212 protein-coding genes, 1 pseudogene and 1 riboswitch (2 of these 214 only partly in view) are annotated in these 225073 nt (G+C 70.5%); of the genes and pseudogenes, 124 read left to right on the top strand and 89 right to left on the bottom strand.

Features of this window, described 5'->3' with window-relative positions:
• Nucleotides 1–47: the 5' end (the start) of an endonuclease/exonuclease/phosphatase family protein gene (locus ACFY0U_RS16770; RefSeq protein ID WP_388635856.1), read on the bottom strand. 853 nt of this gene lie to the left of the window's left edge; the window shows 47 of its 900 coding nt (coding positions 1–47); it begins with the start codon at nt 45–47; its stop codon lies beyond the left edge, outside the window.
• Nucleotides 48–172: 125 nt separating this feature from the next.
• Between ACFY0U_RS16770 and ACFY0U_RS16765 the strand changes: the two genes are divergently transcribed.
• The 3 genes from ACFY0U_RS16765 (at nt 173) to ACFY0U_RS16755 (ending at nt 2649) form a co-directional block, all read left to right on the top strand.
• Nucleotides 173–1543 (top strand): amidohydrolase, encoded by a 1371-nt coding sequence (locus ACFY0U_RS16765; RefSeq protein ID WP_388635854.1) that lies wholly within the window; start codon nt 173–175, stop codon nt 1541–1543.
• A gap of 78 nt (nt 1544–1621) precedes the next feature.
• Nucleotides 1622–2311, top strand: a complete 690-nt coding sequence (locus ACFY0U_RS16760; RefSeq protein WP_388635852.1) for a DUF899 domain-containing protein — start codon at nt 1622–1624, stop codon at nt 2309–2311.
• Between the two features lie 155 nt (nt 2312–2466).
• Nucleotides 2467–2649: a hypothetical protein gene (locus ACFY0U_RS16755; RefSeq protein ID WP_388635850.1), complete on the top strand. Its 183-nt coding sequence runs from the start codon at nt 2467–2469 to the stop codon at nt 2647–2649.
• 3 nt (nt 2650–2652) lie between these two features.
• Here ACFY0U_RS16755 and ACFY0U_RS16750 read toward each other — a convergent pair whose 3' ends face one another.
• The 3 genes from ACFY0U_RS16750 to ACFY0U_RS16740 all read right to left on the bottom strand — a co-directional run bounded on the left by ACFY0U_RS16750 (nt 2653) and on the right by ACFY0U_RS16740 (nt 6087).
• Nucleotides 2653–4584, bottom strand: coding sequence for an ABC transporter ATP-binding protein (locus ACFY0U_RS16750; protein WP_388635848.1), 1932 nt, complete (start codon nt 4582–4584; stop codon nt 2653–2655).
• Nucleotides 4585–4897: 313 nt separating this feature from the next.
• Nucleotides 4898–5341 carry a hypothetical protein gene (locus ACFY0U_RS16745; protein WP_388635846.1) on the bottom strand — a complete coding sequence of 148 codons (444 nt, stop codon included), beginning with the start codon at nt 5339–5341 and terminating at the stop codon, nt 4898–4900.
• The gene (locus tag ACFY0U_RS16740; RefSeq protein ID WP_388635844.1) at nt 5332–6087 is read right to left on the bottom strand and encodes an ATP-binding protein; all 756 of its coding nucleotides are present in this window, start codon (nt 6085–6087) and stop codon (nt 5332–5334) included. The genes ACFY0U_RS16745 and ACFY0U_RS16740 overlap by 10 nt, the downstream gene beginning before the upstream one ends.
• A 240-nt stretch (nt 6088–6327) precedes the next feature.
• Between ACFY0U_RS16740 and ACFY0U_RS16735 the strand changes: the two genes are divergently transcribed.
• From ACFY0U_RS16735 to ACFY0U_RS16725, 3 genes are read left to right on the top strand one after another with little or no spacing between them, the layout of a single operon-like run.
• A complete protein-coding gene (locus ACFY0U_RS16735; protein ID WP_266828601.1) occupies nt 6328–7188 on the top strand; it encodes a helix-turn-helix transcriptional regulator in 861 nt (286 codons plus the stop codon).
• Nucleotides 7189–7443, top strand: a complete 255-nt coding sequence (locus ACFY0U_RS16730) for a DUF397 domain-containing protein (RefSeq protein WP_266828603.1) — start codon at nt 7189–7191, stop codon at nt 7441–7443.
• 31 nt (nt 7444–7474) lie between these two features.
• Nucleotides 7475–8263 carry an SAM-dependent methyltransferase gene (locus ACFY0U_RS16725; RefSeq protein ID WP_388635841.1) on the top strand — a complete coding sequence of 263 codons (789 nt, stop codon included), beginning with the start codon at nt 7475–7477 and terminating at the stop codon, nt 8261–8263.
• Nucleotides 8264–8290: 27 nt separating this feature from the next.
• On the opposite strand, the gene ACFY0U_RS16720 is transcribed toward ACFY0U_RS16725, so the two are convergent.
• The 4 genes from ACFY0U_RS16720 to ACFY0U_RS16705 form a co-directional block, all read right to left on the bottom strand.
• Nucleotides 8291–8995 (bottom strand): tyrosine-protein phosphatase, encoded by a 705-nt coding sequence (locus ACFY0U_RS16720; protein ID WP_388635839.1) that lies wholly within the window; start codon nt 8993–8995, stop codon nt 8291–8293.
• 105 nt (nt 8996–9100) lie between these two features.
• Nucleotides 9101–10012, bottom strand: coding sequence for a hypothetical protein (locus ACFY0U_RS16715; protein WP_388635837.1), 912 nt, complete (start codon nt 10010–10012; stop codon nt 9101–9103).
• Entirely contained in the window at nt 10009–12189 is a 2181-nt protein-coding gene (locus ACFY0U_RS16710) for a PEP/pyruvate-binding domain-containing protein (protein ID WP_388635835.1), read from the bottom strand. Before ACFY0U_RS16710 ends, ACFY0U_RS16715 begins: the two co-directional genes overlap by 4 nt.
• A 278-nt stretch (nt 12190–12467) precedes the next feature.
• The gene (locus ACFY0U_RS16705) at nt 12468–13931 is read right to left on the bottom strand and encodes a PLP-dependent aminotransferase family protein (RefSeq protein ID WP_388635833.1); all 1464 of its coding nucleotides are present in this window, start codon (nt 13929–13931) and stop codon (nt 12468–12470) included.
• A gap of 47 nt (nt 13932–13978) precedes the next feature.
• Between ACFY0U_RS16705 and ACFY0U_RS16700 the strand changes: the two genes are divergently transcribed.
• Nucleotides 13979–14455 carry a carboxymuconolactone decarboxylase family protein gene (locus ACFY0U_RS16700; RefSeq protein WP_388635831.1) on the top strand — a complete coding sequence of 159 codons (477 nt, stop codon included), beginning with the start codon at nt 13979–13981 and terminating at the stop codon, nt 14453–14455.
• A gap of 95 nt (nt 14456–14550) precedes the next feature.
• Here ACFY0U_RS16700 and ACFY0U_RS16695 read toward each other — a convergent pair whose 3' ends face one another.
• The 4 genes from ACFY0U_RS16695 to ACFY0U_RS16680 all read right to left on the bottom strand — a co-directional run bounded on the left by ACFY0U_RS16695 (nt 14551) and on the right by ACFY0U_RS16680 (nt 18373).
• The gene (locus ACFY0U_RS16695; RefSeq protein ID WP_388635829.1) at nt 14551–16038 is read right to left on the bottom strand and encodes a glutamate synthase subunit beta; all 1488 of its coding nucleotides are present in this window, start codon (nt 16036–16038) and stop codon (nt 14551–14553) included.
• 157 nt (nt 16039–16195) lie between these two features.
• On the bottom strand, nt 16196–16675 hold the full coding sequence (locus ACFY0U_RS16690) for a DUF1772 domain-containing protein (protein ID WP_388635827.1): 480 nt from the start codon (nt 16673–16675) through the stop codon (nt 16196–16198).
• 274 nt (nt 16676–16949) lie between these two features.
• Nucleotides 16950–17651 carry a DUF2293 domain-containing protein gene (locus ACFY0U_RS16685; protein WP_388635825.1) on the bottom strand — a complete coding sequence of 234 codons (702 nt, stop codon included), beginning with the start codon at nt 17649–17651 and terminating at the stop codon, nt 16950–16952.
• Between the two features lie 44 nt (nt 17652–17695).
• The gene (locus ACFY0U_RS16680) at nt 17696–18373 is read right to left on the bottom strand and encodes an NAD(P)-dependent oxidoreductase (protein ID WP_388635823.1); all 678 of its coding nucleotides are present in this window, start codon (nt 18371–18373) and stop codon (nt 17696–17698) included.
• A 99-nt stretch (nt 18374–18472) separates the two neighbouring features.
• Between ACFY0U_RS16680 and ACFY0U_RS16675 the strand changes: the two genes are divergently transcribed.
• The 4 genes from ACFY0U_RS16675 to ACFY0U_RS16660 all read left to right on the top strand — a co-directional run bounded on the left by ACFY0U_RS16675 (nt 18473) and on the right by ACFY0U_RS16660 (nt 20561).
• Nucleotides 18473–18868, top strand: coding sequence for a winged helix-turn-helix transcriptional regulator (locus ACFY0U_RS16675; protein WP_388635821.1), 396 nt, complete (start codon nt 18473–18475; stop codon nt 18866–18868).
• Between the two features lie 17 nt (nt 18869–18885).
• Nucleotides 18886–19527, top strand: a complete 642-nt coding sequence (locus ACFY0U_RS16670) for a uridine kinase (protein WP_388635819.1) — start codon at nt 18886–18888, stop codon at nt 19525–19527.
• A gap of 79 nt (nt 19528–19606) precedes the next feature.
• Nucleotides 19607–20020, top strand: a complete 414-nt coding sequence (locus ACFY0U_RS16665; protein ID WP_388635817.1) for a PPOX class F420-dependent oxidoreductase — start codon at nt 19607–19609, stop codon at nt 20018–20020.
• 112 nt (nt 20021–20132) lie between these two features.
• A complete protein-coding gene (locus tag ACFY0U_RS16660) occupies nt 20133–20561 on the top strand; it encodes a CBS domain-containing protein (protein ID WP_388635815.1) in 429 nt (142 codons plus the stop codon).
• Nucleotides 20562–20666: 105 nt separating this feature from the next.
• Here the strand turns inward: ACFY0U_RS16660 and corA are convergent, their stop codons facing one another.
• Nucleotides 20667–21794 (bottom strand): magnesium/cobalt transporter CorA, encoded by a 1128-nt coding sequence (gene corA / locus ACFY0U_RS16655; RefSeq protein ID WP_388635813.1) that lies wholly within the window; start codon nt 21792–21794, stop codon nt 20667–20669.
• Between the two features lie 256 nt (nt 21795–22050).
• Between corA and ACFY0U_RS16650 the strand changes: the two genes are divergently transcribed.
• Entirely contained in the window at nt 22051–22845 is a 795-nt protein-coding gene (locus tag ACFY0U_RS16650) for a methyltransferase (protein WP_388635811.1), read from the top strand.
• A 239-nt stretch (nt 22846–23084) separates the two neighbouring features.
• On the opposite strand, the gene ACFY0U_RS16645 is transcribed toward ACFY0U_RS16650, so the two are convergent.
• Together ACFY0U_RS16645 and ACFY0U_RS16640 are read right to left on the bottom strand one after the other, a co-directional pair.
• Nucleotides 23085–24032: a carbohydrate kinase family protein gene (locus tag ACFY0U_RS16645; RefSeq protein ID WP_388635809.1), complete on the bottom strand. Its 948-nt coding sequence runs from the start codon at nt 24030–24032 to the stop codon at nt 23085–23087.
• Nucleotides 24029–24937 (bottom strand): pseudouridine-5'-phosphate glycosidase, encoded by a 909-nt coding sequence (locus ACFY0U_RS16640; RefSeq protein ID WP_388635807.1) that lies wholly within the window; start codon nt 24935–24937, stop codon nt 24029–24031. Before ACFY0U_RS16640 ends, ACFY0U_RS16645 begins: the two co-directional genes overlap by 4 nt.
• Before the next feature lie 98 nt (nt 24938–25035).
• On the opposite strand from ACFY0U_RS16640, the gene ACFY0U_RS16635 reads away from it, so the two are divergent.
• Nucleotides 25036–25464, top strand: coding sequence for a VOC family protein (locus ACFY0U_RS16635; protein WP_388635805.1), 429 nt, complete (start codon nt 25036–25038; stop codon nt 25462–25464).
• Between the two features lie 45 nt (nt 25465–25509).
• On the opposite strand, the gene fdhA is transcribed toward ACFY0U_RS16635, so the two are convergent.
• From fdhA to ACFY0U_RS16620, 3 genes are all read right to left on the bottom strand, one after another.
• Complete coding sequence (fdhA, locus tag ACFY0U_RS16630) at nt 25510–26742, bottom strand: formaldehyde dehydrogenase, glutathione-independent (protein WP_388635803.1); 1233 nt, start codon at nt 26740–26742, stop codon at nt 25510–25512.
• Between the two features lie 140 nt (nt 26743–26882).
• On the bottom strand, nt 26883–27437 hold the full coding sequence (locus ACFY0U_RS16625) for a methylated-DNA--[protein]-cysteine S-methyltransferase (protein WP_388635801.1): 555 nt from the start codon (nt 27435–27437) through the stop codon (nt 26883–26885).
• A 77-nt stretch (nt 27438–27514) separates the two neighbouring features.
• Nucleotides 27515–28387 carry a glycerophosphodiester phosphodiesterase gene (locus ACFY0U_RS16620; RefSeq protein WP_388635799.1) on the bottom strand — a complete coding sequence of 291 codons (873 nt, stop codon included), beginning with the start codon at nt 28385–28387 and terminating at the stop codon, nt 27515–27517.
• A 280-nt stretch (nt 28388–28667) separates the two neighbouring features.
• Here ACFY0U_RS16620 and ACFY0U_RS16615 point away from each other — a divergent pair, with 280 nt between their 5' ends.
• From ACFY0U_RS16615 to ACFY0U_RS16585, 7 genes are all read left to right on the top strand, one after another.
• A complete protein-coding gene (locus ACFY0U_RS16615; RefSeq protein WP_388635797.1) occupies nt 28668–29537 on the top strand; it encodes an MHYT domain-containing protein in 870 nt (289 codons plus the stop codon).
• Between the two features lie 40 nt (nt 29538–29577).
• Nucleotides 29578–31707, top strand: coding sequence for an excinuclease ABC subunit UvrB (uvrB, locus tag ACFY0U_RS16610; RefSeq protein WP_388635795.1), 2130 nt, complete (start codon nt 29578–29580; stop codon nt 31705–31707).
• A 152-nt stretch (nt 31708–31859) separates the two neighbouring features.
• Nucleotides 31860–32438, top strand: a complete 579-nt coding sequence (locus ACFY0U_RS16605; RefSeq protein WP_046263565.1) for a TerD family protein — start codon at nt 31860–31862, stop codon at nt 32436–32438.
• Between the two features lie 49 nt (nt 32439–32487).
• Complete coding sequence (locus tag ACFY0U_RS16600; protein ID WP_388635792.1) at nt 32488–34506, top strand: TerD family protein; 2019 nt, start codon at nt 32488–32490, stop codon at nt 34504–34506.
• Between the two features lie 228 nt (nt 34507–34734).
• The gene (locus ACFY0U_RS16595; RefSeq protein WP_388635790.1) at nt 34735–35736 is read left to right on the top strand and encodes a TerC/Alx family metal homeostasis membrane protein; all 1002 of its coding nucleotides are present in this window, start codon (nt 34735–34737) and stop codon (nt 35734–35736) included.
• A 130-nt stretch (nt 35737–35866) separates the two neighbouring features.
• Nucleotides 35867–36169, top strand: coding sequence for a hypothetical protein (locus ACFY0U_RS16590; RefSeq protein ID WP_388635788.1), 303 nt, complete (start codon nt 35867–35869; stop codon nt 36167–36169).
• Between the two features lie 45 nt (nt 36170–36214).
• A complete protein-coding gene (locus ACFY0U_RS16585) occupies nt 36215–37315 on the top strand; it encodes a calcium:proton antiporter (protein ID WP_388635786.1) in 1101 nt (366 codons plus the stop codon).
• Nucleotides 37316–37387: 72 nt separating this feature from the next.
• Here the strand turns inward: ACFY0U_RS16585 and ACFY0U_RS16580 are convergent, their stop codons facing one another.
• Nucleotides 37388–38695, bottom strand: coding sequence for an MFS transporter (locus ACFY0U_RS16580; protein ID WP_388635784.1), 1308 nt, complete (start codon nt 38693–38695; stop codon nt 37388–37390).
• 51 nt (nt 38696–38746) lie between these two features.
• Nucleotides 38747–39793, bottom strand: a complete 1047-nt coding sequence (locus tag ACFY0U_RS16575) for a S66 peptidase family protein (RefSeq protein ID WP_388635782.1) — start codon at nt 39791–39793, stop codon at nt 38747–38749.
• Between the two features lie 104 nt (nt 39794–39897).
• Between ACFY0U_RS16575 and aroQ the strand changes: the two genes are divergently transcribed.
• A complete protein-coding gene (gene aroQ, locus ACFY0U_RS16570) occupies nt 39898–40371 on the top strand; it encodes a type II 3-dehydroquinate dehydratase (protein ID WP_388635780.1) in 474 nt (157 codons plus the stop codon).
• A 55-nt stretch (nt 40372–40426) separates the two neighbouring features.
• Here aroQ and ACFY0U_RS16565 read toward each other — a convergent pair whose 3' ends face one another.
• The 5 genes from ACFY0U_RS16565 to ACFY0U_RS16545 form a co-directional block, all read right to left on the bottom strand.
• Entirely contained in the window at nt 40427–41179 is a 753-nt protein-coding gene (locus tag ACFY0U_RS16565; protein ID WP_388635778.1) for an amino acid ABC transporter ATP-binding protein, read from the bottom strand.
• Complete coding sequence (locus tag ACFY0U_RS16560) at nt 41176–42072, bottom strand: amino acid ABC transporter permease (protein ID WP_388635776.1); 897 nt, start codon at nt 42070–42072, stop codon at nt 41176–41178. The genes ACFY0U_RS16565 and ACFY0U_RS16560 overlap by 4 nt, the downstream gene beginning before the upstream one ends.
• Nucleotides 42069–42956, bottom strand: a complete 888-nt coding sequence (locus tag ACFY0U_RS16555) for an ABC transporter substrate-binding protein (RefSeq protein WP_388635774.1) — start codon at nt 42954–42956, stop codon at nt 42069–42071. Before ACFY0U_RS16555 ends, ACFY0U_RS16560 begins: the two co-directional genes overlap by 4 nt.
• A gap of 422 nt (nt 42957–43378) precedes the next feature.
• Complete coding sequence (locus ACFY0U_RS16550) at nt 43379–44035, bottom strand: MBL fold metallo-hydrolase (RefSeq protein ID WP_388635772.1); 657 nt, start codon at nt 44033–44035, stop codon at nt 43379–43381.
• Between the two features lie 21 nt (nt 44036–44056).
• Nucleotides 44057–44743 carry a maleylpyruvate isomerase family mycothiol-dependent enzyme gene (locus ACFY0U_RS16545; protein ID WP_388635770.1) on the bottom strand — a complete coding sequence of 229 codons (687 nt, stop codon included), beginning with the start codon at nt 44741–44743 and terminating at the stop codon, nt 44057–44059.
• Nucleotides 44744–44967: 224 nt separating this feature from the next.
• Here ACFY0U_RS16545 and uvrA point away from each other — a divergent pair, with 224 nt between their 5' ends.
• Nucleotides 44968–48003, top strand: coding sequence for an excinuclease ABC subunit UvrA (uvrA, locus tag ACFY0U_RS16540; RefSeq protein WP_388635769.1), 3036 nt, complete (start codon nt 44968–44970; stop codon nt 48001–48003).
• Between the two features lie 159 nt (nt 48004–48162).
• Here the strand turns inward: uvrA and ACFY0U_RS16535 are convergent, their stop codons facing one another.
• The 4 genes from ACFY0U_RS16535 to ACFY0U_RS16520 form a co-directional block, all read right to left on the bottom strand.
• Nucleotides 48163–49074 (bottom strand): carbohydrate kinase, encoded by a 912-nt coding sequence (locus tag ACFY0U_RS16535; protein ID WP_388635767.1) that lies wholly within the window; start codon nt 49072–49074, stop codon nt 48163–48165.
• Nucleotides 49075–49291: 217 nt separating this feature from the next.
• On the bottom strand, nt 49292–50314 hold the full coding sequence (locus tag ACFY0U_RS16530; protein WP_388635765.1) for a LacI family DNA-binding transcriptional regulator: 1023 nt from the start codon (nt 50312–50314) through the stop codon (nt 49292–49294).
• Between the two features lie 130 nt (nt 50315–50444).
• On the bottom strand, nt 50445–51401 hold the full coding sequence (locus tag ACFY0U_RS16525; RefSeq protein ID WP_388635763.1) for a hypothetical protein: 957 nt from the start codon (nt 51399–51401) through the stop codon (nt 50445–50447).
• A 197-nt stretch (nt 51402–51598) separates the two neighbouring features.
• The gene (locus ACFY0U_RS16520; RefSeq protein ID WP_388635761.1) at nt 51599–51973 is read right to left on the bottom strand and encodes a response regulator transcription factor; all 375 of its coding nucleotides are present in this window, start codon (nt 51971–51973) and stop codon (nt 51599–51601) included.
• Nucleotides 51974–52193: 220 nt separating this feature from the next.
• Here ACFY0U_RS16520 and ACFY0U_RS16515 point away from each other — a divergent pair, with 220 nt between their 5' ends.
• Together ACFY0U_RS16515 and ACFY0U_RS16510 are read left to right on the top strand one after the other, a co-directional pair.
• Nucleotides 52194–53570 carry an ABC transporter substrate-binding protein gene (locus tag ACFY0U_RS16515; RefSeq protein WP_388635759.1) on the top strand — a complete coding sequence of 459 codons (1377 nt, stop codon included), beginning with the start codon at nt 52194–52196 and terminating at the stop codon, nt 53568–53570.
• A gap of 81 nt (nt 53571–53651) precedes the next feature.
• A complete protein-coding gene (locus tag ACFY0U_RS16510) occupies nt 53652–56309 on the top strand; it encodes a PAS domain S-box protein (protein WP_388636263.1) in 2658 nt (885 codons plus the stop codon).
• Nucleotides 56310–56416: 107 nt separating this feature from the next.
• Here ACFY0U_RS16510 and ACFY0U_RS16505 read toward each other — a convergent pair whose 3' ends face one another.
• A complete protein-coding gene (locus ACFY0U_RS16505) occupies nt 56417–56578 on the bottom strand; it encodes a hypothetical protein (RefSeq protein WP_388635757.1) in 162 nt (53 codons plus the stop codon).
• 206 nt (nt 56579–56784) lie between these two features.
• Here ACFY0U_RS16505 and ACFY0U_RS16500 point away from each other — a divergent pair, with 206 nt between their 5' ends.
• The 15 genes from ACFY0U_RS16500 (at nt 56785) to ACFY0U_RS16430 (ending at nt 74831) form a co-directional block, all read left to right on the top strand.
• Nucleotides 56785–57459, top strand: a complete 675-nt coding sequence (locus ACFY0U_RS16500; protein WP_388635755.1) for a response regulator — start codon at nt 56785–56787, stop codon at nt 57457–57459.
• 64 nt (nt 57460–57523) lie between these two features.
• Nucleotides 57524–59554: an excinuclease ABC subunit UvrC gene (uvrC, locus tag ACFY0U_RS16495; protein WP_388635753.1), complete on the top strand. Its 2031-nt coding sequence runs from the start codon at nt 57524–57526 to the stop codon at nt 59552–59554.
• Nucleotides 59551–60510 (top strand): RNase adapter RapZ, encoded by a 960-nt coding sequence (gene rapZ, locus ACFY0U_RS16490; protein WP_388635751.1) that lies wholly within the window; start codon nt 59551–59553, stop codon nt 60508–60510. The genes uvrC and rapZ overlap by 4 nt, the downstream gene beginning before the upstream one ends.
• A complete protein-coding gene (yvcK, locus tag ACFY0U_RS16485) occupies nt 60507–61574 on the top strand; it encodes a uridine diphosphate-N-acetylglucosamine-binding protein YvcK (RefSeq protein WP_388635749.1) in 1068 nt (355 codons plus the stop codon). The genes rapZ and yvcK overlap by 4 nt, the downstream gene beginning before the upstream one ends.
• A complete protein-coding gene (whiA, locus tag ACFY0U_RS16480; RefSeq protein WP_388635747.1) occupies nt 61565–62554 on the top strand; it encodes a DNA-binding protein WhiA in 990 nt (329 codons plus the stop codon). Before yvcK ends, whiA begins: the two co-directional genes overlap by 10 nt.
• A gap of 146 nt (nt 62555–62700) precedes the next feature.
• Nucleotides 62701–65652, top strand: coding sequence for a M14 family zinc carboxypeptidase (locus ACFY0U_RS16475; protein ID WP_388635745.1), 2952 nt, complete (start codon nt 62701–62703; stop codon nt 65650–65652).
• Nucleotides 65653–65880: 228 nt separating this feature from the next.
• The gene (gene gap / locus ACFY0U_RS16470; RefSeq protein WP_361488049.1) at nt 65881–66891 is read left to right on the top strand and encodes a type I glyceraldehyde-3-phosphate dehydrogenase; all 1011 of its coding nucleotides are present in this window, start codon (nt 65881–65883) and stop codon (nt 66889–66891) included.
• A 133-nt stretch (nt 66892–67024) separates the two neighbouring features.
• Nucleotides 67025–68236: a phosphoglycerate kinase gene (locus ACFY0U_RS16465; RefSeq protein WP_388635742.1), complete on the top strand. Its 1212-nt coding sequence runs from the start codon at nt 67025–67027 to the stop codon at nt 68234–68236.
• 6 nt (nt 68237–68242) lie between these two features.
• Nucleotides 68243–69019, top strand: a complete 777-nt coding sequence (tpiA, locus tag ACFY0U_RS16460; protein ID WP_388635740.1) for a triose-phosphate isomerase — start codon at nt 68243–68245, stop codon at nt 69017–69019.
• 102 nt (nt 69020–69121) lie between these two features.
• A complete protein-coding gene (secG, locus tag ACFY0U_RS16455) occupies nt 69122–69352 on the top strand; it encodes a preprotein translocase subunit SecG (RefSeq protein ID WP_046261782.1) in 231 nt (76 codons plus the stop codon).
• 200 nt (nt 69353–69552) lie between these two features.
• Nucleotides 69553–69888: an RNA polymerase-binding protein RbpA gene (locus ACFY0U_RS16450; protein ID WP_003976875.1), complete on the top strand. Its 336-nt coding sequence runs from the start codon at nt 69553–69555 to the stop codon at nt 69886–69888.
• Between the two features lie 138 nt (nt 69889–70026).
• Nucleotides 70027–71295 carry an MFS transporter gene (locus tag ACFY0U_RS16445; RefSeq protein WP_388635738.1) on the top strand — a complete coding sequence of 423 codons (1269 nt, stop codon included), beginning with the start codon at nt 70027–70029 and terminating at the stop codon, nt 71293–71295.
• 52 nt (nt 71296–71347) lie between these two features.
• A complete protein-coding gene (pgi, locus tag ACFY0U_RS16440; RefSeq protein ID WP_388635736.1) occupies nt 71348–73000 on the top strand; it encodes a glucose-6-phosphate isomerase in 1653 nt (550 codons plus the stop codon).
• A 91-nt stretch (nt 73001–73091) separates the two neighbouring features.
• Nucleotides 73092–73991, top strand: a complete 900-nt coding sequence (locus tag ACFY0U_RS16435) for a hypothetical protein (protein ID WP_388635734.1) — start codon at nt 73092–73094, stop codon at nt 73989–73991.
• A gap of 72 nt (nt 73992–74063) precedes the next feature.
• The gene (locus tag ACFY0U_RS16430; protein ID WP_388635732.1) at nt 74064–74831 is read left to right on the top strand and encodes a DsbA family protein; all 768 of its coding nucleotides are present in this window, start codon (nt 74064–74066) and stop codon (nt 74829–74831) included.
• A 55-nt stretch (nt 74832–74886) separates the two neighbouring features.
• Here the strand turns inward: ACFY0U_RS16430 and pgl are convergent, their stop codons facing one another.
• Genes pgl through tkt form a run of 5 tightly spaced genes read right to left on the bottom strand, consistent with a single transcriptional unit; the run spans nt 74887 to nt 81503 of the window.
• Nucleotides 74887–75669, bottom strand: a complete 783-nt coding sequence (gene pgl / locus ACFY0U_RS16425; protein ID WP_388635730.1) for a 6-phosphogluconolactonase — start codon at nt 75667–75669, stop codon at nt 74887–74889.
• On the bottom strand, nt 75666–76739 hold the full coding sequence (gene opcA / locus ACFY0U_RS16420) for a glucose-6-phosphate dehydrogenase assembly protein OpcA (RefSeq protein WP_388635728.1): 1074 nt from the start codon (nt 76737–76739) through the stop codon (nt 75666–75668). The genes pgl and opcA overlap by 4 nt, the downstream gene beginning before the upstream one ends.
• Nucleotides 76736–78259: a glucose-6-phosphate dehydrogenase gene (zwf, locus tag ACFY0U_RS16415; RefSeq protein ID WP_388635726.1), complete on the bottom strand. Its 1524-nt coding sequence runs from the start codon at nt 78257–78259 to the stop codon at nt 76736–76738. The genes opcA and zwf overlap by 4 nt, the downstream gene beginning before the upstream one ends.
• Before the next feature lie 4 nt (nt 78260–78263).
• The gene (tal, locus tag ACFY0U_RS16410; RefSeq protein ID WP_388635724.1) at nt 78264–79382 is read right to left on the bottom strand and encodes a transaldolase; all 1119 of its coding nucleotides are present in this window, start codon (nt 79380–79382) and stop codon (nt 78264–78266) included.
• A 33-nt stretch (nt 79383–79415) separates the two neighbouring features.
• Nucleotides 79416–81503 (bottom strand): transketolase, encoded by a 2088-nt coding sequence (gene tkt, locus ACFY0U_RS16405; RefSeq protein ID WP_388635722.1) that lies wholly within the window; start codon nt 81501–81503, stop codon nt 79416–79418.
• Between the two features lie 377 nt (nt 81504–81880).
• Between tkt and ACFY0U_RS16400 the strand changes: the two genes are divergently transcribed.
• The 4 genes from ACFY0U_RS16400 (at nt 81881) to ACFY0U_RS16385 (ending at nt 85398) form a co-directional block, all read left to right on the top strand.
• Complete coding sequence (locus ACFY0U_RS16400) at nt 81881–82834, top strand: heme o synthase (RefSeq protein WP_388635720.1); 954 nt, start codon at nt 81881–81883, stop codon at nt 82832–82834.
• A 69-nt stretch (nt 82835–82903) separates the two neighbouring features.
• Nucleotides 82904–83236: a hypothetical protein gene (locus ACFY0U_RS16395; RefSeq protein WP_388635718.1), complete on the top strand. Its 333-nt coding sequence runs from the start codon at nt 82904–82906 to the stop codon at nt 83234–83236.
• A gap of 100 nt (nt 83237–83336) precedes the next feature.
• A complete protein-coding gene (locus ACFY0U_RS16390) occupies nt 83337–84443 on the top strand; it encodes an amidohydrolase family protein (RefSeq protein ID WP_388635716.1) in 1107 nt (368 codons plus the stop codon).
• Between the two features lie 217 nt (nt 84444–84660).
• Nucleotides 84661–85398: a nucleotidyltransferase domain-containing protein gene (locus tag ACFY0U_RS16385; protein WP_388635714.1), complete on the top strand. Its 738-nt coding sequence runs from the start codon at nt 84661–84663 to the stop codon at nt 85396–85398.
• Nucleotides 85399–85402: 4 nt separating this feature from the next.
• Here ACFY0U_RS16385 and ACFY0U_RS16380 read toward each other — a convergent pair whose 3' ends face one another.
• Nucleotides 85403–86881 carry a hypothetical protein gene (locus tag ACFY0U_RS16380; RefSeq protein ID WP_388635712.1) on the bottom strand — a complete coding sequence of 493 codons (1479 nt, stop codon included), beginning with the start codon at nt 86879–86881 and terminating at the stop codon, nt 85403–85405.
• A gap of 283 nt (nt 86882–87164) precedes the next feature.
• Here ACFY0U_RS16380 and ACFY0U_RS16375 point away from each other — a divergent pair, with 283 nt between their 5' ends.
• Together ACFY0U_RS16375 and ACFY0U_RS16370 are read left to right on the top strand one after the other, a co-directional pair.
• Nucleotides 87165–88673, top strand: a complete 1509-nt coding sequence (locus ACFY0U_RS16375) for an ROK family protein (protein WP_388635710.1) — start codon at nt 87165–87167, stop codon at nt 88671–88673.
• 54 nt (nt 88674–88727) lie between these two features.
• Nucleotides 88728–89294, top strand: a complete 567-nt coding sequence (locus ACFY0U_RS16370; protein ID WP_388635708.1) for a hypothetical protein — start codon at nt 88728–88730, stop codon at nt 89292–89294.
• Here the strand turns inward: ACFY0U_RS16370 and ACFY0U_RS16365 are convergent.
• From ACFY0U_RS16365 to ACFY0U_RS16350, 4 genes are read right to left on the bottom strand one after another with little or no spacing between them, the layout of a single operon-like run.
• Nucleotides 89271–90284 carry a heme A synthase gene (locus tag ACFY0U_RS16365; RefSeq protein WP_388635706.1) on the bottom strand — a complete coding sequence of 338 codons (1014 nt, stop codon included), beginning with the start codon at nt 90282–90284 and terminating at the stop codon, nt 89271–89273. The two genes, ACFY0U_RS16370 and ACFY0U_RS16365, sit on opposite strands and share 24 nt — an antisense overlap.
• A gap of 46 nt (nt 90285–90330) precedes the next feature.
• The gene (locus tag ACFY0U_RS16360; protein WP_388636261.1) at nt 90331–91047 is read right to left on the bottom strand and encodes an ABC transporter permease; all 717 of its coding nucleotides are present in this window, start codon (nt 91045–91047) and stop codon (nt 90331–90333) included.
• 47 nt (nt 91048–91094) lie between these two features.
• Nucleotides 91095–92018, bottom strand: a complete 924-nt coding sequence (locus tag ACFY0U_RS16355; protein WP_388635704.1) for an ABC transporter ATP-binding protein — start codon at nt 92016–92018, stop codon at nt 91095–91097.
• Nucleotides 92019–92049: 31 nt separating this feature from the next.
• Nucleotides 92050–92862: an aminoglycoside N(3)-acetyltransferase gene (locus ACFY0U_RS16350; RefSeq protein ID WP_388635702.1), complete on the bottom strand. Its 813-nt coding sequence runs from the start codon at nt 92860–92862 to the stop codon at nt 92050–92052.
• Between the two features lie 161 nt (nt 92863–93023).
• On the opposite strand from ACFY0U_RS16350, the gene ACFY0U_RS16345 reads away from it, so the two are divergent.
• From ACFY0U_RS16345 to ACFY0U_RS16310, 8 genes are all read left to right on the top strand, one after another.
• Complete coding sequence (locus tag ACFY0U_RS16345; protein ID WP_388635700.1) at nt 93024–93767, top strand: helix-turn-helix transcriptional regulator; 744 nt, start codon at nt 93024–93026, stop codon at nt 93765–93767.
• Complete coding sequence (sufB, locus tag ACFY0U_RS16340) at nt 93764–95188, top strand: Fe-S cluster assembly protein SufB (RefSeq protein ID WP_388635698.1); 1425 nt, start codon at nt 93764–93766, stop codon at nt 95186–95188. Before ACFY0U_RS16345 ends, sufB begins: the two co-directional genes overlap by 4 nt.
• Before the next feature lie 62 nt (nt 95189–95250).
• A complete protein-coding gene (gene sufD, locus ACFY0U_RS16335) occupies nt 95251–96432 on the top strand; it encodes a Fe-S cluster assembly protein SufD (protein WP_388635696.1) in 1182 nt (393 codons plus the stop codon).
• Nucleotides 96432–96749 (top strand): bifunctional 3-phenylpropionate/cinnamic acid dioxygenase ferredoxin subunit, encoded by a 318-nt coding sequence (locus ACFY0U_RS16330; protein ID WP_046261801.1) that lies wholly within the window; start codon nt 96432–96434, stop codon nt 96747–96749. The genes sufD and ACFY0U_RS16330 overlap by 1 nt, the downstream gene beginning before the upstream one ends.
• A 7-nt stretch (nt 96750–96756) precedes the next feature.
• Nucleotides 96757–97521 (top strand): Fe-S cluster assembly ATPase SufC, encoded by a 765-nt coding sequence (gene sufC / locus ACFY0U_RS16325; protein ID WP_388635693.1) that lies wholly within the window; start codon nt 96757–96759, stop codon nt 97519–97521.
• Complete coding sequence (locus tag ACFY0U_RS16320; protein WP_171140726.1) at nt 97518–98774, top strand: cysteine desulfurase; 1257 nt, start codon at nt 97518–97520, stop codon at nt 98772–98774. The genes sufC and ACFY0U_RS16320 overlap by 4 nt, the downstream gene beginning before the upstream one ends.
• Before the next feature lie 101 nt (nt 98775–98875).
• Nucleotides 98876–99343: a Fe-S cluster assembly sulfur transfer protein SufU gene (gene sufU / locus ACFY0U_RS16315; protein WP_046261804.1), complete on the top strand. Its 468-nt coding sequence runs from the start codon at nt 98876–98878 to the stop codon at nt 99341–99343.
• Complete coding sequence (locus ACFY0U_RS16310; protein ID WP_055636909.1) at nt 99340–99672, top strand: metal-sulfur cluster assembly factor; 333 nt, start codon at nt 99340–99342, stop codon at nt 99670–99672. Before sufU ends, ACFY0U_RS16310 begins: the two co-directional genes overlap by 4 nt.
• Before the next feature lie 63 nt (nt 99673–99735).
• On the opposite strand, the gene ACFY0U_RS16305 is transcribed toward ACFY0U_RS16310, so the two are convergent.
• A complete protein-coding gene (locus ACFY0U_RS16305; RefSeq protein ID WP_388635690.1) occupies nt 99736–100557 on the bottom strand; it encodes an AbfB domain-containing protein in 822 nt (273 codons plus the stop codon).
• Nucleotides 100558–100783: 226 nt separating this feature from the next.
• Here ACFY0U_RS16305 and ACFY0U_RS16300 point away from each other — a divergent pair, with 226 nt between their 5' ends.
• Both ACFY0U_RS16300 and ACFY0U_RS16295 read left to right on the top strand, forming a co-directional pair.
• A complete protein-coding gene (locus ACFY0U_RS16300; RefSeq protein WP_388635688.1) occupies nt 100784–101104 on the top strand; it encodes a DMT family transporter in 321 nt (106 codons plus the stop codon).
• Nucleotides 101104–101652 (top strand): TetR/AcrR family transcriptional regulator, encoded by a 549-nt coding sequence (locus tag ACFY0U_RS16295; protein WP_388635686.1) that lies wholly within the window; start codon nt 101104–101106, stop codon nt 101650–101652. The genes ACFY0U_RS16300 and ACFY0U_RS16295 overlap by 1 nt, the downstream gene beginning before the upstream one ends.
• On the opposite strand, the gene ACFY0U_RS16290 is transcribed toward ACFY0U_RS16295, so the two are convergent.
• The gene (locus ACFY0U_RS16290; protein ID WP_388635684.1) at nt 101630–102520 is read right to left on the bottom strand and encodes a winged helix-turn-helix transcriptional regulator; all 891 of its coding nucleotides are present in this window, start codon (nt 102518–102520) and stop codon (nt 101630–101632) included. The two genes, ACFY0U_RS16295 and ACFY0U_RS16290, sit on opposite strands and share 23 nt — an antisense overlap.
• 190 nt (nt 102521–102710) lie before the next feature.
• Between ACFY0U_RS16290 and dapD the strand changes: the two genes are divergently transcribed.
• The gene (gene dapD, locus ACFY0U_RS16285) at nt 102711–103700 is read left to right on the top strand and encodes a 2,3,4,5-tetrahydropyridine-2,6-dicarboxylate N-succinyltransferase (protein WP_388635682.1); all 990 of its coding nucleotides are present in this window, start codon (nt 102711–102713) and stop codon (nt 103698–103700) included.
• 51 nt (nt 103701–103751) lie between these two features.
• Here the strand turns inward: dapD and ACFY0U_RS16280 are convergent, their stop codons facing one another.
• On the bottom strand, nt 103752–104267 hold the full coding sequence (locus ACFY0U_RS16280; protein ID WP_388635680.1) for a hypothetical protein: 516 nt from the start codon (nt 104265–104267) through the stop codon (nt 103752–103754).
• A 140-nt stretch (nt 104268–104407) separates the two neighbouring features.
• Between ACFY0U_RS16280 and ACFY0U_RS16275 the strand changes: the two genes are divergently transcribed.
• Nucleotides 104408–104968: a SigE family RNA polymerase sigma factor gene (locus ACFY0U_RS16275; protein ID WP_388635678.1), complete on the top strand. Its 561-nt coding sequence runs from the start codon at nt 104408–104410 to the stop codon at nt 104966–104968.
• Nucleotides 104965–106188, top strand: a complete 1224-nt coding sequence (locus ACFY0U_RS16270; RefSeq protein ID WP_388635676.1) for a WD40 repeat domain-containing protein — start codon at nt 104965–104967, stop codon at nt 106186–106188. Before ACFY0U_RS16275 ends, ACFY0U_RS16270 begins: the two co-directional genes overlap by 4 nt.
• Here the strand turns inward: ACFY0U_RS16270 and dapA are convergent, their stop codons facing one another.
• Entirely contained in the window at nt 106189–107091 is a 903-nt protein-coding gene (dapA, locus tag ACFY0U_RS16265; protein WP_388635674.1) for a 4-hydroxy-tetrahydrodipicolinate synthase, read from the bottom strand.
• A gap of 175 nt (nt 107092–107266) precedes the next feature.
• Here dapA and ACFY0U_RS16260 point away from each other — a divergent pair, with 175 nt between their 5' ends.
• From ACFY0U_RS16260 to ACFY0U_RS16240, 5 genes and pseudogenes are all read left to right on the top strand, one after another.
• A complete protein-coding gene (locus tag ACFY0U_RS16260; protein WP_388635672.1) occupies nt 107267–107401 on the top strand; it encodes a hypothetical protein in 135 nt (44 codons plus the stop codon).
• A complete protein-coding gene (locus ACFY0U_RS16255) occupies nt 107398–108084 on the top strand; it encodes a hypothetical protein (RefSeq protein WP_388635670.1) in 687 nt (228 codons plus the stop codon). The genes ACFY0U_RS16260 and ACFY0U_RS16255 overlap by 4 nt, the downstream gene beginning before the upstream one ends.
• Nucleotides 108085–108205: 121 nt before the next feature.
• A complete protein-coding gene (locus ACFY0U_RS16250) occupies nt 108206–108616 on the top strand; it encodes a phage holin family protein (RefSeq protein ID WP_388635668.1) in 411 nt (136 codons plus the stop codon).
• Nucleotides 108613–109074, top strand: a complete 462-nt coding sequence (locus ACFY0U_RS16245; protein WP_388635666.1) for a DUF3618 domain-containing protein — start codon at nt 108613–108615, stop codon at nt 109072–109074. The genes ACFY0U_RS16250 and ACFY0U_RS16245 overlap by 4 nt, the downstream gene beginning before the upstream one ends.
• Before the next feature lie 30 nt (nt 109075–109104).
• Nucleotides 109105–109285, top strand: a pseudogene (locus tag ACFY0U_RS16240) (cobyrinic acid a,c-diamide synthase); the annotation flags it as partial.
• A 104-nt stretch (nt 109286–109389) separates the two neighbouring features.
• Here ACFY0U_RS16240 and ACFY0U_RS16235 read toward each other — a convergent pair.
• On the bottom strand, nt 109390–110340 hold the full coding sequence (locus ACFY0U_RS16235) for a YihY/virulence factor BrkB family protein (protein WP_388635664.1): 951 nt from the start codon (nt 110338–110340) through the stop codon (nt 109390–109392).
• Nucleotides 110341–110457: 117 nt separating this feature from the next.
• Between ACFY0U_RS16235 and ACFY0U_RS16230 the strand changes: the two genes are divergently transcribed.
• From ACFY0U_RS16230 to ACFY0U_RS16220, 3 genes are all read left to right on the top strand, one after another.
• Complete coding sequence (locus ACFY0U_RS16230; RefSeq protein WP_388635662.1) at nt 110458–111159, top strand: antibiotic biosynthesis monooxygenase; 702 nt, start codon at nt 110458–110460, stop codon at nt 111157–111159.
• Nucleotides 111160–111268: 109 nt separating this feature from the next.
• A complete protein-coding gene (locus ACFY0U_RS16225) occupies nt 111269–111865 on the top strand; it encodes an ArsR/SmtB family transcription factor (RefSeq protein ID WP_388635660.1) in 597 nt (198 codons plus the stop codon).
• A 3-nt stretch (nt 111866–111868) separates the two neighbouring features.
• Nucleotides 111869–112603, top strand: coding sequence for an SRPBCC domain-containing protein (locus tag ACFY0U_RS16220; protein WP_388635658.1), 735 nt, complete (start codon nt 111869–111871; stop codon nt 112601–112603).
• An 11-nt stretch (nt 112604–112614) separates the two neighbouring features.
• Here ACFY0U_RS16220 and ACFY0U_RS16215 read toward each other — a convergent pair whose 3' ends face one another.
• The gene (locus ACFY0U_RS16215; RefSeq protein WP_388635656.1) at nt 112615–114444 is read right to left on the bottom strand and encodes an endonuclease/exonuclease/phosphatase family protein; all 1830 of its coding nucleotides are present in this window, start codon (nt 114442–114444) and stop codon (nt 112615–112617) included.
• 270 nt (nt 114445–114714) lie between these two features.
• Here ACFY0U_RS16215 and ACFY0U_RS16210 point away from each other — a divergent pair, with 270 nt between their 5' ends.
• The 5 genes from ACFY0U_RS16210 to ACFY0U_RS16190 all read left to right on the top strand — a co-directional run bounded on the left by ACFY0U_RS16210 (nt 114715) and on the right by ACFY0U_RS16190 (nt 121642).
• A complete protein-coding gene (locus ACFY0U_RS16210) occupies nt 114715–116142 on the top strand; it encodes a hypothetical protein (protein WP_388635654.1) in 1428 nt (475 codons plus the stop codon).
• A 210-nt stretch (nt 116143–116352) separates the two neighbouring features.
• Entirely contained in the window at nt 116353–117807 is a 1455-nt protein-coding gene (locus ACFY0U_RS16205; RefSeq protein WP_388635652.1) for an alkaline phosphatase PhoX, read from the top strand.
• A 494-nt stretch (nt 117808–118301) separates the two neighbouring features.
• Nucleotides 118302–119882, top strand: a complete 1581-nt coding sequence (locus ACFY0U_RS16200; protein ID WP_388635650.1) for a TROVE domain-containing protein — start codon at nt 118302–118304, stop codon at nt 119880–119882.
• Between the two features lie 94 nt (nt 119883–119976).
• Nucleotides 119977–120606: a GntR family transcriptional regulator gene (locus tag ACFY0U_RS16195; RefSeq protein ID WP_388636259.1), complete on the top strand. Its 630-nt coding sequence runs from the start codon at nt 119977–119979 to the stop codon at nt 120604–120606.
• Between the two features lie 19 nt (nt 120607–120625).
• The gene (locus ACFY0U_RS16190; protein WP_388635648.1) at nt 120626–121642 is read left to right on the top strand and encodes a 1-aminocyclopropane-1-carboxylate deaminase; all 1017 of its coding nucleotides are present in this window, start codon (nt 120626–120628) and stop codon (nt 121640–121642) included.
• 71 nt (nt 121643–121713) lie between these two features.
• Here the strand turns inward: ACFY0U_RS16190 and ACFY0U_RS16185 are convergent, their stop codons facing one another.
• The 8 genes from ACFY0U_RS16185 to ACFY0U_RS16150 form a co-directional block, all read right to left on the bottom strand.
• Nucleotides 121714–122925 (bottom strand): TerD family protein, encoded by a 1212-nt coding sequence (locus tag ACFY0U_RS16185; RefSeq protein ID WP_388636257.1) that lies wholly within the window; start codon nt 122923–122925, stop codon nt 121714–121716.
• Between the two features lie 63 nt (nt 122926–122988).
• Nucleotides 122989–123213 carry a hypothetical protein gene (locus ACFY0U_RS16180; RefSeq protein ID WP_388635646.1) on the bottom strand — a complete coding sequence of 75 codons (225 nt, stop codon included), beginning with the start codon at nt 123211–123213 and terminating at the stop codon, nt 122989–122991.
• Nucleotides 123214–123588: 375 nt separating this feature from the next.
• Complete coding sequence (locus ACFY0U_RS16175; RefSeq protein WP_388635644.1) at nt 123589–124578, bottom strand: zinc-dependent alcohol dehydrogenase family protein; 990 nt, start codon at nt 124576–124578, stop codon at nt 123589–123591.
• Complete coding sequence (locus ACFY0U_RS16170; RefSeq protein WP_388636255.1) at nt 124575–125402, bottom strand: carbohydrate ABC transporter permease; 828 nt, start codon at nt 125400–125402, stop codon at nt 124575–124577. The genes ACFY0U_RS16175 and ACFY0U_RS16170 overlap by 4 nt, the downstream gene beginning before the upstream one ends.
• A gap of 5 nt (nt 125403–125407) precedes the next feature.
• Nucleotides 125408–126346 (bottom strand): carbohydrate ABC transporter permease, encoded by a 939-nt coding sequence (locus ACFY0U_RS16165; RefSeq protein ID WP_388635642.1) that lies wholly within the window; start codon nt 126344–126346, stop codon nt 125408–125410.
• Entirely contained in the window at nt 126343–127713 is a 1371-nt protein-coding gene (locus ACFY0U_RS16160) for an ABC transporter substrate-binding protein (protein WP_388635640.1), read from the bottom strand. Before ACFY0U_RS16160 ends, ACFY0U_RS16165 begins: the two co-directional genes overlap by 4 nt.
• Before the next feature lie 108 nt (nt 127714–127821).
• Entirely contained in the window at nt 127822–128589 is a 768-nt protein-coding gene (locus ACFY0U_RS16155; RefSeq protein ID WP_388635638.1) for a DeoR/GlpR family DNA-binding transcription regulator, read from the bottom strand.
• A gap of 308 nt (nt 128590–128897) precedes the next feature.
• The gene (locus tag ACFY0U_RS16150; RefSeq protein WP_388635636.1) at nt 128898–129707 is read right to left on the bottom strand and encodes an NAD-dependent epimerase/dehydratase family protein; all 810 of its coding nucleotides are present in this window, start codon (nt 129705–129707) and stop codon (nt 128898–128900) included.
• A gap of 167 nt (nt 129708–129874) precedes the next feature.
• On the opposite strand from ACFY0U_RS16150, the gene ACFY0U_RS16145 reads away from it, so the two are divergent.
• Complete coding sequence (locus ACFY0U_RS16145; protein WP_388635634.1) at nt 129875–130819, top strand: 5-dehydro-4-deoxyglucarate dehydratase; 945 nt, start codon at nt 129875–129877, stop codon at nt 130817–130819.
• Nucleotides 130816–131979 carry a hypothetical protein gene (locus ACFY0U_RS16140; protein ID WP_388635632.1) on the top strand — a complete coding sequence of 388 codons (1164 nt, stop codon included), beginning with the start codon at nt 130816–130818 and terminating at the stop codon, nt 131977–131979. The genes ACFY0U_RS16145 and ACFY0U_RS16140 overlap by 4 nt, the downstream gene beginning before the upstream one ends.
• Nucleotides 131980–132002: 23 nt before the next feature.
• Here the strand turns inward: ACFY0U_RS16140 and ACFY0U_RS16135 are convergent, their stop codons facing one another.
• Entirely contained in the window at nt 132003–132131 is a 129-nt protein-coding gene (locus ACFY0U_RS16135; RefSeq protein WP_388635630.1) for a hypothetical protein, read from the bottom strand.
• A 97-nt stretch (nt 132132–132228) separates the two neighbouring features.
• Between ACFY0U_RS16135 and ACFY0U_RS16130 the strand changes: the two genes are divergently transcribed.
• The 20 genes from ACFY0U_RS16130 to ACFY0U_RS16035 all read left to right on the top strand — a co-directional run bounded on the left by ACFY0U_RS16130 (nt 132229) and on the right by ACFY0U_RS16035 (nt 155148).
• Nucleotides 132229–132819 carry a TIGR03086 family metal-binding protein gene (locus ACFY0U_RS16130; RefSeq protein WP_388635628.1) on the top strand — a complete coding sequence of 197 codons (591 nt, stop codon included), beginning with the start codon at nt 132229–132231 and terminating at the stop codon, nt 132817–132819.
• Nucleotides 132820–132999: 180 nt separating this feature from the next.
• Nucleotides 133000–133752, top strand: a complete 753-nt coding sequence (locus tag ACFY0U_RS16125; RefSeq protein ID WP_388635626.1) for an MBL fold metallo-hydrolase — start codon at nt 133000–133002, stop codon at nt 133750–133752.
• A gap of 144 nt (nt 133753–133896) precedes the next feature.
• On the top strand, nt 133897–134565 hold the full coding sequence (locus tag ACFY0U_RS16120) for a GntR family transcriptional regulator (protein WP_388635625.1): 669 nt from the start codon (nt 133897–133899) through the stop codon (nt 134563–134565).
• Nucleotides 134562–135473 (top strand): dihydrodipicolinate synthase family protein, encoded by a 912-nt coding sequence (locus ACFY0U_RS16115; protein WP_388635623.1) that lies wholly within the window; start codon nt 134562–134564, stop codon nt 135471–135473. The genes ACFY0U_RS16120 and ACFY0U_RS16115 overlap by 4 nt, the downstream gene beginning before the upstream one ends.
• On the top strand, nt 135470–137206 hold the full coding sequence (araD, locus tag ACFY0U_RS16110) for an L-arabinonate dehydratase (RefSeq protein ID WP_388635621.1): 1737 nt from the start codon (nt 135470–135472) through the stop codon (nt 137204–137206). The genes ACFY0U_RS16115 and araD overlap by 4 nt, the downstream gene beginning before the upstream one ends.
• An 87-nt stretch (nt 137207–137293) precedes the next feature.
• Entirely contained in the window at nt 137294–138229 is a 936-nt protein-coding gene (locus ACFY0U_RS16105; protein WP_388635619.1) for a carbohydrate ABC transporter permease, read from the top strand.
• Nucleotides 138226–139122, top strand: a complete 897-nt coding sequence (locus ACFY0U_RS16100) for a carbohydrate ABC transporter permease (RefSeq protein WP_388635617.1) — start codon at nt 138226–138228, stop codon at nt 139120–139122. Before ACFY0U_RS16105 ends, ACFY0U_RS16100 begins: the two co-directional genes overlap by 4 nt.
• Entirely contained in the window at nt 139122–140411 is a 1290-nt protein-coding gene (locus ACFY0U_RS16095) for a polysaccharide lyase family 1 protein (protein WP_388635615.1), read from the top strand. The genes ACFY0U_RS16100 and ACFY0U_RS16095 overlap by 1 nt, the downstream gene beginning before the upstream one ends.
• Nucleotides 140408–141562 (top strand): Gfo/Idh/MocA family protein, encoded by a 1155-nt coding sequence (locus ACFY0U_RS16090; protein WP_388635613.1) that lies wholly within the window; start codon nt 140408–140410, stop codon nt 141560–141562. Before ACFY0U_RS16095 ends, ACFY0U_RS16090 begins: the two co-directional genes overlap by 4 nt.
• Complete coding sequence (locus ACFY0U_RS16085; RefSeq protein WP_388636253.1) at nt 141562–142407, top strand: PmoA family protein; 846 nt, start codon at nt 141562–141564, stop codon at nt 142405–142407. The genes ACFY0U_RS16090 and ACFY0U_RS16085 overlap by 1 nt, the downstream gene beginning before the upstream one ends.
• Nucleotides 142404–143915 carry a family 43 glycosylhydrolase gene (locus ACFY0U_RS16080; protein ID WP_388635611.1) on the top strand — a complete coding sequence of 504 codons (1512 nt, stop codon included), beginning with the start codon at nt 142404–142406 and terminating at the stop codon, nt 143913–143915. Before ACFY0U_RS16085 ends, ACFY0U_RS16080 begins: the two co-directional genes overlap by 4 nt.
• Before the next feature lie 33 nt (nt 143916–143948).
• Nucleotides 143949–145931 (top strand): pectinesterase family protein, encoded by a 1983-nt coding sequence (locus ACFY0U_RS16075; RefSeq protein ID WP_388635609.1) that lies wholly within the window; start codon nt 143949–143951, stop codon nt 145929–145931.
• 48 nt (nt 145932–145979) lie between these two features.
• A complete protein-coding gene (locus ACFY0U_RS16070) occupies nt 145980–147320 on the top strand; it encodes an ABC transporter substrate-binding protein (RefSeq protein ID WP_388635607.1) in 1341 nt (446 codons plus the stop codon).
• A gap of 102 nt (nt 147321–147422) precedes the next feature.
• Nucleotides 147423–148217, top strand: coding sequence for a rhamnogalacturonan acetylesterase (locus ACFY0U_RS16065; protein ID WP_388635605.1), 795 nt, complete (start codon nt 147423–147425; stop codon nt 148215–148217).
• Between the two features lie 33 nt (nt 148218–148250).
• Nucleotides 148251–149564: a polysaccharide lyase family 1 protein gene (locus ACFY0U_RS16060; protein WP_388635603.1), complete on the top strand. Its 1314-nt coding sequence runs from the start codon at nt 148251–148253 to the stop codon at nt 149562–149564.
• Between the two features lie 163 nt (nt 149565–149727).
• Entirely contained in the window at nt 149728–150858 is a 1131-nt protein-coding gene (locus ACFY0U_RS16055) for a pectinesterase family protein (protein ID WP_388635601.1), read from the top strand.
• Between the two features lies 1 nt (nt 150859).
• Nucleotides 150860–151888, top strand: coding sequence for a pectinesterase family protein (locus ACFY0U_RS16050; RefSeq protein WP_388635599.1), 1029 nt, complete (start codon nt 150860–150862; stop codon nt 151886–151888).
• Nucleotides 151889–151962: 74 nt separating this feature from the next.
• Entirely contained in the window at nt 151963–153120 is a 1158-nt protein-coding gene (locus ACFY0U_RS16045) for a dienelactone hydrolase family protein (protein WP_388635597.1), read from the top strand.
• 41 nt (nt 153121–153161) lie between these two features.
• A complete protein-coding gene (locus ACFY0U_RS16040; RefSeq protein WP_388635595.1) occupies nt 153162–154274 on the top strand; it encodes a pectate lyase in 1113 nt (370 codons plus the stop codon).
• Between the two features lie 76 nt (nt 154275–154350).
• Nucleotides 154351–155148 (top strand): HAD family acid phosphatase, encoded by a 798-nt coding sequence (locus tag ACFY0U_RS16035; protein ID WP_388635593.1) that lies wholly within the window; start codon nt 154351–154353, stop codon nt 155146–155148.
• On the opposite strand, the gene ACFY0U_RS16030 is transcribed toward ACFY0U_RS16035, so the two are convergent.
• Entirely contained in the window at nt 155145–157367 is a 2223-nt protein-coding gene (locus tag ACFY0U_RS16030; RefSeq protein WP_388635591.1) for a family 43 glycosylhydrolase, read from the bottom strand. The genes ACFY0U_RS16035 and ACFY0U_RS16030 overlap by 4 nt on opposite strands.
• 224 nt (nt 157368–157591) lie before the next feature.
• Between ACFY0U_RS16030 and ACFY0U_RS16025 the strand changes: the two genes are divergently transcribed.
• Nucleotides 157592–158746: a right-handed parallel beta-helix repeat-containing protein gene (locus ACFY0U_RS16025; protein ID WP_388635589.1), complete on the top strand. Its 1155-nt coding sequence runs from the start codon at nt 157592–157594 to the stop codon at nt 158744–158746.
• 152 nt (nt 158747–158898) lie between these two features.
• Here the strand turns inward: ACFY0U_RS16025 and ACFY0U_RS16020 are convergent, their stop codons facing one another.
• The 4 genes from ACFY0U_RS16020 to ACFY0U_RS16005 form a co-directional block, all read right to left on the bottom strand.
• A complete protein-coding gene (locus ACFY0U_RS16020; protein WP_388635587.1) occupies nt 158899–160581 on the bottom strand; it encodes a rhamnogalacturonan lyase B N-terminal domain-containing protein in 1683 nt (560 codons plus the stop codon).
• Nucleotides 160582–160612: 31 nt separating this feature from the next.
• On the bottom strand, nt 160613–161443 hold the full coding sequence (locus ACFY0U_RS16015) for a pectate lyase (RefSeq protein WP_388635585.1): 831 nt from the start codon (nt 161441–161443) through the stop codon (nt 160613–160615).
• An 83-nt stretch (nt 161444–161526) separates the two neighbouring features.
• Nucleotides 161527–162387, bottom strand: coding sequence for a hypothetical protein (locus ACFY0U_RS16010; RefSeq protein ID WP_388635583.1), 861 nt, complete (start codon nt 162385–162387; stop codon nt 161527–161529).
• The gene (locus tag ACFY0U_RS16005) at nt 162384–162950 is read right to left on the bottom strand and encodes a SigE family RNA polymerase sigma factor (RefSeq protein ID WP_388635581.1); all 567 of its coding nucleotides are present in this window, start codon (nt 162948–162950) and stop codon (nt 162384–162386) included. Before ACFY0U_RS16005 ends, ACFY0U_RS16010 begins: the two co-directional genes overlap by 4 nt.
• A gap of 235 nt (nt 162951–163185) precedes the next feature.
• On the opposite strand from ACFY0U_RS16005, the gene ACFY0U_RS16000 reads away from it, so the two are divergent.
• Nucleotides 163186–164643 (top strand): NCS2 family permease, encoded by a 1458-nt coding sequence (locus tag ACFY0U_RS16000; RefSeq protein WP_388635579.1) that lies wholly within the window; start codon nt 163186–163188, stop codon nt 164641–164643.
• A gap of 40 nt (nt 164644–164683) precedes the next feature.
• Here the strand turns inward: ACFY0U_RS16000 and ACFY0U_RS15995 are convergent, their stop codons facing one another.
• The 3 genes from ACFY0U_RS15995 to ACFY0U_RS15985 all read right to left on the bottom strand — a co-directional run bounded on the left by ACFY0U_RS15995 (nt 164684) and on the right by ACFY0U_RS15985 (nt 167464).
• Nucleotides 164684–166135 carry a peptidoglycan D,D-transpeptidase FtsI family protein gene (locus ACFY0U_RS15995; RefSeq protein ID WP_388635577.1) on the bottom strand — a complete coding sequence of 484 codons (1452 nt, stop codon included), beginning with the start codon at nt 166133–166135 and terminating at the stop codon, nt 164684–164686.
• An 81-nt stretch (nt 166136–166216) separates the two neighbouring features.
• A complete protein-coding gene (locus tag ACFY0U_RS15990; RefSeq protein ID WP_388635575.1) occupies nt 166217–166687 on the bottom strand; it encodes a GNAT family N-acetyltransferase in 471 nt (156 codons plus the stop codon).
• A 3-nt stretch (nt 166688–166690) separates the two neighbouring features.
• The gene (locus ACFY0U_RS15985) at nt 166691–167464 is read right to left on the bottom strand and encodes an IclR family transcriptional regulator (protein ID WP_190161842.1); all 774 of its coding nucleotides are present in this window, start codon (nt 167462–167464) and stop codon (nt 166691–166693) included.
• A 122-nt stretch (nt 167465–167586) separates the two neighbouring features.
• Here ACFY0U_RS15985 and ACFY0U_RS15980 point away from each other — a divergent pair, with 122 nt between their 5' ends.
• Together ACFY0U_RS15980 and ACFY0U_RS15975 are read left to right on the top strand one after the other, a co-directional pair.
• Nucleotides 167587–169116 (top strand): aldehyde dehydrogenase (NADP(+)), encoded by a 1530-nt coding sequence (locus ACFY0U_RS15980; RefSeq protein ID WP_388635572.1) that lies wholly within the window; start codon nt 167587–167589, stop codon nt 169114–169116.
• 104 nt (nt 169117–169220) lie between these two features.
• Nucleotides 169221–169829, top strand: a complete 609-nt coding sequence (locus ACFY0U_RS15975; protein ID WP_388635570.1) for a DUF1349 domain-containing protein — start codon at nt 169221–169223, stop codon at nt 169827–169829.
• A gap of 10 nt (nt 169830–169839) precedes the next feature.
• Here the strand turns inward: ACFY0U_RS15975 and ACFY0U_RS15970 are convergent, their stop codons facing one another.
• Both ACFY0U_RS15970 and ACFY0U_RS15965 read right to left on the bottom strand, forming a co-directional pair.
• The gene (locus ACFY0U_RS15970; protein WP_388635568.1) at nt 169840–170916 is read right to left on the bottom strand and encodes a toll/interleukin-1 receptor domain-containing protein; all 1077 of its coding nucleotides are present in this window, start codon (nt 170914–170916) and stop codon (nt 169840–169842) included.
• Nucleotides 170897–172231 (bottom strand): MFS transporter, encoded by a 1335-nt coding sequence (locus tag ACFY0U_RS15965; RefSeq protein ID WP_388635566.1) that lies wholly within the window; start codon nt 172229–172231, stop codon nt 170897–170899. The genes ACFY0U_RS15970 and ACFY0U_RS15965 overlap by 20 nt, the downstream gene beginning before the upstream one ends.
• Nucleotides 172232–172364: 133 nt before the next feature.
• On the opposite strand from ACFY0U_RS15965, the gene ACFY0U_RS15960 reads away from it, so the two are divergent.
• The 6 genes from ACFY0U_RS15960 (at nt 172365) to ACFY0U_RS15935 (ending at nt 177533) form a co-directional block, all read left to right on the top strand.
• Nucleotides 172365–173354, top strand: a complete 990-nt coding sequence (locus tag ACFY0U_RS15960) for a GlxA family transcriptional regulator (protein ID WP_388635564.1) — start codon at nt 172365–172367, stop codon at nt 173352–173354.
• Nucleotides 173351–173845 carry a GNAT family N-acetyltransferase gene (locus ACFY0U_RS15955; RefSeq protein WP_388635562.1) on the top strand — a complete coding sequence of 165 codons (495 nt, stop codon included), beginning with the start codon at nt 173351–173353 and terminating at the stop codon, nt 173843–173845. Before ACFY0U_RS15960 ends, ACFY0U_RS15955 begins: the two co-directional genes overlap by 4 nt.
• A gap of 75 nt (nt 173846–173920) precedes the next feature.
• Entirely contained in the window at nt 173921–174637 is a 717-nt protein-coding gene (locus tag ACFY0U_RS15950) for a DsbA family oxidoreductase (RefSeq protein ID WP_388635560.1), read from the top strand.
• A 97-nt stretch (nt 174638–174734) separates the two neighbouring features.
• The gene (locus tag ACFY0U_RS15945) at nt 174735–175787 is read left to right on the top strand and encodes an aminotransferase class V-fold PLP-dependent enzyme (RefSeq protein WP_388635558.1); all 1053 of its coding nucleotides are present in this window, start codon (nt 174735–174737) and stop codon (nt 175785–175787) included.
• 86 nt (nt 175788–175873) lie between these two features.
• Nucleotides 175874–176491, top strand: coding sequence for an RNA polymerase sigma factor (locus ACFY0U_RS15940; protein ID WP_388635556.1), 618 nt, complete (start codon nt 175874–175876; stop codon nt 176489–176491).
• 37 nt (nt 176492–176528) lie between these two features.
• The gene (locus tag ACFY0U_RS15935) at nt 176529–177533 is read left to right on the top strand and encodes a maleylpyruvate isomerase family mycothiol-dependent enzyme (RefSeq protein ID WP_388635554.1); all 1005 of its coding nucleotides are present in this window, start codon (nt 176529–176531) and stop codon (nt 177531–177533) included.
• Between the two features lie 3 nt (nt 177534–177536).
• On the opposite strand, the gene thpD is transcribed toward ACFY0U_RS15935, so the two are convergent.
• The 5 genes from thpD to ACFY0U_RS15910 form a co-directional block, all read right to left on the bottom strand.
• On the bottom strand, nt 177537–178424 hold the full coding sequence (gene thpD, locus ACFY0U_RS15930) for an ectoine hydroxylase (protein WP_388635552.1): 888 nt from the start codon (nt 178422–178424) through the stop codon (nt 177537–177539).
• A 4-nt stretch (nt 178425–178428) separates the two neighbouring features.
• Nucleotides 178429–178833, bottom strand: coding sequence for an ectoine synthase (locus tag ACFY0U_RS15925; RefSeq protein WP_361487811.1), 405 nt, complete (start codon nt 178831–178833; stop codon nt 178429–178431).
• Nucleotides 178834–178882: 49 nt separating this feature from the next.
• Complete coding sequence (gene ectB / locus ACFY0U_RS15920; protein WP_388635549.1) at nt 178883–180154, bottom strand: diaminobutyrate--2-oxoglutarate transaminase; 1272 nt, start codon at nt 180152–180154, stop codon at nt 178883–178885.
• 73 nt (nt 180155–180227) lie between these two features.
• On the bottom strand, nt 180228–180746 hold the full coding sequence (gene ectA / locus ACFY0U_RS15915; RefSeq protein WP_388635547.1) for a diaminobutyrate acetyltransferase: 519 nt from the start codon (nt 180744–180746) through the stop codon (nt 180228–180230).
• A 375-nt stretch (nt 180747–181121) separates the two neighbouring features.
• Entirely contained in the window at nt 181122–182222 is a 1101-nt protein-coding gene (locus ACFY0U_RS15910; protein WP_388635545.1) for a pyridoxal-phosphate-dependent aminotransferase family protein, read from the bottom strand.
• A gap of 189 nt (nt 182223–182411) precedes the next feature.
• Here ACFY0U_RS15910 and ACFY0U_RS15905 point away from each other — a divergent pair, with 189 nt between their 5' ends.
• The 10 genes from ACFY0U_RS15905 to ACFY0U_RS15860 all read left to right on the top strand — a co-directional run bounded on the left by ACFY0U_RS15905 (nt 182412) and on the right by ACFY0U_RS15860 (nt 193846).
• Nucleotides 182412–183269 carry a transporter substrate-binding domain-containing protein gene (locus tag ACFY0U_RS15905; protein ID WP_388635543.1) on the top strand — a complete coding sequence of 286 codons (858 nt, stop codon included), beginning with the start codon at nt 182412–182414 and terminating at the stop codon, nt 183267–183269.
• A complete protein-coding gene (locus ACFY0U_RS15900; RefSeq protein WP_388635541.1) occupies nt 183266–184099 on the top strand; it encodes an amino acid ABC transporter permease in 834 nt (277 codons plus the stop codon). The genes ACFY0U_RS15905 and ACFY0U_RS15900 overlap by 4 nt, the downstream gene beginning before the upstream one ends.
• Nucleotides 184096–184875 carry an amino acid ABC transporter ATP-binding protein gene (locus ACFY0U_RS15895; RefSeq protein WP_388635539.1) on the top strand — a complete coding sequence of 260 codons (780 nt, stop codon included), beginning with the start codon at nt 184096–184098 and terminating at the stop codon, nt 184873–184875. Before ACFY0U_RS15900 ends, ACFY0U_RS15895 begins: the two co-directional genes overlap by 4 nt.
• 63 nt (nt 184876–184938) lie before the next feature.
• Nucleotides 184939–186036 (top strand): amidohydrolase family protein, encoded by a 1098-nt coding sequence (locus ACFY0U_RS15890; protein ID WP_388635537.1) that lies wholly within the window; start codon nt 184939–184941, stop codon nt 186034–186036.
• 234 nt (nt 186037–186270) lie between these two features.
• On the top strand, nt 186271–187167 hold the full coding sequence (locus tag ACFY0U_RS15885) for an SCO1860 family LAETG-anchored protein (RefSeq protein ID WP_388635535.1): 897 nt from the start codon (nt 186271–186273) through the stop codon (nt 187165–187167).
• A gap of 152 nt (nt 187168–187319) precedes the next feature.
• Entirely contained in the window at nt 187320–188174 is an 855-nt protein-coding gene (locus ACFY0U_RS15880; RefSeq protein ID WP_388636251.1) for an ABC transporter permease, read from the top strand.
• Nucleotides 188171–189070: a carbohydrate ABC transporter permease gene (locus tag ACFY0U_RS15875; RefSeq protein ID WP_388635533.1), complete on the top strand. Its 900-nt coding sequence runs from the start codon at nt 188171–188173 to the stop codon at nt 189068–189070. The genes ACFY0U_RS15880 and ACFY0U_RS15875 overlap by 4 nt, the downstream gene beginning before the upstream one ends.
• 38 nt (nt 189071–189108) lie before the next feature.
• Entirely contained in the window at nt 189109–190749 is a 1641-nt protein-coding gene (locus tag ACFY0U_RS15870; RefSeq protein WP_388635531.1) for a sugar ABC transporter substrate-binding protein, read from the top strand.
• A gap of 48 nt (nt 190750–190797) precedes the next feature.
• Nucleotides 190798–191847 (top strand): LacI family DNA-binding transcriptional regulator, encoded by a 1050-nt coding sequence (locus ACFY0U_RS15865; RefSeq protein ID WP_388635529.1) that lies wholly within the window; start codon nt 190798–190800, stop codon nt 191845–191847.
• A gap of 121 nt (nt 191848–191968) precedes the next feature.
• On the top strand, nt 191969–193846 hold the full coding sequence (locus tag ACFY0U_RS15860) for a DUF2264 domain-containing protein (RefSeq protein ID WP_388635527.1): 1878 nt from the start codon (nt 191969–191971) through the stop codon (nt 193844–193846).
• On the opposite strand, the gene cobC is transcribed toward ACFY0U_RS15860, so the two are convergent.
• The 6 genes from cobC to cobM are packed head-to-tail and all read right to left on the bottom strand — an operon-like array spanning nt 193794 to nt 200108.
• Complete coding sequence (gene cobC, locus ACFY0U_RS15855) at nt 193794–194870, bottom strand: Rv2231c family pyridoxal phosphate-dependent protein CobC (protein ID WP_388635525.1); 1077 nt, start codon at nt 194868–194870, stop codon at nt 193794–193796. The two genes, ACFY0U_RS15860 and cobC, sit on opposite strands and share 53 nt — an antisense overlap.
• Entirely contained in the window at nt 194860–195786 is a 927-nt protein-coding gene (locus ACFY0U_RS15850) for a sirohydrochlorin chelatase (RefSeq protein ID WP_388635523.1), read from the bottom strand. The genes cobC and ACFY0U_RS15850 overlap by 11 nt, the downstream gene beginning before the upstream one ends.
• Nucleotides 195783–196373 carry a precorrin-8X methylmutase gene (locus ACFY0U_RS15845; RefSeq protein WP_384162509.1) on the bottom strand — a complete coding sequence of 197 codons (591 nt, stop codon included), beginning with the start codon at nt 196371–196373 and terminating at the stop codon, nt 195783–195785. The genes ACFY0U_RS15850 and ACFY0U_RS15845 overlap by 4 nt, the downstream gene beginning before the upstream one ends.
• Nucleotides 196370–198064 (bottom strand): precorrin-3B C(17)-methyltransferase, encoded by a 1695-nt coding sequence (cobJ, locus tag ACFY0U_RS15840; protein ID WP_388635521.1) that lies wholly within the window; start codon nt 198062–198064, stop codon nt 196370–196372. Before cobJ ends, ACFY0U_RS15845 begins: the two co-directional genes overlap by 4 nt.
• Complete coding sequence (gene cbiE / locus ACFY0U_RS15835; RefSeq protein WP_388635519.1) at nt 198061–199293, bottom strand: precorrin-6y C5,15-methyltransferase (decarboxylating) subunit CbiE; 1233 nt, start codon at nt 199291–199293, stop codon at nt 198061–198063. Before cbiE ends, cobJ begins: the two co-directional genes overlap by 4 nt.
• Nucleotides 199290–200108, bottom strand: coding sequence for a precorrin-4 C(11)-methyltransferase (gene cobM / locus ACFY0U_RS15830; RefSeq protein WP_388635517.1), 819 nt, complete (start codon nt 200106–200108; stop codon nt 199290–199292). Before cobM ends, cbiE begins: the two co-directional genes overlap by 4 nt.
• A gap of 89 nt (nt 200109–200197) precedes the next feature.
• On the opposite strand from cobM, the gene ACFY0U_RS15825 reads away from it, so the two are divergent.
• Nucleotides 200198–200926, top strand: a complete 729-nt coding sequence (locus ACFY0U_RS15825) for a ZIP family metal transporter (RefSeq protein ID WP_388635515.1) — start codon at nt 200198–200200, stop codon at nt 200924–200926.
• 26 nt (nt 200927–200952) lie between these two features.
• Here the strand turns inward: ACFY0U_RS15825 and cobI are convergent, their stop codons facing one another.
• The 10 genes from cobI to ACFY0U_RS15775 all read right to left on the bottom strand — a co-directional run bounded on the left by cobI (nt 200953) and on the right by ACFY0U_RS15775 (nt 214608).
• Entirely contained in the window at nt 200953–201684 is a 732-nt protein-coding gene (gene cobI, locus ACFY0U_RS15820; RefSeq protein WP_388635513.1) for a precorrin-2 C(20)-methyltransferase, read from the bottom strand.
• On the bottom strand, nt 201681–203153 hold the full coding sequence (locus ACFY0U_RS15815) for a cobyrinate a,c-diamide synthase (protein WP_388636249.1): 1473 nt from the start codon (nt 203151–203153) through the stop codon (nt 201681–201683). The genes cobI and ACFY0U_RS15815 overlap by 4 nt, the downstream gene beginning before the upstream one ends.
• Nucleotides 203153–203752, bottom strand: coding sequence for a cob(I)yrinic acid a,c-diamide adenosyltransferase (cobO, locus tag ACFY0U_RS15810; RefSeq protein WP_388635511.1), 600 nt, complete (start codon nt 203750–203752; stop codon nt 203153–203155). The genes ACFY0U_RS15815 and cobO overlap by 1 nt, the downstream gene beginning before the upstream one ends.
• Nucleotides 203752–205746: a putative cobaltochelatase gene (locus tag ACFY0U_RS15805; RefSeq protein ID WP_388635509.1), complete on the bottom strand. Its 1995-nt coding sequence runs from the start codon at nt 205744–205746 to the stop codon at nt 203752–203754. The genes cobO and ACFY0U_RS15805 overlap by 1 nt, the downstream gene beginning before the upstream one ends.
• A complete protein-coding gene (gene cobN / locus ACFY0U_RS15800; RefSeq protein ID WP_388635507.1) occupies nt 205743–209399 on the bottom strand; it encodes a cobaltochelatase subunit CobN in 3657 nt (1218 codons plus the stop codon). The genes ACFY0U_RS15805 and cobN overlap by 4 nt, the downstream gene beginning before the upstream one ends.
• Complete coding sequence (locus ACFY0U_RS15795) at nt 209396–210907, bottom strand: cobyric acid synthase (RefSeq protein WP_388635505.1); 1512 nt, start codon at nt 210905–210907, stop codon at nt 209396–209398. The genes cobN and ACFY0U_RS15795 overlap by 4 nt, the downstream gene beginning before the upstream one ends.
• Nucleotides 210904–211845: a cobalamin biosynthesis protein gene (locus tag ACFY0U_RS15790; RefSeq protein WP_388635503.1), complete on the bottom strand. Its 942-nt coding sequence runs from the start codon at nt 211843–211845 to the stop codon at nt 210904–210906. Before ACFY0U_RS15790 ends, ACFY0U_RS15795 begins: the two co-directional genes overlap by 4 nt.
• A 100-nt stretch (nt 211846–211945) precedes the next feature.
• A riboswitch (cobalamin riboswitch) is annotated at nt 211946–212078 on the bottom strand.
• 139 nt (nt 212079–212217) lie between these two features.
• A complete protein-coding gene (locus ACFY0U_RS15785) occupies nt 212218–212439 on the bottom strand; it encodes a hypothetical protein (RefSeq protein ID WP_266829011.1) in 222 nt (73 codons plus the stop codon).
• Between the two features lie 34 nt (nt 212440–212473).
• Nucleotides 212474–213715, bottom strand: a complete 1242-nt coding sequence (locus ACFY0U_RS15780; protein WP_388635501.1) for an anion permease — start codon at nt 213713–213715, stop codon at nt 212474–212476.
• A gap of 143 nt (nt 213716–213858) precedes the next feature.
• Entirely contained in the window at nt 213859–214608 is a 750-nt protein-coding gene (locus tag ACFY0U_RS15775) for a lysozyme (RefSeq protein ID WP_388635499.1), read from the bottom strand.
• 196 nt (nt 214609–214804) lie between these two features.
• Here ACFY0U_RS15775 and ACFY0U_RS15770 point away from each other — a divergent pair, with 196 nt between their 5' ends.
• From ACFY0U_RS15770 to ACFY0U_RS15760, 3 genes are all read left to right on the top strand, one after another.
• Nucleotides 214805–215536 carry a class II aldolase/adducin family protein gene (locus ACFY0U_RS15770; RefSeq protein ID WP_388635497.1) on the top strand — a complete coding sequence of 244 codons (732 nt, stop codon included), beginning with the start codon at nt 214805–214807 and terminating at the stop codon, nt 215534–215536.
• 124 nt (nt 215537–215660) lie between these two features.
• Entirely contained in the window at nt 215661–216788 is a 1128-nt protein-coding gene (locus ACFY0U_RS15765) for an alpha/beta hydrolase (protein ID WP_388635495.1), read from the top strand.
• A 244-nt stretch (nt 216789–217032) separates the two neighbouring features.
• Nucleotides 217033–218355 carry a hypothetical protein gene (locus ACFY0U_RS15760; protein WP_388635493.1) on the top strand — a complete coding sequence of 441 codons (1323 nt, stop codon included), beginning with the start codon at nt 217033–217035 and terminating at the stop codon, nt 218353–218355.
• A 7-nt stretch (nt 218356–218362) separates the two neighbouring features.
• Here the strand turns inward: ACFY0U_RS15760 and ACFY0U_RS15755 are convergent, their stop codons facing one another.
• Together ACFY0U_RS15755 and ACFY0U_RS15750 are read right to left on the bottom strand one after the other, a co-directional pair.
• Nucleotides 218363–218776, bottom strand: a complete 414-nt coding sequence (locus ACFY0U_RS15755; RefSeq protein WP_388635491.1) for a VOC family protein — start codon at nt 218774–218776, stop codon at nt 218363–218365.
• 105 nt (nt 218777–218881) lie between these two features.
• Nucleotides 218882–219775: a neutral zinc metallopeptidase gene (locus tag ACFY0U_RS15750; RefSeq protein WP_388635489.1), complete on the bottom strand. Its 894-nt coding sequence runs from the start codon at nt 219773–219775 to the stop codon at nt 218882–218884.
• Nucleotides 219776–219985: 210 nt separating this feature from the next.
• On the opposite strand from ACFY0U_RS15750, the gene ACFY0U_RS15745 reads away from it, so the two are divergent.
• The 3 genes from ACFY0U_RS15745 to ACFY0U_RS15735 all read left to right on the top strand — a co-directional run bounded on the left by ACFY0U_RS15745 (nt 219986) and on the right by ACFY0U_RS15735 (nt 223064).
• The gene (locus ACFY0U_RS15745; RefSeq protein ID WP_388635487.1) at nt 219986–221584 is read left to right on the top strand and encodes an ABC-F family ATP-binding cassette domain-containing protein; all 1599 of its coding nucleotides are present in this window, start codon (nt 219986–219988) and stop codon (nt 221582–221584) included.
• A gap of 335 nt (nt 221585–221919) precedes the next feature.
• Nucleotides 221920–222141 (top strand): helix-turn-helix domain-containing protein, encoded by a 222-nt coding sequence (locus tag ACFY0U_RS15740; RefSeq protein WP_004002281.1) that lies wholly within the window; start codon nt 221920–221922, stop codon nt 222139–222141.
• A 128-nt stretch (nt 222142–222269) separates the two neighbouring features.
• Entirely contained in the window at nt 222270–223064 is a 795-nt protein-coding gene (locus tag ACFY0U_RS15735; protein WP_388635485.1) for an enoyl-CoA hydratase/isomerase family protein, read from the top strand.
• 4 nt (nt 223065–223068) lie between these two features.
• Here ACFY0U_RS15735 and ACFY0U_RS15730 read toward each other — a convergent pair whose 3' ends face one another.
• Nucleotides 223069–223767 (bottom strand): nucleopolyhedrovirus P10 family protein, encoded by a 699-nt coding sequence (locus tag ACFY0U_RS15730; RefSeq protein ID WP_388635483.1) that lies wholly within the window; start codon nt 223765–223767, stop codon nt 223069–223071.
• Between the two features lie 87 nt (nt 223768–223854).
• On the opposite strand from ACFY0U_RS15730, the gene ACFY0U_RS15725 reads away from it, so the two are divergent.
• The 4 genes in view from ACFY0U_RS15725 to ACFY0U_RS15710 are tightly spaced (at most 28 nt apart) and all read left to right on the top strand, a layout consistent with a single transcriptional unit that may run on beyond the window.
• Nucleotides 223855–224319, top strand: a complete 465-nt coding sequence (locus ACFY0U_RS15725; RefSeq protein WP_388635481.1) for an Asp23/Gls24 family envelope stress response protein — start codon at nt 223855–223857, stop codon at nt 224317–224319.
• Nucleotides 224320–224347: 28 nt separating this feature from the next.
• Nucleotides 224348–224539: a hypothetical protein gene (locus tag ACFY0U_RS15720; protein ID WP_388635479.1), complete on the top strand. Its 192-nt coding sequence runs from the start codon at nt 224348–224350 to the stop codon at nt 224537–224539.
• A 5-nt stretch (nt 224540–224544) separates the two neighbouring features.
• Nucleotides 224545–224919 (top strand): hypothetical protein, encoded by a 375-nt coding sequence (locus ACFY0U_RS15715; RefSeq protein ID WP_388635477.1) that lies wholly within the window; start codon nt 224545–224547, stop codon nt 224917–224919.
• On the top strand, nt 224916–225073 hold the beginning of the coding sequence (locus tag ACFY0U_RS15710) for a DUF6286 domain-containing protein (protein WP_388635475.1). Its footprint extends 505 nt past the window's final position; 158 of the gene's 663 nt are visible here — the first part of the coding sequence; it begins with the start codon at nt 224916–224918; its stop codon lies beyond the right edge, outside the window. The genes ACFY0U_RS15715 and ACFY0U_RS15710 overlap by 4 nt, the downstream gene beginning before the upstream one ends.

Raw genomic sequence — 225073 nt, 5'->3', positions numbered from 1 at the left:
CCGCCGGGCCGGTAGAGGTTCTCCAGGTTCCAGGTGCCGATGAGCATGCCGGTCCCCCTTCCAGATGCTGTGGTGAGGCCAGGGTGCTCGTCCGGCCGACCTCACGACAGAGTCGGGACAGGATGCGCGGTTCGGCTCACGCGGGGCGAGGACGCCGTCGTACGTTGGCGTGATGACCGACTCTCCCGCCGACCTCGTCATCACCGGATGCACCGTCCTCGTGCACGACGATCAGGAGCGCATCGGGTTCGAGGAGAACGCCACGATCGTCGTACGAGACGGAGTCATCGAGTCCGTCACGACCTCCCGCGAAACGCCGCCCGCCCCGGGCCCCGAAAGCCCGCCGGCCGCCGAACACATCGACGCCCGGGGGCAGATCGCCCTCCCCGGACTCGTCAACTGCCACACCCACGCCCCGATGGTCGCCCTGCGCGGTGTCGCCGAGGACCTGCCCACGGAGGAGTGGTTCAACGACGTCGTCTGGCCGATCGAGTCCAACCTCACCGCGAAGGACGTGGAGTTGGGCGCGCGGCTCGCCTGCGCCGAGATGATCCGCGCCGGGGTCACCTGCTTCGCCGACCACTACTTCTCGATGGACGCCGTCGCCTCCGTCGTCGAGGAGTGCGGGATGCGCGCCCATCTCGGCGAGGCCTACTTCTCCTCCCAGGGTCCCCAAGGGCGGGAGAAGTCACTGGAGTTCGCGCTACGACACCGAGGCGCCGCCGGTGGCCGCATCACCACCGCCCTCGCCCCGCACGCCCCCTACACCGTCGACGACACCGACCTCGCCGCCACCGCCGCACTCGCCCGCGAGCACGGTCTGCCCGTCCATCTGCACGCCTCCGAGAACCGCGACCAGGCGGAGACCAGCCTCGAACGCCACGGCGTCACCCCCATCGAGGTCCTGGCGCGCACCGGCATCCTCGACGCAGACGTCCTGATCGCCCACGGCACCGGCATCCTCGACCGCGACCTGCCCGTGTTCGCCGCTGCCTCAGGCCGCGTGTCGGTCGCCACCGCACCCCGCGGCTACCTCAAGTTCGCCTGGCCCACCACCACACCCGTACGCGCCCTGCACGACCTCGGCATCCCCGTCGGACTCGCCACGGACGGCGCCGCCTCCAACAACTCCCTCGACGTATGGGAGTCGATGGCGCTCACCGCCCTCGTCCAGAAGTCCACGACCGGCGACCCGCGGTGGCTGACCTCCCGCCAGGCCCTGCACCACGCCACGCTCCAGAGCGCCCGCGCGGTCGGACTCGGCGACACCCTCGGCACCCTCGCCCCCGGCCGGCGCGCCGACATCGTCCTCGTCGACCTCACCGGCCCGCACACCCAGCCCGTCCACGACCTCGCCGCCACCCTCGTGCACAGCGCCCGCTCCTCCGACGTCCGCACGACGATCGTCGACGGCCGGATCCTGATGCGCGACCGCGCGCTGCTGACCATCGACGTGGCCGAAGTCGTCCGGGAGTTGGGGGAGCGGCTGCCGGCCCTCCTCGACCGCAGCCACGGCAAGCGCATCCAGGACTACGACACATAAGAATTCTCCGTTGCAGCGATGAGTTCCGCCCGCGCCCGCGGTCACCACCCTGAACGGACCGTCGCAGCAGGAGGAGCCATGTCGCTTCCGGAGGTCGTCTCGCGTGCGCAGTGGCGCGCGGCACGCGAAGAATTGCTGGTCAAGGAGAAGGCGGCCACACGCGCGCGTGACGCGCTCAACGCCGAGCGGCGCGGACTGCCGATGGTGGCGGTCGACACGGAGTACGTCTTCGAGGGCGGCGACGGGAAGGCCACCTTGCTCGACCTGTTCGAGGGCCGGGACCAACTCGTCGTCTACCACTTCATGTTCGCGCCCGAATGGGACGCGGGCTGCCGCAGCTGTTCGGCGTTCCTGGACCAGATCGGACATCTCGCGCATCTGAAGGCGCGCGGGACGGCCTTCGCTGCCGTGTCCAGGGCGCCGTACACCAGGATCCTGCCGTTCAAGGCGCGGATGGGATGGACCGTGCCCTGGTACTCGTCGTACGGCAGCGACTTCAACCATGACTTCGAGGTGACCCTGGAGCACGAGGGGGAGCCCTTCGAGCGGCCGGGGATCAGCTGCTTCCTGCGGGACCGCGACCGGGTCTTCCACACCTACTCGACGTACGAACGAGGTCTGGACGGACTCGGCTCCACGACCAGCCTCCTGGACCTCACCGCGCTGGGCCGGCAGGAGGAGTGGGAGGAACCGAAGGGGCGCGCGTCGGCGCTGGGGGCGCCTGCGGGGAGTGAGCGCGTTCGCTATCACGATGAGTACCAGGAATGACACGAACAGTAAGGGAAGTGACCGTTCGGTAACCGAATTCTCACGCTGCGCGCTGAACGCGTGTCAACTACGTCTCAGTCCCGCAACTCAGCGAGCCGTTCAGGCCCTCCAGAGCGTTAACTCCTAAAAGAACGACGCTGTATCGGAGGTGCAGGATGGTGAACGGGCGGACCGTGCTCGAGCGCTTTCCCGCAGGTGGGCCGCGAGGCTCGTGGCCGGCGGAGGAGTTCGCGCACGCGCGACGACTTGAAGGACTGCCCGCGGAGGTCGTGATGGACCTCGCGACGGACACGTTCCTGGTGATCGTGCGCAGCGGCGAGGCCACCGCCGTGGCGTGAGCGTCAGCTCGCCTTCGGCGCGGTGAACTGATCCGCCTGGAGCGAGTACAGCTCCGCGTAGACGCCGCCGGTGGCCAGCAACTCCTCCGGAGTGCCCGACTCCACGAGCCGGCCCTGCTCCAGGACGTGCACCAGATCCGCGTGGCGCACGGACGCCAGCCGGTGGGTGATCAGGACCACCGTCTGTCCCGTGCCCGCCAGGGCGCGGATCTTCTCGAAGACCTCCAGCTCGGCCCGGGCGTCCAGGGCCGCCGTCGGCTCGTCCACGATCAGGATGCGGCCGCGGCGGTATGCGGCCCGGGCGATGCCGAGCCGTTGCCACTGCCCGCCCGACAGCTCGTGCCCGCCGCTGAAGTGGCGGGCCAGCAGAGTGTCCAGACCGCGCGGCAGATCGGCCACCACCTCCTGGGCCCCGGCCTCGGCGACCGCGTCGGCCAGCCGTTCCTCGGTCAGGGGCGCGCCCGAGCGGCCCACCGCCACATTGACCTTGGCGGTGAACGGCCACCGCTTGAAGTCCTGCGCCACCATCGCGATCCGCTCGGCGAGCAGGCGCCGGTCCGCGCCGGCCGCGTCCACGCCGTCCCACAGGATCCGGCCCCGGTCGGGTGTGTAGAGACCGGAGAGCAGCTTCACCAGGGTCGTCTTGCCTGAGCCGTTCTCACCGACGAGCGCGACGATCCGGCCGAGGGGGAGCGCCAGGGTGATGTCGTCGAGGGCGGGCCGGGTGGACTCACCCGGATAGCTGAACGTGACGTTCTCGAATCGGATCTCCCGGGGATCCTCGGGCAGCTCCTGCCCGCCGACCGGGATCGCCCGCTTCTCCGCCTCGACGTACAGCCGCTGCAGATCGCCCACGAACAGGGCTTCCTGGTGGAGCTGGTTCACCTCCAGGACGAGGCTGTCGAGGCTGGAGGAGCCGGAGCGGATCGCGATCACGGCCGTGCCCGCGACGGAGAGCGCCATGGCCCCGGCGAGCAGCAGACCGCCGAGTGTCGCGTACGTCGCCACCGTCGCGATCCCGGTCCAGGAGGCCGCGATGAGTCCCGTACGGGCCGCGAGCCGGGCCAGCCGGGCCTGTTCCGCCTCCGCGACCTCCGACATCGCACGGTAGTGGTGGAGCAGGAAGGGGCCGACGCCGTGCAGCCGGATCTCCGGCGCGGACTCGGGTTCGGTGAGCAGCCCGCTGAGGAGATGGCCGGCGCGGGCGTGCTGCACCCAGGTGTGGAAGGACTCGTAACGCCGGCGCGCGACGGTCAGGGCGCTCCAGGCGCTGGGCAGGGTCATCGTCACCAGCAGCGGGAGCAGGGCGGGGTGCAGCACGGTCAGGACACCGGCGGCGGCGATGAGGGAGATCGCCGCGTTCATGACCCGGGTGGCGTAGGCGATCATGCGGCGGGCGGAGGTGGCGCCGTACTGGGCGGTGTCCAGCAGCTTGTGGAAGGCGTGGTCCTCGATGGCGGCCAGCTCCACGGCCGCCGCCCGCTCCAGATACCGCTCGGTGGCGACGCGCTCGACCTTGGGTTCGAGGCGGCCGGTGGCGTACGTGGACGCGGCCCGCAGCAGCGCGGAGACCAGCATGACGCAGGCCATGGCGACGAGCGCGGGAACGGCACCGCGCAAGCGCTCCTCGATCGATCCGCCGCCCATCAGCCGCCCCAGCACGCTGTTCACGGCCAGCAGACTCACCGCCTGCGCCAGACCCCGGCCCGCCTCGGCACCGAGCACGACCCGCGCGGCCTTGCGGTCCGCCTGCCAGGCCAGCCGGAAACTGAGCGCGAGCAGCGCCGGCAGCTGGCGCACCATGGCCCGGAAGCTCAGCTGCAACCGGGCGTCGGAGTGGCTGTTCCAGCCCGTGTCGTACCGCAGGGGCCCGCCGAAGAGCAGCCGCTCCGACTCGGACAGCTCAGGCTCCCTGACATCCCGTTTCTTCCTCACCGTCGACCTCCCCCGCTCGTGGACGGAGGGCCACTATCGCGGGAGGGGGGTGCCGGTGGGAGGGCGCAGACGCGGGTGCGGGGACGCGCGGGCGTACGCCGTGGGGGGCTCGGCCCCAGGGTGGTTGCGCAGGTGGGCTCGGGCCTCGGGTGTCTGCCGCAGCGGCCCGCGCCCCGATGCGCGCTTGCGCCGCCCTGCCTTGCGCCGTCGCGACGGAGCCATACGGCGATCCGCGGCCCCGACTGCCTCGGCGACTCCCGGGGCCCGCGCCCCAGGGCGCGGCCCTCGGCCCCTTCGGCCAACCGTCGGAGACCTACGCGCTGATCGGCCGCGACCAGGTCGGCGTGGTCCCCGTGACCCGGCACAGCGCCAGATACAGCGGGATCGGCGGGGTGTACGGAAGCTTGCCCTCGGGGCGGTGGATCAGGTCGGGGGCCACCGGCGCGTCCGGAACGATCGCGCCGGTGGCGTACTGGGCGGGTGCGGGCCACTCCAGGGCGTAGTCGGAGTCCGACGGGACGAGCCACCACCAGTGCGTCTCATCGGCGTAGACGCACCCCACACGAGGCAGCCGGGGCATGAGCAGCGGGCCGAAGCGGGCGGGCATGGCCACCGCGTCGCAGCCCAGGGGGGTGGTCATCCCGTCGGGGACAGGGAGGCGGCGGGGTGCGGCCGTCGGGGTGTGCAGGCCGCGCCGGAGGCGGACCAGCGTGTCCAGGGTCAGTACCTTGCCGCCGGTCGCGGGCCTCACAGCCATGGACCCCCCGTCCCGTGATGCCGCGCCGTTCCGTCGTGTCTTGCCGTTCTGTCGTGCCGCACCGGCCCGTCGTGCCGCACTGGTCCCTCGTGCCGCGCCGGTCCCTCGTGTCTCGCCGGCCCGTCGTGCCGCGCCGGCCCACCGTGTCGTGCGTCCGCCTCGTCGTGATCGCCGCCCGAGCCGCCGGCGGGGCCGGGCTTGGGGCGGGCTCCCCAGCCCAGGTCGTTACAGGGGCCGCAGTCGTGGCGCGGGGTGTCGGCCTTGCGGGGCAGCTCCGCCCAGACCAGCAGGCCGGGGCCGTGCTCATGCGCTCCCCAGGCGTGACAGAGGGCGTCGACGAGAAGCAATCCCCTCCCGTGCTCCTCCTCGCCCCGCTGCGCCACGGACGGATGAACCTCACTCGGCGCGCAGCCCTCGTCGCGCACGGCTATTCGCACCAGCTCGTCGCCGTCGTGCAGCTCGCACACGATGTGGCTGCTCGCCGTGTGCACGATCGCGTTGGTGACCAGCTCGGTGACCACCAGGGCCGCCGAATCGCAGATGTCCTCGCAGACCGACCAGCCGTTCAGCCGAGCCCGCGTCAGCCGTCTGGCCTGGGCGGGAGAACCCGGATGGGCGGCCAGCTCAAATCGGAACCGGCGCTCGGCAGCGGCCCCACCAGGGGTTACTCCCGGAGCAGCGCCGAGGCTGTGGGGGCCTGCGGCGGCGTCTGTTCCTAAGGGCGGGGACGGAATCACGCTTGCCACTATCGCCCCGCCGTGAACACTTGGCAAGTGTCACTCTGAAAATTGCAGAGTGCTGTGTGACGGTCTGGAAGGCCGTGGCACACTGCTCGCAACAAGCATGTCGAGCGGCGCCAGTTGAGATCACCGGAGATCCGACCAGGTCTTCGAATAGGTCTTCGAATGGCGCCGTCGGCCTGCCAGGATTCTTTTGCACGGGTTTTTACGGGTCTTCGGACCTCAGGGACGTCCAGGAGGTGGAGGGTGAGCGAGCCGCGGTCCGCGCCGACGGTCGGCCAGGTCGTCCTCGGCCGGCGCCTGCTGGACCTGCGCGAACGCGCCGGTCTCAAGCGCGAGGAGGCCGCCCGCGTCCTGCGCGTCGCCCCCGCCACGGTCCGCCGGATGGAGATGGCCGAGGTCGGCCTCAAGATCCCCTACCTCCAGCTGCTCCTGAAGTCCTACGGCGTCTCCGAGGAGGAGGCCGACGCCTTCGTGGAGCTGGCCGAGGAGGCCAACAAACCCGGCTGGTGGCAGCGGTTCCACGACATCCTGCCCGGCTGGTTCTCGATGTACGTCAGCCTTGAGGGCGCCGCCGGCCTCATCCGGTCCTACGACCCCCACTTCCTGCCCGGACTGCTCCAGACCGAGGAGTACGCCCGCGGCGTCCTGAAGTCCGGGGCCATCGGCCAGACCAGCCCGGACGACATCGAACGGCACGTCGCACTGCGAGTACAACGCCAGGAACTGCTCACCCGTCCCGACGCGCCCCGGTTCTGGGCCGTCGTGGACGAGACCGCGCTGCGCCGCCCCGTCGGCGGCCCGGAGGTGATGCGTGCCCAGATCGACAAGCTGCTCGAGGCCACGAAGCTGCCCAACGTGACCCTCCAGGTCGCCCCGTTCGCCAACGGGCCGCACCCCGGCACGTACGGGCCCTTCGTGCTGTTCCGATTCGCCGTGCCGGAGCTTCCGGACATGGTTTACAGCGAGTACCTGACCGGCGCCGTCTATCTCGACGCGCGTCCCGAGGTGGCGACCCATCTCGAGGTCATGGACCGCATGGCGGCGCAGGCCGCTACGGCACATCGCACGAAGGAGATCCTCCGGGATCTCCGCAAGGAGCTGTGAATGGATCGCATCAAGCCGCGCATACCGGTCTACAACGGCATGCCCGCGCGGGAGTTGGGCAGCGAAGGCTGGCACAAGCCGTGGAGCGGCGGCAACGGCGGCAACTGCCTGGAGGCGATGAAGCTGGCCGACGGACGGATCGCCGTCCGTCAGTCCACGGATCCGGACGGTCCGGCGCTGATCTACACCAGCGACGAGATGACGGCCTTCATCGAGGGCGCCAAGGCGGGGGAGGCGGACTTCCTGCTGTCGTGACGTGTTGCTGTGACATAGGCATGCTTAAGCAATGGTTGAGATCGACACCGGCAGACCCCACCCCGCCCGGATGTACGACTGGTACCTCGGCGGCACTCACAACTACCCGGTAGACGAGGCGATGGGCCGGCAGATGCTGGCCCTCGATCCCAGAGTTCCGGTCATGGCCCGGGTCAACCGGGCCTTCATGCACAGGTCCACGAACTGGCTTGCCCAGCAAGGGATCCGCCAGTTCCTGGACATCGGCAGTGGCATACCCACCGAGCCCAACCTCCATCAGATCGCGCAGCGGATCGCGCCCGACGCACGCGTCGTCTACTGCGACCACGACCCGACCGTCCTCGCCCACGCGGCGGATCTGCTCCGCGGCACGGACGAGGGCGTGACGGAGTACCTCCAGGCCGATTTCCGTGACACGGACGCCATCGTGAAGGGCGCGCGGAAGGTCCTGGACCTCGACCGCCCCGTCGCGCTGTCCCTCGTAGCCCTGCTGCATTTCGTCCCGGACGAGGACGGCGCGTACGAACTGGTCGAGCGGCTGCTCACCCGACTCCCTACCGGCAGCTACCTGGTGGCCAGCCACGCGACCGCCGACTTCACCCCGGAGGAGTCGAAGGCGGCCACCGAGAAACTCAAGGCCGCCGGTGTCACGCTGGCGTTGCGCTCCCGCGAGGAGTTCGCCCGCTTCTTCGACGGCCTGGAACTCGTCGAACCCGGCGTCGAGGTGCCCCAGTTGTGGCATCCCGAACTGGGGGAGCCGGTGCCGGGGCAGGACGACGGGGTGATTCCCGGGTACGGGGCGGTGGCCCGCAAGCCGTGAGGAGGCGACCGGAGCGCCGTGCGGTGACTAGAACCAGGACGCGATGCGCCGTGGCGCGTCCACCAGCCGGCTGACCGCCACCACCGGCAGCGGCGGCTGCGCCGCCGTGTGCCGGCTGAGGTTCAGCCCGTAGTAGATCTGCTCGATCGACGGCGGTCCGACCGCGAGATTGCGCCGGACCGCCGCAGCGGACGACTCCTCCCCGGTCTGCACGAGATAGGCCGCCGCCATCGTGCCCGTACGGCCGACTCCCGCACCGCAGTGCACGAACACCGGCCCGGACGAATCGGCGACGATGTCCAGGAGCCGCCGCACCTGCTCGGGCCTCGGCGTCTGACCGTCCCGGATCGGCAGTCGTACGACATCCAGGCCCGCGTCGGCCGGCCCGGCGAGCTGATGCGCGCTGAGGTCCTCGGCGCGCAGGTCGACGACCGTGGTGAAGCCCATGGCCGCCAGCGTCCGGTACCCGGCCGGGGAGGGTGCGGCGCCGCGCCACAGGTGGCCCGAGGTGTCGACCGGCTGGAAGTTGTGGACGCCCTGCACGGTGCGGGTCCCGGCCGGTGCCGGGGTCTCCTCGCGCATCCAGTACGACACGGCCAGGATGCCTCCGGCGCCGGCCGCCCACAGGACGGCGTAACCGAGGAGGAGGGCAAGGAGGATCCGCACGGTGCGGCGCCGGAGCGGGCGCTGGGGGGCGGCAGGGCGGGGGAGGGCGGTGCTGAGAACAGCCATGAGCGACCAGAGGGATGAGGGGACGCAGGCGCCTTCGCAGCGTAACCCGAGGTCCTCTTGGCCGTCTTGTCCGTGTACACGGGCAAATGTGTCCTTCGCGGCCGATCAGTCGTCGTCCGCGTCCCCCATGCCCACCACCGTGAGGTGGGCGCGCTCCAGGGTCGCGTCCTCCAGACAGCCGCGCAGCCGCATACGGTCGTGCTCGGTGAGAGCGGGGTGGACGACGCCTGCGAAGAGACCGTTCCCCAGGTCACCGAGGCTGGCGTTGCGCAGCGGTACGGAGGTGGAGTCCCGGCAGCGCTCCCAGACCTGCTGTGCGGCCAGGGACCGGCGTGCGGCCGTCGTGTCCGGCCCGCGCAGGTCGACCTGGACGAGCACCGATGTGGCCTTGCTCTCGTTCGCCTTCTCCTCCCTGGTCTGGGTGAGGTCGGCGAGGCCCACGACCAGCGCGCCGAGCAGCGCGGCGCCGACGACCCCGACGGTGACGAGACGCGCGGTGCCGCCCCGCGAGCGGCGGGCGGCCGGCGACGGCAGGTCCTCCAGGTCGTCCGGCGAGGCCGGGTCGGGTGCGGTGAGGAGGGCCAGCCGCCCGGCGAGCCGCCGCTCGGCGGGACGGGCCGTGGCCGAGGCGACGCGCTGCACCACCCAGGCGAGCCCGGACAGCAGCACACCGGTGACCATGAGCACCGGCACGAAGACATACGCCCGGTCCGCCGGGTCCTCCAGCCACCGGAACCGGGTCTCCTCCCGTTCCACGGCCGGCTGCCTCAGCCGGGCCAGCGCGTCCTCCTGCCGTGCCGCCAGCTCCCGCTGCCGCAGGTCGGACGCGCTCAGCCGCTCCTCGATACGGGTCAGCCGCCCCAGCATCACGATGCCGAGCAGCAGCACCTCGACGACCAGCAGCAGAACGCCCATCAGCATGGCCCGCTGCCACTGCCACCGGTACAGATAGACGACGAGGTACGTCCCGGCCCCGGCCGCGGCCAGGCCTCCGAAGACGTACGCGATCCTCCTCATGGCGCGTCTCCCGGGCGTACGTCCCCGGCGGTCCCGTCGACGGTGAGGCGGGAGCCGACAGGGAAGCGGTGCACGGCGTCCGTCGCCCCCACGACGGCGGGGAGCTCGAACTCCCGTGCCAGCACCGCGAGATGGGACAAGGGGCTGCCGGTCTGGGCGACCAGTCCGGTGAGACCGGGCAGCAGCGGGGCGAGCGCGGGATCGAGGGTCCGTACGACGAGCACCGCGTCCTCGGGCCGCGGCCCCGCCCCGTCCCAGACGGTCCCGACGGCCCGCCCACCGGACACCCCGCGCATACCGTCGCGGTTCCCGCCGCTCCGCTCGGCGACGACACCTCCGGCCTCCGTCAACCGGAACGCGTCCGGCAGCGGCGCCGACTCGCCCTGCGGCATCCGCGCGCCGAGATCGGCGGGCAGCGGCGCGCCGTGCAGCGCCGCGGCCAGCTCCCGCCACCGCAACAGCCCGACCTGCTCCGCGTCGAGCCCGAGCCGCCGCGCCGCCTCCCGCACGAGCCGCACCTGGAGCTCCTGCACCCAGCGGATGCGGAGGCGGAGGGATTCTCGGGGTGGGAGGGAGGTGGTGGGAGTGGTGGGGGTGTGGTGCGGAGGCTCCGACGGGATCGGGGGTTCCGACGGGACGAGGGGCTCCGACGGGATGTTCTCGGCCGCGTCCGGCACGCGGGATCTCGGCATGGCCTGCTCCGAGTCGCCGGTCACGTCCGCCGGTGCCGGGAGCCGCCCCCGCTCGCGCAGACTCGGTGAGGTGAGCGCCAGGACCACCGGGTCCTCGGCGATCACCCGCTCGTCGGGCACGCCACGCGCGCGTGCCTTCTCCAGGGTTGTCAGCGCCGTGCCCGCCGCCGTGCGGCTCTTCGGGGGCTCCTTGAGGAGCGCTCCCGCGAGGGCCTCCTGGGCGTGCAGGGAGACCAGGGTCCTGCGGGTCCAGCGGACCTCCGCGACCAGGGCGGACACGGGGAGCGCGGACAGCCGCGGTATCTCGGCGAGGCGACGGTCGACGTCCGCCACGAGGTCCGTGGCCAGACCCGGCAGCGCCGCGGAGAGGCGGCCCACCCGCCAGGCGGCGCCCAGCCTGCGGGCCCCCGGCGCCGGGTTGAGCAGCGCCAGCCACCGGTGCCGCGGACCGACGGCGCCGAGCAGCCGCAGGTCCGCCGCGGCCCGCCCGCCGACCGTCGTGACCACCGGCACCGTCCGCAGCAGCCGCCGCGGCGCGCTCCCGCCGATGTCGAGCGCGGCGGCGAGCCCGCGGGCCATCGGCGCCACCCACAGGTCCTCCTCCAGCGGCGCCAGCTGCTGGGGCAGCGTCTCCGCCACCGGACCGGGCCCGAGCAGCCGTGCCCCGTGCGGCGGCCGTGCCGCCATGGCCGTGATCGGACGGCTCTGGAACAGCCACAGCCGCCCGTCCCCGTCGAACCCGAACTCGATGTCCTGAGGCCCGCCGAAGATCCGCCGGGCCCGTCGCGCGAGCCGTGCCAGGCGCGCCAGCTCGGAGCGGGTGAGCAGCGAACCGGCCTCGGAAGGCTCCGTCCGCAGCAGCCGTCCCCGCCCGCTCAGCCAGTAGTTGGTGCCCGCCTGTTCGCCGCTGACCAGCGCGTCGGGACCGCCCCGCACCGCGCTCACCAGCATCCGGTCGGTCCGCCCCTCGACAGGGTCGGCACCGAACATGACCCCGCCGACCCGCGCCGCGAGCATCGGCTGCACGAGCACCGCCATCGGCGCCGTGGCCCCGTCGGGCCGTACCGCGGAATCGAGCACGGTCCGCACCGCCGTACGGAAGTCCTGCCAGCCCCGTACGTCCAGGACGGAGGCGAACTGGCCCGCCAGGGACGACTCCGCCGTGTCCTCCTGGGGCGAGGAGGACCGTACGACGAGCGGGCGCGCGCCGCCGTCGGAGAGCTCCTGCCAGGCGTGCCGCAGGGCGTCCGGGTCGTCGCGTCCTTCGTGAGGGATCACGAAGCCGGGGAGCACCGGCAGCCCCGCACCGGCCGCGCGGGCGAGGTTCGCGGCCTTGGAGCCGGCGCTGCCGGGCAGCGCGGCTCCGGGACGGTCGAGTGGGATGGTGGCCGGGGCATGGGCGTCGACCAGACCGAGGGCCACCTCGCCCCGGGGCCGGTCCCCGTCGCGTGCACCTTCTCCGTGACGTTCGTCGAGCGTCGTCATCGCTCACCCTCCAGGACCGGCCGCCAACAGGGGGGACGCGCGGGGGTGGCCCTGCGCCTGACGGCGGAACGAAGGATGGGGCGAGCCGCTGCCGATCCCACCGGGGGTCCGACGGCAGCACACCTCCTGCTGCAATGATCCCACCGCTGTTGGTTTCCATGTCGGTCGGAAGCCACTTTTCGGACGCATGGAGAGGAATTACGAGCACCGTAGGAGAGCGCCCGGGGCGCGCTCCTCCGCGGGCAGTACGCCGCGCCTCCTCCGGGGGAAGGAGACCCTCAGCGCGCCGCGGGGGGCAGCACTCGGCACAGGGCGTCCAGTGCCGCGCCGTACGCGTGCTCGGAGGGCGTCGCGTATCCGACGACGAGCCCGTCGTGCGCCGGCATCGCGCCTTGGGACGGCTCCGTTGCCCCCGTTGCCTCTGGTGCTTCCGGGTGCCGGAACTCCGCGAGGCCGTCCAGCGCGATGCCCGCCCAGGTGGCCGCCTTCACCGCGGACCGCTCGGTGCCGGGCGGCAGCCGCAGCACCGCGTGCAGTCCGGCCGCGACCCCGGTCACCTCGATGTGCGGCGCGTGCTCGGCCAGCGCCGCGACCAGGCGGTCACGGCGGCTCCGGTACCGCTGCCGCATGCGCCGCACATGACGGTCGTACGACCCCGACGACAGGAAGTCGGCGAGGCTCAGCTGGTCGAGGACGCTCGCCCAGGCCTCCCGCTCGCCCTTGGCCGCGAGCACGGCGTCGACGTACCGCTCCGGCAGCACCATCCACCCCAGCCGCAGCGCGGGCGACAGGCTCTTGCTGACCGAGCCGACGAAGATCACCCGCTCCGGGTCGAGGCCCTGGACCGCGCCGACGGGCTTGCGGTCGTAACGGAACTCCCCGTCGTAGTCGTCCTCCAGCACCACCCCGCCACGCGCGCGTGCCCAGTCGACGACGGCCGCCCGCCGCTCGGCGTGCAGCGGTCCGCCGGTCGGGAACTGGTGCGCGGGCGTGAGCAGCACGGCGCGCTCCCGCGTCAGCAGGCTCACGTCGGCGCCGTGCTCGTCCAGGGGGAGCGGTACGGTCCGGACGCCCGCGTCGGCGAGGAGTTCGCGATGGAAGGGCAGACCGTACGCCTCGACGGCCACGGTGCCGCGCAGGACCGGCGTCCGGGACAGCAGCCGCAGCGCGTGCGCGAAGCCGGAGCAGATCACGATCCGGCCCGGCTCGGTGCGCACACCACGCGCGCGTGCCAGGTACTCCGTGAGCGCCTCCCGCAGCTCCACGCGGCCGGCGGGGTCGCCGGGGCCGAACACCTCGTGGGGCGCCTGCTGAAGGGCCCGCCGATAAGAGGCCAGCCAGGCGGTGCGCGGGAACGTCGACGCGTCCGGGGTGCCCTGGCGCAGGTCGTGCCGGGGGCCACGCGCGCGTGGAGGCGTTTTCACGGGTACGCGCGCGTGCTTCGGGCTCGGACGCAGTGACTCGGTCCGTTCGGCGACCCGCGTCCCCGAGCCCTGGCGGGCGGTGAGCCAGCCCTCCGCGACGAGCTCGGCATAGGCGTCGGCCACCGTGTTGCGGGCCACGCCCAGGTCGGCGGCGAGCGAGCGGTACGGCGGCAGCCGGGTGCCGGGGGTGAGCCGGCCACCGCGTACGGCCTCCCGCAGGGCATCGATGAGAGCGGCCCGTCTGCTGCCCGGTCCGGAGAGCTCCAGGTGCAGGTCGGAGCCGATCCGCTCCGCCGAATTGACCCACGATTTCGCCATGGAAATGCACCCTACAGCGGGTCTATCGGCCCCGTAGGTTAAGGGACATGACGACGAACACGACCACCGCCGCCGCTCCCCGCCTCGACTTCGCCAAGTCCGCCCCGAAGGTCTTCCGCGCCCTCATCGGCTTCGACGCCGCCGCCCGCGCGGGCCTGGACCCGGCCCTGGTCGAACTGATCCAGATCCGCGCCTCGCATCTCAACCACTGCGCCTACTGCCTCCACATGCACACCAACGACGCCCGCAAGGCCGGCGAGAGCGAGGACCGCCTCCACATGGTCCCCGTCTGGCGCGAGGCCCGTCACTTCTTCACGGACAAGGAGCAGGCGGCCCTGGCCCTGACCGAGGCGGTCACGCTCGTGGCCGACGGAGGCGTCCCGGACGAGGTGTACGCCGAGGCTGCGGCCCGCTTCGAGGAGGAGGAACTGGCGCAGGTGCTCGGTCTGATCTTCGCCATCAACACCTGGAACAGGGTGGCCCTGGCGACGAAGAAGGTGGCGGGGACGGACGAGCGGGTCTGAACGAGGGGAGGGGGCGGCGAGCGACCACGACGGGGCTTCCCGGCGGTGCTTCCCGGCGGTGCCGGGCTCGCCGTAGCCGTCCCGGTCCGGCTCGGCTACACCGTCATCGGCCGGTCGTACGGCCCGATCGGCGCCGGCAGTCGCGAACTCCCCGTCAGATGGCGGTCGACCGCCGCCGCCACCGCCCGTCCCTCCGCGATCGCCCACACGATGAGCGACTGCCCCCGGGCGGCATCCCCCGCGGCGAACACCCCGGGAACGCTCGTCGCGAAGTCGGCGTCCCGGGTGATCGTGCCGCGGGGCTCCATCGCCAGCCCCAGCTGATCCACGAGCCCGTCCTCCCGGTCCGGCCCCGAGAAGCCGAGGGCGAGCAGGACGAGGTCGGCGGGGAGCGTCCGCCCGGTGCCCGACACCGGACGCCGTTCCGCGTCGACCTCGACCAGATGCAGCGACCGCACCTGCCCGTCCACGTCGCCGGTGAAGCGGAGCGTGGACGCCGCGAACAGCCGCGCGTCCGCGTCCGCCGCCGGCGCGGTCCGGAGGTCGCCGGCCTCCTCGTGCGCGGCCGACAGCCGGTAGATCTTCGGATACGTCGGCCAGGGCTCGGCATCCTCGTCGCGCTCGGCGCCCGGCTGGGCGTAGATGTCCAACTGGCTGACGGACGCGGCCCCTTCGCGCACCGCAGTCCCCAGACAGTCGGCCCCCGTGTCACCGCCACCGACGATGACGACATGCTTCCCGGCGGCGGACATCGGGGAGCTCTCCAGGTCCCCCTCGCACACCCGGTTGGCCAGCGGCAGATACTCCATCGCCTGGTGGATCCCCGCCAACTCCCGCCCTGGCACGGACAGTTCGCGCCACGCCGTGGCCCCGGTCGCGATCACCAGCGCGTCGTAACGGGCCCGCAGCTCAGCCGCCCCGATGTCCCGCCCGACCGCCGTCGACGTGCGGAACTTCGTGCCCTCGGCCCGCATCTGCTCGATCCGCCGCTCAAGATGGTGCTTCTCCATCTTGAACTCGGGGATGCCGTAGCGCATCAGCCCGCCGAGGCGGTCGTCCTTCTCGTACACCGCGACCGTGTGTCCCGCCCGGGTCAGCTGCTGTGCCGCCGCGAGCCCGGTCGGCCCCGACCCGATCACCGCGACCGTGCGCCCGGACAGCCGGTCCGGCGGCCGCGGTGGCGCGAACCCCAGCTCCCAGGCCCGGTCGGCGATCGCGACCTCGACGTTCTTGATGGTGACTGCGGGCTGGTTGATGGCGAGCACACACCCGGCCTCGCAGGGCGCCGGGCACAACCGGCCCGTGAACTCGGGGAAGTTGTTCGTGGCGTGCAGCCGGTCGGCGGCCTGCCGCCAGTCGTCCCGGCTGACCAGGTCGTTCCACTCGGGGATCAGATTGCCCAGCGGACACGCCTCGTGGCAGAAGGGGATGCCGCAGTCCATACAGCGGTCGGCCTGCTGGTTGATGATGGGCAGCAACGCCCCGGGGACGTACACCTCGTCCCAGTCCCTGACCCGCTCCTCGACGGGCCGGCGGGGCCAGTCCTGGCGAGGGGTGGTCATGAATCCCTTGGGATCGGCCATGGCCGTCTTCCTTGCGTGGGCGTCGACGGGCCGTGCGTCATCGGGCGGCACCCTTTCGGCCACGATACGTCCCGTCGGCCACTCGCGCAGGGGGGAAGGCAGGGCGGGGGACAGCGCTTTCCGGCAGCTCCGCGGAGCTGCCCCCGTGCCCGCGCCGCTACGTGAGGGCCAGCACGTACGACACCGCCGCGGCACCCGAGGCGACCATGCGGACGTGGTTCCAGACCGTCCACTCGCGCACGTATTCCGGCCAGTACGTGGCCGCTTCGGCCGTTCCCGCGTCCAGCCCCATCAACGTGTCGTTGCGCGGAACGTTCGCGACCATCGTCACCCCGAACGAGCCGAACAGATACAGCGCGCTGCCCAGCAGCAGCTCCACCGTCCCCTCGTCCGGCCACAGCACGAACGTCACCACCGCGATCACCGCGCACAGCACCGCCGACCCGGCGAACACGAGCATGAACGCGGGCCGCAGCGCGGTCACGTTGATCGCCTTCATCGCGGCGACGCCCTGCGCCGGCGGCAGCGCGGCGAGCCCCTTCATCACGAAGGTCGAGAAGGCGCAGAAGACCCCGGCCACCAGACCGGTCCCGAGCACACCCAGCACCGTCAGTACGAAGTACGGTCCCTCGATCATGTCGTCAACTCCCGCATCGAGCCGAGATCCTGCCCGGCACCAACCGTCACCACAAGTGAATTCCCGTACGGGAAGGGTCACCATGGCCGAGCGCCGCGGACGCATACGCGAGCGTCCAAGGACGAGAACCTCCCCGGCCGCCGCCCTCCGCATGACCGGTCGCCTCCCGGGCACGGTGGCACGGCCTCGCGGCACGGTGGTACGGCCTGGCGGCGCGGTGGTACGGCCTGGCGGCGTGGTAGCCCGACGGTGCCGTAGGGCCGCGGCCTCGCCCTCAACCGGCCTCGGCCTCGGCCTCCGCCGCCTGCCATCCGCCCAGCACGCTCTCCACGCCCGCCGCGATCCGCCTGCGCGCCTCGTGCCGAGGCACCCCGCTCATCAGCAACTGGTCGTACGGCGTGTCCAGATGCCGTACGGACGCCACGACCGCCGAGACCACCGCCCCCTCGGACAACGCCCGCCCCGCCGCACTCCGCCCCACCCGCCCGCTGCCCCGCACCGAGGCATGCGCCGCGATCCCCTGCGCCCGCTCCACCGGGCAGCCGGGAAACAGCCGCCGTATCTCCGCCGCGAACGCGTCCGTGAACCGCACGTCCTCCGTCGCCCGTCGCCGCGCGTCCCGCAGCCTGCGCCGCCGCCGTGCCTCGGCGTCCGCGAGACACCGCACCTCCGCCCGCGCGAGCGCCTCCTCCTCGACGAGCACGCCCTGCCGCTCATATCTCGACCTGCGCCGGTTGAACCGTACGACCACCGCCGACAGCGCGCTCTCCTCCCGCGCCCGGCGCGTCAGCGCGGTGTCACCGCGCGGCAGGAACACCAGATGCCCGAGGTCGGCGCAGTCCAGACACCGCGGCGCGCCGTCCTCCAGCATCAGCAGCGACAACGGCCCGCCCCGGCACTCGGCGCACTGCTTCCGCTTCAAGGGCTGGACGACGAGAAGCCCGGTGCGGCGCGGGGGAGTGGCGAGACGAGACATACCGGGTTCATTCCCGCGAGCGGGCCGTGAACCACCGCCCTGTCCTACTCGGCGTCGACCACCGACACCCGCGTCCGATGCACCGTGGGCCTCTCGATCTCGTCGACGACCGCCACCGCGAGGTCTGCGTACGACAGGACCCGCAGCCCGTCGGGCGCCCGCTCCCCGCCGAGCACATAGCGCCCGGTGCGCGGAGCGCTCTCCACCAGTCCTCCTCCCGGGGTGAGCATCACCCAGTCGACGAAGCCGCCGTCACCCTGCGCCCGCAGGCGACTCAGTCCGGCCGTGTGCGCCAGCGCGAACGGCCGGATCTCCGGCGGGAACACCATGGGGTCGTCCATCATCGGCCGCCCGTCCGCCCCGAGCAGATTCGCGCCCAGCCCCACGGCGACCAGCCGCCGTACGCCCGCCACCGTGAGCCCACCGAGCAGCGCGTCCGCCGCCTTCACGAAGAAGTCCGGGTCGAGGGTGTCGAAGCCCTGCTCCGGCCCGCTGAACGGCGACACCGCGTGCACCGCGGCCGACTGCCCGCCCGCCACCGAGCCCACCGAACCGGGATCGGTCACGTCACCTCGGACCACGGTCACCCCGTCCGCCCCGAGCTCCGCGTACCGCGCCGGATCCCGCACCACGGCCGTCACCTCGTACCCGCGCCGCCGGGCCTCCGCCGTGACGGCTCGCCCCGCACGCCCACCCGCTCCGAAGACGACGATCCCACTCATGCCCAACCTCCTTGCCGTACACCGCGGTTCGGTGCCTGACCTGGACGTTAGAGGCGCATGGGCCGGTTACTTCAACGGTATCGGCGCTAACCTCGACCGATGACCCACTCCTCGGACGGCACCCGACCGGCTCCGCTGGACCCCGAGATGTTCGACCCCGTCTGCCCCTCCTCCGTGATGCCCTTCCGGGTCGGGGACAAGTGGACCGGCATGGTCATCCGCTGCCTCGAAGGCGGTCCCCGCCGCTTCACCGAACTCCGTGTCCCGCTCCGGGCCGTCACTCCCAAGGTCCTCGCCGAGACCCTGCGCGCGATGGAGCGCGACGGCCTTCTCACCCGCAGCGCGTACGAAGAGAACCCACCCCGCGTCGAATACGCCCTCACCCCTCTCGGCCGCACCCTGATCCCCCTGCTCGACGCCGCCCGCGCCTGGAGCGAGACCCACCTGCCGCACCTGCTCGCCGCCCGCCGGGTCCATGAGCGGGACGCGTCCTGACCGCCGGCTGACGCATCATGGGCCGTGTGCGACTCGAAGCGATCACCTGGGAGCGGCTCGGCGACGTGCTGGCCGACCGTCTGCTCGACCTGAAGACGGCCGACGAGAGCCCCTGGCCACGTATCGCCTTCGACGGTGCCCCCGCGGCCCGCCCGCAGGATCTCGCCGAGCGCGTCTCGGAGGCACTGCGGATACGCGGCCGCCCCTCGCTCGTCGTCGGCACCCAGGGCTTTCTGCGTCCCGCCTCGCTCCGCCTGGAGTACGGCCGCCAGGACGTGGAGGCCTACTACAACGGCTGGTTCGACACCGGCGCCCTGTGGCGCGAGGTCTTCGGCCCCCTCGAACCGGGCGGCGACGGCCGCGTCCTGCCCGACCTGTGGGACCCCGACACCGACCGCGCCACCCGCAGCCCCTACGTCCAACTCCCGCCCGGTGGCATCCTGTTGCTGCACGGTCCCCTCCTGCTGCGGCACTGGTTCCCCTTCGACCTCTCCGTCCACGTCCTCCTCTCCCCGGGCGCCCTGCGCCGCCGCACCCCCGAAGCCGACCAGTGGACCCTGGCGGCCTTCGAGCGCTACGCGGACGAGACCGACCCCGCCGGCACCGCCGACGTCCTGGTGCGGGCCGACGACCCCCGGCATCCGGCATGGGGCGGCTGATCCGCTGTCTCCCGTTGTTCTTGAGAGAAGATCCACCCCAACACTTTTATATGCGCGTGCATGTAACTAGGGTGGTCCCATGACGACTTCCTTGAGCGATCACCTCTCTTTCGACGACTCCGTCCGCGCCCTCCTCGACGGCAAGAACTTCGCCAGCGTCGCCACCCTCGGCCCCGACGGCTCCCCGCAGAACTCGGTGGTCTGGATCAAACGCGAGGGCGACACCGTCCTCTTCTCCTCCGTCGACCACCGTCAGAAGGTCCGCAACCTCCGCCGCGACCCCCGGATCAGCGTCTCGGTCTACGACCTCGCCAACCCCTACACCTCGGTCGAGATCCGTGGCACCGCCGAGATCCTCCCGGACCCCGGCAAGCAACTCCCGCACGACCTCTCGCACAAGTACCTCGGTATCGACCCGCCCGCCGAGAACGAGGACGAGGCCCGCGTGATCATCCGTATCGTGCCGCGGAAGATCGTCGGATTCTCGGCCTGAGCGGCTCCCCGGTTCCGGGTGCGGGCGCCCGGTGGCGCGGCGAGAATGTAGGGCGCCGGGACAAGCGGTGCGCCCCGCGCCGCGCCGGCCGTCCGGCACCGGGAGGTACTTCATGACCACCGCCGGAGACATCATGCACCGCGGCGCCCAGTGGATCCCCGCCCACGAGACCCTGGACCGTGCCGCCCAGCTGATGCGTGAGCTCAATGTCGGAGCCCTGCCCATCAGCGACGAGAACGAACGGCTCTGCGGCATCCTCACCGATCGCGACATCGTCATCGGCTGTGTAGCCGTGGGGCACGACCCCGCCAAGGTCACGGCCGGCGAGATGGCCCAGGGCACCCCGCGCTGGATCGAGGCCGGCGCCGACGTCGGCGATGTGCTCCGCGAGATGCAGGACCACCAGATCCGCCGGCTCCCCGTCATCGAGAACAAGCGCCTGGTCGGCATGATCAGCGAGGCCGACCTGGCACAGCATCTGACGGAGGACCAGATCCACACCTGGGCGGAGAGTGTCTACGCGAAGAGCTCGATGCGCTGATCCGCGCGGCGTGGTCGGGGGTGGGTGCGAGTCCGCCCACCTCCGGCGGGTGGAGTTCACCCCGTCCACCCCGTCCCCCGGTTCCTCCTTTGGATTCCTCGGGGTTCAGAGCCAGCCGTTGCGCCGGAAGCCGCGGTACAGCGTCACACACGCCACGGCTATCACGCTGAGGACCAGGGGATAGCCGAACGTCCAGCGCAGTTCCGGCATGTGCTCGAAGTTCATGCCGTACACCCCGCAGACCATCGTCGGCACGGCGACGATCGCGGCCCACGCCGTGATCTTCCGCATGTCCTCGTTCTGTGCGACCGAGACCTGGGCGAGGTGTGCCTGGAGGATCGAGTTGAGCAGTTCGTCGAAGGCGGCGATCTGCTCCTTGGCGCGCAGCAGATGGTCGGACACATCGCGGAAGTAGGCCTGTATCTCCGGGGCGACCGCCCGTATCGGCCGGGTGGAGAGCTCCTCGATGGGCCGGGCCAGCGGGACCACGGCCCGCTTCAGCTCCAGGAGTTCGCGCTTGAGCTGGTAGATGCGCCCCGGGTCGAGCCGTGCGCCGTTCTGGGAGAAGACGTCCGACTCGACCTGGTCGATGTCGGCCTGGACCAGGTCGGTGACGTGCAGATAGTCGTCGACCACATGGTCCGCGATCGCGTGCAGCACCGCGGCGGGTCCCTTGGCGAGCTGCTGCGGGTCGGCCTCCAGCTCCTCGCGCAGCGGGCCCAGCGAGCCGTGCATGCCGTGCCGGACCGTGATCACGAAGTCCTCGCCGACGAACACCATGATCTCGCCGGTGTTCACCACCTCGCTCGTCGCCGTGAGTTCCTCGTGCTCGACGTAACAGACCGTCTTGAACACCGCGAACAGCACGTCGTCGTAGCGCTCCAGCTTCGGCCGCTGATGTGCCTCGACCGCGTCCTCCACCGCCAGCGGATGGAGCTCGAAGAGTTCCGCGATACCCGCGAACTCCTGGTCCGTCGGCTCATGGAGGCCGAGCCAGACGAAACCGTCGCCGTGCTTGCGCACCCGCTCCACGGCATCGACCAGATCGCTGCCGCCCAGGACGCGTCCGCCGTCCCGGTACGTCACGCAGTTCACCACGGAGGAACCCAGGGGGGAGCGGGCAGGGTGGCTCAGGTCGACGCGTCGGCGCCGCCGCGCCAGCCGCGCCACCTTGCGGAGGCCGCCGACCCGACTGAGGCTCGTGACCTTCCGCAGATTCCCTGCCATGGACATCTGGATCTCCTTGGGTGGATCCCCACTCACCGCATCTCTGCGCCCTGGCCGGCCAGTCTGCCAGTTTCGGGTGAGAGGCGTGCAAGCCTGTGGGAACAGGATGTTCCGCTTTGTTCCCGCCTGTGGACGACGGGCTTCGGGCGCTGTGACGGCGGGGTGACCGCCGTTGGTTCCGTTGTGTGCCGTCGTACGGTGGCGTCGGGGCGCCGGAGCGTCGACCCCCATGGACAAGACGGACAACTGGGATGATCGCGACATGATGCGAACCGACGGGTATCTCCTGGACAACCAGCAGGCCGAGGCCGCAGAGCGCTTCGACGCCTTCGCCACCCTCTTCGACCCCACGACGTTCCGGCACCTCGAGGCATTCGGAATCGGACCCGGCTGGCGCTGCTGGGAGGTCGGCGCGGGCGGCACGTCCGTGGTGTCCTGGCTGGCCAAGAAGGTCGGCCCGACCGGACGGGTCGTCGCGACCGACATCGACACCTCGCGGCTCGCCCCGGCCGCCCGCCCGCCGGTCGAGGTCCGGGTCCACGACGTGGGCACGGAGGAGGCGCCGGGGGAGGGCTTCGACCTCGTCCACGCCCGCCTCGTCCTCGTCCATGTGCCGGACCGGGAACGGGCGTTGCGCTCGATGGTCGAGTCCCTGCGCCCCGGCGGCCGTCTCCTGCTCGAGGACGGCGACCCCGCCCTCCAGCCCCTGACCTGCCCCGAAGACCACGGTCCCGCCGAGCAGCTGGCCAACCGTCTGCGCCAGGGCTTCCGCAGGCTGCTCGCCGACCGCGGCGCCGACCTCTCCTACGGCCGCCGCCTGCCGCGTCTGCTCCGCGAGGCGGGCCTGCACCGCGTGGAGGCCGACGCGTACTTCCCGCTCAGCTCACCCGCCTGCGCGGCCCTGGAGTCCGCCACCATCCGCCAGATCCGCGCCCAACTCGTCACCGCGGGCCTCGCCACGGACGACGACATCGACCAGCACCTCGCGAACGTGGAGGCGGGCGGCATGGACCTGGCCACGGCACCGATGATCTCGGCGTGGGGGCGCAAGGCGTAGGGCGGGGCGGGCGTTGGCGTGCGGGAGGGGCCGGGAGCCGGGGTCCCTTTGGCCGACGGTGGTCGGGAAGCGTTGACGACTGGCAGGCCGGGCGCCGACAGGGTCGGGTAGCGGGCAGTGGGGCGCCGCCCCTCGGGTGCGGGAGCCGGCGCGCAGCCGCCCGCGGCGCCGGTCCGCCCCCCCCGGCACCCCGAGGGATCGGCGGCCCGCTCCCCACGAGGCGCTCCGGTGACCGAACGTCAGGCAGACACGGCCGGCGGTCTGCCGCCCACCCGCTCGACCGCCATCGCTCCCGCCCGGCACCCCTCCCGCGCGGCCTCCTCGGGTGCGGTACCCGTGAGGAGAGCGGCGAGGAACGCGCCCGTGAACGCGTCCCCGGCGCCCGTGGTGTCGGTGGGGGTCGCCGGCAGGGCGGGGACATGAGCGAGCACCGTGCCCGAGCGGGCCACCAGCGCACCGTCCGCCCCCTGCTTGGCGACCACCAGCGGCACGTGCCGGCTCAGCTTGGCCGCCGCGTCCGCCGGGTCGGGCAGCCCCGTCAGCAGACACGCCTCGTCACGGCTGGGCAGCAGGACGTCGATCCCCTCCACCAGCGCCAGGAAACGGTCGACACCGAGCTCCACGAGGAACCCTGCCGACGCCGGATCGAGGCTCACCGGCACACCACGCGCGCGTGCGGCGGCCAGGGCCACCTCCACCAGCGCGCGGCTCGGCTCCGAGAACAGCAGATAGCCCGACAGATGCAGACGGGCCACCCCGTCGAGCAGCTCGTCCGACCAGTCCTCCGGATCGAACCGCAGGGCGGCGCCACTGTCCGTGAGGAACGTCCGCTCGGCCGCGGCGCCCGTGTCGACGAGACAGATCACCGTCCCGGTCGGCGCCTGCGCGTCGACGACCAGACGGGGCCGTACCCCGCAGGCCACCAGCTCCCGCTCGTGCCACGCGGCCGCGTCCGCGCCCACCCGCCCGAGCATCCGGACCTCGACGTCACCCTGACGAGCCGCCCAGCAGGCCACGTTGGCGCCCGCCCCACCCGGCAACGTCCGGATCGCGGAGGCCGTGTCGGTACTGGGGGCGAGCGGTCCCCGATGCCGGGCGACGATGTCCGTGACGACGTCCCCGACGACCAGCAGCGCACCGCCCGGAGCCGTCGCGGCTCCGGGGTCCTCGGCCGCCGTACCTCTCACGCCCCGGCCCAGGCCGCCGCGATCCGCCCCGCCAGTCGGACATTGCCCCGCACCGCCGCCAGGTTGGCGCTCAGGGAGGCGCCGTCGGTGTGCCGTACGAGGTAGGAGAGGAGGAACGGCGTGACGCCCTGGCCGGTGACCCCCGCCTCCTCCGCGGCCCGCAACGCGTCCGCGAGCACGCGCGCGTGAAGCTCCGGGTCCAACTGCTCGGCCTCGGGGACCGGGTTGGCGACGATCAGCGCGGACTCCGGTCCGTCCAGGGTGTCCTGAGCCCGCATCACCTCCGCCACCTGCTGCGCGGAGTCCAGCCTCCAGTCCACCGGATGCCCCGAATCGGACAGGTAGAAGCCGGGGAAGCGGTCCGTGCCGTACCCGGCCACCGCCACGCCCAGTGTCTCCAGCCGCTGAAGAGTCGCCGGCACGTCGAGGATCGACTTCACGCCCGCGCAGACCACCGTGATCCGCGTGCGCGCCAGCAGCCCCAGGTCCGCCGACTCGTCCTGCGTCACCGTCCACTCCCGGTGCACCCCGCCGAGCCCACCGGTCGCGAACACCCGCACACCCGCCAGCGCCGCCAGCTGTGCCGTCGCCGACACCGTGGTCGCCCCGCTCGCCCCCGCGGCCACCGCGAGCGGCAGGTCACGATGGCCCAGTTTGCGGATCCCGTCCTCGTTGGCGACCCGCTCCAGCTGCTCCTTGTCCAGACCGACATGGGGTCGTCCGTCCAGCACCGCGATCGTCGCGGGAACGGCACCCTCCTGCCGTACGACGTCCTCCAGCTCCAGCGCCACCTGAAGGTTCCGCGGCCGCGGCAACCCGTGGGCGATGATCGTGGACTCCAGGGCCACCACGGGTCGACGCGCGTCGACCGCCTCGCGCACTTCCTCCGACAACACCAGCACCACGCGCCTGCCTCCTGTCGATGGGTCCTCCCTGATCTCTGGCGGGCAGCACACCCGGCCAAACCCTTGCGGGCCGCGGGGGACGAGATCAGCCTGGGGACATGACGGACAACGCCACACGTCTCGACCATGTCGTCCTCTGGGTGCACGACCCGGTGGCATCGGCCGCCTTCTACGAGAAGGCGGTCGGCATGGCGCCCCTGAGAATCGCCGACTACGCCGCGGGCGCGGTGTCCTTCCCCTCCGTACGCCTCAATGACGAGACCATCTTCGACCTGATGCCCTTCACCATGACGGAACGCATGACGATGCTCCCCGGCGCCACCGAGAGCTCGGGACACCCCGTCAACCACGTCTGCCTGGCCCTGCCCGGCGACGACTTCCAGGCGCTCCGCGTCCGCCTGGAGGAGCAGGCGGTCCCCGTCTCGGACTTCTCCTACGACTCCTTCGGCGCCCGTGGCATGGCCCGCCGCAGCTTCTACTTCCGCGACCCCGACGGGAACGTCTTCGAGGCCCGCCACTACGAGTAGGGGCGCGGCGAGGGGGCCACACGCGCGTGGCCCCCTCCAGAGGTGTCAGACCGGCCGTACGCCGTCCAGCGCCCCATGCGGGTTGAGCACGTACTTGCGGCTGGCGCCCTGGTCGAACTCGGCGTAGCCGCGTGGTGCGTCCTCGATACCGATGACGGTCGCGTTGACCGCCTGGGCGATGTGCACGCGCTCGTGGAGGATCGCCCGCATCAGGTTGCGGTGGTACCGCATCACCGGGCACTGACCGGTGGTGAAGCGGTGGCTCTTGGCCCAGCCGAGGCCGAGCCGTACCTTCAGCGTCCCGGACTTCGCGTCCTCGTCGACCCCGCCCGGGTCGTCCGTGACGTAGAGGCCGGGGATGCCCAGGGCGCCGCCCGCGCGGGTGATGCCCATCAGTGAGTTGAGGACCGTCGCGGGCGCCTCGGGGGCCTGCGGGCCGTGGGCCCGTGCCTCGAAGCCGACCGCGTCGACCGCGGCGTCCACCTCGGGTTCCCCGAGGATCTGCGCGATCTGCTCGCCCACGCCGCCCTGCGAGACGTCGACGGTCTCGCAGCCGAAGCTGCGCGCCTGGGCGAGCCGCTCGGCGTTGAGATCGCCGACGATGACGACCGCGGCGCCCAGCAGCTGTGCGGACGCGGCCGCCGCCAGACCCACCGGCCCCGCTCCGGCGACGTACACCGTCGAACCGACGCCGGCACCCGAGCTGACCACGCCGTGGAAGCCGGTCGGGAAGATGTCCGACAGCATGGTCAGGTCGAGCAGCTTCTCGCGCGCCTGGTCCCGGTCCGGGAACTTCAGCAGGTTGAAGTCCGCGTACGGCACCATGGCGTACTCGGCCTGGCCGCCGACCCAGCCGCCCATGTCGACATATCCGTAGGCCGCCCCGGGCCGTGCCGGGTTGACGTTCAGACAGATGCCGGTCTTGCGTTCCTTGCAGTTGCGGCATCGCCCGCAGGCGATGTTGAACGGTACGGAGACGATGTCGCCGACGTCGAGGGTCTCGACGTCCGGTCCCCGTTCGACGATCTCTCCGGTGATCTCGTGTCCGAGGACCAGCCCCTCGGGCGCGGTCGTCCGCCCGCGCACCATGTGCTGGTCGCTGCCGCAGATGTTGCTGGCGAGCACCTTGAGGATCACACCGTGCCGGCACTTGCGGCCGACGTTGGCGGCTGCGACCCCCGGCCCGTCCTGGAGCTCGAGCGTGGGGTAGTCGATGGTCCTGACCTCCACCGCGCCCGGCTTGAGATACGCGACTGCCCTGTTTCCGGTTCCGCTCATGCGTGATCGCCGTCCCTTCGGCTCCGAAGTCTTCGGATGCCAGTGGCTGTGCGCATGGCGGAGTCTGCTACCGCCCCGGCTTTCCGGCCAGCCTTCGCGCGGGGACGGGTCCGGCCCGCTTTCCGGCCCGCTTGCGGAGCTCAGAACAGCGGTTCCGGAAGCACTCCCTCCAGGGCGAGCAGCTTGCGCTTGGTCTCCAGACCGCCCCCGAAGCCGCCGATACCGCCGTCGCTCTCGACGACCCGGTGGCAGGGCACGACCACCGGCAGCGGATTGGCGCCCATCGCCGCCCCCACCGCCTGGGCCGCCCCCGGCTGACCGACCCGTCCGGCCAGATCGCCGTATCCCACGACACTGCCGAACGGCACCCCGGAGGCCAGCTCGCGCAGCACCTCACGGTTGAAGCCGGAGATCAGCGACCAGTCCAGCGGCAGCTCGAAATCGTGCCGCGTGCCCGCGAAGTACGCCTCCACCTGGCGTATCGCCTCGGCCAGCAGCGGGGAGCCGGGCGCCTCGACGGGCTCGGTGCCCAGCCGGGACGCCAGCCGGTCGAGCGCGTGGTCGCGCACCGCCTCGGTGGCGTGGAACACGACGTTGACCAGGCCCTCACGGGTCGCGGCCAGCAGCAGCGGACCGATGTCGGTGCCCACGACGGCCCACACGACCTGCTGCTCGTACCGCCCATGGCTGCTCATGCGACCCACCGTACGACCCGCCACTGACAACGCCCCGGGGAGCGGCCGGAGAGCGGCCCCTCCCCGGGCGGGGCGGCTCAGGACGCTCCCACCGCGTCCCGCACCACGTCCGGAGTGTTGGTGATGATGCCGTCGACGCCGTACCTCGCGACCCGCCTCGCGGTCGCGGCGTCGTTGACGGTCCAGGTGAAGACCTCCAGCGGCTTGCCGTGCGCCCCCGTGAACGCCTGTACGGCGGAGACGTACCCGGTGGAGATGGTGCTGTGCGAGGGGTTGATCTGGTCGGTGAACTCCGCGTAGTCGGTCAGGTCCGCCACCTTCGGCGTACCGAGCAGGCCGGTCTTGACGGCGGGCTTGAGCTGGTGGACGGTCCGCACGGTGGCCGCGCTGAAGCTCTGCACGATCAGCTTCGACCGGTGCGGCTGGTCGAGCCAGCTCTCGTTGGCGAGGACCTTGAGGGTCTGCTGCTCGATGCCCGGGTACAGCTCGGGGTTCTTGATCTCCAGCAGCAGCTTCTGGTGGTTGCGGTCGACGCGGCGCACATACTGCGCCAGGGTCGGCACGCGCGCGCCCGCGTACGCGGGGCCGAACCAGCTCCCCGCGTCGAGGCGCGAGATCTCGGCGGCCGTGAAGTCCTTCACCTTCCAGGGCGCCCGGTCGGGGAAGACCTCCTCGGCGTCGGTGGTGCGCCGCAGGTTGTCGTCGTGGAGGACGACGAGTGCGCCGTCCCGGGTGCGCTGGACGTCGTTCTCGACCCAGCGGATGCCCAGCTCGGCCGCCTTGTCGACGGCGGCCAGGGTGTTCTCGGGGGCGTAGGCGGAGGCGCCCCGGTGGGCGATGACCGTCGGCGGTTCACCGACCTCGACGGCGCGGACGTCGGAGGCGGGGAGCAGGAGGGTGGCAGTCCCCAGGAGCGCGGAGGTCGTGGCGGCAACTGCGCGCGCGTGCATGCTGACTCCTTGCGTCGAGCGATCACGGACAGCTCAACTGTGACAGCAGAGGGTCAACGGCAGGGGGGTACAGAATGGCCACAGATTGAATGGGGTTGCCCAACTCCGCTCACTGGTGCCGCACAACTGCGGCAAGGGCGTGTTTCTTTGCCGGAAAATCGTTCGACCATTCCGGTGGGAGTCATACTCTCTGCCTCAACCCTGACCGCTCGGGCGGTCCTGGGAGGGGGCGCACTTCAGCACATTCCGGGACGCAAGAGGGCGGGAAGGACAGCCGCGCATGCAAGGCACGGTCGACGGATTCAGCTACGGACTCGTCACACCGCTGGTGGCTTACCTCATGGCTTGCCTGGGAGGTGCTCTCGGTCTGCGCTGCACCACCCGGTCCATGCTGGTCTCGAACTCCTGGAGACCCGGCTGGCTCGCCCTCGGATCCGCGGCCATCGGTTCCGGCATCTGGACCATGCACTTCGTCGCCATGATGGGCTTCACGGTCAAGGGAGCCCCGATCCACTACGACAAGCCGACGACCTTCGCGAGTCTGGCCGTCGCCATCGTCATGGTGGGCATCGGGATCTTCATAGTCGGCTACAAGGGCGCGAGCGGAACGGCCCTGTTCACCGGGGGCACCATCACCGGCCTCGGCGTCGCCTCCATGCACTATCTCGGCATGGCCGGAATGCGGCTCAACGGAAAGCTGGAGTACAACACGCTCACCGTGGCCGCCTCCGTCGTCATAGCCATGTGCGCGGCCACCGCGGCCCTGTGGGCGGCCGGCCAGGTCAGAGGCTTCCTGTGGAGCGTCGGCGCGAGTCTCGTCATGGGGCTCGCCGTCAGCGGCATGCACTACACCGGCATGGCGGCCCTCAGCGTCCACCTGCACGGCGCCGCCGGCTCCCCCTCCGCGGGCGACTCGCCGGCCGAGCTGCTCGCGCCCATGATGGTCGGCCCCCTGGCCTTTCTGCTGCTCGCCGGTGTCGTCGTGATGTTCGACCCGCTGATGGTCATGGGCAAACCCGACTGGACCCCCAACGAGAACAAACCCGGCATCCCGGCCCACGCCGACGCCCCGCACACCCCGCGCCGCTCCTCGATCCGCCCCCGCCGAGGCGTCGGCCACCGCGGCTCCCGCACCCCGCAGAACCGCTGATCGGACCGCGTTGTCAGTGGGGGGTCGTACGGTGGACTCCATGCGGCCCGTTTCCCAGATCGAACGCACGGTGGCGCCCTTCGAGGTCGTCAGCCCCTACCAGCCCAGCGGCGACCAGCCGGCGGCCATCGCCGACCTGGCCAAGCGCATCGAGGCCGGTGAGAAGGACGTCGTCCTCCTCGGTGCGACCGGCACCGGCAAGTCCGCCACCACCGCGTGGATGATCGAGAAGCTCCAGCGGCCCACCCTGGTGATGGCCCCGAACAAGACCCTGGCCGCCCAGCTGGCCAACGAGTTCCGGGAGCTGCTGCCGAACAACGCGGTCGAATACTTCGTCTCGTACTACGACTACTACCAGCCCGAGGCCTACGTCCCGCAGTCGGACACCTACATCGAGAAGGACTCCTCGATCAACGAGGAGGTCGAGCGCCTGCGCCACTCCGCGACCAACTCGCTGCTCACCCGCCGTGACGTCATCGTGGTCGCCTCGGTCTCCTGCATCTACGGCCTCGGTACCCCGCAGGAGTACGTGGACCGCATGGTCCCCCTCAGGGTCGGCGACGAGATCGACCGCGACCAGCTGCTGCGCCGCTTCGTGGACATCCAGTACACGCGCAACGACCTGGCCTTCAGCCGCGGCACCTTCCGCGTCCGCGGCGACACCATCGAGATCTTCCCGGTCTACGAGGAGCTCGCCGTCCGCATCGAGATGTTCGGCGACGAGATCGAGGCGCTGTCCACCCTCCACCCGCTCACCGGCGAGATCATCAGCGACGACCAGCAGCTGTACGTCTTCCCGGCCTCCCACTACGTCGCCGGCCCCGAGCGCCTGGAGCGGGCCGCCAACGACATCGAGAAGGAGCTCGGCCAGCGCCTCACCGAGCTGGAGAAGCAGGGCAAGCTCCTGGAGGCCCAGCGTCTGCGGATGCGAACGACGTACGACCTGGAGATGCTCCGCCAGATCGGCTCCTGCTCGGGCGTCGAGAACTACTCGATGCACTTCGACGGCCGCGAGCCCGGCTCCCCGCCGAACACCCTGCTGGACTACTTCCCGGACGACTTCCTGCTCGTCATCGACGAGTCGCATGTCACGGTCCCGCAGATCGGCGCCATGTACGAGGGCGACGCCTCCCGCAAGCGCACCCTCGTCGACCACGGCTTCCGGCTGCCCTCCGCCCTCGACAACCGCCCCCTGAAGTGGGAGGAGTTCCAGGAGCGGATCGGACAGACCGTCTACCTGTCCGCGACACCGGGCAACTACGAACTCTCCCGGGGGGACGGCGTCGTCGAGCAGATCATCCGCCCGACGGGCCTCATCGACCCGGAGGTCGTGGTCAAGCCCACCGAGGGCCAGATCGACGACCTGGTGCACGAGATTCGCAAGCGCACCGAGAAGGACGAGCGCGTCCTGGTCACCACGCTCACCAAGAAGATGGCCGAGGACCTCACGGACTACTTCCTGGAGCTCGGCATCCAGGTCCGCTATCTGCACAGCGACGTCGACACCCTGCGCCGCGTCGAACTGCTGCGGGAGCTGCGCTCCGGCGAGTACGACGTCCTGGTCGGCATCAACCTCCTGCGCGAGGGCCTGGACCTGCCCGAGGTGTCCCTGGTGGCCATCCTCGACGCCGACAAGGAGGGCTTCCTGCGCTCCGGCACCTCCCTGATCCAGACCATCGGCCGCGCGGCGCGCAATGTCTCCGGCCAGGTCCACATGTACGCCGACAAAATCACCCCGGCGATGGAGAAGGCCATCGACGAGACCAACCGGCGCCGGGAGAAGCAGGTCGCGTACAACACGGCGAACGGCATCGACCCCCAGCCGCTCCGCAAGAAGATCAACGACATCGTGGCGCAGATCGCCCGCGAGGACATCGACACCGAACAGCTGCTCGGCTCCGGGTACCGCAAGCAGAAGGACGGCAAGGCCGCCAAGGCCCCCGTGCCCTCGCTCGGCGGCAAGGCGGCCAAGGGCGCCAAGGGCAAGGCCAAGGAGGCCGTGCCCACCGACCGTCCCGCGGCCGAGCTCGCCGAGCAGATCGAGGAGATGACCGCGCGCATGCGCGCCGCCGCCGCGGACCTCCAGTTCGAGATCGCGGCCCGGCTGCGCGACGAGGTCTCCGAGATGAAGAAGGAACTGCGTCAGATGAGGGAGGCCGGCCTGGCCTGACGGGCGCCCCGCCCCCGCCGCGAACGCGCTGTGTTGCAAGACCGACACAAAGTGCCGACCTGGGTAGCGGCACTGTCAGTGCCACTGCGTAGGGTTCTGGTCAACCGCGCACTCCGCGGTAACAGGGGACAGTTCGAGAGGGGAATCAGCGCGTGACCGTCAACATGACCAAGGGTCAGGCCATCAGTCTGCAGAAGAACGACGGCGGCAGCCTGACTTCGGTGCGCATGGGTCTCGGCTGGCAGGCGGCTCCCCGTCGCGGCCTGTTCGGCTCCCGCACCCGGGAGATCGACCTGGACGCCTCGGCCGTCCTGTTCGCGGACAAGCAGCCGGTCGACGTCGTCTTCTTCCGCCACCTGGTGAGCGACGACGGCTCGGTGCGCCACACCGGCGACAACCTCGTCGGCGGTGTCGGTCAGGGCGGCGACGACGAGGCGATCCTCGTCGACCTGGCGCGCATCCCGGTCCACATCGACCAGATCGTCTTCACCGTGAACTCCTTCACGGGCCAGACCTTCCAGGAGGTGCAGAACGCGTTCTGCCGCCTGGTCGACGAGACCAACGGCCAGGAGCTGGCCCGCTACACGCTCGCGGGCGGCGGCGCCTACACGGCCCAGATCATGGCGAAGGTGCACCGCACGGGCCCCGGCTGGACGATGACGGCCCTCGGCACTCCGGCCAACGGCCGCACCTTCCAGGACCTGATGCCGGCGATCCTGCCGCACCTGTAAGCCGCGCGAGCGGTACCCGAACCGAACAGCGACACAGGGGGACGAAGGCATGACGGCCGAGCTGGCGCGGGGGCAGAACCACCCGCTCTCCCAGGCCCGTCTCGAGATCCGGGTCTCGGCCGGCAAGCCGATCGTGGCCGGAGCCACGCTGGGCGACGAGCAGGGCAAGGTCCACGGCGTGGAGTGGGTGGCCCACCCGGGCGCACCCACCCTGCCGGGCCTGGAGGTCTCCCGGCAGGCCGCCGCCGACCACCGCCTCGCGGTGGACCTCGGTGCCATGCCGGAGGCCGTGCACCGGATCAGCGTGCTGCTCGCCCTGCCCACCGGAGTGCCGGGTCCCGTCCGCTTCGGTGGCCTGGCCGCCCCCTTCGTCGCCGTCACCGGCCTCGACGGCACCGAGGTCGCCAGCTACACCATCACCGGCCTGGAGGCCGAGTCCGCCGTCGTCGCCCTGGAGCTCTACCGCCGCCAGGGCGCCTGGAAGGTGCGCGCCGTCGGCCAGGGATACGCCGGCGGCCTCGCCGAACTCCTGGCGGACCAGGGCATGCCGGAGGCCCACACCCTCGCCGGCAGTATCAACGAGGCCGTGGCCCAGGGGCTGGCCCGCTCCCTACCGGCCCCGCCGCGCACCGCCGACGGAGACCGCACCCGGCAGACGGCCGCACCGGCACTCGGCCCCGACCAAGGGGGGACGGCACCTCAGGGCGCCGTACCGCCGCAGCCGCCGACGTCGCCCTACGGCTCCCCGGCATCCGGCCAGCCCGCCTCTCCCTACGGCGCCCAGGGCACCCCGCAGGGCGCCACGGACCCCTCCGCGGCCTCGCAGCCGTCCACGCCCACCGCGGGCGGTCCGGTCGACTACAGCCACCCGCGCCGGCAGACCACCGCACCGCCGCCGCCCCCGCCGACCGCGCCCCCGGCTCAGCCCGGACAGCCCCAGCAGCCCGTCGCGGGGGACGCGACCGGCTGGTCCATGGACGAGCGGCTCTACAACCAGGTGTGGGGCATGTTCGAGGACCTGGCCCGCACGACCGCCGCGTACCGCAGCGCCGTCGACTTCGCCGAATCGCGCATGGAGAAGGAGCTCGACCAGGTCCTGTCCGACCCGCGCAGCCGGATCGGGGGCCAGGGCGACGCCGCGCGCGAGGCGGCCCGTGCCAAGCACGCCCAGCTCGTCGACCAGGCCCAGGCGGCCCTCGACCGGGACCTCGCCCAGCTCGCCGCCGAGGCCGATGTCGTGGAACCCGCCCTGCCGCCGGCGTACGCCCGCTGGGACAACCCCGTCTGGCAGGGCTACCGGGTGCCGATGGAGATCCCCATGGCCCTGCGCCTGGGCGACCTCCACCTTCCCGAGGCCCCGCAGGTGAGCATCCCGATGCTGGTCAGGCTTCCGCTGGAGCGCGGACTGTGGATCGACAGCGGGCGGGCCGGCACCATCGACGGCTCGTACACCGACTCCCACGAGGTGAAGCGCCTCGCCATGGACACCGCGGTGGCGGTCGCGGCCCGGCTGCTCGCCGTCTATCCCGCACGCGAGTTCACCGTGCACGTCATCGACCCGGCGGGCTCGGGCGGACAGGCCCTGGTGCCGCTGGTGCAGACCGGTGTGCTCGCGGCCCCGCCCGCTGTCGGCGCGGCGGGTGTGACGGACGTCCTGGCCCGGCTCACCCAACGGGTCGACCTGGTACAGATGGCGGTGCGGGGCGGTGCGCCCGACGCGCTCCCGCCCGGCTTCGACACCTCCGAGCAGCTCCTGATCGTCAACGACTTCCCGCACGGCTTCGACGACCGCGCCGTGACCCAGTTGCGCTACCTCGCCGACGAGGGCCCGGCGGTCGGCGTCCACCTGATGATGGTCGCGGACCGCGAGGAGGCCTCCGCGTACGGTCCGTTGCTCGACCCGCTGTGGCGTTCACTGATGCGACTCACGCCGGTTCCCGACGACCATCTCGCCGACCCGTGGGTGGGGCATGCCTGGACGTACGAGCCCTCGCTGGTGCCGGCGGGCAGCCAGGTCCTCCAGCAGGTCCTTCAGCAGGTCGCAATGGCTCGCACCAAGTACACGTAAAGTCTCCTGACCTGGTGCTTTGACCTTTCTTTTGCCAATCGCTTTACCTTTCCTTGGTGATTGGGGTACCGTTTTCCTCACGGAGGGGAGTACTCCCTGTCGATGCGGCGTACCCGTCAATACGGATCGGATCCGATCCCGGGGCGTCGGCCCACCTTGGGTGGAAGAGACCTCCGGCAGCGCGACGACGCTGGTTATTTGCCGTTACGTAATGCCGGAGGCGCAGCAGTGGATGTTTCCGTGACCCTGTGGGTCCTGACGATCGTGGGCCTCGCCGCCCTGATCGCGGTCGACTTCTTCATCGGCCGCAAGCCGCACGACGTGTCCATCAAGGAAGCCGGAATCTGGACCGTCGTCTGGATCGCCCTGGCCGGCCTCTTCGGGCTCGGCCTGCTCATCTTCGGCGGTGGCCAGGCCGGCGGAGAGTTCTTCGCGGGCTTCATCACCGAGAAGTCGCTGAGCGTCGACAATCTCTTCGTCTTCGTCCTGATCATGGCGAAGTTCGCGGTCCCGTCGCAGTACCAGCAGCGGGTCCTGCTCGTCGGTGTCCTCATAGCCCTGGTGCTGAGGGCCATCTTCATCGCCGCGGGTGCCGCGATCCTCGCCAGCTTCGCGTGGGTGTTCTACATCTTCGGTGCCTTCCTCATCTGGACCGCCTGGAAGCTCATCCAGGAGGCCCGGGCCGACGAGGACGAAGAGGAGTTCGAGGAGAACAAGCTGCTCAAGGCCGCCGAGCGCCGCTTCGGTGTCGCCGACCGGTACCACGGCACCAAGCTGTGGATCGAGGAGAACGGCAAGCGGGTCATGACCCCGATGCTGGTCGTGATGCTCGCGATCGGCACCACCGACGTGCTCTTCGCCCTCGACTCCATCCCCGCGATCTTCGGCCTGACCCAGGACCCGTACATCGTCTTCACGGCCAACGCGTTCGCCCTGATGGGTCTGCGTCAGCTGTACTTCCTCATCGGCGGCCTGCTCAAGAAGCTGGTCCACCTCAGCTACGGCCTGTCGATCATCCTCGGCTTCATCGGCGTCAAGCTGGTGCTGCACGCGCTGCACGAGTCCGGGGTCCATGTCCCGGAGATCTCCATCCCGGTCTCCCTGGGCGTGATCTGCGGGGTCCTGATCGTCACCACGATCACCAGCCTCCGTGCCTCCAAGAAGCAGGCGGCGGCCGAGGCGGCGCAAGCGCAGAGCGATGGCGCTCCGAAGGACAGCATCGACGTCTGACCACGTCGGACGTAGGAACAACCAGCACCGGGAGCTACCCGCGGCGAATTGCCGTGCACCGCTCCCGGTGCTTGGTTGTTTCCAGGGCGCGTTCCCCGCTTCGGGGCGCCATGGCCGGCTGGAGACATCCATGAAGTTCGTACAGATCATCGACTTTGAGACCGAGCGCCTGGAAGAAATGCAGCAGCTGCTCCAGGAGGCGGGGCAGCGCAACGCGGGCAAGGCGGGCGGCCCGACCCACCGGATGTTCCTGAAGGACCGTGACAAGCCCAACCGCTATGTGGCGGTGCTCGAATTCGAGTCGTACGACGAGGCCATGCGCAACAGCGACGACCCCGAGACGGGCAAACTCGCGGAGCAGCTGGGTGCGCTCTGCATCGGCGAGCGCGTGTACACCAACCTGGACGTCCTGGAGTCGGGCGAGCTCAAGTAGCGCCGGCGGAATGCGGAGCCCGTTCGCCTCTGCGACGATCGCTGCATGATCACTCGGCTCAGGTCGCTCACCACCCGGTGGACGACGCTCGTGCCGGTGCTCGCGGTCGTCCTCCTGGCCTTCACCTGGGGGCGCGACCTGCCGGGCGTCATCGTCGTCCTGGTGACCCTGGTCCTCGCGGGCGCCGTCCTGGCCGCCGTGCACCATGCCGAAGTGGTCGCGCACCGGGTCGGCGAGCCCTTCGGCTCCCTCGTCCTCGCCGTCGCCGTCACCATCATCGAAGTCGCCCTCATCGTCACCCTGATGGCCGACGGCGGCGGCAAGAGCTCGACTCTCGCCCGGGACACGGTCTTCGCGGCCGTGATGATCACCTGCAACGGCATCGTCGGTGTCTGCCTCCTGGTCGCCTCGCTGCGCCACGGCATCGCCGTCTTCAACCCCGAGGGCACCGGCGCCGCCCTCGCGACCGTCGCCACCCTGGCCACCCTCAGCCTGGTCCTGCCGACGTTCACGACGAGCAAGCCGGGCCCGGAGTTCTCCGGCGTCCAGCTGACCTTCGCCGCGCTCTCCTCACTGGTCCTGTACGGCCTGTTCGTGGCGACACAGACCGTGCGGCACCGCGACTACTTCCTCCCCATCACCCGCCAGGGCGAGGTCATCGCCGTCGACGACCACGCCGACGCGCCGTCCTCCCGTACCGCCCAGATCAGCCTCGGCCTGCTGGGACTGGCCCTGATCGGCGTCGTCGGCCTGGCCAAGGGCGTGTCGCCCACCATCGAGTCAGGGGTGTCGGCCGCCGGACTGCCCCATGCCGTCGTCGGCGTGATCATCGCCCTGCTGGTGCTGCTCCCCGAGACCATCGCCGCGCTGCGCTCCGCCCGTCGCGACCGCGTGCAGACCAGCCTCAACCTCGCGCTCGGCTCGGCGATGGCCAGCATCGGCCTCACCATCCCCGCCGTCGCCCTGGCCTCCATCTGGCTCGACGGCCCGCTCGTCCTCGGCCTCGGCGCCACCCACATGGTGCTGCTCGCCCTGACCGTGGTGGTCAGCTCCCTGACGATCGTGCCGGGCCGGGCCACCCCGCTCCAGGGCGGCGTACACCTGGTGGTGTTCGCGGCCTATCTGGAGCTGGCGATCAATCCGTAGACCGATCCGTAGGCCCATCCGTAGGCCGATCCGGGGACCTTCCGCAGGCGAATCCGTGGACCAACCCCCGGATCAATCCATGGCCGGCTCCGCCTTGACGGCCACCGGCACCGGACGCGTCTCCGGCAACAGCGCGAAGCACCCCAGACTCAGCAGCGCGATCCCCGTCAGATACGCCCCCACACCCCACGGCACCCGGCCGCCCTGCTCGGCCAGCGCCGTCGCCACGATCGGCGTGAGCGCGCCCCCGAGGACGCCACCGAGGTTGTAGCCGACCGCGGCACCCGTGCAGCGCACCCTCGGCTCGTACAGCTCCGGCAGATACGCGGCGATCACCGCGAACATCGTGATGAACGCGAGCATCGCGCCCAGGAACCCCAGGAACATCAGCAGCGGTTCACCGGTAGAGAGCAGCGCGACCATCGGGAACATCCACACGGCCGCCGCCGCACACCCCGCCAGACACAGCGGCCGCCGCCCGTAACGATCGCCGAGCAGCGCCGCCACCGGCGTGAGCGAGCCCTTCACCACGACCGCGGCCATGATGCAGGCCAGCATGACCGTACGGCCCACGCCCAGCCGCTCCGTCGCATACGCGAGGGACCAGGTCGTCACGGCGTAGAAGATCGCGTACCCGACCGCGAGCGCCCCGGCCGTCAGCAGGACGAGCCGCCAGTGGTCGCGCACGACCTCGACGAGCGGCACGCGCGCGTGGTCGTCGATCTCGAGGAAGCCGGGACTCTCGGCGAGCGACGACCGCAGCCACAGCCCCGCCACGGCCAGCACCCCCGCCGCCCAGAACGGCACTCGCCACCCCCACGCGGCGAACTGCGCCTCGGTCAGCGACGCAGACAGGACGAGCATCACGCCGTTGGCGAGCAGAAATCCCACCGCGGGCCCGATCTGCGGGAAACTCGACCACAGGCCGCGTCGCTCGGGCGGCGCGTGCTCGGCCGTCAGCAGCACGGCCCCGCCCCACTCCCCGCCGAGCCCCAGGCCCTGGAGGAACCGCAGCACGAGCAGCAGCAGGGGAGCGGTCACCCCGATCGAGTCGTACGTCGGGACACAGCCGACCGCGACCGTGGCGCCGCCCGTCAGCAGCAATGAGGCGACGAGGACCGGCCGCCGCCCGCGCCGGTCCCCGATATGCCCGAACAGCACCGAACCCAGCGGCCGCGCCACGAACCCCACACCGAAGGTGGCGAAGGCGGCCAGCGTCCCCGCCAGCGGCGAGAACGTCGGGAAGAACAGCGGCCCCAGGACCAGCGCCGCCGCGGTCCCGTAGACGAAGAAGTCGTAGAACTCGATGGCCGTCCCGGCGAGCGAGGCGGCCGCGAGCCGCGGCATGGAGGGCGCCCTTACGGTGCGTACGTCGTGCATGCCGCGTCAACTACCCACGGTGACCGCGGGTTACGGGGGCGTGCGGGCGCGTCAGTAGGTGACCGTGATGCGCCGGGCGGGACCGTCGACACGGACGAGACCCCCGTAGGGAATGACGAGTTGGGGATCGGTGTGCCCGAAGTCGACGTCGAAGACGATCGTGGTGTCGGGGGCGTAGGCCCGCATGGCGCGCAGTACGGCCTCGCGCTGGTCGGAGGCGTAACGAGCGCTCTCCTCGGGGCCGTTGGGCTGCTCGAAGGACCAGGTCTTCGCCCGGCCCATCAGCAGTGCGGAGAAGCGCTGGAGCAGACCGCGCTCGCCCATGTTGCGCAGGGTGCGGAAGACCTCTTCGCCGCTCGGCATCTCCTCGGAGGTCTCCAGCAGCAGTACGCCGCCGTCGTACTCGCTCAGGTCGTGCGAGATCTCACGGTCGGCCATCAGCAGCCATCCCAGGATCTCCAGGCAGCCGCCCCAGCTACGGCCCTCGATCACCCGGTCGGGGTTCACCCAGGTCCAGCCCGTGCCCGGCCTGGTCTCCGGCTCCGCTTCGAAGGTCGCCGGGTCCGCCCAGTCGCGGTTGACGTCGTTCCAGCGGTCGGCGGGCCTCAACTCGTACTCGCCCGAGGTGAACAGGGCTGCCCGCAGGGAGTCGGCGGTCAGTTCGTCCATGGCGACCGGACGGCCCAGTGCGGTCATCACGGTCGCGCCGTGATAGCCGACGATCCCCGTGTTGCGTAGATACATCAGCAGGTTCGTGTTGTCGCTCATCCCGAAGAACGGCTTCGGTTTCGCCCGGATCAACTCCCGGTCCAGATACGGCAGCACGGTGATCTGGTCGTCGCCGCCGATCGACGCGATGACCGCCTTGATGTCCGGGTCGGCGAAGGCGGCGTGGATGTCGTCGGCGCGCTCCTGCGGAGTCGTGCCCATCTTGCGGGTCGTCGGGTACTCGACCGGGACGAGGCCATAGTCCTCGCGCAGTCGCTCCAGGCCCAGTTCGAAGGGGCGCGGGAACAGCTCGGGCAGGCCGGCGCCGGGCGAGATGACGGCTATGCGGTCGCCGGGGGAGGGCTTGGGCGGGTACGAGATCGTCGTCATCCGTGGAGGGTACGGCCGTCCGCTCTCTCGGCGCACCGTGATAAACCGGGGTCTGAGCAGCGGTCTTCAACGGATCGCACACCCGCCACCGGACCGGAGGAACCGTGCCCCGCACCCTGGCCAACGCCCCGATCATGATCCTCAACGGCCCCAACCTGAACCTGCTCGGCCAGCGCCAGCCGGAGATCTACGGATCCGACACCCTCGCCGACGTCGAGGCCCTGTGCGCCAAGACCGCGGCCGCGCACGGCGGCACCGTGGACTTCCGGCAGTCCAACCACGAGGGCGAGCTGGTCGACTGGATCCACGAGGCGCGGCTGAACCACTGCGGGATCGTCATCAACCCCGGCGCCTACTCGCACACGTCGGTCGCGATTCTGGACGCACTCAACACCTGCGACGGACTGCCGGTGATCGAGGTCCACATCTCCAACATCCACAAGCGCGAGTCCTTCCGCCACCACTCCTACGTCTCCCTGCGCGCCGACGGCGTCATCGCGGGCTGCGGCGTGCAGGGATACGCGTTCGGCGTGGAGCGGGTCGCGGCGCTGGCGGGGACGGGACAGGCCGAGGCGTAAGGCGTGGCTAGGGGCGGCTAGGGGCGGTAAGCCCCGCCCTCCTGGTGGGCGCCTGTTACAGGCGCCCGGCCTCCACGATCCGCCGCAGGAAGCGCTGCGTGCGCTCCTGCTGCGGGTCACCGAAGATCTGCTCGGCCGTCCCTCGCTCCAGGACCACCCCTCCGTCCAGAAAACAAACCTGGTCGGCGACATCGCGGGCGAAGCCCATCTCGTGCGTGGCCAGCACCATGGTCATGCCCTCGTCCTTGAGATCACGGACGACGGTGAGCACCTCGCCCACGAGCTCCGGGTCGAGGGCCGCGGTGATCTCGTCGAGGAGCAGCAGCCGGGGACGTACGGCCAGAGCGCGCACGATCGCGACCCGCTGCTGCTGACCGCCGCTGAGCCGGTCCGGGTACTCGCCCGCCTTGCCACCGAGCCCGAGCCGCTCCAGCAGCTCCTTGCCACGCTCCTCGGCCTCCGCGCGGGACACGCCGTGGACGCGGCGAGGGGCGAGCGTGATGTTCTCCAGGACGGTCATGTGCGGGAAGAGGTTGTACGCCTGGAAGACCACGCCGATACGGCGGCGTACCGCGTCCTGGTTCACCCGCGGGTCGGTGATCTCCTCGCCGTCCAGCCAGATCGCGCCGTCGTCGATCTCCTCCAGGAGGTTCGCGCAGCGCAACAGCGTGGACTTGCCGGAGCCGGAGGCGCCGATCAGCGCGGTCACCGTGTGCGAGGCGACCTCCAGGTCCACGTCCCGCAGTACGACCGAGCCGCCGAACGTCTTGCGGACGGACTCCATCCGCAGCACCGGTGCGTCGGTCATGTGGTCCCTCCTTGGGCCCGCTGACGGTCCATCCGGGCCGTCACCCAGTCCGTGAACCGGGTCATCGGGATGGTCAGCGCGACGAAGACCAGCCCCGCGACGATGTACGGCGTGTAGTTGAGGCTGCGGCCCACGATGATGTCGGCGGCCCGTACGGCGTCCACCGCACCGCCGATCGAGACGAGCCCGGTGTCCTTCTGGAGCGACACCAGGTCGTTGAGCAGGGGCGGCACCTGGCGTCGTACGGCCTGCGGCAGCACCACGTGCCGCAGCGCCTGCCGGTTGGAGAGGCCGAGCGAGCGGGCCGCGGCACGCTGCGAGGGGTGGATGGACTCGATGCCGGCGCGGAACACCTCGGCCACGTAGGCCGAGTACGTCAGCGTCAGCGCGGTGCCGCCCAGCAGCACCGGGTCGACCGTCACGCCCTGGAGCCGCAGTGCCGGGACGCCCAGGACCACGATCATCAGGTTGATGATGAGCGGAAGGCCCCGGAAGAAGTCCGTATAGGCGGCGGCCAGCACCCGCAGCGGGAAGAACACCGGGCCGCGCAGGGTGCGGGCGATGGCGATGAGCATGCCGAGGACGAGCACGGCCACGCCGCATATCAGCAGCAGCCGGAGGTTGAGCCACAGCCCTTCGAGGACCTTGGGGAACGCCTCGCGCGCGTACTCCCCGTTGAAGAAGGTCTCCTTGGTGCGCGGCCAGCCCGGGGCGTTGACGACGACCAGGTAGAGGACGGCCGCCGTGACGAGCGTCGAGAGCGCGCCGATCGCCGTGGCACGGCGGGAGCGGGCCCTCTTGTGGCGTTCCCGTTCGAGCCGTCGCTCGGAGGGTGTGTACGTGTCGTCGGAGTCCGGCGACTCCGCGCCGGACTCCTCCTTCGTGAGCGTCACTTGAGCACCGGGGCGTCGACGGCGTCGGACAGCCACTGCTGCTCGATCTTCGCCAGCGTGCCGTTCTCGCGCAGGGTGTCGACCGCGTCGGTCACGCAGGACGTGAGCGCGCTGCCCTTGTCGAGGACGAGGCCGAACTGCTCCGGCGTGCCGCCCTGGTTCTCGAACTGGCCGACGATCTCGGCGTTCGTCACCTCGGCCGCGGTGATGTAGAAGGCGGTCGGCAGGTCGACGACGATGGCGTCCACCTGGCCGTTCTTGAGGGCGGACTTGGCCTGGTCGTTCTTGGCGTACGCGGCGGGCTGCTGCGTCGGCTTCACCACGTCCTCGATGTAGTTGAGGCTGGTGGTGCCGACCTGGGCGCCCAGCTTGAGGCCCTTGAGGTCCGCGACGCTCGTCGCCTTCGCAGCCTTGGTGCCCTTGAGGGCGATGACGGCCTGGCGCACGTCGTAGTAGCCGGACGAGAAGTCCACGGCCTTCTTGCGCTCGGCGCTGATCGACACCTGGTTGATGTCGAAGTCGAAGGTCTTCTCGCCGGGCGCGAACGCCTTGTTGAACGGAACGCTCTGCCAGACGACGGCACTCTTGTCATAGCCGAGCTGCTCCGCCACCGCGTAGGCGACCGCCGACTCGAACCCCTTGCCGTTGGCGGGCTTGTCGTCCTTGAACCACGGCTCGTAGGCGGGCTCGTCCGTGGCGATCGTGAGCTTGCCGGACGTCTCCGTGGCCAGCTTCCCCTTGGTGCACGCGGTGCCGGTCGACGACCCCGAAGGTTTGGCGGCCGAGTCCTCCTCCGGCTGCGGTGCGCAGCCGACGGCGGTGGCGAGCAGGGCTATGGTCGCGGCGGCGACAGCGCGGCGCAGGGTGCGCGGGGCGAGGTGCATGGCGGGAGATTGACAGCAGGTCGCCCCGTTTGTCGAGGTCACGACGGCATTTGTCCGCATACTGGGAACGGGTGTTGCGTTCTTGTGAACGCCCTCTGTGGACGCTCCTGTGCACGTCGCCGGGGCCGCCGGCCGAGGGCGGGGATCGAAAGACCGGCGGCCCGTGCCGCGCAGGAGCCGTCATCCTGTGCGGGGCTGCTACCAGTTGACCGCGCAACCATGTACGCGGGGAGCGTGCGCAGGACACCGGCGTGTGTGAACGGTTCACACGGGGCGCGTGCGAAGGCGTGCGCGCCGGGGGCGCGAAGGTGCGGCGCGTACAGGGGTGTTGTGCGCGGGGCGCGCGAGGGTCGTCACACGCTGGGCGCGCACGAGTCGGCTGCGCGCCGGGTGCGCGGGGGATTCGTCGCGCGCCCCGTCGCTCACCACCCGCGCGCGTGCCACTCCGGCAGCTGGGGGCGCTCGGCGCCCAGCGATGTGTCGTCGCCGTGGCCCGGGTAGACCCACGTCTCGTCCGGCAGGACGTCGAAGATCTTCGTCTCCACGTCGTGGATCAGACTCGCGAACGCCTCAGGATCCTTGCGGGTGTTGCCCACACCGCCGGGGAAGAGACAGTCGCCGGTGAACACATGGGGGTGGCCGTGCGGGTCGTCGTAGACGAGCGCGATCGAGCCCGGCGTGTGCCCGACCAGATGGCGCGCGGTCAGCTCCACGTGCCCCACCCGGATGGTGTCGCCGTCGTCGACGAGGACGTCGGTCGGCACGGGGATGCCGGAGGCGTCCTCCCGGCCCGCGTACGTACGGGCGCCGGTGGCGTCGACGACCCGGGCGAGGGCCTGCCAGTGGTCGCCGTGCTGGTGTGTGGTGACGACGGACGCGATGCCGTCGTCACCGATCATGCCGATCAGCGTCTCCGCGTCGTTGGCCGCGTCGATCAGCAGCTGCTCGTCCGTGGCCCGGCAGCGCAGCAGATAGGCGTTGTTGTTCATGGGACCGACCGCGATCTTGGTGATCATCAGGTCCTTGAGTTCGTGCACGTCCGCCGGGCCACCGACCGTGACCTGTCCGCTGTACGTCATGGCGGTCAGTCTAGGGCGCCCCTACAGCGGAGGAAGCTCCGGCAGCCTGCCCCCCTCCACCCTCAGCGCCGATCCGTTGCGGCGCCCGGCGAGCCAGCCCAGCAGGTCGGCGGGGGAGCCCGTCACCGTGACCACGAGCGCCTCCGCCACCCGGCCCGTGGTCCACGCGCGCGTGTCGTCCGTCAGGCGGGTCGGCGGTACGTCGGGGTGCCCGGTGAACCGGTCGGCGAGGAAGGCGATCTCCCGGTCCGCGAACTCCGCGGGCACGTCCTCCAGCTCGTAGCCGATCCCGAGGTCCACATGGTGAAGCTCCAGCTCCACCCATCGCCGGAACGGCACCCTGGCCGCCGAGTCGGTGACCCCGTTGCGCAGCTGCACGACGCGCGACCAGTCGGCCGGGACGGCTCCCGCCTCCTGGAAGCGGGCGGCGCTGTCCCGGATGTCCGCGAGCTGGACGTCGAGGGGGCGCGGGGCGTCCCGGTCGATGTCGGCGTCCCGGGCCTCCCCGGAGACGTACATGGGGCGGCCCTCCAGAACGTTCACGAGGGCGTCCGCGTTGCGGGCGAGGTGGGCGAGGACGTGGCCGCGGGTCCAGCCGGGGAGCCGTGACGGCTCGGTCACAGACGCGTTGTCCAGTTTGGCGGCTGCGGTGAGCAGCCGTTCGGTCGCGTCACGTACAGACGCCAGGTCATGCGCGTGATCAATCATGCTGCTGACACTAGCCCCGCCACACCTTTGGGTGAAGGTGGTGAAGCAGTGCCGTAAATCGAATGCACGTGCTATATGGTCGACAGCGGCGTCGGGCATGCTGGATAGCCGGGGATTGTTATGCATCCGGGAATCCGACCGGCGTTGTCAGTGGCTCCCCCTAGTCTGAAAAAGCACGGGGGCCCCGCCCCTGTCACTTCTTCTCAAGAAAGGTGCGGACCGGCGTGGCCGACCGTCTCATCGTCCGTGGCGCGCGCGAGCACAACCTCAAGAACGTCTCGCTCGACCTGCCGCGTGACTCGCTCATCGTCTTCACGGGCCTGTCCGGGTCGGGCAAGTCCTCCCTGGCCTTCGACACGATCTTCGCCGAAGGTCAGCGTCGGTACGTGGAGTCGCTCTCCTCGTACGCCCGCCAGTTCCTCGGCCAGATGGACAAGCCGGACGTCGACTTCATCGAGGGCCTCTCGCCCGCGGTCTCCATCGACCAGAAGTCGACCTCTCGCAACCCGCGCTCGACGGTCGGCACCATCACCGAGGTCTACGACTACCTCCGACTGCTCTTCGCGCGCATCGGCAAGCCGCACTGTCCCGAGTGCGGGCGCCCGATCGCGCGCCAGTCGCCGCAGGCCATCGTCGACAAGGTCCTGGAGCTGCCGGAGGGGAGCCGCTTCCAGGTCCTGTCGCCGCTGGTGCGCGAGCGCAAGGGCGAGTTCGTCGACCTCTTCGCCGACCTCCAGACCAAGGGTTACAGCCGCGCGCGGGTGGACGGCGAGATCATCCAGCTCTCCGAGCCGCCCACACTGAAGAAGCAGGAGAAGCACACCATCGAGGTGGTCATCGACCGCCTCACGGTGAAGGAGTCCGCCAAGCGCCGGCTCACCGACTCCGTGGAGACCGCCCTCGGCCTCGCCGGCGGCATGGTCGTCCTCGACTTCGTCGACCTCCCCGCGGACGACCCCGACCGCGAGCGCATGTACTCGGAGCACCTGTACTGCGCGTACGACGACCTGTCCTTCGAGGAGCTGGAGCCCCGCTCCTTCTCCTTCAACTCCCCCTTCGGCGCCTGCCCCGAGTGCAGCGGCATCGGCACCCGCATGGAGGTCGACCCCGAGCTGATCGTCCCCGACGAGGACAAGTCCCTCGACGAGGGCGCCATCCACCCCTGGTCGCACGGGCACACCAAGGACTACTTCGGCCGGCTGATCGGCGCCCTCGCGGACGCGCTGGGCTTCCGCACCGACATCCCCTTCGCGGGCCTGCCGCAGCGCGCCAAGAAGGCCCTGCTGTACGGCCACAAGACGCAGATCGAGGTCCGCTACCGCAACCGGTACGGACGCGAGCGGGTCTACACGACACCCTTCGAAGGCGCCGTCCCCTTCGTCAAGCGCCGGCACAGCGAGTCCGAGAGCGACGCCAGCCGTGAGCGCTTCGAGGGCTACATGCGCGAGGTGCCCTGCCCCACCTGTGAGGGCACCCGCCTCAAGCCGATCGTCCTCGCGGTCACCGTGATGGAGAAGTCGATCGCCGAGGTCTCCGCGATGTCCATCAGCGACTGCGCGGACTTCCTGGGCGAGCTGAAGCTCAACGCCCGCGACAAGAAGATCGCCGAGCGGGTGCTGAAGGAGGTCAATGAGCGGCTCAAGTTCCTCGTCGACGTCGGCCTCGACTACCTCTCGCTCAACCGCGCGGCCGGCACCCTGTCCGGCGGCGAGGCGCAGCGCATCCGCCTGGCCACCCAGATCGGCTCCGGACTCGTCGGCGTGCTCTACGTCCTCGACGAGCCGTCCATCGGTCTGCACCAGCGCGACAACCACCGGCTGATCGAGACCCTGGTCCGGCTGCGCGACATGGGCAACACGCTCATCGTCGTCGAGCACGACGAGGACACCATCAAGGTCGCCGACTGGATCGTCGACATCGGCCCCGGCGCCGGTGAGCACGGCGGCAAGGTCGTGCACAGCGGCTCCCTGAAGGAGCTGCTCACCAACGCCGAGTCCATGACCGGCCAGTACCTGTCCGGCAAGAAGGCGATCCCGCTCCCCGACATCCGGCGCCCGCAGGACCCGTCCCGCCGGCTCACGGTGCACGGTGCCCGCGAGAACAACCTCCAGGACATCGACGTCTCCTTCCCGCTCGGTGTGTTCACCGCGGTCACCGGCGTCTCGGGATCCGGCAAGTCCACGCTGGTCAACGACATCCTGTACACCCACCTGGCCCGCGAGCTGAACGGTGCCAGGAGCGTTCCGGGACGCCACACACGCGTGGACGGCGACGACCTCGTCGACAAGGTCGTGCACGTCGACCAGTCGCCCATCGGCCGCACTCCGCGGTCCAACCCGGCGACGTACACCGGCGTCTTCGACCACGTCCGCAAGCTGTTCGCCGAGACCACCGAGGCGAAGGTCCGCGGCTACCTGCCCGGCCGCTTCTCCTTCAACGTCAAGGGCGGCCGCTGCGAGAACTGCGCGGGCGACGGCACGATCAAGATCGAGATGAACTTCCTCCCGGACGTCTACGTCCCGTGCGAGGTCTGCCACGGCGCCCGGTACAACCGGGAGACCCTGGATGTCCACTACAAGGGCAAGTCCATCGCCGAGGTCCTGAACATGCCCATCGAGGAAGCCATGCACTTCTTCGAGGCCGTCCCGGCGATCAACCGCCACCTCAAGACGCTCCACGACGTCGGTCTCGGCTATGTCCGCCTCGGCCAGTCCGCGACCACCCTGTCCGGCGGCGAGGCCCAGCGCGTGAAGCTCGCCAGCGAGCTTCAGAAGCGTTCCACCGGACGCACGGTCTACGTCCTGGACGAGCCGACCACCGGTCTGCACTTCGAGGACATCAGCAAGCTGCTGAAGGTCCTCTCCGGCCTGGTCGACAAGGGCAACACGGTCATCGTCATCGAGCACAACCTCGACGTGATCAAGACCGCCGACTGGGTCGTCGACATGGGCCCCGAGGGTGGCGCGGGCGGCGGTCTCGTCGTCGCCGAGGGCACCCCCGAGGAGGTCGCCGGAGTCCCCGCCAGCCACACCGGCAAGTTCCTGCGGGAGATCCTCGGCGCCGACCGGATCAGCGACGCGTCCTCGGTGAAGGCCCCGCGCAAGACGGCGGCCAAGAAGACCGTCGCCGCCAAGACGGCGGCGAAGAAGACGGCCACGGCGAGGACGACCGCGACCAAGGCGACCGCGGCCAAGAAGGCAACCGGCGCCACCAAGAAGGCGGCACCTGCGAAGAAGACGACGCGGGCCCGCAAGGCCTGACGCCCATGGGCGACAGGTCCTGAGAAATACGGAAAAGTTCGGCGCCCCGTGGGAACTCCCCGCGGGGCGCCGATCGTTGCAAGATCAGCCGCCCGATCCCTGCGGCTTCGACGCACCTTGACTTCTGAACAGTGGAATCGGCGGAAGGCCGAACGCCCCCTACAGGTCCCCGAGTTCGGAGGCATACGGCGGTTCCGCCCCCGCCCGGGAGCAGGTGATCGCGGCTGCCCGCGCCGCGAATCGCAGCAGCCTTGTCCAGCCGTCGGCGCCCAGTCCCAGGAGCGCCTCGGCGGACAGGGCGTCCCGGACGGACAGACCGTGCAGGAGCGCCGCGTTCACCGTGTCGCCGGCCCCGATCGTGTCGACGACATCGACCTTCTCGCCCGGCACGGAGTGCGCCGAGCCGTCCCGGGTGAACGCGGTCAGACCGTCACCGCCTCGCGTGATCACGACGGCCGAAGGCCCCGCGGCCAGCCACTCGCTCGGGGTGCCGCCCAGCCACTGCGCGTCCTCCTCGGAGAGCTTGAGCAGGGACACCGACGGCAGCCAGCTCTTGAACCGGGCCCGGTAGGCGTCCGGATCGGGGATCAGTCCGGCCCGGATGTTCGGGTCGAGGGCGGTGAACACGCCCTGAGCGGCCGCGCTCCGCATCAGCTCCTCGTAGGCGCTCGCCCCCGGCTCCAGGACGAGCGAGCAGGTGCCGAAGGACACCGCGCGCGTCCCTGCGGGGAGCTCGGCGGGGGCCGCGAACAGACGGTCGGCGGTGCCCTCGACATAGAAGGAGTAGGCGGCCGAGCCGCTCGCGTCGATCGTGGCGACCGCCAGAGTGGTCGGCTCCGGCCCGCGCTGCACCGCCGACACGTCCACCGACGCCTGCCGCAGCCCGTCGAGCAGAGCCTCGCCGAACGCGTCGGACGACGTACGGGAGCAGAAGGCCGCGGGGGAGCCGAGGCGGCCCAGGGCGACGGCCGTGTTGTACGGCCCGCCGCCGAGCGCCGGCGTCAGTCCCGCCAGGGCTCCGGTGCCCTGCGGTACCAGGTCGATGAGGGCCTCACCGGCGACGACGATCACGAGCGGGTTCCTTTCTCGGGCTTGCGGGGCTGTCCTGCGGTACGGAGACGGGCGGAGGGGGCGGCAACTGCCCTTCGGGCAGCCGGCGTTGGGGTATCCCGGGCTCTTCGACCAGTAGCTGTTGCGACATCCCGGCCTCTTCGAGCGACTGTTGTCGTGACACTCCGGCGTGTCCGGCCGGCTGCCGCCGGGACGCCCCGGCCCCCTCGGAAAGCCGTCATTCGGGCACCACCGCGTCCCCGGGGCACCCGCACGACGTGCGATGCCTCAAGTGGCAGGGCAGGCGGACCGTCCGGGCCGGGCGGTCCGGATCGGCCAGGCGTTCCAGGAGCACCTGCACCGCCCGGGCGCCGATCTCCTTGCTGGGCTGGGCGATCGCGGTGAGCCGGGGCGAGAAGAGGTCGGCCCAGGCGAAGTCGTCGAAGCAGCATAGGGCGATGTCGCCGGGGACGGCGCGACCGTGGGCGCGCAGGGCGCGCAGCGCACCGATCGTCATCGCGTTGTTGGCGGTGACGAGCGCCGTCGGCGGCTCGGCGAGGGCCAGCAGGGCCGCGGTGGCCCGCTCGGCACCGGCCGACGCGGAGTCGCCGTGGACCACGAGCCCTTCGTCGAACGGCAGTCCGGCGGCCGCGAGCCCGCCACGGTACCCGGCGATCCGCTCACTGCTGGTGCTGAGCCCGGGCAGGCCCGCCACCAGCCCGATCCGCCGGTGACCGAGCACGGCGAGATGGGCGACCAGCTCGCTCATCGGCGCGGTGTTCTCGGCGCAGACCTGGTCGAAGGGCGACGCGGTGTCGACGACACGGTCGAGCAGCACCGCGGGTACGGCATGGCGGCCGAGGTAGGCCAGCAGCTCCCCGGGGTCCGCGGAGGGCGCGACGATCATGCCGTCCACCCGCCGCTCGTGCAGCAGTTGGACGACCTTGCGCTCATGGACGGGGTCGTCGTGCGGATCGGCGATCAGCAGGCTGTAGCCGCGTTCCAGCACCTCGGCCTCGACGCCCTGGAGGATCTCCGTGAAGTACGGATTGCTGATCGCCGACACCGCGAGCCCGATGGACCGGGTGCGGGAGGTCACCAGGGAGCGGGCCAGGGTGTTGGGGGTGTAGCCGAGCTCGTCGATGGCGTCCAGGACGGCCTGGCGGGTGTGCGGGAGCACCGGCCGGGTGTCGTTGAGCACGTGCGAGACGGTCGCCACGGACACACCCGCACTGCGCGCGACATCGGCCATGGTCGCCATGACGCCCCCTCCCGGACAGCCCTTCGGGCGGCACCCTTCGGCGAACACCCTTCAGGCCGGGAACGTATCCCATCCGGCGACCGACGTAAACGCTTGCGCAAGCGTTTACGTCACGCGGGCTCCCGGCGGCTCACTCCCAGTCCCAGCCGATTCCGACGATCCCCGTCCGCACCCGCGGCTCGACGATGTGCACCGACCGGTGCGTCCCGGTGAGCGCCAGCTCCTGGCGCCCGCTGCGCGGGGCCGCCGCCGAGTGCTGGGTGAACCGGTGGCAGCGGGCCGGCAGCGCGTTCTCGTCGAACCGCACCTGGAGCGCGTACTGCCCGCCGGTCGGGCCGAACCCGCGGATGTACTCGCGGGAGACACCCGCCGTGCCGTCCTCGACGCCGTAGCGGAACAGGAAGGTGTCGCCGGCCCGCAGCCGGGTGTCGAAGAGCAGCTCGGCCACGAGTACACCGGTCTCGTGGTGGGAGCGGACGCGTCCCGTGCGGCAGTTCTCCAGGGCGTGCACCTGCATGCGCTCCGGCGCGCACCCCGGGTCGCCGTGGTGCACGGCCACGAAACGGTCGACGCCGTCCCGGTGGGCGCGCACGATGTGGTGCGACTCACGCCCGAGGAGCTCCCGGCATCCCCCTATCCGTACCAGCTCGTGGTGCCCGAGGGTGTGCAGCCCACCGTCCGGCGGTGAGTCCAGCTCGGCCAGCAGCCGTTCCAGTACGCCGGAGGCCTCGACGAGGGAGCGGTAGGAGCGGACGGCGGGGCGCTGGCCGGCCGCGTGGGCGTCGGCCTCGGCGAGCAGCCGGATCAGCGACTCCTCCGGCAGCTGGAGGATCTCCTCCAGGGCCCGTACCGCGCGCAGCGACTCGGGGCGCTGGGGCCGGCGCGCACCCTGCTGCCAGTAACTCAGGCTGGTGACGCCGACCTTGACCCCGTAGCGCGACAGATGGTGCTGCACTCGCTGGAGCGGCAGTCCGCGGGCGGCGATCGCTGCCCGCAGGGCGACATGGAAGGGGCCGCCTCGCAGGGCCGTGTCCAGTTCCGCGTCGGCGACGGCGGAAACGTCCCCGTGCTGTGTGGCGTGCGGCATGCAGGGGCCTTTCTGTGTGGTCACGGCGGCTGGTCAGACCGTCGTGCGGATTCGCACCGGTACCGGAGGCGTCTTCACATCCGTACGCCGTTCTTCACGGTCCCGAGTTCCCCCGCATTGAAGCGTGTTGACCAAGTCCCGACAACACCTCATGCCCAACAGTCACGCACTCCTGGCCGGGATGCGGCGGGGAGAAGTCAAGTCGGCGCGCCCGAGCCGTCGTCGCCCAGAACCGCTCTGATCGCCTCGGCGGAGAGCGCGGACTTGTGCAGAAACCCGCGTGCCGGGCTGGCCGCGACGAGTTCCTCGAAGTCGTCCAGGGAGTGGGTGGAGATCAGGATGATCACGGACGTGACATTGCCGGCGAGCTCCACCGCGAGGTCGAAGCCGTTCTCCCCGTCGAGGTCGAGATCCACCAGGACGATGTCCGGGGCCAGTTCAGTGGCCCGTGCCAGAGCCTCCGGACCTGACATGGCGACGCCGACGACGGGTATCCCGTCGCGCTCCAGCAGAGTGCGCGCGGCCTCCAGGAAGCGGATGCTGTCATCGACGAGAAGACAGCGCATGGACATGCCCCAAAGGGTCCCAACAGGCGGGTGATTGCGCTTTCCAGCTACCCGGAAAGAGTCGACGCGCGTTGTTTCCGGGCAGCTGGAATGTGCTGAAGTCCCTTGCCGAATCCCCCGGTTCCCGTTTACTCAGCGCAGCGGCATGTCACCGGGGGTAGCATGTGGGCTGCCCTGGGGAGGCCGCGGAAGCCCGGTCGAGTGGGGGTGCGCGATGCAGGCGTGGATGAGGAACGTCGGAGCTGGTCGGCACCACCGCGCCCTGGCCGCGGGGCTGTCGGGGTTCGTCCTGCTGCTGGCCGCGTGCGGCGGGGGAGGCGATGACGACGACGGCACGGCCGGCAAGACACGCGGTGACACGACCTGCGACGGCAGGATCGAGGGCACCGAACATCTGACGATGTGGTTCCACGCCGGGCCGAGCGGGGAGCTCAGCACCTTGCGGAAGCAGGTCGCGGAGTTCAACAAGGCGCAGAAGCAGGTGCGGGTCGAGCTCGTCACCCTGCCTGAGCACCGCCCGTACACCGACCTGGTGAACTCCGCCGCGGCCAGCGGCGACCTTCCGGACCTGCTCGACTTCGACGGCCCTCATCTCTACAGCTACGCCTGGTCCGGCAAGCTCAAGCCGATCGACTCCTGTGTCCCCGAGAGCGTCCGGAGCGACCTGCTGGCCTCCATCCGCCAACAGGGCACGTATACGGGGAAGTTGTACGGCATCGGCACCTTCGACTCGGGGCTGGGGCTGTATGTGCGCCCCTCGGCGCTGGAGAAGGCCGGCATCCGCCTCCCCAAGGGCGTCGACGACGCGTGGACCGCCGAGGAGTTCACGGCCGTCCTGCGCACCCTCCGCAAGGCGGGCCACAAGACGCCCCTCGACATCGGACTCGTCTACGCGAAGCCCGGCGAGGAGTGGAACACCTACGGCTTCGCGCCCGCGGTGTGGTCGGCGGGCGGTGATCTCATCGAGCCCGGGACGTTCCGTACGGCCGACGGCTTCCTCAACGGCCCCGAGGCGGTCAAGGCGCTCACCACCATGCAGACCTGGGCCAAGGAAGGGCTCGTCGAGCCCGGCAAGACCGACGACCAGGCGTTCAGCGAAGGCCGTAGCGTCATCTCCTGGACCGGCCACTGGTGGTACCCGGAGTACAGCAAGACGCACCCCGGCGACGTGGCGATCGTGCCGTTGCCCGACTTCGGCCGGGGCACGGTGACCGGGATGGGCTCCTGGCAGTGGGGCGTCACCTCGGGCGCGGCCGACGGAGACGCCGTCTGGCGCTTCCTCGCCTATCTCCTCAAGCCGGACCAGGTCCACCGGATGAGCGAGGCCAACGGCGGGATCCCGGCCACGCACAGCGCGCTGAAGCTCTCCTCCGCCTACGGCACCGGTGGCGCCGAGCACCTGTTCATCGAGCAACTCACGGGCGGCGTCGCCCGGCCCCGGCCGCAGACGCCCGCCTACCCGGCGATCACGGACGCCTTCTCCCGGGCCTTCGCCACGATCATGTTCGACGAGGCGCCGGTGCGGGCCACGCTCGACCGGGCGGTGGCGGTCATCGACAAGGACTTGGCGGACCACCAGTACTACCCGCCCACCGGGCGCTGAGGAACGACCGTGCGCGGCGTGAGACCGACACGGACGGAGCGCCCCCCGCTCCTGGCCCGGCTGCGTGTCGGACGCAAGCTGATGCTGCTCGTGCTGCTGCCGGTGACCGGGCTGCTGGCCTTCACCGCCTTCAGCGGCGTCGCCCAGTGGCAGGAGGCCGGCGACCTGCGGGCCTTCCACACCGCGACCGAGGTGTCGTTCGCGCTCACCGAGGTCTCCGACGCCATCGCCCGGGAGCGGATCGCCGCCGTACAGGCCCGGCTGCGCCCCGGCACGGTCACCCCGGCGGCCCGTGCCGCGGCTGAACGGGCCACGGACCAGGCCCTGGAACGGGCCGTCGACCGGGCCGTCGGGTGGACCGAGGCCGACGCCGCCGGAAACCTCGACGCCGTCGGCCGTCGGCTGCACGCGCTGCGCGTCCAGACGGGCACCGCCTCGCTCACCGCCCGCGCGGTGGCCCAGGACTACGCGGGCATCGAGGACGCCCTGCTCGACAAGGCCGCCCTGTTCGAGTCGGGAAGCCCCACCCGGGCGTCGGGCCGCGCGGCGGACGCCCACATCGCCCTCGTACGGGCCATCGAGGCCGCCGAACGCGAGCGCGCGGAGCGGGCGATCCTGCTGGACGCCCCCGCCGAGCAACGCCCCACCACCGCCGGCCGCTGGCCCGAGCTGGAGGCGGCCGAACTGGACACCTTCCGGCAGAACACCTCGGACGAACTGCGCGGCGAGCTGTACAGCACGCAGTTCGAGGCACCGGGGCGGGCCGTCCGCACGGTCCGCGACACGCTCGCCGCAGCCCACCCGGAGGCCGCCCACTGGCCGTCCTACGACCGCTGGCTGCTCGACTCCGGGGCCCGCATCGACGCCCTGCGCGGCATCCAGGACCGGACCGCGCGCGACCTCGACATCACCGCCGCGCGCGACCGCCACAGCGCGGAGACCCGCGTACGGCGCGACCTCACCGTCTCCTTGGCCGTCCTCGCCGCCGTCACCGTCCTCGCGCTGGCACTGCGCCGCTCCATCACCCGCCCCCTCGGCGAGGTCTCCCAGGGCGCGCGGGCCCTGTCGTACGGCGATCTCTCGTACGACATCCGCTACGCCGGCCGCGACGAACTCGGCGATGTGGCCGACACCTTCCGCGAACTGCGCGTCACCACCGAGCGGCTGGCCGGCGAGATCCGGGCCATGAACACCGCGATCGACCACAACCGGCTCGGTCACCGCGCCGACGTCGCCTCCTTCGACGGCACCTGGGCCCAGCTGCTCGGCGGCATGAACGGCACCATGGCGTCCTTCGCGGCGGCCCACGGGCGGCGCGAGAAGGCCGAACAGGAAGTGGAGAGCATCTTCAACCTCTCCCTCGACCTGCTCTGCATCAGCGGCCTCGACGGCTACTTCAAGCGGGTCAACCCGGCCTTCGGGAGGACCCTCGGCCACTCGGTCGAGGAACTGCTGGCCAAGCCCTACATCGAGTTCGTGCACGAGGACGACCGGGACAGCACCCGCGTCGCCCTCGACCGGCTCGCGAGCGGCGCCGACGTCGCCGAGTTCGAGAACCGCTACCTGCGCGCGGACGGCACCGAGTGCCGGCTCCAGTGGAGCGCCAGGCCGGTCCCCGAGGAGGGCCTCATCTACGCCACCGCGCGTGACGTCACCGAGAGCCGCCGGGCCGCACTGGAGCAGGCCGCGCTGCGCCGGGTCGCCACCCTGGTGGCCCGCGGCGCCCCGCCGCCCGAGGTGTTCACGAGGGTGGCGGAGGAGGTCGGGGCCCTGCTGAGCACGACGGCGGCCGTGCTGCGGCAGGAGCCCGACGGCAGCCACACGGTCCTCGGCACCGCGTACGGGATCCCGGAGGAGCTGGAGCGGGCCAGCCGCGAGGAGCGCCGGCAGGCGGGCCGCAAGGCGATACGCGAGGTGTCCGGGACCCGGCGCGCGGCCCATGTCGGACAGGCCGTGGGCGCGCCCATCGTCGTCGACGACCGGCTGTGGGGCTTCATCCTCGCGGCCTCCCCGCTGGGCACCCTGCCCGGCGGCACCGAGTCGCGGCTGGCCGACTTCACCGAGCTCGTCGCCACCGCCATCGCCAACGCGGACAGCCGCGCCCAGCTGACCGCGTCACGCGCGCGCGTGGTGGCCGCCTCGGACGCCTCCCGGCGCAGGATCGAGCGCGATCTGCACGACGGGGTCCAGCAGCGGCTCGTCGCCCTCCAACTGGACCTCAGACTGGCCGAGTCGCTGCTGACGGACCCGTCCTCGGAACTCGCCGAACAGCTCGCCCATGTGGGCAAGGGCCTCGACGACGCCTTCCAGGACCTGCTCCAGGTGGCCCGCGGCATCCACCCGGCGATCCTCTCCAAGGGCGGCCTGGGCCCCGCCCTGCGCTCCCTGGCCCGCCGCTCCGCCGTCCCCGTGGAGCTCGACCTGAGGCTGCCCGCTGCGCGGCTGCCGGAGCAGCTGGAGGTTGCCGCGTACTACGTCACCTCGGAATGCCTCACCAACGCCGCGAAACACGCCCACGCGCGCGTGGTGGAGGTCGAGGCCGAGATCCGGGACGACCGGCTGGAGCTGGTCGTCCGCGACGACGGCGTCGGCGGAGCGGATCCGGGCCGTGGATCCGGGCTGATCGGACTCATCGACCGCGTCGAGGCCATCGGCGGCAAGCTGGACGTCAGCAGTCCGCCGGGCGAGGGCACCACCATGAGGGTACGGCTGCCGCTGAGCCCGCCGACGAACGTGTGACCGCCCGGGCGCACGCGGGGGAGTCGTCCAGGCGGGGGGACCTCGGACGTGGTGACGTCGCGTACGCACCGGGCGGTCATGTCGGACGGAGAGGCTGCCGTCCGGTTCTAGGGGCGGTGGGTACCGCCGTGGCGTGCCGACCGCAGGCGCTTGGCGCGCACGATGTCGGGATCCCGGGGGTCGAGGACATCGCCGAAGCCGTACGTGTCCTCGGCGCCGGGACGGACACGGGTCGACCGCCTCGCCTTCTCGATCCGCGTCTGCCGCATGTCCCGCACCCCTTCGGTACCGCGACCTGCCGCTTCTCGCCCGAAGCGACCGGTCCCTCTGCATCGCACTGGTACGAGAATCGCTCGCGCACGTCCGTGTGTCGTCACGGCAAGCCCCCAATTCCGCTTCCGGCTAGCCGTAATCCAGCCGGTGGGGCAGGCTGTTGGGCGCGCAGCAGATCGGTCGGGCAAGGGGAGCCGGGGCCATGGACGACGCATCGCAGCGGCAGGTGCGGGGACGGGTGGTCCTCGCCGACGACGACATCCTGCTCCGGGAGGGACTGGCGAGCCTGTGCGAGAGAGTCGGGTACGAGGTGGTGGGCCAGGCGGGTGACGCGGAGCGGCTCCTGGAACTGGTCCACGAGGAGCGCCCCGACATCGCCATCGTCGACATACGGATGCCGCCCGACCACTCCACGGAGGGCCTCAAGGCGGCCCGCACCATCCGGGAGCGCCACCCCGGCACCGCCATCCTCGTCCTGTCGGCGTTCGTCGAGGTCGAGGACGCCCTGGAGCTGCTGGCCGGCGGACGCGGGGTCGGCTACCTGCTGAAGAGCCGGGTCACGGTCGTCGACGAGTTCATCGAGGCCCTGGACCGCATCGGCAAGGGCGGCGCGGTGGTCGACCCCTCCCTGGTCCACGAACTCTTCACGGCCCAGCGCCGCGACGACCCCCTGTCCCACCTCAGCTCCCGGGAACGGGAGGTCCTGGCCCTCATGGCCGAGGGCCGTTCCAACGCCGGCATCGGCCGCCGCCTGTGGGTCACCGAGGGCACCGTCGAGAAACATGTCCGCAGCATCCTCGGCAAGCTCAGCCTGACGGAGGACACGGACGACCACCGCCGGGTCCTTGCCGTCCTGACGTTCCTGGAGTCCAGGTAGCGGTCGCCCGCCCGTCGTCCACAGCCCCGTCGGACTGTCAGCCCCCGCCAGTAGGGTGTGAGACATGGCCGACCCCTCCAGCTACCGCCCCAGGCCGGGACAGATCCCGGACTCTCCCGGGGTCTACAGATTCCGCGACGAGCACCGCCGGGTGATCTACGTCGGAAAGGCGAAGAGCCTGCGCCAGCGCCTGGCGAACTACTTCCAGGACCTGGCGAGCCTGCACCCGCGCACCCGCACGATGGTGACCACGGCCGCGTCCGTGGAGTGGACGGTGGTGTCCACGGAGGTCGAGGCCCTGCAGCTGGAGTACTCCTGGATCAAGGAGTACGACCCCCGGTTCAACGTCAAGTACCGCGACGACAAGAGCTACCCGTACCTCGCGGTGACGATGAACGAGGAGTTCCCGCGCGTGCAGGTGATGCGCGGTCACAAGAAGAAGGGCGTCAGGTACTTCGGGCCCTACGGGCACGCCTGGGCGATCCGCGACACCGTCGACCTTCTGTTGCGCGTCTTCCCCGTCCGCACCTGCTCCGCCGGCGTCTTCAAGAACGCCGCCCGCACCGGCCGCCCCTGCCTCCTCGGCTACATCGGCAAGTGCTCCGCGCCCTGCGTCGGCCGTGTCTCCGCCGACGAGCACCGCGAACTCGCCGAGGACTTCAGCGACTTCATGGCAGGCCGGACCGGGACGTACCTCCGCCGCCTGGAGAAGCAGATGATGGAGGCGGCCGAGGAGATGGAGTACGAGCGGGCGGCCCGCCTGCGCGACGACATCGAGGCCCTGAAGAAGGCCATGGAGAAGAGCGCCGTCGTGCTCGCCGACGCGACCGACGCCGACCTCATCGCGGTCGCCGAGGACGAACTCGAAGCCGCCGTGCAGATCTTCCACGTCCGCGGCGGACGCGTGCGCGGCCAGCGCGGCTGGGTCACCGACAAGGTCGAGGAGATCACCACCGGCGCCCTCGTCGAGCACGCCCTCCAGCAGCTCTACGGCGAGGAGACCGGGGACTCCGTCCCCAAGGAGGTCCTCGTCCCGGCCCTGCCCGACCCCACCGAGCCGGTCCAGGAGTGGCTCACCGGGCGCCGCGGGTCGAACGTCTCGCTGCGCATCCCGCAGCGCGGCGACAAGAAGGCGCTGATGGAGACCGTACAGCGCAACGCCCAGCAGACCCTCGCGCTGCACAAGACCAAGCGCGCCTCCGACCTGACCACCCGCTCGCGCGCCCTGGAGGAGATCGCCGAGGCCCTCGACCTGGACAGCGCCCCCCTGCGGATCGAGTGCTTCGACATCTCGCACCTCCAGGGCGACGACGTCGTGGCCTCCATGGTCGTCTTCGAGGACGGCCTCCAGCGCAAGAGCGAGTACCGCCGCTTCCAGATCAAGGGCTTCGAGGGCCAGGACGACGTCCGCTCGATGCACGAGGTGATCACCCGCCGCTTCCGGCGCTACCTCGCCGAGAAGGAGAAGACCGGCGAGTGGGCCGACGGCGAGGACAGCTTCACCGAGGAAGACGGCCGCCCCAAGAAGTTCGCCTACCCGCCCCAGCTCCTCGTCGTCGACGGCGGACAGCCCCAGGTCGCCGCGGCCAAGAGGGCGCTCGACGAGCTCGGCATCGACGACATCGCCGTCTGCGGCCTCGCCAAGCGCCTGGAGGAGGTCTGGCTGCCCGACGAGGACGACCCGGTGGTCCTGCCCCGCACCAGCGAGGGCCTCTATCTGCTCCAGCGCGTCCGCGACGAGGCCCACCGCTTCGCGATCACCTACCAGCGGGCCAAGCGGGCCAAGCGGTTCCGGTCGAGCCCCCTGGACGACGTCCCGGGCCTCGGCGAGACCCGCAAGCAGGCGCTTCTGAAACATTTCGGCTCGTTGAAGAAACTTCGATCTGCCACCATCGACCAGATCTGCGAGGTTCCCGGCATAGGCCGCAAAACGGCTGAGACCATCGCCGTGGCCCTGGCCCAGGCGGCACCGGCCGTACCCGCGGTGAACACAGCTACTGGAGAGATCATGGAAGAGGAACCCGGCACCATGGGTTCCGGTGGGGAGCCCGTGACGGCGGGCACCCCGGACGAACGACGGGGGCAGGAGACATGAATGTGAACGAGAACGAAGGCCAACAGAGCCAAGACGGAGACGGAGCACAGGTGAGCACGGGCACGACCAGCGACGCGGCCGGGATCCCGGACGTCGCCATCCCCGAGCTGGTGATCATCTCCGGTATGTCCGGAGCCGGCCGGTCGACCGCCGCCAAGTGTCTGGAGGACCTCGGCTGGTTCGTCGTCGACAACCTCCCGCCCGCGCTGATCCCCACGATGGTGGAGCTCGGCGCCCGCTCCCAGGGCAATGTCGCCCGGATCGCGGTCGTCGTCGACGTCCGCGGCCGCCGCTTCTTCGACAACCTCCGCGAGTCCCTCGCCGACCTCGAGGCCAAGCACGTCACCCGGCGGATCGTCTTCCTGGAGTCCTCCGACGAGGCCCTGGTCCGCCGCTTCGAATCGGTGCGCCGCCCCCACCCCCTCCAGGGCGACGGCCGCATCGTCGACGGCATCGCCGCCGAGCGCGAACTGCTGCGCGAGCTGCGCGGCGACGCCGACCTGGTCATCGACACCTCCAGCCTCAACGTCCACGAGCTGCGCGCCAAGATGGACGCCCAGTTCGCCGGCGAGGAGGAGCCCGAGCTGCGGGCCACCGTCATGTCCTTCGGCTTCAAGTACGGCCTCCCGGTCGACGCCGACCTGGTCGTGGACATGCGCTTCCTGCCCAACCCGCACTGGGTCCCGGAGCTGCGCCCCTTCACCGGCCTCAACGAGGAGGTGTCGGCGTACGTCTTCAACCAGCCCGGCGCCAAGGAGTTCATCGACCGCTACTCCGAGCTGCTCCAGCTGATCGCGGCCGGCTACCGCCGCGAGGGCAAGCGGTACGTGACGATCGCGGTCGGCTGCACCGGCGGCAAGCACCGCTCCGTCGCCACCTCCGAGAAGCTCGCCGCCCGTCTCGCCTCCCAGGGCGTGGAGACGGTGGTCGTACACCGGGACATGGGACGGGAATGACAGAACGTTCTCCGCGGCTGAGCAGGCTGCGCCGGGTCGTGCCCGAAGGACGCGCGACCCGGCCCGTGGAGGCCCGCGGCGCCAGGCCGCGCCGCCGGGGCGCCCAGCCCAAGGTCGTCGCCCTCGGCGGCGGCATGGGTCTGTCCGCCTCGCTCGCCGCACTGCGCCGGATCACCGGCGACCTCACCGCCGTCGTCACCGTGGCCGACGACGGCGGCTCCAGCGGGCGGCTCCGGGACGAGCTGGGCGTGCTGCCGCCCGGCGATCTTCGCAAGGCGCTGGCCGCGCTGTGCGGTGACGACGACTGGGGCCAGACCTGGGCCCGGGTCATCCAGCACCGTTTCGAGTCCAAGGGCGACCTGCACGAGCACGCGGTCGGCAATCTGCTGATCGTCGCCCTGTGGGAGCAGCTCGGTGACCATGTCCAGGCCCTCGACCTGGTCGGCAAGCTGCTGGGCGCGCACGGCCGGGTGCTGCCCATGTCCGCCGTGCCCCTGGAGCTCCAGGCCCTGGTCAAGGGGCACGACCCGGAGCGGCCCGAGGAGGTGGACACCGTCCGGGGACAGGCGACGGTCGCCCTCACCCCCGGCGAGGTGCAGTCCGTGCATGTCGTTCCGCACGACCCGCCGGCCGTCCCCGAGGCCGTGGCCGCCGTCCTGGACGCGGACTGGGTGGTGCTCGGACCCGGCTCCTGGTTCTCCTCGGTCATCCCGCATCTGCTGGTGCCCGAACTGCTGGACGCCCTCACCCAGACGAAGGCCCGCCGGGTACTCTCGCTGAACCTCGCCCCGCAGCCCGGAGAAACCGATGGCTTCTCCCCGCAGCGTCATTTGGAGGTTTTGGGACGACACGCCCCTAAACTCGCCCTGGACGTGGTGCTGGCCGACCAGGCCGCCGTGCCCGACCGCGACTCCCTGACCGATGCCGCCAAGCGCTTCGGTGCCGCGGTCGAGCTGGCGCCGGTGGCCCGGCCCGATGGGACCCCGAGGCACGACCCGGAGCTGTTGGCCGCCGCGTACGACCGTATTTTTCGGATGCATGGAAGGATCGGCCCATGGCGATGACGGCAGCGGTGAAGGATGAGATCTCCCGGCTCCCCGTCACCCGGACCTGCTGCAGAAAGGCGGAGGTCTCCGCGATTCTGCGGTTCGCCGGCGGCCTCCACCTGGTGAGCGGGCGCATCGTGATCGAGGCGGAGCTGGACACCGCGATGGCGGCCCGCCGGCTCAAGCGGGACATCCTGGAGATCTTCGGCCACAGCTCCGAGCTGATCGTGATGGCTCCGGGCGGACTGCGCCGCGGTTCGCGTTATGTGGTGCGTGTGGTCGCCGGTGGTGACCAGCTGGCCCGGCAGACCGGCCTGGTCGACGGGCGGGGGCGCCCGATCCGTGGTCTGCCCCCTCAGGTCGTCTCCGGGGCCACCTGTGACGCCGAGGCCGCCTGGCGCGGGGCCTTCCTGGCGCACGGCTCGCTGACCGAGCCCGGCCGTTCCTCCTCCCTTGAGGTGACCTGCCCGGGTCCCGAGGCCGCGCTCGCCCTGGTCGGCGCCGCCCGCCGGCTCTCCATCGCCGCGAAGGCCCGTGAGGTGCGCGGGGTGGACCGGGTGGTCGTCCGTGACGGCGACGCGATCGGCGCGCTGCTCACCCGGCTCGGCGCCCATGAGTCGGTGCTGGCCTGGGAGGAGCGCCGGATGCGCCGCGAGGTGCGGGCCACGGCGAACCGTCTCGCCAACTTCGACGACGCCAACCTGCGCCGCTCCGCGCGCGCGGCCGTCGCCGCCGGCGCCCGCGTCCAGCGGGCCCTGGAGATCCTCGCCGACGACGTGCCCGAGCATCTCGCCGCCGCCGGGCGCCTGCGCATGGAGCACAAGCAGGCCTCCCTGGAGGAGCTGGGCGCGCTCGCCGACCCGCCGCTGACCAAGGACGCCGTCGCCGGCCGTATCCGCCGACTGCTGGCGATGGCCGACAAGCGGGCCCAGGATCTCGGCATCCCGGGCACCGAGTCCAGCATCACCGAGGAGATGGCCGACAACCTCGCGGGCTGACCCACCGTCACCACGCCGGTGCCGATACTCCATCGGAGTGTCGGCACCGGCGTTTGTCCGTCCTTGAGGCCCCCTTGACTGGATCATGAACTGTCATGAGCCTGGCATCTGTTCGCTGCTGTGGCGGACCACTGCAAGGGGGGCACATGAGACGAAGAGCGAGACCGATCCTCGCTGTTGGCGCACTCCTTCTGGGCGGAGCGGGCATCGCCCCCATCGCCCAGGCCGCGGAGAGCGCGGGCTCTCCCGATTCCGACGAGATCAAGGTCTTCCGGGCCGAGGTCACCAGCCGGCAGGTACCCCTGCTGCTGGCGGCCGGGCAGGACGGACACGAACTGAGCGAGCAGGTACCCGCCAAGGGCACCGCGACCGTCGAGGTCTACCTCAGCGACCAACAGGCGGACAAGCTCGAGAAGCAGGGCGTCGACCTCACCGAGCACACCCTCTCCGCCAAGGCCGAGCAGCGCGTCGAGGCGGCCGCCGACGGGGTGTTCCGCCCGTACAGCGGGGCCGGGAACATCAAGGAGGAGATCCTCCGCACCGGCCAGGAGAACCCCGGCCTCACCAAGGTCGTCTCCATCGGCAAGACCGTCAACGGCCAGGACATCCTCGCGCTCAAGCTCACCAAGAACGCGAAGAAGACCAAGGACGGCGCCAAGCCCGCCGTGCTGTACATGTCCAACCAGCACGCGCGCGAGTGGATCACGCCGGAGATGACCAGGCGGCTGCTCCACCACTACGTCGACAACTACAAGTCCGACAAGCGCATCAAGAAGATCGTCGACTCGACCGAGTTGTGGTTCGTCATCTCGGCCAACCCCGACGGCTACGACTACACCTTCCAGGGCGACAACTCCCGCCTGTGGCGCAAGAACCTGCGGGACAACAACGCCGACGGCACCATCGCCATCGGTGACGGCGTCGACCTCAACCGCAACTTCTCCTACAAGTGGGGCTACGACAACGAGGGTTCGTCGCCCACCCCCACCAGCGAGACCTACCGCGGCACGGGCCCGGGCTCCGAGCCCGAGACGAAGGCCATCGACGCCTTCCAGAAGCGGATCGGCTTCACGTACGGCATCAACTACCACTCCGCCGCCGAACTCCTCCTCTACGGCGTCGGCTGGCAGGTGGCCACCGACACGCCGGACGACGTCCTCTACAAGTCGCTCGCCGGCACCCCGGACAACTCCGCGATCCCCGGCTACCGGCCGCAGGTCTCCTCGGAGCTGTACACCACCAACGGCGAGGCGGACGGCCACGCGTCGAACGTCAACGGCCTGGCGATGTACACCCCCGAGATGTCGACCTGCCAGACCGTGTCGAACCTCTACCCCGACGACCAGTGGAACGCGGCCGACTGCCGGTCGGTCTTCAACTTCCCGGACGACGAGAAGCTGATCCAGCAGGAGTTCGAGAAGAACATCCCGTTCGCGCTCTCCGTCGCCGAGTCCGCGGGCCGGCCCGACCAGCCGAAGTCCTCGCTCGGCCTGAAGGCCGCCGACTTCACCCCGAAGACGTTCGCCACGTCCTACTCGCGCGGCGCGGACCAGGAAGTCTCCGTCGTCGCCCGCAAGTCCGTGCGCGACAAGGAGCTCAAGTACCGCGTCAACGGCGGCCGTACGCAGGACATGGCGCTCAAAGCCTGGAAGGGCGGCGAGACCTTCGGCGGTGAGGACAACCTCTACTTCGACGAGTACCGCGCCAAGGTCGCCGACGGCGATCCGGGCGACAAGGTCGAGGTGTGGTTCACCGGCGAGACGCGCGACGGAAAGCGCACCTCCAGCGAGCACTTCACATACACGGTCGCCCAACGGCCGCGCGCGGACGTGCTCGTGGTCGCCGAGGAGGGCGCGGCCGCCACACAGGCGCAGACCTACGTCGACGCCCTGAAGGCCAACGGCCGCAAGGCGATCGTCTGGGACGTCGCCGCCCAGGGCGCGCCCGACGCGCTCGGCGTCCTGGACCACTTCAGGACCGTCGTCCACTACACCGGCGCGAGCGTCCCGGGCAACGCCACCCAGCTCCAGCTGCGGGCCTACCTCAACGAGGGCGGCAAGCTGGTCGAGGCGGGCGAGCGGGCCGGCGGCAACGTGGACCTCGGCGGCGGCACCCTGTCGAACGACTTCAGCCAGTACTACCTGGGCGCCTTCACCCGTACGTCCCTGCCGGGAGCCACCGCCTTCCAGGGCGTCGGCAGACTCGCCGGAGCCGCCGGTGCGCTCGGCGCGGCCCCGGGCAACCCGCTCGACACGGCAGGGTCGTTCAGCGTCACCTCGGACACCCTGCCGGTGGCCACGTTCCCGCAGTTCGCGAGCGCGGGCGGCGCCACCTACCCCGGCACGGTCAACCCGTACGGGCCCTACGCAGGCGCCTCCATGGCGGCCGTCACCCACAGCGACTACGCCTGGAACCGCCTCACCCGCACCATCGACCTCACCTCGGTGACCGCCGCCCAGGCACCCACCTTCAGCACCCGGCTGCTGTGGAGCACCGAGGAGGGCTACGACCACGCGGTGCTGGAGGCCCACACGGCCGGGGCCGACGACTGGACCACGCTCCCGGAGAAGAACGGCAGGACCAGCACCGCGGTGCCCGCGGAGTGCGACGCCGGGTACTTCATCGCGGCCCATCCCGCACTCAAGCGGTATCTGACCCTCGGCGACGGCGGCTGCACGGCCACCGGCACCAGCGGCCAGTGGAACAGCTTCACCGGGGCGTCGGCCGGCTGGCAGGAGGTCTCCTTCGACCTCTCCGCGTACGCCGGCAAGAAGGTCGAGATCTCCCTCGGCTACATCACCGACCCCGGATCCGGCGGCCGCGGCGTCCTCGTCGACAACGCGTCCGTGGTGATCGGCGGCAACGCCGTCGAGACCGAGGGCTTCGAGACGTCGCTGGGCGCCTGGAGCGTCCCCGGACCGCCCGCGGGCAGCCCGGCGGTCGTCAAGGACTGGGGACTCGCCGGAGAGCTGTTCAAGACGTACGGCGCGGTCACCACGGACGACACCGTGCTGCTCGGCTTCGGCCTGGAGCACGTCACCGCGGCGGCCGACCGTACGACCCTGCTCGGCAAGGCGCTCGCGGCTCTCGGAAGGTGAACACGCCGGTCAACGGTGACTGACTCTCCGTAACCAATTCGAGCGACAGGGCCTTGCGACCCGGGCGGTCCGTACCCCTACTGGCGGGTACGGACCGCCTGCCCGTGTATGCGGCATCTCGATGTCACTGCGGGAGCTTCCGGGAGGTAGGGTCGTAGGCGGTCGGGGACATCCCAAACAGAGCTCGCCGGCACCGCATAGCCGGCGTACCAACGAGGAGATCGGTTCGTGACGATCCGCGTAGGCATCAACGGCTTCGGTCGTATTGGTCGCAACTACTTCCGCGCACTGCTGGAGCAGGGTGCTGACATCGAGATCGTGGCTGTCAACGACCTGGGTGACACCGCGACCACCGCCCACCTGCTGAAGTACGACACCATCCTGGGCCGCCTCAAGGCCGAGGTCTCGCACACCGCCGACACCATCACGGTCGACGGCCACACCATCAAGGTGCTCTCCGAGCGCAACCCCGCCGACATCCCGTGGGGCCAACTGGGCGTCGACATCGTCATCGAGTCGACCGGCATCTTCACGAAGAAGGCCGACGCCGAGAAGCACATCGCCGGCGGCGCCAAGAAGGTCCTCATCTCGGCTCCGGCCAAGGACGAGGACATCACCATCGTGATGGGCGTCAACCAGGACAAGTACGACGCGGCCAACCACCACGTCATCTCCAACGCCTCCTGCACCACCAACTGTGTGGCGCCGATGGCCAAGGTTCTGGACGAGAACTTCGGCATCGTCAAGGGCCTGATGACGACGGTCCACGCGTACACCAACGACCAGCGCATCCTGGACTTCCCGCACTCGGACCTGCGCCGCGCCCGCGCCGCCGCCGAGAACATCATCCCGACCACGACGGGTGCCGCCAAGGCCACCGCCCTGGTCCTCCCGCAGCTCAAGGGCAAGCTCGACGGCATCGCGATGCGCGTCCCGGTCCCGACCGGCTCGGCCACCGACCTGGTCGTGGAGCTCCAGCGCGAGGTCACCAAGGACGAGGTCAACGCCGCGTTCAAGAAGGCCGCCGACGACGGCGACCTCAAGGGCATCCTCGTCTACACCGAGGACCCGATCGTGTCCTCGGACATCGTGAGCGACCCGGCCTCCTGCACCTTCGACTCCTCCCTGACCATGGTCCAGGAGGGCAAGTCGGTGAAGATCCTCGGCTGGTACGACAACGAGTGGGGTTACTCCAACCGACTCGTCGACCTCACGGTCTTCGTCGGCAACCAGCTCTGACCGACAGAGCAGGCACGTTGATGTGAGAGCAGGGCTCGGGCGGCGCAAGGACGCGCCGCTCGGGCCCTGACTCACGTACAGACCAGCCCTCTTAGGATCACGAGCACCACCAGTCCTCTCGGGAGCCCTCTCAATGAAGACGATCGACGAACTTCTCGCCGAAGGCGTCGCAGGCAAGCGGGTCTTCGTCCGCGCCGACCTGAACGTGCCGCTGGACGGCACCACCATCACCGACGACGGCCGTATCCGCGCCGTGCTGCCCACCGTCAAGGCGCTGGCCGAGGCCGGCGCCCGCGTGGTCGTCGCCTCGCACCTGGGCCGCCCCAAGGGCGCCCCGGACCCGGCCTTCTCCCTCGCTCCCGCCGCCGCCCGCCTCGGTGAACTCCTCGGCGCCGACGTGGCCTTCGCGACCGACACCGTCGGCGAGTCCGCCACGGCCACCGTCGCCGGCCTCGCCGACGGACAGGTCGCGGTCGTGGAGAACCTGCGCTTCAACGCCGGCGAGACCTCCAAGGACGACGCCGAGCGCGGCGCCTTCGCCGGCCAGCTCGCCGCCCTCGCCGACGTGTACGTGGGCGACGGCTTCGGCGCGGTGCACCGCAAGCACGCCTCGGTCTTCGACCTCCCGGCCCGCCTGCCGCACTACGCCGGCTACCTCATCGCCACCGAGGTCGGCGTCCTGAAGAAGCTCACGGACGACGTGCAGCGCCCCTACGTGGTCGCCCTCGGCGGTGCCAAGGTCTCCGACAAGCTCGCCGTCATCGACGAGCTGCTCGGCAAGGCCGACCGCATCCTCATCGGCGGCGGCATGGCGTACACCTTCCTCAAGGCCAAGGGCCACGAGGTCGGCGCGTCGCTCCTCCAGGAGGACCAGATCCCGGCCGTCCTTGAGTACATCGAGCGCGCGGAGAAGACCGGCGTCGAGCTGGTGCTGCCCGTCGACGCCGTGGTCGCTCCCGCGTTCCCGGACCTGAAGACCAAGGCCGCGGCCGGCTCCACCACCGTCGCCGCGGACGCCATCCCGGCCGACCGCATGGGCCTGGACATCGGGCCGGAGTCCGACAAGCTGTACGCCTCGAAGATCACCGACGCCGCCACCGTCTTCTGGAACGGCCCGATGGGCGTCTTCGAGCACCCCGAATTCGCCGAGGGCACCAAGGCGGTCGCCCAGGCCCTCCTCGACTCCCCGGCCTTCACGGTCGTCGGCGGTGGCGACTCCGCCGCGGCCGTCCGCATCCTGGGCTTCGACGAGAACGCATTCGGCCACATCTCGACCGGCGGCGGCGCCTCCCTCGAATACCTCGAGGGCAAGACGCTCCCCGGCCTCGCCGCACTGGAGGACTGACCCCGCATGACCACTCGCACGCCGATCATGGCGGGCAACTGGAAGATGAACCTCAACCACCTCGAGGCCATCGCGCACGTCCAGAAGCTCGCTTTCGCCCTGGCCGACAAGGACTACGAGGCCGTCGAGGTCGCCGTCCTGCCGCCCTTCACCGATCTGCGCTCCGTGCAGACCCTGGTCGACGGCGACAAGCTCAAGATCAAGTACGGCGCCCAGGACATCTCCGCGCAGGACTCCGGCGCCTACACCGGCGAGATCTCCGGCGCCATGCTCGCCAAGCTGAAGTGCACGTACGTGGCGATCGGCCACTCCGAGCGCCGCCAGTACCACGCCGAGACCGACGAGATCGTCAACGCCAAGGTCAAGGCCGCCTTCAAGCACGGCCTGACCCCGATCCTGTGCGTCGGCGAGGAGCTGGACGTCCGCGAGGCGGGCAACCACGTCTCCCACACCCTCGCCCAGGTCGAGGGCGGTCTGAAGGACCTCCCGGCCGAGCAGGCCGAGTCCGTCGTGATCGCCTACGAGCCCGTCTGGGCCATCGGCACCGGCAAGGTCTGCGGCGCCGAGGACGCCCAGGAGGTCTGCGCCGCCATCCGCGGCAAGATCGCCGAGCTCTACACCCAGGAGCTGGCCGACCAGGTCCGTATCCAGTACGGCGGCTCCGTGAAGTCCGGCAATGTCGCCGAGATCATGGCGCAGGCCGACATCGACGGTGCGCTCGTGGGCGGTGCGTCGCTCGATGCCGACGAGTTCGTCAAGATCGTGCGCTTCCGCGACCAGTGAGTATGCGCTAAGCGTGGAACGTCGTACCCTTGCGGGGGCACAGCCCAGTGGCTGTGCCCCTGTCGTCCATCCAGATCCGAGGAAGTTGGTCCAGCCGTGGTTATGGGGTTCTCGATCGCCCTGATCGTCTTCAGCGGCCTGATGATGCTGCTGGTGCTCATGCACAAGGGCAAGGGCGGCGGCCTGTCCGACATGTTCGGTGGCGGCATGCAGTCCTCCGTCGGCGGCTCCTCGGTCGCCGAGCGCAACCTCGACCGGATCACCATCGTGGTCGGTCTGCTGTGGTTCGCGTGCATCATCGTGCTCGGCCTTCTGATGAAGGTGAACAACTGACCGGCACGCACAATCCGTACGTAAGGCCCCATGTTCGGTACGCGCACCTGAGCGCGGCCTATCATGGGGCTTGCGTCTAGGTGTGGGGGCTGTAACTCCAATCACTGGACGCGCGTTGGGCCTTACGTAGACTGAGGCGCTCGCAACGAAGCGAAAACGCCGACTCGCTTCGCGGCACCATCACGCAGGGAGTTACGACCGTGGCAAGTGGCAACGCGATCCGAGGAAGCCGGGTCGGGGCGGGGCCGATGGGCGAGGCCGAGCGTGGCGAGTCCGCGCCCCGGCTGCGCATCTCCTTCTGGTGCTCCAACGGGCACGAGACGCAGCCCAGCTTCGCCAGCGACGCGCAGGTTCCCGAAACCTGGGACTGCCCGCGCTGCGGCTTCCCCGCCGGACAGGACCGGGACAACCCGCCGGACCCGCCGCGCACCGAACCGTACAAGACGCACCTCGCGTATGTACGGGAGCGTCGCAGCGACGCGGACGGCGAGGCGATCCTCGCCGAGGCGCTCGCCAAACTGCGGGGCGAGATCTAGGAATTGACAGCCGGCCGGGCACCGAGAGGTGCCTGGCCGGAGCTGTTCTCACGTCGTCCACAGGCCCACCGCGTTGTCAGTGGTGACCTCTACGGTGTGTGCATCGCTGCAACGTGTGCACATCGTGAGGGGGAAGCTGTGGTGACGGTCGAGGCTGCGGGTGTGCGTGTGCCCGCGTGGCGTGGGGGTTTCGGGCGGCTGTGGAGTGCCGCCGTGCTCTCCAGCTTCGGAGACGCGCTGCGTACGGCGGCGCTGCCCCTGCTGGCCGCCACCCTGACCGACGAGCCGCTGGCCATAGCGGCGGTCACCGCCTGCGGCTATCTGCCCTGGATCGTCTTCGGGCTGCTCGGCGGAGCCGTCGCCGACCGGGTGGACCAGCGACGCGCGATGTGGACGGTGGATGCGCTACGGGGGCTGCTGGTCGCCTGTTTCGCGGTCGCCGTGGCGCTCGGGCAGGCCTCCATCGCCCTGCTGATCGCGCTGGCCTTCGCCCTGACCACGCTCCAGACACTCTTCGACAACGCGTCCACCGCTCTGCTGCCCGCTCTGGTGGACGACGAGGCACTCGGCAGCGCGAACGCCCGTCTGATGACCGGGCAGAGGATCGCCGGCGGTCTGCTCGGCGCCCCCGTCGTGCCCCTGCTGCTGGTGGTCGGCGCCCCCGTGCCCTTCGTGGCCGACGCGGCGACCTTCCTGGTGGCGGCGGCGCTGGTGGCCTCCCTGCGGACCGGTGCGCCCGAGCGGAAGCCGAGACCGGCGGGCAGCACCCTGCGCCGGGAGATAGCGCAGGGGCTGCGCACCCTGGCCGGGGACCGTGCCCTGCGCGGGCTGTGCGCGGCCACGGCCCTGTGCAATGTCGGCGTGGGCGCGCTCATCGCCACCCTGGTCCTACTGGTGACCGACTGGATCGGCGCGGGGCACGCCGGGTTCGCGGCGGCGACGACCGCCTACACCGTCGGCTCCCTGGCCGGGGGAGCGCTCAACCGCCGGCTGGTCTCCCGCACCGGGCGGGTGCGGGCGGTCCTGCTCGCCGGGATCGTGCAGATCGGCGCGCTCGCCGTGATGGGGACGCTGCGCAGCCTGGTCGCGATGGTGGTCGCGATGGCCGTGTTCGGGCTGATGGGGATGGTGTGGAACGTCAACACCACGACCCTGATGCAGCAGCGCAGCCCCGCCGAGATGCTGGGCCGGGTCAGCGCGGCCTTCCGGACCCTGGCGGTCGCCGGGGCGCCGCTGGGCGCGCTCCTCGGCGGTGTCGCCGCCACGGCCTGGGGGCGGGGCACCCCGGCGCTGCTCGCGGCCGGCTTCTTCGTTCTCTCCGTCGCCTCGTTGACACCTGCGCTCAAGCCGGACGTACCTGATGTTGCATCGCAGGACGGCGCCGCGACAGCTCATGTCACGCGCTGATCAATTAGGTTGGACCAGCTGGGACAGGCACGAAAGAAGGCTGAAGTCGGACATGAACGCAGACGGCCGTACGAGGCTCAACCAGACACCCGAGTGGACCGCCCTGGCCAAGCACCGCGAGGAGCTCGGCGAGGTGCGGCTGCGTGAGCTGTTCGCCGCCGATCCGGACCGCGGCGCCGGGTACACGCTCCAGGTCGGGGACCTGCACGTCGACTACTCCAAGCACCTCGTCACCGACGAGACGCTGCGGCTGCTGCGCGAGCTGGCCGCCGCCACCGATGTCTTCGGGCTGCGGGACGCCATGTTCCGCGGCGAGAAGATCAACACGACCGAGGACAGGGCCGTCCTGCACACCGCGCTGCGGGCGGCCCGGGACGCGGTGGTGGAGGTGGACGGGGAGAACGTCGTGCCGGGGGTGCACGCGGTCCTCGACAAGATGGCCGGCTTCGCCGAGCGGGTCCGCTCCGGAGAGTGGAAGGGGCACACCGGCAGGCGCATCAGGAACGTCGTCAACATCGGCATCGGCGGCTCCGACCTCGGCCCGGCGATGGCCTACGAGGTGCTGCGCGGCTTCACCGACCGCGACCTCACGGTCCGCTTCGTGTCCAATGTGGACGGCGCCGACCTGCACGAGGCGACCCGCGACCTGGACCCGGCGGAGACGCTGTTCATCATCGCCTCCAAGACCTTCACCACGATCGAGACGATCACCAACGCCACTTCGGCGCGCGAGTGGCTGCTGGACGCGCTCGGTGACGAGGCCGCCGTCGCCAAGCACTTCGTGGCGCTGTCGACGAACGCCGAGAAGGTCTCCGGCTTCGGCATCGACACGGCCAACATGTTCGAGTTCTGGGACTGGGTCGGCGGTCGGTACTCGTACGACTCCGCGATCGGGCTGTCCCTGATGATCGCCATCGGCCCGGACCGCTTCCGGGAGATGCTCGACGGCTTCCGGCTCGTCGACGAGCACTTCAGGACCGCGCCCGCCGAGTCCAACGTGCCGCTGCTCCTGGGGCTGTTGGGGATCTGGTACGGCAACTTCCATGACGCCCAGTCGCATGCGGTGCTGCCCTACAGCCACTATCTGTCCAGGTTCACGGCGTACCTCCAGCAGCTGGACATGGAGTCCAACGGCAAGTACGTGGGCCGGGACGGGGTGCCGGTGGAGTGGCAGACCGGGCCCGTGGTGTGGGGGACGCCGGGGACGAACGGGCAGCACGCGTACTACCAGTTGATCCATCAGGGCACGAAGCTGATCCCGGCGGACTTCATCGGCTTCGCCGAGCCGGTGGCCGAGTTGAGCGACGGACTGAAGGCGCAGCACGACCTGCTGATGGCGAACTTCTTCGCGCAGACGCAGGCGCTCGCCTTCGGCAAGACGCCGGACGAGGTGCGGGCCGAGGGCGTGGCCGAGGAGCTGGTCGCCCACAAGACGTTCCAGGGCAACCACCCGACCACGACGATCCTCGCGCGCGAGCTGACGCCGTCGGTGCTCGGACAGCTCGTCGCGCTGTACGAGCACAAGGTGTTCGTGCAGGGAGCCGTCTGGAACATCGACTCCTTCGACCAGTGGGGAGTCGAGCTCGGCAAGGTCCTCGCCAAGCGCGTGGAACCCGCACTGACCGAGGGCGCGGACGTTCCGGGCCTCGACGAGTCGACCAAGGCACTGGTGGCCAAGTACCGGGAGCTGCGCGGCCGTTCGTGACCGCAGATCGCGGAAAGCGGGCGGCGCGGAGCCGTCCGCTTCCCGTAGACTCCCCGGCGATCATGAAAGCCATGGCTCGGGGGAGTGCAAGGTGGCTGGTTCACAAGGAAGTTGGACGGGCGGCGCGCTGACGGCGGGGTCGCTCTGGAAACCGAAGTACGCGGCACGCGCCGTCTTCCACCCGGCGTGGATACCGGAGTCCATCGACCCGGCGGTGGAGCAGCTGAAGAAGATCCGTCTCATCGCCGGGACGGTCGCGGCGATCGGTGTGTACACCTTCGTCGAGGGCGGCTTCGCCTTCGACGAGATGCTGGAGAACATGCTGACGGCGTCCGTCGTCCTGCTCTTCATCACACCGCTGACGGTCGGCGTCATGCTCTTCGTGTGGCGGCGGCGCGGCTCGGTGAGCGGACTGAAGCCCTCGCTGTTCAACTCGCTGAAGCTGCTGCTGCTCTTCGTGGGGACGATCGTGCTCACCGTCGTGCTGCTCCAGACGGCGGGCGGCGCGGGGTTCTTCATCCTCGTCCTCGGCCCGCTCGTGCTCTGGCTGATCGGTTTCGTGGCCCGCGGGGCCTGGCACGTCGGGGCGAACTTCTTCGGCACCGCGGGTGTGCACCGCTGCCTGCCGCCGCTGCTCGCCACGGTCACGTCCTGGCTGATGGCCCTCCCCGACCTCCTCACGGGCGACCTGCACGGACTCAGCCTCGGGATGGGCGTTCTGTTCATCCTGGGCGCGCCCCTCACGGTCACAGGCATCGCCCTCCTGGAGATGCGGCGCCTGGACCAGCGCTACGGCATCCGTCTGGCGGCCCATCCGGCCGCTCAGCCGCGTTTCGTCCCGCCGCCCCCGCCCATGCCGCCGGCCACGCCGCCCCATGCGTCGCCGCAGGGCAACCCGTACGGCAATCCGTACGGCAATCCGTATGGGCCGCCGACCGGGAATCCGTACAACCAGGGCAATCCGTACGGCCCAGGTCCGCACGGCTCCTGAAAGCCGGTGCGTCTCCCTCGTGTCATGTCTTAAAGTCCCCCTGAATTCAGGGGGTTGCAAGAGGTGCACAGGATGCGTGGGGGACGGTTCGCCGCGGCGATGACGGCGGCCTTGCTGGGGGTGGCGCTCACCGGATGCGGGCAGCGGCACGAGCCCGCCGAGCCGGAGACGGCGAAGACGAACCAGGCGGCCGCGGCCGCCTACTCAAGCCTGGGAGACGTACCCGAGGAACTGGCCGCGGACGGGATCAGGATCGTGGTCGGCGACCCCAAGGCCCCCGTCACGGTCCACCTGTACGAGGATCCGCGCTGCCCGTACTGCGAGGAGTTCGAGAGCACCGGCGGCGGCCCGGAACTGCGCCAGGCCACGATCCGGCGGGAGACGAGGACCGAGTACACCCTCGCGTCGTTCCTCGACGACCGTGTGGGCGGCACCGGCTCCAAGAAGGCGGTCAACGCGCTGCGGGCCGCGCTGGAGGAAGGCAGGTTCGCCGAGTACCACCAAGTGCTCTACGCCAACCAGCCGGAGGAGACCGTCGACGGCTTCACCGACGCCTATCTGCTCGAACTGGCCGGTCGGGTCGAGGGGTTGCGCGGTCCCGCCTTCGACTCCGCGGTGAAGACGATGAAGTACCGCGCGTTCGTGACGGCGTCCCAGAAGGCCTACGAGCTGTACGGAGGAACCGCGGAACCAGAGGGGCCGGGCACACCAACGGCTGTGATCAACAACCTGCGGGTGCCGCTGGAGTTCAACGGCCTGCTCCTCGACCGGACCCTTTTTCACGATCTCCTGGAACAGATCCGCAAGGCACCGCAGGAGTGGCAGGAGATGAAGTTCTGAACCGGAGTGCGGCCGGGACCCGTCGCTGACGAGGGTCCCGGCCGCCCCGGTCCGCTCAGGGCGACGATGGCGGATACAGCGAGCGGGGCAGTTGTGAGGCCGCTGCCGCGTCCAGGAGCCAGAGGGTGCGCCGGCGGCCCTGTGCGCCGGCTGCCGGGGCCTGGATCTCGCCCGCGCCCGAGAGGGCGATGGCCGCGCCCTGGGCCTTGTCCTCGCCGGCCGCGAGGAGCCAGACCTCGCGGGCGGCCCGGATGGCGGGCAGCGTCAGGGTCACGCGCGTCGGCGGGGGCTTCGGCGCGCCGTGGACGCCGACCACCGTGCGCTCGGTCTCACGGACCGCCGGGAGCTCCGGGAAGAGCGACGCGACGTGGGTGTCCGGGCCGACGCCCAGCATGAGGACGTCGAAGGTCGGCACCGCGCCGTGGTTCTCGGGGCCCGCGGCACGGGCGAGTTCCTCGGCGTAACCCGCCGCGGCGGCGTCGACGTCGGCGCCGTACGGCCCGTCCGAGGCGGGCATGGCGTGCACCCGCTTCGGGTCGAGCGGCACCGAGTCCAGCAGGGCCTCGCGGGCCTGCGTGACATTGCGGTCCGGGTCGCCCTCGGGCAGGAACCGCTCGTCACCCCACCACAGGTCGAGCCGCCCCCAGTCGATCGCGTCCCGCGCGGGAGCCGCCGCCAGCGCGGCCAGCAGCCCGTTGCCGTTGCGCCCGCCGGTGAGGACCACGGACGCGTAGCCCCGGGAGGCCTGCGCGTCCATGATCTTCGTGATGAGGCGGGCCGCGGCGGCCTGAGCCATCAGCTCCTTGTCGTGGTGCACGACCAGCTGCGGAGTGCTCACTTCGCAGCCGCCTTCCGGGACGAGGCCGTGGCCTTCTTCGCGGCCGCCTTCTTCGCCGGAGCCGGAGCCGGAGCCGCAGCCTCAGCCTCAGCCGCAGCAACGGCGGGCGCCTCGGGAGCCTCCTCGACGACCGCCGGAGCCGGAGTCGCGTTCAGCTTCTCCACCCCGAACCGCAGCGCCGAGGCGTACGTGTCGTCCGGGTCGAGCCGCCGCAGCTCCTCCGCGATCAGCTCGGCCGTCTCCCGCCGCTTGAGCGCCACCGCGCGGTCCGGCTGGCCCTCGATGGACAGCGTCGCGAGCGAGCCGTCCGCGCGGTCCAGGGTGATCGGGCCGTGGCTGGTGTCCATGCGGACCGCGGTGAGACCGGGGCCGCCCGACAGCGAGCGCTTCACCGGGACGTCCAGCCGGTCCGCGAGCCACATCGCGAGGAGCTCGCAGCTCGGGTTGAACTCCTCGCCCTCCACCTCGACGGCCTTGACGTCCACGGTGACCTGGTCCAGGGCCGCGGCCAGCATCGAGCGCCAGGGCGTGATGCGGGTCCAGGACAGGTCGGTGTCACCCGGCGTGTAGGTGTCGGCGCGGGCGCCGAGATCCCGTACCGGCTGCTCGGAGGCGTAGGTGTCGGTGACCCGGCGCTGGGCCAGGGCGCCCAGCGGGTCGTTCGCCGGGTCGATCGGTGCCTCCACCGGCCACCAGACGACCACGGGGGCGTCGGGCAGCAGCAGCGGCAGGACGACCGACTGGGCGTGGTTCACGACATCGCCGTACAGCCGCAGGACCACCGTCTCGCCGGTGCCCGCGTCCGCGCCCACCCGCACCTCGGCGTCGAGGCGGGACTGGGTGCGGTCGCGGGGAGTGCGGGAGACGCGCTTGATGACCACGAGCGTGCGCGAGGGGTGCTCGCGCGACGCGTCGTTGGCGGCCTTCAGGGCGTCGTAGGCGTTCTCCTCGTCCGTGACGATGACCAGCGTGAGCACCATGCCGACGGCCGGTGTGCCGATGGCGCGGCGGCCCTTGACCAGTGCCTTGTTGATCTTGCTGGCCGTGGTGTCGGTGAGGTCTATCTTCATGGCCGGCGCCAGCTCCGTCCCTCTCGTGCGAGCATTTCGTCCGCCTCGACCGGACCCCAGGTGCCGGACGGGTACTGGGCCGGCTTGCCGTGCTGGTCCCAGTACTCCTCGATCGGGTCGAGGATCTTCCAGGACAGCTCGACCTCCTCGGTGCGCGGGAAGAGGTTCGAGTCGCCGAGCAGGACGTCGAGGATCAGCCGCTCGTACGCCTCGGGCGAGGACTCCGTGAAGGACTCGCCGTAGGCGAAGTCCATCGACACGTCCCGGATCTCCATGGAGGTGCCGGGGACCTTCGAGCCGAAGCGGACCGTGATGCCCTCGTCGGGCTGGACGCGGATGACGATCGCGTTGGAGCCCAGCTCCTCGGTGGCCGTCGAGTCGAAGGGGGAGTGCGGCGCCCGCTGGAACACCACCGCGATCTCGGTGACCCGGCGGCCAAGCCGCTTGCCGGTCCTCAGATAGAAGGGCACGCCCGCCCAGCGGCGGTTGTCCACCTCCAGCTTGATCGCGGCGTACGTGTCCGTCTTGGACTTGGGGTCGATGCCCTCCTCCTGGAGGTACCCGACCGCCTGCTCGCCGCCCTGCCAGCCCTCGGCGTACTGCCCACGGACGGTGTCCCGGCCCAGGTCCTTCGGCAGCTTCACCGCGCCGAGCACCTTGGTCTTCTCGGCGGCCAGCGCGTCCGCGTCGAAGGAGGACGGCTCCTCCATGGCGGTGAGGGCCATGAGCTGGAGGAGGTGGTTCTGGATGACGTCACGGGCGGCGCCGATGCCGTCGTAGTAGCCGGCCCGGCCGCCGATGCCGATGTCCTCGGCCATCGTGATCTGTACGTGGTCCACGAAGGACCGGTTCCAGATCGGCTCGAACATCTGGTTGGCGAAGCGCAGCGCCAGGATGTTCTGGACCGTCTCCTTGCCCAGGTAGTGGTCGATGCGGAAGACCTGGTCCGAGCCGAAGACCTCGTGGACGACCTTGTTGAGCTCCTCGGCCGACTTCAGGTCGTGGCCGAACGGCTTCTCGATGACCGCGCGTCGCCAGGAGCCGCTGGACTGGTCGGCCAGCCCGTGCTTCTTCAGCTGCTGGATGACCACGGGGAAGGAGCGCGGCGGCACCGAGAGGTAGAAGGCGAAGTTGCCGCCCGTGCCCTGGGCCTTGTCGAGCTCCTCGATGGTGCCGCGCAGCCGCTCGAAGGCGTCGTCGTCGTCGAAGGTGCCCTGGACGAAGCGCATCCCCTGGATGAGCTGCTGCCAGACCTCCTCGCGGAACGGCGTACGAGCGTGCTCCTTGACGGCGTCGTGGACCTCCTGCGCGAAGTCCTCGTTCTGCCACTCGCGCCGGGCGAAACCGACCAGCGAGAAGCCCGGCGGCAGCAGACCCCGGTTCGCGAGGTCGTACACGGCGGGCATGAGCTTCTTCCGGGACAAATCGCCCGTGACGCCGAAGATGACCAGGCCCGACGGCCCCGCGATACGCGGGAGCCGTCGGTCGGCGGGGTCACGCAGCGGGTTGCTGCTCGACAAGGTTTCAGCCCTCCGAGGGGGCGAGGCGCTCCAGCTCCGCCTCGGTCGACTTGAGCAGGTCGTTCCAGGACGCCTCGAACTTCTCGACGCCCTCGTCCTCCAGCAGCTGCACGACCTCGTTGTAGGAGATCCCGAGCTTCTCGACCGCGTCGATCTCGGCGCGCGACTGCTCGTAGGTGCCGGCGACGGCGTTGCCGCGGATCTCGCCGCTCTCCTCGGTGGCCTGGAGAGTGGCTTCCGGCATGGTGTTCACCGTGTTCGGCGCCACCAGCTCGTCGACGTAGAGGGTCGGCTTGTAGGCCGGGTCCTTCACGCCGGTCGAGGCCCACAGCGGGCGCTGCTTGTTGGCCTGCGCCTTGTCCAGCTCCTGCCAGCGAGCAGAGGAGAAGACCTCTTCGTACGCCTCGTAGGCCAGCCGCGCGTTGGCGACGCCGGCCTTGCCGCGGGCGGCCTTGGCCTCGTCCGTGCCGAGCGCGTCGATCCGCTTGTCGATCTCGGTGTCCACGCGGGACACGAAGAAGGACGCCACGGAGTGGATCAGGGAGAGGTCCAGGCCCTTGGCCTTGGCCTTCTCCAGGCCCGCGAGGTACGCGTCCATGACCTCGCGGTAGCGCTCCAGCGAGAAGATCAGCGTGACGTTGACGCTGATGCCGTTGCCGATCACCTCGGTGATGGCCGGCAGACCCGCCTTGGTGGCCGGGATCTTGATGAGGGTGTTGGGACGGTCGACCAGCCAGGCCAGCTGCTTGGCCTCGGCGATGGTCGCCTTGGTGTTGTGGGCCAGGCGCGGGTCGACCTCGATCGACACGCGGCCGTCCTGGCCGCCGGTGGCGTCGAAGACCGGGCGCAGGATGTCGGCGGCGTCACGGACGTCCGCCGTGGTGATCATGCGGATCGCCTCTTCGACGGTGACCTTGCGGGCGGCGAGGTCGGCGAGCTGCTGCTCGTAACCGTCACCGCTGCTGATCGCCTTCTGGAAGATCGACGGGTTGGTCGTGACGCCCACGACGTGCTGCTGGTCGATCAGTTCGGCGAGGTTGCCGGACGTGATCCGCTTGCGCGACAGGTCGTCCAGCCAGATCGCGACGCCTTCTTCGGAGAGGCGCTTGAGTGCGTCTGTCATGGAATTACATCTCCTACGTGTCGTATATGAGCGTCAGCGCTGGGCAGCGGCGAGGGATTCCCGCGCCTTCGCGGCCACGTTCTCCGCAGTGAAGCCGAACTCCTGGAAGAGCACCTTGCCGTCGGCCGAAGCACCGAAGTGCTCCAGGGAAACGATGCGGCCGGCGTCCCCCACGTACTTGTGCCAGGTGAGACCGATACCGGCCTCCACCGCGACACGCGCCTTCACCGACGGCGGCAGGACGCTGTCCCGGTACCCCTGCTCCTGCTCCTCGAACCACTCCACGCACGGCATGGACACGACGCGGGTCGGTACACCGTCGGCCTCCAGCCGCTCGCGCGCCTCGACGGCGACGTGCACCTCGGAACCGGTGGCGATGAGGACGACCTCAGGGGCGTTGTTCGACGCCTCGAAGAGGACGTAGCCGCCCTTGACCGCGTCCTCGTTGGACTCGTACGTCGGCACGCCCTGACGGGTCAGCGCCAGACCGTGGGGGGCGCCCTTGCCGAAGACCTTCGTGTAGCGCTTGAGGATCTCGCGCCAGGCGATGGCGGTCTCGTTGGCGTCGGCCGGACGGACCACGTTCAGGCCCGGGATGGCGCGCAGCGAGGCGAGGTGCTCGACCGGCTGGTGGGTCGGGCCGTCCTCGCCGAGGCCGATGGAGTCGTGCGTCCACACGTACGTCACCGGCAGGTGCATCAGCGCGGACAGGCGCACCGCGTTGCGCATGTAGTCGGAGAAGACGAGGAACGTACCGCCGTAGATACGGGTGTTGCCGTGCAGCGCGATGCCGTTCATCTCCGCGGCCATGGAGTGCTCGCGGATGCCGAAGTGGATCGTGCGGCCGTACGGGTCCGCCTCCGGCAGCGGGTTGTCCGCCGGCAGGAAGGAACTGTCCTTGTCGATCGTGGTGTTGTTCGAGCCGGCCAGGTCGGCGGAGCCGCCCCACAGCTCGGGGATCACCGCGCCGAGCGCCTGGAGCACCTTGCCGGAGGCCGCACGCGTGGCGACACCCTTGCCGGGCTCGAAGACCGGGAGCTTGTCCTCCCAGCCCTTGGGCAGCTCGCCCGCGACGATGCGGTCGAACTCGGCGGCACGCTCGGCGTTGTTGTTGCGCCACTCCTGGAGCTGCTTCTCCCACTCGGCCTTGGCCTGGCGGCCACGGTCGAGGGCCTGGCGGGTGTGGCCGATGACCTCGTCGGAGACCTCGAAGCTCTGCTCCGGGTCGAAGCCGAGGACGCGCTTGGTGGCCGCGACCTCGTCGTCGCCGAGCGCCGAGCCGTGGGCGGCCTCGGTGTTCTGCGCGTTCGGGGCGGGCCAGGCGATGATCGAGCGCATCGCGATGAAGGACGGCTTGTCCGTCACCAGCTTCGCGGCCTCGATCGCGTTGTAGAGCGCGTGCGGGTCGAGGTCGCCGTCCGGCTTCGGGGCGACACGCTGCACATGCCAGCCGTACGCCTCGTAGCGCTTGACCGTGTCCTCGGAGACGGCCGTCTCGGTGTCGCCCTCGATCGAGATGTGGTTGTCGTCCCACAGCAGCACGAGGTTGCCGAGCTTCTGGTGGCCGGCCAGCGAGGACGCCTCGGCGGAGATGCCCTCCTGGAGGCAGCCGTCACCGGCGATCGCGTACACGAAGTGGTCGAACGGGGACTCGCCCTCGGCGGCCTCCGGGTCGAACAGGCCGCGCTCGTAGCGGGCCGCCATCGCCATGCCCACCGCGTTGGCGACACCCTGGCCCAGCGGACCGGTCGTCGTCTCGACGCCCTTGGTGTGGCCGTACTCCGGGTGACCGGGGGTCTTGGAGCCCCAGGTCCGGAACGCCTTCAGGTCGTCCAGCTCCAGGCCGAAGCCGGCCAGGTACAGCTGGGTGTAGAGGGTCAGGGACGAGTGGCCCGCGGACAGCACGAAGCGGTCACGTCCCACCCACTCGGGGTCGGCGGGGTCGTGCCGCATCACCTTCTGGAAGAGGGTGTAGGCGGCGGGAGCCAGGCTCATCGCCGTACCGGGATGGCCGTTGCCGACCTTCTGTACGGCGTCGGCGGCCAGGACGCGGGCGATGTCGACGGCCCGCTGGTCCAACTCGGTCCACTCGAGGTCTGTGGTGGTCGGCTTGGTGCTCACCCTGGGTCAGGGCTCCTCTCCACATGTCACGCATGTCGAATGCCGGTGCACGGGGCGCCCCGGCCGTTGTCGAGCCTACCCCCGTAAGTACGTGCGTTTTTTCGCGTCATTCCAGACTGCCGGGAGTCGCGACGATCCGCCTCCTGACTGGGCCGATTCGCCATTCGGCAACTGAATACGGACGCGCTCGTTCGAGTGCTCAACCGAGTGTCGATCAGCTCTTCCGGGGGTGCCGGTCCCCTCTTAAGGGGGTGCTGCCCAACACGACCCCACCCCCGCGAATGTCGGGGTATGGGCAACGTCTACAGTGGCGTGGTACGCGCGAGCCTTTACCGGGACTTCACACGGGAGGGGTTTGCTGGGATGTCTCTGTAGGGGTGTGCGTGACGGCCGTCGAATCCCGTCCAGCCGGGGTGCTGGGGGAGAGCAAGAGCTCGAGTCACCGGCCGTTCGGGGCCCGTGTCAAGGCATTCGTGGCGCTGACCAAGCCCCGGATCATCGAACTGCTGCTGATCACCACGGTCCCGGTGATGTTCCTCGCCGAGCAGGGGGTGCCCGATCTGACGCTGGTGCTTCTCACCTGCCTGGGCGGCTACCTCTCCGCGGGCGGCGCCAACGCGCTGAACATGTACATCGACCGCGACATCGACGCGCTGATGGACCGCACGTCGCAGAGACCGCTGGTCACCGGCATGGTGTCGCCGCGCGAGTGCCTCGCCTTCGGCATCACCCTCGCGGTCGTCTCCACGCTCCTGTTCGGCCTGACCGTCAACTGGCTGTCCGCCTGGCTGTCCCTCGGAGCGCTGCTCTTCTACGTCGTCGTCTACACGATGATCCTCAAGCGGCGTACGTCGCAGAACATCGTGTGGGGCGGCATCGCCGGCTGCCTCCCGGTGCTGATCGGCTGGTCGTCCGTCACGAACTCCCTGTCGTGGGCGCCGGTCATCCTCTTCCTCGTCATGTTCTTCTGGACGCCGCCGCACTACTGGCCGCTGTCCATGAAGGTGAAAGAGGACTACGCGCGCGTGGGTGTGCCCATGCTGCCGGTGGTCGCCTCCAACAAGGTGGTCGCCAAGCAGATCGTGATCTACAGCTGGGTCATGGTCGCGGTCTCCCTGCTCCTCACCCCTCTCGGCTACACGGGCTGGTTCTACACCCTGGTGGCGCTGCTGGCCGGCGGCTTCTGGCTGTGGGAGGCGCACGGGCTCCAGAACCGGGCCAAGGCCGAGGTGACGGGCGGCAAGCTCAAGGAGATGCGGCTGTTCCACTGGTCGATCACGTACGTGTCGATCCTCTTCCTCGCCGTCGCGGTGGACCCCTTCCTGCGCTAGACGCGCTGAGGCAAGGGTCACGCCCCCCGGGCGTCGCCGATTGATCTACCCGTCGGTAGCATCCTGGCCATGGCAGACACGCAGCAGGTTGACGCGAAGGCCGACCGTACGGCGGCCAAGCTCGCCAAGCAGATCAGCGCCTTCTCCAAGGCACACGGCGGCGCCGAGGGCCAGGTGGCCTACCTGGGTGACCGCGGCGCCCGCATCGCCCTCGTCGGCGAGGACGGCGAGTGGGGCAACCTGGTGGCCCCCACCGTCGAGATCGCCCAGAAGGCGGTCGAGAAGGCCGGCATCACCGTCCACGAGGACTTCGACGGCGAGTTCGCCGCGAAGGTGCGCACGGGTCCGTACGAGTGGACCCGCATGGCGGGCATCCAGGTGGGCGGCCCGAAGAACGGCTGACGCACACGGGTTTCACACCGGGTGTGCGACAGCAACACCTGACACCCCGTTCACCCGTTAGGCCCCGTAGCAAGGACACGGTCCAGCCACGGGAGCCCGGATGATCGAAACGCCGTCCCTCGTGGACCAGTACTGCCACGGCGTACTGAGAACCGAGCTGGGCCTCGGCACCTTCGAGGCCCAGTTGGCCCGTACCGAGGGGCCGCCCGCCCCCGGTACGACCCTCTTCGACACCCAGACCGGTTTCGCCGTACGGCGTCTGTGCCCCCCGCTCCTCGGTCTGGAACCGCACTGCCCGCCCGCCCGCTATCTCGCCCGGCGTCGTGAACTCGGCGTACTGGAGGCGGGCCGCCGGCTGCTGCGGGGCAGCGGCATCACGACGTACCTCGTCGACACCGGCCTGCCCGGCGATCTGACCGGCCCCGGCGAGATGGCCGCGGCGTCGGCCGCCGAGGCCCGCGAGATCGTGCGGCTCGAACTCCTCGCCGAACAGGTCGCCGACACCTCCGGCACGGTCGAGTCCTTCCTCGCCAATCTCGCCGAGTCGGTGCACGGGGCGGCGGTCGGCGCGGTCGCCTTCACCTCGGTGGCGGGGGTACGGCACGGACTGGCGCTGGCGCCCGAGCCGCCGGGGCCGGGGGAGGTGCGGGGCGCGGCCGGCCGCTGGCTGGCGGGGCGCCGGGTGGGCGGCGAGCTGTCCGATCCGGTTCTGCTACGACACCTGCTGTGGATCGCGGTCGCCTCGGGGCTGCCGCTCCAGCTGCACGCCGGGCTCGGTGAGCCGGGGCTGCGGATCGACCGTACGGACCCGGTCCTGCTCACGGACTTCGTCCGGGCGACCGCCGGGCTCGGCACCGACCTGATCCTGCTGCACGGCTATCCGTACCACCGCCATGCCGCCCATCTCGCCGGCGTCTTCCCGCATGTGTACGCCGACTCGGGCGCCGCTCTGGTACGTACGGGTGCCCGCGCGGCGACCGTCCTGGCGGAGATCCTCGAACTCGCCCCCTTCGGCAAGATCCTCTTCTCCAGCGGCGCCCAGGGCCTGCCCGAACTGCATGTCGTCGGCGCGCGGCTGTTCCGCGAGGCGCTGGCCCGGGTGCTGGGCAACTGGGTCGCCGAGGGGGCGTGGTCGCTGGCGGACGCGCAGCGGGTCGCGGGGCTCATCGCGGCGGGGAACGCGCGCCGGGTGTACGGGCTGGAGTGAGGCGGTCAGGGGGTGGGTGTGGGGTGAGCTGGTGTGGAGGCGGGTGTGGGGTGCGCCGGTGTGGAGGTGGGTGTGTCGTGTGCCGATGTGGCTGCGGGCGTGGAGTGGCCGGTGTGGCGGCAGGTGTGGAGTGGCCCGTGTGGAGGCGAGCGTGGGGTGTGCCGGTGTGGGGTGCGTGGGGGGTGTGCGGGTGGGGCGGCTTGTACAGGATGGGCGTATGCAGACCGATGCCTTACTCGACCGTTTCCTCACCGGCCTCGAACCCCTCGCGCCGCTCGCCGTCTGGGCCCATGGCTCCCTCGCCGGCGGCGACTACCAGGAGGGCCGCAGCGACCTGGACCTGATCGCCGTACTGGACCGTCCGATCTCGCCCCGCACGACCTGGCGGCTGGCGAAGGCGCACGCACGGCTGCGGGGCGAGCCGCTCGCCGCGCAGCTGCACTGCACGTATCTGACGCCGGACGCCGTGGAGAACTCCGCCCGGCCGCACCTGACCTGGGCGCACGAACAGCTGTTCAAGCGGCCCGTGACCCCGGTGACCCGGCGTGAACTGCACACCTTCGGGCGGGTGCTGCACGGGAAGGACCCGGCGGGACTGCTGCCGCCGGTGCTGGACCTCGAACTCGACGAGTTCGTCGTACGCGACCAGCGTGACTTCTGGCGGCCCAAGCTGGCGAAGGCGGAACGCTGGCGGCAGGCCCCCTGGGTCGACGTCGGCCTGACGACCTTCGCCCGGGCGACCGCCACCCTGCGCGACGGACGGCTCCTCACCAAGCGGGAGGCGCTGGAGCTGCTGCCGGAGCTGGGGGCGCCCATCGAGGTGGTGGAGGACATCAGGCGACGGCGGTACGAGGACCCCGCGCCGCCCACCGAGGAGTGGACGGCGCGCAGGGGTGAGCTGACCCGGGGCTACCTGGGACCGGCGATCGACGGACTGGTCGCGGCGTACGGCTGACCGGCTACTCGGCCGAACCGCGGTGGATGCCGGGGAGCGGCCCCCTGTCCTCGTACGTCCTGTCCCCGTCGTGGACCACGTGCGCGAGCCCGGCCCCGTCCGCCGAACGCCCGAACTGGGCGTAGTGGTTGGCGTAGGTCTGCGGCCGGCGGGAGCGCGGTCCGAGGACGAGGCAGTTGAAGTAGTCGTCCGGGTCGAAGCGGTGCCGCAGGTGTTCGCCGAGGGCGAGGCTGTTGGAGAAGACGACCCAGGTGCCGAGCACGTCGACGCAGCGGTGGCCCGTCTGCTCCTCCCAGCGGAAGAGCTCCTTGCTGATCGGGGTGGAGAGGATCGGGACGAACAGATGGGAGACCCCGAACGCCCGCAGGGGTGCTTCCCAGTCGGTCGACTGCTTGATGTCCTCGCAGATCAGCACGGCGATCCGGCCGAGGGAGGTCTCCAGGACGGTGACCTTGTCGCCGAGGGTGATGTCCTCGTCCACCGGCTCGACGGTCGGCCGGTTGGGCAGCTCCCAGTCGGCCGCCTGACCGGCGGCCAGGGTGAAGCCGGCCGTCTTGTCGTGTTCGAGCAGTGTCTCGCCGGTGAAGCGGTCGATCAGGATCGCCCGGTTCGGGGGCGGTTTCTCGTCCCCGACGGGTCCGCTGCCCAGCAGGAGCCACTGAAGGGCGCTGCCGGGGCGCGGTTCCGTGTCCAGCAGGGTCCGCCAGTGGTCCAGCAGGCCCGCGGAGAGTGCGTATTCCGGCAGAATGGCGATCTTGGCACCGGACTGTTCGAGATTGCGCATTGTTTTGTCGAGACGTTCGTACAACGGCCTGTCGTTGATCCGTATTCGATACAGACCCTGATCCGCTTCCTCGCGGAATTCGAACGGCTGCTCGTTCAGTTGTTCCATCAAAGGAACGGCACCGACGGAAATCGCTTCCTTTCCCGAGAAGTGCGCGCCATTGCGTGGGATCAGACAGGCGTGTTCGACCCTGTCGCACATGTCCTGCGGAACGCGATGCACCTTGAAGAACTCCGCTTTGCGCGTCGGGCGGGTGTGCAGTGTCCCCGGCCAGGCGCAGCGGGGCAGCAGTAATCCCGTCGTGCGGCCGAGCGGGTCGTTCAGACAGCCGTGCAGGCTGTAGCGGTCGGTGAGCCACGCCACGGTCCTCGCGTCGAAGGTCTGACCGAAGGGGTTGGCCATGTTGAGCGCCAGGTCGAGCCCCGTGAGCACGGCGAACATCCCGCGGGCGCCGTGCCGCGCGATGATCTCCCTGGTCAGCCAGGTGTCGGCGTCCCCGTGGTCCAAGACGTCCAGATAGACCTCGTCGGCGAGCCGCTGGGTGTCCCCGTCGCGGCGCCAGCCCCTCGCCTCGGCTCCGCGGAAGTGGGTGTCCGGCAGCGCGTCGTACAGAGTGACGAACAGATCGGCCGGATCCGACGGCAATTCGAGCCCATTGATCGAATGGAGATGGGCGCCCCCGTCTTCTTTTGCGCTCATGGTTCCCCCTGGTCCGTAGCGCTTAACCAGATATTAACGAGCCACATTGCATATGCGGGCGGTGTTTTACAGAGTGCGGCTTCCGTAAAGGGCTTCCCGATGCGCCCGGGTAAATCATGGAGACGTCACTTGACAGTCACTTGACATCGGAGGATGGTGAATTGGGAGCGTCTTGTCCCAGCTCGAGGAGAGATCCATAGAGGGGTGTGTCATGGCGGATGTACGTCGTCGCAAGGATCGGGAACCGGCGGTCCGGCGTGATCGGTTGACCGAGGTGCAGAGCATGGTCGACGCGATGAAGTCGGAGAAGGAGATCCCCGAAGGCCGCTTCACCGCGCTGGGGATGCTGATCACGGACGCCTCGCTGGCCGCTGACGAGCCTGCGCTGGAAGCCGCCCACAACGGTCTGCGCTGGCTGTACGGAAGGTATGTCCGCGACGGCGCCGACATACGTGCGGAGCAGCGCGGACGCCTCCTCGGTCTGATCGACGTGACGTACTGGAGCCTGCGCAGGCTGCCCTCCGGACTGCAGCTCTCCCTCGATCCGCGGAGCCATGCCGCCCGGTTCCTCGTGGAGATCGCCCGGGAACCGGGCCTGAACAACGAGACGCTGGCCGAGCGGCTGGACGTGGACGTCACCGAGGTCAGCCGGATCGGCAGGCGCATGCTGGCCTCCGGCGTCGCCTGGCGCAGCCGCCAGTGGCGGCACAACTCCTGGGACGTCACCCCGCGCGGCATGCACTACCTGGAGGAGACCGGGCTGCTGCCGCAGCCCCAGGAGCCCGCCACGCCCGCTCCGCAGGATCGGGAGGCGCGGGATCTCGACTACTTCGTCGGCGTCAAGGTGCGGCCGAGCCGGCTGACCGGCGCCGTGATCGACGCGTCCGGCACCACCCTCGCCCGCGCCGACCACGAGCTGGAAGCGGTGGAGAGCGAGCGCGAGGCGGTCACGGTCCTCGCGGACTTCGTGGCGGAGCTGATGGACCGGGCCCCGGCCGTCGGCGGCAAGGCCGGCGTCCACCGGACCGGGCTCGGCATCGAGATCGGCGCCCATGTCAGCGCCGACCGGGGCGAGGTGGTCAAGGCGCCCAACTACGCGGCGGGTGTGGGCTGGTCGGGCCTGACCCTGGCCGCACCGCTCCGGGAGGCGACCGGACTGCCGACGATCCTGGAGAACGACGCGAACGCGCTGGCCCTGGCCGAAGCGGCCCTCGGGGAGACCCGGGGCCACCGTCACTCGGCCGTCGTCCTCCTCGACCACGGTGTCGGCGCGGGCATCGTCGCCGACGGCAGGATCCTGCACGGTGCCACGGGCGCCGCCGGGGAGATCGGGCACGTGGTGGTCGAGCCGGACGGACCCCAGTGCAGCTGCGGCAACCGGGGCTGTCTGGAGAGCGTGGTCGGTGTCGACGCCATCGCCCGCCGGGTCCGCGAGCTGACCGCCCTGCCGGTCCGGGACCTGGACGCGGTGCTCGCGCTGCTGTCGACGGCATGGAGCAAGCAGGTCGAGGACGTACTGGAACACGCCGGTGCGGCCCTCGGCACCGGTCTGTCCGCGCTCGTCAACTTCACGGACCCCGAGCGGATCGTCCTGTACGGGCCCCCCGGGCTCGTGTGCCCGGACGACTCGGACTCCGCGGCGCTCTTCATGGCCAAGGTCCAGGAGACGGTGACGAGCCAGGTGTTCTCGACGGAGGGCAAGGCCGTCACCCTCACCACCAAGCCCTACGGCGACGCGTCCGGCGCCCGCGCCGCCGCCGTGGCCGCCCTGCGACAGCTGACGCGGAAGTAGGCACGGCCGGTGGGGGAGGAACCGCCGCGGCCGGAGCCGCGGACGCCGTCCAGGGTGGGGGAGAGCGACGCGAGCACGAGGGACATCCTCGTACTCGCCGTCTTCCTGCTGCTGTTGACCGTCACGCTCGGCGTCGTCCTGGTCCAGATGTGGCCGCCCCCACCGGACCCCACCGCGACCGGCCCCGAACCGGCCGCCCGCGTACGCGTCCTGTTCTGGTCGCCGAGCCTGACCCGCGAGACCAGGCTGTTCGTCGTCATCCTGGCGACGGGGGCAGTCGGCGCGCTGATCCACACCCTGCGCTCGCTCTACGAGTACGTGGGCAACCGGCTGCTGCGCCGCAGCTGGGTGCTGATGTACGCCGTGGAGCCGTTCGTCGGATCGGCGCTGGCGCTCGTCGTCTATCTCGTGCTGCGGGGCGGGCTGACGACCACCCTGGCCTCGTCGAGCGACATCAATCCCTATGGGGTGGCCGCGGCGGCCGCGCTGGTCGGCATGTTCTCGCGCCAGACCGTGGAGAAGCTGCTCGCGGTGTTCGAGACCCTCCTGGCCCCCGCCGAGCGGAGCGCCGACCGGATCCCCGCCCGGGACGGCGGGTCAGATCCCGGCGGCGAGCGATGACGTGGCCTGCGCCGGGAGCGGCACCTCGGTGTCCGTCTCGGGCCGCTCCCGCAGCGCCAGCAGCACCCGCAGGACCGCGATCCACACCAGGCAGGAGCCGAACATGTGCAGGCCGACCAGGACCTCGGGCAGATCGGTGAAGTACTGGACGTAGCCGATGACACCCTGGGCGAGCAGGACCAGGAAGAGGTCACGGGTGCGGTGCAGGGGGCCCTTCGGGGCGTCGACCGCCTTGAGGACGAACCACAGGGCGAACGTCAGCGTCACCACGATCCAGGCCAGCACGGCGTGCAGCTTGCTGACCGTCTCCCAGTCCAGCGGCATCCGCTCGACCTCGCTGGAGTCACCCGCGTGCGGTCCCGACCCGGTCACCACCGTGCCCACCGCGATCAGCAGCACGGACGCGGCGACCAGGAACCACACCAGCTGCTGCACCGACTTGCCGACCAGCGGACGCGCCTGCCCGTCGCCCTCCCGGGTGCGCTGCCACATCACCGTGGCCACCGCGATCAGCGCCGTCGACAGCAGGAAGTGCGCGGCGACCGTGTACGGGTTGAGGCCGACCAGCACCACGATCCCGCCGAGGATCGCGTTGCCCATCACGACCCAGAACTGTGCCCAGCCCAGCCGGGTGAGGCCACGCCGGTAGGGCTTCTCGGAGCGTGCGGCGATGATCGCCCAGCCGACGGCGGCGCACAGCACGTACGTCAGCATGCGGTTGCCGAACTCGATCACCCCGTGCACGCCCATGGCGCTCGTGGTGGTCAGCGAGTCGTCGGTGCACTTGGGCCAGGTCGGGCAGCCGAGGCCCGAACCGGTGAGCCGCACCGCGCCACCGGTGACCACGATGACCACCGACATGACGAGTGCGGCGAGGGCCGCCCGCTGTACGGTCCGGGGGTCCGGGGTCCAGCGTGCGGCGATGAAGGCGAGCGGGTTGCGCACGGCGGCTGCGGCGTCGGCGGGGGTCAGGTTCGGCACGCGTCCCATCGTAGGCCGCCGCTTGTGCACGCTTTCACGAGGGTCCGGCACGGACCTACTCCCAACGGAAGAACCGGCCCGCCGCGGCCAGCCCCGCGACCGCCCACACGGCGAGGATCCCCAGGTCGCCCCACGGCATGCCGGCGCCGTGCTGGAGCACGTCCCGCAGTCCGTCGGACAGGGCGTTGATGGGCAGCAGCCCGAGGACGTCCTGTGCGCCGGAGGGGAACTTGTCCATGGGCACGATGACGCCGCCGCCGACGAGCAGGAGCAGGAAGACGAGGTTCGCGGCGGCCAGCGTGGCCTCCGCCTTCAGGGTGCCCGCCATCAGCAGGCCCAGGCCGGAGAAGGCCGCGGTGCCCAGGATCAGCAGGAGCAGGACGGCGAGCGGGTTGCCGTGCGGCTCCCAGCCCAGGGCGAAGGCGATCACCGTCAGCAGGACGATCTGGAGGATCTCCGTGACCAGCACCGACACCGTCTTGGCCGTCATCAGGCCCCAGCGGGGGAGCGGGGAGGCGGCCAGCCGCTTCAGGACGCCGTAGCGGCGCTCGAAGCCCGTCGCGATCGCCTGGCCGGTGAAGGCCGTCGACATGACCGCGAGGGCGAGGATGCCGGGGGCCAGGAAGTCCACCGCCTCGCCCGCGCCCGTGTCGACGATGTCGACCGAGCTGAACAGGACCAGGAGGAGGGTGGGGATCACGACGGTCAGCAGGAGCTGCTCGCCGTTGCGCAGGAGCATCTTCGTCTCGAGCGCCGCCTGGGCCATGATCATGCGGGGCAAAGGTGCCGCCCCGGGCTTCGGGGTGTACGTACCCACGGTCACGAGCGCAGCTCCTTGCCGGTCAGCTCCAGGAATACGTCTTCCAGGGTGTGCCGCTCGACCGAGATCCGCTCCGGCATCACCCCGTGCTGCGCGCACCATGACGTCACCGTCGCGAGCAGCTGCGGGTCGACCTTGCCGCCGACCCGGTAGGAGCCCGGCGTCAGCTCCGCGGCCGTGCAGTCGGCCGGGAGGGCCTTCAGCAGCGAGCCCACGTCCAGGCCCGGGCGGCCGGCGAAGCGGAGGGTGTTCTCGGCGCCGCCTCGGCACAGTTCCTCGGGGGAGCCCTGGGCGATGACCTTGCCCGCGTCGATGATCGCGACGTCGTCGGCGAGCTGCTCGGCCTCGTCCATGTAGTGCGTGGTGAGGATGACGGAGACACCGTCGGTGCGCAGATCGCGGATCAGGTCCCAGGTCGCACGGCGGGCCTGCGGGTCGAGCCCGGCGGTCGGCTCGTCCAGGAACACCAGCTCCGGGCGGCCCACCACGGCCATCGCGAGGGCGAGCCGCTGCTGCTGGCCGCCCGACAGCCGGCGGTACGTCGTCCTGCCGCAACCGCCCAGTCCCAGGCGCTCGATGAGCGCGTCCACGTCCAGCGGGTGGGCGTGCAGCCTGGCGACATGGCGCAGCATCTCGTCCGCCCGCGCACCCGAGTAGACACCGCCGGACTGGAGCATCACGCCGATCCGGGTGTGCAGCTCACCGGAGTGCCGGACCGGGTCGAGGCCCAGGACGCGCACCGTGCCGGAGTCCGGCTTGCGATACCCCTCGCAGGTCTCGACCGTGGTCGTCTTGCCCGCCCCGTTGGGACCGAGTACGGCGGTCACCCCCGCCGTGGCCACCAGGTCGAGGCCGTTCACCGCGGTCTTCGTGCCGTACCGCTTCACCAGGGCCTGGACCTGGACCACGGGCTCGCTTCGCATGGCTCAAGAGTCTAGGTACGCGATGCGCGCCTCAGACGGGCGGGTGCAGGATCTCCTCCTCACGGGGCCGGTGCACCGCCAGCCACCGTTCGGCGTAGGCCACCGCGTCGGCCACCGGGAACAGCCGTGCGTCGGCCGCGCCCACCGTCCCCCGTACGACGGGACGGTCCCGCTCGAAGTCGTGCCCGAGCTCGTCGAACCGCTCCGAGGTGATCGACACCTCGGTCACCGTCTCCCAGCCGGCCGGGCCCGGGCGGCCCACCTTCACCAGGGGCGAGGGGATGCGGTACTCGGCGAGATGGAAGCTCGTGCATGTGTCGTAGCCGGCGCCGAGCAGGAGCACGCGCGCGTGGAGGGCTTCGAGGCGGGCGAGGGGGCTGTGCTCGCCGAGGCGGCAGTCGGTCGCGTGTCCGTCGACGACCTCGGCGGCGCGGCCGCCGATCGCCGCGAACGACGTCTGCGGGTGCGCGCTGCGCTGGGCGCCCGGCCAGGTGCGCACGGTCTCCGGGAGGACGCCGACCCCGCGCGAGGGCGTGACCTGGGGGTCGTAGGGCGGCATGGCGGCGCGGATCGTGTCCCACCACTCCTCGGGCACCGGTGGGTTCGCCCACAGGGCGGGGTCCGAGAGGTCGCCGGTCTGGGTGGGGACCACGAGGGTGCCGTCCGGGCCGAGGGCGTCGAGCAGTCCCTGGACCACGGCCACGGGTCCTCCGCAGACCCAGCCGAGCGACTTCAGGGAGGAGTGGACGAGGAGGATCTCGCCGTCCCGGACGCCCAGCTCGCGCACCTGCGCGGCGACGGTGCCGCGGGTGACAAGAGGGCCGGTCGGAGGGGGTATGGCCATGGTGCTGGAGTGTCCCGGAAGGGGCCCGGCGATGCCACCGAATTGATCGATCAAAGATCGTTTCCGCAGGTCAGGTTAGCTTTACCTAAGTGACGCACCGCACCGTGGATCGGTCCCGGCGTGGGTTGCCCGGCTCTGAGGAATTACGCAACAATGGTGTTGTGAAAAACGTCGGCGAGGCTCAGGAGACCCCCACGGGGGCCCTGAACGAGGAGCTCGCGACCGGTGAGCGCTCGACGCGCAACCGGGTCGCGCGGTCCATCCTGGACCACGGGCCCTCGACCGTCGCAGAGCTGGCCGGCCGCCTCGGCCTGACCCAGGCCGCCGTCCGCAGGCATCTCGACGCACTGGTCGCCGACGACGTCGTGGAGGCACGCGAGCAGAAGGTCTACGGCGCGCGGACGCGGGGGCGTCCCGCCAAGGTCTTCGCGCTCACCGACTGCGGCCGTGACGCCTTCGACCAGTCCTACGACAAGCTCGCCGCGGACGCTCTGCGCTGGATCGCGGAGCGGTTCGGCGGGGACGAGGCCGTCGTGGCCTTCGCCCGCGCGCGGATCGCCGAGCAGGCCACCGCGTACCGCGAGGCCATCGAGGCCGCCGCCCCCGAGGAGCGCACCGAAGCCCTGGCCAAGGCCCTGAGCGCGGACGGGTACGCTGCTACGGCGCGCAGCGCACCGGTCGGCGAGCAGCTGTGCCAGCACCACTGCCCCGTCGCCCACGTCGCGGAAAAGTTCCCGCAGCTCTGCGAGGCGGAGACCGAGATCTTCTCCCAGCTGCTCGGAACGCACGTCCAGCGACTGGCGACCATCGCGCACGGTGACGGCGTCTGCACGACGTTCATCCCAAAGATTTCCCACACCACACATAACGCATCTGCAAGCACGGCCGGGAGGAACCCCGCATGACTCTCCCCATCGAGGAGACTGCCCACCCCGAGCTCGAGGGCCTGGGTAAGTACGAATACGGCTGGGCGGACTCCGACACTGCCGGTGCTTCCGCGCGACGCGGCATCAACGAGGACGTCGTCAAGGACATCTCCGCGAAGAAGTCCGAGCCGGAGTGGATGACCAAGCTCCGTCTCAAGGGCCTGCGTCTGTTCGACAAGAAGCCCATGCCGAACTGGGGCTCGGACCTCTCGGGCATCGACTTCGACAACATCAAGTACTTCGTGCGCTCCACGGAGAAGCAGGCGGAGTCCTGGGAGGACCTGCCCGAGGACATCAAGAACACGTACGACAAGCTCGGCATCCCCGAGGCGGAGAAGCAGCGCCTCGTCGCCGGTGTCGCGGCCCAGTACGAGTCCGAGGTCGTCTACCACCAGATCCGCGAGGACCTGGAGGAGCAGGGCGTCATCTTCCTCGACACCGACACCGCCCTGAAGGAGCACCCGGAGCTCTTCAAGGAGTACTTCGGCACCGTCATCCCGGTCGGCGACAACAAGTTCGCGTCGCTGAACACCGCGGTGTGGTCCGGCGGCTCCTTCATCTACGTGCCGCCGGGCGTCCACGTGGAGATCCCGCTCCAGGCCTACTTCCGTATCAACACGGAGAACATGGGCCAGTTCGAGCGGACCCTGATCATCGTCGACGAGGGTGCCTACGTGCACTACGTCGAGGGTTGTACGGCCCCGATCTACAAGTCGGACTCGCTGCACTCCGCGGTCGTCGAGATCATCGTCAAGAAGAACGCCCGCTGCCGTTACACGACCATCCAGAACTGGTCGAACAACGTCTACAACCTGGTCACCAAGCGCGCCGTGGCGTACGAGGGCGCGACCATGGAGTGGATCGACGGCAACATCGGCTCCAAGGTCACCATGAAGTACCCGGCCGTCTACCTGATGGGCGAGCACGCCAAGGGCGAGACCCTCTCCATCGCCTTCGCGGGCGAGGGCCAGCACCAGGACGCCGGCTCCAAGATGGTCCACATGGCGCCGAACACCTCCTCCAACATCGTCTCCAAGTCGGTGGCGCGCGGTGGCGGTCGTACGTCCTACCGCGGTCTCGTCGAGATCGGCGAGGGCGCCCACGGCTCCAAGTCCAACGTGCTGTGCGACGCGCTGCTGGTGGACACCATCTCCCGCTCCGACACGTACCCCTACGTGGACGTCCGCGAGGACGACGTGTCCATGGGCCACGAGGCGACCGTCTCCAAGGTCAGCGACGACCAGCTCTTCTACCTGATGAGCCGGGGCATGACCGAGTTCGAGGCGATGGCCATGATCGTGCGCGGCTTCGTCGAGCCCATCGCGAAGGAGCTCCCGATGGAGTACGCGCTGGAGCTCAACCGGCTGATCGAGCTGCAGATGGAAGGCGCGGTCGGCTAAGACCCGGTCTTCTGTAAAGCAGCTAGCGAAATCTGACGCAGGAAGAGAGCAGACCGACAGCCATGGCTGAGGCTCAGAACATCCCGGTGGGGTCCACCACCGCCGGCGCGGTGGCCGTTGCCGCCGAGTCGACCGTCGCGACGCGCATGAGCGCGCCGCCGTCCTTCGACGTGGCGGACTTCCCGGTCCCGCACGGCCGCGAGGAGGAGTGGCGGTTCACCCCGCTGGAGCGCCTGCGCGGGCTGCACGACGGCACCGCCGTCGCCACCGACGGGGGCCTGAAGGTCGACGTCGAGGCGCCCGCGGGCGTCACGGTCGAGACCGTCGACCGTGACGACGCCCGCCTCGGCAAGGCGGGCACCCCGGTGGACCGCATCGCCGCCCAGGCCTACTCGGCGTTCGAGAAGGCCGGTGTGATCACCGTCCCCAAGGAGACGGTCCTCACCGAGCCGATCCGGATCGCCGTGCACGGTGAGGGCGGCACCGCCTTCGCCCACCAGGTGATCGAGCTGGGCGCCTTCGCCGAGGCCGTCGTCGTCATCGACCACACCGGTGACGCCGTCCTCGCCGCCAACGTCGACTACCTCCTGGGCGACGGTGCCAAGCTGACCGTCGTCTCCGTCCAGGACTGGGACGACAAGGCCGTGCACGTGGCGCAGCACAACGCGCTGATCGGCCGGGACGCCACCTTCAAGTCCTTCGTGGTCACCTTCGGTGGCGACCTCGTCCGCCTCCACCCGCGCGTCGCCTACGCCGGCACCGGTGGCGAGGCCGAGCTCTTCGGTCTGTACTTCACGGACGCCGGCCAGCACCAGGAGCACCGCCTCCTGGTCGACCACAACACCCCGCACTGCAAGTCGAACGTGGCCTACAAGGGCGCGCTCCAGGGCGAGGGCGCCCACGCCGTGTGGATCGGCGACGTGCTCATCGAGGCCAAGGCCGAGGGCACGGACACCTACGAGCTGAACCGCAACCTCGTCCTCACGGACGGCGCCCGGGTCGACTCGGTGCCGAACCTGGAGATCGAGACCGGCGAGATCGTGGGCGCCGGACACGCCTCCGCCACCGGCCGCTTCGACGACGAGCAGCTCTTCTACCTGATGGCCCGGGGCATCCCGGCCGACGAGGCCCGTCGCCTGGTGGTCCGCGGCTTCTTCGCCGAGCTGGTCCAGCAGATCGGTGTCGACGACATCCAGGAACGCCTTCTCGTGAAGATCGACGAGGAGCTGGAGGCGTCCGTCTGATGACGTTCGTACGCGCCTGTGGGCTGAGCGAGCTGGAGGAGGACACCCCGAAGCGGGTGGAACTCGACGGCACGCCGGTCTCGGTCGTCCGCACCGAGGGCGAGGTGTTCGCGATCAACGACATCTGCTCGCACGCGAACGTCTCGCTCTCCGAGGGCGAGGTGGAGGACTGCCAGATCGAGTGCTGGCTGCACGGCTCCGCGTTCGACCTCCGTACCGGCAAGCCGTCCGGCCTTCCCGCGACGCGCCCCGTCCCCGTATACCCCGTAAAGATCGAAGGGGACGACGTGCTCGTCTCCCTCACCCAGGAGTCCTGAGGAACCCATGGCAACGCTTGAAATCCACGACCTGCACGTCACCGTCGAGGCCGACAACGCCACGAAGGAGATCCTCAAGGGCGTCGACCTGACCGTGAAGCAGGGCGAGACGCACGCCATCATGGGCCCCAACGGCTCCGGCAAGTCGACCCTCGCCTACTCGCTCGCGGGCCACCCGAAGTACACGATCACCGGCGGCACCGTCACCCTCGACGGCGAGGACGTCCTGGAGATGTCCGTCGACGAGCGCGCCCGCGCGGGCCTGTTCCTGGCGATGCAGTACCCGGTCGAGGTCCCCGGCGTCTCGGTCTCCAACTTCCTGCGCACCTCCGCCACCGCCATCCGCGGCGAGGCCCCCAAGCTCCGCCTGTGGGTCAAGGAGGTCAAGGAGGCCATGCAGCGCCTCAACATGGACCCCGCCTTCGCCGAGCGCAATGTCAACGAGGGCTTCTCCGGCGGTGAGAAGAAGCGCCACGAGATCCTCCAGCTCGAACTGCTCAAGCCGAAGATCGCGATCCTCGACGAGACGGACTCCGGTCTGGACGTCGACGCCCTTCGTATCGTCTCCGAGGGCGTCAACCGCGTCCGCGAGACCGGCGAGGTCGGCACCCTGCTGATCACGCACTACACGCGCATCCTGCGCTACATCAAGCCCGACCACGTGCACGTGTTCGCGAACGGCCGTATCGCCGAGTCCGGCGGCCCGGAGCTCGCCGACCAGCTCGAGGCCGAGGGCTACGACAAGTACGTGAAGGGTGGCGCATCCGCGTGACACAGCTGCCGGGCCTCCTCGACACAGAGGCGATCCGCAAGGACTTCCCCATCCTGGACCGCCAGGTCCACGACGGTAAGAAGCTCGTGTACCTGGACAACGCGGCGACCTCGCAGAAGCCGCGCCAGGTCCTGGACGCCCTGAACGAGTACTACGAGCGCTACAACGCCAACGTCCACCGCGGTGTGCATGTGCTCGCCGAGGAGGCCACGGCGCTGTACGAGGGCGCGCGGGACAAGGTCGCGTCGTTCATCAACGCGCCCTCCCGCGACGAGGTGATCTTCACCAAGAACGCCTCCGAGTCGCTCAACCTCGTGGCGAACATGCTGGGCTGGGCGGACGAGCCCTACCGCGTGGACCACGAGACCGAGATCGTCATCACGGAGATGGAGCACCACTCCAACATCGTGCCGTGGCAGCTGCTCTCGCAGCGCACGGGCGCGAAGCTGAAGTGGTTCGGCCTGACCGACGACGGCCGTCTCGACCTCTCCAACATCGACGAGATCATCACCGAGAAGACGAAGATCGTCTCCTTCGTGCTGGTGTCCAACATCCTGGGCACCGTGAACCCCGTCGAGGCGATAGTGCGCCGTGCGCAGGAGGTGGGTGCGCTCGTCTGCATCGACGCCTCGCAGGCCGCTCCGCACATGCCGCTGGACGTGCAGGCCCTCCAGGCCGACTTCGTGGCCTTCACCGGCCACAAGATGTGCGGTCCGACCGGCATCGGTGTCCTGTGGGGCCGCCAGGAGCTGCTGGAGGACCTGCCGCCGTTCCTCGGCGGCGGCGAGATGATCGAGACCGTGTCGATGCACTCGTCGACCTACGCTCCCGCCCCGCACAAGTTCGAGGCGGGCACCCCGCCGATCGCGCAGGCGGTCGGTCTGGGCGCGGCGATCGACTACCTGAACTCGATCGGCATGGACAAGATCCTCGCCCATGAGCACGCGCTCACCGAGTACGCGGTGAAGCGGCTCGGCGAGGTCCCGGACCTCAGGATCATCGGCCCGACGACGGCCGAGGACCGGGGCGCGGCGATCTCCTTCACGCTCGGCGACATCCACCCGCACGACGTGGGCCAGGTTCTGGACGAGCAGGGCATCGCGGTCCGCGTCGGTCACCACTGTGCCCGCCCGGTCTGCCTGCGCTACGGAATTCCTGCGACCACGCGAGCGTCGTTCTATCTGTACTCCACGCCGGCCGAGATCGACGCTCTGGTCGACGGGCTGGAGCATGTACGGAACTTCTTCGGCTGAAGGGCGTGAGCTGAGACCGTGCTGTGCTATCCCGGGGGACAACCCCCGGACCCCCGGCCGAGAGACCACGCCACGGACGATGGGACGCGAGGTTAGTTGTCGTGAAGCTGGATTCGATGTACCAGGAAGTCATCCTGGACCACTACAAGCACCCGCACGGGCGCGGTCTTCGGGATGGCGACGCCGAGGTGCACCACGTCAACCCGACGTGCGGCGACGAGATCACGCTGCGCGTGAAGTACGACGGCGAGCAGATCGCGGACATCTCGTACGAGGGGCAGGGCTGCTCGATCAGCCAGGCCTCCGCCTCCGTGCTGAACGACCTCCTCGTCGGCAAGGACCTCGCCGAGGCGCGGAAGATCCAGGAGACCTTCCTGGAGCTGATGCAGTCCAAGGGCAAGATCGAGCCCGACGACGCCATGGAGGAGGTGCTGGAGGACGCGGTCGCGTTCGCCGGTGTCTCCAAGTACCCGGCCCGGGTCAAGTGCGCCCTCCTCAGCTGGATGGCGTGGAAGGACGCGACGGCCCAGGCCCTGGGCGGGGCCGACGCCGAAAGGAAGACCGCATGAGCGACACCGTGGAGATGAAGCCGGCCTCCGAGGAGGAGGTCCGCGAGGCCCTGTACGACGTGGTCGACCCCGAGCTGGGCATCGACGTCGTCAACCTCGGCCTCATCTACGGCATCCACATCGACGACGCGAACATCGCGACGATCGACATGACCCTGACCTCGGCGGCCTGCCCGCTGACCGATGTCATCGAGGACCAGGCCAAGTCCGCCACGGACGGCCTCGTCAACGAGCTGCGCATCAACTGGGTCTGGATGCCGCCGTGGGGCCCGGACAAGATCACGGACGACGGGCGTGAGCAGCTCCGTGCGCTCGGGTTCAACGTCTGAGACCCACCGCGAACGCAGAAACGGCGACGTCCCCTGGGGCGTCGCCGTTTTCGTGCGTGTGGCTCAGGCCAGTCCGTCCACCAGCTGGAACGCCGAGTCGGCGCGGTACAGTTCGCTGTGCTGGTACGGGTCCAGCTTCAGCTGGAAGTTCCGGTGGCGCAGGAAGCGGCCCGGGTAGTTCACCGACTCCAGCATGACCGCGCCGTACACCGAGGACGGGCGGGAGCAGAAGGTCGCGTCCTGCTTGAACAGGGACGAGCCGTCACCGCGATCGGCGACCAGGACGAAGCTGCGGTGGCGCAGGTACTTGCCGTCGTGGGTGGCGAAGGAGTAACAGGAGCTGTTCGCAAGGCCCTTGACCAGCTTGAAGGTGGAGTCCTCGCGGGACTCCGGGCCGCGGACCGGGTCGAGCTTCACATAGCCGCCGCTCACGTGCCAGTAGCGGTCCGGGTAGTTGACCGAGTTGACCGAGCGCCACTTGATCGCCACCTTCGGAGGTGACGAACTCGGCTTGGCCGAGGGGGACTTGGAGGTCGGGTCAGGGGCGGGCGAGGGGGCGGATCCCTGCTGGCGCGGTGCGGAGGTGGTCTCCTCGGAGGTCGCCAGGCCGCTTTTGCCCTTCGGGGGGAGCGTCGTGGTGTCGGACGGGCTGGCGTAGCCGGCCAGGCCCGGTATCGTCCCGCCGTCCGAGGGGGGCGCCGACTTGGCCACGGCGTCAGGAGGGCTGTCCGTCATGGATATCGCCGTGACACAGGCGACGATCGTGGCCACGGCGAGCGCGGCGGCCAGATAGAGACGGCGGGTTCCCGGCGCCCGGGAGGTGTCGGGTGCCCAGCCGGTCTCCCACGGTCGGTCATGTGGAGGCTGGGACTTGGTTTCTGGCATGCGCGGTTCCTCTGGCGGAGCCCATGGGGGAGGCCGCAGCCGTGACGGCGCGGTAGATGAACGGTGAAGCAGATCGCACAGTAGTGGACCTGACACTCTTCGAGCAGCCGTTTGTGCGAGCGGTTTCCACATCGTTTCCTCAACGGCTCCGCCACGGCTTTCCCGGAAGAGAGCCGGTGACAGCGGCCGGCGCCCCTGTGCGAGCGCGTTATGTACACTCGTACACATGGGATACGCGCTGCTCGCCGGAGCCATCGCCGCCGAAGTGGCCGCGACGACCGCCATGAAGTACAGCGACGGCTTCAGCAAGCTGCTGCCGTCGCTGCTCACCGTCCTCGGGTACGCCCTGGCCTTCGCGCTGCTCGCGCAGACGCTGAAGACCGTGTCCGTCGGTACGGCCTACGCGATCTGGGCCGGCGTCGGCACCGCGGTGATCGCCACGATCGGGTTCACGTTCCTCGGGGAGGGGATGAGCGTCGCCAAGGCCGCCGGGATCCTGCTGATCATCGCCGGGGTGGTCGTGCTGAACCTGGGCGGTGCGCACTGATGGCCCGGCGCTACGACCCCGAGCGGCGGCAGCGGATCATCGACGCGGCGATCCGGGTCGTGGGCCGTCATGGCCTCGCCGGGCTGAGCCATCGCTCCGTCGCCGCCGAGGCCGATGTGCCGCTCGGCTCGACGACGTACCACTTCAAGACCCTCGACGAGCTGATGGTCGCCGCGCTGCGGCAGGCCAACGAGGGGTTCGCCAAGGTGGTCGTGGCGCGGGGCGGCCTGGAGGACCGGGGTGCGGACCTGGCCACCGAACTCGCCGGTCTGCTGGGTGAGTGGCTCGCGGGTGACCGTACCGGTGTGGAGCTGGAGTGCGAGCTCTATCTCGCCGCCCTGCGCCGGCCCGCGCTGCGGCCGGTCGCCGCGGAGTGGGCCGAGGACCTCGCCGAGCGACTGGCCCGCCGCACCGACGCGGTCACGGCGCGGGCGCTGGTGGCGCTGATGGACGGGATCTGTCTACAGGTGCTGCTGACGGACGGGGTGTACGACGAGGCGTACGCGCGGGACGTGCTGGGGCGCGTCATTCCTTCCGGAGCGCGCTGATGGCCGACAGGGCGGCTTCGACGCTTCCCGCGATGTCGGTCACCGGGTACTGCGCGGCCCGTACGACCCGCTCGCGGTCGACGACCAGCGTCAGCCGCTTGAGCCGGCTCGCGCCCGCCGCGCGGAACGTCGGCAGGCGCAGGGCGGCGATGAGGTCGAGGCCGGCGTCGGAGAGCAGGGGAAAGCGCAGGCCCTCTTCGGTCGCGAAGTCCCTTTGCTCGTCGGGGCGTTGGGTGGAGACACCGTGCACGGTGGCGCCGGCCTCGGTGAACTCGGCGTGCCGGTCGCGGTAGGTGCGGGACTCCAGGGTGCAGCCGGGGGCGCCGGGGATGTCGGACCAGCCCGGGGGGTAGGCGTCGGGGCGGGCGTAGGCGCCGGGGAAGCAGTACAGGACGGTGTAGGGGGTGCTCTCGGCGATCGGATCGCGGGGCCGGCCGTGGTCGTCGAGGAGCCGTAGGTCCGGGACCTCGGTGCCGACGAGTTCGTGGACGCGGCGGGCCTCCGTGGACGCCTCCGCCGCGGTGGCCGTCGTGGCGCCGGACCCGTCGCCGAGGACCCAGGTGTCGCCCCAGTCCTGGAGGGCGACCAGGACGGGGAGCAGGGCGTGGCCGCGGGGGGTGAGGCGGTACTCGTGGCGTACGGGGCGGTCCTGGTACGGGACCTTGGTGAGGACGTCCGCCTCGACGAGGAGGCGCAGGCGCTCGGTGAGGACCTTGCGGGACAGACCGAGTTCGCGTTGCAGGTCGTCGAAGCGGTGCACGCCGCGGGCGGTGTCGCGGACGATCAGGAGCGTCCACCAGTCGCCCACGACGTCCAGGGCCTGGGCGATGGCACAGCTGGAGTCCTCCAGGCTCGTCCTGCGGGCCATGGGCGTACCGTCCCTTCGCACGTCGTCGCACCGACAGCCTACGTTCCGTACGTTCCCAAAAGAGACTCAGGGGGAGTGGCCGCCGTTGCCCGTGCTCAGGCCCCGTTCCGGCCCGGCGCGGCGGTTCGGCACCTGAGACACCTCCGCGGCTGGTTGGCCTCCGTGGCTGTGGGGCGGTTAGGTTGCCCTCATGACCGACACGACTGCTTCTCGCACCACCGGCGCCGTGGCCGCCGGCCTCGCCACGATCGCCGCCGACGGCACTGTTCTCGACACCTGGTTCCCCGCACCCGAGCTGACCGCGGAGGCCGGACCGTCCGGTACCGAGCGGCTGTCCGCCGAGCGGGCCGTGGAGCTGCTCGGCGAGGGTGCCGCGAAGGCGATCGGGACGGACGCCCGGCGTGGCGTCGAGGTGGTCGCGGTCCGTACGGTCATCTCCTCGCTGGACGAGAAGCCGATCGACACGCACGACGCCTACCTGCGCCTGCACCTGCTCTCCCACCGCCTGGTCAAGCCGCACGGCCAGAGCCTGGACGGCATCTTCGGCCTCCTCGCCAACGTCGCCTGGACCTCGCTGGGCCCGGTCGCGGTCGACGCCGTCGAGACGGTACGGCTCAATGCCCGCGCCGAGGGGCTGCACCTCCAGGTGACCTCCATCGACAAGTTCCCGCGCATGACGGACTACGTGGCGCCCAAGGGCGTCCGCATCGCCGACGCCGACCGGGTGCGGCTCGGTGCCCACCTCGCCGAGGGCACCACCGTCATGCACGAGGGCTTCGTCAACTTCAACGCCGGCACGCTCGGCACGTCGATGGTCGAGGGCCGTATCTCCGCCGGTGTCGTGGTCGGCGACGGCTCCGACATCGGTGGCGGCGCCTCGACCATGGGCACGCTGTCCGGTGGCGGCAACGTCCGGATCGTCATCGGCGAGCGCTGCCTCATCGGCGCCGAGGCGGGCGTCGGGATCGCGCTCGGCGACGAGTGCGTCGTCGAGGCCGGTCTCTACGTCACCGCCGGCACCCGCGTCACCATGCCCGACGGCCAGATCGTCAAGGCCCGTGAGCTCTCCGGCGCCTCCAACATCCTCTTCCGCCGCAACTCGGTCACCGGCACGGTCGAGGCCCGGCCGAACAACGCCGTGTGGGGCGGGCTGAACGAGATCCTGCACAGCCACAACTGACGTCCCGCGGCACGGTGAGCGCCCTTCCGCCGAGTGCGGGAGGGCGCTCGCTCATGTCCGCAGCGTCGCCGCGAACGCCGTCAGGGCCCTGAAGTCCTCCTCGCGCAGACCGAGTCGGGGGTCGACGTGGTGGAGGAGGGCGGGGGCTGAGTGGTGGGTGGTCACGTACTCGGCGTCCGCCGGGCTCTGTTCGTCGTCCACCCAGGCGAAGGGGCGCCCCTCGGCGTACGCCACGATCGCCTCCGTCTTCCAGTGGATCCCGTCGGGGCGGAGGGCGAGCAGGGAGTCGCCGAAGTCGACGTAGGGGAGCGCCGGGAGGCCGATGACCGGGGCGATCCAGCGGTTGGCCGCGTCCATCCAGGTCGTCGCCCAGCACAGGTCGTAGGGGAGCGCGAGGAGGGCCGCGCCGTGGGAGGGGTTGAGCCACACGCGCAGGGGGCGGCCCGGGCGCAGGGTCGCCCTGATCGTCGTATAGCCCTCGGGGCGGCGCTGGGCCTTCGCCGCGTACGGGTTGAGGGGGCCGTCGACGTCGAGGAAGAGGAGCGGGCGGGGGCGCGGGCGGCTCATCGGGTCACCGTACGGGAGGTGGTCCCGGTGGGGCGGTGGAATTTTCTCGTACGCGCAGACATAGCGGGGTGCGGTCCCGCGCGTCAGAAGGGGCACAGGGGGTGGACGTCGGGTCCGCCCCGGGGGAAGAGAAGGTGACGATGGATGCCGAAGCGCAGGACAGCTTCCGGGAGTTCGTGGAGCACCGGTCGTCCGCGCTGCTGAAGACGGCCGTGCTGCTCAGCGGCGGGGACCGGCACACCGCCGAGGACCTGTTGCAGAACGCGCTGATCAAGGCGGCCGGCCGCTGGCACCGCATCGACGAACCCGAGGCGTACGTACGGCAGATCCTCTACCGGCAGCAGATCAGCCGCTGGCGGCTGAAGTGGCCCAGACGTGAGCTGAGCGTCGCCGAGCCGCCGGAGGGACGGGCGGACGCGGACGCCTCGTCCGCCGCCGAACTGCGTCTCGTGATGCGCGGCGCGCTCGCCCGGCTCACCGCGCGGCAGCGCACCGTGCTGGTGCTGCGCTACTTCGAGGACCTGCCCGAAGCCGACGTGGCCCGCATCCTGGGCTGTTCCGTCGGCACCGTACGGTCCACCGCCCACCGTTCGCTCGCCCGGCTGCGCGCCCTCGCGCCCGAACTGGCCGCTCTGAGCGGTGGCGAGGACGTCCGGCAGCCGCCGGCCCATGACTACACACCCGTGGAGGTACGTCCGTGAACGTCGAGGAACTCGTGCGTGACTCCCTGCGGGAGCTGGCCGTCGAAGAGGCGTCGGCGGGCCCGGGGTTCGCCGACCGGGTGCTGGCCGTGCGCCGGCGCCGCCGTACCCGCAGGCTCGTGTGCGTCGCCGCCGCCACCGCGGCCGTGGTCGCCGTGAGCGTGGCGGTGCCGATGCTGAACGAAGGACGCGACGACGTACGCCCCGCGACTGTCACGCAGGGGGACGGGGTCAGCGCCCACCCCGGCCAGTCGCCGCCGAGCGACCTGATCGCGGCCGGGCGCTCGGCGCTCGCCGCCTACTACACGACGCGGCTCGTGGCGAAGAGCGAGGACGAGGCGACCCGGGAGCGGACCTACTGGCTGCTCGATCCCGACACCGGAAAGTACAAGAAGGACACCCGGTGGTCCTTCGTCGCCGTGGCACCGGGCCTGAAGACCGCCGCCGTGCTGGAGCGGACCCTGCCCGCCGAGCGGATCGGGCTGCTCGACCTCGCGACGGGGGAGGTCGAGCGGTGGATCCCGGTCGCGCACGGGGTCGCAGGGCTGGCGTTCTCGAGCGACGGGACCGAGCTGGTCGCCACGACGTACTCCGAGCACCCCGACTCGCTCGACAAGAGCGAGGGCGAGTGGACGGCCATGCACAGGGTGAGCCGGACCGGGTTCCTCCTCCTGGACCAGGCCGGGAGGGGCGGGGGTGTCTGGCACCGGGTCACGACCTCCGTGGGGGGCCGCGCCGACTTCGCCTTCACCCGTGACAACAAGCACCTGTTCGCGGCCGGGGGAGGTCTCAGCACCCTCGTCCGGCCGACGTACTACGACCTGTCGGGCGAGGAGACCGCCGCACCCGCGAACGAGAAGTACCTGCGCTGGGACGTGCCCGCGAGGCTGTCCCCGAACGGCAAGCTGGCCGCCCTCGGCCTGGCCGAGGTGAACGATCCCGCCATCGCCGGGGGGACCCTGCCCGGCCAGTCGCTCTCCTTCATCAAGGATCCCCTCACCGGCAAGGAGATCACCAAAGTCCGTGGCGCCGAACTGCTCGCCTGGGCCGACGACCAGCGGCTCATCGCCTGGGAGCGGGCCGCCGGTCCTTCCGAGCCGTACAAGGACCGGCTCGTGCTGGTCACGATCGGCAGCCACAAGGTCGTACCGCTGAGCGGCGTCCGTGAGCATCCGGAGACCGGACAGGAGCCGTGGGAGCCCGTCTTCGCCGAGCGCTGATCAGCCGTCCGTCAGCTCCTCGTAGGCCGCCCGCAGCCCGTCGACCGTCCCCCGGTCGGCGGGCAGCAGCGGTGCGCGGACCGGGCCCGCGGGCAGGCCGAGGTCGTTGAGGAGGGCCTTCACGGTGACCGTGCCGGGCAGGCCCGCCGACATCGTCAACTCGATGAGGGGCGTGGCGCGTTGCTGGAGGCGGGCCGCCCGCGTCGTGTCGCCCGCGTCGAACAGGTCGAGGACCGCGCGGAGTTGGGCGGGGACGACGTTGGCGACCGTGCTCACATATCCCGCGCCGCCCACCGCGTACAGCGCGAGGTTGTGCTCGTCGCAGCCCGCGTAGTACGCCAACTCCGTGCGGGAGATGACCTTCTGGGCCGCGAGGAAGTCGTAGGAGCAGTCCTTCACCGCCACGATCCGGGGGTGCTCCGCGAGGCGGATCAGGGTGTCGGGCTCGATACGGGTGCCGGTGCGGCCCGGGATGTCGTACAGCGCGATCGGCAGGCCGGTGGAGTCCGCGATCTGGCGGAAGTGTGCCTCGATCGCCTCCTGCGGGGGCCTGCTGTAGTACGGGCTGACCACCAACAGGCCGTCCGCGCCCGCCTTTTCGGCCGCCAGGGCGAGTGCGACGGTATGGCGGGTGTCGAAGGTGCCGACGCCCGCCACGACCGACGCCCGCTCGCCCACCGCCTCGCGCACCGCCCGTACGAGCTCCGCCTTCTCGGCGTCCGTCGTCGTGGGCGACTCGCCGGTCGTCCCGGAGAGGACCAGCCCGTCGCAGCCCTGTGTCACCAGCCGTTCCGCGAGCCGCTGGGCACCGTCGAGGTCGAGCGCGCCGCTCTCGGTGAAGGGGGTGATCATGGCGCAGAGGGCGCGGCCGAAGGGAGGGTCGGAGGGAGGGGAGTACGTCATGGGAGTAGTCTCGGCAGGGCCATCGTGAAGCTCCACTTAATTTTTCTGCGAAGTATTGATAAGTATTGCTGAGAGGTTGCTGGTGGTGGGCGCCGACAGGGCCCTATGTCCAAATCGGCACTTCATGGGTCACCATGGCCAGGACGGTCATCGGCCCCTGGTCATGGGAGGCGTCATGAAGCTCGGCAAAGCACTCGCCACCGGAGTCGCGGAAGAGCGGCCGCAGGCACACGAGCAGGCACCCGAACTCGAACTTCCGGAAGAGATCAAGGAACTGAAGGCGCCCGAAGAGGTCCCGGCCGCCCGATGAGGCTGCGGCTTCCGGAGGAACGTCCGACGGAGCCGCCGACCGGATACAAGATCGCCCACCCGGTGCTGTCCCACGACGGCACCCGGGCCGGGTTCACCGGTGTGTCGCTGGGCGGCGCGCTGCCGTACGGAGTCGTGGCCGACGCGTCCTGCGTCTACGGCCTGCGGCACCAGGCGCCGCACCGACGCTGCGACTGCGGCTTCCACTGTGTGCACGACCGCTCGACGGCCGAGGCGCTGCTCTGCACGGCCGAGCACCGGGCGGCCGTCCTGCTGGAGGTCTCGGTCATCGGCCGCTACCTCCGTTTCGAACTCGGCTTCCGCTATGCCCGCCAGCGGATCCGGGTGGCCACCGTGGGCCCCTGCACCTGCGGCACGGTCGCCTCCGCCCTGGCCGACGCCGGCTGGGGCCGCCCTGGCTGGCGCGCGCTCGCGCCCTCGTGCGCGGGGTGTCTGCGGGGCCGTACGTCCGTCTCGCTCGCGTCGTTCGCGCGGCTGGCCGGGGACGGGCTGCGGGTCGTCGCGGGGAGTGGGGCGGCGGTGGCGGACGTTGCGGCCGACGGCCTCGGCGTACCCGAGCTGGCCGCGGAGGCGGCTCTTCTCCAGGCGCGACTGGACTGGTTCCAGAGTCAGCTGGCGAAGCTGGGGGAGCGGGGCGAAGGTGGTACGGGTGACGCACTCTGAAGGGGTGCGCGGTCCGGTGCGACCAGCCATGACGCGGCCGCGGACCGAACCCGCGAAGTAGCGCGTGCGGGGTCCGCAACCGGGTACTCGTCTGCTCCGAACACAGAGAGGAGGCGGCATCGTGACCCACTCCACGGCCCCCAGTCCAGAGCAGCACTCCGTGGGTGAACTCGTCGGACAGGCCACCGAACAGCTTTCCCAGCTCGTACGACAGGAAGTGGCCCTCGCCAAGGAGGAGCTGACCGAGAAGGGCCGACGTGTCGGCCGCGGCGGCGGGCTGCTCGGTGCCGCCGGCGCGTTCGCCTACGCCGGTCTGCTGGCTCTGGCCGGTACCGCGACCGCCGCGCTCTCGCTGGCGCTGGACGTCTGGGCCGCGGCGCTCATCGTGACGGCGGTGCTGTTCGTGATCGCGGCCGTGCTTGCCGCTCGTGGGCGCGCCCAGTTGCGCCGTGCCGCGCCTGCCACGCCCGAGGAGACCCTCGGCAGCGTCAGGGCCGATGTCGAGGAGATCAGGGAAAGGGCACACCGATGACGGACAAGATGACACCGGGCGTGGCGGGCGGGGCCAAGGGTCCTGAGGAGCTGCGTCGGCAGATCGAGGAGACGAGGGGGCAACTCGGCGACACGGTCGAGGAGTTGGCGGGCAAGGCGGATGTGAAGGGGCGGGCCATGGCGCGGGCCGCGGATCTCCGGGACAAGGCCGGTGCGATGACCGTGCAGCTGCGCAGCAGTGCGGCGCAGGCCGGGCATGCGGTGCAGGACCGGGCCAGTCGGGCGGGGCATGCCGTGCAGGGCAGGGCGAGCGGGGTCGGGCATACGGTGCAGGACAAGGCGAGTCATGCGGGGCATGCGGTCGAGCACAGTGTGCCGCGTCCTGTTCGTACCGTCGTCCAGGCGGGGCTGCGGCATCCGCGGCCTGTGCTGATCGTGGGGGCGGTGGTGGGAGTCGTGGTCGCGGAGGAGGTGCTGCGGCGGCGGAACGGGCGGTAGCGGAGCGGGGAGTTGTGGGACGCCGGCCGGGTGAGTGCAGCCCGGTCGGCGTCTTGGCGTCTTGGCGTCCTGGTGTCGGGTGGGTGGGGGTGCGCGCCGGGCTGTTCTTCGCCCCCGCCGCCCCTACCCGTCCCATCCCCGGGGGCTGCGCCCCCGGACCCCCGCTTCGGCCCTGAAGGGGCCTCGTCCTCAAACGCCGGACGGGCTGAGATGACCTGGGCCGGCGTTGAGGGGCGAGGCCTGCGGGTTCGTGCTTGAGTGTCGGGTCGGCTGAAAGGTGTGGGCCTCGGAGGCTCGGCCCTCGGCCTGTGGCCGTTACTCCTGCGTCGCTCGCCACTTCGGGGGCCATTTTCGGGTGTCCCGCGGCTGCACGTACGGTTCCTCCGTCGGGGGGCGGCCGTCGGTGATGGCTCGTTCTCGGGCGAGTTCGGCGTCGAATTCGAGGCCGAGGAGGATGGCGAGGTTGGAGAGCCAGAGCCAGACGAGGAAGACGATGGCGCCGGCGAGGGTGCCGTAGGTCTTGTTGTAGGAGCCGAAGTTGGCCGCGTAGAGGGCGAAGCCGGCGGAGGCGGCGAGCCAGATGAGGGTGGCGAGGCAGCTGCCGGGGGAGATCCAGCGGAAGCCGCGGCCGCGGACGTTGGGGGCGGCCCAGTAGAGCAGGCCGATCATCAGCACCACGAGGATCAACAGGACCGGCCATTTGGCGATGCCCCACAGGGTGATCGCCGCGTCGCCCAGCCCGATCGCCGTGCCCGCCCGTTCCGCCAGCGGGCCGGTGAACACCACGATCAACGCGCTCGCGGCGAGCATCAGCATCAGGGCCACGGTCAGGATCAGCCTGAGCGGCGTCAGCTTCCACACCGGGCGGCCCTCGGGGAGGTCGTACACCGCGTTGGACGTACGGATGAACGCCGCGACGTAACCGGACGCGGACCACAGCGCCGCCAGCAGTCCGAGGATCGCGAGCACGCTCCCCGTGCCTCCCGTGTCGCTCAGCTGCACCACCGCGTCCCGCAGGATGTCCCGCGCCGGACCCGGGGCCAGGTCCCCGATGTTGTCGAGGATCTTGTCCGTGGCGCTCTGCCCCACCACCCCCAGCAGGGACACCAGCACGAGCAGCGCGGGAAACAGCGACAGCACGCCGTAGTACGTCAACGCGGCCGCCCGGTCGGAGAGTTCGTCGTCCAGGAACTCCTTCACCGTGCGCCGCAGCACCGCCCGCCAGGAACGCGCGGGCAAATCGGAGGGACTGTCCTTGTCGGCCATGACCAGGCGGGTCTCCCGAATTCCCGTGACCAAGCGCGGGCTTGACCTGAATCTTGGTTGAGGTTGGAGGGTGGGGCGTACACCGATCGCGAGCGATCGCGAGTGAGGGAGTACGCCATGACCCGTCGTACCGACGACCACCCCGACCTGACCGACCCCCGTGTCGGCGCCCCCTTCTTCAGCACTTGGCGCGTGGGCACCCCCGAGCGGCAGCGGGACACGGCGGAGGCCATCGCCCGCACTTGGGAGCGCAGGCCCTGGCCGACCCCCGATCTGCGCTCGTACCACGTCTACCTCGGCCATGACGGCAGCACGCTGCTCCACCACTCGCAGTGGACGAGCGAGGCGGCGTACGAGGCCTTCGTCAAGACACACCGGCAGGAGCGGGTCGACGAGATCGACACCGCCGTGCCCGGCATCGAGCGCCTGTGGCTCGGCCGCTACCGGCACTACCGAGGCCGCGTCCGGGAGGGCGACACCCGGGTGCCGGGGTGCGTCGTGATCGTCGACGTGGAGTTCGAGGGACCCGATCCGGAGCGGCAGCGCGCCTGGGTGGACGCCGTGTTCGAGGCGCTGGAGAGCGAGCCCGATGCCCACCCCGCCGGCATCTTCGGTCACTTCCACGTGAGCACCGACGGCACCCGCGTCCTGAACTACGCCGGGTGGGAGAACGCCCAGGCCCATATCGACGCCATGGCCGCACCCGGGGACGGCATCGGCTCGGCGAGCGCCCTCTGGGAGCGCGTCCATACCTGGCCGGGGTTCAAGAGCAGCACGGTCAGCCGGTACGACCACGCGCTGGGACTCGTGCCTGAGTGACCCGACTGGAGGGTCCATGGGCTGCATGGGGTCCATGGGGTCCATGCGGCCTCTCACCGAAAACTCTTCCCTCCTGGACAAGAAAAGTTTTCGGTGAGACTCTGGACGCATGCTGGACGTGACCGTGATCGAGGACCCCGAGGCCGCAGCCGTCTCGCTGGACCCCATAAGGGCGAGGCTGCTCGCCGAGCTCGCCGCCGGACCCGCGTCGGCGGCGATGCTCGCCGGCAAGGTCGGGCTGCCCCGGCAGAAGGTGAACTACCACCTCAAGGCGCTGGAGCGGCACGGCCTGGTCGAGCTGGCCGGGGAACGCCGTAAGGGCAATGTCACCGAGCGGCTGATGCGGGCGACCGCCGCGTCGTACGTCATCTCGCCGCTCGCGCTCGCCGCCGTCCAGCCGGACCCGGACCGGTTCCGCGACCAGCTCTCCGCGCGCTGGCTGCTGGCGCTCGGCGCCCGGCTGGTGCGGGACGTCGGTGCGTTGATCACCGGGGCGACGAAGGCGCGCAAGGGGCTCGCCACCTACGCGCTGGACGGCGAGGTGCGCTTCGCCTCCGCCGCCGAACGGGCCGCGTTCATCCAGGAGTTGACGGCCGGTGTGAGCGCGTTGATCCGCAAGTACGACGCTCCCGACGCCGACGGCGGCCGTGACCACCGGATCGTCGTGGCCGTCCATCCCACCCTCAAGCAGACCGAGTTGGAGTAGACCATGTCCAAAGAGTTCGAGATCGCCCGCGAGTTCGAGGTCGACGCCACCCCGCAGCAGGTGTGGGACGCCGTCACCACCGGCACCGGCGGCTATCTGTGGCCGATGGAGCCGCCGGAGCCCGAGGTCGGCGGCAAGGGGCCCTTCGGGTCCACCGTCACCGCCTGGGACCCGCCCCACCGCTACACCAACCGGGTCGAGAACGTCGAGGGGATCGCGGAGCAGACCGCGAACCAGCTCGACTACACCATCGAGGCCCGCGACGAGGGGCGCCGGGCCTGGGTGCGGTACGTGCACAGCGGGATCTTCGTCGACGACTGGGACAACCAGTACGACGGTGCCGCCAAGCACACCGACTTCTATCTGCACACCCTGCGCGAGTACCTCACCCACTTCGCGCCCCGGCCGGCCGCCTTCGCGACCTTCGACGGACCTGAGGCGTCGAAGGCCGCGGACGCGCTCGAGACCGTCGCGCGGGCGCTCGGGGTCGGGGAGGGCGTGACCGCCGGGACCTCGGTGAGGGTCCATGGGCCCGACGAGTTCGACGCCGTCGTCGACTTCCGCAACCCCTACTTCATCGGGCTGCGCACCGACCGGGGTCTCACCCGCGTCTTCGGGCGCAACCACTGGGGTTACCCGGTCGGCATCTCCCTGCACGACTTCACGCCGGGTGACGACATCAAGGACTGCGAAGCCGCCTGGCAGGACTGGCTGAACAGGGTGTTCAACCAGTCCTGAGACCGAGGGACCTACGGCTCGAAGCGCAGCACCTGCGGGTCGTGGTCGCTGATCTGGTCGTTGAACTCCGAGTTGACGTGCACGCTGTCGTACTCGAAGTCGCAGGACTTCCGGATCGAGGGGCTGACCAGGATCTGGTCCAGGACCTGGGCGTTGCCCTGGTAGACGTACGAGTAACGCTCGCTCTTCGGCAGCGACTTGATCGCCGACCAGAGCGCGCCGTCGGTCTCCAGGATCTTGGCGGTGTCGGAGAACTCGAAGTCGTTGATGTCACCGAGGGCGATGACGTCCGCGTTCTTCTGGGTGGCCAGGATGTCCTTGACGAAGGCGTTCACCGCGGTCGCCTGGAGGTGGCGCTGGGTCTCCGAGCTGCGCGGCACCGGCTGGTACTGCGAGGTCAGAGCGTAGTCGCCGCCCTTGGAGTTGAAGTGGTTGGCGATCACGAAGACCGTCTTGCCACGGAAGACGAACTCGCCGACCAGCGGCTTGCGGCTGTTCGTCCAGGCCGCGTCGGCCGGGTCGATACGGCCGGGGGAGACGGTGAGGGCCGCCTTGCCCTTCTCCTTCGTCACGCCGACCGCCGTCGTGGCGTCGCCGCCCGCGCGGTCGGTGAAGGAGACCCGCTCCGGGTTGAAGAGGAACACCTGGCGGATGTTGCCGCCGGGCTCGCCGCCGTCGGTGCCGTTCGCCGGGTCGATGGAACGCCAGTCGTACGCCGGGCCGCCCGCGGCGACGATCGCGTCGATCAGCTTCCGCACCGTCTGGTCGGCGGCGACCGTGCCGTCGTTGGTCGCGCCGTTGTTGTCCTGGATCTCCTCCAGGGACACGATGTCGGGCGACTGGAGGTTGTGCACGATCGCGGCGGCGTGCTCCTCGAACGTGGCGTCGGACGGGTCGAGGTTCTCGACGTTGTACGTCGCGACCGCGAGCTCGCCCTTCTTCTGCTTCTCGGTCGTCTCCCGGGCCACACCGGCGCTTTTCAGCGTGCCGATCGTGTTGGCGACGAGGGTGTAGCCGCCGAACTGGTTGTAGTCCAGCGGGCCGGCGGTGGCGCCCTCCAGGACGTCGCCGACGTTCGCCTTGGGGAAGGCGGAGGTCGCGCCGAGGGACTGGATCTGGATGCGGCCCGTGTTCTGCGACTCGTAGGAGCCGTAGACCGTGCCGCCGCGGCGGTTGGCGTTCTCGCGCGGCTTCACCGTGACCCACAGCTCGGTGAACGGGTCGGTGGCACCGGTCACGCGCACGTCGGCGACCTGGACGTTCTCGCCCTCCAGGGACTCGTAGTAGTCCAGGGCGTACTTCGACGGCTCCAGCGTCAGGCCGTTGATCGAGTTGCCCGCGGCGCTGTCGCCCGCCGGGGCGTACGCGGCCGGCACCGACGTCGCGCTGATGACCGTGGCGGCCGGGACGGCGTTGCCGCTGGAGACGACGGTGAACGTCGGCCTGGTGATCTCGGTGATCGACTGGTTGCCGGAGGCGGCGCCTGCCGGGACGAACTCCGTGACCGTGCCCGACACCGTGACGAGGTCGCCGACGGCGACGCCCTTCGGGGTGGAGCTGGTGAAGACGAAGACGCCCTCACTGGTGGCCGGGTTGTCGTCGGCGTTCGGGTCCTGGATCCAGAAGCCTCTGGAGGAGCCGTAGGTGCGGATGCCGGTGACGATTCCGGACACGTCCGTGACGGCCTTGCCCGCGTACGGGGATATGCGCGTGGTGCCCTGGATGTCGTGGATGGCCACGGAGTCCGCGTGCGCGGGGGAGGTCAGGACGATGGTGGACGCCGCGGAACAGACAGCGGCGACGGTGAGCGCGGCGAGGCGCGCAGAGGACTTGCTCGGCAACGGGATCCCTCCGGGGACGTGCGTGGGCGCCGGGACGAGGGTGAAACGTGTGGGAGCCGAACCGGTGGGGCGGTGCGACGCGCGTAGAAATTACAGTGAACAGATGTCCAGCAGATTTCTACGCGCGTAATCTCCTGCCTGGTCAGGCCACTTGTCAAGGTTTCGGCCATGTACACGGCCCTACGGGTAGATGAACCGGGCGGCATGGGTGGAAATCCGTCTAGGCTGAGCGGCTGAGTGGTCACGACGTGTCTCTAGGAGAACCAGCCGATGTCAGACAGCTCCCCCTTGCCGCCGGTGCGGCTGCACCCCGAAGCGGAGCTGGCGCGGGACGCGCTGTCCACGCCGTTGCTGTCCCGGGCCGCCCGGCTCGCCCGCTGGGCCGGCCCCGACACCCGCGTCGACGCGGGCGGCGAGCTCGTCGAGGAGCAGCTGCCCGCCGCCGCCGAGCTGCTTGGTCTGACCGGGGACGACGCCGCCGCCTACGCGAGCGAGGCCTGGCGGGTCGCCGTCGACACCGGACTCGTCGAGATCGCCGACGAGGAAGAGGGCACCGTCGCCGCGGGCGAGGAGCTCGCCCTGCTCACCGGTGGTGCGCCGCACGACGTGCTCGCCGTGTGGCTGACGGCGCTGGAGACGGTGCTCGCCGACGCGAGCGTGCCGGACCTGGACGACCTGGTCGGCGCCATGGACGAGAGCGGCGAACTCGACCTCTCCTCGGTGGACTGGGACCCGGAGGCCGAGGCCGAGTTCCTCGACGGCGTGCTCGGCAATCTGTATCTGCTGACCGTCAACGAGGAGGGGCCCGGCGACGGACCCGTGCCGCTGCCGGCGCTCGCCGCCTCGATGATCGTGCCCAGCGACATGGGGGAGCCCACCAACGACGTCCTGGAGCAGGTCTCCGACGCGATGATGCGCCTCGACGACCAGTTCCGGCTGCTGGAGCCGGTCGGTCTGGTCGAGTACCAGCCCGTCGACGAGGCGCTCATGGCCGACGCCGACGAGGAGCCGGCCGCACCGGTCGACGACACCGACGTGTCGCGGTACGGCATGGTCCGGCTCACCCCGCTCGGGATGTACGGGCTGCGGGCGCGGCTGCTGGAGGCCGGCTTCTCGGCGCCCGCGGTCGGGGACCTCGCCGACAAGGGTGCGGACGCGCTCCTCGACGGCACCGCCCACTTCCCGCCGGCTGCCGCGCAGGCCGAGACCGAGCAGTGGCTGGCCCGCCGCGAACCCCTCGCCGCGGCGCGGGAGTTGCTCGCGGCGGCCCGGGGCGCGGACACGGGCGCGCCACTGCGCAGGCTGCGGTGTCAGCAGGCGCTGTCGTTGGTGGGCGCCGCCGCCGAGCCCGCCCTGCGGGAAGTGCTCGACGACGCGGAGCTCGGTGGTCTGGCCCGGGTCTGGCTGAGCGAGCGGGGCGCGTCCGACGTTCCGCCGCCGTCCGAGTCGATGATCTTCTGGCTGACCGTGGACACGGTTGCCGCGCAGCTGGCGGCCGAAGGGAACTCCGACGAGCTGAGGGCCCTGGTCGAGGGGCTGGCACAGCAGCACAGCGGATTCTTCTCGGCGGCCTGGCGGGTGGATCACCCGGCGACCGCGGATGTGCTGGAGGCGATGGGGCGCCTGCATCCGGACAAGAAGATCGCGAAGGAAGCGCGGAAGGCGGCGTTCAAGGCGCGGTCGCAGCAAGGGGGTTGAGCCCGTGCCGCGGGTGCGGGTCGGGTGTGGCTGATCGCGCGGATCCGGTGCGCCCCTTTCGGGGCGTCGCGGTGACCGGTGGCGGTTCATCGAAGCCGGTCCGCTGAGTCTGCCCGTTATTCAACTGGTGTTCAGGCATGGGCGGGAACGTGGCGCCGACCCGAGGTCCGCCACCCTCCACGGCACACCCACCGCCACACAGGAGACACCATGTCGCTCACCCGCAGGGACTTCGCCACGAAATCCGCGATCACCGGTGCCGGGGTCGCGCTGGCGGGCAGCGTCGGCGCCCTCGCCACCGCGCCGAACGCCCTCGCGTCCACCGACACCGAGAGCGTGGGCGAGGAGTCGGACATCGCCCGCGGACACGGCGGCGTCGGGTACGGACCGCTCCTGCCCGACCCCGACGGCATCCTCGCGCTGCCCGCCGGGTTCAAGTACCGCGTCATCACCTACAGCGGGAAGACCAAGCTGGAGTCGGGCGAGATCACGCCCTCCAACCACGACGGCACGGCCACCTTCGCGGGCCCGCGCGGCACCACCCTGCTCGTCAACAACCATGAGCTCAAGGGCCCGCGCGCCAACTGGAAGTACCCCGTGCCGCTCACCGAGGGCCTCGTCTACGACCCCGCCGCGTCCGGCGGCTGCACGGTCGTCGAGGTGCGCCCCGACGGACAGGTCGCCGAGTGGGTCGGCATCGCCGGCACCTCCACCAACTGCGCGGGCGGCAGCACCCCTTGGGGCACCTGGCTCACCTGCGAGGAGAACTCCGACCGGGCCGGCACCAACGGCATGACCAAGGACCACGGCTACGTCTTCGAGGTCGACCCCATCGACCGCCGGGCCAACAAGAACCCCAAGCCCCTGAAGTTCTTCGGCCGTTACGACCACGAGGCCGTCGTCATCGACCCCAAGCGCGGCCACGCCTACCTCACCGAGGACGCCGCGAGCCCCAACGGCCTGCTCTTCCGCTGGACCCCGCCGAAGGGCTTCGCGTACGGCCGCGGCAAGTTCCGCGCCCTCGCCGACGACGCCGGTGTCCTCCAGGCGCCCAAGTGCTTCGACGCCGGCGGCAAGTTCGTCGACGACCTCTCCCGCGCCACGAAGATCGGCACGGTCTACGGCGTCGACTGGATCGACGTTCCCGACCGCGACGCGAAGACCGTCCCCGTCCGCAAGCAGTTCGCCGCCGGTGAGATCACCCGCGCCCGCAAGCTGGAGGGCATGTGGTGGGGCGACGGCGGCGCCTACATCGTCTCCTCGTACGCCCGTGACGAGAGCCCCGTCCAGCACGACGGCCAGGTCTGGTTCTACGACCCCAAGCGCCGCACGCTGACGTTGAAGGTCCTGCTGGGCGTCAACCCCGACCCGTCCAAGGACGGCGCCTTCGACGGCCCCGACAACATCACCGTCTCCCCCTACGGCGGCCTCGTCATCGCCGAGGACGGCGAGGGCGTCCAGCACCTGTTCGGCGCCACCGACAGCGGCCGCACCTACCCCATCGCCCGCAACGAACTCAACATCGGCACCGAGGACGAGCCCGAGTACAGCGAGTTCACCGGCGTCACCTTCTCGCCCAGCGGCCGCACCCTGTACGCCAACATCCAGACGCCCGGAATCATGCTCGCCATCACCGGTCCCTGGAAGCGCCAGAAGCGCGGGTAATTAATTCGCTCGCCCGTTCCGCGGCCTCCCTCCTAGAGTGATGAACGTCCAGGTGCGAAGGCAGGACCTACTTCCACTCTTAATGGGGAGGCCGCGGGTTCGAATCCCGCCACCGGTACCACGTGCCGGTGTAGCTCAGAGGCAGAGCACCTAATGTCGGTTCCGCCGACCTGAACTCTGGACACCACAACTTCATGCACCTCCCGGTGCGCGGGCCGCGGCTACTTCTTCTCCAAAAAGAATCCGATGCCGCAGCCGACTTGATCTCGGGAGGCGCAGCTCATGGTGGGTGCCCGGTGCGCAGGCAGCGGATACTTCGGGAACTGGTGGGGGCGAGTCCCCCGTGCGGGTTCGAATCCCGTCATCGACTCAGGGTCGGTGTGGCGGAACGGAAGACGCGCCAGTTTATAGTCACCGCAGTCGACTTCGACCTCGGGCACCCTCCTTTTGCTGTGCCTCCCTCCGGAACTTCCATGAATTCGGGGGAATTCAGCATGTCGCGATTCAACAAGCGAGCCGCAAAGGCACAGCCCACCTCGCGCGTCACCTCGACGGGCCGAGTACTCCGTACCTATGAGGGCGGCCGAGGCCACGAGCGGGACAAGCGCTCCGAGCTCTTCCTGCTCGCCGTCGCCAACTTCGTCTCGCAGCGGACCTTTTACGAGGCCGGCTCCGACCGCGACGACCGGTTCGCGAAGCTCGTACGCGAGCTCGCCGTCACCGACCCGACGTGGACCGCCGGTCTGCTCGGCTGGCTGCGCGGCGAGGGCAACCTCCGTACCGCCTCGATCGTGGGCGCCGCCGAGTACGTACACGCACGCCTGGAGGCGGGTGTCACCGACGGTCCGTCGAACCGGCAGGTCATCGACTCCGTGCTCCGGCGGCCGGACGAGCCCGGCGAGCTGCTCGCGTACTGGACGGCGACGTACGGCCGCGCGGTGCCCAAGCCCGTCAAGCGCGGTGTCGCCGACGCCGTCCAGCGTCTCTACAGCGGCAAGTCGCTGCTGAAGTACGACACCGCGTCCAAGGGCTACCGCTTCGGCGACATCCTCAACCTGGTGCACGCGGCGCCCGACGCGGACAAGCCGTGGCAGGGCGAGCTGTTCCGCTACGCACTGGATCGCCGGCACAACCCGGACACGGCCGTGCCGCCCGCGTCGAACACCGTGCTCACCGCGCACCGCGAGCTGATGGCGCTGCCGGTCGAGCAGCGGCGTGCGGTCGTCGCGTCCGAGGGCGGTGCCGAGCGGCTCGCGGCGGCCGGGATGACGTGGGAGGCGCTGGCCGGATGGCTCCAGGGCCCGATGGACAAGGCGGCCTGGGAGGCCGTGATCCCGTCCATGGGTGCCATGGCGCTGGTCCGCAACCTGCGGAACTTCGACCAGGCCGGGGTCTCCGACGAGGTCGCGGCCCAGGTCGCGGCACGGATCAGTGACCCGGCGGAGGTCGCGCGGTCGCGGCAGTTCCCCTTCCGGTACCTGGCCGCGTACCAGCACGCGCCCTCGCTGCGCTGGGCGTACCCGCTGGAGCAGGCGCTCGGCCACTCGCTGGCCAACGTGCCCGCGCTGCCCGGCCGGACGCTGGTCCTGGTCGACCGTTCGGGCTCGATGTGGGCGCGTCTCTCGGACCGCTCGCAGCTCAACCGGGCCGACGCGGCGGCGATCTTCGGTACGGCGCTGGCGCTGCGGGCGCAGGACGCGGACCTGGTGGAGTTCGGTACCACCAGCCGGCGTCTGAAGATCCGCAAGGGCGAGTCGGTGCTGAAGATCCTGGGCCGCTTCGGCGACCTGGGCGGCACCGACACCACCTCGGCGGTCCGTGCGCACTACCGGGGGCAGGACCGGGTGCTGATCGTCACCGACGAGCAGTACACGTTCAACCGGCACGGTGACCCGACCCAGCAGGTCCCCGCCCATGTGCCGGTCTACACCTGGAACCTCGCCGGCTACCGCGCGGGCCACGGCAAGTCGGGCAAGGGGAACCGGCACACCTTCGGGGGCCTGACGGACGCGGCCTTCCGGATGGTTCCGCTGCTGGAGAGCGCTCGGGACGCCGACTGGCCGTGGGCCGCCTGAGCGGTGACAAGCGTGGCCCGCACTTCACGGGGAGTGCGGGCCACACCCTTGTTGAGACCTGAACTGACATCTAACATTTCAGCCCGTGGAGGCCATACCGCGCACGTTGCTCAGGGACCGCGCCTACGAAGCCATCCGGGACGCCATCGTCGCCGGTGAGCTCGAACCCGGCGCGGTGGTGCGGGACGCCGATCTGGCGGAGCGGCTCGGGCTGTCCCGGGCGCCGGTGCGGGAAGCCTTCTCCCGGCTCGTCGACGAGGGGCTGCTGGAGAGCAAGCCGCAGAGCTATACGCGGGTGACCCCGCTGCTGCCCGGTGAGGTGCGGGACGCCGCGGCGGTGGTGGGGGCCATGCACGAACTCGTCACCCGGGTCGCCGTGCCCCGGCTGTTCGCCGCGGACGTCGAGACGATGCGCGCGGCCAACGAGCGGTTCGCGGCGGCCGTCGCCACGGGGGACGTGGACACCGCCCTCCAGGCCGACGACGAACTCCATGACGTCCTCGTCCGTGTCAGCGGCAACCGCGCGGCGGCCGCCACCGCCGCCCGTTACACCCCGCTCATCCGCCGACTGGAGCGACGGCGCTTCGGCGAAGGCGGCAGCTGCCGTTCCGCCGGGCTGCACGAGCGGCTCATCGAGGCCTGCGCGGCCGGTGACGTGGCCGAGGCGGTCCGGGTCACGGCCGAGATCTGGCGCGGCCTCGCCGAACTGGCCGACAGCGACTGACCCCGTCCCGGGAGGACCCATGTCCCTTTCCTCGTACGACCGTTATCCCCTCCTCTTCGGCCCCTCGCCCGTGCACTCGCTGGACCGCCTCACCGCCCACCTCGGCGGTGCGGCCATCTGGGCCAAGCGTGAGGACTGCAACTCCGGTGTGGCGTACGGCGGGAACAAGACCCGCAAGCTGGAGTACCTGATCGCCGACGCCCTCGCGCAGGGCTGCGACACCCTGGTCTCGATCGGTGGGGTGCAGTCCAACCACACCCGTCAGGTCGCGGCCTGTGCCGCCCGTGCCGGGCTCAAGTGCGTGCTGGTGCAGGAGAGTTGGGTGGACTGGCCGGACGCCGTGTACGACAAGGTCGGCAACATCCTGATCAGCCGGCTCGCCGGGGCCGACGTACGGCTGGTGAAGGCCGGGTTCGGGATCGGGTTCAAGGAGAGCTGGGAGCAGGCGCTCAGGGAGGTCGAGGAGTCGGGCGGCAAGCCGTACGCCATCCCGGCCGGCGCCTCCGACCATCCGCTCGGCGGTCTCGGCTTCGCCGGGTGGGCGTACGAGGTCGCCGAGCAGGAACGGGAGTCGGGGGTCTTCTTCGACACCGTGGTCGTGTGCTCGGTGACCGGATCCACCCAGGCGGGGATGGTCGCCGGGTTCGCCGCCCTGGAGGAGGCGGGCGGACGGTCGCGCCGGGTGCTCGGCATCGACGCGTCCGCGAAGCCCGCCGCCACCCGTGAGCAGATCGCCCGGATCGCCCAGAACACCGGGCAACTCATCGGTGTCAAGCGGGAGTTGACCGAGTCGGGCATCGAGCTGGACGACCGGTACCACGCGGGCGTCTACGGCATCCCCGACGAGACCACCCTCGCGGCGATGCGGCTCGCCGCCCGCACCGAGGGGATGGTCACCGACCCCGTGTACGAGGGGAAGTCCATGGCCGGGCTCGTCGATCTCGTCGAGCGCGGGGAGATCGGGCGGGACTCCACCGTCCTGTACGCCCACCTTGGCGGGCAGCCGGCGCTGAACGCGTACAGCGCGCTCTTCTAGATCCTCCGTACGGGAGGGGAACGGCACGGCCGGGTCCGGCCGGGGGACACCCTCGGCCGGACCCGTGACGGCTACAGCGCCTGAGCGGCCGGCTTCACCATTCCGCGGACCGTGCGGGACTTCACGAAGTCACCCATCGCCGTCATCTCCCACTCGCCGGAGAACTGGCGGATCAGCTTGGCCATCATCACGCCGGTCTGGGGCTCGGCGCCGGTGAGGTCGAAGCGGACGAGCTCCTCGCCGGTCGTCGCGTCCAGCAGCCGGCAGTAGGCCTTGGCGACCTCGGTGAACTTCTGCCCGGAGAAGGAGTTGACGGTGAAGACCAGTCCGCTGACCTCCTGCGGCAGCCGTCCGAGGTCGACGGTGATCACCTCGTCGTCGCCGCCGCCCTCGCCGGTGAGGTTGTCGCCGGAGTGGCGGATGGCGCCGCCCACGATCTGGAGCTTGCCGAAGTAGCAGCTGTCGATGTGGTTGCGCTGCGGGCCGTACGCGATGACCGAGGCGTCCAGGTCGATGTCCTTGCCGCGGTACGCCGGCTCCCAGCCGAGGCCCATCTTGACCGAGGAGAGCAGGGGGCGGCCGCCCTTGACGAGGGACACCGTCTGGTTCTTCTGGAGGCTGACACGGCCCTTGTCGAGGTTGATCTTCCCCGCGCCCGGGGCGTGTGCGGGCGGCGGCGGGGGAGTGGCCATCGGCGGGGCGGGCGGGGTGACGGGGGTCTGGACGGTGGGCTGCGGCGGGGCGGCGGGGGTGACGGGGGCGGCCGGCTGGGGCGGAGCCACGGGGGCCGGTTCCTCCACGCTCACGCCGAAGTCGGTGGCGATGCCGGCCAGGCCGTTGGCGTAGCCCTGGCCCACCGCGCGCGCCTTCCACGCTCCGTTGCGCAGGTAGATCTCCACGACCACCAACGCCGTCTCGCTGCCGAGCTGCGGGGGTGTGAAGGTGGCCAGGACGGAGTTGTCGTCGGCGCTGCGGATCGTCGCCGTCGGTTCGATGCCCTGGAAGGTCTGGCCGGCCGCGTCCGGGCTGGCGGTGACGACGATCTTCTCGATGCCGGGCGGGAGGGCGGCGGTGTCGACCACGATCGCGTCCGGGGCGGTGCCGCCGCCGGAGCGGTACGTCACGCCCGGGCCGTTGGGCTGGTTGTAGAAGATGAAGTCGTCGTCCGAGCGCACCTTGCCGTCGGCGGTGAGCAGCAGGCTCGATACGTCGAGCCGCACCGGGGCGGCGACGTCCACCGTCACGCGCGCGGTGGAGAGAGGGATGTTCGAGCCGGGGGTCATAGCTGTCATGCCCCGTGAACGATCGAGCCCGCTTTACCGTTCCCTTACCCGCGGCCGAACGGTTCAGCGGCGGTTTCTGGGGTGGTTGCGGGCGGTGCGTTCGTTGCCGCGCTTGTAGTTTCCGGTCCAGCGGGCCATCACGAGCTGGGGGTCGGAGGAGGACTCGACCTCGGCGAGGAACTGTGCGGCTCTTGGGCCGTGGAGGGTGGTGGCGGGGCGGTTGTGGTGGGTGATGTGAACGGTTCCGTTGGTGTGGGCCTCGTAGTGGAATCCTTGGGGGCTTGGCATGCGGGGATGGTAGGGGGCCGGTGGGGGCGGGCCCCAATGGTTTTCGCCCCCGCCGCCCCTACCCGTCCCATCCCTGGGGGCTGCGCCCCCAGACCCCCGCTTCGGCCCTGAAGGGGCCTCGTCCTCAAACGCCGGACGGGCTGAAGGATGCGGACCGGCGTCGAGAGGCGAAGCCCCTGGCGGGTGGGTGGGGGTTCGGGACGGTGTGGCCTTGTCCTCGGACGCCGGACGGGCTGGAGATGGCTGAGCTGAATTCAGCCCCTCCGGCGTTTGAGGAGCGGGGTCCAGGGGGCAGCGCCCCCTGGGAACGGGGTCGAAGGGGCGGCGCCCCTGGGGATGGGAACGGGTAAGGGCGGCGGGGGCGAGAAAAGTCCCCTACGGAACCACCACGATCTTCCTGCCCACCCCCGCCGCGAACTGGTCCAGCGCCGCCGGGTACCGGTCCAGGGGGATGCGGTCGCTGATGAAGATCTCCGGGTCCAGCACACCGTTCGCGAAGAGTTCCGCCGCCCGCTCGAAGCTGTGGAGGACCGCCATTGAGCCGGTGATGGTGATCTCCTGGTTGTAGATGCGGTACGGGTCGATCGTCACCCGCGTCGCGTAGTCGGCCACGCCGAACTGGAGGAAGGTGCCGGCCTTGGCCACCCGGTCAAGGCCGTCCTGGATCGCCGCCGCGTTGCCCGTCGCGTCGACCACGAGGTCCCAGCCCTGAGGACGGTCCAGCTCGTCGGGGCTCGCGGCGGAGGCCGAGACGCCGAGGCGGCGGGCTGTTTCCAGGCGGGTCGGGTTCACGTCGACCATGTCGACGCTGGCCGCACCGGTCCGCTTCGCAAGCTCCAGCATCATCAGGCCCATCGTGCCGGAGCCGTAGATGAGGACGTGGGCGCCGAGGCGGGACTGGAGGACGTCGTAGCCGCGTACCGCGCAGGACAGCGGTTCCACCAGGGCCGCGTCCTGTGTGCGGACGTGTTCGGGGAGCCGTACGCAGTTCGCCACCGGAGCGACCGCGTACTGGGCCGCGCCGCCGGCCGTGGTCACACCGATCGCCGCCCAGCGTTCACAGAGGTTGTTGTGGCCCGTACGGCAGTACCGGCACTCGTAGCAGTACAGGGACGGGTCCACCGCCACCCGGTCGCCCACCGACAGTTCGGTGACCTGCTGGCCGACCCCCACCACCTCACCCGCGAACTCGTGCCCCGGCACGATCGGCAGCTTCGGCGCGAACTCGCCCTGAAGGATGTGCAGGTCGGTACCGCACAGCCCGCACGCGGCGACCTCGACGACGACCTCGCGCGGACCCGGCGTCGGGTCCGGGACCTCGGCGACGACGGCACGGCCCACGGACTCGATGACGGCGGCCTTCATTTCACGGCTCCCAGAGACAGGCCCTGGACCAGTTTGTCCTGGGCGGCGAACCCCGCGGCGAGCACCGGCAGGGAGATGACGAGCGACGCGGCGCACACCTTCGCCAGGAACAGGCCCTGGCTGGTGATGAAGCCGGTCAGGAAGACAGGGGCGGTCTCGGCCACCACTCCGGTCAGGACACGGGCGAACAGCAGCTCGTTCCAGCTGAAGATGAAGCAGATCAGGGCTGTCGCGGCGATTCCGGGGAGGGCGATCGGGGCCACCACGCGCGCGAGGATCGTCGGAAGCCGCGCCCCGTCCACCCTGGCCGCCTCGATGATCGCCACCGGCACCTCGGCCAGGAACGACTGCATCATCCAGACCGCGATCGGCAGGTTCATCGAGGTGTAGAGGATGACCAGCAGCCAGATGTTGTCGAGCATGTCCGTGTTCTTGGCGAACAGGTAGATGGGCAGCAGACCCGCCACCACCGGCAGCATCTTCGTCGACAGGAAGAAGAACAGGACGTCCGTCCACTTCTTCACCGGTCGGATCGACAGCGCGTACGCCGCCGGGAGCGCCAGGAGCAGGACGAAGGCCGTCGACGCCAGCGACGCCACCGTCGAGTTGATCAGCGCAGGCCAGGGACTCGCGCCGCCGCCCGTGCCGAAGAACTCGCGGTAGCCGTCCAGGGTGAGGGCGGCCCCGAAGGAGGGCGGGTTGGTGGCCGCGTCCGTCTCCGAGTGGAAGGACGTCAGGGCCATCCACGCGATGGGGAGGAAGAACGCCACCCCCAGGAGCCAGGCCAGCAGTCCCAGGCCAACGCCCTTACGGCGTACGGTCATTGCACTCATGCCCGACCCGCCTCCTCACGGAACAGGGACGACACCACGCGCAGGGCGAAGGTCGCGATGATGATCGAACCGATGACCACCAGGACGCCCGCGGCCGAGGCGAGGCCGTTCTCATGGGCCTGGTAGAAGCTCTGGTAGACGGTGTAGGGCAGGTTCGCCGTGCCCAGTCCGCCCGAGGTGATCGTGAAGACCGCGTCGAAGTTCTGGACGATGTAGATCGAGCCCAGCAGGGCGCCCAGCTCCAGGTAGCGGCGCAGATGCGGGAGCGTCAGATGGCGGAAGATCTGCCAGTCGCTCGCGCCGTCCACCTTCGCCGCCTCGATCTGCTGGGGATCGCGGCTCTGCAGGCCCGCCAGCAGGATCAGCATCATGAACGGGGTCCACTGCCAGACCAGCGAGGCCTCGACCGCCAGCAGCGGGGTGTTGGAGATCCAGTCAGGCTGTGGGCCGCCCACATAGTGCAACAACCCATTGAGCAGGCCGTATTCGGGGTTGTAGAGCACATGCTTCCAGAGCAGGGCCGCCGCCACGGGGACGACGAGGAAGGGGGCGATGAGGAGGGTGCGGACCACGCCCCGGCCGCGGAAGCGGCGGTCCAGCAGGAGGGCCAGGGCGAGGCCCAGCACCAGGCTCACCAGGACCACCGTCGCCGTCAGCAGGATGGTCGTCCACACCGAGTGGCGCAGGTCCGCGTCCGTCAGGACCTGTTGGTAGTTGTCGAAGCCCGTGAAGTGCCGGGCCTCGGGGTACAGGGCGTTCCAGTCGAAGAACGAGATCACCAGCGTGGCCACGAACGGGAGCTGGGTGACCACGATCATGAAGATCAGGGCGGGCAGGAGCGGGGCCCGGGTGGCCCAGTTGCGCAGCCGGGCCGACGGTGGGCGGGCGGTGCGTACGGGAGTCGCGGCCACGGGGGCCGTCGTTGTCGCTGTCATCGTCCCTCGTACTCCTCGGAGATCTTCTCGGCGAGCCGCTGGGACTTCTCCAGCGCCGACTCGACCGACTGGCGTCCGGCGATGGCCGCGCTGATCTCCTGGGAGACCTTGGTGCCGAGATCGGTGAACTCGGGGATGCCGACGAACTGGATGCCGGGCGCGGGGCGCGGCTGCACCCCCGGGTTGTTGGGCCGCGCGCCTTCGATGGCCTCCTTGGTCATCTCCTGGAAGGCGGCGGCCTCTTTGACGTACGCCGGATTCGTGTACGTCGACGCGCGCTTGCCGGCCGGGACGTTGGACCAGCCGATCTGGTCGCCGACCAGCTGCTCGTACTGCTTGCCGGAGGCCCAGGACACGAACTTCCAGGCCTTGTCGGGGTTGCGGGAGGCGTCCTGGATGCCCCAGGCCCAGGTGTAGAGCCAGCCGGAGGACTTCGTCTCCTCGACGGGGGCGGGGGCGTAGCCGACCTTGCCCTTGACGGGGGAGTCCTTCGCCTCCAGGGAACCGGCCGCGCTCGTGGCGTCGTACCACATGGCGACCTTGCCCTGGGTCATGTTGTTGAGGCACTCGGCGAAGCCGGACTGGGGCGCTCCCGACTCACCGTGCTCACGGACCAGGTCGACATAGAACTTCGTCGCCTTCTCCCACTCGGGGGAGTCGAGCCGGGCCTTCCAGTTCTGGTCGAACCAGGTGCCGCCGAAGGTGTTCACGACGGTCGTCAGGGGCGCCATCACCTCGCCCCAGCCCGGCAGTCCGCGCAGACAGATGCCCTTCATGCCGTCCTCGGCGCCGTCCACCTTCGCGGCCAGGTCGGCCACCTGGGTCCAGGTGGGGTGGGCCGGCATCGTCAGACCCGCCTTCGCGAAGACGTCCTTGCGGTACATCAGGAAGGAGGACTCGCCGTAGAAGGGCTGGCCGTAGAGCTTGCCGTCGTCGCCGGTCAGGGACTGGCGCATGGGCTTGAGGACGTCCTTTTCGTCGTACGCCGGGTCCTTGGCGACGTAGGAGTCCATCTCGTGCAGCCAGCCGTTGCGGGCGTAGATCGGGATCTCGTAGTTGGAGAGGGTGGCCACGTCGTACTGGCCCGCCTGGTTGGCGAAGTCCTGGCTGATCTTGTCGCGGACGTCGTTCTCGGGCAGGACGGTGAAGTTGACCTTGATGCCGGTCTCTTCGGTGAAGCGGGGGGCGAGTTTCTGCAACTCGGTCATCTGGGGGTTGTTGACCATGAGGACGTTGATCGAGTTGCCGCCCGCCCCCGCCCCGCCGGCTCCGACCCAGCAGCCGGAGAGCAGCGGGGCGAGCAGCGTCCCTGCGGCGGCCAGGGCGAGCGTGGCTCGCGGTGGCCGTCGTCGGCTCTGGGTTCGCATGGATCGCTCCTGGACTTATGGGGAGATAAAGGGCACGGCACGGTATGACGTGCCGCATTAAGTGGTGGGTTGGGTTTTCGGACGCGCACCGACGGGTGCGTTGGATTTTCAGACGCGGATGACCTGAGGCCCGAGCAGTGAGTAGCGGTGGGCCTCGGACGTGGGGAGCAGTGTGCTCGTGACGATCGTCTCCAGCGCGCCGATCTCCGCGAACCGGCAGAAGCTGACCGCCCCGAACTTGGTGTGGACGCCCGCGAACACCGTGCGGCGCGCGGCCCGGATCGCCTGCGCCTTGACCTCGCTGACCGCCGGGTCGGGGGTGGTGAGGCCGTGTTCGCGGGAGATGCCGTTGGCGCCGATGTAGGCGAGGTCGAGGACGAAGCCGGCGAGCATCTTCGTCGTCCAGTGGTCGACGGTGGCCAGGGTGCCGGGGCGGACCCGGCCGCCCAGCAGCAGCACGGAGGTGTTCTCCGCCTCGGCGAGGGCGCCCGCGACCGGGAGGGACGCGGTGACCACGGTCAGGGGGCGGTCCCGGGGCAGGGCCTCGGCGATGAGCTGCGGGGTGAAGCCCTCGTCGACGAAGACCGTCTCGGCGTCCCCGAGGAGTTCGGCCGCGGCGGTGGCGATGCGGCGTTTCTCGGGGACGTGGCTGGTGGCGCGGAAGGCGAGCGTCGTCTCGAAGCCGGCGCTCTCCACGGGGTAGGCGCCGCCGTGGGTGCGGCGGACCAGGCCGTGGTCCTCCAGGGCGCGGAGGTCTCGGCGCACGGTCTCTTTCGCGACGCCGAGTTGGGTGGCGAGGGTGTTGACGTCCACGGCGCCCGTGGTGCGGGCGGCCTGCACGATCTCCCGCTGGCGTTCTTCCGCGGTTCTGGTCATTCGGTCACCCGCCTTCCTGTCATGGTGCCCGTTCGGGCCGTATGCAGGAAGTTGTACAGCGGGGACGGGGCGGTGACCAGGTCTGTTACGAGGGGGATGCTGACCGGATGTGCCCGTTCGGGCAGGGGGCGCCCATGAGCTCGGCGACTGCGGTTGTCGTGCGGCTGCGGGCCCGTCGTGGCTGGTCGCGCCCCGCGGCGGAGCTGCTGATGTCACAGCCCCGCGCCCCTGGACGTGGCGCTGCGCGCCACGATCCACGGCGCTCGCCATGCCCGTATCAACCTGCGGGCCGGTCCGTTCTGTGACCGTCAGTACGGCCAGATCGGCGGGTCGCTCACGAAGTGGCCGCCCAGGTAGGTGTGGGCGATGTTCTCCGGGTCCAGTTCGCCCTGCTCGGCGATGAGCTTCTCGGCGTACTGCTCGGAGTCGTCCTGGGGGTCGTAGCCGATGGCCCGGGCGGTGCTGAGGTCCCACCACAGGCGGGTGTTGGCGGAGGAGCCGTAGACGACGGTGTGCTGGACGTTCTCGGCGGTCAGGGCCGCGTGGAAGAGGCGGGCGCCGTCGGCCGGGCTCATCCACACCGAGAGCATGCGGACGCTGCTGGGCTCGGGGAAGCAGGAGCCGATGCGTACGGACACGGTCTCCAGGGCGTGCTTGTCCCAGTAGAGCTGAGCGAGGTCCTCGCCGAAGGACTTGGACAGGCCGTAGAAGGTGTCCGGGCGGTGCGGGGTGTCGATGGGGATCAGCGGGGCGTCGCCCTGGGGGCGGGGGGTGAAGCCCACCGCGTGGTTGGAGGAGGCGAAGACGATCCTCGGCACGCCCTCCTCGCGGGCGGCCTCGTACAGGTTGTAGGTGCCCTCGATGTTCGCCCGGAGGATTTTCTCGAAGGAGGCTTCCAGGGAGATGCCCGCGAGGTGGATGATCGCGTCGACGCCCCGGACGGCCTCGCGCACGGCGTCCTTGTCGGCGAGGTCCGCGACGATCGCGTCCGGCTCGCCCTCGATGGGCAGCAGGTCGAGGATGCGCAGCTCGTAGCCGTACCCGGGAAGCAGGTCCCGCATCAGGGTGCCGACGCCGCCGGCGGCGCCGGTGAGCAGAACGGTGCGGGGCGTTGGCATCCTCGGTTCTCCTTGGATCGACGGCCGTAAGACTGCTCGGTATTCACATTCGTGGACAAGTTAAGGATCATCGCCGTGCCTCGTCAAGGGTGGTGCTACGCGAGTTCAGAAATGTAAACTCTGATCAGAATCCCGCACGCCTCTGATTCTCGACCCAGGGAGAGCCCGTGACGACTGCCGACCTCGCCACCCGACTCGGCATCCCCAGCGGGCCGCTGTTCTTCCCCGTCACCGCCTTCGCTCCTGACGGCTCGGTCGACCTCGACGTCTACCGCGCGCATGTGCGCCGCGGGGTCGAGGCCGGAGCCGCCGCCGTCTTCGCGTGCTGCGGTACCGGGGAGTTCCACGCGCTGACGCCCGAGGAGTTCGAGGTGTGCGTACGGGCGGCCGTGGCGGAGACGGCGGGACGTGTGCCGGTCGTCGCGGGCACCGGGTACGGCACCGCGCTCGCCGTGCGCTACGCGAGGCTGGCGGAGGCGGCCGGCGCGGACGGACTGCTCGCGCTGCCGCCGTACCTCGTGATCGCCGGGCAGGAGGGTCTGCTGCGGCACTACAAGGAGATCGCGGCGGCCACCGCGCTGCCCGTGATCGTCTACCAGCGCGACAACGCCGTGTTCACCCCGGACACCGCGGTCGAACTGGCCCGCACACCGGGGATCGTCGGCCTCAAGGACGGCCTCGGCGACCTCGACCTCGTCCAGCGGATCGTCAGCGCCGTGCGCACCGAGGTCCCCGGTGACTTCCTCTACTTCAACGGCCTGCCGACCGCCGAGCAGACCCAGCTCGCCTACCGCGCGGTGGGCGTCCCGCTCTACTCCTCCGCCGTGTTCTGCTTCGCCCCCGAGATCGCCCTCGCCTTCCACGGGGCGCTGGAGTCGGGCGACCTGAGGACGGCCGATCGCCTCCTGGACGGCTTCTACCGCCCGTTCGTCGAACTGCGCGCCCAGGGCCGCGGATACGCCGTCGCCCTGGTCAAGGCCGGTGTCCGGCTGCGCGGGCTCGACGTGGGGGAGGTCCGGCCGCCGCTGCACGAGCCGACCGAGGACCATGTGAAGCAGCTCGCCCAGATCATCGAGCGAGGACACGCGCTGCTGGAGGAGGACACCAAGTGAAGGCGTCGACATTCGTCTACCCCTGGGACGTCAACGGGGACCCGGAGGCCGCCGAGCGCATCGCCTCCCTCGGTGTGCGGCAGGTGACGCTCGCCTCCGCCTACCACTCCACGCGCGCGTTGACGCCCCGCCACCCGCGCCACCGCATCGTCACCGCCGAGCACGCCTCCGTGCTCTACCCCGCCGACGACCGCTGGCGGGGACGCGAACTGCGCCCGTACCCGGCCGGCGACTGGGCGCCCGGTGACGCGTTCGGCGAGGCGGCCGCCGCGCTGACGCGGGCCGGCCTGGAGGTGCACACCTGGGTCGTCCTCGCCCACAACTCCCGCCTGGGCGCCGAGCATCCGGACACCTCGGTCGTCAACGCCTACGGCGACCGCTACCCGTGGGCCCCCTGCATCGCCCAGCCCGCCACGCGCGCGTACCTCGTCGACCTGGCCGCCGAGGCCGCGGTGCGGCCGGGCGCGCGCGGCACCGAACTGGAGTCCCTCGGCTGGTACGGCCTCCAGCATCTGCACGCCCACGACAAGACCGGCGGGGTCGGTCTCGGGGACGCCGGGATGTATCTGATGGCGCTCTGCTTCTGCGCGGTCTGCCGGGAGGGCTACGGCGCCCAGGGCCTGGACGCCGACGAGCTGGCGGCCGCGGTACGGGACGCGCTGGAGCCGCTGTGGCAGGGGGCGCCGGACGACGGCGACTGGACAGGGGTCGAGAAGCTCCTCGGCGCCTCGGTGGCGGCGGCCACGCGCGCGTGGCGCGACGAGACCGCCCGCACGCTCCAGGAGACGGCGGTGGCGGCGGTGCGCGCGGCGGCTCCCGACGGTTTCCAGGTCCTGCTGCACGCCGACCCGGTGACGTACCACGTCGGCGCGAACGCCGGCGTGGATCCCGCGCACATCCTCTCCGTCGCGGACGGCGTGGTCGTGCCGTGCGCGGGCGGACCGGGCCTGCTGACACCGTTCGCCGAGCAGGGCCGGCAGGGGGCGGTGATCGCCGCCAACTTCGGGGTGGTGTCGGGGATGGGCGGCAGTCCGGGCACGCTGGTGGAGGACGCTGCACGTGCGCGTGAGCTGGGGGCCACGGAGATACGGCTCTATCACGCGGGGTTGGCCTCGGACGGGGACCTGGAGCTGGTGCGCGCGGCGCTCGCCGGCCTCTGAGCGGGCGGTACCGCCGTCAGCAGTCACAGCCCGCCCGGGACCGCCGCCGTGGAGACGGTACGGCCCGGCAGCGCGTCCGGTGTCCCGCGCTGTACGGCGGTGAGGCGGAGGCCGGCGTCGCGGGCGCGCAGGACGGTCGAGGGAGGTGCCAAGCCAGGAGGGGTGCGGGGACCGGGCAGGTGCCCGAGGGCGATGAGTTTCGGGTCCGGGGCCGGTCCATCCCTCATACGGACCTCTGAGGAGACACGCATGACCGACTCACCGCTCGACCTCGGCCCCCAGACCCGCACTCTGGCGCGCCTCGCCCAGGCCGTCCGGGACGAGCAGCTGACGGACCCGACCCCCTGTCCGGACATGGCGGTCCGCAATCTGCTGGGCCACCTGCTGGGCCTGTCTGTCGCCTTCCGTGACGCCGCCCGCAAGGACCTCGGCCCCACCACAGACACCGCCCCCACCGCAGCCGTCCCGGATATCGGCCCCGGCTGGCGCGAGGAACTGCCGAAGGTCCTCGACGAGCTCGCCGACGCCTGGCGCGACCCGTCCGCCTGGACCGGAATGACCCGCGCGGGCGGCGTCGACCTGCCCGGCGAGGTCGCCGGAGCCGTCGCGGTCGACGAGCTGGTCGTCCACGGCTGGGACCTGGCCCGCGCCACCGGTCTCCCGTACGACCCGCATCCCGTCGCGCTCCAGATGTCGTACGACTTCCTGCTCGCGGCCGCCAAGGAGGGGGACCGGGGCGGTGGCATCTTCGGCCCCGTGGTCCCGGTGCCGGACGGCGAACCGCTCCTCGACCGGGCCGTCGGGCTGAGCGGGCGGGACCCGGGGTGGCGGCGGGCTTGATCGCGGGCGCGGGGGAGGAGCCGACGCCTGCCCTCCTTCGGCTCTGATTGCAGGCGCGGGGGAGGAGCTGACGCCGACCCTCCCTCGGCACTGATCGCAGGCGCGGGGAGGAGCCGACCCCCACTCTCCCTCGGCCTTAATCGCAGGCGCGGGAGAGGCGTCGGCGCCTACCCTCCCCGCATGTCACTCACCCTCACCGTCCTCGGTACCGCCTCCCCCCACCCCGGTCCGGACACTCCGTGCTCCGGCCATCTGGTGCGGGGAGGCGGTGCCGAGGTGTGGGTGGACGCCGGGACCGGGACCTTCGCCGAGTTGCAGCGGCACACCGATCCGACACGGCTGAGCGCGATCTGGATCTCGCATCTGCACGCCGACCACTACGCCGACCTCACGGCCGCGTTCTACGGCTTCGCGTACGGCGGACTCACCCTGCCCGCGCCGATCCCGGTGTACGCGCCGCGCGACTGCGCCCCGCGCCTCGCCGGGTTCTTCGGACGGCCGGACACCGACTTCCTGAGCGGCGTCTTCGACTTCCGGCCGCTGTACGACCAGCACGTGGCCCGACACGGCGACCTCACCCTCGTCTCCCGTTCCGTCGTGCACGACGTCGAGGCTTACGGGCTGCGTGCCGAGAGCGGCGGACGGACTCTCGCGTACTCCGGGGACACCCGTTCCTGCCCCGCACTCGTCGAACTCGCCCGCGACAGCGACCTGTTGCTCTGCGAGGCCGACATCGATGCGCATCGCGATGGCGAACAGGTTCACCTGACGCCCGAGGACACCGGTGGCGCGGCACGAACAGCGCGGGCCCGACGGCTGCTTGTCACCCACGTAGGCCCCACCCTTACGCCCGCGGACGCCACCGCGCGCGCCGCCTCCGTCTTCGGCGGCCCCACCTCCGCCGCCCGCGTCGGCGAGACGTACACCGTCTGAACGCTCCGGTCGGCAACCTCAACTTCCTTTGTCAGAAGCATTGACGAAACACGGGCCCCCTCCTACCTTCAACGCGTCGTACTTCGTACGTCATATATGAGACGCGATACGTGAGATCCGATACGCGAGATCCGAGAGGCGCGCATGACCTCTGTGCCCACGCCGATCCCCTCCCGCACGCAGTACGTGCAGGAAGAGATCAAACGCCGCATCCTCACCGGCCAGTTGACGCCGGGGCAGGCCCTGGTCGAGACCGAGCTCGCCGCGCAGTTCGGGGTGTCCAAGACCCCGGTGCGCGAGGCGCTCAAGACCCTGGCCGGCACCGGGCTCGTCGTGATGAACCAGTACAAGGGCGTCACGGTGCGCATGGTGGACGCGGACATGGCGCGCGAGGTCTACGACGTCCGGCTGCTCCTCGAACCCGAGGCACTCAAGCGGGCGGTGAGGCGCGGAGCCTCCCTCGCCGAGGCCCGCGACGCGCTGACCCGCGCCGACCAGGCCACCGACACCGCCGAACGCTCCCTCGCCAACCGGGAGTTCCACCGCGCCCTGTATCTGCCGTGCGGCAACCCGCTGCTCGGCCGGATGCTCGACGAGGTCCGTGACCAGGCGGCCCTCGTCTCCGCCGTCGCCTGGGCGGCCTCGCCCTCCTGGGAGCGGGAGGCCGGTGAGCACCGCGAGATCCTGCGGCTCGCCCTCGACGGTGACGCCGACGGCGCGGCCCGCGCGCTCCACGCGCACATCGCCTCGTTCGTGCAGCGGGCCTACCCGGGGGTCCTCGAAGAGCTCCAGGAAGAGGAAGGTCAGGAATGAGCAGCGTGACGTTCGAGACCCAGCGGGCCGCCCTGGCCGACGTGGTGGCGATCCCGGTGACCCCGTTCGCCGAGGACGGCTCCATCGACCAGGACGCCCACCGGGCCCTGCTGCGTCGGCTGCTCGACGGAGGGGTCAGCACCCTCACGCCCAACGGGAACACCGGCGAGTTCTACGCCCTGACTCCCCAAGAGCGCCGGCTCGTCACGGAGTTGACCATCGACGAGGCCGGCGACCGGGCCGTGATCCTCGTCGGCGTCGGCCACGACGTGCCCACCGCCGTCGCCTCCGCCCGGCACGCCCGTGAGCTGGGCGCGGCGATGGTGATGGTCCACCAGCCCGTCCACCCGTACGTCTCCCAGGGCGGCTGGGTCGACTACCACCGCGCCATCGCCGAGGCCGTGCCCGAGCTGGGCGTCGTCCCGTACATCCGCAACGCACAGCTCGGCGGCGCCCGCCTCGCCGAACTCGCCGACGGCTGCCCGAACGTCATCGGGGTGAAGTACGCCGTGCCGGACGCGGCGAGATTCGCCGCCTTCGCCCGGGACGCGGGCCTGGAACGCTTCGTGTGGGTCGCCGGCCTGGCCGAGCCCTACGCCCCCTCGTACTTCTCCGCGGGCGCCACCGGCTTCACCTCCGGGCTGGTGAACGTCGCCCCGGCCGTTTCGCTGAACATGATCGAAGCGCTTCGATCCGGCGACTACCCGGCCGCCATGAAGGTCTGGGAGCAGATCCGCCGCTTCGAGGAACTCCGCGCCGCCAACGGCTCCGCCAACAACGTCACCGTCGTCAAGGAGGCCCTCGCCTCCCTCGGCCTGTGCCGCCGCGAGGTCCGTCCGCCGAGCCGGCCGCTGCCCGAGGACGAGCGGGCCGAGGTCGCCGGGATAGCCGCCGGGTGGTCGATATGACCGGCAGAGAGCGAAAGCGCCCCGAGGAGCTGCGGAGCCATCAGTGGTACGGCACCGAGGGCCAGTTGCGCACCTGGTCGCACAACGCCCGGATGCGCCAGCTGGGTTACGAGGCGGAGGAGTACCGGGGCCGCCCGGTGATCGCCGTCCTCAACACCTGGTCGGACATCAACCCCTGCCATGTCCATCTGCGTGAGCGCGCCGAGGCGGTCAAGCGGGGCGTGTGGCAGGCCGGCGGCTTCCCGCTCGAATTCCCCGTAGCCACGCTCTCGGAGACGTACCAGAAGCCGACCCCGATGCTCTACCGCAACCTCCTCGCGATGGAGACGGAGGAGCTGCTGCGCTCGTACCCGATCGACGCGGCGGTGCTGCTGGGCGGCTGCGACAAGTCGACGCCGGCGCTGCTCATGGGCGCCGCCTCCGCCGACGTACCGTCGATCTTCGTGCCCGCGGGGCCGATGCTGCCGGGGCACTGGCGCGGGGAGACCCTCGGGTCCGGCACCGACATGTGGAAGTACTGGGACGAGCACCGCGCGGGCAATCTGACGGACTGTGAACTGCGCGAACTCCAGGGCGGGTTGGCGCGTTCACCCGGCCACTGCATGACCATGGGGACCGCCTCCACGATGACCGCCGCGGCGGAGGTCCTCGGCATGACGCTGCCGGGCGCCTCCTCGATCCCGGCCGTCGAGTCCGGGCACGAGCGGATGGCCGCCGCCTCCGGGCGGCGTGCCGTGGAGCTCGCCTGGACCGCCCTCAAGCCGTCGGAGATCCTCACCAGGGAGGCCTTCGAGGACGCCGTCACCACGGTCCTCGGACTCGGCGGCTCCACCAACGCCGTGATCCACCTCATCGCGATGGCCGGCCGGTCCGGGATCAGGCTCGCCCTCGACGACTTCGACCGCATCGCCCGTACCGTCCCGGTGCTGGCGAACGTACGGCCCGGCGGACAGACGTACCTCATGGAGGACTTCCACTTCGCCGGTGGCCTGCCCGCCTTCCTCACCCGGATCACCGACCTCCTCCACCTGGACCGGCCGACCGTCAACGGCACCCTGGGGGAGCAGCTCGACGGTGCCGTCGTGCACGACGACGACGTCATCCGCACCCGCGAGAACCCGGTCGCCGCCGAGGGCGGGGTCGCCGTCCTGCGCGGCAACCTCTGCCCGGACGGCGCGGTCATCAAGCACATCTCCGCCGAGCCGCACCTGCTCAAGCACACCGGTCCCGCGGTCGTCTTCGACGACTACAAGACCATGCAGCGGACCATCAACGACCCGTCGCTCAACATCACCGCCGACAGCGTGGTGGTGCTGCGCAACGCCGGGCCCAAGGGCGGCCCGGGCATGCCCGAGTACGGCATGCTGCCCATCCCCGACCACCTGCTCAAGCAGGGCGTGCGGGACATGGTCCGGATCTCCGACGCCCGGATGAGCGGCACGAGTTACGGCGCGTGTGTGCTGCACGTCGCGCCCGAGTCGTACATCGGCGGACCGCTCGCCCTCGTCCGCAGCGGTGACCAGATCACCCTGGACGTCGAGGCGCGCTCCCTCCATCTCCATGTGGACGACGAGGAGTTGGAGCGCCGCAGGGCCAAGTGGACACCGCCGCCGGTCCGCTACGAGCGAGGCTACGGCGCGCTCTACAACGAGCAGATCACCCAGGCCGACACCGGCTGCGACTTCGAGTTCCTGGCCCGCCAGGGCAAGGTCGCCGACCCGTACGCCGGCTGAACCCCAGCACCACAGCGCATCCGCACGTCCAGAGAGAAAGCGCTTCCCGCAAGACGTACCAAGCCGTACCGAGATCGGAGAACAGTCATGGCCCAAGCCGCAGCCGTGGCGAAACCGCCCGCGCCACCCCGGCGGCGCCGTGCCTCCGCCACCCCGCGCAGGCTCCCCTACCTGCTGATCGCACCGGCCGCCCTGCTCATGCTGGGCTTCATCGCCTACCCGGTCATCAGCGTCTTCTACTACAGCCTGCAGAACTACAACCCCACCAAGCCCTGGCGGAACGGATACGCGGGCTTCGACAACTTCGTCCACGCCTTCACCGAGGACCCGGTCTTCTGGGACACGCTGACCTTCAGCGCCAAGTGGGTCTTCGTCGAGGTGGGCCTCCAGCTGCTCTTCGGTCTCGCGCTGGCCCTCATCGTCAACCAGAGCTTCGTGGGCCGGGCCATGGGACGCGCCATGGTCTTCTCCCCATGGGCCGTCTCCGGCGTACTGACCTCCGCGATCTGGGTCCTGCTCTACAACTCCCAGACCGGCATCACCCGTTACCTCGCGGACATGGGCATCGGCTCCTACGGCACCAGCTGGCTGTCGGACACCTCCACCGTGTTCCCGGCGGCGATCGTCGCCGACCTGTGGCGCGGAGTCCCCTTCTTCGCGATCCTCATCCTCGCCGACCTCCAGTCCGTCTCGAAGGACCTCTACGAAGCCGCAGAGGTCGACGGGGCCAGCCGGATCAAGCAGTTCTGGCACATCACGCTGCCGCACCTGAAGGACGCGATCATCCTGTCCACGCTGCTGCGCGCGGTCTGGGAGTTCAACAACGTCGACCTGCTCTACACCCTCACCGGCGGCGGACCCGCGGGCGAGACGACGACACTCCCGCTCTACATCGCCAACACCAGCGTCGACGCCCACAACTTCGGCTACGCATCGGCCCTGACCACGGTGGCGTTCGTGATTCTGCTCTTCTGCTCGATGGTCTATCTGCGCCTGAGCAAGTTCGGAGGCGACGACAAGTGATCACCAAGGAAGCCACCCCGGTCGCCCCGGCCCCGCAGGCCGAGGACCCCGCACCGCCGCGCCCGAAGAAGCGCCAGCGGGCCTGGGACGAGGTCCCCCGCTGGCACATCTATCTGCCCCTGGGGATCTACCTCCTCTTCACCCTGATCCCGTTCTACTGGATCCTGCTCTTCGCGCTCCGCCCGTCCGGCTCGACCTCGCTCGTCCCGTGGCCGATGACCTTCGACCACTTCGAGAAGGTGTGGACGGAAAGGCAGTTCGGCACCTACTTCGAGAACAGCGTCCTCGTCGGCGTCGCCACCCTGGTGATGACCACCCTCGTGGCGCTGGCCGGCGGCTACGCCCTCGCCCGGTTCAACTTCAAGGTCAAGCGGGCCTTCATGCTCGCCCTGCTGTGCTCCCAGTTCGTGCCGGGCGCGCTGCTCCTGGTGCCGCTGTTCGAGATCTTCGCCGAGCTCCAGATGATCAACTCGCTGGGCAGCGTCATCCTCGCCGAGACGGTCTTCCAGCTGCCGCTGTCGATCATCCTGATCAGCAACTTCATCAAGAACGTGCCGTACTCCCTGGAGGAGGCGGCCTGGGTCGACGGCTGCAACCGCTTCACCGCGTTCCGGATCGTCGTCCTGCCGCTGCTGCGGCCCGGTCTGATCGCGGTGGGTTCCTTCGCCTTCGTCCACTCCTGGAACCACTTCCTCTTCGCCCTGATGTTCCTCAACAACCAGGACAAGCAGACGATCCCGGTCGGCCTCAACACCCTGATGGGCGCGGACAGCGTCGACCTCGGCGCGCTCGCGGCAGGCGGCATCATCGCGGCCGTACCGGTCGTGATCGTCTTCGCCTTCATCCAGAAGTGGCTGATCACCGGCTTCAGCGCGGGGGCGGTGAAGGGCTGATGGGAGTCCGTCATATAGCCGCGGCTACCGGCGTGTTGGGGCTGCTCTGCGTCCCCGCCCACGCCGAGGCCCGCGACATCAGCCGCGACACGCTCCCCGCGAACGACGGCTGGGCTTCCGAGGGCGCGGGCACGACCGGCGGTTCCGCCGCCGACGACGCCCACGTCTTCACGGTCACCGACCGCGCCGAGCTCGCCGCGGCCCTCGACGGCGGCAGCGCCACCCCGAAGATCATCAGGGTCGCGGGGACGATCGACGCCAACACCGACGACGACGGCGACCACCTGGACTGCGCCGACTACGCCACCGGCGGCTACAGCCTGAGGAAGTACCTCGCCGCCTACGACCCCCGCACCTGGGGTTCCGCCAAACCCAGCGGCGTGCAGGAGGAGGCCCGCCAGGCATCGGCGGCCAGGCAGGCCGAGCGCGTCACGCTCACCGTCGGCTCCAACACCACGATCGTCGGCCTCGAGGGAGCCGTCCTCAAGGGCGCCAACCTCCAGGTCAGGAACGCCTCCAACGTCATCATCCGCAACCTCGACCTGCGCGACGCCTACGACTGCTTCCCCGTGTGGCAGCCCAACACCGGCGGCCTCGGCGACTGGAAGACGGCGTACGACACCATCTGGCTGACCGGCTCCCACCATGTCTGGGTCGACCACGTCACCCTCAGCGACAAGGGCCACCCGGACGAGAAGGAACCCACCCTCTTCGGCCGCAACTACCTGCGCCACGACGGCCTGCTGGACATCACCAACGGCTCCGACCTGGTCACCGTCTCCTGGAGCCGGTTCGTGGGCCACGACAAGGCGATGCTGATCGGCAGCGGCGACGGCGCCACCGGCGACCGCGGCAAGCTCCGGGTCACCCTGCACCACAACGAGTTCGAGTCCGTCGTCCAGCGCGCCCCCCGGGTCCGCTTCGGCCAGGTGCACGTCTACAACAACCGGTACGTGGTCCCCCAGGACGCGCACGGCTACCGCTACTCCCTCGGCGTCTCCACCGAATCCGGCGTCTACGCCCAGAACAACGCCTTCACCACCCCCGGCCACGTAGAGGTCGCCGACCTGGTCAAGAGCTGGAACGGCACCGCCCTGCACGACGAGGGCACCCTCTTCAACGGCTTCCCGGTCGACCTGCTCCCCATCCACAACGCCTACAACTCGGGCAGCGAGCGCGACCTCACGGCGGACGTCGGCTGGACGCCTACCCTGCACACAAAGATCGACAGCGCCGAAGCGGCCGACCGAGAGGTGGCACGCGGCGCGGGCGCAGGGAGGATCCCATGAGCACCGTAGACATCGTCCTGGCGGGAGCGCGCGGCCACGGCCGCTGGCACCTGGAGAACATCCGCCGGCTCCAGGACAAGGGGATCGTGCGCCTCGCGGGCATCTGCGAGCTGACCCCGCTGACCGCGGGCGAGCTCCCCGAGGGCCTCGGCACGCCCGAGCAGTCCGCCGACTTCGGCGCCCTCCTGGACTCCACGGGCGCCCGGATCGCGGTGATCTGCACGCCGATCCCGACCCACACGGACCTGGCGCTCGTGGCAGCACAGAAGGGTGTCCACATCCTGCTGGAGAAGCCGCCCGCCCCCTCGTACGCCGAGTTCCGGCGTATGGCCGACGGCGTCGCCGCGGCCGGTGTCGTCTGCCAGATCGGCTTCCAGTCGCTGGGCTCGCACGCCGTGCCCGCGATCCGGCAGCTGATCGCGGAGGGTGCGATCGGCGAGCTGGTCGGCGTCGGCGGCGCCGGTGCCTGGGCACGCCCGGAGGCCTACTACACGCGGGCTCCCTGGGCGGGCAAGCGGCGGCTGAACGGCGTCGACGTGATCGACGGCGCGCTCACCAACCCGCTCGCGCACGCGGTCGCCACCGGCCTCGCCCTCAACGGCTCCACGCGTGCCGAGGACGTCACCGGCATCGAGACCGAGCTGCTGCGCGCCAACGACATCGAGTCCGACGACACCTCCTGCGTCCGCGTCACCACGGCGCAGGGCCGCCCGGTCACCGTCGCCGCGACCCTGTGCGCCGAGGACCCGGACGACCCGTACGTCCTGGTGCACGGCACGCGCGGCCGGATCACCTTCTGGTACAAGCAGGACCGCGTCCTGCTCCAGCGCGCGGACCACGGCCCGGAGGAGTACGACCACGGCCGCACCGACCTGCTGGAGAACCTGGTCGACCACCTGACCGACGGCACCGGCCTGCTGGTCCCGCCGGACGCCACCGGCGCCTTCATGAAGGTCGTCGAGGCGATCCGCACCGCCCCCGACCCGGCCCCGCTGCCCGAGAGCGCCTGGCACCTGATCCCCGGCGAGGACCGCAGGGTCGTCCCCGGCATCGACGGCCTCGTCGCGGCCTCCGCGGACACCCTCGCCCTCTACTCCGAGCTCGGCACGCCCTGGGCCGTGGACGCCCCACCGAAAGAGGTGAGCACATGATGACGACCACCGACTCCCCGGTCCTGCGCGTCGCGGGCCGCCCGGTCGGCCGTTACGTCACCCGGCCCGAGCTGCCCGCGCGGCTCTCCCCGCGCCCCTATCTGCACCCCGTCACCACCCTGGCCGGCACGGCAGTCACCGAACTGAGCCCCGCCGACCACCTCCATCACCTCGGCGTCGGTGTAGCCGTTCCCGACGTCGAGGGGTTCAACTTCTGGGGCGGGCGCACCTACGTGCGCGACCAGGGCCCGACCGAGCTCGACAACCACGGCGCCCAGCGCCACAGCTCCTTCCAGCTCCGCGACCCGGACGGCTTCGTGGAGGAGCTGCGCTGGATCGCCGCGGGAGCGGAGCTGCTGCGCGAGCGGCGTACGGTCGCGGCCACCGAACTCACCGACTCGGCCTGGGCGTTGGACTTCACGTTCTCGCTCACCAACGTCACATCCGACCCGCTGTCCATCGGCAGCCCGGCCACCAACGGCCGCCCGGGAGCCGCGTACGGCGGCTTCTTCTGGCGGGCCCGCAAGGAGGACCGGGCACCGGACGTATTCACCAGCGCAGGCGAGGGCGAGGAGGCGGTCCACGCCCGTCGCGCCGACTGGCTCGCCCTCGTCGGCTCCACCTGGACACTGGTCTTCGCCGGGGCCACCGAGCAGACCCGCCGGGACCCGTGGTTCGTGCGCACCGGCGAATACCCGGGCGTGGGCTCGTCGTTGGCGCACGCCGAGCGCGTACCGATCACCTCGGGCGACACCCTCGTCCGCCGTGTCGTCACGGTCGTCGCCGACGGCCGCCTCGACCGCGACGGGGCCGCCGCCCTGATCCGCAAGGCGGTGAGCCTGTGACCGCCTCCGGGACCTATACGAACCCGATCCTGAACGCCGACTGGTCCGACCCGGACGTCCTGCGCGTCGGCGACGACTTCTACCTCACCGCCTCCAGCTTCGGCCGCGCCCCCGGCCTGCCGCTGCTGCACTCCCGCGACCTCGTCAACTGGACCCTGGTCGGTTACGCGCTCCAACGCCTGGAACCGGCGGCCGAGTTCAAGGCACCGCGCCACGACTGCGGCGTCTGGGCCCCGTCGCTGCGCCACCACGACGACCGTTTCTGGATCTTCTGGGGCGACCCGGACCAGGGCATCTTCCAGATCAACGCCCCCGAGATCAGGGGCCCTTGGACCCGCCCGCACCTCCTCAAGGCGGGCAAGGGCCTGATCGACGCCTGCCCCCTGTGGGACGAGGAGACCGGCGAGGCCTACCTGGTGCACGCCTGGGCCAAGTCCCGCTCCGGCGTCAAGAACCGCCTCACCGGCCACCGGATGCACCCCGACGGCACCGAACTCCTCGACGACGGCAAGCTGATCGTCGACGGCGACCGCATCCCGGGCTGGTTCACCCTGGAGGGTCCCAAGCTCTACAAGCACGACGGCTGGTTCTGGATCCTGGCGCCCGCCGGGGGAGTGGAGACCGGCTGGCAGGGCGCCTTCCGCTCGCGCGAGTTCTTCGGGCCGTACGAGGAGAAGGTCGTCCTGGAGCAGAAGGACACCGACGTCAACGGACCCCACCAGGGCGGGTGGGTGCGCACCCCGTCCGGCGAGGACTGGTTCCTGCACTTCCAGCAGAAGGGCGCCTACGGCAGGGTCGTCCACCTCCAGCCGATGCGCTGGGGCGACGACGGCTGGCCGGTGCTCGGGGACGACGGCGCCCCCGTCGTCGTACACAAGAAGCCCGCTCTGCCGCCGCAGTCGCCCGCCGCGCCCGCCACCGACGACGACTTCCCCGGCGGACGCTTCGGCCGCCAGTGGAGCTGGACCGCCAACCCGCGGGACGGCTGGGCCACCCACCACTCCGGCGACGGGCTCCGCCTGACCTGCGTCCGCTCGGCCGACACGCACGACCTGCGCAGACTGCCGAACGTGCTCACCCAGCGGCTGCCCGGCATGCCGTCCGCCGTCGAGGTGGAGCTGCGCCTCGACAGCGAGGAGCCGGGGGCACGCGCCGGGCTCGCCGTCCTCGGCGACGCCTTCAGCTGGATCGGACTCCAGCGGGAGCCGGACGGGACGGTCCGGCTCGTGCACCGGTTCGCCGAAGCGGTCGCCGAGCGGGAGCGCGACGCCGCCCACCCCGTGAGCGCCCCCGAGGGACGGGCGCGGCTGCGGATCGAGATCGGCGCCGGCGCGCGGTGTCGATTCTCGTACGACGTCGGCGAGGGCCCGCGCTCGTCCGGTCCCGTCTTCGTGGCCACGCCGTGGCGCTGGGTCGGCGCCCTGCTCGGCCTGGTCGCCCTCGCGCCCACCGGACAAGGTCACGCTGGCGCGGCAACCTTCACGCAGTTCAGGATCGACCAGCTGTAACACACCGCCCTTGTACGCCTGTTGGGAGCCGCAATGACGCACCTCCATAGCAAGCGCTTGTCGGGACTCGGTCCCGGCAGAGTTCTGGCCACCGTCGTGGGCCTGCTGGCCGCCCTCGTACTGGGGGCGAGCGGGGATGCCGACGCCTCCGCGGGACCCTCGCCGGTGGCCGCCCCCCGCTGGACCGACCAGCCGCACGGCTTCGCCTCCCTCGCCGGCGGCACCACCGGCGGGGCGGGCGGCAAGGTCGTCACCGTCACCGACCAGGCCTCGCTCGCCCGGTACGCGGCGGCCGAAGAGCCGTATGTCATCCGGGTGTCGGGGGCGATAGCCGTCGAACCGTTCGGCTCGGACATCGTCGTGGCCTCGAACAAGACGATCATCGGCGTCGGCGACACCGGCGAGATCGTCCACGGCGAACTTCACCTCAACCCCGGTACCAGCAACGTCATCATCCGCAACCTGACCATCCGGGACTCCTACGTCGAGGGCGACTGGGACGGCAAGACCACCGACTTCGACGCGATCCAGATGGACACCGTCGACCACGTCTGGATCGACCACAACCGCTTCACGCACATGGGCGACGGGCTGCTCGACATCCGCAAGGACAGCCGGTACATCACCGTCTCCTACAACCAGTTCAGCAACCACAACAAGGCGTTCGGGATCGGCTGGACCACCAACGTCCTCACCGAGATCACGGTCGACCACAACTGGTTCACGGGGACCAAGCAGCGCAATCCTTCCGCGGACAACTGCGCCTACGCGCACCTCTACAACAACTACCTCTCGGCGCAGGTGGCCGACGGGGACCCGACGTGGACGTACGGGAACTGGTCGCGCGGCAGGACCAGGATGGTCATCGAGAACAGCTACTACGACGGTGTCCAGCACCCCTACCAGGCCGATGCCACCGCCGAGTTGGTGCAGCGCGGGTCGATCCTGAGGAACACGACCGGGCGAACCGACGCCTGGGGGACGGCCTTTGACCCGCGGGAGTTCTACGCCTACCGGCTGGACCCGGCCGCCGCCGTCCCGGCTCTGGTGACGCGGTTCTCCGGGCCCCAGAAGCAGCTCGGCGGGGTGACCCTGCGCGTCCCGGCGGACTACGCGACCGTGCAGGCCGCCGTGGACGCCGTGCCGGCCGGCAACGCCTCCGCGGTGACCGTCGCTGTCGCGCCGGGGACGTACCGCGAGAAGGTCTTCATCCCCGCGACCAAGCCGAACATCGTGCTGCAGGGGACTGGACAAGATCGGTCCGACACCGTCATCGTCTACGACACGCCCGCCGCGTACGGCGGTTCGACCGGCAGCGCCACCGTGCGGATCGCCGCGAACGACGTCACGGCACGCAACCTCACCTTCAGCAACGACTTCGACGAGGCCGCGGTCGAACTGAACGGCGAGCAGGCGCTGGCGATGAAGACGACCGGTGACCGGATCGTCTTCGAGGACACCGCCTTCCTGGGCAACCAGGACACCCTGATGACCGACAGCCCCAAGCTGACCACCGTCAGCCGGGTCTATGTCCGCGACTCCTACATCGAGGGCGACGTCGACTTCGTCTACGGACGGGCGACGACGGTGATCGAGCGGTCGGTGATCCGGTTGCTCAGCCGGGGGTCCACGACCAACAACGGTTATCTGACGGCCGCTTCGACCTGGACCGGGAACCCGTACGGCTTCCTGATCACCCGGTCGAAGGTCGTCAGCGACGCACCGGAGCAGTCCTTCCACCTGGGACGTCCGTGGCACCCGGGCGGTGAACCGGAGGCCGTGGCCCAGGTGTTGATCCGGGACACCGAACTGCCCGCCGCGGTCAAGGCCGCCCCGTGGACCGACATGAGCGGTTTCTCGTGGCGCGACGCCCGGTTCACCGAGTACCGCAACCACGGGCCGGGTGCCGAAGTCACTGCGGACCGGCCGCAGATGAGCGACGCGGACGCCCGCGCCCACACCGTCGCGGACTACCTGCGAGGCGGCGACGGCTGGGCGCCGTACGCCCGCCACTGACCCCCACAACTTCCGATGTCAGTTGGATCCAGAAGAGAGAGCCGACCAATGAAGATCAGCATCCGCAGAAGCAGGCGAGCCGCCGTGGCGGTCGCCCTGGGCTCCGTCCTCGCGCTGACCGCCACCGCCTGCGGTGACGACGGCAGCAGCACGGGTGACAAGGGCAACGAGGGCAGCGGCACGGGCAAGATCGTCTTCTGGGACAACAACGGCGGTGTCCGCACCGACATCTGGAAGGAGATCATCGCCGACTTCGAGAAGGCGAACCCGAAGATCGACGTCGAGTACGTCGGTATCGCCTCCACCGACTACCAGTCCAAGGTCGACACCGCCATCCAGGCCAACAGCCTGCCGGACGTCGGCGGTGTCGGCGCGGCGATGCTCGCGGGCTTCTCCGCGCAGGGCGCGCTGGAGCCGCTGGACAACCGGCTCGCCAAGTCCTCGCTCAACGGCAAGCTCAACGAGGACATGATCGAGTCGCTGACCGCCGCCGGCGGCGGTGACGGCCGGCTGTACTCGATCCCGACCTCCGCGAACAACGGTGTGCTCTACTACCGCACCGACCTGTTCAAGAAGGCGGGCCTGGACGAGCCGACCACCTGGGACAAGTTCTACGAGGCGGCGGACAAGCTCACCGACGCCAAGAAGAACGAGTTCGGCTACACGATCCGCGGCGGCGCCGGGTCCATCGCGCAGGCACTGGACGCGATGTACGGGCAGTCCGGGATCACGTCGTTCTGGAACGGCGACAAGACCACGGTCAACGACCCGAAGAACGTGGAGGCGCTGGAGAAGTACGCGGCGCTCTTCAAGAAGGTCACGCCGGCCGCCGACCTCAACAACGACTTCACCAAGATGGTCGCCCAGTGGGATTCCGGCACGATCGGAATGCTGAACCACAACCTGGGGTCGTACCAGGACCATGTGAAGGCGCTCGGGGTCGAGAAGTTCCGGGGTATTCCGCAGCCGACCGGGGCCGACGGGAAGCGGGTCCAGGTCTCCAACCCCGTTGACGGCATCGGTCTGTTCAAGAGCTCCAAGAACAAGGACGCGGCCTGGAAGTTCATCGAGTTCGCGGTGTCGCAGGCGGAGAACTCGAAGTTCAACGAGTCCGCGGGGCAGGTGCCGGCGAACAACGACGCGGCGCAGGACGCGTGGATCTCCAAGGCCGAGCCGACCAAGCTGGCCGCCGCCGCGCTGACCGACGGTTCCACCACCATTGTGCAGCTGCCGTACTACCTGCCCGACTGGGGCACCATCTCGAAGGCCGACAACGAGCCGAACTTCCAGAAGGTGCTGCTCGGGAAGATGAGTGCGAAGGACTTCCTCGACACGCTGGCCGATCAGCTGAACGAGGCTCAGGCCGAGTGGAAGTCGCAGAACGGCTGAGAGCCCAGAGCTCGGGTGGTTTCTGTTGTGGGGGACTGCGGGTCCGTTGTGGCTGGTCGCGCAGTTCCCCGCGCCCCTAGGGGCGTTGACGAAAGGCACGTTGTGTCTATTACCCGCAGACAGGTCACCTCGGCGGCGCTCGCCGCCGTTCCGCTCGCCTTTGCGGCCCAAGGTGTCGCCCAGGCGTCTCCACGCAACCGCACTCTCTACATCGCCGGTGATTCCACCGCCGCCCAGAAATACGCCGACGCGGCCCCCGAGACCGGGTGGGGAATGGCGTTTCCCTTCTTTCTGCACAAGGATCGGCCCGCTGCCAATCACGCGGTGAACGGGCGGAGTTCGAAGAGTTTTGTCGACGAGGGTCGGCTCGATGTGATCCTCGGGGCCATTCGGCCCGGTGACTTCCTTCTCGTTCAGTTCGCGCACAATGACGAGAAGTCCGCCGACCCCGCCCGCTACACCGAGCCCTGGACGACGTACCAGGACTATCTGCGGCTGTACATCGACGGCGCCCGGGCCCGTGGTGCGCGGCCCGTGCTCGCGACCTCCGTGGAGCGCAGGAAGTTCGACGTGGACGGCAACGCCGTGCCGACCCACGGCGACTACCCGGCGTCGATGCGCGCGCTCGCCGAGGAGGAGCGGGTCGCGCTGCTCGACATCCAGGCGCTGTCCCTCGCGCTGTGGCAGAAGCTCGGGGTCGAGGAGACGAAGACGTACTTCAACTGGACGGCGACCGAGCAGGACAACACGCACTTCAACCCGCCCGGTGCGATCGCCGTGGCGCGGTTGGTGGCGCAGGAGCTGTTGCGTACGCGGGTGCTGCGTCCGCAGGACGTGCGGCGGATCGATCAGGAGATCCCCACGTCCTGGATCACCTGGCCCGAAGCCGCCGCGTAACCACCCCCCTGAACCGGAAGAGAGAGCCGCACAATGAGCACACAGAGATGGCATGGACATGGCATAGCGAAGATCGCCGCGCTGGCCGGCTGCACCGCGCTCGTCCTCGGCGTCACCGGCACCAGCGCCCAGGCCGGGCCCCGTGACCTCGGCCGCCAGGTCCTCGGCGCGAACGACGGCTGGGGTTCCGAGGGGGCGGGGACGACCGGCGGGTCCGCCGCCGACGCCGAGCACGTGTACACCGTCAGCACCTGGGCGGAGTTCAAGGCCGCACTGAAGGCCGGCGGCTCCGCACCCAAGATCATCAAGGTCGACGGGATGATCGACGCCGTCTCCGAGGGCTGCGAGGCCTTCGTCACCGGCGGCTACGACCTCCAGCAGTACCTCACGGACTACGACCCGGCCGTCTACGGCAACGACAAGGTCGCCATGGGCCCGCAGGAGGACGCGCGCGTCGCCTCCGCCGCCAGGCAGGACTCGGAGATCAAGGCCAACATCCCGAGCAACACCACCATCGTCGGCGTCGGCAAGAACTCCGGCATCCTCGGCGGCAGCCTCCAGATCAAGGGCGTCTCCAACGTCATCCTGCGCAACCTCACCATCGAGGCCCCGCTGGACTGCTTCCCCAAGTGGGACCCGACCGACGACAACAACACCGGCAACTGGAACTCCGAGTACGACGCCGTGGTCGTCTACGGCACCGACCATGTGTGGCTCGACCACAACACGTTCACCGACGGCCGCTACCCCGACAGCGAGCGGCCCGTCTACTTCGGCAAGGTCTTCCAGCAACACGACGGCCTGACCGACATCGTGCGCGGCGCCAACCACGTGACCGTGTCCTGGAACTCCTTCGAGAACCACGACAAGAACATGCTGATCGGCAACAGCGACGGCACCGCCACCACGGACTCCGGCAAGCTCAAGGTCACCATGCACCACAACCGCTTCGAGGGGATCCTCCAGCGCTCCCCGCGCGTGCGGTTCGGTCAGGTGGACGTCTACAACAACTACTACGTGGTGAACGAGGAACAGAAGGACGACTACTACATCTTCGGCGTCGGCATCTCCTCGCAGCTCCACGCCAGCGACAACGCCATCAAGCTGCCGGCCGGCGCGAGCGTCGGCAAGGTGCTGAAGAAGTGGAACGAGTCGCCGCTGACCGCCGAGAACAACTACGTCAACGGCAAGCGGACCGACCTCATCGCGGTGCACAACGCGGAGATCCCCGCCGAGACCCTCCAGTCCGGCGCCGGCTGGACCCCGACCCTGCGCACCAAGGTCGACCGGCCGCAGGCGGTCCCCGGCATCGTCAACCACGGCGCGGGCGCCGGTCGCATCTGCTGACACCCGCCCCTGACCGGCCGGGGCGGCCCGCACCGCACTCACCACCCGGAGTGCGCCCGCACAGCACGCACACCTTGAGTGCGCCCGCCCCGGCCCACACCCCCCACGGCGAGGAACCACCCACGCACATCCCCGAAGAGCCGCACAGCCAAGGAGCCTCCCCATGCCCTCGCCCCACCGCCGACTCCCCCTGTCCAGAAGGGGATTCCTGACGGCGAGCGCCGGCGCGGTCGCCGCGCTCGGTCTCGCGTCCGCGCCCGCCTCCGCCGGCGGCCGGCGCCCGTTTGGCCGGTTCGGTTCCCCGGCCGCCCGGCTGACCCCGACCACGCTCTACGTCGACACCCAGGGCCGCGGCGACTTCGCCACCGTCCAGGCCGCCGTCACCGCGGTCACCAGCAGCGGGTACACCCTGGTCCTCGCCCCCGGCGTCTACCGGGAGACGGTCGCCGTCGCGGCCACCGCCACCGAGCTGACCTGGATCGGTGCGAGCGAGGACCCGCGGGACGTCGTCATCGTCTACGACAACGCGGCCGGCACCCCGAAGCCCGACGGCTCCGGCACCTACGGCACCACCGGCTCGGCCACCACCCTGGTCCGCCCCGACGGCTTCACCGCCCGCTGGATCACCTTCGCCAACGACTGGCTGCGCGCCGACCACCCCGGCGTCTCCGGCACCCAGGCCGTCGCCATCAAGGTGCTGGGGGACCGCTCGGCCTTCCACCACTGCCGCTTCCTGGGCCACCAGGACACCCTGTACGCGGACTCCGCCGCGCTGTCCGTCTTCGCCCGCCAGTACTTCTCGCACTGCTACGTCGAGGGCGACGTCGACTTCGTCTTCGGCCGGGGCACCGCCGTGTTCGAGCAGTGCCACTTCCGCACCCTGACCCGCACCGACCTGGCCTCCGCCCCGTACGGCTTCGTCTTCGCGCCGTCCACGGCGGGCGCCAACCCGCTCGGCTACCTGGTCACGAGGAGCCACGTCAGCAGCGAGGCCCCCGACGCCTACTACAAGCTGGCCCGCCCCTGGGTGCCCAGCTCCGACACCACCGCCCGCCCCGCCCTCACCGTCCGGGACAGCAGGCTCGGCGCGGGCATCGACGCGGTGGCGCCCTACGCCAACATGTCGGACAGCTTCCCCTGGCAGAACCAGCGTTTCGCCGAGTACCGCAACACCGGACCGGGCGCTGTCATCGCCGTCCCCGAGAACCGTCCCCAACTCACCGACGACCAGGCCGAGTCGGCGACCCGTGCCGCCTACCTCGGCGACTGGCGGCCGTGGAAGCAGGGGTGCTGAGATGCGCAGACGCACCCTTCTCACCGCCGGTGCGGGCCTGTTCGCGGCAGGAGTCGCGACCCCGGCCCGCGCCGCCGGCACCCGCCGGGTCCTGCACGTCCGCCCCGGTGACTCCGTCCAGGCGGCCGTGGACGCGGTGGACGGTCCGGGCTGGACGATCGTCGTGCACCCGGGGACCTACCGCGAGGTCGTCAACGTGCCCGCCGACAAGGCGGAGTTGACCCTGCGCGGCGCCTCCTGCGACCCCCGTGACGCCGTGATCGTCTACGACAACGCCAACGGCACGCCCAAGCCAGACGGCTCGGGCACCTACGGCACCGCGGGCTCCGCCACCTTCACGTCGGCCGCCGCGGGGCTCACCGTCCGCGACCTGACCCTCGCCAACGACTGGCTGCGCGCCGACCACCCCGACTACACCGGCACCCAGGCGGTGGCCTCGTACACCTACGGCGACCGCACCCACTTCGACAACGTCCGGCTCCTCGCCCACCAGGACACCCTCTTCGTCGAGACGACCGCGCTCACCGCCTTCGACCGGCAGTACTTCCACCGCTGCTACATCGAGGGCGACGTCGACTTCGTCTTCGGCCGGGCCACCGCCGTCTTCGAGGAGTGCCACTTCCACACCCTCCAGCGGGACGTCACCTTCACCCCGAAGGGCATGGTCTTCGCCCCGTCCACCGCCCGCGCCAACCCCTACGGCATCCTCGCCCTGCGCTCCCGCATCACCTCGGGCGCGGAGGACTCGGCGTACAAGCTGGCCCGGCCGTGGGTCCCGTCGTACGAGACGACCGCCTGGCCCTCCCTCGTCGTGCGGGACACCCGGATCGGGCCCGGCATCGACCCCGTCGCGCCCTACACCAACATGCGCGAGGCCTACCCCTGGCAGACCATGCGGTTCCGGGAGTACCGCAACTGGGGCCCGGGCGCGGTGACCTCGGTGCCGGAGAACCGGCCCCAACTCACGCGTGAGCAGGCCGAGTCGCACACCAAGGCGACGTATCTCGGCGACTGGCGGCCCCGTGTCTGAGCGCTGCGTGTGCCTGTCCTCGGATGGGCCCACCGCGCCCAAGGTCGTCCCGGTCGCCGGCGCCGGGAGGGGACATGACTGAGGCGATGGGCCGCCGGACCTTCATGGCGGGGACAGGAGCGGCCGCCATGACCCTCGCGGGTGGCAGCGGGAGCGCGGAGGCGGCGGACCTGGTCGGCGGCAATCTCCCCGACTTCCACCAGGGGCTCAAGGACGAGCTCGGCTTTCCGCTCGCCTGGGGGACGTCCCCCGTCCGCGACTTCCGGAGCTGGCGGCGAGCCGCCAGGGCCAAGGTCGAGGAGCATCTCCTCGTCGACCACCAGCACGGGACGCCCTACGCGCCGGAGTTCACCGAAGGACCCCAAGGCGACGGATACACAAGGGAGTTGGTCACCCTCTCCCTCACCCGCTACGAGCCCGTGCGGGGCGTCCTCCTCACCCCGCACGGCCCCGGCCCCTTCCCCGCCGTGCTCCTCTTCCACGACCACGGGGCCACGTTCGACATCGGCAAGGAGAAACTGATCCGGCCCTGGTACGACGACACCCGGCTCGCCTCCGCGCAGGCGTGGGCGGACAAGTACTTCAGCGGCCGGTTCGTCGGCGACGAACTCGCCCGGCGCGGCTATGTCGTGCTGTGCCTGGACGCCCTCGGCTGGGGTGATCGCGGCCCGCTCGCCTACGCCGAACAGCAGGCGCTGGCCAGCAACTTCTACCACCTCGGCTCCTCGCTCGCCGGGCTCATGGCCCGGGAGGACGCCCGTGCCGCCGGCTTCCTGGCGGGCCTGGACAGGGTGGACGACAGAAGGGTCGCGGCCCTCGGCTTCTCCATGGGCGCCTACCGCGCCTGGCAGACCGCCGCGCTGACCGACTCCGTGAGCGCGGCCGCCTGCGTCTGCTGGATGACCGGCCTCAAGGAAATGATGGTGCCCGGCAACAACACACTGCGCGGGCAGTCGTCGTACTACATGCTCCACCCGGGGCTCTCCCGGTTCCTCGACTTCCCCGACGTGGCGAGCATCGCCGCCCCCAGGCCGATGCTCTTCTTCAGCGGGGCGCTGGACACCCTCTTCCCCGCCGACGGCGTACGGGTGGCCCACGACAAGCTGAGCGCCGTCTGGCGGTCACGCCACGCCGAGGAGCGGTTGCGTCTGAAGACCTGGCCCGACCTCGGCCATGTCTTCGTCGACCGCATGCAGGACGAGGTCTTCCACTGGCTCGACCGCGTCCTGTGACTCCCCATCCCCCCATCCGTACGAGAAAAGGACCGCACTCCATGTCTCGTCGTACCGCTCTGCTCGCCACGACGGCCCTCGCCCTCGGTTGCGCCGTGGCCGTCCTCCCCACCCAGGCCCAGGCCGCGACCGTGGTCGTCGACACCACGGCCGAGCTGACCAGCGCCATATCCAGCGCCACCGCCGGCACCGTCATCCAGGTCCGCGCCGGTACCTACTACCCGACGGCCACCCTCCAGTCCACCGCCAACGGCACCTCCTCCTCGCCGGTCCAGCTCACCGCGTACGGCTCGGAGACCGTCAAGATCGACGGCTCGAACCTGCCCGACGGCGACTGGATCTTCAAGCTGACCGCGGACTACTGGAACGTCTCCAACATCACCTTCCAGAACTCCCCGGACAGTGCGGTGGTCTGCCAGTCCTGCACCGGCACGGTCTGGAACAACATCAAGACCATCAACGGCGGTGACTCCGGCTTCACGCTCACCGGCGACGGGACCGTCAACAACACGGTCAGGAACATCGACTCCTACGGGCACTACGACGCCGCCAACCACGGCGAGAACGCCGACGGCATCGCCGTGAAGTACGGCTCCGGCACCGGCAACCTGATCACCGGCGCCCGCCTCTACAACAACTCGGACGACGGTCTGGACTTCTGGTCCTTCTCGTCCCCCGTCACCGTCGAGCACACCTGGGCCATGGGCAACGGCGTCAACCGCTGGTCCGACTCGGCCTTCGCGGGCGACGGCAACGGCTACAAGCTGGGCGGCGACGGCGAGGTCGTCGCGCACGTCGTCAACAACTCGGCGGCCTGGGGCAACGCCGGCAACGGGTTCACCGAGAACTCCAACAAGGGGGCGATCGTGATCAACCGGACCACCTCCTATGCCAACAGCAAGTGGGGCTACTACTTCGCCACCGGCGCCGCCAAGCTCGGCAAGAACCTCGCCGTGAGCAACGGCGGCGGCTCGGTCAACAAGGGCTCGTCGGTCATCTCGGCCGGCAACAACTGGGACTCCGGGATCGCCACCCCGTCCTTCATCTCCACGAACGCGTCGACGACCTACAACGCCCGCAGCTCCAGCGGCACCCTGCCGGCCACGACCTTCCTCACCACGGGCTCGACGACGATCGGCGCCACGATGAACTGACCCCTCGGGGCGCTTGACCCGTTTTTTGCCCGGCGGGTCTCGCGCTCACCAGGGTGACGCGCGTAGAACGTCTGTCATGCATAAGCCACTGCGTATCGCGGCGATCGCCGCGGCGTGTGCCGTCACCGGCGCCGCCCTCTACGGCGCCGGTGCGGCCACCGCCGGCCAGTCCACGGCCAACTCCACCCACGAGCCCTACAACATCGGGCTCCTGGTGAAGGACATCGACACCTACTACGGCACGACGCTCGACGCCAACGGCGTCTACCAGGCCTCCCCGAGCAGCCAGTACGCCAAGGACCTGGCGAGGCTCGACAAGGCCGCCAGGCAGCAGATCGACAAGGCCGCCCGCAAGGCGCTGAAGAAGGGCGACAAGCCCGCGGTCGTCTTCGACATCGACGACACGCTGCTGCTCAGCCTCGACTACGAGAAGAAGACCAACTACACGTTCAACGCCACCACTTGGGCGGACTACGTGAACAAGGCCGACCGCCCGGGCGTCTTCGGCAGCGCCGAGCTGGTCCGGTACGCCGAGTCCAAGGGTGTCGAGGTCTTCTACAACTCGGGTCTGTCCGAGGCGCAGCGCTCCGCGGCCGTCGAGAACCTGAAGAAGATCGGCGCCGATGTGAACCTCGACGCCGACCACGTGTTCCTCAAGGACAAGGCCAACCCGCCGTCCTACCTCAGCGCCTGCGCCACCCCGGGCACCTGGACCTGCACGACCGTGCAGTACAAGTCCGGCACCCGCAAGCACATCGAGCAGGACCTCGGCTACGACATCGTGGCCAACTTCGGCGACCAGTACTCGGACCTGGACGGCGGCTACGCCGACAGGACGTACAAGCTGCCGAACCCGACGTACTTCGTCAGCTAGTTCGTCCCGTAGTCCTTCCTCACCGGCTTGATCCCCTCCAGGGTCGGCACCACCGGCAGAATCGATCCGTCGGCCGCGAACCTCATACGGTCGACGGTCGTCTCCCGGTGCATGCCGTCCCCGCCCGCCGTGCCCGGCCCGTTCAGGGCGAACCGGTGGTAGACGATGTACCAGTCGTCGGTGCCGGGCGTGTTCACCACGGAGTGATGGCCGGTGGCGAGGATGCCGTACTCGGGACGCTTGGACAGGATCGTCCCCTGCTTGGTCCACGGGCCGAGCGGGGACGGCCCCGTCGCGTAGGCGACGTGGTAGTTCTCGCTGCGGGTGTCGTCCTCGGACCACATGAAGTAGTACGTGCCCTTCCGCTTGATCACGAAGGATCCCTCGCGGAAGTCGTCCGGGGTGATGTCCCGTACCTTCGCCGCGTCGAACGACACCATGTCGTCGTTCAGCGGCACGACGTATCCGTGGCCGTTGCCCCAGTAGAGATACGGCGTTCCGTCGTCGTCCGTGAAGACGGCGGGGTCGATCATCTGGCCGCTCCAGGCCCCGCCCTTCGCCACCAGCGGCTTGCCCAGCGCGTCCTTGAAGGGCCCGGCGGGGGAGTCCGCCACCGCGACACCGATCTGCTGCTCGGCACAGAAGTAGAAGTAGTACTTCCCGTCCCGCTCGGCGATCGCCGGCGCCCACGCGTACTTATCCGCCCAGGTGACGTCCGGACCCAGGTCCAGGATGACGCCGTGGTCCTTCCAGTGGACCAGGTCCTTCGAGGAGTACGCCTTGAACTGCGTCCCGCCCCAGCCCTGGAAGCCGTCGGTCGTGGGGTAGATCCAGTACTCGCCGTTCAGATAGTGCACGTCCGGGTCGGCGTTGAGGCCCGGCAGGACGGGACTCCCGGTCCGTACCGCCTCCACCGTCCAGGTGCGCCTGGTCCCGTCGGCGGCCCTCACGGTGTACGTCTGGGGCTTGCGGAAGTCGCGGCGGGTGCCGGACTCGGGGCTGACGGAGGCACCTTCACCGATCGCGAGCTTCGGGGCCAGCCGCGACAGGTCCGCGTCCGGCCGCATCGGAAGCACGACCTTCGAGGAGGCCTCCGTGACGATGGCGTACCCCTTCTGGTCCTTCGCCGTCGCGTCCACGACCGAGGTGGGACTGACCGGATACGCGGCCAGCAGCCGGTCGTACTCGGCCTGTGTCACCGGAAGTACCGTCCCGTGCCGGGGACTTGCGGGGAGCTGGTAGTTCGCCGACGGGGTCCACCGGCCCGAGTCGAGGTCGGTGGTCTCGAAGGGGACGTATCCGCGGCCGCCGTACTCGTCGATGAACAGGTACCACTTCTCCTCGGTGTTGGACTTGAACACCGTCGGCCCCTCGCCGCGCGACATCGCGCCGCTGCCGACGCAGTCGGCCACGAAGTCGTACGTGGTCGAGGTCAGGGAGGTCGACTTCTCCGCGGTGATGAACTTCGAGCAGGGGCTGGAGGAGCTGGGGTCCCGCTCGTCCTTGGTGTAGCGGTAGTACGTGTCCTTGTGCTTCACGACCGTCGAGTCGATGACCGAGTAGCCCGGGTCGTCCCAGACCTTCGGCTCGCTGAAGGCGCGGAAGTCCTTCGTGGTCGCGTACAGCATCTTGTTGTACGTCGATCCCGTGTGGTCGGGGTCGTCGTCGGCGTACAGCTTCGACGCCCAGAAGACGACGTACTCGCCGAGGGAGTCGTCCCAGTAGGCCTCCGGCGCCCAGGTGTTGCCGGCGGAGTCGGGGGAGACCCTCACCAGGCGCTGGTCGGTCCAGTGGACCAGGTCGGTGGACTCCCACACCATGATCGACTTGCTGCCGTGCCGCTGGACGTCGTCCCAACTGCCGCTGCTGTTCTGGTACATGCGCAGGTCAGTGGCGATCAGGAAGAACTTGTCACCCTGGGGGGAGCGGATCACGAACGGGTCGCGCAGCCCCTTCTCGCCGGTCGTCGAGGTCAGGACCGGCTTGCCGGCGTTCAGCTCACGCCAGTGCAAAGGGTCGTTGCCGCGGCTGAGGGCGTAGCGGATCTGCTCGCCGTCGGCGGTGCCCTCACCGGTGAAGTAGGTGAAGAGATATCCGGCGTACTGGGGCTTGTTCACGGGTGGAGCTCCGGGGTTCGCGGTACTGGGCGGGGCCGACAGGAGGCCGAGCAGAAGGGCGAGGAGGGGGATCAGGAGCGTGTGAGCGGTGCGGGGTCGCATGACACATCCTGTGGGAGTGTGGGGGTTTGTGTTCGATCGGAGTGTCATCGGTGGGGCGGGGGGCGTCAATCGGTGTGCGGGGGATGGGCGGGACCGAAAGTTTCGATCGATCTTCACGGAACGCGGCAACCTTTTCGGCGCGCGGCGGCGACCTGGATGCAGAAACGGGCCGGGGCGGCCCCTCCGGCCCGTTTCGCCCTCATCGCCTAGGAAAGGAACGCCCCGTGCGTCACAGCACCGGACGCCACCGCAGGACCCGCACGCTCTCCGTCGCCGCGGCGGTGGCCGTCGCTGCCGGGGCGGGCGGCGTCTATCTCGGCCTGTCGAACGGCGGCGCCGAGGCCGCCGCGTCGACGGTCACCGTGTCCACCACCGCGCAGCTCGAAGCAGCCGTGAAGAGCGCCGCCGCGGGCACCACCATCCAGCTCCGCGCCGGCACGTACTACCCGACGGCCACCCTCAAGTCGACCGCCAACGGCACGAGTTCGGCACGGATCACGCTCCAGGCGTACGGCAGCGAGAAGGTGAAGATCGACGGTTCCAAGCTGCCCGACGGCTCCTGGCTGACCGGGATCTACGGCGACTACTGGACCGTGCAGAACCTCACCTTCCAGAACTCCCCGGCCCAGGGCTTCGTCGTGACCTCGTCCGTGGGCGGTGTCTTCAAGAACCTCGTCACCGCGAACAACGGCGACTCCGGGTTCACCCTGCGCGGCGACGGCACGACGAACAACCTCGTGCAGAACCTGGACAGTCACGGCAACTACGACCCGGCCGGGCACGGGCAGAACGCCGACGGCATCGCGGTGAAGTTCGGCTCCGGCACCGGCAACAAGATCACCGGTGCCCGTCTCTACAACAACTCGGACGACGGCCTGGACCTCTGGCAGTTCTCCTCCCCGGTCACCATCGAGCACTCCTGGGCCTTCGGCAACGGCAAGAACCGCTGGAACGACTCGGCCTTCGAGGGCAACGGCAACGGCTACAAGCTGGGCGGCGGGGGTGTCACGGTCGCGCACGTCGTCAACAACAACGCGGCCTGGGACAACACGCTGAACGGGTTCACCGAGAACTCCAACCCGGGCGCGATCGTCCTGAACCGCAACACGGCGTACGCCAACGCCGAGGCGGGCTTCTACTTCGCCACCGGCAAGGCGCGGCTGGCCCGGAACCTCGCGGTGAGCAACAAGGGCGGGCTTTCGAAGCTGGGCGGCTCCGCCGTCTCCGCCGCCAACAACTGGGACAGCGGGGTCTCGGCACCGTCCTTCAAGTCGACGGACGCGACCACCGCGTACGCCTCCCGGCAGGCGAACGGGGCGCTTCCGGCCACGACGTTTTTGACCACCGGTTCGACGACGATCGGATCCACCATGAACTGACTGCGGTTCGCGGACTGCCGGCCGGCTGTGGCTGGTCGCGCAGTTCCCCGGGCCCCTAGGTCGGAAACGCCCCCGTCAGTCGTCACTGACGGGGGCGTTCTCCTCGCCGGCCCGAGGGGGGCTCCAGCCGGCTGCTGCTGGCCGAGGGGGGCTCAGGCCAGCAGGTCTATGCAGTCGAACGAGGTGCCGGCGCTGAGGTAGGCCGAGCCGCCCGAACCACTGACGATGTTGAGCTTCAGCACGTTGTACTGAGAGGTGTCCGTCTTCCACGCACTACTAGGGACGTTGAAGGTGAACGAATGGTTGTTCCCCCGGTATGAACCTGTGGTGAGAGAGCGGGTGTTGGGCTGTGCGGGAGCCGTGGGGATGGCCGAGACCCAGTCGTTCACCGTCACCCGCGGGCGCCCGTTGGAGAAGGCGTCCGTCACTCCGACCCTGAGAGTGTGCGCGGCCGCCGCTTGGGCCGCGGTCAACTTGAAGTAGACCAGGATGCCGTCGTTGACGTCCTTCCACATGTACGCCGGGAAGGACGCGGCCTCGCTGCCGCTGCCGATCGTCACGTTGCCGGTCCACTTCGCCGCGCGGGCGTCGGAGGGATGGGCGTACGTCATCAGCTTGGCGTTCTTGAACTCACCGGGAGTGCCGTCCCAGTCGCCGAGCCGCCAGATGGTCTTGGCCGTGGACGGGTCACCGCTGATCGTCAGGCTGTTCAGGGACGTCGTACCGCCCGCCGTGACCTTCACCGACGCGGTGTGCACGGCGAGTTCGCCCTTGTAGACGGTCATCGTGTACGTCCCCGGCAGCATCCCCTTGCAGGAGAACCCGCCCGTGCCCGCCGCGGCCTTCGCCCAGTACTGGGCGTCCGCGTTGGCGAAGCCCACGGTGTACGCGTACGTGGCGTCCATGCCCTTCAGCCCGACCCCCGCCACCTTGCCGCGGCCGGCCGCGCCGACCCAGCCGGTGATGCCGAGGCCGTCCACCCAGGAGGTGTCCAGCTTCGAGTGGAACAGGGACGACGAGGGCGTACCGCCGTCGGTGAAGGCCAGCACGTACGGGCCCTGGAGGCCGAAGCGCTCCGCCTCCGTCTGGGCCTGGTTGTAGTGCAGGATCTCGTAGAGTCCCGCGCCCAGGTCGTTGGAGTGGCGCAGCAGCGAGCGGTAGAAGGGGCCGCCCGAGGCCTTCTCGTGGTTGGAGCGCACCAGGTACAGACCGACCGAGCCGGTGGTGAAGCCGACGTGGTCGTAGTCGATGGTCCGCTTGCCCGAGTAGTGCTTGGAGTGGGTCGTGCCGTCGCCGCGCTGCCAGACGTCACCGGCCTCGATGACCTTGTCGGAGGCCTCGATCCAGGAGTCCGAGCCCTCGTTGGGGAACATCCCGGGCTTGAGGCGGACGAGGTAGCGGGTCGCGGTGAAGGAGGCGTCCGCCTTGTTCGTCCAGGCGTAGACGTTGTTCTGGCCGCTGCGGGCCGCGTACCACTGGGTGATCGCGCCGTGCGCGACCTTCACCAGGATCGTCGAGCCCGACTGCTTGACCGTGACCGTGGAGGCGCCGAGGCCGGACTCGACGTGCGAGTGCCTGCCGCCGTAGCCCTCGTACTCCTTGCCCCGGTAGACGAGCGACGTGATGTCACCCGTGGACTTGGCGACCTTGAAGACGAGCGAGGCCCCGGTGTCGACGACGTAGTTCTTGCCGTCGTCCGTGTGGCCGAAGGTCGCGGCGGACGCCGACGACAGCAGGCCGGTGCCGCCCGCGACGGCGGCGCCGGTGGCGGCCACGCCGATCGCGGAGGCCCCGAGCACCCGTCGGCGCGTGAGGTGTCTCTTGTGCGTGCTCAAGGGGATGGCTCCGTCTTGCTTGAAGGTTCACTCACTCGTACGAAATGTCAGAGGAGGAGAACTTGCAGAAGGTTCCGTCGGCCCCGGTACCGATCTGGGTCGGCTCGGCGCCCGTGTTGTTGCCCTTGAAGCGGACACAGGTCTTGATCTTCTTGCCGCTGTCGCCGTGGACACGGACCTTGCGCAGGGCGGCGGTGTCGCCGTAGTTCGTGTTGATGCCGACGATCGAGTTCATCGGCGCGGTGACGTCCACGTCGTTGATGATGATCGTGCGCTTGTACTGCGTGGAGCAGTTGCCGCAACTGCGCACCAGCTTGCCGGAGTTCTCCACTCGGAACTTGCTCACGACCAGCTTGCCGGCGCCGTTGAACTGGAGGACCTTGTCCGAGCCGTTCCTCGCGCCGCCGCCGTAGACCGTGTACACGGACGAGGAGGACTTGCCCTTGAAGGTCGCCGCGTCCTCGCCGACATCCGTCCACCACACGTTCTGGAGCGTGCAGCTGCCCAGGCAGTGGACGCCGTCCGCGGCCGGGGTGCCGATGATCACGTTCTTGAGGACGGCGCCGTCCGCCAACTGGAAGACCGGATCCTGGCCCTCGTCCTGGCTGCCGCCGCCGAGGGCGCCACTGCCGTAGAACTGCTTGTAGCCACCGTTGTAGGTGCCCGTGACCTTGATGGTGCTGCTCACGGCCTGCTTGCCGGTGGCGGTCGGCCACGAGGACGCGGCGCCCGCGGAGGACAGCATCGTCGTCGTGACGATCGCCGCACCCGTGATGCCGAGCGCCGAGGCGCCGGCGATCACCGCCCGGCGCTTGGTGACCCGGCGGCGGTGGCGGAAGCGCTGTTCAGCTCGTGCAGTCATGCCCATTCCTTGCGTGGGAGAGGATCCTTGCGTCTCCTGGTCGCCACTGGTGAAGGAAAGGGTTGCCACCCTCCGGAAATTCTTTACGAATCCCCGTCGGAGGGCGCGTCGTCGCCCTCGTGGGCGGCGAAGTCGCCCTTCACCGCGAGCTGTTCGCCGCCCGCGGTGCCGGTCACGGTGTAGCTGTCGCCCGCCGCGTCACGGCCGCCGCGCTCATGGTCGTACTGCCCCGCGAACACCCACTCGCCCTTGGCGACCTTGCGGTCCTCCTTGAGCGTCCAGGTGTAGACGACGAAGCCGTCCTTCTCCTCGGTCGTCAGCGTGAAGTCGTCCTCGGGCAGCGAGCGCCAGGCGCCGGTCGAGGTGACCCCGCCGGTCTGCGCGACCTTCAACTGCACGGTGAGCGCGGTCAGTTCCTCGGCGGTCTTCAGGGTGATGTTGCTCTGCGCCCAGAAGTCGTTGCTGTGCGGGTCGACCGAGCCGTCCGACCAGAGCGGGCCGTCCTCCTCGCCGGAGGCGGCGGCCGGGGGCCGGCCGGTGGGGGTCGCGGAGGGCTGCTGCCGGGTGGGGGTGCTGCTGGGCTTCCCGGTCTCCTGGGCCTCGCCCGGCGACGGCTCGGCCGGCTTGATCGGCGCCCGGCTCGTCGCGGGCGGCGACGGCTCGGGCGTCGCCGTGGTCGCCACGGTCTGCTGCGGGGCGTCGTCCTTCACGGCGGACGCCACCGCGTAGCCGCCGATACCGAGCACACACGCGACCGCGGCCGTGGCGCTGACCACCCGCACCCAGCCGAACACCGGCGGACGGGTCGCCCGGTGGTCGGGGCGGATCTCCTCGGCCATGCCGCGCTCGATCCGCGCCAGGATGCGCGCGCGGTCGGGCTCGTGCTGCCCGGCCGCCTCGTGCAGCCGGGCGCGCAGCTCGTCGTGCACGTCCTGCTGCCTCATCGGTTCCGTCCTCCGGTCTCGCCGCCGCGCGCCATGGCCACGGCCACCTTCTGGGGTACGCCCTGGGAGCCGAGCAACCGCTGCAGTTCCGCCATGCCCTTGGACGTCTGGGACTTAACCGTACCCACGGAAACACCGAGGGCGAGAGCGGTGTCCTTTTCCGACAGGTCGAACGCATGGCGGAGGACCACACACGCCCGTTTGCGGAACGGCAGTCTGCGCAGCGCCTCTTGGACGTCCACGACGCCCGCTATGTCCGGGTTCTCCGTCTTCTCCTCGCGCTGCGACCAGAACAGCGCGATCCGCCGGCGCTCCCGGACCGCGCTGCGGATGCGGGTGCGGGCCAGATTGGCGACGACACCACGGGCGTACGCTGCCGGATGGTCGGCCGCCCGCACCCGGTCCCAGCGGTTCCACAGCGCGAGCAGCGCGTCCGCCGCGAGGTCGTCGGCGGCGTCCGACTCACCGGTCAACAGATGGGCGAGACGGGACAGTTCGGCGTAGTGACGCTCGAAGAAGGCATGGAACTCCACGGAGGCTGCGTCGTCGACGACCGTGCCCACGGGCGAGACCTCCCTGTGTCTGTCATGTGAATGACACGTGATCGTCCGGAGGGGACCCGGGCGAGATCCGGAAGCGTAGCAGTGATCATCCACGTGGTTCGTACGGGGCTTCGAACGCAGTCTGGCCCACCGACCCTGATTCCGTAACACGTTGAAAACCTGAAACGCGTTCAACACGGGAACAATCCAGCCAGCATCCGCGCACAGATCCATCAGGCAACAAGGAGCAACAGCCATGTCCGACACACAGAAGGTGGCCGACCGGCCGAGCGGCCCGCCACCAGCGGCGAACGGCGTCGACCGGTACTTCAAGATCTCCGAACGGGGATCCACCTTCGCCCGCGAGATACGCGGCGGCTTCGCCACGTTCTTCACGATGGCCTACATCCTTGTCCTGAATCCCATCATCCTGGGCAGCGCCAAGGACAAGTTCGGCGACACCCTCGACCCGGTCCAGCTCACCACCGCCACCGCCCTGGTGGCCGCGGTGATGACGATCGTCATGGGCGTCGGCGGCAACCTGCCCCTCGCGCTCGCCGCGGGCCTCGGATTGAATGCAGTCGTCGCCTTCCAGATCGCCCCGCTGATGAGCTGGGACGACGCGATGGGCCTCGTCGTCCTCGAAGGCCTGCTGATCTGCGTGCTGGTGGTGACCGGTCTGCGCGAGGCCGTCATGCACGCCATCCCGCAAGGGCTCAAGCAGGCGATCAGTGTCGGCATCGGTCTGTTCATCGCCTTCATCGGCTTCGTCGACGCCGGCTTCGTCAGCCGGATCCCCGACGCCGCGAACACCACCGTGCCGGTCCAGCTCGGCGGCACCGGCACCCTCTCCGGCTGGCCGATCCTGGTCTTCTGCCTCGGCGTGCTGCTGACGATCGGACTGCTCGCCCGCAAGGTCAAGGGCGCCATCCTGATCAGCATCGTGACCATGACGATCATCGCGATGATCATCAACTCGGCCGCCGACGTCAAGAGCTGGGGGCTGACCACGCCCGCGTGGCCCGACAAGCTCGTCGACACCCCGGACTTCGGGCTGATCGGTCAGTTCAGCCTGTTCGGGGCGTTCAGCGCGGCCGACGTCTCTGTCATCACCGTCGTCCTGCTGATCTTCACGCTGATCCTGTCCGACTTCTTCGACACCATGGGCACGGTCGTCGGCATCAGCGCGGAGGCGGGTCTCCTCGACGAGGAGGGCAAGGTCCCCAACCTCGGCCGGGTGCTGCTCATCGACGGTGCGGCGGCGGTCGCGGGCGGCGCGGCCTCGTCGTCCTCCGCCACGTCGTACATCGAGTCGGCGGCGGGTGTCGGCGAGGGCTCGCGCACCGGCTTCTCGAACCTGATCACCGGTGGCCTCTTCGGCCTCGCCCTGTTCCTGGGCCCGCTGCTCACGATCGTCCCGCTCCAGGCGGCGGCGCCCGCGCTGGTGGCCGTCGGGTTCCTGATGATGACCCAGGTCAAGAACATCGACTGGGAGAAGTACGAGATCGCCATCCCGGCGTTCCTGACGATCGCCGTCATGCCGTTCACGTACTCGATCACCAACGGCATCGGGGCGGGTTTCCTGGCCTACGTCGTGATCAAGACGGTCCTCGGCAAGGCCAAGGAGATCCACTGGCTGCTGTGGGGCACGTCGGTGCTGTTCCTGATCTACTTCGCGATCGACCCGATCGAGCAGATCCTGGGTGTGAAGTGACGTAAGGGGTGGCTCCTTGTGAAGGAGCCACCCCTCTTGCCTAGCTCTTCAGTGCCGCTTCCATCATCGCCTTGGCCACCGGCGCCGCCAGGCCGTTGCCGCTCACCTCGGAGCGCTCCGCGTCCGACTGCTCCACCAGGACCGCGACGGCGACCTCCTTGCCGTCGGCCTTGCCGTACGAGGTGAACCAGGCGTACGGCGACTCGCTGTTGTTCTCGCCGCGCTGGGCCGTACCCGTCTTGCCGCCGACCGTCGCCCCGGCGATCTGGGCGTTGGTGCCGGTGCCGTCCTTGACGACCGTCTGCATCGCGGACTGGAGCTGCTCGGCGGTCTCGGAGCTGACGACCTCGGTCGTGGACGCTTCGTCGTCGTAGTTCTCCAGCACATCGTCGCCGCTGTCCGTGATCTGCGAGACCATGTGCGGCGAGACCAGCTTGCCGCCGTTGGAGATGGCCGCGGACACCATGGCCATCTGGAGCGGCGTCGCGGTGACGTCGAACTGGCCGATGCCGGTGAGGGCCGTCGACGAGTCGTTCATGTCCGAGGGGTAGACGCTGGTGTACGCGCGCACGGGCACGTCCTGCGACGCGTCGTTGAAGCCGAACTTCTCCGCCATCGCCCGCAGCTTGTCCTGGCCGAGGTTGTACGCCATCTTCGCGAAGACGTTGTTGCAGGAGTACTGGAGCGCGGTGCGGATCGAGGCGTTCTCACAGGGCGCGGACTTGTTCTCGTTCTCCAGATCGGTGACCGTGCCCGGCAGCCGGTACGGGTCCGGGCTGTCGGTCTTCTCGTCCACCGACGAGTACAGCCCGTCCTCCAGCGCCGCCGCCGCCACGACCAGCTTGAACGTCGAACCCGGGGCCACCGGCTGCCGCAGCGCGCGGTTGGTCAGCGGCTTGTCGGGGTCCGCGTTGAGCTTCTTCCAGGCCGCACCGGCCGTGTTGGCGTCGGTCAGCGAGGACGGGTCGTACGACGGGGTCGACACGACGGCCAGGAGCTTGCCGGTCGTCGGATCGATCGCGACGGCCGCGCCCTGCTTGTCGCCGAGCGCATCGTAGGCGGCCTTCTGCACGTCCGGGTCGATCGTGGTGACCACGTTGCCCGGCTCGGCGCGCTGGTTGGTGACCGTGTCCATGACGGACTTCAGCCGGCTGTCCGTGCCGTTGAGAAGGTCGGTGTAGATGCCCTCCAGCTGGGTCGGGGCGTAGGCCTGTGAGGCGTAGCCCGTCACCGCGGCGTACAGCTCGCCGTCCTTGTAGGTGCGCTTGTACTTGAGGTCGCTGCCCTTCGTCTGCGCGGAACCGGTGATCGACTCACCGGCCACGATGATGTTCCCGAGCGGCGACGAGTACGTCTCGATCGCATTCCGCCGGTTGTCGCTGTCGTCCGCGAGCGCCTGGCCCTCGTAGAACTGCACCCAGGTCGCCCGCACCAGCAGAGCGAACACCAGGAGCAGCGTGAAGACCGAAGCGCGCCTGATCGTCTTGTTCATTCCGCTCAGGTAGACGAGCGGAGCGCCGCGAATCGTTCCCGTGCGTCCGCTTTTCTCATGGGACGTTCATGCGCGGCGCCGTCAGCCGTCCAGCGTCAGGACGACCTCGTCGATCTCCTCGCCGCGGGCGTTCGCGTACCCCCGCGCATGGGCCGACAGCCGGAACCCGCACTTCTCCAGCACCCGCCGTGAACCGGCGTTGTCCGCGGCGGCACGCGCGTACAGGGGCCGCTCGGGCACCTGGGTCACCAGCTCGCGCAGGGCCGCCGTGGCGATGCCCCGCCCCCAGTACGCGCGATCGATCCAGTACGTCACCTCGCGCTCGGCCGGTTCGCCGTACACCGACGCGCTGCCCACCACGTCCCCGTCCGCCAGGATCGTGCGGTGCACGGCGTCGGAGGCCCGGATGCGTTTCCAATGGGCGTCGAAGGCGTCCCGGTCGGCCGGGTCCTTCGAGGTGAAGGCCGCCATGTGCAGGGCTTCGGGATCGTTCATCTGCCGGAAGAACACCGGCAGATCGCTGTCGTGGACCTCTCGGAGCGTGATCTGCATGCCTCAGAGCCTACGGGTGGCCAGTGTCAGCCGGTCCCGCGCGTCGAACAGCGCGTCCTTCACCATCTGTTCGTGCGCGGGCGTCAGCCGGGCCACCGGCACCGAGCAGCTGATCGCGTCCCGCGCCGGGGTCCGGTAGGGGATCGCCACACCGAAGCAGCGCAGCCCCAGCGTGTTCTCCTCGCGGTCCACGGCGAAGCCCTGCTCCCGCACCAGGTGCAGCTCCTCGATGAGCTTCTCCCGGTCGGTGATCGTGTTCTCGGTGAGCGCGGGCAGTGTCTCCGGGAGCATCTTGCGGACCTGCTCGTCGGAGTAGGTGCTCAGCAGCGCCTTGCCGAGGGAGGTGGAGTGCGCCGGGAGCCGGCGGCCGACCCGGGTGAAGGGGCGCAGATAGTGCTGCGACTGCCGGGTGGCCAGGTAGACGACGTTCGTCCCGTCCAGACGCGCGAGGTGGATGGTCTCCGTCGTGTCGTCCGAGAGCCGGTCCAGCGTCGGACGCGCGGCCGCGACCACCTCGTCGCCGTCGATGTACGACGTGCCGACCAGCAGGGCCCGCACCCCGATGCCGTACCGCGTGCCCGTCGCGTCCGTCTCCACCCAGCCCAGCTCCACCAGCGTGCGCAACAGCATGTAGAGGCTGGACTTGGGATAACCGACGGCCTCCTGGACCGCCGCGAGGGAGTGCATACCGGGGCGTCCGGCGAAGTATTCGAGCAGTTCAACCGTCCGTACCGCGGACTTGACCTGCGCCCCGCCGCCCGTCTCGCCTGCCGACATCGCCCTTGACCCCTTCGTTGGACGGGAAATAGTCTCCAACAGCATATTCATCATCAGAGACAGCGTTCAGTATATCGAACGACCCTGGTGGATGACCCAGGAACTGTGTGGAGGGACCCGCGGTGGCAGCAGCACCAGTCTGGAGTGTCGACCCCCGAACCGGGAAGCAGCGTGAGCAGGTTGCCGTGGAGGCTACCGCGCAGGAGGTGGACGCCACCGTCCGGGCCGCGCACGACGCCCGCGGCGCCCTGACCGACCGCACGGTCCGCGCCGCGTTCCTGCGTACCGCCGCCGACAAGCTTCAGGCCGCCAAGGACCAGCTCGTCGAGGCCGCCGACGCCGAGACCGCGCTCGGCCCGGTCCGGCTCACCGGCGAACTCGCCCGCACCAGCTACCAGCTGCGGGCCTTCGCCGACATCGTCGACGAGGGCGCCTTCCTCGACGTCGTGATCAACCACCCCGACGACACCGCGACCCCGCCGATCCCGGATCTGCGCCGCTACAAGGTGCCGCTCGGGGTCGTCGCCGTCTACTCGGCCTCCAACTTCCCCTTCGCCTTCTCCGTCGCCGGCGGTGACACCGCGAGCGCGCTGGCGGCCGGCAACCCGGTCGTCGTCAAGGCCCACCCCGACCACCCGGCCCTGTCCGAGCTGGTCGCGGCCGTCCTGCGGCGGGCCGCCGCCGAGCACGGCATCCCCGAGGGCGTGCTCGGTCTCGTGCACGGCTTCGAGGCGGGCATCGAGCTGATCAAGCACCCGCTGGTCGCCGCGGCCGGCTTCACCGGGTCCATCCGTGGCGGGCGGGCCCTCTTCGACGCGGCCGCCGCCCGTCCGGTCCCGATCCCCTTCCACGGCGAGCTGGGCTCCCTGAACCCCGTCGTCGTGACCGAGGCCGCGGCCGCCGAGCGCGCCGAGGCGATCGGTACGGGCCTCGCGGGCTCCATGACGCTGGGCGTCGGCCAGTTCTGTGTGAAGCCGGGCCTGGTGCTGGTGCCGACGGGAGCCGCCGGTGACGGCCTGGTCAAGTCCCTCACGGACGCCGTCAGCGACACCGACGCGGGCGTGCTGCTCGACCACCGCATGCGGGACAACTTCATCGCCGGGGTCGCCGAGCGCGCGGAGCTGGCCGATGTGGAGACGCCGGTGACGCCGGGCTCAGGCGGCGAGCACACGGTGAGCGCGGGATTCCTCACGGTGCCGGCGGGCAGGCTGGCCGCCGAGGGCGACCACGACCTGCTCCTGGAGGAGTGCTTCGGTCCGGTGACGGTCGTCGCGCGCTACGACGACGACGCGCAGGCACGCGCCGTGCTGTCGCGCCTGCCGGGCAACCTCACCGCGACGGTTCATCTGTCGACCGAGGAGACCGAGGGCAAGGGTCGTGGCACGGAGATCCTGGCGGAGCTGACGCCGCTGGCGGGGCGTGTGCTGGTGAACGGGTGGCCGACCGGGGTCGCCGTGGCGGCGGCTCAGCATCACGGCGGTCCGTACCCGGCTACGACGTCCACGTCCACGTCGGTCGGCGGTACGGCTATTGAGCGGTGGATGCGGCCGGTGGTGTATCAGACGACGCCGGAGGCGTTGTTGCCGGTCGAGCTGCGGGATGACAACCCGCTGGGGCTGCCTCGTCGGTTTAACGGGCAGTTGGAGCGATAGCGCCGTGGGGGGTGCGGGAGTTCTGCGGCTGCGAGCCCGTCGTGGCTTGTCAGGCAGTTCCCCGCGCCCCTAGGTGGGTGCAGTCACCCTGCGATAATCAGTCGATGGACGTCTTGCTCCCTGAACTGCCCTTTTCCCTCCGTACCTATGGACCCGACGGGCACTGGTCCTACGAGGACGGTGTGCTCACCGGGTGGGCCGGGCCCCGGCAGGACCGGTTCGTGCCGCCCACTGCGGAAGGGCTCGATCCTGCCTCCGACGCGCCGCGTCTGCTGGGTGCGCCCGAGGGGGACTTCCAGCTCATTGCCCGTGTCACCGTGGGGTTCAACGCGTCGTTCGACGCGGGGGTGCTCTATGTCCATGTCGGGGAGCGGGCCTGGGCCAAGCTGTGTCTGGAGTACTCCCCGGACGTGGCCACCATCTGCACGGTGGTCACCCGGGGACACTCCGACGACGCCAACTCCTTCACCGTGGACGGCAGTTCGGTCTGGCTCAGAGTGAGCCGCACCGGCCGGGCCTTCGCCTTCCACGCCTCGCGGGACGGTGAACGCTGGATATTCGTCCGGCTGTTCACCCTCGACGACGAGAAGAAGAGCGACGCCGCCCTCGTCGGCTTCATGACGCAGTCACCGATGGGGGAGGGGTGCGTCGTGACCTACGACCACCTGGAGTTCAGGCCCGACTGGCCGAAGGACCTGCGAGACGGAAGCTGACAGCCACGTCTCACGTCCGGATGCTCGACACGTCCAGGTCGGTCAGCCGGTCGTAGGAGGCGATGTGCAGGGGGATGCGTGACGTCGACGCCAGCTCGTCCCTGCGGGCCAGGGCGGACGGATCGGCAGCTCGACGGCCGTTGAGAAGGGTGATGGAGAATCGCCAGCGGTCGGGATGCGCGTGGTGTACGTTGCCCGATTCGATCAGGCCGGCCAATTCGTGTGCCACCTTCCGCACTTCCGGGAACTCGCCCACGAGTCGCCCCGACAAATAGTCGTTGTAGGGCCGTTCGTGGAAGTCCACGGTCGTGCCGAATCCGGCGTCGAGCCGGTTCAGCAGCGCGGCGGGATCCTCCGCCGCCTCGGTGGGGCCGAGCACGATGAATTCCAGCCCCATCGGCCCCGTCAGGCCGTGGGTGCTCACTGCGGCGAAGTCGAACGGGACCGTGCCCGAGATCCGCGAAGCCGGGATCACATCGCCCCCTCTCGCCACCGTCCGCAGGAGGTCGTGGTACGCGGAGACGAGGAGGAAGACGTCGTCCCGGCTCGCGCCGTCGTCCAGCATGTCCGTCAGGGTCGCGAGGGCTTCCCGTAGATCCGCCGGCGACTCCCGGCGCGTGTTCGACACCGGCAGGGAATCGAGACGGTCGGGAAACGACGCCCGGATCACCTCCTCCGCCACCGCGTTCAGCCCGCGCCGCGTGCTCACCCCCACCAGGTCCGCGAGCATCGGCGACGCCCTGACCACGTCGTCCGCGTCCACCCCGTGCCAGACGGGAAGAATGCGACGCTCGCCCTGAGCCACCGCCATCAGCCCGGCCAGTTCCCGCTGCGGCCAGTGCTTGGCGAAGAAGGGCGGGCTCAGAACCACGACACCGAAGGCCGAATTCGCCAGGCCCGTATTGATCCCGGCCATCAGCGAATCCCCGAGTTTCAGAGTGAACTGGTCGTACCAGACACGGAAACCGACCGATCTCAGGTAATGGGCCAGCGGCGAGGCCACGAGACGTTTGTCCTCACTGGCGTGACTGATGAAGTAGTCCCATTCCATGGTCGGCAGTCTAGGGTCAACGTCCCGCCAAACCACCGGAGTTGTGTCGTACGCCGTAACCGAACAACCACGACACGGCGAACAGCGCAGCGCCCACTCCCAGACTCACCCGCATGCCCGCCATGAACCCGTGGGAGACCAGCGCCCCGAACACGGCGATCCCGAGCCCGCCGGCCATCTGGCGGGCGGAGTTGAGGACACCGGCCGCCAGCCCGGCCCGCTCCGCCGGCACCGCCTCCATCATCAGGGAGGTCAGCGGCGGCACCGTCAGCGCGCAGCCGACGGACACGGGGACGAGCAGCGCCGCCACCAGGGCAGCGGGGGTCCGCTCGTCGACGTACCCGAGCAGCAGCAGGAGACCGGCCGTCGCCAGGGCCTGGCCGATCAGCATCGGCACCCTCGGCCCGTAGCGCCCCGCGAGCCTTCCCGCGACCACGTTCGACACCGCGATCAGCCCCGACATCGGCAGGAACATCAGTCCGGTGTACAGCGCCGAACGCCCCTGCACCTGCTGGAAGAAGAGGGAGAAGACGAACACCACCCCGTAGAAGGCCACACTGCACGCCACCCCCGCCGCGACGGCCACGGAGACGGCCCGGGTGCGGAACAGACCCGGCGGGACCACCGGATGCGCCTGCCGTGTCTCGACCCGCACGAAGAGCGCGCCCGACACCACGGCCACCGTCAGCGCCACCAGCCCGGTCGCCCCGCCCTCGATCACCGCGAACGTCAGCGCCGTCAAGGTCACGATCGCCGTCAGCTGTCCGGGCAGGTCGAGCGGGGCCGGACGCCGCTCGGACCGAGGGGCCCGCACCAGCAACGCCAGCGCCACGGCGCCCAGCGGCAGGTTGATGAAGAAGATGCCCCGCCAGTCCCAGGCCGTGGTCAGCGCGCCGCCCGCCACCGGACCCAGGGCGACCGCCACCGAACCGCCCGCGGCCCACGCGGCCACGGCACGCGCCCGGCGCTCGGCATCGGGATAGGCCTGCTGCACCAGGGCCAGCGACGCCGGCAGCACCACGGCCGCCGCGACACCCTGCACCGCCCGGGCGCCGATCAGCACCGCCAGGTTCGGTGCCAGTCCGCAGGCCGCCGAGGCGAGGGTGAAGAGCAGGATGCCGATCGCGTACGCCCGGCTCGCCCCGGCCCGGTCCGCGAAGGCGCCGGTGGACAGCATCAGCGCGGCGAAGGCCAGGGTGTAGGAGTCCACCACCCACTGCAGTCCCGCCATCTCACCGCCGAGCGCCGAGCCGATGGCGGGGAGGGCCACGTTGACCACGGACGCGTCGAGGGTGATCAGTGCGAAGCCGAGCAGGGCGGCGACCAGAGTGGTGGCGGGAGACGTCCTCATGGACTGCGACTCCCCGGAGGAATCGGCGAGTTGATGTTTCTTGGCCAAGTGCTTACCGGACATGCCCCCATGCTGCTGATCTTCACCGACGTACAGTAGTGGCCGGAACGCCATACCTCCGGAGGTTCTGGCCATGCCCCGCGTCCCGCACCGCGTCGCCGTCATCGCGCCGTCCCCGGTCTCGATGTTCAACCTCGCCATCCCCGAACTGCTCTTCGAGAAGGTCGAGGTGGACGGCGGCCGCGGCTACGAGGTCGTCGTCTGCACCCCGGACCCGGGCCCCGTCGCCACCACCGGCGGCCTCGCCCTGCACATCGACCGGGGCCTGGACTCGGTCCGGGACGCCGACACGGTGGTGGTGGCCGGGACGGGCCACCGCTACGCCCCCGATCCGCGCACCATCGACGCGGTGCGCGAGGCGGCGGCGGCCGACAGGCGCGTGACCTCCATCTGCAGCGGCGCCTTCGTGCTGGCCGAGGCGGGCCTCCTGGACGGACGCAGCGCCACCACGTACTGGCAACTGGCGGACGAACTGCGCGAACGCCACCCGTCCCTGGACCTCCAGGGCGACGTCCTGTACGTGCAGGACGGTCAGGTCCTCACCTCCTCCGGCTACGCGGCCGGCATCGACATGTGCCTGCACATGATCCGTACCGACTACGGCGCCGCGGTCGCCAACGAGGTGGCCCGTCTCTCCCTCGTCGCCCCGGTACGGCCGGGTGGCCAGACCCAGTTCACCCAGACCCCGCTGCCCCCCGAACGCGGCACCGCCTGCGCCGACACCCGGGGCTGGGCCATGCGCAACCTCGACAAGCCCCTCACCCTCACCGACCTCGCCCGCCACGCCGGTGTCTCGGTACGCACCCTCACCCGCCGCTTCCACGCGGAAAGCGGCGTCAGCCCCCTCCAGTGGCTCCTCCACCAGCGCATCGAGCGCGCGAAGGAGCTCCTGGAGACGACCACCCTGCCCATGGACCAGGTGGCCCGCTCCTGCGGCCTCGGCTCCGCCGACTCCCTCCGTGCCCATCTGGTCCGCCGCACCGGACTGACCCCGAGCGCCTACCGGGCCCAGTACAGCCGCCTGGGAACCGGCCCGACCGAGGTCTCGTCCTCCGTTGCGTGATCAATGACAGAGTCACCGGAGCCCGGGTGATCCGGACCGCCGTACCCGCCGAGGCGGAGGCCGTCACCGCGCTGCACGCCCGCGCCCGGGCCACGTACTACCCGGACGGCGTCCCGGACGACGGCACGGACTGGCTCGCCACCTGGCGGAGCGCCATCGCCCGGCCGGACGGCCATGTCCTGTGCCTGGTGGACGACGGCCGCATCGTCGGGCTGGCCTCCTTCCGCACCCCCGAGGGCGCCCCGGCGCGCACGGTCAAGCTCTTCCAGTTCCACGTCGACCCCGACCGGTGGCGCTCCGGCCTCGGCACCGCCCTGCACACGGCCTGCGTCGAGCAGTGGCAGGCCGACGCCAAGCGGACCGCCGTGCTGGAGGTGCATGTGGACAACACGCGGGCGCAGGCCTTCTACGCCCGCCAGGGCTGGGCCGCGCACCCCGTCGAGCCGGGGCACCACCATCTGCGCATGACCCTCGCGCCGACCGGGGAATGAACCCCACTCCTTGAACGTTCACCGATTAATCGGAGGCCGTCTCCGTACCCGTGCGACCTGGAAAGAGCCGAAGACATGCGCGTCGAGATCTGGAGCGACATCGCCTGCCCCTGGTGCTACGTGGGCAAGGCCCGCTTCGAGAAGGCGCTGGCGGCCTTCCCGCACCGTGAGAGCGTCGAGGTCGTCCACCGCAGCTTCGAGCTGGACCCGGGCCGGGCCAAGGGCGACGTCCAGCCGGTGATCACGATGCTCACGAAGAAGTACGGCATGAGCGAGGCCCAGGCCCAGGCGGGCGAGGAGAACCTCGGCGCCCAGGCCGCCGCCGAGGGCCTGGAGTACCGCACCCACGGCCGCGACCACGGCAACACCTTCGACATGCACCGTCTGCTCCACCTCGCCAAGGCGCAGGGCAGGCAGGACGAGCTCATCCAGATCCTCTACAAGGCCAACTTCGCCGAGGAGCGCTCCGTCTACGCCGAGGGCGAGGAGCGGCTCGTGGAGCTGGCCGTCGCCGCCGGCCTGGACGCCGACGACGCCCGCAAGGTCCTCGCCGACCCCACCGCCTACGCCGACGACGTCCGCGCCGACGAGCGCGAGGCCGCCGAGCTCGGCGCGAGCGGTGTGCCGTTCTTCGTCCTCGACCGCAAGTACGGCGTCTCCGGCGCCCAGCCCGCCGACGTCTTCACCCAGGCGCTGACCCAGGCCTGGGGCGAGCGCCCGCCGCTGAAGCTGATCGAGGACAACGGCGCGGAGGCCTGCGGCCCCGACGGATGCGCGGTACCGCAGCACTGAGACGGCGCAGGTCGCGGCGGATCCATAAGCATCCCTTAGGGGAACCACGTAAAAATCCGCAATGGACCAATGCTCCGAGCGGCTCCACAGTGGACCCATGGAGACCTTCGAGAGCCTCGTCCGTGCCGAGTTCGCCCCGAAGAACACCTATCTGAACACCGCGTCCAGCGGTCTGCTCCCCGCCCGCACCGTGACCGCCCTGACGGAGGCCACGAGGATCCGGGCCGAGGGCAGGCCGCTGGACCCGCTGTTCCAGGACGTGGAGGCGGCGCGGGCGGCCTTCGCCCGGCTGGCCGGAGTGCCGGTGCGCCGGGTGGCGGCCGGCGCCTCCGTCTCCACCTTCTCCGGCCTGGTCGCGGCCTCGCTGCCCGCGGGCGCCGAAGTCCTCACCGCGGAGGACGACTTCACGTCCGTCGTGAACCCCTTCCACGCCCGAGGCGACCTCAAGGTCCGCATCGTCCCCCTGGAGCGGCTCGCCGAGTCCGTCCGCCCGGAGACCGCCCTCGTCGCGGTCAGCGCCGCCCAGTCCGCCGACGGCCGGCTCGCCGACCTGCCCGCCCTGCGGGAGGCGGCTCGCGCGCATGGGGCCCGTACGTACGTCGACTTCTCGCAGGCCTCCGGCTGGCTGGCCATGGACGCCACCGAGTACGACTACACCGTCTCCACCGGCTTCAAGTGGCTGCTCGGCCCGCACGGCGCCGCCTTCCTGGTGGTCCCGGAGGACTTCGGCGCCCTGATCCCCCTGCTGGCCGGCTGGGTCGCGGGCGAGATCCCCTGGGACAGCTGCTACGGCCCGATCGCCGAACTCGCCCACTCCGCCCGCCGGTTCGACATCAGCCCCGCCCTCTTCGTGTACGCCGGACTGCGCGCCTCCCTCTCCCTGATCGAGGAGTTGGGCGTGCCGGCCATCCGCGCCCACGACCTGTCCCTCGCCGACCGCTTCCGGACCGGACTGGCCGCTCTCGGGCATGACGTGCTGCCCGCGCCCGGCTCGGCGATCGTCTCGGTGCCCGGACTGGGCGTCAAACAGCGGGAGTTGAGCGCGGCGGGCATCGAGGTCTCCGACCGCGCGGGCAACTTGCGTGCCTCCTTCCACCTCTACAACACCCCTGCCGACGTCGACCGCCTCCTGGACGTCCTGTCCGGGTGATCTACGGCTCGTGAATCATTGGCCATGGCCTGTTGTCGTGAATCGCTGGCGCGGGCCCGGCGAGGACGCTAGGAAAGGCACCAGGGGTGGTGGTGCCGGTGGAACACGCGGGCGATACGTCAGTGCGGCCTCCCGCCGACGCGGAGCTGCACAGGCGGCTCGTGTACGGCGACGAGTCCGCGCTGGCCGAGGTGTACGAGGAGTACGGGGGCCTGGTGCGGCGCGTCGCCGTGCGAGTCACCCGGAGCCCGGGCGCCGCCGAGGACGTGGCGCAGGAGGTCTTCGCCCACCTGTGGAGCAGGCCGTACGCCTTCGACGCGCGCCGCGGCACCCTGCGCACCTGGCTCTCCATGCTCGCCCACCGGCGGGCCGTGGACTGGGTGCGCAGCGAGGCCCGGCACCGCAAGGACGCCGGCGCCGACGACTCCGCGCTCCAGGCCATCCCCGAGCCCGGTCCCGGCCCCGACGAGACGGTCGTGGACCGCGAACGCTCGATCCTCCTGCACTCCGCCCTCGCCGAACTCCCGCAGCCCCAGCGGGAGGTGGTGCACCTCGCCTACTTCGCGGGCCGCACCTACCGCCAGGCCGCCGTCGAACTGGGCATCCCGGAAGGAACCGCGAAGACCCGCCTGCGCACCGCGTTACGTACCTTGGCCGAGTCTTTGGCAGACCCACCCGACCCCGCGCTCGAAAGGGGCGCATGATGGCAGGGGACGCTCGCTCCAGGAAAGGGGGCATGCGGTGACCGCTGAACACGACGGCGTACGAGACCTGCTGGCCGCCTGGGCCTTCGGGGCGCTGGACCCTGCCGACCGCAGGACGGTCCCGCTGCATCTGGCCGAGTGCGAGAGCTGCGCGGCGGAGGCGGAGCGGCTGCGGGAGACGGTACGGCTGCTCGACGGCCCTTCGGCCAATGGCTCGGGCCGCCGCCCGGCCGCCGCCATCCTGTCCGGCGCCCTGCGCACCCGCCCCGCCGCACCCCGGGTCGCGGCGTACGCCGCCCCCTACGCCGCGGCGGTGGCCGGCCTCAAGGCGCTGCTGCCCGAGATCGAGGGCCGCTGGTCCACCCCGGTCGTGCACGACTGGGACGTCCACGCGACCGTCGCCCATCTCCTGGCCGCCGACGAGCACTTGGTGCGGCTGCTCGGCCTGGACACCCGGCTGCCGCTCTCCCGGATCCCGGACGACACCCACTGGGGCGACGCCTGGAACGAGCGGACCGCCGAGGTCATCGCCCACGAGTACGGCCGTACGCCCGAGGAGACCGTCGCCGACTGGTCCGCACAGGCGGACGCACTGCTCACCGCACCCGAGGCCACCGATCCCGAACTGGCCGCCCGCGCGGTGATGTCGATGGGGGTACGGCTGCCGGTCGCCGACCACTACGTGGTGCGGGCCTTCGAGGCGTGGATCCACACCGACGACATCGGCCGCGCCCTGGGACTCGCCGTCCCGCCGCCGCCCGAGGCGCACCTGTGGCAGCTGGTCCGCCTGGCCGTCCGCATCCTCGGCCTGGCTCTGGGACAGGACGCCGCGCCGGTGCTGTTCTCGGTCACCGGTGTCGAGCAGTGGGTGCTGGGTTCCGAGGACGAGCCGGTGCGTGCCGAACTCACCCTGGATCCCGTCGACTTCTGCCTGCTGGTGGGCGGCCGGTACGCGCCGGACGAGGTGCCGAAGGGCGCAACGGGCGACGCGGCCGCCGTACGGAACGTACTGGAGTCGGCCGCGTCGCTGGCGTGGTTGTGAGGGTTACTTCACAGGGGTGAAGTCCCGTGCCCCAATGAACTCGGGCCGTCGTATCGGAGCCGCGAACGGCTCTACGGCCTCGTTCTCCACGCTGTTGAACACGATGAAGACATTGCTGCGCGGGAAGGGCGTGATGTTGTCGCCGGACCCGTGCATGCAGTTGCAGTCGAACCAGGTCGCCGAACCGGCCTTGCCGGTGAACAACTTGATGCCGTACTCGCTAGCCATCGCGGTCAGCGCCTCGTCCGAGGGCGTGCCCGCGTCCTGCATCTGAAGCGACTGCTTGTAGTTGTCCTTCGGCGTCGCCCCCGCACAGCCGAGGAACGTGCGGTGCGAACCCGGCATGATCATGAGGCCGCCGTTGGTGTCGTAGTTCTCCGTCAGGGCGATGGAGACGGACACCGTCCGCATGTTCGGCAGCCCGTCCTCGGCGTGCCAGGTCTCGAAGTCCGAGTGCCAGTAGAAGCCGGAGGCGCCGAACCCGGGCTTGACGTTGATCCGCGACTGGTGGACGTACACGTCCGAGCCGAGGATCTGCCGGGCCCGCCCCACGACCCGCTCGTCGCGCACGAGGTTCGCGAACACCTCGCTGATCCGGTGCACCTCGAAGACGGACCGGATCTCCTTGGACTTCGGTTCGATGATCGACCGCTCGTCGGCGCGGATCGCGGGATCGGTGACGAGCCGCTCCAACTCCTGCCGGTAGACGGCCACTTCGTCATCGCCGATGAGCTGGTCCACGGCGAGGAAGCCGTCGCGCTCGAACGACTCCAGCTCGCCCGTGGCGATCGGTCCCGGCGTGCCGGGCGCCGACCAGACGACCGGGTCCTTGCGGGGGAGGGCCACCTCGGTGGCGCCGCGGCTGGGGTAGAGATCGGTGACGGTGGTCATGCGGTCACACCTCCTCGGGTTCGGTGAGCAGTGGGTAGACGCCGTTGTCGTCGTGGTCCTCCCGGCCGGTCACGGGCGGGTTGAACACACAGATGCAGCGGAAGTCCTCCTTGACCCGCAGCGTGTGCCGCTCGTGCCCGTCCAGGAGGTACATGGTCCCGGGCGTGATCGAGTGCGTCAGCCCGCTCTCGTGGTCGGTCAGCTCGGCCTCGCCCTCGACGCAGACGACGGCCTCGATGTGGTTCGCGTACCACATCGACGTCTCCGTACCCGCGTACAGGATCGTCTCGTGCAGCGAGAAGCCGACCCGCTCCTTGGCGAGGACGATGCGTTTGCTCTCCCAGGTGCCGGACGCGGCCTTCACATGCCGGTCGGTGCCTTCGATGTCCTTGAACGAACGGACGATCACGGTGCTGCGATGCCTCCTATGTAGACGGTCTGTCCTTGCGGTCGGTGGTTCAGACGGTTTCCCGTACGGAGCGGGCGAGCACGCTGAGTCCCTCGTCCAGCTCCTCGGGGGTGATCGTGAGCGCCGGAAGCAGCTTCACGACCTCGCTCTCCGGGCCCGACGTCTCGATGAGCAGCCCGAGCTCGAAGGCCCGGTGCGCCACCCGCCCGGCGCGCTCCTTGTCGTGGAACTCCAGGCCCCACACCAGCCCGCGCCCCCGGTACTCCTTCACATCGGCGAGGTTCTCCTCGGTGATGGAGATGAGGCCCTGCTCGATCTGCTCACCGCGCTTGCGGGTCTGCTTCTCCATCGCGGAGCCGTCCGCCCAGTACGTCTCCAGGGCGGCGGTGGCGGTGACGAAGGCGGGGTTGTTGCCGCGGAAGGTGCCGTTGTGCTCGCCCGGCTCCCAGATGTCCAGCTCCGGCTTGAACAGGCAGAGGGACATGGGAAGGCCGTAGCCGCTGATCGACTTGGACACGGTGACGATGTCGGGCGTGATGCCGGCCTCCTCGAAGGAGAAGAAGGCACCCGTACGACCGCAGCCCATCTGGATGTCGTCGACGATGAGCAGCATGTCCTGCCGCTCGCACAGCGCGGCGAGCGCCTGGAGCCACTCGCGGCGGGCGACGTTGATGCCGCCCTCGCCCTGCACGGTCTCCACGATCACGGCGGCCGGCTTGTTGAGTCCGGAGCCCTGGTCCTCCAGGAGCCGCTCGAACCACAGGAAGTCCTCGACCGTGCCGTCGAAGTAGTTGTCGAACGGCATCGGCGTGCCGTGCACGAGCGGTATTCCGGCGCCGGCCCGCTTGAAGGCGTTGCCGGTGACGGCGAGCGACCCGAGGGACATCCCGTGGAAGGCGTTGGTGAACGAGACGATGGCCTCGCGCCCCTTGACCTTCCGGGCCAGCTTGAGCGCGGACTCGACGGCGTTGGTGCCCGTCGGGCCGGGGAACATGACCTTGTACGGCAGGTCGCGCGGCCGCAGGACGACGTCCTGGAAGGTCTGGAGGAAGGCCCGCTTGGCGGTGGTCGACATGTCGAGCCCGTGCGTGACGCCGTCGCGCTCCAGGTAGTCGATCAACGCCCGTTTCAGGACCGGGTTGTTGTGCCCGTAGTTCAGGGAGCCGGCGCCCGCGAAGAAGTCCAGGTACTCGTGGCCGTCCTCGTCGTACATGCGGCTGCCCTGCGCACGGTCGAAGACGGTGGGCCAGCCGCGGCAGTAGCTGCGGACCTCGGACTCGAGGGTCTCGAAGACACTGAGGTCGGGCTGGGTGATGGTCACGAAGAATCGCTCCTCGATGCGTGGGGGAGGGGAGTGCGTTGGGGTGGTCTGGTCGTCTCGGTCGTCTCGGTCGTCAGAGGGAGAGGGGGCCGATGCGGTACAGGACCTCGGGTTCGTGCGGTCCGTCGGGGAAGTGGCCCGCGTCGAAGAGCACCTCACGTTCCAGGTCGGCGTCGTGCCGCTCGGCGAAGGCGCTGAACAGCCGCTCGGAGGCGGTGTTGCCGGGCGTGATGGTGGTCTCGACGGCGGTGATCCGCTGCTCGGCCGAGGCCCGCACGGCGAGTGCGTCGAGCAGCGCCCCGGCGAGCCCGCGCCCGCGGTGCGTCTCGTCCACGGCCACCTGCCAGACGAGCAGGGTGCGCGGACGGTCCGGCCGCAGGTACCCGGTGACGAAGCCGACCGGCTCTCCGTGTCCGTCCCGAGCGACGGCCGACGTGGCGGCGAAGTCGCGACACCACAGCAGATAGCTGTACGACGAGTTCAGGTCGAGGACCTTCGAGTCCCTCGCAATCCGCCACAACGCGGCGCCGTCCGCGACGGACGGACGGTCGATCTGGAGTTCTGCTGTCGTGTCTGCTTGTGCGGCAGTCATGCGAATTGAATTTACCGAGGGAAATTAAAAATTGCATCGCCGGGAGGGGTTACGGGTCGGCGATGCATGTGTTATCACGCGGGCGCGGGCGGACGCGTGAAAGGTGCGAAGTATGTGGTGGTTTGCCCGCATCAAAAGGGGCAAATCGCCCTGGGTGTGTAACGCGTCACAACCATGTAACCCCCATGAGATCTGCCCGAATTCATCCGGTTGGCGTTCGCAGAATCTTTGCGTTTAAGGCGAGGGAAAGCGGGCAGACGAATACGGGAAGCTGTTCTCGAATGAATTCCAGAATTACCTTTGAATTAGGCTCCGGTCATGTCGTCGATTCGTTCCCGCAAGATATCGGCATGCCCCCGGCACCGGCCGGACGGCTCACCGCCAGCCGTCCTCCACGGCGCGCAGCGCCCCCTCCACTTCCACATCCAGCCCGTGCTCGCTCAGTGCGGCACCCAGCGCCGCGAGGCTCGCGCGCACGGCCCCCGGCGTCGCGTCCACCCCGTAGTGGTTGACCCGGATCATCTCCTTGGCCAGGGCGCCCCCACCCGCGGCCAGCGGCAGGACGGGATCGGAGGCCAGCGCCCGGGCCACCAGCTCCGAGGCCACCACACCCGCCGGCGCCCGCAGGGTCGTGGCGACCGGTGCCGCGTCCCGGGCCTCGTGCACGTACGGTTCGAGGCCGCCGCCCAGGGCCACGGCCCCCGCCCGGGTCGCCGCGGCCGCCGACGCGTGGCGAGCCATCACCGTGTCGAGTCCGACGGACTCGATCCGCTCGACGCAGGCCTCCAGTGCCAGCATCTCCAGCTGGGCCGGGGCGTGCAGCAGGGCCTTGCGTCCGCCGTCGACCCACCGCTCCTTCCAGTCCAGCAGCGAGAGGTACGACCGTCGCGGCGCCCGCGGGTTCGCCGCCATCCGGGCCCAGGCCCGCGCGCTCACCGACACCGCAGACACACCCGCCGGCCCGCCCATCGCCTTCTGTGCCCCGATCACACACAGGTCGACGCCCCACGCGTCCGGCAGCACCGGCTCCGCCCCGATCGAGGCGACGGCGTCCAGGTAGAAGAGCGCCCCGTGCGCCCGCACCACCTCCCCGATCTCCGCGACCGGGTTGGTGTTGCCCGTCGCCGCCTCCGCGTGCACCAGCGACACGAAGTCGATCGACGGATGCTCGGCGAAGGCCTCCCGGATCTGCTCCGCGGTCACCGCCGTGTGGAACGGCACCGCCAGATCGATCACCGTGGCCCCGCAGTCCCGCAGCCAGTCCCCGAAGGTCTGTCCGTACGGCCCGGTGATCACGTTCAGCGCCACGGTGCCAGGACCCGCGGTCGCCCGGATCGCCCCCTCCAGCGGCAGCAACGCCTCCCCCTGCATGATCACGACATCCTGCGAGGTGCTCAGCAGCCGCGCCACGCGGTCCTCGATCGACGCGAAGTGCGCCGCGCTGAGCGGGGCCAGGTCCAGGAAGGGGTGCGTCACAGGGCTGCTCTCTTCACTCACGGGATCAACGAATCGAGGGTAACCGGCACCCTGGGCACCCCCTCCCACTACCGACTTCTTAGGTCAGACGGCCGTATAACCATCGGTTTGATTTGAGGGTCTCAAACTTCTCCTTATAATCGGAACCCGATATCCGGAACAGACAGTTCCCTCACAGGAGGCTTCCCCGTGAAGACGATCCTCGGGCGTCGGACCCGCATCCTGGCCGCCACCACCGCGACGGCCGGGCTCATGCTCGTGGCCGGCTGCTCCTCGGACGACGACGGCGGCTCCGGCACCAAGACCGCCGCCGGCGGTGTCGAGCTCGTCAAGGCGGGGCAGCTCACCACCTGCACCCACCTTCCCTACCCGCCCTTCCAGTCGGAGATCGACGGCAAGGTGCAGGGCTTCGACGTGTCCCTGATCGACCTCGTCGCCGAGGACCTCGGCGTGAAGCAGGAGATCCTCGACACACCGTTCGAGAACTTCAAGACCGGCGCGTTCCTCAACTCCGGCGAGTGCGACCTCGCGGCCGCCGGCATGACCATCACCGACGAGCGCAAGAAGAACGTCGACTTCTCGGACCCGTACTTCGAGGCCACCCAGGCCCTCCTCGTCGACAAGGGCAGCGGCATCACGTCGCTCGCCGACGCCAAGTCCAAGAAGGTCGCGCTCGGCGCCCAGGCACAGACCACCGGCGAGGACTACGCCAAGAGCCAGGGCTTCGACCCGGTCTCCTTCGAGTCCTCGGACGCCGTCCTCAACGGACTGCGCTCCGGCCAGGTCAAGGCCGTCGTCATCGACTACCCGGTCGTCCAGGGCTGGCTGAAGACCAAGGCCAACGCCGACGCCTTCCAGGTCGCCGAGCAGATCAACACCGGTGAGCAGTACGGCTTCACGGTCAAGAAGGGCAACGCCAAGCTGCTCGCCGCCATCAACAAGGCCCTCGCCGAGGCCAGGTCCGACGGCACGTACAAGACGCTGTACGAGAAGTGGATCGGCCCCTACGACGAGTCCGCGGCCTCCGCGTCCCCGTCCGCCTCATGACGGGCCCCGACGCACAACTCCAGCCCCGCAAGAAGGGCCTGACCCGCAGTCAGAAGCGCAGCCTGTCGCGCGGCGCCCAGTACGTCGTGTTCGTCGCGGCCGTCGTCGCCTTCGCGGCGTCGGCCGACTGGGACCGGCTCAAGAACCAGTTCGCGCAGTGGGACATCGCCGAGCAGATGTTCCCGGACGTCATCACGCTCGCGCTGAAGAACACCGTCCTGTACACGCTGTCCGGCTTTGTCTTCGGACTGGTCCTCGGCATGGTCATCGCGCTGATGCGGCTGTCGTCGGTGGGTCCGTACCGCTGGTTCGCCGGCGTGTACATCGAGATCTTCCGCGGCTTGCCCGCCCTGCTGATCTTCATCTTCATCGGCGTGGCCGTCCCCCTGGCCTTCCCTGGGACCGAGATCCCCGGCGGCACCTACGGCAAGGTCGCGCTCGCGCTCGGCCTGGTGGCGGCCGCGTACATGGCGGAGACGATCCGCGCGGGCATCCAGGCGGTGCCCAAGGGACAGCTGGAGGCGGCCCGTTCACTGGGCTTCTCGCCCGCGCGGGCCATGGTCTCGATCATCATCCCGCAGGCGTTCCGCATCATCCTCCCGCCGCTGACCAACGAACTCGTCCTGCTCTTCAAGGACTCCTCGCTGGTCCTCTTCCTCGGTGTGACCCTGGAGGAGCGCGAACTGTCCAAGTACGGCCGCGACCTGGCCAGTACGACCGCCAACTCCACGCCGATCCTCGTCGCCGGCCTGTGCTATCTGCTGGTGACGATCCCGCTCGGCTTCGTCGTGCGCCGTATGGAGGCGAAGGCCCAGGAGGCCGTGAAATGAGCCGACCGGAAATCGAAGTCCGCGGACTGCACAAGTCGTTCGGCGACAACGAGGTCCTCAAGGGCATCGACCTGGAGATCGGCCAGGGCGACGTCGTCTGTGTCATCGGCCCCTCCGGCTCCGGCAAGTCCACGCTGCTGCGCTGCGTGAACCTGCTGGAGGAGCCCACCAAGGGCCAGGTGTTCGTCGGCGGCACCGAACTCACCGACCCCGATGTCGACATCGACGCCGTACGCCGCCGTATCGGCATGGTCTTCCAGCAGTTCAACCTCTTCCCGCACCTCACCGTGACCGAGAACCTCACGCTGCCCCAGCGGCGGGTCCTCAAGCGGGACAAGGCACAGGCGGCGAAGGTGGCGGCCGAGAACCTGGAACGCGTGGGCCTCTCCGAGAAGGCGAACGCCTACCCCGCCTCCCTCTCCGGCGGCCAGCAACAGCGCGTCGCCATCGCCCGCTCCCTGTCGATGGGCCCCGAGGTCATGCTCTTCGACGAGCCGACGTCGGCACTGGACCCGGAGCTGGTGGGGGACGTCCTCGCGGTGATGCGGATGCTGGCCCAGGAGGGCATGACGATGATGGTCGTCACGCACGAGATGACGTTCGCGAAGGAGGTCGCCGACAGGGTGGTCTTCATGGACGGCGGGGTGATCGTGGAGGACGGCACACCGAACCAGGTGATCACGAACCCGAGCCACGAACGCACCCGCCATTTCCTGTCGCGGCTCCTGGACCCCGCGATGGCTGAAGTGGAGGAGGACGACAAACGCGCCCCTTAGGGGCGCGGGGAACTGCGCGACCAGCCACGATGCACCCGCAGCCGACGAACTATGGTGCGTGCCATGAACGATCTGCCGGTGCTGCACGTAAAGGGACGCGTCCTCGTAGGCCCAGAAGACGTCCGCGATGAGCTCTGGGTCGTAGACGGACGCGTCACCTACGACCGACCCCTCGCCGCCCAAGACATCCGCACCGTCGAAGGCTGGACCCTACCCGGCCTGGTGGACGCCCACTGCCACGTAGGCCTCGGCCCACACGGCCCTGTCCCGCAGGACGTCGCGGAGCAACAGGCCCTCACCGACCGAGCCGCCGGCACCCTGCTGATCCGAGACGCAGGCTCCCCCTCGGACACCCGCTGGACAGACGCCCGCGAAGACCTCCCGAAGATCATCCGCGCTGGCAGGCACATCGCCCGCACCCGCCGCTACATCCGCGGCTACGCCCACGAGATCGAACCGGAGGACCTGGTCGCGTACGTCGCCCAGGAGGCCCGCCGAGGCGACGGCTGGGTGAAACTCGTCGGCGACTGGATCGACCGCGAAGTGGGCGACCTCGCCCCCAGCTGGCCCCGCGACGCGGCGAAGGCGGCGATCGCCGAGGCCCACCGCCTGGGCGCGAGGGTCACGGCCCACTGCTTCGCCGAGTCGTCGCTCCGCGACCTCGTGGAGTCCGGCATCGACTGCATCGAACACGCCACGGGCCTCACCGACGACCTGATCCCCCTCTTCGCGGAGCGAGGCGTGGCGATCGTCCCGACGCTGGTCAACATCGCCACGTTCCCGAAGCTGGCCGAGGGCGGCGAGTCGAAGTTCCCCCGCTGGTCGGCACACATCCGCCGCCTCCACGAACGCCGCTACGACACGGTCCGGAGTGCCTACGACGCCGGCATCCCGGTCTACGTCGGCACCGACGCCGGCGGCACCCTGCCCCACGGCCTGGTCGCGGCCGAGGTCGCGGAACTCGCCAAGGCGGGCATCCCTCCGGTCGAGGCGCTCGCGGCGACGACCTGGGCGGCCCGCGCGTGGCTGGGACGCCCGGGCCTGGAGGAGGGCGCGATGGCCGATCTCGTGGTGTACGACGAGGACCCGCGGGCCGATGTACGGGTACTGGCGGCGCCGCGGCGGATCGTGCTGAACGGGCGGATCATTGACGGAGCGTGACCGAGAGTCGCCCCGCGTCGTTGTGCACTCCGGCTCTCGAACCGGCGCGTCAACGGGGGCGCTCGCACACATGGGGGTACAGGGGTGACTTCGAGGAACACCCGTGCCGCACGATTCGAAAAGGTTCACGGAAGCACCACGTTGGAGTGAAGTCCCGCCGGACTGCTGACTGTTCACTCTGAGTACGTAATTCTTGCCGGGTCCCGAGCAAGTCTCCTCTGAGGGGTCCCCACCTTGAACGGCAAGAACTTCCGCATGCCCGCACGCCGTCTCGCGACCGTCGCGACGGCCACGGCCCTGGCCGCCGGTCCCGCGGTCCTGGCCGGCGCCGGCTCCGCGCACGCGACCGGTGACGAAGGCCGAGCGAGCGCCGTCGTCCTGCGTACCGGGCTCGACGTGTCCCTGCTCAACAAGACCGTGAACGTCCCGCTCGCGGTCTCCCTGAACGAAGTGCAGGCTCCGCAGAGCGCCGAGAAGACCGCGCTGACGGCCCAGTTGGACGGCGTCGACGGCGGAAAGGCCTTCAGCGTGCTCGACGCGCAGGTGGCATCGGCGAAGGCGGACGTGACCGACGCCAAGGCCGAGGCCGCCACGACCCTGGCCCACGCCAAGCTGCATGTCCCCGGCCTGCCCCTGCTGTCGCTCATCGAACTCGGCACGGTCACCTCCAAGGCGACGTGCGAGGCCGGCGGGACGCCGACCGCCACCTCCAACCTGCTGGGCTCGGTCACCGTGCTCGGCAAGAAGGTCACGCTCACCGCGGGCGGCCCGACCGAGGTCGAGGTGCCCGGTGTCGGCGAGGTCCGACTCGACCTCTCCAAGACCGAGACCACCACGCGCACGGCAGCCGCCACCGCCCTCGAACTCACCGTCTCCATCAACCCGTTGAAGCTCAACGTGGCCGAGGTCGAGGGATCCCTGACGCTGGCGAAAGCCACCTGCGAGGCCCCGGCCGCACCCGCCGCCGAGACCACTCCCGCAGACGGCGTGAAGCCCCAAGGCGCCCCCGCCGAGGCGGGGTTGGCCCAGACCGGCGGCAGCTCCACGACCCCGTACATCGCGGGCGGGGCGGTAGCCCTGCTGGTCGCGGGCGGCGGCGCGTTCGCGTTCGCGCGGCGCGGCAGGAGCTGACCGGCCGAGCGGAGGCCGCAGTCAACAGCCCGTGTGTGTCAGGGCTGTTGACTGCCGACTGAAAACGTTTTAACTTCCCCTCACTCTGTCATTGAGATGTGAGGGGATCAGTGGAGCGCAAACGTTTTCAGTCCCGTGCCCTCCTCCTGCTCATGCTCCCCGGCCTCGCCTACTTCCTGCTGTTCCACTACGGCGCCCTCGTCGGCAATGTCATCGCCTTCAAGGAGTACGTCCCCTTCGACGGCATCTGGGGCAGCCCCTGGGTCGGACTCGGCAACTTCCAGCGGATGTTCGAGGACGAGGCGTTCTGGGACTCGGTCCTCAACACCCTCTGGATCTCCGTCCTCCAGCTGGTCTTCTTCTTCCCGGTGCCGCTCGCCCTCGCCCTGCTCCTGCACAGCCTCACCTGGAGCAGCGTCCGGCGGTTCGTGCAGTCGGTGGCCTACCTCCCGCACTTCATCTCGTGGGTGATCGTCGTCGCCCTCTTCCAGCAGGTCCTCGGCGACACCGGGCTGCTCAACTCCGGCCTGGACGGCATGGGCCTGCACACCGTCGACATCATCGGCAACCCCGACGCCTTCAAGCCGCTCGTCGTCGCCCAGGTCATCTGGAAGGACGCCGGCTGGGGCACGATCATCTTCCTCGCCGCCCTCGCGCAGGTCGACGAGCAGCAGTACGAGGCCGCCGCGATCGACGGGGCGGGCCCCTGGCGGCGCTTCTGGCATGTCACGCTGCCCGCCATCCGCCCGGTGATCGTGCTGCTGCTGATCATGCGGCTCGGCGAGATCCTCTCCGTCGGCTTCGAGCAGATGCTGCTCCAGCGCGACGCGGTCGGCCCGGAGGCCGCCGAGATCATCGACACCTTCGTCTACTACCAGGGCATCGTCGGCGGCGACTACGGATTCGCCGCCGCCGCGGGCCTGTTCAAGGGCGTCGTCGGCGCCCTCCTCGTCTACGCCGCCAACAAGGTCGCCCACCGCCTCGGCGAACAGGGGGTCTACAAGTGAGTGCCGTTTCCCGTGGCCACATACGGCCCGGCTGGCTGGAGAAGCCGAAACCGGTGACCCAGGCGGCCAAGGCCCTCGCCCTCGTGACCGTCGTCCTCCTGGTCTGCGTCCCATTCCTTGTCATCGTCTCCACCTCGCTCGCCTCCACCGACGAGGTCGTGGCGAACGGCGGCTGGGTGCTGTGGCCGACCGAGCCGTCGCTGAAGGCGTACCGCGACATCCTCGACGGCGGCATCGTCACCCACGCGCTCGGCGTCAGCGCGGGAGTGACGGTGATCGGCACCCTCCTCAGCCTCGCCTGCACGGTCACCCTCGCCTACGCCCTCTCCCGCCCCGGCGTCTTCGGCGGCAGGCCCGTCCTGCTGCTGGTGCTCTTCACCTTCCTCTTCCCGCCCGGCATGATCCCGAGCTTCCTGCTGGTCAAGGAGCTGGGCCTGCTGGACAGTTACGCCTCGCTCGTCCTGCCGGTCCTGGTGAACGTCTTCAACCTGGTCGTCCTGCGCGGCTTCTTCCAGGGCATTCCGGAGGAGCTGTACGAGGCCGCGCGGCTGGACGGCGCGGGGGACTGGCGGGTGCTCTTCTCCGTCGTACTGCCGCTGTCCAAGGCCGCGTTGGCCGTCGTAGGGCTCTTCTACGCGGTGGCCTACTGGAACTCCTGGTTCTATGCCTCGCTCTACCTGGAGAGCGACCACTGGCCGCTCCAACAGGTCCTGCGTACCTACGTGGTCTCCGGGTCGGGCCTCACCGACGCGACCACCGGCGAGGGCACGGTCACCGCCCCGCAGACCGTGCAGATGGCGGTCCTGGTGATCGCCACCGTACCGATCCTGCTCGTCTACCCCTTCCTCCAGAGGTACTTCACCAAGGGCGTGCTCACCGGCGCCATCAAGAGCTGACTCAACGATGATTCAAGCTGACACGAGGTGATTCACCCATGCCCCGCATGTCCCGTCGCACCCTGCTCGGCTCCATGGCCGCCGTCGCCGTCCCGGGCGTACTGACCGCCTGCTCCACCGGCTCCGGCGACAGCGACGTCTCCAACGCCGGGAAGAAACTGGCCCCTTGGCCGGCCCATCGCCCCACCACCAAGGCGCCCAAGCCCGACCTGGCGCCCACCGAGGCCGGTGTCCAGGCCGGGTACACCGCCTACCCCGCCGACCTGGTGCAGTCCGTGGCCCGCACCCCGGGCGACGGCTCCACGGTCAAGGTCATGACGGTGTCCTTCGGCGTACCGCCCAAGCCGGCCTCCGCCAACCGGTTCTGGGCGGCCGTCGAGAAGGCCCTCGGCGTGAAGATCGAGTACACGATCATCTCCCAGGCCGACTACCAGAAGAAGATGGCCACGGTCATGGCCGGCGACGCCGACAGCCTGCCCGACATCATCAACATGTTCTCCGGGTTCGTGCTGCCCCGCGAGGGCCAGTTCGTGCAGCGCCGCGCCGAGGACCTCACGCCGTTCCTGTCCGGCGAGGCGATCGCCGACTACCCGAACCTCGCCAACATCCCCACCCACGCCTGGCGCGACATGGGGCGGGTCGGCGGCCGGATCTACGGCATCCCCCTGGAACGCCCGCTGCCCGGCTCCACCCTCTGGCTCAACCAGGCGATGTTCAGCGACGCGGGCATGACGGACGGCTGGACCTCCGACGACTTCGCCGCCGTCGCCAAGAAGGCCACCAGCGGCCGGACCTACGCCCTCGGCGCCGCCCAGGGTTCCGGGTTCGGCAACGGCTTCCACGCCGCCGCCCACAACGCCCCCCAGGACTGGGCCGTCACCAAGGACGGCACCTTCCTGCCCGGGTGTGCCGACGAACGCTACAAGGCGTCGATCGCCTTCCGCGCCCACCTGCGCAAGCAGGGCTCGTTCTACCCGGACTCCACGTCCGTCTCCCAGATCGACCTCAGCACCCTCTTCCTCAACGGCACGGTCGGCTCCATGCAGGACGGCTTCGGCGCCTATCTGCCCAAGTACCTCGACTCCGCAGGCAAGTTCACTCCCGCCGCGGCCCTTCCGTACGCCGTGGACGGCACCCCCGGCGGCGTGGTCGCCGCCCGCCGTTCCTTCGGCTACACCATCCTGAAGAAGGCCAAGAAGGAACGCGTCGAGCTGCTCCTGCGCATCCTCGACTATCTCGCCGCCCCCTTCGGCAGCAAGGAGTGGGAACTCGTCCACTACGGCGTCGAGGGCACCCACTTCACCCGCGGCAAGGACGGCTCGCCCGAGGCCACCGAGCTCGGCGAGGTCGAGAACAACACCAACCTGCCGCTGAAGTACCTCGCCGAAGGCCCCCAGGTGCTGTTCGTGCCGGGCATGCCGGACGCCGTACGGGCCCTGCACGCCTGGCAGCAGCAGGTCGTACCGCACGCCGTCCGCAACGCCTCCTACGGCCTTCAGTCCGCCACCAACAACTCCCAGGGCGCCACCCTCAAGGCCCTCCTCGACGACACCCTCACCGGGATCATCGCCGGGCGCATCCCGCTCACCGAATGGGACGCGACCGTGAAGAAGTGGCGGGGCCGGGGCGGCGACAGAATGGCCGAGGAGTTCGCGAAGGACTATGCGGCCAATACGTGACGCGCCGCCGATGGAACAGGAAACGCGGGGGACGGGATGGGGAACGACATGACGGGCAAGGGGCGGGTCACGATCCGCGAGGTCGCCGAGCGCGCGGGCGTGTCCACGGCGACCGCCTCCCGTGCGCTCAGCGGCAACCACCCTGTGCCTCCGGCCACCCGGGCCCGTGTGCTGCGCGCGGCGCGAGATCTCGACTATGTCGCCAACGCGCATGCGCGGGCGCTGGTGGGAGGTGGCCGCAAGATGGCCGCGGTTGTCGTCCGACAGGTGACCAGCCCCTTCTACGCCCAGGTCGCCGAGGGGGTCGAGGCGGAGGCCGCCGATCGGGGGTGGCTGTGCGTCGTCGGCGCCACGGGTGGCGATCCGCAGCGTGAGATGGAGTTCGTGCAGCTCATGCGGGAGGAGGGGGCGCGGCTGGTGATTCTGGTGGGCGGGGTCGTCGAGGACGACGCGTATCGCTCGCGCGTGGCGCACTATGCGCAGGCGCTGGATGCGTCGGGGGCTCGGCTGGTGTTGTGCGGTCGTCCGGCGCCGGATCCCGAAATCCCGGCGCTGGTGGTCGAGTTCGACAACGAGGCGGGGGCGCGGGCGATCACCGGGCATCTGTTGTCGGCGGGGCATCGGCGGATCGTCTTCCTCGGGGGGCTGCCCGGGAACACGGCTTTGGACGCTCGGGTCGCCGGTTATCGTGCGGCGCTTGCCGAGCACGGGCTGCCTGTGGAGGCCGCGCGTGTCGTCGACTGCGGGCTCGGGCGGGCGGCCGGGTTGCGGGCGATGACCGAACTACTCAAGGAGACACGGGAGTTCACTGCCGTTGTGGCCGGTGACGACATGGTCGCCGCGGGGGCGCTGCGCGCGATTGCCGAAGCGGGGCTTCGGGTGCCCGAGGACATCTCCGTCGTGGGGTACAACGACATACCGCTTGCCGAGGACTTCAATCCGCCGCTCACGACTGTGCGTACACCGGCGGAGGAGTTGGGGCGGGCCGCGGTGCGGATCGCTCTGCGGGATCCGGACAGTGCGGCCGGGAGCCATCATCTGCTGGGCACGCACATCGTTGTTCGCCGCAGTGTCGCTCCGCTGGATCGGTCGTCGTGAGGCTGCGGGTGCGTTGTGGCTGGTCGCGCCCACGCGGCGGTAGCCGCAAATCGACACAGCCCCGCGCCCCTAGGCATGCCGTCCGACCGCACCTCTAACAAGACGGAGGACTCAGTCCCGTATGACCGCGCCACCCGTGACGCAGTTTCCCGAGTGCGACTTCCTGCTCTCACCCCTCACCGGCTGGACCCGCGCCCACTGGGAAGCCCTCGCCGACCGGCTCCTCGACGGGCTGCTGCCCTACGCCACCCCGAACTTCGCCCAGTACCGCCTCCCCGGCCCCCCCAGCCACTCCGGCCCCTGGTCCGACGGACTCGAAGGTTTCGCCCGGTCCTTCCTCCTCGCCGCGTTCCGGATCGCGGGCGCCGAAGGCCGTGTCGCCCCCGCCCTCATCGAGCGCTACGCCGCCGGACTGGCCGCCGGTACCGATCCGCGCAGTGACGAGCGCTGGCCGCCCATCACCGACCGGGGCCAGCCGATGGTCGAAGCCGCCTCGATCGCGATCGCCCTGCACGAGTCGCGGCCGTGGCTCTGGGACCAACTCGACGACACCGTACGAGGTCAAGTCACCGACTGGCTGGGCCACTTCGTAGGTGCCGTCGCCAATGACTCCAACTGGCGGCTCTTCCAGGTCATCACGGAGGAGTTCCTCGCCTCCGTCGGCGCCCCGCACAGTCGTGGCGAGATCGACGCGGGGCTCGCCCGGCTGGACGACTGGTACCGGGGCGGGGGCTGGTACACCGACGGCGACGGCAAGAAGTTCGACTACTACAACGCCTGGGCGCTGCACCTGTACCCGGTGCTGTGGGCGCGGATCGCAGGCGCCCGCGCGGACGCCGAGACCGTCGCACGGCACCGCGCCCGGCTGCGTGAGTTCCTCACCGCCCACCAGTACTTCTTCGGCTCCGACGGCGCCCCCGTCCACCAGGGCCGCTCCCTCACCTACCGCTTCGCCGCGGCCGCCCCCCTCTGGGCCGGCGCCCTCGCCGACGCCACCCCGCTGCCGCCCGGCCGCACCCGGCGCCTGGCCTCCGGCACCCTGAAGCACTTCGCCGAGCGAGGCGTACCCGATGAGCACGGCCTGCTCAGCCTCGGCTGGTACCGGCCCTTCCGCCCCGTCACCCAGCGCTACTCGGGCCCGGCCTCCCCGTACTGGGCGAGCAAGGCCTTCCTCGGCCTCCTCCTGCCCGAGACCCACCCGGTCTGGACGGCCACCGAGGAGCCAGGACCCGTCGACACCGCCGACGCCACCCTCGCCCTGCCCGCCCCGGGCTGGCTGCTGCACTCCACGGCGGCCGACGGGATCGTCCGGCTCGTCAACCACGGCAGCGACCGCCTCCCGCCCCCACCGGCCACGGACGAGGACAGCCCGCACTACGCCAAGCTCGCCTACTCCACCGCGACCGCTCCGGACACACCCATCGGGCCCGACAACCACATCGCCCTCCTCGCCGAGGCGGAGGACGGGACGCCGTCCCAGCGGGGTCGTATCCACCCCTTGGGTGTGGAGGGCCGACGCGCCGCCTCGCGCCAGACCACGGGGATCGAGACGGTGAGTGTCGTGCACGGGCCATGGGAGGTGCGGGTCCATCGGGTCCCGGGCAACTCGAGGGTTCGCGAAGGGGGTTGGGCCGTCGCCGACGACGCCGAAGCGCCCCACGCGCGGACCGGTCCCGGTCACGCCCTCGCCCGCCGCACCGACGGCCTCACCAGCGCCCTCGTCGGCCTGTACGGCTGGAGCGACGCCGAGGGCACGGTCGTCCGCGCCCGCGACGCCAACGCCTACGGACGCCACTCCGCGACACCCGTCCTCGAAGGCACCGGCCCGCTCCTGGTCACCCTCGCCGTCCTGACCAGGGACGACGCCCGCACCACCGGCGCGAGCGCCACCCTCGACGACGAAGGCGTCATCGACATCCGCTTCCCGGACGGAACCCGGGAGCGGATCAGTACTTCGCCAGGACCATCGCCTGATCCAGCGCCTGAAGGAACGAGTTGACCGTCTGCCGGTCCCGCACCGCCAGCCGCAGCCACTCCTCGTCCAGGCCCGGGAACGTGTCCCCGCGCCGGACCGCGAAACCGAGATCGCGCAGGTGCCGGCGGACGGCGGCCGCACGAGGCAGCCGTACGAGGACGAAGGGGCCCTCGGCCGGTTCGGCCACCGTCAGCCCGTCCGGGGCGAACTCCCGCAGCCCGGCGACGAGATGGGCGCGGTCGGCCGCGATGCGGTGGGCGGCGTGGGCCGCCTCGGCCAGGGCCTGCGACTCGACACAGGCCTGGGCCGCCGCGAGGGCCGGGGTGGACACCGGCCACAGGGGCTGGGCGCGCTCCAGCTCCGCGATGGTCTCCGGGGCGGCCAGGACATAGCCGATGCGCAGGCCCGCCAGGCCCCAGGTCTTCGTCAGGCTGCGCAGGACGACCAGACCCGGGACGTCGGTGCGGCCCGCCAGGGCCTCCCGTTCGCCCGGCACCGCGTCCATGAACGCCTCGTCCACCACCAGCGTCCGCCCTGGGCGGGCCAGTCGGGCGATGGTGTCGGCCGGGTGCAGGACGGACGTGGGGTTGGTCGGGTTGCCGATCACCACCAGGTCCGCGTCCGCCGGGACGGCCTCCGGGTCCAGGCGGAAGCCGTCCTCCGCGCGCAGCAGCAGCCGGTCGACCGTGTGGCCCGCGTCCCGCAGCGCCGCCTCCGGCTCCGTGAACTGCGGGTGCACGACCAGCGGGTGACGGGTCGTCAGGGCGCGGGCGAGCAGCACGAAGGCCTCCGCCGCGCCCGCCGTCAGCAGCACGCGGTCCGCCGGGAGACCATGGCGGGCCGCCACCGCCGCTCGTGCGTCCCGGCCGTCCGGGTAGGCGGCCAGGCCGGTCAGCGACTCGGCGATCCGCTCCCGCAGCCACGCCGGGGGCGTGTCCGCGCGGACGTTCACGGCGAGGTCGGTGAGCCGGGCCCCGTCGTCGCGGACCTCGGCGTCGCCGTGGTGGCGGAGGTCGTGGCTCTCGGTGCCCTGTCTGTCAGTGCGCATGGGAGTGGGCGCCGTGGTGGTGGTGTCCGTGGTGATGGTGGCCGTCGTCGTCGGGGTGGAAGTGCGGCTGCTGCGGCAGACCGACCTTGTCCTCGAAGCCCGGCAGCGCGATGCGGTACACGCACGAGTCGCAGTTCATCCGCAGATCGCCCTGGAGTGCTTCCCGGTACCGCTCCATCACCAGGTCGAGCAGCTCCGGCTCCGGACCGATGACGTCCGCCGAGTGCACCTCGACCTCCGGGTGGGCGGCCGCCCAGCCCTCGGTCTGCTGCCGGACCCGCTCCGGAAGGATGCCGGTGAACAGGAAGTAGGGGAGCACGACGATCCGCCGCGCGCCCAGCCGCACACACCGGTCGAGCCCGCTCGGCACGTCCGGCGCGGCCAGCGACACGAACGCAGTCTCCACGCCCGCGTACCCGCGCCCCTCCCACAGCAGTCGGGCCGCCTTGTACACCTCGGCGTTGGCGTCCGGGTCGGTCGAGCCGCGCCCGACGAGCAGCACGGTCACGTCCGAACGGTCGCCGGGGGACCGTTCGGCGGAGCCCAGCGCCTCGTCCAGGCGCCGCTCCAGCACCGACAGCAGCGCCGGGTGCGGGCCCAGCGGACGGCCGTAGGTGTACGAGATCCCGGGGTGCCGCTCCTTCTCACGGGCCAGCGCCGCCGGGATGTCCCCCTTGGCGTGCCCGGCGGACACCAGCATCAGCGGAACGGCGGCGAACCGTCGTACGCCCCGCTCCACCAGCTCGGTGACGGCCTCGCCCAGCGGCGGCGGGGACAGCTCGATGAAGCCGCCCGCCACCACCAGTTCGGGGTTGCGGCGCCCCAGCTCCCGGACGAAGTCGCGGAAGGCCTCGGCCCCGCCGTCGTCCCGGGTGCCATGTCCGGCGATGAGCAGAGCGGGCTGGGGGGTGGTCACGATGTCTCCTCGGAAGACGGAACGGGGTGGTACAGCAGGGCGTTGAGCGCGGCCGAGGCGACCGCGGAGCCGCCCTTCTCGGACACGTTGCTGACGGCGGGCAGCCCGCTCTCGCGCAGCGCGGCCTTGGACTCGACCGCGCCGACGAAACCGACGGGCAGTCCGATGACGAGCGCCGGGGCGGCGTCCAGGGTCAGCAGCTCCTCCAACGCGGTGGGCGCGTTGCCGATGACCCACAGGGCGCCGGGCCCGACCTGCTCGTAGGCGAGCCGGATGGCGTGCGCGGAACGGGTCAGCCCCGCACCGGCCACGGCGTCCCTGAGCCGGCAGACGGTCTCGCGCCGGGTGATGCCGGCCGCGACCATCTCCACGTCCACGACGACGGGCGCACCGCCGTGCAGGGCCGCGTGGGCCTTCTCCAGCTCGCCCTCGTCCATGACGAGATCGCTCGCGTACTCCAGGTCGGCGGCGGAGTGGATGACCCTCTCGACCACCGACCGGGTCAGCGGCGGGAAGTGCGAGGTGTCCAGGCGGGCGCGCAGCCGCCGGTAGGACTCCACCTCGATCGGATGGACCTCACGGATCACTGGGCACCCTCCTCTGCCGTCTGCCAGCGGTAGCCGCGCGGCGTCACCATGCGTCCCGCGATGTCACGGGTCGCCGTGTTGCCCACGGTCACCACCGTCATCATGTCGACCGTCGCCGGATCGAGGGAGCCCAGTGTCGTGAGACGACTGGACTCGTCCGCCCGCGACGCGTTCCGTACGACACCGACCGGCGTCGTCGGCTCCCGGTGCTCGGCGAGGATCGCGAGCGCCTTCGGCAGCTGCCAGTCCCGGCCGCGCGAGCGGGGGTTGTAGAAGGTGACCACGATGTCTGCCTCGGCCGCCGCGCGCACCCGCCGCTCGATGACCTCCCAGGGTGTGTGCAGGTCGGAGAGGCTGATGGAGACATGGTCGTGGCCGAGGGGAGCGCCCAGGATCGCGGCGGCCGCGAGGGCGGCGGTCACCCCCGGTACGCCGATCACGTCGATGTCGTCGGACGCCTCGGCGAGCGCGGGGGAGGCCATGGCGTACACGCCCGCGTCCCCGCTGCCGATCAGCGCGACGGCCTGCCCCTTGCGGGCCTCCGCCACAGCGGTCCGCGCCCGCTCCTCCTCGGCACCGAGCCCCGACTCCAGGATCCGGGTGCCGGGCCGCAGCAGATCGCGGATCTGGTCGACGTACTGGTCAAGGCCGACGAGCACCGAAGCCCGCTGCAACTCCGCCTTCGCGCGGGGCGTGACGAGGTCCCGGGCGCCGGGCCCGAGCCCGACCACCGCGAGCCGGCCGCGCGCGGGACGCCGTACGACGGCACAGGTCGCCATGGCGGGCCGAGCCGCGGATTTCTGCTTCGGTACGAGGAGTTCGCCGCCTTGAAGGAGCGCTGCGGCCTCCGCCACCGACGGCGTGCCCACGGCGGCGAGGGGTGCGTCGGAGGGGTTCGGGACCTCGACGGACGCCAACTCCTCGGCGGAGTAGGTCACCAGGGGCACGCCGAGCCGCTGAGCCGCCCCGACGATGCCGGGCTCCTCGGACTTGGCGTCCACGGTGGCCAGTTCGGCGACGGACCGGACGGAGAGACCGGCGTCGGCCAGGGAGCTCTCGATCAGCCCGAGCACCTCGTCCACCGGCGCCCCCTTCGAGGCACCGACCCCGACGACGAGGGACGGCGGCCGCAGTACGACCTCGCGCTCGGCGGCGGCGACGAGACGGTCGGTGAGCCGGACGGTGTACTCGCCGCCCTCCTCCGTGACCTTCAGTGCGGGCAGCGGCCAGGCCGACTCGGCCTTCAGGGCGACCGGTTCACCGTCCAGCAGCGCCCGCGAGACGGCGGCGACATCGCCCTCGACCGGAAACCCGAGCGTGTCGAGACCAGGCAGCCCGACGGCATCCGTAGCCGTAGTGACGACCGGCTCCGCCCCCAGCAACTCCCCGACCTCACGGGCGAGTTCGTTGGAACCCCCGCCGTGCCCGCCGACCAGCGACACGGCGAACCGCCCGCTCTCGTCGACGCACACCACCCCCGGGTCGGACGTCTTGTCGCCGAGCAGCGGCGCGACCAGCCGCACCACAGCACCGGTCGCGAGGAAGCACACGAGCTGCTCGCACTCCGCGAACGCGGCCCGTACGGCATCCCCGACGGGGCCGTCGTACACCCGCGTCCGCTCCGGCCACGCCGCGGCCAGCCGGTCCCGCGCAGCCGCGCCCGCCGAGGTGGCGGAAATGAGGCCGATCACTGAGCAACTCCTTCGTCAGGGGCGGGGATTCGGACCCCCCACAACAGAAAAACAGGATTGGTGGCCGCGAGCCGGGTCACCTCACCCGGCAGCGGCGCGAGCCGCGAGGAGTGCAGCAGCACCCCGTCACAGGTGAACCCGCCACCGGTGAGCGCCTCGCGCACCGCGGGCACCCGGTCGAGCGCCGCCATCGCGACCACGACCGTCCGCCGGGCCCGTCGCGCACACGCGGTGACGATGGCGGGCAGGTCCCGGCCCCCGCCGCCGATGAACACGGCGTCCGGGTCGTCGAGATCGGACAGCACGGTCGGCGCGGACCCGTGCACGGCCCGTACGTCGACCCCGTGCGCCGCCGCGTTGGCGCGGATCCGCTCGACACCGTCCCGGGTCTTCTCGACCGCGACGACGGCGGCCCCGAACCGCGCGCACTCCACGGCCACGGATCCGGAGCCCGCGCCGATGTCCCAGACCAGATCGCCGAGCCGGGGACCGAGCCGGGCCAGGGCCAGCGCCCGTACCTCGAACTTGGTGATCATCGAGTCGCGATGGGCGAACTCGCCCTCGTTCAGGGCCCACCCCGCGGGCCCGGACGCGGCCCCGGCGACCGTCCGCACGGCACCGAGCGCCCGCGCCTCGTCCAGGCACAGCACCACGCTCACCGCCGTCCCCCAGTCCCGGGCGGCGGCTTCGGCGGGCGTGACCCGCTCGACGCGCTCCTCCCGCGCCCCGAGCGCGGACGCCACGACGAGGATCCGGTCGTCGGCCCGGAGCGCGGCCCCGATCTCCGCGGGCCCGGCCCCCGGCCCGGTCAGCACGGCGACCTTGGGCCGCGCCCGGCACACGTTGACGGCCGTACGAAGGTCCCTGCCATGTGCGCTGACCACCACGGCGTCGTCCCACGGCAGCCCGGCGCGCGCGAAGGCGGCGGCGACGGAGGAGACCCCGGCCCGGACATCGAGCCGCTCGGCCCCGAACCGCTCGGCAAGGACCCGCACGATCCCGAAGAACCCGGGATCACCGGAGGCGAGCACGACCACCCGGTCCTGCTTGTCGAGATGCCGCTCGATGACGTCCAACGCGGGCGCGAGCGGCCCGAGGACGACCCGCTCGGCGTCCTCGGGCACGGCCGCGGACGCCAGATGACGCCGACCGCCCACGACCAGCCGGGCCCCGGCCAGCACGTCGGCGGGAACCGGCGCCCCCGTCCCCGTACCGAAGACCGTGATCACGTACTCGCACCCCGCTGACGCAACGCCCGGCGGGCCTCCGGGTCGGCCTTGCGATAGCCGTGGAAGTGGCCGGGGTGGTAGAGGTGCGAGCGGGTGCCCTCGGCGTCGAGCGCCGGGCCGACGAGGAAGAGGGTGTGCTTCCAGAGCTTGTGCTCCTTGACGGTCTCCTCCAGCGTCTCGATCGTGCACCGCACGATGAGCTCCTCGGGCCAGGTGGCCTGGTAGGCGACGACGACGGGAGTGCCGGTCGGATAGCCGCCCTCCAGCAGCTCCCGCACGAGCTGACCGCTGCGGGCCGCCGACAGGAAGATCGCCATGGTGGTCCCGTGCTTGGCGAACTCCCGCACCTCCTCGCCGGGCGGCATCGGCGTCTTGCCGCCGCCGAGCCGGGTCAGGACGACGGACTGCGCGACCTCCGGGATGGTCAGCTCACGCTGGGCGAGCGCGGCGACGGCGGAGAAGGCGGAGACGCCGGGGATCACCTCGGTGGCGATACCGATCCGGGCGCACCGGTCGAGCTGCTCCTGGGTGCCGCCCCACAGGGCGGGGTCGCCGGAGTGGATACGGGCGACACGCAGGCGCTCGGTGACGGCCCGCTCGTACACGGCGACGACGTCCTCCAGGGACATGGTCGCCGAGTCGAGGATCTCCGCACCCTCACCCGCGTGCTCCAGGACCTCCGCCTGGACCAGGCTGGCCGCCCAGATCACGACGTCGGCCTCGGCGATCGCGCGCGCGGCACGGAACGTCAGCAGGTCGGCGGCGCCGGGGCCGGCACCGACGAAGGTCACCTTGCCGGCAGAGGCGTCGGCCATGGTTTCGGGTCCTCTCGAACGAAGATTCACGGGGATTCGCAGGGCAACTGGATGTGCGCGCACGGGGGCTGATCGGATACGAAGGGCCCATGGCGGTGTTCGTCGCGCTCGGCGCGTTCCTGATGACGTTGGCCGGCGGCTGGACGGCCCAACGGGTGACGGACCGCCGCCACCTCGTCCTCGGCCTGGCCGGCGGCCTGATGCTGGGCGTGGTGGGCCTGGACCTGCTGCCGGAGGCGCTGGAGGCGGCGGGCACCGAGGTGTTCGGCGTACCGGCGGCACTCCTGCTGTTCGTGGCCGGGTTCCTGTTGGCCCATCTGGTGGAACGTCTCCTGGCGGTCCGCCAGGCGGCACACGGTGCCGAGGAACACGACGGCCGGGTCCCCGAGGTGGGTCTGACGGCCGCGGCCGCGATGGTCGGTCACAGCGCGATGGACGGCGTGGCGATCGGCGCGGCCTTCCAGGTCGGCGGTGGCATGGGGACGGCCGTGGCGCTGGCGGTGGTCGCCCACGACTTCGCGGACGGCTTCAACACGTACACGATCACGAGGCTGTACGGGAACGCCCGCCGCAAAGCCCTCGCGATGCTGTTCGCGGACGCGGCGGCCCCGGTGGTGGGAGCCGCGTCCACGCTGTTCTTCACCATCCCGGAGCAGCTGCTCGGCGCCTATCTGGGCTTCTTCGGCGGCGCGCTCCTCTACCTGGCGGCGGCCGAGATCCTCCCCGAGGCGCACCACGAACACCCCGCCCGTTCGACCCTGTTGTGCACGGTCGCGGGCGCGGCGTTCATCTGGCTGGTGGTCGGCATCGCCGACTGAGCCTCTGGCGGGCGCTCTCGGGGGTGTCACAGCTTGCCGCCCCGCCCACCCTCGCGCGGAGCGGGCGCGATGAGCGTGGAGAGATAGGGAAGCGGGGCCCCGCCGAGCTCGGAGGCCGGCCGCACGGACTCCTCCGGCAGCCCGAGCGCGGACCCCCATACGGCGTCGTCGATCCGCCCGGTCTCCCGCAGCGCCTCGGCCACCTCCTGTGCCTGCCGCCCGAACTTGTACGCCACCACCGTCCCGGGCCCGGCGAGGGCCTCCTTGAGCGCGGCGGCCCCGGCGGTCACCGGCACCAGGGTCAGCGGCTCGGTCCCCTCGGTGAGCACGGCACCGGAACGGGCGGCGAGATCCTGCATCGCGGTGATGCCCGGCACGGTCTCGACGACGGTCCCCGGTACGAGCTCGCCGATGGTCTGCGCGAGATACGTGAAGGTGGAATAGACATTGGGGTCGCCGATGGTGGCGAACGCGACGGAGGAGTGCTCGGCGAGCAGCTGGGCGACCCGCTCCCCGGCGGCGTCCCACGCGGCCTCGCGCCGGGCCCGGTCGGTCCGCTCGTTGAGCGCGAAGACGACCCGTACGACCTTCTCCTGCCCCACGTAGTGCAGGACGGTCGCCTCGGCCCGCCCCCGCTCCCCGGTGTCCATCACCGGCACGACGACGACATCGGCGGCCCGCAGAGCGTTGACGCCCTTGACGGTCACCAGCTCCGGATCACCGGGCCCTACCCCGACTCCGACCAGCTTGCTGCTCATGACGTCCGGCACCTCTCCACGAACCGACGGGCCACCCCGGGCTGCGACGCCCAGTGCGTGTGCACATAACTCGCGTGCACCCCTTGTTGTACGAAACCTTCGACCCGCCGTTGAGGGGCGCGCACCCCCCACGCGGGAGCCGCCCCCGAGCCGGGCTCGACGACGGTCCGATGAAACTCGTGCCCACGCATCCGCGTCCCGGCGACGGCGAGCACACTGTCACTCACGGCCACGGCATCCCGATACCCGAGCGTGAGCCGCTCGCTCATCCGCGCGGAGGCATCGAGCACCCCGCACATGGGCAGCCCGTCGAGCTCCCGACAGAGGTAGAGGAGGCCGGCGCATTCGGCGGCGACGGGAGCACCACTGAGGGCGAGCTCGGAGATGGCCTTGCGCAGGGGTTCGTTGGCGGACAGCTCGGAGGCATACACCTCGGGAAACCCACCACCGATGACCAACCCGAGGGTCCCGTCCGGGAGTCGCTCGTCGCGGAGGGGGTCGAAGGATACGACGACGGCCCCGGCGGCGGTGAGCAGCTCGGCGTGCTCGGCGTAGGAGAAGGTGAACGCAGACCCGCCGGCGACAGCAACTGTCACACTCGGGTCCGCACCCTCCAGCCCGTCCGGCGTTTGAGGACGAGGCCCGTTCAGGGCCGACAGCGGGGGTCCGGGGGCGGCAGCCCCCGGGGTCGGGACGGGAAGGGGCGGCGGGGGCGAAGAAGCCAAGACCTCAGCCGCATCCCAAGCCGCACAGGACAACGCACCCGCCCCACGCGCCAACCCGACCAGCGCCTCAAGATCACACCCGGCAGCAACCTGCGCACCCATGGCCGCGACCGCGTCCACCGCCTCCGCCCGCCGCTCGGCAACCGGCACCAACCCCAGATGCCGAGAAGGCGTATCCACCTGAGCCACCCGCCGCAGCACCCCGAGCACCGGCACCCCGGCCGAGTCCAACGCCTCCCGCAGCAACTCCTCGTGCCGATCCGAGGCGACCTTGTTCAGGATCACGCCCCCGACCCGCACCTCGGGATCCCAGGAGGCAAACCCATGCACCAACGCCGCCACCGACCGAGACTGCGACGACGCGTCCACGACCAACACCACCGGCGCCCGAAGCAACTTCGCCACATGAGCGGTGGACGCCAGTTCACCTTCCCCCGCGGCCCCGTCGTACAGCCCCATGACACCCTCGACCACGGCGATGTCACACCCCCGCGCACCGTGCGCGAACAACGGCCCGACCAACTCAGGCCCGCACAGATACGCGTCGAGATTCCGCCCCACCCGCCCGGTAGCAAGCGCGTGATACCCGGGATCGATGTAGTCGGGTCCCACCTTGTGCGGAGACACGACAAGCCCCCGCGCGGCGAACGCGGCCATCAACCCCGTGGCAACGGTGGTCTTGCCACTGCCCGAAGAGGGCGCGGCGATGACCAGCCGAGGAACGGAAACAGACGAGGAGGACATCACCACTCGATACCCCGCTGCCCCTTCTGCCCGGCATCCATCGGGTGCTTGACCTTGGACATGTCGGTTACGAGATCGGCGAAGTCGACCAGCTTCTCGGGAGCGTTCCGCCCGGTGATGACGACGTGCTGCGTACCCGGCCGGTCCCGCAGCACGGAGATCACCTCATCGGTGTCCACCCACCCCCAGTGCATGGGATAGGCGAACTCGTCGAGCACATACAGCTTGTACGTCTCGGCGGCCAGGTCCCGCTTGACCTGCTCCCAGCCCTCCCGGGCCTTCTCCTCGTTGTCCATCTGCTGATCGCGCTGCACCCACGACCAGCCCTCACCCATCTTGTGCCAGTCGACGGCCCCACCCTCGCCGCTGGCACCGAGCACCCGCAGCGCGTTCTCCTCGCCGACCTTCCACTTCGCCGACTTGACGAACTGGAACACCCCGATGGGCCACCCCTGATTCCAGGCACGCAGCGCGAGCCCGAAGGCGGCGGTCGACTTCCCCTTGCCGATCCCGGTATGCACGACCACCAAAGGCCGATTACGACGCTGGCGCGTGGTCAGACCGTCGTCCGGCACCACACTCGGCTGTCCCTGAGGCATTACGCGGCCCTCCTCTGTACGTCCTTGACCAGCCCGGCGATGGAGTCCGCCCGCAGCTCGTCCAATGTCACCGCGGTACCGCCCAGTTCACCGGCGAGCTGCCCCGCGAGCCCCAGCCGCACAGGCCCCGTCTCGCAGTCGACGACCACGGAGGCGACCCCCTCGGCGGCGAACAGCCGAGCCGCGCGCCCGGCCAGCGCGACGGGCTCGGGCCCACCGGTGGCCCGACCGTCGGTCACGACCACCACGAGCGCCCGCCGCGCGGGATCCCGCAGCCGCTCCACGCGAAGCACTTCATGCGCCTTCAACAACCCCGCAGCAAGCGGAGTCCGCCCCCCGGTGGGCAGAGACTCCAGCCGAGCCGCAGCCGCATCCACGGACGAAGTCGGCGGCAAGGCCACATCCGCGGCCGACCCCCGGAACGTCACCAGCCCCACCTTGTCCCGCCGCTGATACGCGTCCAGCAGCAGCGACACCACGGCCCCCTTCACCGCGCTCATCCGCTGCCGGGCCGCCATAGACCCGGAGGCGTCCACGACGAACAGCACGAGGTTCCCCTCCCGCCCCTCCCGCGTCGCCTGCCGCAGATCGTCCCGGCGCAGCACGAGCCCGGGCCCGGACCGCCCGCGCGCCCGCTGATGCGGGGCGGCCGCCTGCACGGTCGCGGCCAGATGCAGCTTGGTCAGCGCCCCGCGAGGCCGTCGCGCACCGGTCGTCCGACCGTGCTCGGTCCGCGCCCGCGAACGCCGCCCGGCGGCCCCGTCCCCGAGCCCGGGCACGCTGAGCACCTTGGTACGGAAGGGTTCGGCGGCCCGTACGGCGGACTGCTCACCCGCACCGGCACCACCGGGCTGCGGCTCACCGCCCTCACCGGCCTCCGGCTGCGCACCGGAACCACCGTCGTCCTGCGACGGCCCCTCGGACGGCGGCTGCCCACCGCCACCGGGCCCGTCGGGATCGGGATCGGGGTCCTCGTCGTCCGAGCCGCTGAACTCCTCCAGCGTCTCGTCGAGCTTGTCCTCGTCAAGTCCCGGCGCGTCGAAGGGATTACGCCGACGCCGGTGCGGCAGCGCGAGCAGCGCGGCCTGCCGCACATCCTCCGCGAGCACCTCGGTCCGCCCGGCCCAGGCGGCGAGTGCGGTGGCGGTACGGGCCATCACGATGTCGGCCCGCATCCCGTCCACCTCGAACGCGGCACAGGTCGCCGCGATCTGCCGCAGCGCACCGTCGCCCAGCCGCACCGACGGCAACAACTCCCGTGCGGCGACGATGCGTTGCCGTACCGAAGCCTCCTCGTCCGCCCAACGCGCCGCGAAGGACGTCGGATCGTCGTCGTACGCCAGCCGCCGCCGTACGACCTCCACCCGCTGGTCCGGCTCCCGCGAGGCCGCGACCTCGACGGTCAGCCCGAACCGGTCGAGCAACTGCGGCCGCAGCTCGCCCTCTTCGGGGTTCATGGTGCCGACGAGGAGGAACTTCGAGGCGTGCCGTACGGAGACGCCCTCGCGTTCGACGTACGACGCGCCCATCGCCGCCGCGTCCAGGAGCAGGTCGACCAGGTGGTCGTGGAGCAGGTTGACCTCGTCGACGTAGAGGATGCCGCGATGCGCGTCGGCAAGCAGCCCCGGCTCGAAGGCCTTCACGCCCTCGGCGAGCGCCCGCTCGATGTCGAGGGCGCCGACCAGCCGGTCCTCGGAGGCGCCGACGGGCAGTTCGACCATGCGGGAAGCACGGGAGGTGCCCGTCCCCGCCTCGTGCGGCCCGTCCGGGCATGCCGGGTCCGGCTTCGTCGGATCGCAGGAGAAACGGCACCCGGCGACGACCGACACCTCGGGCAGCAGCGCCGAAAGCGCCCGCACCGCCGTCGACTTGGCCGTGCCCTTCTCGCCGCGCACCAGCACACCGCCGACCGCCGGCGACACGGCGTTCAGCAGCAGCGCGAGCCGCAGATCGTCCTGGCCTACGACGGCCGTGAAAGGGAAGGGGGTGGTCACTGGTCGTCGCCCTCCAGGTCGCCTTCGAGCTCAAGGTAGGTGGCGCGCAGCCGCTCCAGCGTCTCCGCGTCCGGCTCGGCCCACAGGCCGCGGTCGGCGGCCTCGAGCAGCCGCTCGGTGATACCGCGCAGCGCCCACGGGTTGGACTTCTTCATGAAGTCCCGGTTCTCCGGGTCGAAGACGTACTCCGCGCTGAGCTTCTCGTACATCCAGTCGTCGACCACGCCCGCCGTCGCGTCGTAGCCGAAGAGGTAGTCGACCGTCGCCGCCATCTCGAAGGCGCCCTTGTAGCCGTGCCGGCGCATGGCCGCCATCCAGCGCGGGTTGACCACCCGGGCTCGGAAGACACGGTGGGTCTCCTCGCCGAGCGTGCGGGTCTTCACCTGGTCGGGGGTGGCCGAATCGCCCACATACGCCTCGGGGTTGGCGCCGGTGAGGTGGCGGACCATGGCGACCATGCCGCCGTGGTACTGGAAGTAGTCGTCGGCGTCGACGAGGTCGTGCTCTCGGGTGTCGACGTTCTTGGCGGCGATGTTGATCCGCTTGAACGCGGTCTCCATGTCCCCACGCGCCGCCCGCCCGTCGAGCCCACGCCCGTAGGCGTAACCGCCCCAGACGGCGTACACCTCGGCGAGGTCCGCGTCCGAGCGCCAGTTGCGGGCGTCGATGAGCGGCAGCAGACCGGCGCCGTACGCCCCCGGCTTGGAGCCGAAGATACGGGCCGTCGCGCGCCGCCGGTCGCCGTGCTCGGCGGTGTCCTCGTCGGCGTGCGCCTTGACGAAGTTTTCCTCGGCAGGCTCGTCCAGCTCGGCCACCCTGCGCACGGCGTCGTCGATCAGCCCGACCACATGCGGGAACGCGTCCCGGAAGAAGCCGGAGATACGGACCGTGACATCGATACGGGGACGGCCCAGTTCCTCCAGGCCGATGATCTCGAAGCCGGTCACCCGGCGCGAGGCCTCGTCCCACACCGGACGGCAGCCCAGCAGCGCGAGGATCTCGGCGATGTCGTCGCCCTGGGTGCGCATCGCGGAGGTGCCCCACACCGTCAGTCCCACGGACTTCGGGTACTCGCCGGTGTCCTGGAGGTAGCGCTGCACCAGCGAGTCGGCGAGCGACTGTCCGACCTCCCAACTCAGCCTGGAGGGAATGGCCTTGGGGTCGACGGAGTAGAAGTTGCGGCCGGTCGGGAGGACGTTGACCAGACCGCGCGTCGGCGAACCGGACGGGCCCGCCGGGACGTAACCGCCGTTGAGTGCCTTGAGGATGTGGTCGATCTCGTCGGTGGTCTTCGCGAGCCGCGGCACGACCTCGTTGCAGGCGAACTCCAACACCGCGACCGCGTCCGGGAGTTCGGTGCCGAGCACGCCACGGACGAGAGCCGGGGCGAGCGTGACGTCCCAGTCCCGCGCCTCCATCCCCTCCGCGACCCGCCGGCACAGCTGCTCCAGCAGATCGATCGCGTCGGCGGCCGAACGGGACGGCCCCTCGACCAGATCGGTCAGCTCCACCGGCACCTTCACCGGCGCGCCCGGCTCGGCCAGCAACTCCTTCTCGCTGAGCCCGAAATGGGCCGCGAAGGAGGCCCTGAGCCCCGGCAGCGCGTTCGCCTGCCCGCCCCACACCTGCGAGGCGCGCAGCACGGCGAGCACGAGGTTGACCCGTGCCTCGTCCACCGGGCCGCCGCCGAGGATGTGCAGCCCGTCGCGGATCTGTACGTCCTTGATCTCGCACAGATAGCCGTCGATGTGCATGACGAACTCGTCGAAGGCGTCGTCGTCCGGCTGGTCCTCGACATGCAGGTCGTGGTGGAGCTCGGCCGCCTTCACCAGCGTCCAGATCTGCGCCCGCACGGCCGGTGCCTTCGTCGGGTCCAGGTCGGAGACGAGCGCGTACTCGTCGAGGAGCTGCTCCAGCTTGGCGAGGTCGCCGTAGGTGTCGGCACGGGCCATCGGCGGGACGAGGTGGTCGACGACCGTGGCGTGCCCGCGGCGCTTGGCCTGGGTGCCCTCGCCGGGGTCGTTGACGATGAAGGGGTAGATCAGCGGCAGCTCACCGAGGACCGCGTCCGGCGCGCAACCGCCGCTCAGCCCGAGGCCCTTGCCCGGCAGCCACTCCATCGTGCCGTGCTTGCCCATGTGGACGACGGCGTCGGCGCCGAACGAGTTCTCCAGCCACCGGTACGCCGCCATGTAGTGGTGCGACGGCGGCATGTCCGGGTCGTGGTAGATCGCGATCGGGTTCTCACCGAAGCCGCGCGGCGGCTGGATCATCACGACGACGTTCCCGAACTGGAGGGAGGCGAGCACGATCTCGTCCCCGTCGACGTACAGGTTGCCCGGCGGCTCGCCCCACGCCTCCAGCATGCCGTCCCGCAGTTCCGGGTCGAGCTTGTCGAACCACGCCCGGTAGTCGGCCAGCGGCACCCGCGCGGGTGCGGCGGCCAGTTGCTCCTCGGTGAGCCACTCCACGTCGTGGCCACCGGCGTTGATGAGCCGGTGGATGAGCTCGTCGCCGTTGTCGGGGTGCCCCTCGACGACGTAACCGGCGTCCCGGAGGGCGTCCAGCACCCGCACCGCCGACGCGGGGGTGTCCAGTCCCACGGCGTTGCCGACGCGCGAGTGCTTGGTCGGGTAGGCGGTGAAGACGAGCGCGAGCTTCTTCTCGGCGTTCGGCTTGTGCTTCAACCGGGCGTGCCGTACGGCGATCCCGGCGACGCGCGCGGCCCGCTCGGGGTCGGCGACATAGACCGGGACGTCGTCGGGACCCTGCTCCTTGAAGGAGAAGGGAACCGTGATCAGCCGCCCGTCGAACTCGGGGATCGCGACCTGCATCGCCGCGTCCATGGGGGAGAGCGCGGCGTCGGACTCGTCCCAGGCGGCCTTGGACGACGTAAGACAAAGTCCTTGCAGCACCGGCACATTGAGGTCGGCCAGCGCCCCGATGTCCCAGGCCTCCTCGTCACCGCCCGCCGAGGCCTGCGAGGCGTGGGTGCCGCCGGCGGCGAGGACGGTGGCGACGAGGGCGTCGGCCTTGGCCAGCAGCTCGTAGAACTCCGCGTCGGCCCCGCGCAGCGAACCGCAGTACACCGGAAGGGCGTTGGCGCCGCGAGCCTCGATGGCGTCGCAGAGGGTGTCCACGAAGGCGGTGTTGCCGCTGAGTTCATGGGCCCGGTAGAAGAGCACGCCGATGGTCGGACGGCCCTCCTCGAAGGCGTGGGAGCCATGGACGCCGTACTCCGGCATCTTCTGCGGCTCGACGAACCCCTCACCGGTCAGCAGCACGGTGTCGGACAGGAACCGGGCCAGCTCGGTCAGGTTGGCGGGCCCGCCCTCGACGAGGTACTTGAGCGCCTCGGCCACCACACCGGCCGGCACCGACGACTCGGCCATCAACTCGGCGTCCGGGACGGCCTCCCCGCCGAGCAGCACGGTCGGGATCCCGGCGGCCTTCAGCGCGGCCAGCCCGTCCTCCCAGGCGCGCTTGCCGCCGAGCAGCCGTACGACGGCGATGTCGGCGCCCTCGACCAGCGCGGGCAGCTCCTCCGCGACATCCACGCGGGTCGGGTTGCCGATCCGGTAGTCGGCACCGGAAGCGGCCCGGGCCGCCAGCAGGTCCGTGTCGGCGGTCGACAACAACAACACAGTGCTCATGCAGGCGCTCCCGGTGGAATGAAAGGCAGTCCTTGCGGCGCGCCGGACTCGATGAGCCGCCACAGCGCGTCTGTATCCGCGTGCTGTTCGATGAGGTCGCCGAGCCGGTCGAGCTGCTCCTCGCGCAGCGCGGCGAACGAGGTGTCGGGGGCCGGTACGAAACGGCGGCCCGCGGCGGCCGCCACCTCGCGCAGGAAGGCCCGCCGGAATCCGTCCGACTCCAGCGAGCCGTGCCAGTGGGTGCCCCAGGTCTGGCCGACCCGGCAGCCGTCCAGGAAGGGCTCCCCGCCGCTGATGTCGGCGACCCCGTGATGGATCTCGTATCCGGCGACGTGCTCGCCGAGGGCTTCGCCCTCCGGCCGGGTGAGGGTCTTCTCGCGGGCGAACCGCACCCGCACGGGCAGCACGCCGAGCCCCTCGACATGACCCCGCCGGCTCTCGACCTCGTCCTCGATGTGCTCACCGAGGACCTGGAAGCCACCGCAGATGCCCAGGACGGGCCGCCGCTCGGCGACCCTGCGTCCGATGGCCTCGGCGAGTCCCCGCTCCCGCAGCCACTCCAGTGCCCGGACCGTCCCCCGGGTCCCCGGGATCACCACGAGGTCGGCGTCGGCCAGCTCCTCGGGCCGGTCCACGAACCGCACGACGACGCCCGGTTCGGCGGCGAGCGCGTCCACATCGGTGAAGTTGGACATGAGCGGGATCGCGCAGACGGCGACCCGCAGCACGTCCTCGCCGACGGGCGGGGCGGTGTTCGACTCCCGTACGGTTCCCCGCAGGGAGACCCGGAGCCCGTCCTCCTCGTCGATGCCGAGCCCGTGCTGGAAGGGCAGTACGCCGTAGGTGCGCCGCCCGGTGAGGCCGTGGAGCATGTCGAGCCCGGGCTCCAGGAGGCTGACATCCCCCCGGAACTTGTTCACGAGGAACCCGGAGATCAGGGCCTGGTCCTCCGGCGAGAGCAGCGCGACGGTCCCGAAGAAGGAGGCGAAGACGCCACCGCGGTCGATGTCGCCGACGACGAGGACAGGCAGTCGGGCGTTCCTGGCGATGCCCATGTTGACGATGTCGGTCCGCCGCAGATTGATCTCGGCGGGACTGCCGGCCCCCTCACAGATCACCGCGTCATACGTGCCCCGCAGTTCGGCGAGACAGTCCAGCACGGTGCCGAGCAACTGCTGCTGCCGCCCGCCGTGATAGCCGCGTGCGCTGAGCTCGCCGACCGGCTTGCCGAGTAGCACGACCTGACTGCTCTGCTCACCACCCGGCTTCAGCAGCACGGGATTCATGAGCGCGGTCGGCTCGACCCGGCAGGCCTGCGCCTGCATGGCCTGGGCCCGCCCGATCTCGGCGCCCTCACGGGTCACGAACGAGTTGAGGGACATGTTCTGCGCCTTGAAGGGCGCGACCTTGACCCCCTGCCGCACCAGCCACCGGCAGATCCCGGCGGTGACGACACTCTTGCCCGCGTCGGAGGTGGTACCGGCGACGAGCAGCCCACCACCGCTCATGAGGCACGCCCCTTGAGGGCGACCCGCGCGGCGACACTGACGCCGAGCGCGAGCAGCCCGACGCGACGGGACAGCCGTACGGCCCGCTCGATGTCGTGGACCTCCACGGAACGCCCCTTCTGATTCAGCACGGGCCGGTGCTCGACGCGCCCCGCATACGACAAGGTCCCGCCGAGCCGCACGTCCAGGGCCCCCGCGAACGAGGCCTCCACGGGCCCGGCGTTGGGGCTCGGATGCTTGCCGGCATCGGCGCGCCAAGCCCGAACGGCCCCCCGCGGATCGCTCCCGGCGACAGCGGCGAGTACGGCGGTCAGCCGGGCCCCCGGCCATCCGGCGACGTCGTCGAGCCGAGCCGAAGCCCAGCCGTACCGGCGGTGCCGCGGCGACTTGTGCCCGACCATGGCGTCGAGCGTGTTGACGGCACGGAACCCGAGCAGTCCGGGCACCCCGCCGACGGCCCCCCACACCAGGGCGCCCACGACGGCGTCGGAGGTGTTCTCGGCGACGGACTCCACCACGGCCCGGGCGATCCCGTCGGCGTCGAGGGCCTGCGGATCCCGCCCGCACAGATGCGGCAGCCGCTCGCGCGCCGCCTCCACGTCCCCGACTTCCAGGGCCCGCCCGATGGTTCGTGCCTCGCGCGCGAGCGAGGTGCCGCCCACGACCGCCCAGGTGGCGACGCCGGTCAGCGCGACGGAGGCGGCAGCGGAGGGACGTACGGCTTTCTGCGCCACGGCACCGAGCACGACGGCGCCCCCGGCGCACACCGCGGTGTGCAGGGCTCCCCACCCCCGGTGGTCCCGCCACAACACCCGCTCCACGGCGTCCGCGGCCCGCCCGAACACGGCGACCGGATGCCCCCGGCGTGGATCACCGAGCAGCAGGTCCCCGAGAAGTCCGGCGGCGGCGCCGTACGCGAAGACGCGATCGGCACGCATCGGCTCAGCCGGCCGTGGCGTCGGGCAGTGACCTGGTGCGGTGTCTCAAACGGCAGGCGAGCATGGCGATATGTCCTCACTCAGGGTGTCCACGCCCTGGTTCGACGAGACCGACGACGAGAGTTCCTGGCTCCCGGGGCTACCTACCCCGGTGACAGTGGCGGGACCGCGCCGGACTTCCACCGGCTTCCTCTCCTGCCGTCGTACATGGCCCCGGCAGTCCACCACGGGCCCGGAAGGGCCGTCAACTTGCCGTTGACCTGGGACGGGAGAGTGTGCTGAGGCCCACATACGGCTGGTTACAGGCGTAACAAAGCGTGGGGTGCGGGACGGTGAACCGTCCCGCACCCCACGGGGTGTCCGCTCGTCGCGTCAGGCGACGATCAGATAGATCCCGTACGTCACCGCCGCCGCGCAGGCCGCGAAGCAGGCGTACGCGCCGGTGACGGCGAGGGCCGCGGATCCGCCCTGGGCGGTGGCCCGCTCCTGGCGGGACAGGCCCATGATGCCGAGGGTGAACAGGGCCACGAGGGCCACGGTGACCACGAGGCTGACGCCGAAGACGGAGCCCAGCGCTTCCCAGTCGATCTTCATGTCGGTGATTCCTTCGTTCCTGGGTGCGGCGGGCTCAGACGGCGGCCGGCGGAGCGGCGGGCTCCGCGGCGGCGGCCGGGGCCGGGATCGTGGCCGTGAGGTCCTCGGTCACCGGGCCCGCCGGGGGAGGGGTGACCGCGGCGATCGCCGTCGTCACCACGCCGGCCGGTTCCTCGTCGGTGTCGTTGACGTTCGTGTGGTCGATGACCTCGCGGCGCGAGATCTTCCAGATCGCCGCGCTGGAGCCGATGAGGAAGACGGCGACGACCGCCGTGCCCCAGTCGCCGAAGCCGGTGACCCACTCGGCCACCGCGCCGACGAAGGCCGCGGCCGGCAGCGTCAGACCCCACGCCACGAACATCCGCGTCGCCGTGGACCAGCGCACCACGCCGCCCTTGCGGCCGAGGCCCGCGCCCATCACCGCGCCCGAGACCGAGTGCGTGGTGGAGAGGGAGAAGCCGAGGTGCGAGGAGGCGAGGATGACCGTGGCCGCGCTGGTCTGGGCGGCGAAGCCCTGCTGCGGCTGGAGGTCGGTCAGGCCCTTGCCCATCGTGCGGATGATGCGCCAGCCGCCGAGGTAGGTGCCGAGCGCGATGGCGAGACCCGCGGAGAGGATGACCCACATCGGCGGGTCGGAGTCGGGGGCGACGGCGCCGCCGGCGACCAGGGCCAGGGTGATGATGCCCATCGTCTTCTGCGCGTCGTTCGTGCCGTGGGCCAGCGAGACCAGGCCCGCCGAGGCGATCTGGCCGGCGCGGAAGCCCTTCGCGGCGGCCTTGCCGTCGGCCTTCTTGCCGATGGAGTAGGACAGGCGGGTCGCGAGCATCGCGGCGAGGCCCGCGACGATGGGCGCCGCGATCGCCGGGATCAGGACCTTGGTGACCAGGACGTCACCGTGGACCGCGCCCATGCCCGCCGAGGCGATGGTGGCGCCGATCAGACCGCCCATGAGGGCGTGCGAGGAGCTGGAGGGGAGTCCGACCAGCCACGTCAGCAGGTTCCAGAGGATCGCGCCCACCAGGGCGGCGAAGATGACCTCAGGACGTATGCCGCTCTCGTCGACAAGTCCCTTGGAGATCGTGTTGGCGACCTCCACGGAGAGGAAGGCGCCCACAAGGTTCAGCACGGCGGACATGGCCACCGCGACCTTGGGCTTGAGCGCACCGGTCGAGATGGTCGTGGCCATCGCGTTGGCGGTGTCGTGAAAACCGTTCGTGAAATCGAACGCGAGTGCGGTTACCACCACAATCGCGAGGATCAGCGAGAAGTTTTCCATTTACCCAGGCAATCGTTCGAGGTCGTTGGCCGGACGAACGTAGGTAACCTGAGTGAACGGAAGATGAACTGAGGCGGGCCGCCCGGTGTCCGGAACCGAGGGTTTCCCCTCCGATCCTCCGGCACGGCCCAACCGCCGCACGGCTACGAGCCCCGGGCGAACTTCTTCAGCTGTGCCAGGGACCCGTTGAAGAGATTCTGATCACCCGGCAGGCTGCCGCTGTTGTCGTACTGCCAGATCGTCCAGAACCCCCACCCGGCCGGCAGTGCTCCGGCGTCCGCGGAGTTGTAGCGGGCCACCCACAGCGCGTGGTTCGAGGCGAAGGCACCGCTGCCGCCCGTGCAGGTGTTCCACCAGTGGGCGGTCGTGTAGATCACCGGTCGGCGCCCGGTCAGCCGCTTCACCTCGTTGCTGAAGGACTTGATCCAGCTGACCATCGCGGCCTTCTTCAGGCCGTAGCACTTGTGCTTCTTGTCGTACGGGTTGTACTCGATGTCGAGCGCCGGCGGCAGCGTCCAGCCGTCCCCGCTCCAGCCGCCGCCGTTGCGTACGAAGTACGCCGCCTGGGTCTTGCCCGAGGACTTGTTCGGCAGGGCGAAGTGATAGGCCCCGCGGATCAGGCCCGCGTTGCGCGAGCCGTTGTACTGCTGGTTGAAGTACGGGTTGCGGTACGTGTGGGACTCGGTCGCCTTGACGTAGACGAACTTCGCCCCCTTGGACTTCGCCTTCTGCCAGTCGACGTTCTTCTGGTGCGAAGAGACGTCGTGCCCCTTGGGTTTACCGGCCGCCGAAGCCGGAAACTCGGCCAGCGCGGTCCCCGCGAGGGTGAGCGCTGCCACGGACGCCGCGAGAACGCGGCCGCGGTGACGGGAAGGTGTGCGATCACGGGCCATATTTCCCCCCGGAATGGCGACGTGCACGACAAAACAGGCAGAGATTACTGGAAGATCCGCGCCTGTCAGTCGATCTACGGCCAAGCCGCAGCAGAGGGGGAAGTGTCCGTATTTGCGCCCTTCCGGACGCCTGGCCTCCGCCCTAAAGTGCCCCCGCCCGGCCGCGTTCGGCGGCCGCACCTGACAGGATCGCGGCATGGCTGAGCAGGGACGCGACCAGCGGGACGGACGGGGTGCCGAAGAGGGCGCACAGGATGTGCCGGAGCCGTGGGGGCGCGGTGTGCGCGCCGAGGAGGTATCCGCCTGGGAGGAGCTGGTCGCGACCGCCCGCCGCACCGTCGCCGACGGACTCGTCGTCGGCACCTCCGGCAACGTCTCCGTACGCGTCGGCGACACCGTGCTGGTCACGCCCTCGGGGGTGCCCTACGACCGGCTGACTCCGGACGACGTGACCGGCGTCGACCTCGACGGCCGCCGGGTCCTGGGCCGGCTCGTCCCGACCAGCGAACTCCCCATGCACCTCGCGATCTACCGCGGCACCGACGCCGGCGCCGTCGTCCACACCCACGCCGTCCACGCGACGGCCGTCTCGACCCTCGTCCCGGAGCTCCCGGCGATCCACTACATGTCCGGCGCCCTCGGCGGCGCCGTCCGGGTTGCCCCGTATGCGACGTACGGCACCCAGGAGTTGGCCGAGAACATGCTCCACGCCCTCGCCGACCGCACCGCCTGCCTCCTGCGGAACCACGGCACGATCACCTACGGCACCACCCTCGACCAGGCCTACGACCGCACCGCCCAGCTGGAGTGGATGTGCCGCCTGTGGCTGACGGCGTCCTCCGTACCGGGCCTGGCCCCGACCCTGCTGTCACCGGAACAGGTGGCGGAGGCGGGGGAGCGGCTGAGGGGCTACGGACAGCGCGCATGACACGGCTCCCGTGAGCGCCAGGCCCGCACGCCAGTGACCGGGCCCGGCCGCGGCGAACTGTCCCGCATCACTCCGAATCGTCCTCCCACTGGCCCGTGACCGGGTACGCCAGGACACTGGACGGGTGCGCACTGTCAAAGCGACGGCCGCAGCCGTCACCATGGCCCTGGCCGCCGGCGCCGCGAGCGTCGCCGCCGGACGACTCGCCAGCGACGCCGCGCTGAAGGCGCCCCCGGGCCGTCCCCTGCCCAACGAACCCCGGCTCACCGTGCACGCCACGGCCGCCGGCCAGGTCGCGCTCACCCGGGACCTGGCAGCCCTGCGCCCCGGCACCTACGGCCTCCGCGGCGACTCCGCCCACGCGGTCGTCGGCCCCGTCCTCGGCACCGCGTCCCACTCCGCCGACACCGTCGTACGCCGCCTGGAACGCGTCACGCACGGCACCCTGAGCCCGGGCGACAAGGTCTGGTTCACCCCCAACACCCACGTAGGCGACCCCCGCTCCGCCCTGGGCCTCGACCACGAGGACGTCGAGATCCCGGGCGAACTCGGCACCCTGCCCGCCTGGTTCGTCCCCGGCGTACGGAGCACCTGGGTCATCTCCGTGCACGGCCTCGGCACCACCCGCGAACTCTCCCTGAACGTCATGGAGTTCCTCGCGAGCCGCCGCTTCCCGGTGCTCGCCCTCGCCTACCGCGGCGACCTCGGCGCGCCCCGACCGCCGGACGGCCTCAACCACCTCGGCGAGACCGAGTGGCGCGACCTGGACGCGGCCATCCGCTACGCCGTCCGCCACGGCGCCAAGAAGGTCGTCCTGCACGGCTGGTCCACCGGCGCCACCATGGCGCTGCGCGCCGCCGCCCACTCCGGGGTCCGCGACCGTGTCTCCGGGCTGATCCTGGACTCCCCGGTGCTCAGCTGGGAGACCACCCTGCGCGCCCTCGCCGCCGCCCGCCGCACCCCCGGCGCCCTGCTGCCGCTCGCCGTCCGCGCCGCCCAGGGCCGCACCGGACTGCACGCCGACGCCGCCGCCGAGGCCGCCGACCCCGACCTCCTCAAGGTGCCCACCCTGATCCTCCACGGCCCCGACGACCCGATCGCCCCCTGGGCCCTCTCGCGCCGTCTCGCCGCCGCCCGCCCCAACCTGGTCGCCCTCCACACCGTCCCGCACGCTCCGCACGGAGCCATGTGGAACGCCGACCCGGCGGGCTACGAAGAGGCGCTGCGCCGCTTTCTGACCCCGCTGATGTAACGACCGCCGACAGCACCCGGCAGACAGAGCCGACGGTTCCGTTTAAGGCCGTACCACTGGCCGGTTTCCGGCCCCCGGCCGCCCGTCGGGACCTCTGCGTTGGCCATCCCCGTAGCCCGCCGTTACATTCCGTTTGGGTTTTCGGACCGTCAACCGGAAGACTGCACCCGTGACGTCCCGTATCCCGCGCGACTCCAGGCTTCGACTCGTCCGACCGCGACCCCTGGCCGCCGCCCCCCGAGCGATGACCCAGCGGCCTTCGCGCCGCCCCGCACCCCGCCCCCCGGAGGGCACCCCGGCCCAGGCCGAGCTGGCCAGAATGGCGCGCTCCCTCCTGGCCGGCGCCGCCCGCGTCGCCCACTGGGCCGACGCCGCCCTGGGCCCCGGCCGGGACGCCGGGCAGCACGACGGCAAGGCCACCCTGTCCGACGCCAGCGCCGAACAGGCCGCGGCCGCCCTGGGCCTGAGCACGGCTCAGGTGCGTGCCGAGTGGGACACCGCCCGGCTCGCCGGACTGGTCGAGGTGCACGGCGACAGCGCTCGCCCCGGCTGGCGCCTGCGCGCCTGGGACCGGGACGACAGCGCCGTCCTGCGGGGCTGGGTCGCCCTCTTCGACGCCTGGTCGCTCGCCCATCCGGAACCCGCGGAGCAGGAGGCCGCCACGGTCGCCGAGGTCGTCTCCGCCATGCCTCAGGTGCTCTCCTTCCTCCAGCTCTCCGCCGGGCCCGTGCCCGTGGCGCAGCTGCTGGACCTCCTGGAGCAGCGGGTCACCGAACTGCGCACCGAGCGCTGTGAGATCCCCTACGGTCCGCAGCCCGATCCGGACCAGGCCCAGCCCCGGGACACCCCCCTCGACCCCCTGCTCGACTGGGCCCTGCACGCCCTGGCCTCCGTCGGCGCCCTCACCTACGGCGACGGCCAGGCCACGCTGACCCCGCTCGGCAGCTGGGCGGTCTGGGTCAAGCTGGAGCAGATCTGCGTCGCCGCGCAGAGCCCCGCCGGCAACATCGAGGCCGTCGCCGAGGAGATGCTGCGCGGCTGCGCCCAGCTCCGCCCCAAGGCGGCCCGCGACGAGTACCGCGCCTGGCTCGCCGCCAGACCCGTCGGCAGCGCCGTCACCGAGCTCCTGGCCGCCGCCCGCGGCGAGGACGCCCTGCTGCGCGGCCTCGCCTTCGAGGCGCTGCGGGTCGTCGGCGCCCCCGCCGAGCCCGATGTGCGCGCGGTGGCCGACGAGCCGACCCTGCGGCCGTACGCCCTGCTGTGGCTCGCCGTGCACGACGGCGCCGACCCGGAGGACGCCCACGAGGTGCTCACCCGGGAGGAGGCCACCTGGCTGTGGGTCGACACCGCCGCCGCCGTCGCCGACCACGGGGAGGCCCCGCTGCTGGTGCGCCACCTGGAGTCCGCGGTGCAGCCGACCGTCCCCATGCTCCTCGACGAGGTGCGCGCCGTCGGTCACCCCCGCACCGTGCAGGTGCTGGTGGCCCTCGCCGCCGCCCACCCCGACCCCGCGCTGGCCAAGGCGGTCCGCCGGGCGGCCTTCCAGGTGCACACGGGGGGCAGCTGACAGCGGGTCAGGACGTGATCTCGGGGGCGTACGTCCCGAAGCTCCACACATTGCCCTCGAGGTCCCGGGCCATGTAGTCCCGCGATCCGTAGTCCTGGTCGGTCGGGGGCATCAGGATCTCGGCGCCCTGTTCCACCGCCCGCCGGTGGTGTGCGTCGACGTCGTCCACGACGACGTACACCCCGGTGGTGCCGGCGTCCTTCATGACCGCGTCGAACTTGCTGCCGGTGCCCTTCGAGCCGAGCATGATCGCGCCGTTGCCCTGCACCAGCTCGGCGTGGGCCACCTTGCCGTCCTCGCCCTCGTAGACCGCCAGCTCGGAGAAGCCGAAGGCCTCTGTGAGCTGCTTGACCGCCGCCTTGGCGTCCGCGTACACCAGCGTCGGATAGATGCTGGGACGCCCACCGCTCGTGCCTGCCATGCCGATCACTCCCTTGTGATCAAATGCCGGGAATTTCCGCCTGCTGCACAGTCTTGCAGCGACCACTGACAACAGCACCTGACCAGGCAGGACACCTCGACCGCCTCAGCTGAAGGTGTTGCACCGGGCCATGTCACCGCTCTCGAACCCCTGGTGGAACCACCGCTGGCGCTGCGCCGCCGACCCGTGCGTCCACGACTCGGGCGTCACCCGCCCCTGGAAGCGCTCCTGGATCCGGTCGTCACCCACGGCCGCGGCCGCGTCCAGTCCGTCGGCGATGTCCGCCTCGGTGAGGCTGGTGATCAGCGGCCGCCCGGTCGACTCGTCCTTCGTGGTGGTCGCGTGGTGCGCCCACACCCCCGCGTAGCAGTCGGCCTGGAGCTCCACCTTCACCGCGTTGCTGTTCTCGCCCGTGCGCCCGTCCTGCGACCGGCTCAGCGTGCCCATCAGGTCCTGCACATGGTGCCCGTACTCGTGCGCGACGACATAGGCCTGCGCGAACGCGCCGCCGCTCGCGCCGAACTTCGAGCGCAGCTCTTCGAAGAAGTCCAGGTCCAGATAGACCTTCCGGTCGCCGGGGCAGTAGAACGGCCCGACCGCCGAGGTGGCCGCGCCGCACGCGGTGCCGACCCGCCGGCTGAAGAAGACGGTGGGGGAGCGGGTGTACGTCCCGCTGCGCCGCTCGAACTCCTGGTCCCAGTAGTCCTGCACGCTGTTGACCACGGCCACCATGCGGCAGTCGTCCCTGGTGTTCGCGTCCTGCCCGGTACGGCAGGACTGCTGGACCTGGGCGAGGCCGGAAGCCGTGGCGACGGGCTGCCCGCCGCCCTCGTCGGTGAGCCCGAGCTGGTCGGGACCGACGCCGAAGAACAGTCCCAGCAGCAGCGCGATCAGCCCGGCGATGCCGCCGCCCACGGTCGCCCTGCCCCCGGGAACGCGGCTGCCGCGCACGTCCTGGACCTCGGAGGTGTCCAGCTTGGCGTCGTCGTCGAACTGCATGGGGCCATCGTCGCCCCGTGATCGGGGCCCGGCCCCGGGCGCTGACCCGAACGAGGGACACCGCACCGTGCCGTATCGAACACCCGAACTCAGAAAAAGTGGTTGCACGGTCCCGTTAGACTTGGCCCATGGCCATTCTCCTCGCGCATTAGACGGCGGGAACGTCCTCAGCCGCCCGACCGCCAATACAACCTGCCCTGGAGTCTGTCCGTGATCTCCGCCTCCGGTATCGAGCTGCGCGCCGGCGCCCGAGTACTCATCGAGTCCGCCACCTTCCGTGTCGCCAAGGGCGACCGCATCGGTCTGGTCGGCCGCAACGGCGCGGGGAAGACCACGCTCACCAAGTGCCTCGCCGGCGAGGGCCAGCCGGCCGGCGGCACCATCACCCGCTCCGGCGAGGTCGGCTACCTCCCGCAGGACCCCCGCACCGGCGACCTCGACGTCCTCGCCCGCGACCGGATCCTCTCCGCGCGCGGTCTCGACGTACTGATGCGCAAGATGCGCGAGAACGAGCAGCGGATCGCCAACGGCAGCGGCGCCACCCGGGAGAAGGCCCTGCGGCAGTACGAGCGCCAGGAGACCGAGTTCCTCACCAAGGGCGGGTATGCCGCCGAGGCCGAGGCCGCCACCATCGCCGCCGCGCTCAACCTGCCCGACCGGGTGCTCGGCCAGCCGCTGCACACGCTCTCCGGCGGTCAGCGCCGCCGTATCGAGCTGGCGCGGATCCTGTTCTCGGACGCGGACACCCTGCTCCTGGACGAGCCCACGAACCACCTCGACGCCGACTCGATCGTCTGGCTGCGCGACTACCTCAAGACGTATCGCGGCGGCTTCATCGTGATCTCCCACGACGTCGACCTGGTCGAGACGGTCGTCAACAAGGTCTTCTACCTGGACGCCAACCGCGCCCAGATCGACGTCTACAACATGGGCTGGAAGCTCTACCAGCAGCAGCGCGAGGCGGACGAGAAGCGCCGCAAGCGCGAGCGGCAGAACGCCGAGAAGAAGGCCGCGGCGCTGCACTCGCAGGCCGACAAGATGCGCGCCAAGGCCACCAAGACGGTCGCCGCGCAGAACATGGCCAAGCGGGCCGACCGGCTGCTCGCCGGGCTCGACGCGGTGCGGGTCTCCGACAAGGTCGCCAAGCTCCGCTTCCCCGACCCCGCGCCCTGCGGCAAGACCCCGCTGACGGCCGAGGGACTGTCGAAGTCGTACGGCTCCCTGGAGATCTTCACCGACGTCGACCTGGCGATCGACAAGGGATCGAGGGTGGTCATCCTCGGCCTCAACGGCGCCGGAAAGACGACCCTGCTCCGGCTCCTCGCCGGTGCCGAGCAGCCGGACACCGGCGCGGTCGTCCCCGGTCACGGGCTCAAGATCGGCTACTACGCCCAGGAGCACGAGACCCTCGACCCGGAGCGCTCGGTCCTGGAGAACATGCGCTCCTCCGCCCCCGACCTGGACCTGGTCGAGGTCCGCAAGGTGCTGGGCTCCTTCCTGTTCTCCGGCGACGACGTCGACAAGCCCGCCGGGGTCCTCTCCGGCGGCGAGAAGACCCGTCTGGCCCTCGCCACCCTGGTCGTCTCCTCGGCGAACGTGCTGCTTCTGGACGAGCCCACCAACAACCTCGACCCGGCCAGCCGCGAGGAGATCCTCGGTGCCCTGCGCACCTACAAGGGCGCCGTCGTCCTGGTCACCCACGACGAGGGCGCCGTCGAGGCGCTCCAGCCGGAGCGGATCATTCTGCTGCCGGACGGGGTCGAGGATCTGTGGGGTTCCGACTACGCGGACCTTGTCGCCCTCGCTTGATCGAACGGTTGATCAACTAGGTATGGATCATTCGGCCTATCGGTGATCCATCATCTGTGTGAGATCTCCTCGTACCGAGGTGTGTCCTACATCCATTTCGCGGCCGAGCCCTTTATCGACAAGGGCTCGGCCGCGCTGCGTCTCTGACCAGGCACTTCACAAAAGAACCCGTTCGGCGGTACGAACGACTCTCTCCGGAATTACAGATTCCGTATGTGGGGATGCGCTCCTGTCGTCACAACCTTGTCTTACGGACCTTGCCGAATGGGTGGCCATGAAGCCCTGGAGGGGTGATCATGAGGGGACCAGAGCGCACTTCCCATGAGGAGGCACGGGTGGCCGAGACTCTGAAGAAGGGCAGCCGGGTAACCGGCGCCGCGCGCGACAAGCTCGCGGCAGACCTGAAGAAGAAGTACGACTCCGGTGCGAGCATCCGAGCGCTGGCCGAGGAAACCGGCCGCTCGTATGGCTTCGTACACCGGATGCTCAGCGAGTCCGGCGTCACGCTCCGTGGGCGTGGCGGCGCGACCCGGGGCAAGAAGGCCGCGTCGTCCTGATTCCGGGCGGCCCCTCGGCTTCGATGGTGGCCACCCGGTCGATTCTCTGATCGTCCGGGTGGTTACTGTGCAGTCACTTAGCCGTGCCATGTGGCACGGAGGATGACCGCACTCATCGGAGGCGCCCCATGGGCCAGGAACTCGTTCCCCTGCTCGACAAGGACGGCGTACGGCTCACCGTCGACAACGCGCTCGCCACGGTGACGCTGACCAACCCCGCCAAGCGCAACGCGCAGAGCCCCGCTCTGTGGCGCGCGCTCGCCGAGGCCGGTCGGCTCGTGCCCGGCTCCGTCCGTGTCGTCGTGCTGCGGGGAGAGGGCAAGTCCTTCTCCGCGGGGCTCGACCGGCAGATGTTCACGCCGGAGGGGATCGAGGGCGAACGGTCGTTCATCGACCTCGCCCGCAGTGGTGACGCCGAACTCGACGCTGCCATCGCGGAGTTCCAGGAGGGCTTCACCTGGTGGCGGCGTAGTGACGTCGTGTCCATCGCCGCCGTCCAGGGGCATGCCATCGGGGCGGGCTTCCAGCTCGCGCTCGCCTGCGACTTCCGCGTCGTCGCCGACGACGTGCAGTTCGCCATGCGCGAGACCAGCCTGGGCCTGGTCCCGGACCTCACGGGCACGCATCCGCTCGTCTCGCTGGTCGGCTACGCCCGGGCGCTGGAGATCTGCGCCACCGGGCGCTTCGTGCCGGCCGAGGAAGCGGTGAACACCGGCCTCGCCAACATCGCCGTACCGCTCGACCAGCTCGACGGCGCCGTCCAGGACCTGGCCGCGGCACTGCTCGCCGCCCCCAGGGACGCCGTCATCGAGACCAAGGCCCTGCTGCGCGGTGCGCAGGACCGTACCTACGACGAGCAGCGCGCCGCCGAGCGCGCCGCTCAGGCACGCCGTCTTCGGGACCTGGCCGGCGTGGGCGAGTGAGCCCTCACCCGACGACGGTCACCAGCACCGCCACCGTCGGGTGACCGGGGAGCGCCTTCCCCACCTCCGTACGGACCGCCCGGGCGACATCCACCGCCCGGTGCTCCGCGTCCACCGCCACCTCCACCCGGATGTGGCGCCGCGGCAGGGCCGTCTCGCCCTGCCGCTCCTCGGCCTGCACCGCACGGCCCAGCGCGGCGGTCAGCCCGGTGACACCGGGCACCGACAGCGCCGCGCCGGCCGCGGGATCGTCGCCCGCGTCGGCCGACGGCGGTTCCGGCTGTCGTACGGGACCGGCTTCCGGTTCCTGGTCCAGCAGGGACGCCACCCGCAGGTCGACCTCGGTCACCGTCAGACCGAGCCGCTGCGTCGCCGCCGTCGCCAGGGCGGTGCGCAGCAGCTCCGCCGTGGCCGGCAGCGGCTCGTCCGCCGTCGCCGAGAAGTCCGCCGTCACCCGCAGCGGGCCCGGCGGCAGCGCACTGGGCGGAGGCGGTACGACGGGGTCGTGCACGTCCTCCGGGTCGGCGAGGGCGATCCGTAGCCCGTCCAGCCGTACGCCGCGCAGATTCCTTACGGCACGCCGCAGCACCGCCTCGGCCGCCTCCTCCGCGATCCACGCGCCGTCGTGCGCGCCGCCCAGCGGCAGCAGCCTGCCGAGCCTCAGCTGATGGCGCACTGTCTGCGCCCATCGGTCCGCCGTCATTCCTCCAGCCTGCCGCATCGACGGCGCACAACGACGTAACCCCGCTTACGGTGGTCGAAGGAGGACGATCAGAAGGGACGTACGGCGATGACTGACATGACGCAGACTCCCGAGGCGGAGACCGGCGTACAGCCGCGCAAGCCCACCAAACGCGGTGGAGGCGACCCGGCGACGCGCGGGCGCACCACCATTGCCGACGGGGTCGTGGAGAAGATCGCCGGGCTGGCCGCCCGGGACGTGGTGGGTGTGCACGCGATGGGCAGCGGCCTGAGCCGCACCTTCGGCGCCGTGCGGGACCGGGTGCCGGGCGGGGCGAAGTCCGTGACCCGGGGTGTGAAGGTCGAGGTCGGCGAGGTGCAGACCGCGCTCGACCTGGAGATCGTCGTCGACTACGGCGTGTCGATCAACGAGGTGGCCCACGCCGTACGGGAGAACGTGATCGCGGCGGTGGAGCGGATGACCGGCCTCGAGGTCGTCGAGGTCAACATCGCGGTGAGCGACGTGAAGCTGCCCGAGGAAGAGGACGAAGAGCCGGAGTCCCGGCTCCAGTGAGTCCGGCGAGAGCTGAGGGGAGCGCAGGATGAGCATGGCCGTGGTCGGCATGATCGCCGGTATGGCGCTGGGCTTCGCCGGGTACTTCGGCGGATTCGGTGCCTTCCTGCTGGTGGCGGCCCTGGGCGCCGTCGGTTTCGTCGTCGGGCGGTTCCTGGAGGGTGACCTGGAGCTCGGTGACTTCTTCCGTACCCGTGACGGCCGCCGTGACCGGCGGTGACCTAGGTGACCACCGAGACCGGTGAGCTCCGCAGACCTCCGACCGTCGTGCCGGCCGGCGAACGCGGCGCGACCCGGATCGCCGACCGCGTCGTCGCGAAGGTCGCCTCCCAGGCGGCCCGCGAGGCGCTCGGCGCCCTCCCGCGGGACACGGCGCCCGCGCACGCCGCGGTCGTCGTCCACCACGGGACCGTCCGCGTCCGTGTCCACCTCGAACTCGCCTACCCCGCCGACATCGGCGCCCGCTGCGCGCGGGTGCGTCGTCATGTCGTGGAGCGGGTAGTCGCGTTGGTGGGAATGGAGGTGTCGGAGGTCGTCGTCCATGTGGAACGACTGCACCTGACCCCGGCGCACGGCCCGGCACAGGGGAGGACGCGATGAGCGAGCCCCAGGGCTCACAGGGTACGGAAGGCACCACACAACGACTGCCGGTCCTGGAGAAGGAGACCGACACCGGCGCGTACGAACCCCCACCCGTACTGGAGGGCGAGGGCGGAGCGGAGAGCCGCTTCTGGTCGGCGCGGCGCGTTTCCGC

The sequence above is a fragment of the Streptomyces sp. NPDC001536 genome, assembly GCF_042894505.1.
Classification (GTDB): domain Bacteria; phylum Actinomycetota; class Actinomycetes; order Streptomycetales; family Streptomycetaceae; genus Streptomyces.
The sequence above is the reverse complement of the archived record's forward strand: the minus strand, read 5'-3'. Positions and strand labels throughout refer to the sequence as shown.

What these genes read in the sequence shown, in the direction of transcription:
- ACFY0U_RS16160 (WP_388635640.1), bottom strand. Translation starts at nt 127,713, where the DNA reads ATGCGAACCCAGAGCCGACGACGGCCACCGCGAGCCACGCTCGCCCTG.
- ACFY0U_RS15755 (WP_388635491.1), bottom strand. Translation starts at nt 218,776, where the DNA reads ATGGCAGGCACGAGCGGTGGGCGTCCCAGCATCTATCCGACGCTGGTG.
- dapA (WP_388635674.1), bottom strand. Translation starts at nt 107,091, where the DNA reads ATGACGTACTCCCCTCCCTCCGACCCTCCCTTCGGCCGCGCCCTCTGC.
- ACFY0U_RS16510 (WP_388636263.1), top strand. Translation starts at nt 53,652, where the DNA reads ATGCTGCTCGTGCTGCTGCCGGTGACCGGGCTGCTGGCCTTCACCGCC.
- ACFY0U_RS16695 (WP_388635829.1), bottom strand. Translation starts at nt 16,038, where the DNA reads ATGGCCGATCCCAAGGGATTCATGACCACCCCTCGCCAGGACTGGCCC.
- ACFY0U_RS15860 (WP_388635527.1), top strand. Translation starts at nt 191,969, where the DNA reads ATGACCGCGCCACCCGTGACGCAGTTTCCCGAGTGCGACTTCCTGCTC.
- cobM (WP_388635517.1), bottom strand. Translation starts at nt 200,108, where the DNA reads ATGGCCGACGCCTCTGCCGGCAAGGTGACCTTCGTCGGTGCCGGCCCC.
- pgi (WP_388635736.1), top strand. Translation starts at nt 71,348, where the DNA reads ATGAACGCAGACGGCCGTACGAGGCTCAACCAGACACCCGAGTGGACC.
- ACFY0U_RS16280 (WP_388635680.1), bottom strand. Translation starts at nt 104,267, where the DNA reads ATGAGCCGCCCGCGCCCCCGCCCGCTCCTCTTCCTCGACGTCGACGGC.
- ACFY0U_RS16050 (WP_388635599.1), top strand. Translation starts at nt 150,860, where the DNA reads ATGCGCAGACGCACCCTTCTCACCGCCGGTGCGGGCCTGTTCGCGGCA.
- ACFY0U_RS16575 (WP_388635782.1), bottom strand. Translation starts at nt 39,793, where the DNA reads ATGACGACGATCTCGTACCCGCCCAAGCCCTCCCCCGGCGACCGCATA.
- ACFY0U_RS16120 (WP_388635625.1), top strand. Translation starts at nt 133,897, where the DNA reads ATGACCTCTGTGCCCACGCCGATCCCCTCCCGCACGCAGTACGTGCAG.
- ACFY0U_RS16515 (WP_388635759.1), top strand. Translation starts at nt 52,194, where the DNA reads ATGAGGAACGTCGGAGCTGGTCGGCACCACCGCGCCCTGGCCGCGGGG.
- sufC (WP_388635693.1), top strand. Translation starts at nt 96,757, where the DNA reads ATGGCAACGCTTGAAATCCACGACCTGCACGTCACCGTCGAGGCCGAC.
- ACFY0U_RS16375 (WP_388635710.1), top strand. Translation starts at nt 87,165, where the DNA reads ATGGTCGACGCGATGAAGTCGGAGAAGGAGATCCCCGAAGGCCGCTTC.
- ACFY0U_RS16305 (WP_388635690.1), bottom strand. Translation starts at nt 100,557, where the DNA reads ATGCCAGAAACCAAGTCCCAGCCTCCACATGACCGACCGTGGGAGACC.
- ACFY0U_RS15735 (WP_388635485.1), top strand. Translation starts at nt 222,270, where the DNA reads ATGGGCCAGGAACTCGTTCCCCTGCTCGACAAGGACGGCGTACGGCTC.
- ACFY0U_RS15780 (WP_388635501.1), bottom strand. Translation starts at nt 213,715, where the DNA reads ATGGAAAACTTCTCGCTGATCCTCGCGATTGTGGTGGTAACCGCACTC.
- ACFY0U_RS16035 (WP_388635593.1), top strand. Translation starts at nt 154,351, where the DNA reads ATGCATAAGCCACTGCGTATCGCGGCGATCGCCGCGGCGTGTGCCGTC.
- ACFY0U_RS16185 (WP_388636257.1), bottom strand. Translation starts at nt 122,925, where the DNA reads ATGACCCCCGGCTCGAACATCCCTCTCTCCACCGCGCGCGTGACGGTG.
- ACFY0U_RS16365 (WP_388635706.1), bottom strand. Translation starts at nt 90,284, where the DNA reads ATGGGACGCGTGCCGAACCTGACCCCCGCCGACGCCGCAGCCGCCGTG.
- ACFY0U_RS16680 (WP_388635823.1), bottom strand. Translation starts at nt 18,373, where the DNA reads ATGAGTGGGATCGTCGTCTTCGGAGCGGGTGGGCGTGCGGGGCGAGCC.
- ACFY0U_RS16615 (WP_388635797.1), top strand. Translation starts at nt 28,668, where the DNA reads ATGCAAGGCACGGTCGACGGATTCAGCTACGGACTCGTCACACCGCTG.
- uvrC (WP_388635753.1), top strand. Translation starts at nt 57,524, where the DNA reads ATGGCCGACCCCTCCAGCTACCGCCCCAGGCCGGGACAGATCCCGGAC.
- ACFY0U_RS16670 (WP_388635819.1), top strand. Translation starts at nt 18,886, where the DNA reads ATGGGCCGTGTGCGACTCGAAGCGATCACCTGGGAGCGGCTCGGCGAC.
- ACFY0U_RS16625 (WP_388635801.1), bottom strand. Translation starts at nt 27,437, where the DNA reads ATGAGCAGCCATGGGCGGTACGAGCAGCAGGTCGTGTGGGCCGTCGTG.
- ACFY0U_RS15770 (WP_388635497.1), top strand. Translation starts at nt 214,805, where the DNA reads ATGGCTGAGCAGGGACGCGACCAGCGGGACGGACGGGGTGCCGAAGAG.
- ACFY0U_RS16040 (WP_388635595.1), top strand. Translation starts at nt 153,162, where the DNA reads ATGTCTCGTCGTACCGCTCTGCTCGCCACGACGGCCCTCGCCCTCGGT.
- ACFY0U_RS16295 (WP_388635686.1), top strand. Translation starts at nt 101,104, where the DNA reads ATGGCCCGGCGCTACGACCCCGAGCGGCGGCAGCGGATCATCGACGCG.
- araD (WP_388635621.1), top strand. Translation starts at nt 135,470, where the DNA reads ATGACCGGCAGAGAGCGAAAGCGCCCCGAGGAGCTGCGGAGCCATCAG.
- ACFY0U_RS16330 (WP_046261801.1), top strand. Translation starts at nt 96,432, where the DNA reads ATGACGTTCGTACGCGCCTGTGGGCTGAGCGAGCTGGAGGAGGACACC.
- ACFY0U_RS16350 (WP_388635702.1), bottom strand. Translation starts at nt 92,862, where the DNA reads ATGGCCATACCCCCTCCGACCGGCCCTCTTGTCACCCGCGGCACCGTC.
- ACFY0U_RS15870 (WP_388635531.1), top strand. Translation starts at nt 189,109, where the DNA reads ATGCCCCGCATGTCCCGTCGCACCCTGCTCGGCTCCATGGCCGCCGTC.
- ACFY0U_RS15880 (WP_388636251.1), top strand. Translation starts at nt 187,320, where the DNA reads ATGCTCCCCGGCCTCGCCTACTTCCTGCTGTTCCACTACGGCGCCCTC.
- ACFY0U_RS16660 (WP_388635815.1), top strand. Translation starts at nt 20,133, where the DNA reads ATGACCACCGCCGGAGACATCATGCACCGCGGCGCCCAGTGGATCCCC.
- cobC (WP_388635525.1), bottom strand. Translation starts at nt 194,870, where the DNA reads ATGCGCACTGACAGACAGGGCACCGAGAGCCACGACCTCCGCCACCAC.
- ACFY0U_RS16730 (WP_266828603.1), top strand. Translation starts at nt 7,189, where the DNA reads ATGGATCGCATCAAGCCGCGCATACCGGTCTACAACGGCATGCCCGCG.
- tal (WP_388635724.1), bottom strand. Translation starts at nt 79,382, where the DNA reads ATGACAGACGCACTCAAGCGCCTCTCCGAAGAAGGCGTCGCGATCTGG.
- ACFY0U_RS16550 (WP_388635772.1), bottom strand. Translation starts at nt 44,035, where the DNA reads ATGACGTACAGCGGACAGGTCACGGTCGGTGGCCCGGCGGACGTGCAC.
- ACFY0U_RS16500 (WP_388635755.1), top strand. Translation starts at nt 56,785, where the DNA reads ATGGACGACGCATCGCAGCGGCAGGTGCGGGGACGGGTGGTCCTCGCC.
- ACFY0U_RS16075 (WP_388635609.1), top strand. Translation starts at nt 143,949, where the DNA reads ATGACGCACCTCCATAGCAAGCGCTTGTCGGGACTCGGTCCCGGCAGA.
- ACFY0U_RS15720 (WP_388635479.1), top strand. Translation starts at nt 224,348, where the DNA reads ATGAGCATGGCCGTGGTCGGCATGATCGCCGGTATGGCGCTGGGCTTC.
- ACFY0U_RS15815 (WP_388636249.1), bottom strand. Translation starts at nt 203,153, where the DNA reads ATGTCCTCCTCGTCTGTTTCCGTTCCTCGGCTGGTCATCGCCGCGCCC.
- ACFY0U_RS16300 (WP_388635688.1), top strand. Translation starts at nt 100,784, where the DNA reads ATGGGATACGCGCTGCTCGCCGGAGCCATCGCCGCCGAAGTGGCCGCG.
- ACFY0U_RS15865 (WP_388635529.1), top strand. Translation starts at nt 190,798, where the DNA reads ATGACGGGCAAGGGGCGGGTCACGATCCGCGAGGTCGCCGAGCGCGCG.
- ACFY0U_RS16095 (WP_388635615.1), top strand. Translation starts at nt 139,122, where the DNA reads ATGGGAGTCCGTCATATAGCCGCGGCTACCGGCGTGTTGGGGCTGCTC.
- ACFY0U_RS16170 (WP_388636255.1), bottom strand. Translation starts at nt 125,402, where the DNA reads ATGACCGTACGCCGTAAGGGCGTTGGCCTGGGACTGCTGGCCTGGCTC.
- ACFY0U_RS16255 (WP_388635670.1), top strand. Translation starts at nt 107,398, where the DNA reads ATGAGGCTGCGGCTTCCGGAGGAACGTCCGACGGAGCCGCCGACCGGA.
- ACFY0U_RS16245 (WP_388635666.1), top strand. Translation starts at nt 108,613, where the DNA reads ATGACGGACAAGATGACACCGGGCGTGGCGGGCGGGGCCAAGGGTCCT.
- ACFY0U_RS16700 (WP_388635831.1), top strand. Translation starts at nt 13,979, where the DNA reads ATGACGACGAACACGACCACCGCCGCCGCTCCCCGCCTCGACTTCGCC.
- ACFY0U_RS16055 (WP_388635601.1), top strand. Translation starts at nt 149,728, where the DNA reads ATGCCCTCGCCCCACCGCCGACTCCCCCTGTCCAGAAGGGGATTCCTG.
- ACFY0U_RS15950 (WP_388635560.1), top strand. Translation starts at nt 173,921, where the DNA reads ATGCGCGTCGAGATCTGGAGCGACATCGCCTGCCCCTGGTGCTACGTG.
- ACFY0U_RS16710 (WP_388635835.1), bottom strand. Translation starts at nt 12,189, where the DNA reads ATGACGACGCTCGACGAACGTCACGGAGAAGGTGCACGCGACGGGGAC.
- ACFY0U_RS16015 (WP_388635585.1), bottom strand. Translation starts at nt 161,443, where the DNA reads ATGACTGCACGAGCTGAACAGCGCTTCCGCCACCGCCGCCGGGTCACC.
- sufD (WP_388635696.1), top strand. Translation starts at nt 95,251, where the DNA reads ATGGCTGAGGCTCAGAACATCCCGGTGGGGTCCACCACCGCCGGCGCG.
- ACFY0U_RS16760 (WP_388635852.1), top strand. Translation starts at nt 1,622, where the DNA reads ATGTCGCTTCCGGAGGTCGTCTCGCGTGCGCAGTGGCGCGCGGCACGC.
- ACFY0U_RS16000 (WP_388635579.1), top strand. Translation starts at nt 163,186, where the DNA reads ATGTCCGACACACAGAAGGTGGCCGACCGGCCGAGCGGCCCGCCACCA.
- cobO (WP_388635511.1), bottom strand. Translation starts at nt 203,752, where the DNA reads ATGCCTCAGGGACAGCCGAGTGTGGTGCCGGACGACGGTCTGACCACG.
- secG (WP_046261782.1), top strand. Translation starts at nt 69,122, where the DNA reads ATGGGGTTCTCGATCGCCCTGATCGTCTTCAGCGGCCTGATGATGCTG.
- ACFY0U_RS16230 (WP_388635662.1), top strand. Translation starts at nt 110,458, where the DNA reads ATGACCCGTCGTACCGACGACCACCCCGACCTGACCGACCCCCGTGTC.
- whiA (WP_388635747.1), top strand. Translation starts at nt 61,565, where the DNA reads ATGGCGATGACGGCAGCGGTGAAGGATGAGATCTCCCGGCTCCCCGTC.
- ACFY0U_RS15995 (WP_388635577.1), bottom strand. Translation starts at nt 166,135, where the DNA reads ATGAACAAGACGATCAGGCGCGCTTCGGTCTTCACGCTGCTCCTGGTG.
- ACFY0U_RS16010 (WP_388635583.1), bottom strand. Translation starts at nt 162,387, where the DNA reads ATGAGGCAGCAGGACGTGCACGACGAGCTGCGCGCCCGGCTGCACGAG.
- ACFY0U_RS16530 (WP_388635765.1), bottom strand. Translation starts at nt 50,314, where the DNA reads ATGGCGACCATGGCCGATGTCGCGCGCAGTGCGGGTGTGTCCGTGGCG.
- cobI (WP_388635513.1), bottom strand. Translation starts at nt 201,684, where the DNA reads ATGAGCAGCAAGCTGGTCGGAGTCGGGGTAGGGCCCGGTGATCCGGAG.
- tpiA (WP_388635740.1), top strand. Translation starts at nt 68,243, where the DNA reads ATGACCACTCGCACGCCGATCATGGCGGGCAACTGGAAGATGAACCTC.
- ACFY0U_RS16565 (WP_388635778.1), bottom strand. Translation starts at nt 41,179, where the DNA reads ATGACCGACGCACCGGTGCTGCGGATGGAGTCCGTCCGCAAGACGTTC.
- ACFY0U_RS16690 (WP_388635827.1), bottom strand. Translation starts at nt 16,675, where the DNA reads ATGATCGAGGGACCGTACTTCGTACTGACGGTGCTGGGTGTGCTCGGG.
- ACFY0U_RS16745 (WP_388635846.1), bottom strand. Translation starts at nt 5,341, where the DNA reads ATGGCTGTGAGGCCCGCGACCGGCGGCAAGGTACTGACCCTGGACACG.
- ACFY0U_RS16200 (WP_388635650.1), top strand. Translation starts at nt 118,302, where the DNA reads ATGTCGCGATTCAACAAGCGAGCCGCAAAGGCACAGCCCACCTCGCGC.
- corA (WP_388635813.1), bottom strand. Translation starts at nt 21,794, where the DNA reads ATGTCCATGGCAGGGAATCTGCGGAAGGTCACGAGCCTCAGTCGGGTC.
- ACFY0U_RS16190 (WP_388635648.1), top strand. Translation starts at nt 120,626, where the DNA reads ATGTCCCTTTCCTCGTACGACCGTTATCCCCTCCTCTTCGGCCCCTCG.
- ACFY0U_RS16220 (WP_388635658.1), top strand. Translation starts at nt 111,869, where the DNA reads ATGTCCAAAGAGTTCGAGATCGCCCGCGAGTTCGAGGTCGACGCCACC.
- ACFY0U_RS16260 (WP_388635672.1), top strand. Translation starts at nt 107,267, where the DNA reads ATGAAGCTCGGCAAAGCACTCGCCACCGGAGTCGCGGAAGAGCGGCCG.
- ACFY0U_RS16090 (WP_388635613.1), top strand. Translation starts at nt 140,408, where the DNA reads ATGAGCACCGTAGACATCGTCCTGGCGGGAGCGCGCGGCCACGGCCGC.
- yvcK (WP_388635749.1), top strand. Translation starts at nt 60,507, where the DNA reads ATGACAGAACGTTCTCCGCGGCTGAGCAGGCTGCGCCGGGTCGTGCCC.
- ACFY0U_RS15785 (WP_266829011.1), bottom strand. Translation starts at nt 212,439, where the DNA reads ATGAAGATCGACTGGGAAGCGCTGGGCTCCGTCTTCGGCGTCAGCCTC.
- uvrB (WP_388635795.1), top strand. Translation starts at nt 29,578, where the DNA reads ATGCGGCCCGTTTCCCAGATCGAACGCACGGTGGCGCCCTTCGAGGTC.
- ACFY0U_RS16585 (WP_388635786.1), top strand. Translation starts at nt 36,215, where the DNA reads ATGATCACTCGGCTCAGGTCGCTCACCACCCGGTGGACGACGCTCGTG.
- ACFY0U_RS16635 (WP_388635805.1), top strand. Translation starts at nt 25,036, where the DNA reads ATGACGGACAACGCCACACGTCTCGACCATGTCGTCCTCTGGGTGCAC.
- ACFY0U_RS16150 (WP_388635636.1), bottom strand. Translation starts at nt 129,707, where the DNA reads ATGCCAACGCCCCGCACCGTTCTGCTCACCGGCGCCGCCGGCGGCGTC.
- ACFY0U_RS15760 (WP_388635493.1), top strand. Translation starts at nt 217,033, where the DNA reads ATGACCCAGCGGCCTTCGCGCCGCCCCGCACCCCGCCCCCCGGAGGGC.
- ACFY0U_RS16465 (WP_388635742.1), top strand. Translation starts at nt 67,025, where the DNA reads ATGAAGACGATCGACGAACTTCTCGCCGAAGGCGTCGCAGGCAAGCGG.
- ACFY0U_RS16030 (WP_388635591.1), bottom strand. Translation starts at nt 157,367, where the DNA reads ATGCGACCCCGCACCGCTCACACGCTCCTGATCCCCCTCCTCGCCCTT.
- ACFY0U_RS16070 (WP_388635607.1), top strand. Translation starts at nt 145,980, where the DNA reads ATGAAGATCAGCATCCGCAGAAGCAGGCGAGCCGCCGTGGCGGTCGCC.
- ACFY0U_RS15795 (WP_388635505.1), bottom strand. Translation starts at nt 210,907, where the DNA reads ATGAGCGGTGGTGGGCTGCTCGTCGCCGGTACCACCTCCGACGCGGGC.
- ACFY0U_RS15750 (WP_388635489.1), bottom strand. Translation starts at nt 219,775, where the DNA reads ATGCAGTTCGACGACGACGCCAAGCTGGACACCTCCGAGGTCCAGGAC.
- ACFY0U_RS16525 (WP_388635763.1), bottom strand. Translation starts at nt 51,401, where the DNA reads ATGCCGCACGCCACACAGCACGGGGACGTTTCCGCCGTCGCCGACGCG.
- ACFY0U_RS16060 (WP_388635603.1), top strand. Translation starts at nt 148,251, where the DNA reads ATGAGCACACAGAGATGGCATGGACATGGCATAGCGAAGATCGCCGCG.
- ACFY0U_RS15990 (WP_388635575.1), bottom strand. Translation starts at nt 166,687, where the DNA reads ATGCAGATCACGCTCCGAGAGGTCCACGACAGCGATCTGCCGGTGTTC.
- ACFY0U_RS16685 (WP_388635825.1), bottom strand. Translation starts at nt 17,651, where the DNA reads ATGTCTCGTCTCGCCACTCCCCCGCGCCGCACCGGGCTTCTCGTCGTC.
- ACFY0U_RS16665 (WP_388635817.1), top strand. Translation starts at nt 19,607, where the DNA reads ATGACGACTTCCTTGAGCGATCACCTCTCTTTCGACGACTCCGTCCGC.
- ACFY0U_RS16720 (WP_388635839.1), bottom strand. Translation starts at nt 8,995, where the DNA reads ATGGCTGTTCTCAGCACCGCCCTCCCCCGCCCTGCCGCCCCCCAGCGC.
- ectA (WP_388635547.1), bottom strand. Translation starts at nt 180,746, where the DNA reads ATGACTGCCGCACAAGCAGACACGACAGCAGAACTCCAGATCGACCGT.
- sufB (WP_388635698.1), top strand. Translation starts at nt 93,764, where the DNA reads ATGACTCTCCCCATCGAGGAGACTGCCCACCCCGAGCTCGAGGGCCTG.
- ACFY0U_RS16310 (WP_055636909.1), top strand. Translation starts at nt 99,340, where the DNA reads ATGAGCGACACCGTGGAGATGAAGCCGGCCTCCGAGGAGGAGGTCCGC.
- ACFY0U_RS16045 (WP_388635597.1), top strand. Translation starts at nt 151,963, where the DNA reads ATGACTGAGGCGATGGGCCGCCGGACCTTCATGGCGGGGACAGGAGCG.
- ACFY0U_RS16555 (WP_388635774.1), bottom strand. Translation starts at nt 42,956, where the DNA reads ATGCACCTCGCCCCGCGCACCCTGCGCCGCGCTGTCGCCGCCGCGACC.
- ACFY0U_RS16600 (WP_388635792.1), top strand. Translation starts at nt 32,488, where the DNA reads ATGACGGCCGAGCTGGCGCGGGGGCAGAACCACCCGCTCTCCCAGGCC.
- ACFY0U_RS16355 (WP_388635704.1), bottom strand. Translation starts at nt 92,018, where the DNA reads ATGCGAAGCGAGCCCGTGGTCCAGGTCCAGGCCCTGGTGAAGCGGTAC.
- ACFY0U_RS16210 (WP_388635654.1), top strand. Translation starts at nt 114,715, where the DNA reads ATGTCAGACAGCTCCCCCTTGCCGCCGGTGCGGCTGCACCCCGAAGCG.
- ACFY0U_RS16235 (WP_388635664.1), bottom strand. Translation starts at nt 110,340, where the DNA reads ATGGCCGACAAGGACAGTCCCTCCGATTTGCCCGCGCGTTCCTGGCGG.
- ACFY0U_RS15960 (WP_388635564.1), top strand. Translation starts at nt 172,365, where the DNA reads ATGCCCCGCGTCCCGCACCGCGTCGCCGTCATCGCGCCGTCCCCGGTC.
- cobN (WP_388635507.1), bottom strand. Translation starts at nt 209,399, where the DNA reads ATGAGCACTGTGTTGTTGTTGTCGACCGCCGACACGGACCTGCTGGCG.
- ACFY0U_RS16520 (WP_388635761.1), bottom strand. Translation starts at nt 51,973, where the DNA reads ATGTCCATGCGCTGTCTTCTCGTCGATGACAGCATCCGCTTCCTGGAG.
- ACFY0U_RS16705 (WP_388635833.1), bottom strand. Translation starts at nt 13,931, where the DNA reads ATGGCGAAATCGTGGGTCAATTCGGCGGAGCGGATCGGCTCCGACCTG.
- ACFY0U_RS16360 (WP_388636261.1), bottom strand. Translation starts at nt 91,047, where the DNA reads ATGATCATGGCCCAGGCGGCGCTCGAGACGAAGATGCTCCTGCGCAAC.
- ACFY0U_RS16205 (WP_388635652.1), top strand. Translation starts at nt 116,353, where the DNA reads ATGTCGCTCACCCGCAGGGACTTCGCCACGAAATCCGCGATCACCGGT.
- thpD (WP_388635552.1), bottom strand. Translation starts at nt 178,424, where the DNA reads ATGACCACCGTCACCGATCTCTACCCCAGCCGCGGCGCCACCGAGGTG.
- ACFY0U_RS16115 (WP_388635623.1), top strand. Translation starts at nt 134,562, where the DNA reads ATGAGCAGCGTGACGTTCGAGACCCAGCGGGCCGCCCTGGCCGACGTG.
- ACFY0U_RS16620 (WP_388635799.1), bottom strand. Translation starts at nt 28,387, where the DNA reads ATGCACGCGCGCGCAGTTGCCGCCACGACCTCCGCGCTCCTGGGGACT.
- ACFY0U_RS15945 (WP_388635558.1), top strand. Translation starts at nt 174,735, where the DNA reads ATGGAGACCTTCGAGAGCCTCGTCCGTGCCGAGTTCGCCCCGAAGAAC.
- ACFY0U_RS16175 (WP_388635644.1), bottom strand. Translation starts at nt 124,578, where the DNA reads ATGAAGGCCGCCGTCATCGAGTCCGTGGGCCGTGCCGTCGTCGCCGAG.
- ACFY0U_RS16165 (WP_388635642.1), bottom strand. Translation starts at nt 126,346, where the DNA reads ATGACAGCGACAACGACGGCCCCCGTGGCCGCGACTCCCGTACGCACC.
- ACFY0U_RS16390 (WP_388635716.1), top strand. Translation starts at nt 83,337, where the DNA reads ATGATCGAAACGCCGTCCCTCGTGGACCAGTACTGCCACGGCGTACTG.
- ACFY0U_RS16675 (WP_388635821.1), top strand. Translation starts at nt 18,473, where the DNA reads ATGACCCACTCCTCGGACGGCACCCGACCGGCTCCGCTGGACCCCGAG.
- ACFY0U_RS16395 (WP_388635718.1), top strand. Translation starts at nt 82,904, where the DNA reads ATGGCAGACACGCAGCAGGTTGACGCGAAGGCCGACCGTACGGCGGCC.
- ACFY0U_RS15775 (WP_388635499.1), bottom strand. Translation starts at nt 214,608, where the DNA reads ATGGCCCGTGATCGCACACCTTCCCGTCACCGCGGCCGCGTTCTCGCG.
- ACFY0U_RS16545 (WP_388635770.1), bottom strand. Translation starts at nt 44,743, where the DNA reads ATGATTGATCACGCGCATGACCTGGCGTCTGTACGTGACGCGACCGAA.
- ACFY0U_RS15965 (WP_388635566.1), bottom strand. Translation starts at nt 172,231, where the DNA reads ATGAGGACGTCTCCCGCCACCACTCTGGTCGCCGCCCTGCTCGGCTTC.
- ACFY0U_RS16430 (WP_388635732.1), top strand. Translation starts at nt 74,064, where the DNA reads ATGCGTGGGGGACGGTTCGCCGCGGCGATGACGGCGGCCTTGCTGGGG.
- fdhA (WP_388635803.1), bottom strand. Translation starts at nt 26,742, where the DNA reads ATGAGCGGAACCGGAAACAGGGCAGTCGCGTATCTCAAGCCGGGCGCG.
- ACFY0U_RS16580 (WP_388635784.1), bottom strand. Translation starts at nt 38,695, where the DNA reads ATGCACGACGTACGCACCGTAAGGGCGCCCTCCATGCCGCGGCTCGCG.
- ACFY0U_RS16085 (WP_388636253.1), top strand. Translation starts at nt 141,562, where the DNA reads ATGACGACCACCGACTCCCCGGTCCTGCGCGTCGCGGGCCGCCCGGTC.
- ACFY0U_RS15985 (WP_190161842.1), bottom strand. Translation starts at nt 167,464, where the DNA reads ATGTCGGCAGGCGAGACGGGCGGCGGGGCGCAGGTCAAGTCCGCGGTA.
- ACFY0U_RS16725 (WP_388635841.1), top strand. Translation starts at nt 7,475, where the DNA reads ATGGTTGAGATCGACACCGGCAGACCCCACCCCGCCCGGATGTACGAC.
- ACFY0U_RS16715 (WP_388635837.1), bottom strand. Translation starts at nt 10,012, where the DNA reads ATGAGGAGGATCGCGTACGTCTTCGGAGGCCTGGCCGCGGCCGGGGCC.
- ACFY0U_RS16650 (WP_388635811.1), top strand. Translation starts at nt 22,051, where the DNA reads ATGATGCGAACCGACGGGTATCTCCTGGACAACCAGCAGGCCGAGGCC.
- opcA (WP_388635728.1), bottom strand. Translation starts at nt 76,739, where the DNA reads ATGAAGATAGACCTCACCGACACCACGGCCAGCAAGATCAACAAGGCA.
- ACFY0U_RS16475 (WP_388635745.1), top strand. Translation starts at nt 62,701, where the DNA reads ATGAGACGAAGAGCGAGACCGATCCTCGCTGTTGGCGCACTCCTTCTG.
- ACFY0U_RS16505 (WP_388635757.1), bottom strand. Translation starts at nt 56,578, where the DNA reads ATGCGGCAGACGCGGATCGAGAAGGCGAGGCGGTCGACCCGTGTCCGT.
- ACFY0U_RS15825 (WP_388635515.1), top strand. Translation starts at nt 200,198, where the DNA reads ATGGCGGTGTTCGTCGCGCTCGGCGCGTTCCTGATGACGTTGGCCGGC.
- ACFY0U_RS16125 (WP_388635626.1), top strand. Translation starts at nt 133,000, where the DNA reads ATGTCACTCACCCTCACCGTCCTCGGTACCGCCTCCCCCCACCCCGGT.
- ACFY0U_RS16380 (WP_388635712.1), bottom strand. Translation starts at nt 86,881, where the DNA reads ATGAGCGCAAAAGAAGACGGGGGCGCCCATCTCCATTCGATCAATGGG.
- ACFY0U_RS16590 (WP_388635788.1), top strand. Translation starts at nt 35,867, where the DNA reads ATGAAGTTCGTACAGATCATCGACTTTGAGACCGAGCGCCTGGAAGAA.
- ACFY0U_RS16105 (WP_388635619.1), top strand. Translation starts at nt 137,294, where the DNA reads ATGGCCCAAGCCGCAGCCGTGGCGAAACCGCCCGCGCCACCCCGGCGG.
- ACFY0U_RS16275 (WP_388635678.1), top strand. Translation starts at nt 104,408, where the DNA reads ATGGATGCCGAAGCGCAGGACAGCTTCCGGGAGTTCGTGGAGCACCGG.
- ACFY0U_RS15725 (WP_388635481.1), top strand. Translation starts at nt 223,855, where the DNA reads ATGACTGACATGACGCAGACTCCCGAGGCGGAGACCGGCGTACAGCCG.
- ACFY0U_RS16755 (WP_388635850.1), top strand. Translation starts at nt 2,467, where the DNA reads ATGGTGAACGGGCGGACCGTGCTCGAGCGCTTTCCCGCAGGTGGGCCG.
- ACFY0U_RS16130 (WP_388635628.1), top strand. Translation starts at nt 132,229, where the DNA reads ATGACCGACTCACCGCTCGACCTCGGCCCCCAGACCCGCACTCTGGCG.
- ACFY0U_RS16180 (WP_388635646.1), bottom strand. Translation starts at nt 123,213, where the DNA reads ATGCCAAGCCCCCAAGGATTCCACTACGAGGCCCACACCAACGGAACC.
- dapD (WP_388635682.1), top strand. Translation starts at nt 102,711, where the DNA reads ATGACCGACACGACTGCTTCTCGCACCACCGGCGCCGTGGCCGCCGGC.
- ACFY0U_RS15975 (WP_388635570.1), top strand. Translation starts at nt 169,221, where the DNA reads ATGGACGTCTTGCTCCCTGAACTGCCCTTTTCCCTCCGTACCTATGGA.
- ACFY0U_RS16290 (WP_388635684.1), bottom strand. Translation starts at nt 102,520, where the DNA reads ATGGCCCGCAGGACGAGCCTGGAGGACTCCAGCTGTGCCATCGCCCAG.
- rapZ (WP_388635751.1), top strand. Translation starts at nt 59,551, where the DNA reads ATGAATGTGAACGAGAACGAAGGCCAACAGAGCCAAGACGGAGACGGA.
- ACFY0U_RS15900 (WP_388635541.1), top strand. Translation starts at nt 183,266, where the DNA reads ATGACGGGCCCCGACGCACAACTCCAGCCCCGCAAGAAGGGCCTGACC.
- ACFY0U_RS16765 (WP_388635854.1), top strand. Translation starts at nt 173, where the DNA reads ATGACCGACTCTCCCGCCGACCTCGTCATCACCGGATGCACCGTCCTC.
- ACFY0U_RS15895 (WP_388635539.1), top strand. Translation starts at nt 184,096, where the DNA reads ATGAGCCGACCGGAAATCGAAGTCCGCGGACTGCACAAGTCGTTCGGC.
- ACFY0U_RS15890 (WP_388635537.1), top strand. Translation starts at nt 184,939, where the DNA reads ATGAACGATCTGCCGGTGCTGCACGTAAAGGGACGCGTCCTCGTAGGC.
- ACFY0U_RS16385 (WP_388635714.1), top strand. Translation starts at nt 84,661, where the DNA reads ATGCAGACCGATGCCTTACTCGACCGTTTCCTCACCGGCCTCGAACCC.
- ACFY0U_RS15790 (WP_388635503.1), bottom strand. Translation starts at nt 211,845, where the DNA reads ATGCGTGCCGATCGCGTCTTCGCGTACGGCGCCGCCGCCGGACTTCTC.
- ACFY0U_RS16155 (WP_388635638.1), bottom strand. Translation starts at nt 128,589, where the DNA reads ATGACCAGAACCGCGGAAGAACGCCAGCGGGAGATCGTGCAGGCCGCC.
- ACFY0U_RS16225 (WP_388635660.1), top strand. Translation starts at nt 111,269, where the DNA reads ATGCTGGACGTGACCGTGATCGAGGACCCCGAGGCCGCAGCCGTCTCG.
- ACFY0U_RS15730 (WP_388635483.1), bottom strand. Translation starts at nt 223,767, where the DNA reads ATGACGGCGGACCGATGGGCGCAGACAGTGCGCCATCAGCTGAGGCTC.